The 225,365-nt window shown below is 64.2% G+C and carries 208 protein-coding genes, 1 tRNA gene, 2 pseudogenes and 1 riboswitch (2 of these 212 running past the window's edge); of the genes and pseudogenes, 94 read left to right on the top strand and 117 right to left on the bottom strand.

Annotated elements, in window-relative coordinates; translation table 11 throughout:
• From bioD to ACV17W_RS13485, 5 genes are all read right to left on the bottom strand, one after another.
• Nucleotides 1-112: the 5' portion of a dethiobiotin synthase gene (bioD, locus tag ACV17W_RS13505; RefSeq protein WP_462592848.1), read on the bottom strand. It extends 566 nt beyond the left edge of the window; the window shows 112 of its 678 coding nt (coding positions 1-112); the start codon lies at nt 110-112; its stop codon lies off the left edge, out of view.
• Between the two features lie 40 nt (nt 113-152).
• Nucleotides 153-1,346 (bottom strand): 8-amino-7-oxononanoate synthase, encoded by a 1,194-nt coding sequence (bioF, locus tag ACV17W_RS13500; RefSeq protein WP_462592846.1) that lies wholly within the window; start codon nt 1,344-1,346, stop codon nt 153-155.
• A 1-nt stretch (nt 1,347) separates the two neighbouring features.
• Nucleotides 1,348-2,688: an adenosylmethionine--8-amino-7-oxononanoate transaminase gene (gene bioA, locus ACV17W_RS13495; RefSeq protein WP_462592845.1), complete on the bottom strand. Its 1,341-nt coding sequence runs from the start codon at nt 2,686-2,688 to the stop codon at nt 1,348-1,350.
• Between the two features lie 287 nt (nt 2,689-2,975).
• Entirely contained in the window at nt 2,976-3,452 is a 477-nt protein-coding gene (locus ACV17W_RS13490) for a thioesterase family protein (protein WP_462592843.1), read from the bottom strand.
• A 31-nt stretch (nt 3,453-3,483) separates the two neighbouring features.
• Nucleotides 3,484-3,768, bottom strand: a complete 285-nt coding sequence (locus ACV17W_RS13485) for an acylphosphatase (protein ID WP_462592842.1) — start codon at nt 3,766-3,768, stop codon at nt 3,484-3,486.
• 81 nt (nt 3,769-3,849) lie between these two features.
• Between ACV17W_RS13485 and ACV17W_RS13480 the strand changes: the two genes are divergently transcribed.
• Both ACV17W_RS13480 and ACV17W_RS13475 read left to right on the top strand, forming a co-directional pair.
• A complete protein-coding gene (locus ACV17W_RS13480; RefSeq protein ID WP_462592841.1) occupies nt 3,850-5,013 on the top strand; it encodes an alpha-hydroxy acid oxidase in 1,164 nt (387 codons plus the stop codon).
• Between the two features lie 81 nt (nt 5,014-5,094).
• On the top strand, nt 5,095-5,925 hold the full coding sequence (locus ACV17W_RS13475) for an AraC family transcriptional regulator (protein ID WP_462592840.1): 831 nt from the start codon (nt 5,095-5,097) through the stop codon (nt 5,923-5,925).
• Between the two features lie 29 nt (nt 5,926-5,954).
• Here the strand turns inward: ACV17W_RS13475 and ACV17W_RS13470 are convergent, their stop codons facing one another.
• Nucleotides 5,955-6,980, bottom strand: coding sequence for a BMP family protein (locus ACV17W_RS13470; RefSeq protein WP_462592838.1), 1,026 nt, complete (start codon nt 6,978-6,980; stop codon nt 5,955-5,957).
• 173 nt (nt 6,981-7,153) lie between these two features.
• Here ACV17W_RS13470 and panE point away from each other — a divergent pair, with 173 nt between their 5' ends.
• From panE to ACV17W_RS13455, 3 genes are all read left to right on the top strand, one after another.
• Nucleotides 7,154-8,083, top strand: a complete 930-nt coding sequence (gene panE / locus ACV17W_RS13465; protein ID WP_462592837.1) for a 2-dehydropantoate 2-reductase — start codon at nt 7,154-7,156, stop codon at nt 8,081-8,083.
• An 85-nt stretch (nt 8,084-8,168) separates the two neighbouring features.
• A complete protein-coding gene (locus ACV17W_RS13460) occupies nt 8,169-8,780 on the top strand; it encodes an NAD(P)-dependent oxidoreductase (RefSeq protein ID WP_462592836.1) in 612 nt (203 codons plus the stop codon).
• A gap of 13 nt (nt 8,781-8,793) precedes the next feature.
• Nucleotides 8,794-9,297: a nucleoside 2-deoxyribosyltransferase gene (locus tag ACV17W_RS13455; protein ID WP_462592834.1), complete on the top strand. Its 504-nt coding sequence runs from the start codon at nt 8,794-8,796 to the stop codon at nt 9,295-9,297.
• A 27-nt stretch (nt 9,298-9,324) separates the two neighbouring features.
• On the opposite strand, the gene ribB is transcribed toward ACV17W_RS13455, so the two are convergent.
• The 3 genes from ribB to ACV17W_RS13440 form a co-directional block, all read right to left on the bottom strand.
• Complete coding sequence (gene ribB / locus ACV17W_RS13450; RefSeq protein ID WP_462592833.1) at nt 9,325-10,020, bottom strand: 3,4-dihydroxy-2-butanone-4-phosphate synthase; 696 nt, start codon at nt 10,018-10,020, stop codon at nt 9,325-9,327.
• Between the two features lie 136 nt (nt 10,021-10,156).
• Nucleotides 10,157-10,305: riboswitch (FMN riboswitch) on the bottom strand.
• A gap of 58 nt (nt 10,306-10,363) precedes the next feature.
• On the bottom strand, nt 10,364-10,855 hold the full coding sequence (locus tag ACV17W_RS13445; RefSeq protein WP_462592832.1) for an SET domain-containing protein: 492 nt from the start codon (nt 10,853-10,855) through the stop codon (nt 10,364-10,366).
• Nucleotides 10,856-10,924: 69 nt separating this feature from the next.
• Nucleotides 10,925-11,398: an Lrp/AsnC family transcriptional regulator gene (locus ACV17W_RS13440; protein WP_462592831.1), complete on the bottom strand. Its 474-nt coding sequence runs from the start codon at nt 11,396-11,398 to the stop codon at nt 10,925-10,927.
• A 93-nt stretch (nt 11,399-11,491) separates the two neighbouring features.
• Here ACV17W_RS13440 and ilvB point away from each other — a divergent pair, with 93 nt between their 5' ends.
• Nucleotides 11,492-13,312 carry a biosynthetic-type acetolactate synthase large subunit gene (gene ilvB / locus ACV17W_RS13435; RefSeq protein ID WP_462596551.1) on the top strand — a complete coding sequence of 607 codons (1,821 nt, stop codon included), beginning with the start codon at nt 11,492-11,494 and terminating at the stop codon, nt 13,310-13,312.
• Between the two features lie 157 nt (nt 13,313-13,469).
• Here ilvB and ACV17W_RS13430 read toward each other — a convergent pair whose 3' ends face one another.
• From ACV17W_RS13430 to ACV17W_RS13405, 6 genes are all read right to left on the bottom strand, one after another.
• Nucleotides 13,470-14,906: an aldehyde dehydrogenase family protein gene (locus tag ACV17W_RS13430; RefSeq protein ID WP_462592829.1), complete on the bottom strand. Its 1,437-nt coding sequence runs from the start codon at nt 14,904-14,906 to the stop codon at nt 13,470-13,472.
• A gap of 52 nt (nt 14,907-14,958) precedes the next feature.
• Nucleotides 14,959-15,741 carry an SDR family oxidoreductase gene (locus ACV17W_RS13425; protein ID WP_462592828.1) on the bottom strand — a complete coding sequence of 261 codons (783 nt, stop codon included), beginning with the start codon at nt 15,739-15,741 and terminating at the stop codon, nt 14,959-14,961.
• A 13-nt stretch (nt 15,742-15,754) separates the two neighbouring features.
• A complete protein-coding gene (locus tag ACV17W_RS13420; RefSeq protein WP_462592827.1) occupies nt 15,755-16,606 on the bottom strand; it encodes an ABC transporter permease in 852 nt (283 codons plus the stop codon).
• An 11-nt stretch (nt 16,607-16,617) separates the two neighbouring features.
• A complete protein-coding gene (locus ACV17W_RS13415; protein ID WP_462592825.1) occupies nt 16,618-17,388 on the bottom strand; it encodes an ABC transporter ATP-binding protein in 771 nt (256 codons plus the stop codon).
• Nucleotides 17,389-17,398: 10 nt separating this feature from the next.
• Entirely contained in the window at nt 17,399-18,463 is a 1,065-nt protein-coding gene (locus ACV17W_RS13410) for an ABC transporter substrate-binding protein (protein WP_462592824.1), read from the bottom strand.
• A gap of 129 nt (nt 18,464-18,592) precedes the next feature.
• Nucleotides 18,593-21,223 (bottom strand): DNA topoisomerase III, encoded by a 2,631-nt coding sequence (locus tag ACV17W_RS13405; RefSeq protein WP_462592823.1) that lies wholly within the window; start codon nt 21,221-21,223, stop codon nt 18,593-18,595.
• 62 nt (nt 21,224-21,285) lie between these two features.
• On the opposite strand from ACV17W_RS13405, the gene ACV17W_RS13400 reads away from it, so the two are divergent.
• Complete coding sequence (locus ACV17W_RS13400) at nt 21,286-23,889, top strand: GDYXXLXY domain-containing protein (protein WP_462592822.1); 2,604 nt, start codon at nt 21,286-21,288, stop codon at nt 23,887-23,889.
• Between the two features lie 36 nt (nt 23,890-23,925).
• Here the strand turns inward: ACV17W_RS13400 and gluQRS are convergent, their stop codons facing one another.
• Entirely contained in the window at nt 23,926-24,816 is an 891-nt protein-coding gene (gene gluQRS, locus ACV17W_RS13395) for a tRNA glutamyl-Q(34) synthetase GluQRS (protein ID WP_462592820.1), read from the bottom strand.
• Nucleotides 24,817-24,819: 3 nt separating this feature from the next.
• On the bottom strand, nt 24,820-25,278 hold the full coding sequence (locus ACV17W_RS13390; protein ID WP_462592819.1) for a Smg family protein: 459 nt from the start codon (nt 25,276-25,278) through the stop codon (nt 24,820-24,822).
• Nucleotides 25,279-25,522: 244 nt separating this feature from the next.
• Between ACV17W_RS13390 and ACV17W_RS13385 the strand changes: the two genes are divergently transcribed.
• Nucleotides 25,523-26,662 (top strand): DSD1 family PLP-dependent enzyme, encoded by a 1,140-nt coding sequence (locus ACV17W_RS13385; protein WP_462592818.1) that lies wholly within the window; start codon nt 25,523-25,525, stop codon nt 26,660-26,662.
• 99 nt (nt 26,663-26,761) lie between these two features.
• On the top strand, nt 26,762-27,955 hold the full coding sequence (locus tag ACV17W_RS13380) for an acetylornithine transaminase (protein WP_462592817.1): 1,194 nt from the start codon (nt 26,762-26,764) through the stop codon (nt 27,953-27,955).
• 38 nt (nt 27,956-27,993) lie between these two features.
• Here ACV17W_RS13380 and ACV17W_RS13375 read toward each other — a convergent pair whose 3' ends face one another.
• A complete protein-coding gene (locus ACV17W_RS13375) occupies nt 27,994-28,920 on the bottom strand; it encodes a LysR substrate-binding domain-containing protein (RefSeq protein WP_462592816.1) in 927 nt (308 codons plus the stop codon).
• A 125-nt stretch (nt 28,921-29,045) separates the two neighbouring features.
• Here ACV17W_RS13375 and metC point away from each other — a divergent pair, with 125 nt between their 5' ends.
• From metC to ACV17W_RS13355, 4 genes are all read left to right on the top strand, one after another.
• Nucleotides 29,046-30,194 carry a cystathionine beta-lyase gene (metC, locus tag ACV17W_RS13370; RefSeq protein ID WP_462592814.1) on the top strand — a complete coding sequence of 383 codons (1,149 nt, stop codon included), beginning with the start codon at nt 29,046-29,048 and terminating at the stop codon, nt 30,192-30,194.
• Between the two features lie 2 nt (nt 30,195-30,196).
• Complete coding sequence (locus ACV17W_RS13365) at nt 30,197-31,222, top strand: M14 family metallopeptidase (RefSeq protein WP_462592813.1); 1,026 nt, start codon at nt 30,197-30,199, stop codon at nt 31,220-31,222.
• Nucleotides 31,223-31,345: 123 nt separating this feature from the next.
• The gene (locus ACV17W_RS13360) at nt 31,346-32,317 is read left to right on the top strand and encodes a tripartite tricarboxylate transporter substrate binding protein (RefSeq protein ID WP_462592812.1); all 972 of its coding nucleotides are present in this window, start codon (nt 31,346-31,348) and stop codon (nt 32,315-32,317) included.
• Between the two features lie 45 nt (nt 32,318-32,362).
• A complete protein-coding gene (locus tag ACV17W_RS13355; RefSeq protein ID WP_462592811.1) occupies nt 32,363-34,447 on the top strand; it encodes a rhodanese-like domain-containing protein in 2,085 nt (694 codons plus the stop codon).
• 37 nt (nt 34,448-34,484) lie between these two features.
• On the opposite strand, the gene ACV17W_RS13350 is transcribed toward ACV17W_RS13355, so the two are convergent.
• The 11 genes from ACV17W_RS13350 to ACV17W_RS13300 form a co-directional block, all read right to left on the bottom strand.
• Nucleotides 34,485-35,366 (bottom strand): LysR family transcriptional regulator, encoded by an 882-nt coding sequence (locus ACV17W_RS13350; RefSeq protein ID WP_462592810.1) that lies wholly within the window; start codon nt 35,364-35,366, stop codon nt 34,485-34,487.
• Nucleotides 35,367-35,514: 148 nt separating this feature from the next.
• The gene (locus ACV17W_RS13345; RefSeq protein WP_462592809.1) at nt 35,515-36,495 is read right to left on the bottom strand and encodes a Bug family tripartite tricarboxylate transporter substrate binding protein; all 981 of its coding nucleotides are present in this window, start codon (nt 36,493-36,495) and stop codon (nt 35,515-35,517) included.
• Nucleotides 36,496-36,563: 68 nt separating this feature from the next.
• Nucleotides 36,564-37,166 (bottom strand): cysteine dioxygenase family protein, encoded by a 603-nt coding sequence (locus tag ACV17W_RS13340; RefSeq protein ID WP_462592808.1) that lies wholly within the window; start codon nt 37,164-37,166, stop codon nt 36,564-36,566.
• A 326-nt stretch (nt 37,167-37,492) separates the two neighbouring features.
• Entirely contained in the window at nt 37,493-39,517 is a 2,025-nt protein-coding gene (locus ACV17W_RS13335; RefSeq protein ID WP_462592806.1) for an acetyl/propionyl/methylcrotonyl-CoA carboxylase subunit alpha, read from the bottom strand.
• A gap of 53 nt (nt 39,518-39,570) precedes the next feature.
• Nucleotides 39,571-41,178 (bottom strand): carboxyl transferase domain-containing protein, encoded by a 1,608-nt coding sequence (locus tag ACV17W_RS13330; protein ID WP_462592805.1) that lies wholly within the window; start codon nt 41,176-41,178, stop codon nt 39,571-39,573.
• A gap of 180 nt (nt 41,179-41,358) precedes the next feature.
• Nucleotides 41,359-42,540, bottom strand: coding sequence for an acetyl-CoA C-acetyltransferase (locus tag ACV17W_RS13325; RefSeq protein WP_462592804.1), 1,182 nt, complete (start codon nt 42,538-42,540; stop codon nt 41,359-41,361).
• 36 nt (nt 42,541-42,576) lie between these two features.
• A complete protein-coding gene (aceK, locus tag ACV17W_RS13320; protein WP_462596550.1) occupies nt 42,577-44,415 on the bottom strand; it encodes a bifunctional isocitrate dehydrogenase kinase/phosphatase in 1,839 nt (612 codons plus the stop codon).
• A 162-nt stretch (nt 44,416-44,577) separates the two neighbouring features.
• Nucleotides 44,578-45,756, bottom strand: coding sequence for an isovaleryl-CoA dehydrogenase (locus tag ACV17W_RS13315; protein WP_462592803.1), 1,179 nt, complete (start codon nt 45,754-45,756; stop codon nt 44,578-44,580).
• A 207-nt stretch (nt 45,757-45,963) separates the two neighbouring features.
• Nucleotides 45,964-46,296 carry a YnfA family protein gene (locus ACV17W_RS13310; protein ID WP_462592802.1) on the bottom strand — a complete coding sequence of 111 codons (333 nt, stop codon included), beginning with the start codon at nt 46,294-46,296 and terminating at the stop codon, nt 45,964-45,966.
• Nucleotides 46,293-46,937 carry an FMN-binding negative transcriptional regulator gene (locus ACV17W_RS13305; protein WP_462592801.1) on the bottom strand — a complete coding sequence of 215 codons (645 nt, stop codon included), beginning with the start codon at nt 46,935-46,937 and terminating at the stop codon, nt 46,293-46,295. The genes ACV17W_RS13310 and ACV17W_RS13305 overlap by 4 nt, the downstream gene beginning before the upstream one ends.
• A 39-nt stretch (nt 46,938-46,976) precedes the next feature.
• Entirely contained in the window at nt 46,977-47,354 is a 378-nt protein-coding gene (locus ACV17W_RS13300; RefSeq protein WP_462592800.1) for a MerR family transcriptional regulator, read from the bottom strand.
• 74 nt (nt 47,355-47,428) lie between these two features.
• On the opposite strand from ACV17W_RS13300, the gene ACV17W_RS13295 reads away from it, so the two are divergent.
• Nucleotides 47,429-48,487 carry an MBL fold metallo-hydrolase gene (locus ACV17W_RS13295; RefSeq protein WP_462592799.1) on the top strand — a complete coding sequence of 353 codons (1,059 nt, stop codon included), beginning with the start codon at nt 47,429-47,431 and terminating at the stop codon, nt 48,485-48,487.
• A gap of 39 nt (nt 48,488-48,526) precedes the next feature.
• Here the strand turns inward: ACV17W_RS13295 and ACV17W_RS13290 are convergent, their stop codons facing one another.
• Entirely contained in the window at nt 48,527-49,153 is a 627-nt protein-coding gene (locus ACV17W_RS13290) for a LysE family translocator (protein ID WP_462592797.1), read from the bottom strand.
• A 150-nt stretch (nt 49,154-49,303) separates the two neighbouring features.
• Here ACV17W_RS13290 and ACV17W_RS13285 point away from each other — a divergent pair, with 150 nt between their 5' ends.
• Nucleotides 49,304-50,494: a trans-sulfuration enzyme family protein gene (locus ACV17W_RS13285; RefSeq protein ID WP_462592796.1), complete on the top strand. Its 1,191-nt coding sequence runs from the start codon at nt 49,304-49,306 to the stop codon at nt 50,492-50,494.
• 105 nt (nt 50,495-50,599) lie between these two features.
• Here the strand turns inward: ACV17W_RS13285 and ACV17W_RS13280 are convergent, their stop codons facing one another.
• The 3 genes from ACV17W_RS13280 to argS all read right to left on the bottom strand — a co-directional run bounded on the left by ACV17W_RS13280 (nt 50,600) and on the right by argS (nt 53,648).
• Nucleotides 50,600-51,232, bottom strand: coding sequence for a thiol:disulfide interchange protein DsbA/DsbL (locus ACV17W_RS13280; RefSeq protein WP_462592795.1), 633 nt, complete (start codon nt 51,230-51,232; stop codon nt 50,600-50,602).
• Nucleotides 51,233-51,308: 76 nt separating this feature from the next.
• A complete protein-coding gene (locus ACV17W_RS13275) occupies nt 51,309-51,953 on the bottom strand; it encodes an SPOR domain-containing protein (RefSeq protein WP_462592794.1) in 645 nt (214 codons plus the stop codon).
• A gap of 9 nt (nt 51,954-51,962) precedes the next feature.
• Nucleotides 51,963-53,648 (bottom strand): arginine--tRNA ligase, encoded by a 1,686-nt coding sequence (gene argS, locus ACV17W_RS13270; protein WP_462592793.1) that lies wholly within the window; start codon nt 53,646-53,648, stop codon nt 51,963-51,965.
• Between the two features lie 304 nt (nt 53,649-53,952).
• On the opposite strand from argS, the gene ACV17W_RS13265 reads away from it, so the two are divergent.
• Both ACV17W_RS13265 and ACV17W_RS13260 read left to right on the top strand, forming a co-directional pair.
• Nucleotides 53,953-54,309 (top strand): DUF1840 domain-containing protein, encoded by a 357-nt coding sequence (locus ACV17W_RS13265; RefSeq protein ID WP_462592791.1) that lies wholly within the window; start codon nt 53,953-53,955, stop codon nt 54,307-54,309.
• 81 nt (nt 54,310-54,390) lie between these two features.
• Nucleotides 54,391-54,708, top strand: a complete 318-nt coding sequence (locus ACV17W_RS13260) for a hypothetical protein (RefSeq protein ID WP_462592790.1) — start codon at nt 54,391-54,393, stop codon at nt 54,706-54,708.
• 72 nt (nt 54,709-54,780) lie between these two features.
• Here ACV17W_RS13260 and ACV17W_RS13255 read toward each other — a convergent pair whose 3' ends face one another.
• The 7 genes from ACV17W_RS13255 to ACV17W_RS13225 all read right to left on the bottom strand — a co-directional run bounded on the left by ACV17W_RS13255 (nt 54,781) and on the right by ACV17W_RS13225 (nt 62,010).
• Entirely contained in the window at nt 54,781-55,908 is a 1,128-nt protein-coding gene (locus ACV17W_RS13255; RefSeq protein WP_462592789.1) for a zinc-dependent alcohol dehydrogenase family protein, read from the bottom strand.
• Nucleotides 55,909-55,941: 33 nt separating this feature from the next.
• Nucleotides 55,942-56,742, bottom strand: a complete 801-nt coding sequence (locus ACV17W_RS13250; protein ID WP_462592788.1) for a carbohydrate ABC transporter permease — start codon at nt 56,740-56,742, stop codon at nt 55,942-55,944.
• Entirely contained in the window at nt 56,739-57,602 is an 864-nt protein-coding gene (locus tag ACV17W_RS13245; RefSeq protein WP_462596549.1) for a carbohydrate ABC transporter permease, read from the bottom strand. Before ACV17W_RS13245 ends, ACV17W_RS13250 begins: the two co-directional genes overlap by 4 nt.
• 34 nt (nt 57,603-57,636) lie before the next feature.
• On the bottom strand, nt 57,637-58,932 hold the full coding sequence (locus ACV17W_RS13240; RefSeq protein WP_462592787.1) for an ABC transporter substrate-binding protein: 1,296 nt from the start codon (nt 58,930-58,932) through the stop codon (nt 57,637-57,639).
• Nucleotides 58,933-58,942: 10 nt separating this feature from the next.
• On the bottom strand, nt 58,943-60,016 hold the full coding sequence (locus ACV17W_RS13235) for an ABC transporter ATP-binding protein (RefSeq protein ID WP_462592786.1): 1,074 nt from the start codon (nt 60,014-60,016) through the stop codon (nt 58,943-58,945).
• 122 nt (nt 60,017-60,138) lie between these two features.
• The gene (locus ACV17W_RS13230; RefSeq protein WP_462592784.1) at nt 60,139-60,960 is read right to left on the bottom strand and encodes a phosphodiesterase; all 822 of its coding nucleotides are present in this window, start codon (nt 60,958-60,960) and stop codon (nt 60,139-60,141) included.
• 9 nt (nt 60,961-60,969) lie between these two features.
• Entirely contained in the window at nt 60,970-62,010 is a 1,041-nt protein-coding gene (locus ACV17W_RS13225; protein WP_462592783.1) for a LacI family DNA-binding transcriptional regulator, read from the bottom strand.
• 178 nt (nt 62,011-62,188) lie between these two features.
• Between ACV17W_RS13225 and ACV17W_RS13220 the strand changes: the two genes are divergently transcribed.
• On the top strand, nt 62,189-63,484 hold the full coding sequence (locus tag ACV17W_RS13220; RefSeq protein WP_462596548.1) for an amidase: 1,296 nt from the start codon (nt 62,189-62,191) through the stop codon (nt 63,482-63,484).
• 7 nt (nt 63,485-63,491) lie between these two features.
• On the opposite strand, the gene ACV17W_RS13215 is transcribed toward ACV17W_RS13220, so the two are convergent.
• The 3 genes from ACV17W_RS13215 to ACV17W_RS13205 form a co-directional block, all read right to left on the bottom strand.
• Complete coding sequence (locus ACV17W_RS13215; protein WP_462592782.1) at nt 63,492-65,759, bottom strand: hybrid sensor histidine kinase/response regulator; 2,268 nt, start codon at nt 65,757-65,759, stop codon at nt 63,492-63,494.
• Nucleotides 65,760-65,884: 125 nt separating this feature from the next.
• Nucleotides 65,885-67,597 carry a 2-isopropylmalate synthase gene (leuA, locus tag ACV17W_RS13210; protein WP_462596547.1) on the bottom strand — a complete coding sequence of 571 codons (1,713 nt, stop codon included), beginning with the start codon at nt 67,595-67,597 and terminating at the stop codon, nt 65,885-65,887.
• Between the two features lie 375 nt (nt 67,598-67,972).
• Nucleotides 67,973-68,620 (bottom strand): hypothetical protein, encoded by a 648-nt coding sequence (locus tag ACV17W_RS13205; RefSeq protein ID WP_462592781.1) that lies wholly within the window; start codon nt 68,618-68,620, stop codon nt 67,973-67,975.
• 16 nt (nt 68,621-68,636) lie between these two features.
• Between ACV17W_RS13205 and rpoN the strand changes: the two genes are divergently transcribed.
• From rpoN to bfr, 3 genes are all read left to right on the top strand, one after another.
• Entirely contained in the window at nt 68,637-70,058 is a 1,422-nt protein-coding gene (rpoN, locus tag ACV17W_RS13200) for an RNA polymerase factor sigma-54 (RefSeq protein WP_462592780.1), read from the top strand.
• A gap of 334 nt (nt 70,059-70,392) precedes the next feature.
• Entirely contained in the window at nt 70,393-70,677 is a 285-nt protein-coding gene (locus ACV17W_RS13195; protein ID WP_462592779.1) for a (2Fe-2S)-binding protein, read from the top strand.
• A gap of 416 nt (nt 70,678-71,093) precedes the next feature.
• Entirely contained in the window at nt 71,094-71,570 is a 477-nt protein-coding gene (gene bfr, locus ACV17W_RS13190; RefSeq protein WP_462592778.1) for a bacterioferritin, read from the top strand.
• A 239-nt stretch (nt 71,571-71,809) separates the two neighbouring features.
• Here bfr and ACV17W_RS13185 read toward each other — a convergent pair whose 3' ends face one another.
• From ACV17W_RS13185 to ACV17W_RS13170, 4 genes are read right to left on the bottom strand one after another with little or no spacing between them, the layout of a single operon-like run.
• Nucleotides 71,810-72,475, bottom strand: coding sequence for a hypothetical protein (locus tag ACV17W_RS13185; RefSeq protein ID WP_462592777.1), 666 nt, complete (start codon nt 72,473-72,475; stop codon nt 71,810-71,812).
• 33 nt (nt 72,476-72,508) lie between these two features.
• Entirely contained in the window at nt 72,509-74,116 is a 1,608-nt protein-coding gene (locus tag ACV17W_RS13180) for a peptide chain release factor 3 (RefSeq protein ID WP_462592776.1), read from the bottom strand.
• Nucleotides 74,117-74,164: 48 nt separating this feature from the next.
• Entirely contained in the window at nt 74,165-74,794 is a 630-nt protein-coding gene (locus ACV17W_RS13175) for a LysE family transporter (protein WP_462592775.1), read from the bottom strand.
• Nucleotides 74,795-74,845: 51 nt separating this feature from the next.
• Nucleotides 74,846-76,306, bottom strand: coding sequence for a DEAD/DEAH box helicase (locus ACV17W_RS13170; protein ID WP_462592774.1), 1,461 nt, complete (start codon nt 76,304-76,306; stop codon nt 74,846-74,848).
• A gap of 337 nt (nt 76,307-76,643) precedes the next feature.
• Between ACV17W_RS13170 and ACV17W_RS13165 the strand changes: the two genes are divergently transcribed.
• Entirely contained in the window at nt 76,644-77,270 is a 627-nt protein-coding gene (locus ACV17W_RS13165) for a LemA family protein (RefSeq protein ID WP_462592773.1), read from the top strand.
• Nucleotides 77,242-78,192 carry a TPM domain-containing protein gene (locus ACV17W_RS13160; RefSeq protein WP_462596546.1) on the top strand — a complete coding sequence of 317 codons (951 nt, stop codon included), beginning with the start codon at nt 77,242-77,244 and terminating at the stop codon, nt 78,190-78,192. The genes ACV17W_RS13165 and ACV17W_RS13160 overlap by 29 nt, the downstream gene beginning before the upstream one ends.
• 42 nt (nt 78,193-78,234) lie before the next feature.
• Here the strand turns inward: ACV17W_RS13160 and ACV17W_RS13155 are convergent, their stop codons facing one another.
• The 9 genes from ACV17W_RS13155 to ACV17W_RS13115 all read right to left on the bottom strand — a co-directional run bounded on the left by ACV17W_RS13155 (nt 78,235) and on the right by ACV17W_RS13115 (nt 89,428).
• The gene (locus ACV17W_RS13155; RefSeq protein WP_462592772.1) at nt 78,235-79,455 is read right to left on the bottom strand and encodes a metal-dependent hydrolase family protein; all 1,221 of its coding nucleotides are present in this window, start codon (nt 79,453-79,455) and stop codon (nt 78,235-78,237) included.
• On the bottom strand, nt 79,452-81,179 hold the full coding sequence (locus ACV17W_RS13150) for an ABC transporter ATP-binding protein (RefSeq protein ID WP_462592771.1): 1,728 nt from the start codon (nt 81,177-81,179) through the stop codon (nt 79,452-79,454). Before ACV17W_RS13150 ends, ACV17W_RS13155 begins: the two co-directional genes overlap by 4 nt.
• A 9-nt stretch (nt 81,180-81,188) precedes the next feature.
• Nucleotides 81,189-82,115, bottom strand: coding sequence for an ABC transporter permease (locus ACV17W_RS13145; RefSeq protein ID WP_462592770.1), 927 nt, complete (start codon nt 82,113-82,115; stop codon nt 81,189-81,191).
• 10 nt (nt 82,116-82,125) lie between these two features.
• The gene (locus ACV17W_RS13140) at nt 82,126-83,097 is read right to left on the bottom strand and encodes an ABC transporter permease (RefSeq protein WP_462592769.1); all 972 of its coding nucleotides are present in this window, start codon (nt 83,095-83,097) and stop codon (nt 82,126-82,128) included.
• A 211-nt stretch (nt 83,098-83,308) separates the two neighbouring features.
• Nucleotides 83,309-84,913, bottom strand: a complete 1,605-nt coding sequence (locus ACV17W_RS13135; RefSeq protein WP_462592768.1) for an ABC transporter substrate-binding protein — start codon at nt 84,911-84,913, stop codon at nt 83,309-83,311.
• Nucleotides 84,914-85,244: 331 nt separating this feature from the next.
• Complete coding sequence (locus ACV17W_RS13130; RefSeq protein WP_462592767.1) at nt 85,245-86,657, bottom strand: GTPase/DUF3482 domain-containing protein; 1,413 nt, start codon at nt 86,655-86,657, stop codon at nt 85,245-85,247.
• Nucleotides 86,650-88,080 (bottom strand): DUF2868 domain-containing protein, encoded by a 1,431-nt coding sequence (locus ACV17W_RS13125; RefSeq protein WP_462592766.1) that lies wholly within the window; start codon nt 88,078-88,080, stop codon nt 86,650-86,652. Before ACV17W_RS13125 ends, ACV17W_RS13130 begins: the two co-directional genes overlap by 8 nt.
• Nucleotides 88,081-88,455 carry a YkvA family protein gene (locus ACV17W_RS13120; RefSeq protein WP_462592765.1) on the bottom strand — a complete coding sequence of 125 codons (375 nt, stop codon included), beginning with the start codon at nt 88,453-88,455 and terminating at the stop codon, nt 88,081-88,083. It lies immediately after the preceding gene.
• A 67-nt stretch (nt 88,456-88,522) separates the two neighbouring features.
• Nucleotides 88,523-89,428, bottom strand: a complete 906-nt coding sequence (locus ACV17W_RS13115; RefSeq protein ID WP_462592764.1) for a helix-turn-helix domain-containing protein — start codon at nt 89,426-89,428, stop codon at nt 88,523-88,525.
• A gap of 171 nt (nt 89,429-89,599) precedes the next feature.
• On the opposite strand from ACV17W_RS13115, the gene ACV17W_RS13110 reads away from it, so the two are divergent.
• Both ACV17W_RS13110 and ACV17W_RS13105 read left to right on the top strand, forming a co-directional pair.
• The gene (locus ACV17W_RS13110; protein ID WP_462592763.1) at nt 89,600-90,517 is read left to right on the top strand and encodes a DMT family transporter; all 918 of its coding nucleotides are present in this window, start codon (nt 89,600-89,602) and stop codon (nt 90,515-90,517) included.
• Nucleotides 90,518-90,592: 75 nt separating this feature from the next.
• Nucleotides 90,593-91,339, top strand: a complete 747-nt coding sequence (locus ACV17W_RS13105) for a sulfite exporter TauE/SafE family protein (RefSeq protein ID WP_462592762.1) — start codon at nt 90,593-90,595, stop codon at nt 91,337-91,339.
• Nucleotides 91,340-91,381: 42 nt separating this feature from the next.
• Here ACV17W_RS13105 and ACV17W_RS13100 read toward each other — a convergent pair whose 3' ends face one another.
• Nucleotides 91,382-92,284, bottom strand: coding sequence for a LysR family transcriptional regulator (locus tag ACV17W_RS13100; protein ID WP_462592761.1), 903 nt, complete (start codon nt 92,282-92,284; stop codon nt 91,382-91,384).
• A gap of 115 nt (nt 92,285-92,399) precedes the next feature.
• On the opposite strand from ACV17W_RS13100, the gene ACV17W_RS13095 reads away from it, so the two are divergent.
• The 8 genes from ACV17W_RS13095 to ACV17W_RS13060 all read left to right on the top strand — a co-directional run bounded on the left by ACV17W_RS13095 (nt 92,400) and on the right by ACV17W_RS13060 (nt 99,858).
• Complete coding sequence (locus ACV17W_RS13095; RefSeq protein ID WP_462592760.1) at nt 92,400-93,269, top strand: TauD/TfdA dioxygenase family protein; 870 nt, start codon at nt 92,400-92,402, stop codon at nt 93,267-93,269.
• Entirely contained in the window at nt 93,266-94,627 is a 1,362-nt protein-coding gene (locus ACV17W_RS13090) for an acyclic terpene utilization AtuA family protein (RefSeq protein WP_462592759.1), read from the top strand. The genes ACV17W_RS13095 and ACV17W_RS13090 overlap by 4 nt, the downstream gene beginning before the upstream one ends.
• The gene (locus ACV17W_RS13085; protein ID WP_462592758.1) at nt 94,624-94,938 is read left to right on the top strand and encodes an AtuA-related protein; all 315 of its coding nucleotides are present in this window, start codon (nt 94,624-94,626) and stop codon (nt 94,936-94,938) included. Before ACV17W_RS13090 ends, ACV17W_RS13085 begins: the two co-directional genes overlap by 4 nt.
• Nucleotides 94,935-95,936 carry a 2-hydroxyacid dehydrogenase gene (locus ACV17W_RS13080; RefSeq protein ID WP_462592757.1) on the top strand — a complete coding sequence of 334 codons (1,002 nt, stop codon included), beginning with the start codon at nt 94,935-94,937 and terminating at the stop codon, nt 95,934-95,936. Before ACV17W_RS13085 ends, ACV17W_RS13080 begins: the two co-directional genes overlap by 4 nt.
• The gene (locus tag ACV17W_RS13075) at nt 95,933-96,745 is read left to right on the top strand and encodes an HpcH/HpaI aldolase family protein (protein WP_462592756.1); all 813 of its coding nucleotides are present in this window, start codon (nt 95,933-95,935) and stop codon (nt 96,743-96,745) included. The genes ACV17W_RS13080 and ACV17W_RS13075 overlap by 4 nt, the downstream gene beginning before the upstream one ends.
• Nucleotides 96,746-96,803: 58 nt before the next feature.
• Complete coding sequence (locus tag ACV17W_RS13070) at nt 96,804-97,724, top strand: SMP-30/gluconolactonase/LRE family protein (protein ID WP_462592755.1); 921 nt, start codon at nt 96,804-96,806, stop codon at nt 97,722-97,724.
• Between the two features lie 24 nt (nt 97,725-97,748).
• Nucleotides 97,749-98,720 (top strand): Bug family tripartite tricarboxylate transporter substrate binding protein, encoded by a 972-nt coding sequence (locus ACV17W_RS13065; RefSeq protein ID WP_462592754.1) that lies wholly within the window; start codon nt 97,749-97,751, stop codon nt 98,718-98,720.
• Between the two features lie 139 nt (nt 98,721-98,859).
• Complete coding sequence (locus tag ACV17W_RS13060) at nt 98,860-99,858, top strand: alpha/beta hydrolase (protein WP_462592753.1); 999 nt, start codon at nt 98,860-98,862, stop codon at nt 99,856-99,858.
• Nucleotides 99,859-99,929: 71 nt separating this feature from the next.
• Here the strand turns inward: ACV17W_RS13060 and ACV17W_RS13055 are convergent, their stop codons facing one another.
• The 3 genes from ACV17W_RS13055 to ACV17W_RS13045 form a co-directional block, all read right to left on the bottom strand.
• On the bottom strand, nt 99,930-100,784 hold the full coding sequence (locus ACV17W_RS13055) for an IclR family transcriptional regulator (RefSeq protein WP_462592752.1): 855 nt from the start codon (nt 100,782-100,784) through the stop codon (nt 99,930-99,932).
• 200 nt (nt 100,785-100,984) lie between these two features.
• Nucleotides 100,985-101,743, bottom strand: a complete 759-nt coding sequence (locus ACV17W_RS13050; RefSeq protein ID WP_462592751.1) for an SDR family NAD(P)-dependent oxidoreductase — start codon at nt 101,741-101,743, stop codon at nt 100,985-100,987.
• Between the two features lie 10 nt (nt 101,744-101,753).
• Nucleotides 101,754-103,424: a flavin-containing monooxygenase gene (locus ACV17W_RS13045; RefSeq protein ID WP_462592750.1), complete on the bottom strand. Its 1,671-nt coding sequence runs from the start codon at nt 103,422-103,424 to the stop codon at nt 101,754-101,756.
• Between the two features lie 393 nt (nt 103,425-103,817).
• On the opposite strand from ACV17W_RS13045, the gene ACV17W_RS13040 reads away from it, so the two are divergent.
• Nucleotides 103,818-104,798 carry a Bug family tripartite tricarboxylate transporter substrate binding protein gene (locus tag ACV17W_RS13040; protein ID WP_462592749.1) on the top strand — a complete coding sequence of 327 codons (981 nt, stop codon included), beginning with the start codon at nt 103,818-103,820 and terminating at the stop codon, nt 104,796-104,798.
• Between the two features lie 80 nt (nt 104,799-104,878).
• Here ACV17W_RS13040 and ACV17W_RS13035 read toward each other — a convergent pair.
• The 6 genes from ACV17W_RS13035 to petA form a co-directional block, all read right to left on the bottom strand.
• A tRNA-Thr gene (locus ACV17W_RS13035) sits at nt 104,879-104,954 on the bottom strand.
• Nucleotides 104,955-105,026: 72 nt separating this feature from the next.
• Nucleotides 105,027-105,467: a ClpXP protease specificity-enhancing factor gene (locus tag ACV17W_RS13030; protein WP_462592748.1), complete on the bottom strand. Its 441-nt coding sequence runs from the start codon at nt 105,465-105,467 to the stop codon at nt 105,027-105,029.
• 18 nt (nt 105,468-105,485) lie between these two features.
• Nucleotides 105,486-106,097 carry a glutathione S-transferase N-terminal domain-containing protein gene (locus ACV17W_RS13025; RefSeq protein ID WP_012247147.1) on the bottom strand — a complete coding sequence of 204 codons (612 nt, stop codon included), beginning with the start codon at nt 106,095-106,097 and terminating at the stop codon, nt 105,486-105,488.
• Between the two features lie 148 nt (nt 106,098-106,245).
• A complete protein-coding gene (locus tag ACV17W_RS13020) occupies nt 106,246-107,097 on the bottom strand; it encodes a cytochrome c1 (protein WP_462592747.1) in 852 nt (283 codons plus the stop codon).
• Nucleotides 107,098-107,117: 20 nt separating this feature from the next.
• Nucleotides 107,118-108,506, bottom strand: coding sequence for a cytochrome b (locus ACV17W_RS13015; protein ID WP_462596545.1), 1,389 nt, complete (start codon nt 108,504-108,506; stop codon nt 107,118-107,120).
• A 64-nt stretch (nt 108,507-108,570) separates the two neighbouring features.
• Nucleotides 108,571-109,212, bottom strand: coding sequence for a ubiquinol-cytochrome c reductase iron-sulfur subunit (gene petA / locus ACV17W_RS13010; RefSeq protein WP_462592746.1), 642 nt, complete (start codon nt 109,210-109,212; stop codon nt 108,571-108,573).
• A gap of 137 nt (nt 109,213-109,349) precedes the next feature.
• On the opposite strand from petA, the gene mscL reads away from it, so the two are divergent.
• Nucleotides 109,350-109,796 carry a large conductance mechanosensitive channel protein MscL gene (mscL, locus tag ACV17W_RS13005; RefSeq protein ID WP_462592745.1) on the top strand — a complete coding sequence of 149 codons (447 nt, stop codon included), beginning with the start codon at nt 109,350-109,352 and terminating at the stop codon, nt 109,794-109,796.
• A 19-nt stretch (nt 109,797-109,815) separates the two neighbouring features.
• Here the strand turns inward: mscL and ACV17W_RS13000 are convergent, their stop codons facing one another.
• Nucleotides 109,816-110,592, bottom strand: coding sequence for a Nif3-like dinuclear metal center hexameric protein (locus ACV17W_RS13000; protein WP_462592744.1), 777 nt, complete (start codon nt 110,590-110,592; stop codon nt 109,816-109,818).
• A 19-nt stretch (nt 110,593-110,611) separates the two neighbouring features.
• Here ACV17W_RS13000 and ACV17W_RS12995 point away from each other — a divergent pair, with 19 nt between their 5' ends.
• Nucleotides 110,612-111,778: a S1C family serine protease gene (locus ACV17W_RS12995; RefSeq protein ID WP_462592743.1), complete on the top strand. Its 1,167-nt coding sequence runs from the start codon at nt 110,612-110,614 to the stop codon at nt 111,776-111,778.
• Here the strand turns inward: ACV17W_RS12995 and ACV17W_RS12990 are convergent.
• The 29 genes from ACV17W_RS12990 to ACV17W_RS12850 all read right to left on the bottom strand — a co-directional run bounded on the left by ACV17W_RS12990 (nt 111,775) and on the right by ACV17W_RS12850 (nt 139,043).
• Nucleotides 111,775-112,200: a helix-turn-helix domain-containing protein gene (locus ACV17W_RS12990; RefSeq protein ID WP_462592742.1), complete on the bottom strand. Its 426-nt coding sequence runs from the start codon at nt 112,198-112,200 to the stop codon at nt 111,775-111,777. The two genes, ACV17W_RS12995 and ACV17W_RS12990, sit on opposite strands and share 4 nt — an antisense overlap.
• 98 nt (nt 112,201-112,298) lie before the next feature.
• Nucleotides 112,299-113,105: a twin-arginine translocase subunit TatC gene (gene tatC / locus ACV17W_RS12985; RefSeq protein ID WP_462592741.1), complete on the bottom strand. Its 807-nt coding sequence runs from the start codon at nt 113,103-113,105 to the stop codon at nt 112,299-112,301.
• Nucleotides 113,102-113,554: a Sec-independent protein translocase protein TatB gene (tatB, locus tag ACV17W_RS12980; RefSeq protein WP_462592740.1), complete on the bottom strand. Its 453-nt coding sequence runs from the start codon at nt 113,552-113,554 to the stop codon at nt 113,102-113,104. The genes tatC and tatB overlap by 4 nt, the downstream gene beginning before the upstream one ends.
• Nucleotides 113,555-113,629: 75 nt before the next feature.
• Nucleotides 113,630-113,857 carry a Sec-independent protein translocase subunit TatA gene (gene tatA, locus ACV17W_RS12975; RefSeq protein ID WP_462592739.1) on the bottom strand — a complete coding sequence of 76 codons (228 nt, stop codon included), beginning with the start codon at nt 113,855-113,857 and terminating at the stop codon, nt 113,630-113,632.
• A gap of 18 nt (nt 113,858-113,875) precedes the next feature.
• Nucleotides 113,876-114,244, bottom strand: coding sequence for a histidine triad nucleotide-binding protein (locus tag ACV17W_RS12970; protein WP_462592738.1), 369 nt, complete (start codon nt 114,242-114,244; stop codon nt 113,876-113,878).
• A 13-nt stretch (nt 114,245-114,257) separates the two neighbouring features.
• Nucleotides 114,258-114,602, bottom strand: coding sequence for a phosphoribosyl-ATP diphosphatase (locus tag ACV17W_RS12965; RefSeq protein ID WP_462592737.1), 345 nt, complete (start codon nt 114,600-114,602; stop codon nt 114,258-114,260).
• Nucleotides 114,599-115,003, bottom strand: a complete 405-nt coding sequence (gene hisI, locus ACV17W_RS12960; protein ID WP_462592736.1) for a phosphoribosyl-AMP cyclohydrolase — start codon at nt 115,001-115,003, stop codon at nt 114,599-114,601. The genes ACV17W_RS12965 and hisI overlap by 4 nt, the downstream gene beginning before the upstream one ends.
• 9 nt (nt 115,004-115,012) lie before the next feature.
• Nucleotides 115,013-115,828, bottom strand: coding sequence for an imidazole glycerol phosphate synthase subunit HisF (gene hisF, locus ACV17W_RS12955; RefSeq protein WP_462592735.1), 816 nt, complete (start codon nt 115,826-115,828; stop codon nt 115,013-115,015).
• Nucleotides 115,825-116,565, bottom strand: coding sequence for a 1-(5-phosphoribosyl)-5-[(5-phosphoribosylamino)methylideneamino]imidazole-4-carboxamide isomerase (hisA, locus tag ACV17W_RS12950; RefSeq protein WP_462592734.1), 741 nt, complete (start codon nt 116,563-116,565; stop codon nt 115,825-115,827). The genes hisF and hisA overlap by 4 nt, the downstream gene beginning before the upstream one ends.
• 60 nt (nt 116,566-116,625) lie before the next feature.
• Complete coding sequence (gene hisH, locus ACV17W_RS12945; protein ID WP_462592733.1) at nt 116,626-117,279, bottom strand: imidazole glycerol phosphate synthase subunit HisH; 654 nt, start codon at nt 117,277-117,279, stop codon at nt 116,626-116,628.
• 42 nt (nt 117,280-117,321) lie between these two features.
• Complete coding sequence (gene hisB, locus ACV17W_RS12940) at nt 117,322-117,909, bottom strand: imidazoleglycerol-phosphate dehydratase HisB (RefSeq protein WP_462592732.1); 588 nt, start codon at nt 117,907-117,909, stop codon at nt 117,322-117,324.
• Between the two features lie 16 nt (nt 117,910-117,925).
• A complete protein-coding gene (hisC, locus tag ACV17W_RS12935) occupies nt 117,926-119,038 on the bottom strand; it encodes a histidinol-phosphate transaminase (protein WP_462596544.1) in 1,113 nt (370 codons plus the stop codon).
• Between the two features lie 50 nt (nt 119,039-119,088).
• Nucleotides 119,089-120,396: a histidinol dehydrogenase gene (gene hisD / locus ACV17W_RS12930; protein WP_462592731.1), complete on the bottom strand. Its 1,308-nt coding sequence runs from the start codon at nt 120,394-120,396 to the stop codon at nt 119,089-119,091.
• A gap of 108 nt (nt 120,397-120,504) precedes the next feature.
• On the bottom strand, nt 120,505-121,182 hold the full coding sequence (gene hisG, locus ACV17W_RS12925) for an ATP phosphoribosyltransferase (protein ID WP_462592730.1): 678 nt from the start codon (nt 121,180-121,182) through the stop codon (nt 120,505-120,507).
• Nucleotides 121,179-122,447, bottom strand: coding sequence for a UDP-N-acetylglucosamine 1-carboxyvinyltransferase (gene murA / locus ACV17W_RS12920; protein ID WP_462592729.1), 1,269 nt, complete (start codon nt 122,445-122,447; stop codon nt 121,179-121,181). Before murA ends, hisG begins: the two co-directional genes overlap by 4 nt.
• Nucleotides 122,447-122,692, bottom strand: coding sequence for a BolA family protein (locus ACV17W_RS12915; protein ID WP_462592728.1), 246 nt, complete (start codon nt 122,690-122,692; stop codon nt 122,447-122,449). The genes murA and ACV17W_RS12915 overlap by 1 nt, the downstream gene beginning before the upstream one ends.
• A 5-nt stretch (nt 122,693-122,697) precedes the next feature.
• Nucleotides 122,698-123,510: an ABC transporter permease gene (locus ACV17W_RS12910; protein ID WP_462592727.1), complete on the bottom strand. Its 813-nt coding sequence runs from the start codon at nt 123,508-123,510 to the stop codon at nt 122,698-122,700.
• Nucleotides 123,507-124,316, bottom strand: a complete 810-nt coding sequence (locus tag ACV17W_RS12905) for an ABC transporter ATP-binding protein (protein ID WP_462592726.1) — start codon at nt 124,314-124,316, stop codon at nt 123,507-123,509. The genes ACV17W_RS12910 and ACV17W_RS12905 overlap by 4 nt, the downstream gene beginning before the upstream one ends.
• Before the next feature lie 85 nt (nt 124,317-124,401).
• Nucleotides 124,402-125,046 (bottom strand): MlaC/ttg2D family ABC transporter substrate-binding protein, encoded by a 645-nt coding sequence (locus tag ACV17W_RS12900; protein ID WP_462592725.1) that lies wholly within the window; start codon nt 125,044-125,046, stop codon nt 124,402-124,404.
• Nucleotides 125,047-125,074: 28 nt separating this feature from the next.
• Nucleotides 125,075-125,890, bottom strand: coding sequence for an MlaA family lipoprotein (locus ACV17W_RS12895; protein ID WP_462592724.1), 816 nt, complete (start codon nt 125,888-125,890; stop codon nt 125,075-125,077).
• A 104-nt stretch (nt 125,891-125,994) separates the two neighbouring features.
• Nucleotides 125,995-126,471, bottom strand: a complete 477-nt coding sequence (gene mlaD / locus ACV17W_RS12890) for an outer membrane lipid asymmetry maintenance protein MlaD (RefSeq protein ID WP_462592723.1) — start codon at nt 126,469-126,471, stop codon at nt 125,995-125,997.
• Between the two features lie 12 nt (nt 126,472-126,483).
• Nucleotides 126,484-127,263 carry a lipid asymmetry maintenance ABC transporter permease subunit MlaE gene (mlaE, locus tag ACV17W_RS12885; RefSeq protein WP_462592722.1) on the bottom strand — a complete coding sequence of 260 codons (780 nt, stop codon included), beginning with the start codon at nt 127,261-127,263 and terminating at the stop codon, nt 126,484-126,486.
• Entirely contained in the window at nt 127,260-128,096 is an 837-nt protein-coding gene (locus tag ACV17W_RS12880) for an ABC transporter ATP-binding protein (RefSeq protein ID WP_462592721.1), read from the bottom strand. Before ACV17W_RS12880 ends, mlaE begins: the two co-directional genes overlap by 4 nt.
• 97 nt (nt 128,097-128,193) lie before the next feature.
• On the bottom strand, nt 128,194-129,180 hold the full coding sequence (locus ACV17W_RS12875; RefSeq protein ID WP_462592720.1) for a Bug family tripartite tricarboxylate transporter substrate binding protein: 987 nt from the start codon (nt 129,178-129,180) through the stop codon (nt 128,194-128,196).
• Nucleotides 129,181-129,223: 43 nt separating this feature from the next.
• A complete protein-coding gene (locus ACV17W_RS12870; RefSeq protein ID WP_462592719.1) occupies nt 129,224-130,399 on the bottom strand; it encodes a YbfB/YjiJ family MFS transporter in 1,176 nt (391 codons plus the stop codon).
• A gap of 273 nt (nt 130,400-130,672) precedes the next feature.
• The gene (locus ACV17W_RS12865; protein ID WP_462592718.1) at nt 130,673-131,299 is read right to left on the bottom strand and encodes an OmpW/AlkL family protein; all 627 of its coding nucleotides are present in this window, start codon (nt 131,297-131,299) and stop codon (nt 130,673-130,675) included.
• A 340-nt stretch (nt 131,300-131,639) separates the two neighbouring features.
• On the bottom strand, nt 131,640-133,106 hold the full coding sequence (locus ACV17W_RS12860; RefSeq protein WP_462592717.1) for a glutamate synthase subunit beta: 1,467 nt from the start codon (nt 133,104-133,106) through the stop codon (nt 131,640-131,642).
• Nucleotides 133,107-133,115: 9 nt separating this feature from the next.
• Entirely contained in the window at nt 133,116-137,852 is a 4,737-nt protein-coding gene (locus tag ACV17W_RS12855; RefSeq protein ID WP_462592716.1) for a glutamate synthase-related protein, read from the bottom strand.
• 447 nt (nt 137,853-138,299) lie between these two features.
• The gene (locus tag ACV17W_RS12850) at nt 138,300-139,043 is read right to left on the bottom strand and encodes a transposase (protein WP_462592715.1); all 744 of its coding nucleotides are present in this window, start codon (nt 139,041-139,043) and stop codon (nt 138,300-138,302) included.
• A 193-nt stretch (nt 139,044-139,236) separates the two neighbouring features.
• Here ACV17W_RS12850 and ACV17W_RS12845 point away from each other — a divergent pair, with 193 nt between their 5' ends.
• The 3 genes from ACV17W_RS12845 to ACV17W_RS12835 are packed head-to-tail and all read left to right on the top strand — an operon-like array spanning nt 139,237 to nt 141,963.
• Nucleotides 139,237-140,343 carry an S-(hydroxymethyl)glutathione dehydrogenase/class III alcohol dehydrogenase gene (locus ACV17W_RS12845; RefSeq protein ID WP_462592714.1) on the top strand — a complete coding sequence of 369 codons (1,107 nt, stop codon included), beginning with the start codon at nt 139,237-139,239 and terminating at the stop codon, nt 140,341-140,343.
• 27 nt (nt 140,344-140,370) lie between these two features.
• The gene (gene fghA, locus ACV17W_RS12840; protein WP_462592713.1) at nt 140,371-141,222 is read left to right on the top strand and encodes an S-formylglutathione hydrolase; all 852 of its coding nucleotides are present in this window, start codon (nt 140,371-140,373) and stop codon (nt 141,220-141,222) included.
• A 48-nt stretch (nt 141,223-141,270) separates the two neighbouring features.
• Nucleotides 141,271-141,963, top strand: a complete 693-nt coding sequence (locus ACV17W_RS12835; protein ID WP_462592712.1) for a hypothetical protein — start codon at nt 141,271-141,273, stop codon at nt 141,961-141,963.
• Between the two features lie 10 nt (nt 141,964-141,973).
• On the opposite strand, the gene ACV17W_RS12830 is transcribed toward ACV17W_RS12835, so the two are convergent.
• A complete protein-coding gene (locus tag ACV17W_RS12830; protein ID WP_462592711.1) occupies nt 141,974-142,240 on the bottom strand; it encodes a DUF1488 family protein in 267 nt (88 codons plus the stop codon).
• A gap of 356 nt (nt 142,241-142,596) precedes the next feature.
• On the opposite strand from ACV17W_RS12830, the gene rpoH reads away from it, so the two are divergent.
• Complete coding sequence (rpoH, locus tag ACV17W_RS12825; RefSeq protein WP_462592710.1) at nt 142,597-143,484, top strand: RNA polymerase sigma factor RpoH; 888 nt, start codon at nt 142,597-142,599, stop codon at nt 143,482-143,484.
• 267 nt (nt 143,485-143,751) lie between these two features.
• On the opposite strand, the gene ACV17W_RS12820 is transcribed toward rpoH, so the two are convergent.
• Complete coding sequence (locus ACV17W_RS12820) at nt 143,752-144,570, bottom strand: phosphodiesterase (protein WP_462592709.1); 819 nt, start codon at nt 144,568-144,570, stop codon at nt 143,752-143,754.
• Nucleotides 144,571-144,725: 155 nt separating this feature from the next.
• Between ACV17W_RS12820 and ACV17W_RS12815 the strand changes: the two genes are divergently transcribed.
• Nucleotides 144,726-147,284 (top strand): cation:proton antiporter, encoded by a 2,559-nt coding sequence (locus ACV17W_RS12815; RefSeq protein WP_462592708.1) that lies wholly within the window; start codon nt 144,726-144,728, stop codon nt 147,282-147,284.
• 27 nt (nt 147,285-147,311) lie between these two features.
• On the opposite strand, the gene ACV17W_RS12810 is transcribed toward ACV17W_RS12815, so the two are convergent.
• The 3 genes from ACV17W_RS12810 to gntR all read right to left on the bottom strand — a co-directional run bounded on the left by ACV17W_RS12810 (nt 147,312) and on the right by gntR (nt 150,293).
• The gene (locus ACV17W_RS12810; protein ID WP_462592707.1) at nt 147,312-148,568 is read right to left on the bottom strand and encodes an FKBP-type peptidyl-prolyl cis-trans isomerase N-terminal domain-containing protein; all 1,257 of its coding nucleotides are present in this window, start codon (nt 148,566-148,568) and stop codon (nt 147,312-147,314) included.
• Nucleotides 148,565-148,936, bottom strand: coding sequence for a hypothetical protein (locus ACV17W_RS12805; RefSeq protein ID WP_462592706.1), 372 nt, complete (start codon nt 148,934-148,936; stop codon nt 148,565-148,567). The genes ACV17W_RS12810 and ACV17W_RS12805 overlap by 4 nt, the downstream gene beginning before the upstream one ends.
• 328 nt (nt 148,937-149,264) lie before the next feature.
• Nucleotides 149,265-150,293 (bottom strand): HTH-type transcriptional regulator GntR, encoded by a 1,029-nt coding sequence (gene gntR / locus ACV17W_RS12800; RefSeq protein ID WP_462592705.1) that lies wholly within the window; start codon nt 150,291-150,293, stop codon nt 149,265-149,267.
• 114 nt (nt 150,294-150,407) lie between these two features.
• Here gntR and ACV17W_RS12795 point away from each other — a divergent pair, with 114 nt between their 5' ends.
• From ACV17W_RS12795 to ACV17W_RS12780, 4 genes are all read left to right on the top strand, one after another.
• Entirely contained in the window at nt 150,408-150,959 is a 552-nt protein-coding gene (locus tag ACV17W_RS12795; protein ID WP_462592704.1) for a TRAP transporter small permease, read from the top strand.
• Nucleotides 150,960-150,990: 31 nt separating this feature from the next.
• Nucleotides 150,991-152,271 (top strand): TRAP transporter large permease, encoded by a 1,281-nt coding sequence (locus ACV17W_RS12790; RefSeq protein ID WP_462592703.1) that lies wholly within the window; start codon nt 150,991-150,993, stop codon nt 152,269-152,271.
• A 47-nt stretch (nt 152,272-152,318) separates the two neighbouring features.
• On the top strand, nt 152,319-153,335 hold the full coding sequence (locus tag ACV17W_RS12785) for a TRAP transporter substrate-binding protein (protein ID WP_462592702.1): 1,017 nt from the start codon (nt 152,319-152,321) through the stop codon (nt 153,333-153,335).
• Nucleotides 153,336-153,402: 67 nt separating this feature from the next.
• Nucleotides 153,403-155,187: an IlvD/Edd family dehydratase gene (locus ACV17W_RS12780; RefSeq protein WP_462592701.1), complete on the top strand. Its 1,785-nt coding sequence runs from the start codon at nt 153,403-153,405 to the stop codon at nt 155,185-155,187.
• Between the two features lie 126 nt (nt 155,188-155,313).
• On the opposite strand, the gene ACV17W_RS12775 is transcribed toward ACV17W_RS12780, so the two are convergent.
• Entirely contained in the window at nt 155,314-156,144 is an 831-nt protein-coding gene (locus ACV17W_RS12775; RefSeq protein ID WP_462592700.1) for an NUDIX hydrolase, read from the bottom strand.
• 239 nt (nt 156,145-156,383) lie between these two features.
• Here ACV17W_RS12775 and coxB point away from each other — a divergent pair, with 239 nt between their 5' ends.
• The 5 genes from coxB (at nt 156,384) to ACV17W_RS12750 (ending at nt 160,530) form a co-directional block, all read left to right on the top strand.
• On the top strand, nt 156,384-157,541 hold the full coding sequence (gene coxB / locus ACV17W_RS12770) for a cytochrome c oxidase subunit II (protein WP_462592699.1): 1,158 nt from the start codon (nt 156,384-156,386) through the stop codon (nt 157,539-157,541).
• 94 nt (nt 157,542-157,635) lie between these two features.
• Nucleotides 157,636-159,246 carry a cytochrome c oxidase subunit I gene (gene ctaD / locus ACV17W_RS12765; protein ID WP_462592698.1) on the top strand — a complete coding sequence of 537 codons (1,611 nt, stop codon included), beginning with the start codon at nt 157,636-157,638 and terminating at the stop codon, nt 159,244-159,246.
• A gap of 21 nt (nt 159,247-159,267) precedes the next feature.
• Complete coding sequence (locus ACV17W_RS12760) at nt 159,268-159,381, top strand: cytochrome oxidase small assembly protein (protein WP_462592697.1); 114 nt, start codon at nt 159,268-159,270, stop codon at nt 159,379-159,381.
• Nucleotides 159,382-159,389: 8 nt separating this feature from the next.
• Nucleotides 159,390-159,614, top strand: coding sequence for a DUF2970 domain-containing protein (locus ACV17W_RS12755; RefSeq protein ID WP_462592696.1), 225 nt, complete (start codon nt 159,390-159,392; stop codon nt 159,612-159,614).
• Between the two features lie 40 nt (nt 159,615-159,654).
• The gene (locus ACV17W_RS12750) at nt 159,655-160,530 is read left to right on the top strand and encodes a cytochrome c oxidase subunit 3 (protein WP_462592695.1); all 876 of its coding nucleotides are present in this window, start codon (nt 159,655-159,657) and stop codon (nt 160,528-160,530) included.
• Between the two features lie 105 nt (nt 160,531-160,635).
• Here the strand turns inward: ACV17W_RS12750 and ACV17W_RS12745 are convergent, their stop codons facing one another.
• Complete coding sequence (locus ACV17W_RS12745) at nt 160,636-160,836, bottom strand: twin transmembrane helix small protein (protein WP_462596543.1); 201 nt, start codon at nt 160,834-160,836, stop codon at nt 160,636-160,638.
• Between the two features lie 34 nt (nt 160,837-160,870).
• On the opposite strand from ACV17W_RS12745, the gene ACV17W_RS12740 reads away from it, so the two are divergent.
• The 5 genes from ACV17W_RS12740 (at nt 160,871) to ACV17W_RS12720 (ending at nt 164,917) form a co-directional block, all read left to right on the top strand.
• Nucleotides 160,871-161,629 carry an SURF1 family protein gene (locus tag ACV17W_RS12740; protein ID WP_462592694.1) on the top strand — a complete coding sequence of 253 codons (759 nt, stop codon included), beginning with the start codon at nt 160,871-160,873 and terminating at the stop codon, nt 161,627-161,629.
• A gap of 105 nt (nt 161,630-161,734) precedes the next feature.
• Nucleotides 161,735-162,310: an SCO family protein gene (locus ACV17W_RS12735; protein WP_462596542.1), complete on the top strand. Its 576-nt coding sequence runs from the start codon at nt 161,735-161,737 to the stop codon at nt 162,308-162,310.
• A gap of 48 nt (nt 162,311-162,358) precedes the next feature.
• Nucleotides 162,359-163,387, top strand: coding sequence for a COX15/CtaA family protein (locus ACV17W_RS12730; protein WP_462592693.1), 1,029 nt, complete (start codon nt 162,359-162,361; stop codon nt 163,385-163,387).
• Between the two features lie 9 nt (nt 163,388-163,396).
• A complete protein-coding gene (gene cyoE / locus ACV17W_RS12725) occupies nt 163,397-164,290 on the top strand; it encodes a heme o synthase (RefSeq protein ID WP_462592692.1) in 894 nt (297 codons plus the stop codon).
• Between the two features lie 18 nt (nt 164,291-164,308).
• Nucleotides 164,309-164,917, top strand: coding sequence for an SCO family protein (locus ACV17W_RS12720; RefSeq protein ID WP_462592691.1), 609 nt, complete (start codon nt 164,309-164,311; stop codon nt 164,915-164,917).
• 186 nt (nt 164,918-165,103) lie between these two features.
• Here the strand turns inward: ACV17W_RS12720 and ACV17W_RS12715 are convergent, their stop codons facing one another.
• On the bottom strand, nt 165,104-165,331 hold the full coding sequence (locus ACV17W_RS12715) for a DUF3717 domain-containing protein (RefSeq protein ID WP_462592690.1): 228 nt from the start codon (nt 165,329-165,331) through the stop codon (nt 165,104-165,106).
• A gap of 125 nt (nt 165,332-165,456) precedes the next feature.
• Here ACV17W_RS12715 and ACV17W_RS12710 point away from each other — a divergent pair, with 125 nt between their 5' ends.
• The 6 genes from ACV17W_RS12710 (at nt 165,457) to ACV17W_RS12685 (ending at nt 172,086) form a co-directional block, all read left to right on the top strand.
• Nucleotides 165,457-166,086 (top strand): glycine zipper 2TM domain-containing protein, encoded by a 630-nt coding sequence (locus tag ACV17W_RS12710; RefSeq protein ID WP_462592689.1) that lies wholly within the window; start codon nt 165,457-165,459, stop codon nt 166,084-166,086.
• Nucleotides 166,087-166,111: 25 nt separating this feature from the next.
• Nucleotides 166,112-166,804: a PhaM family polyhydroxyalkanoate granule multifunctional regulatory protein gene (locus ACV17W_RS12705; RefSeq protein WP_462592688.1), complete on the top strand. Its 693-nt coding sequence runs from the start codon at nt 166,112-166,114 to the stop codon at nt 166,802-166,804.
• A 60-nt stretch (nt 166,805-166,864) separates the two neighbouring features.
• Nucleotides 166,865-168,235: a bifunctional UDP-N-acetylglucosamine diphosphorylase/glucosamine-1-phosphate N-acetyltransferase GlmU gene (gene glmU / locus ACV17W_RS12700; RefSeq protein WP_462592687.1), complete on the top strand. Its 1,371-nt coding sequence runs from the start codon at nt 166,865-166,867 to the stop codon at nt 168,233-168,235.
• Nucleotides 168,232-169,623 carry an MFS transporter gene (locus ACV17W_RS12695; RefSeq protein WP_462592686.1) on the top strand — a complete coding sequence of 464 codons (1,392 nt, stop codon included), beginning with the start codon at nt 168,232-168,234 and terminating at the stop codon, nt 169,621-169,623. The genes glmU and ACV17W_RS12695 overlap by 4 nt, the downstream gene beginning before the upstream one ends.
• Before the next feature lie 73 nt (nt 169,624-169,696).
• The gene (locus ACV17W_RS12690) at nt 169,697-171,019 is read left to right on the top strand and encodes a UDP-glucose dehydrogenase family protein (RefSeq protein WP_462592685.1); all 1,323 of its coding nucleotides are present in this window, start codon (nt 169,697-169,699) and stop codon (nt 171,017-171,019) included.
• Nucleotides 171,016-172,086 carry a glycosyltransferase family 4 protein gene (locus tag ACV17W_RS12685; RefSeq protein WP_462592684.1) on the top strand — a complete coding sequence of 357 codons (1,071 nt, stop codon included), beginning with the start codon at nt 171,016-171,018 and terminating at the stop codon, nt 172,084-172,086. Before ACV17W_RS12690 ends, ACV17W_RS12685 begins: the two co-directional genes overlap by 4 nt.
• A 277-nt stretch (nt 172,087-172,363) precedes the next feature.
• Here ACV17W_RS12685 and ACV17W_RS12680 read toward each other — a convergent pair whose 3' ends face one another.
• Complete coding sequence (locus ACV17W_RS12680; protein WP_462592683.1) at nt 172,364-172,852, bottom strand: Lrp/AsnC family transcriptional regulator; 489 nt, start codon at nt 172,850-172,852, stop codon at nt 172,364-172,366.
• A gap of 150 nt (nt 172,853-173,002) precedes the next feature.
• Here ACV17W_RS12680 and glmS point away from each other — a divergent pair, with 150 nt between their 5' ends.
• The gene (glmS, locus tag ACV17W_RS12675; RefSeq protein ID WP_462592682.1) at nt 173,003-174,835 is read left to right on the top strand and encodes a glutamine--fructose-6-phosphate transaminase (isomerizing); all 1,833 of its coding nucleotides are present in this window, start codon (nt 173,003-173,005) and stop codon (nt 174,833-174,835) included.
• A 710-nt stretch (nt 174,836-175,545) separates the two neighbouring features.
• On the opposite strand, the gene ACV17W_RS12670 is transcribed toward glmS, so the two are convergent.
• From ACV17W_RS12670 to ACV17W_RS12660, 3 genes are all read right to left on the bottom strand, one after another.
• A complete protein-coding gene (locus ACV17W_RS12670; RefSeq protein WP_462592681.1) occupies nt 175,546-176,529 on the bottom strand; it encodes a hypothetical protein in 984 nt (327 codons plus the stop codon).
• Nucleotides 176,530-177,833: 1,304 nt separating this feature from the next.
• Nucleotides 177,834-178,829 (bottom strand): Bug family tripartite tricarboxylate transporter substrate binding protein, encoded by a 996-nt coding sequence (locus ACV17W_RS12665; RefSeq protein ID WP_462592680.1) that lies wholly within the window; start codon nt 178,827-178,829, stop codon nt 177,834-177,836.
• Nucleotides 178,830-178,861: 32 nt separating this feature from the next.
• Nucleotides 178,862-179,950: a C45 family autoproteolytic acyltransferase/hydolase gene (locus tag ACV17W_RS12660; protein ID WP_462592679.1), complete on the bottom strand. Its 1,089-nt coding sequence runs from the start codon at nt 179,948-179,950 to the stop codon at nt 178,862-178,864.
• Nucleotides 179,951-180,040: 90 nt separating this feature from the next.
• Here ACV17W_RS12660 and ACV17W_RS12655 point away from each other — a divergent pair, with 90 nt between their 5' ends.
• From ACV17W_RS12655 to ACV17W_RS12645, 3 genes are all read left to right on the top strand, one after another.
• Entirely contained in the window at nt 180,041-180,967 is a 927-nt protein-coding gene (locus ACV17W_RS12655; RefSeq protein WP_462592678.1) for a LysR family transcriptional regulator, read from the top strand.
• Between the two features lie 329 nt (nt 180,968-181,296).
• Complete coding sequence (locus ACV17W_RS12650; RefSeq protein ID WP_462596541.1) at nt 181,297-181,692, top strand: enolase C-terminal domain-like protein; 396 nt, start codon at nt 181,297-181,299, stop codon at nt 181,690-181,692.
• A 91-nt stretch (nt 181,693-181,783) separates the two neighbouring features.
• Nucleotides 181,784-182,901 (top strand): IS3 family transposase gene (locus ACV17W_RS12645; RefSeq protein WP_462592677.1). Its coding sequence is split into 2 segments (ribosomal slippage): nt 181,784-182,045 and nt 182,045-182,901, totalling 1,119 coding nucleotides; the frame shifts between segments, so codons are not numbered across the junction.
• 811 nt (nt 182,902-183,712) lie between these two features.
• Here ACV17W_RS12645 and ACV17W_RS12640 read toward each other — a convergent pair.
• The gene (locus ACV17W_RS12640; RefSeq protein WP_462592676.1) at nt 183,713-184,633 is read right to left on the bottom strand and encodes a LysR family transcriptional regulator; all 921 of its coding nucleotides are present in this window, start codon (nt 184,631-184,633) and stop codon (nt 183,713-183,715) included.
• Nucleotides 184,634-184,714: 81 nt separating this feature from the next.
• Between ACV17W_RS12640 and ACV17W_RS12635 the strand changes: the two genes are divergently transcribed.
• From ACV17W_RS12635 to ACV17W_RS12610, 6 genes and pseudogenes are all read left to right on the top strand, one after another.
• Entirely contained in the window at nt 184,715-186,511 is a 1,797-nt protein-coding gene (locus ACV17W_RS12635; protein WP_462592675.1) for an acetolactate synthase catalytic subunit, read from the top strand.
• A 95-nt stretch (nt 186,512-186,606) separates the two neighbouring features.
• Nucleotides 186,607-187,581, top strand: a complete 975-nt coding sequence (locus ACV17W_RS12630) for a Bug family tripartite tricarboxylate transporter substrate binding protein (RefSeq protein ID WP_462592674.1) — start codon at nt 186,607-186,609, stop codon at nt 187,579-187,581.
• 42 nt (nt 187,582-187,623) lie between these two features.
• On the top strand, nt 187,624-188,595 hold the full coding sequence (locus tag ACV17W_RS12625; RefSeq protein ID WP_462592673.1) for a quinone oxidoreductase family protein: 972 nt from the start codon (nt 187,624-187,626) through the stop codon (nt 188,593-188,595).
• Nucleotides 188,596-188,611: 16 nt separating this feature from the next.
• Nucleotides 188,612-189,642: pseudogene (locus tag ACV17W_RS12620) on the top strand (AMP-binding protein); the annotation flags it as partial.
• A 45-nt stretch (nt 189,643-189,687) separates the two neighbouring features.
• Complete coding sequence (locus ACV17W_RS12615) at nt 189,688-190,116, top strand: class I adenylate-forming enzyme family protein (RefSeq protein WP_462596540.1); 429 nt, start codon at nt 189,688-189,690, stop codon at nt 190,114-190,116.
• 248 nt (nt 190,117-190,364) lie between these two features.
• On the top strand, nt 190,365-192,065 hold the full coding sequence (locus ACV17W_RS12610) for a mechanosensitive ion channel family protein (protein WP_462592672.1): 1,701 nt from the start codon (nt 190,365-190,367) through the stop codon (nt 192,063-192,065).
• Between the two features lie 214 nt (nt 192,066-192,279).
• On the opposite strand, the gene ACV17W_RS12605 is transcribed toward ACV17W_RS12610, so the two are convergent.
• The 3 genes from ACV17W_RS12605 to ACV17W_RS12595 are packed head-to-tail and all read right to left on the bottom strand — an operon-like array spanning nt 192,280 to nt 194,606.
• Complete coding sequence (locus ACV17W_RS12605) at nt 192,280-193,074, bottom strand: amino acid ABC transporter ATP-binding protein (protein WP_462592671.1); 795 nt, start codon at nt 193,072-193,074, stop codon at nt 192,280-192,282.
• Nucleotides 193,071-193,739, bottom strand: a complete 669-nt coding sequence (locus tag ACV17W_RS12600) for an amino acid ABC transporter permease (RefSeq protein ID WP_462592670.1) — start codon at nt 193,737-193,739, stop codon at nt 193,071-193,073. The genes ACV17W_RS12605 and ACV17W_RS12600 overlap by 4 nt, the downstream gene beginning before the upstream one ends.
• 12 nt (nt 193,740-193,751) lie before the next feature.
• Nucleotides 193,752-194,606 (bottom strand): transporter substrate-binding domain-containing protein, encoded by an 855-nt coding sequence (locus ACV17W_RS12595; protein ID WP_462592669.1) that lies wholly within the window; start codon nt 194,604-194,606, stop codon nt 193,752-193,754.
• Nucleotides 194,607-194,834: 228 nt separating this feature from the next.
• On the opposite strand from ACV17W_RS12595, the gene ACV17W_RS12590 reads away from it, so the two are divergent.
• Together ACV17W_RS12590 and ACV17W_RS12585 are read left to right on the top strand one after the other, a co-directional pair.
• Nucleotides 194,835-196,103: an NAD(P)/FAD-dependent oxidoreductase gene (locus ACV17W_RS12590; RefSeq protein ID WP_462592668.1), complete on the top strand. Its 1,269-nt coding sequence runs from the start codon at nt 194,835-194,837 to the stop codon at nt 196,101-196,103.
• Between the two features lie 29 nt (nt 196,104-196,132).
• Entirely contained in the window at nt 196,133-196,882 is a 750-nt protein-coding gene (locus ACV17W_RS12585) for an aspartate/glutamate racemase family protein (protein WP_462592667.1), read from the top strand.
• A 212-nt stretch (nt 196,883-197,094) separates the two neighbouring features.
• Here the strand turns inward: ACV17W_RS12585 and ACV17W_RS12580 are convergent, their stop codons facing one another.
• A complete protein-coding gene (locus ACV17W_RS12580; RefSeq protein ID WP_462592666.1) occupies nt 197,095-197,838 on the bottom strand; it encodes an SDR family oxidoreductase in 744 nt (247 codons plus the stop codon).
• Between the two features lie 133 nt (nt 197,839-197,971).
• On the opposite strand from ACV17W_RS12580, the gene ACV17W_RS12575 reads away from it, so the two are divergent.
• The 3 genes from ACV17W_RS12575 (at nt 197,972) to ACV17W_RS12565 (ending at nt 206,841) form a co-directional block, all read left to right on the top strand.
• A complete protein-coding gene (locus ACV17W_RS12575; protein WP_462592665.1) occupies nt 197,972-198,907 on the top strand; it encodes a LysR family transcriptional regulator in 936 nt (311 codons plus the stop codon).
• Nucleotides 198,908-199,116: 209 nt separating this feature from the next.
• On the top strand, nt 199,117-205,893 hold the full coding sequence (locus ACV17W_RS12570) for an autotransporter outer membrane beta-barrel domain-containing protein (RefSeq protein ID WP_462592664.1): 6,777 nt from the start codon (nt 199,117-199,119) through the stop codon (nt 205,891-205,893).
• A 183-nt stretch (nt 205,894-206,076) separates the two neighbouring features.
• Nucleotides 206,077-206,841 carry an SDR family NAD(P)-dependent oxidoreductase gene (locus ACV17W_RS12565; RefSeq protein ID WP_462592663.1) on the top strand — a complete coding sequence of 255 codons (765 nt, stop codon included), beginning with the start codon at nt 206,077-206,079 and terminating at the stop codon, nt 206,839-206,841.
• A gap of 74 nt (nt 206,842-206,915) precedes the next feature.
• On the opposite strand, the gene ACV17W_RS12560 is transcribed toward ACV17W_RS12565, so the two are convergent.
• Nucleotides 206,916-207,884, bottom strand: a complete 969-nt coding sequence (locus tag ACV17W_RS12560) for a tripartite tricarboxylate transporter substrate binding protein (protein WP_462592662.1) — start codon at nt 207,882-207,884, stop codon at nt 206,916-206,918.
• A gap of 54 nt (nt 207,885-207,938) precedes the next feature.
• Complete coding sequence (locus ACV17W_RS12555; protein WP_462592661.1) at nt 207,939-208,682, bottom strand: TauD/TfdA dioxygenase family protein; 744 nt, start codon at nt 208,680-208,682, stop codon at nt 207,939-207,941.
• 57 nt (nt 208,683-208,739) lie between these two features.
• Here ACV17W_RS12555 and ACV17W_RS12550 point away from each other — a divergent pair.
• The 17 genes and pseudogenes from ACV17W_RS12550 to phnP all read left to right on the top strand — a co-directional run.
• Nucleotides 208,740-208,931, top strand: a pseudogene (locus ACV17W_RS12550) (GntR family transcriptional regulator); the annotation flags it as partial.
• A gap of 263 nt (nt 208,932-209,194) precedes the next feature.
• Complete coding sequence (locus ACV17W_RS12545) at nt 209,195-209,473, top strand: hypothetical protein (protein ID WP_462592660.1); 279 nt, start codon at nt 209,195-209,197, stop codon at nt 209,471-209,473.
• Nucleotides 209,474-209,818: 345 nt separating this feature from the next.
• The gene (locus ACV17W_RS12540; protein ID WP_462592659.1) at nt 209,819-210,271 is read left to right on the top strand and encodes a (2Fe-2S)-binding protein; all 453 of its coding nucleotides are present in this window, start codon (nt 209,819-209,821) and stop codon (nt 210,269-210,271) included.
• A 1-nt stretch (nt 210,272) separates the two neighbouring features.
• On the top strand, nt 210,273-212,483 hold the full coding sequence (locus ACV17W_RS12535; protein WP_462592658.1) for a xanthine dehydrogenase family protein molybdopterin-binding subunit: 2,211 nt from the start codon (nt 210,273-210,275) through the stop codon (nt 212,481-212,483).
• Nucleotides 212,484-212,666: 183 nt separating this feature from the next.
• Nucleotides 212,667-213,500, top strand: a complete 834-nt coding sequence (gene phnC, locus ACV17W_RS12530; protein WP_462592657.1) for a phosphonate ABC transporter ATP-binding protein — start codon at nt 212,667-212,669, stop codon at nt 213,498-213,500.
• 75 nt (nt 213,501-213,575) lie between these two features.
• Nucleotides 213,576-214,583, top strand: a complete 1,008-nt coding sequence (phnD, locus tag ACV17W_RS12525; protein ID WP_462592656.1) for a phosphonate ABC transporter substrate-binding protein — start codon at nt 213,576-213,578, stop codon at nt 214,581-214,583.
• A gap of 96 nt (nt 214,584-214,679) precedes the next feature.
• On the top strand, nt 214,680-215,474 hold the full coding sequence (phnE, locus tag ACV17W_RS12520) for a phosphonate ABC transporter, permease protein PhnE (RefSeq protein ID WP_462592655.1): 795 nt from the start codon (nt 214,680-214,682) through the stop codon (nt 215,472-215,474).
• A 33-nt stretch (nt 215,475-215,507) separates the two neighbouring features.
• Nucleotides 215,508-216,224: a GntR family transcriptional regulator gene (locus ACV17W_RS12515; RefSeq protein ID WP_462592654.1), complete on the top strand. Its 717-nt coding sequence runs from the start codon at nt 215,508-215,510 to the stop codon at nt 216,222-216,224.
• A complete protein-coding gene (gene phnG, locus ACV17W_RS12510; RefSeq protein WP_462592653.1) occupies nt 216,214-216,681 on the top strand; it encodes a phosphonate C-P lyase system protein PhnG in 468 nt (155 codons plus the stop codon). Before ACV17W_RS12515 ends, phnG begins: the two co-directional genes overlap by 11 nt.
• On the top strand, nt 216,681-217,280 hold the full coding sequence (gene phnH / locus ACV17W_RS12505; protein WP_462592652.1) for a phosphonate C-P lyase system protein PhnH: 600 nt from the start codon (nt 216,681-216,683) through the stop codon (nt 217,278-217,280). Before phnG ends, phnH begins: the two co-directional genes overlap by 1 nt.
• A complete protein-coding gene (locus tag ACV17W_RS12500; RefSeq protein ID WP_462592651.1) occupies nt 217,281-218,387 on the top strand; it encodes a carbon-phosphorus lyase complex subunit in 1,107 nt (368 codons plus the stop codon).
• Nucleotides 218,384-219,256: an alpha-D-ribose 1-methylphosphonate 5-phosphate C-P-lyase PhnJ gene (locus tag ACV17W_RS12495; RefSeq protein ID WP_462592650.1), complete on the top strand. Its 873-nt coding sequence runs from the start codon at nt 218,384-218,386 to the stop codon at nt 219,254-219,256. The genes ACV17W_RS12500 and ACV17W_RS12495 overlap by 4 nt, the downstream gene beginning before the upstream one ends.
• A complete protein-coding gene (phnK, locus tag ACV17W_RS12490) occupies nt 219,253-220,023 on the top strand; it encodes a phosphonate C-P lyase system protein PhnK (RefSeq protein ID WP_462592649.1) in 771 nt (256 codons plus the stop codon). The genes ACV17W_RS12495 and phnK overlap by 4 nt, the downstream gene beginning before the upstream one ends.
• A 9-nt stretch (nt 220,024-220,032) precedes the next feature.
• Entirely contained in the window at nt 220,033-220,722 is a 690-nt protein-coding gene (gene phnL, locus ACV17W_RS12485) for a phosphonate C-P lyase system protein PhnL (protein ID WP_462592648.1), read from the top strand.
• A 3-nt stretch (nt 220,723-220,725) separates the two neighbouring features.
• Entirely contained in the window at nt 220,726-221,871 is a 1,146-nt protein-coding gene (locus tag ACV17W_RS12480) for an alpha-D-ribose 1-methylphosphonate 5-triphosphate diphosphatase (protein ID WP_462592647.1), read from the top strand.
• A complete protein-coding gene (gene phnN / locus ACV17W_RS12475) occupies nt 221,844-222,497 on the top strand; it encodes a phosphonate metabolism protein/1,5-bisphosphokinase (PRPP-forming) PhnN (protein WP_462592646.1) in 654 nt (217 codons plus the stop codon). Before ACV17W_RS12480 ends, phnN begins: the two co-directional genes overlap by 28 nt.
• The gene (gene phnP, locus ACV17W_RS12470) at nt 222,403-223,200 is read left to right on the top strand and encodes a phosphonate metabolism protein PhnP (RefSeq protein WP_462592645.1); all 798 of its coding nucleotides are present in this window, start codon (nt 222,403-222,405) and stop codon (nt 223,198-223,200) included. The genes phnN and phnP overlap by 95 nt, the downstream gene beginning before the upstream one ends.
• An 83-nt stretch (nt 223,201-223,283) precedes the next feature.
• Here phnP and ACV17W_RS12465 read toward each other — a convergent pair whose 3' ends face one another.
• Together ACV17W_RS12465 and ACV17W_RS12460 are read right to left on the bottom strand one after the other, a co-directional pair.
• A complete protein-coding gene (locus ACV17W_RS12465; protein WP_462592644.1) occupies nt 223,284-224,168 on the bottom strand; it encodes an MBL fold metallo-hydrolase in 885 nt (294 codons plus the stop codon).
• A 19-nt stretch (nt 224,169-224,187) separates the two neighbouring features.
• Entirely contained in the window at nt 224,188-225,186 is a 999-nt protein-coding gene (locus ACV17W_RS12460; protein ID WP_462592643.1) for a Bug family tripartite tricarboxylate transporter substrate binding protein, read from the bottom strand.
• A gap of 97 nt (nt 225,187-225,283) precedes the next feature.
• Here ACV17W_RS12460 and ACV17W_RS12455 point away from each other — a divergent pair, with 97 nt between their 5' ends.
• Nucleotides 225,284-225,365: the beginning of a LysR family transcriptional regulator gene (locus ACV17W_RS12455; RefSeq protein ID WP_462592642.1), read on the top strand. It continues 857 nt past the right edge of the window; 82 of the gene's 939 nt are visible here — the first part of the coding sequence; the start codon lies at nt 225,284-225,286; its stop codon lies beyond the right edge, outside the window.

Below are 225,365 nucleotides of genomic sequence, written 5' to 3'. Positions count from 1 at the left end.
CCGACTTGATTCCGGCGGTGGAGTATCCCTGTCGCGCGGCCAGATGCAGCAAGGCGCAGGCAATCAGGGTCTTGCCGATTTCGGTATCTGTGCCGGTTACGAAAACGTCCATGGGACGCTCGGCGCCGGATTCGTCGGCTTGGGCTCGGGCTTCATTGTGCAAGGTGCGCCTCGGCATCGAGTTCGTTCAGTGCGCCGGCCAGACGATCGATGTCGTCGGGGGTATGGGCCGCCGTCAGCGTGACGCGCAATCGCGCCGTTCCGGCCGGGACCGTGGGCGGACGAATGGCGGGCACCCAGATTCCGCGGCGCTCGAGCGCCGCGGCAGCGCGCAACGCGTCGGCATTCTCGCCCACCACGATGGGTTGAATGGCAGTGGGGCTGGCCGGGTGGCGCCAGTGCCGCATGCGCAGGCACGTCTGCAGGCGCGCCGACAGCGCGCGCAGGTGGGCGCGGCGGCGCTCGCCTTCGGCGCCTTCGATCAGGTCCATGCTGGTCAGCAGGGCGTGGGCCAGCGCCGGGGGAGCGGCGGTGCTGAAGATGAAAGGCCGCGCGCGGTTGACCAGATAGTCGATGACGGTGGCATGCGCGGCAACGAATGCGCCGGACAGGCCTGCGGCTTTGCCCAGGGTACCCATCACGATCAGGTTGGGGGATCGCAAGCCGCTGTGTTCAAGCACTCCGTGCCCCCGTTCGCCCAGCAGGCCGAACCCGTGTGCATCGTCTATGAGCAGCCAGGCTTCGTGACGTTCGGCCAGACGCAGGAGCTCATGAAGGGGGGCGATGTCGCCGTCCATGGAGAAAACGCCGTCGGACACGATCAGCCGGGTGCTTGCCTGGCTGGCCGAGAGCTGGGAGGCGAGTGTCGCGACGTCCGCGTGGGGGTAGATGTGGACGCGCGCCCGAGACAGCCGGGCGCCGTCGATCAGCGATGCATGGTTGAGCGCTTCGGAGTAGATATCGGTGTTCTTGTCCGCCAGGGCGCCCAGTACCGCCAGGTTGGCCATGTAGCCGGTGCAGAAGTACAGGGCGCGCGGCGTTTCAATATGGTCTGCCATCATGGTGGCCAGGCGGTCTTCGAGTTGAGCGTGCGCGCGTCCATGGCCGCTTATCAGGTGCGAGGCACCGCTGCCTGCGCCGTGGCGAGCCACGCCATCGGCCAGCGCCGCGGCGATGTCGGGGTGGTTCGCGAGGCCCAGGTAGTCGTTGCTGGCGAAGGCCAGCAAATCGCGGCCCTCGACGCGCACATGCGGCGCGCAGGGAGACTCCACGATGCGGCGCCGTCGCCGCAGATGCCGCGTGTCGAGGTCCTGCAGTGCGCAGGAAAGCGTGTCGAGCAGTTTCATCTCAGTGGCCTCTCAGGGCGTCGTCCAGCGTAGCCAGCGTCTCTTGTGCCAGCCAGCGCGCAGTCGCCTCGTCGAGCACGTAGGGCGGCATCAGGTACACCGTGTTGCCAATCGGGCGCAGCAGCAGGCCGCGCTCAAGGGCGGCTGCGGCGTATCGGCGGCCGAAGTCCGCGTCGGCCTCGACGTCGAATGCCCAGATCATTCCGATGTGACGAACGTGCCGTACTGCCGGATGGCTGTGCAGGGGCTGCAGCGCCCGGGTCAGTTGCGCGGCGCGTATCGGGTTGCGCAGGAGCACCTCGTCGTCGTCGAAGATGTCCAGCGTCGCCAGGGCGGCGCGGCAGGCCAGCGGATTTCCCGTGTACGAATGCGAGTGCAAGAAGCCGCGTGCGAGGTCGTCGTGATGGAACGCGGCATAGATAGCGGGGGTACACAGCACCACGGACAGCGGCAGATACCCACCGGTGATGCCCTTGGACAGTGTGATGAAGTCCGGCCACACCGACGCCTGCTCGCAGGCGAAGAAGGTGCCGCTGCGTCCGCAGCCCACCGCGATTTCATCGGCGATCATGTGTACCTGGTATTGGTTGCACAGTGCACGCACGCGTTGCAGATAAGACGGTGCATGCATGGCCATGCCTGCCGCGCATTGCACCAGCGGTTCGACGATGATTGCGGCGATGCTTGAGTGTCGCGCTTCCAGCAGCCGCTGCAACGATTCGGCCGCGCGCGCGGCCGCTGCGTCCGGGTCTTCATCGGGCGCGCCGGTACGCGCGTCGGGCGTCGCCACGACATGGGCCTGGCGCAACAAGGGGCCGTACGCGTCGCGAAAGATGGGCACGTCGGTCACGCCCAGGGCTCCCAGGGTTTCGCCGTGATAACCATGCTGCACACACACGAATTCCCGCTTGGCGTCCCGCCCTTGATTGCGCCAGGCATGGAAGCTCATCTTCAAGGCGATCTCGACGGCCGAGGCACCATCCGAGGCGTAGAAGCAGTGATCCAGCACGCCGCCCGTGCGCGCGCTCAGGCGTTCAGCCAGTTCTACGGCCGGCGCGTGCGTGCACCCGGCCAGCATGGCGTGCGGCAAGCGCGAGAGTTGGTCGTGCAGGGCGGCGTTGATGCGCGGATGGGCGTGGCCGAAGAGGTTCACCCACCATGAGCTGATGGCGTCGAAGTAACGTCGTCCATCCATGTCGATCAGCCACGGGCCCTCGCCATGGGACAGCGCCAGCAATGGCATGTCGGCCTGGCGTTTCATCTGAGTGCATGGATGCCAGACGTGTCGCAGGCTGCGTTGCCGCAGATCGGATGCATGGGACAAGCAAGCAGACGGGTGCATAGCGGGGCCTCGCCGAGCGCCAGCCCGGGGGGGCACCGCGGAAGCGGCCGCCGCTCGGGAGCGAGCGGCATAGCAGAGCGGCGGATGTTAAGAACGCGAGTTCGCCGAGTGCAAGCCCCCTGGCGAGGGGGATTTTGCCGGAACATTGCGCGACGTTTCGCGGGCTTGGCCGATTTTGAGTGCGCCAGCGCCACTACGCGGCGTCAACGGCCGCGATCTTGCGCACGCCGGAATAGGAAACGAATTGTGACTCCGAGCTGCGCCTGCGGCGCAGGGGCGCGGATGGATCAGGCCCGGCGGGCCAGCGACAGTCTCCACACGTGGCGGTCGGGCAGCGGCTCGGCGGCGTGCGCGTGGGCGGCGGCCTGCAGCGAATGCATGAGCGCCTGCGGAAAAGCCTGGCTGCGCCGTGTTTCCAGGTTCACATGGACCGACAGCTGCTCCATCGTGGCGGCCAGATAGTTGTCGCGTGTCTGGAAAAGTTCCATCAGGCACAGCAAGCGCTTGTCGTCGGCGCCCAGCACGCGCAGCCGCAGTTCGAGCGGGTCGCCGGCCAACAGCTCGCGGCGGTAGTTCACCGCGATATCCACGGTGTAGATGCCGCAGCGCGACTGGCGGGTGTAGGCCTCACCGACGCCGAGCGTGCCCAGCAGCTCGTAGCCGTAGTGGTCGAATGCGCCGACGTATCGGGCGGTGTTCATGTGGCCGTAGGAATCGATCCATTCGGGGTCGACGGCCAGTCGGGTCGTGGGCAGGATGGGCATGGGGTCTCCGTGCAAGACGCAGGCTGCAGGCCTACAGTTGTTCGAAGCGCGCGTAGCGCTTGTCGGTGTACTGGAGTTCGGTGATGAGCTCGCGCACGCTGGCGGCAGGAGGGCCGCGCCGTAGCCACTCAAGCATGTGGTCGACCTGGTCCGGCGTGCCTTGCACCATGGCCTGGACGGTGCCGTCTTCCATGTTCTGCACCCAGCCCGTCACACCGAGCAGATGGGCCCGTCGCACGGTGGCGTGGCGATATCCCACGCCCTGGACGGCCCCTTTGACGATGACGTGCACGGTTTCGTATTGCGGGGCTTGCATGCTGCGTTTTCCTGTCGAAACATGGGGCGCGCGTATACTTGCTACGCCCATTTTGGTCCTCTATTGCCTTAATAGTGTCCCATGAATCCGACTCTTGCCAAGATCACCTGCATTGAAGACCTGCGCGTCATCGCACAGAAGCGCGTGCCTCGCATGTTCTACGATTACGCCGACTCGGGCGCCTGGACGGAAGGCACTTATCGCGCCAACCAGGCCGATTTTCAGTCGATCAAGCTGCGGCAGCGCGTGGCGGTCGACATGGAGGGCCGCTCGTTGCGAACCACCATGGCGGGTTCGGATGCCATCATGCCGGTGGCGATTGCCCCCACTGGTCTGACGGGCATGCAGTATGCCGATGGCGAGATCCTGGGCGCGCAGGCCGCGGCCGATTTTGGTGTGCCTTTCACCTTGTCGACGATGAGCATCTGCTCCATCGAAGACGTCGCGCAGGCTACCGGCAAGCCGTTCTGGTTCCAGTTGTATGTCATGCGAGACCGCGACTTCGTGGCGAACCTGATCGACCGCGCCAAGGCGGCCGGCTGTTCGGCCCTGGTGCTTACGCTCGACCTGCAGATACTGGGCCAGCGGCACAAAGACATACGCAACGGCCTGTCGGCGCCGCCCAAGCCCACGCTGACCAATCTGCTGAACCTGGCCACCAAGCCGCGCTGGTGCCTGGGGATGTTGCGTACGCCGCGCCGCACGTTCGGCAATATCGTGGGACACGCCAAGGGCGTGACGGACCTGTCCTCGCTGTCATCCTGGACGGCAGAGCAATTCGACCCGCGCCTGAGCTGGGCCGATGTCGAATGGATCAAGCAACGCTGGGGCGGCAAGCTCATCATCAAGGGGATTCTCGACGTCGAAGACGCGCGGTTGGCCGCTGACAGCGGCGCGGATGCCCTGATTGTCAGTAATCATGGCGGGCGGCAGCTCGATGGCGCCATGTCCTCGATCGCCGCCCTGCCCGCTATCGCCGACGCCGTGGGTTCACGCATCGAAGTCTGGATGGACGGCGGCATCCGCTCAGGGCAAGACATGCTCAAGGCGGTTGCACTGGGCGCGCGCGGAACGATGATAGGACGAGCCTTTCTCTACGGACTGGGCGCCTTCGGCAAGCCGGGCGTCACCCGGGCCCTGGAAATCCTGTACAAGGAAATGGACGTCACCATGGCGCTGTGCGGGCGTAAATCGCTGGCACCGGGCGACCGCAGCATCTTGCTGCCAGGGACTTACCCGACCTGAGGGCGGGGCATGGCGGCGGCTTGTTGAAAACCGCAAAATCTGCAAAGCCGCCGGCCATAAAGTGGGAGCCCTGGAGGACGCATGAAATCCAAGACCCGCATCCACTACGCCACCCGGCTGGAACCGGTACTGCGATGGCTGGCCGCGCATCCCGATGCGGCGCCCGACCTGTACCACCTGGCCGACCTGGCCTGCCTGTCACCTTTTCACTTCCATCGCGTCTACCGCGCACTGATGGGCGAGACGGTGAACGCCACGATGCTGCGCCTGCGCATGCATCGTGCGACGGTCGACCTGGCGGGTGCAAGGCCCATGCAGCAAGTGGCCCAGCGTGCGGGCTACAGTTCGCAAGCCGCGTTCAACCGGGCATTCAGCTCGGTGTTCGGGGTGCCGCCGGGCCGGTATCGTCATGCGCGCTCCAGACCCTTCAATCCTCAGGAGCCAGGCATGTATCCCACCACTATCGAGCAGTTTCCCGGCGCTACGCTTGCCACGTTGCCGCACCAGGGCGATTACCAGGAAATCGGCACCACCTTCGATCGCCTGTTCATGCTGGCGTCAAGCCGCAATATGGTCGAACCCGCAACCCGGTCGTTCGGGGTGTACTACGACGACCCGTCGCAGGTGCCCGCGACGCAGCTGCGGTCGCGCGCGGGTCTCACCGTGGCTGCCGGCGCGCCGGCAGACCCCGTGTTCGAGCCCTTTGCGCTGCCTGCAACACGCTGCGCGGTGCTGGAGTACGTGGGGCCGTACAGCGAAATCGAGCAGGCCTACAACTGGTTGTTCTCGGAATGGCTGCCTGCCAGCGGCAACGAGACGCTGGATTTCCCCATGTGGGAAGAGTACGTCAACGATCCCAAGACTACGCCAGCCGCCGAACTCAGGACGCGCATCTACCTGCCCCTGGCCTGACCGACAGGCATTGCGCCCCGGCGCGCCGCCTAGGGTATGGTGGAGCGCGGCGGCGCGTCGTTCACCTTGATGCTGAAGGTACCGTCGAGCATGGCCTTGTGGCGGGCCTGCACGCTGGCCACCAGGCCGCCGGGCAACTTGTCGGTGAACGTGCCTATCGACAGTGTCGAGCCCTGGTAGCGCATCTGCGAATACTTGCCGTAGTCGTCGGCCTTGAACGTGCCCCGGCGCACCATGGTGAGCGCCCGTTCGATGGTGGGCTCGACGTTCCAGAGCACCGATGCGACGACGGTGTCGGGATACTGCGGCTGCGTATCGATGACGTTGCCAATGACCAGCTTGCCGCGTTCCTGCGCGGCTTCAGCGACGCCGTAGCGTTCGGCATAAAGCAGGTCGACCCCCTGATCTATCAGGGTATGGGCAGCCTGTTTCGCCGCGCGTGGGTCGAACCAGGACCCGATGAACACGACGTAGAAACGCGCATCGGGATTCACTTCGCGCACGCCGTCCATGAAGGCGTGCATGAGGCGGTTCACTTCGGGAATGGGATATCCGCCTACCAGGCCTATATTGCCGCTTTCGCTGAGACCGCCGGCGATCATGCCGGCCAGGTAGGCGGGTTCCTGGATGTAGTTGTCGAACACCGAAAAATTGGGCTGCTGCGGGCGGCCGGACGAACCCATCAGGAATGCTGTCTGGGGGTAGGCGCGCGCCACGGCCCGCGAAGCGGCTTCGGCGCGGAACGCTTCGCCCACCACCAGCTGGGCTCCGTCTTCGGCGTAGCGCCGCAAGGTGTCCGCGTAGGTATCGTGCGGCACGTTTTCTGAAAACGCGTAGTCGATATCGCCGCGTGCGCGCGCCTGGAGCAGCGCGCCGTGCACGCGCGACACCCATTGCTGGCCGACCGGCACGGTGTACACCGCCGCGACCTTGAGCCTTTCGATCGGCTGAGCCTGAAGGCGTCCGGTAGCCAGGCCGGCGAAGACAGCACCCAGCCGCATCAGCGTGTTGCGTCGAGTGCGTCCAGAAGCTGGCAGGGTAGAGCGGAAAATCATGGACGTGGGCTCCACGCGGGGCGATTACAGTCGGGGCGTCGCGCGCGGGCAGAGGCTCGCGCTACGCGAGTGGATTATAGGCAGCTAGTTCGATGCCGGGCCAGGTGGGCAGTGCATAATCGTGGACGGACCCGCCGCGCGGCGTGGAACAGTCGAACCTATCGGAGAGTTCAATGCGATTGCTGTTTCTTGGAGCCGGCGGCACCGGCGGTTACTTTGGCGGGCGGGCGGCGCAAGCCGGAGCCGACGTCACCTTCCTGGTACGTGAAGCACGCGCGCGGAAGCTGCGTACGGAAGGCCTGCGCATTGAAAGCCCCCGTGGCGACGTCGTGCTCGAGCCTCAGGTCGTGACGGCCGACGAGCTGGACGGCACCTACGATGTCGTGGTGCTCAGTTGCAAGGCGTATGACTTCGCCAGCGCCATCGATGCGATCCGGCCGGCGGTGGGGCCAGACACCGCCATTCTGCCCATCATGAACGGGGTGGTGCAGTACGACACCCTGGACGCCGAGTTCGGCGCTTCGCGCGTATTGGGAGGGCTGTGCCAGATCAACGCATCCTTGGGGCCGGACGGCCAGGTGCAGCATTTGGGGCAGCATGCTTTGTTCGTCTATGGCGAGCGCGCCGGCGAGCCGCGCAGCCAGCGCTGCGTGGCGCTCGAGGCCGCGTTGGCCGACGCCGCCTTCAACAGCCGGCTCAGCGAAGTGATCTTGCAAGACGTGTGGGAAAAGTTCGTGTTCCTCGCGACCCTGGCGTCGGCGACCTGCCTGATGCGCGGACCGGTGGGACAGATCGTGTCCACCCAGGATGGCGAGACCATCGTGCGCGACCTGCTTGGCGAATGCCAGCAAGTGGCGTCGGCGTCCGGCCATGCCGTGCGCGCGGAGGCGGATGCCGCGGCGCTGAAGGTCCTGACCGACCGCAGTTCGACCGTCACCGCCTCCATGTTCCGCGACCTGCGCCAGGGAGGCAAAGTCGAAGCCGACCATATCGTCGGCGACATGCTGCGGCGCGCCCGCACCCTGGGCCTGGATACGCCGATGCTGCGCGTGGCCTATGCCCATCTGCAGGTGTACCAGGCGCAGCGCGAGATTGGTGCATGAAGTGCAACTGACTATCGCGCGCGGCGGTGTATCTCGGCCGCCGCGCCGGGACTAGCATGGAGTTTTCCACCTGTCCGGAGCTTCCATGAACATCGCACTGATAGGCATCACGGGCCGCGCCGGCTCGCGCATTGCCGACGAACTGCTGCGCCGCGGCCATCTCGTCACGGGTATTGCCCGCAACCCGTCCGAGGTTGCGCCGCGTACGGGGCTGACCGTTCGGCAGGGCGACGCGACCGATCCCGCCGCATTGGCGCCGTTGCTCGCGGGCCACGAGGCCGTCATCAGCGCGGCCCGCTTCCTGTCCACCGACGCCAGGCCGCTGCTCGAGGCGGTGCGGGGCGCAGGCGTGCGGCGGCTGCTGGTCGTGGGCGGCGCGGGCAGCCTGCGAGTGGCGCCGGGCCTGATGTTGATCGACACACCCGAGTTTCCGGACGTCTACAAGCCCGAAGCCCGAGCGGGGGTGGTTTTCCTGGACACGCTGCGGCACGAAACCGCGATGGACTGGACCTTTCTTTCCCCGTCCGCCCTGTTCGAGCCCGGCGAGCGCACGGGTGTCTTCCGCCTCGGCGGCGACGAGCTGCTGGCCGATGACGAAGGCAAGAGCTGGATCTCGATGGAAGACTACGCGATCGCGCTGGCCGATGAACTGGAGTCGCCGCGCCACTCGCGCCGGCGCTTTACCGTGGGCTACTGAGCCCGATTTGCGTATGAAAACAATCTACCTGGCAGGTTTTGATGTGTTCCGCCCCGATGCGCTGGCACAGGGTGAATGGTTGAAGCAGTGCTGCGCGGCCCATGGCTTCGAGGGCCTGTATCCATTGGACAACGAGACGCCCGATGGCCTGGCGCCGCGAGCGCTGGCGCAATGGATCTACGAGGCCAATACTGCCCTGATCCGCCGGGCTGATGCCGTGCTGGCCAACCTGAATCCGTTTCGCGGTGCCGAACCGGATTCGGGCACGGCCTTCGAGGTGGGTTACGCAATTGCCCTGGGCAAGCCGGTGTGGGCCTACGCGGAGCATCCCGAGTCGCTGGTGCAGCGCCTGGCCGTCGCCACCGCGGACGATCCGCCGCGTCATGTCGATGCCCAGGGCTACACGGTGGAAGACTTCGGGCTGACCCTGAACCTGATGCTGGCGTGCAGCGCCACGGTGGTGGTCGGTGACGTGCAGCAGGGCCTGGCCGAGATGGCCCGGTCCTGGCTGCAGTAGGCGCGCCACCGCGGCGTTCGCCGGGGATCAGGCCACGGCCATCTCCGCCGGCGACTGCGCGCCGAGGCGTCGGCGATGGTCGGCCAGTTCGGCAATGGTCAGCGCCACCAGGCCGTGCTCGGCGGCATAACGGGCGATGGCCTGCCCGCGCGCCATGGTGCCATCGGCATTCATCAGTTCGCACAGCACGGCGGCCGGGCGCAGCCCGGCCAGCAAGGCCAGGTCCACCGACCCCTCGGTATGGCCGCGCCGGGCCAGCACCCCGCCCGGCTGGGCACGCAGCGGAAATACATGGCCGGGGCTGACCACATCGCCGGCCTGCGCACCCGGCGCGATCGCTGCGCGGATGGTGGTGACGCGATCCGCGGCAGATACGCCGGTAGACACGCCTTCGCGCGCCTCGATGGAAACCGTGAAGGCCGTGCTGTAGCGGCTTTCGTTGCGCGCCACCATGGGCGGCAATTGCAGGCGGTCCAGTGTTTCGTCGGTGAGGCACAGGCATACGATGCCGCTGCAATCGCGGATCAGCTGCGCCATGACAGGTACGGTGAGCTTGTCGGCGGCCACGATGAGATCGGCTTCGTTCTCGCGATCGAAGTCATCCATCAGGATCACCGGACGCCCCAGCTTCATGTGGTGCAGCGCGCGTGCAAGACGCGTCTCGAACGGCTGGGCGTACAGGTCGGGGGGCAGATAAGGTACGTTGGAAATAACGGTGGACATTGAAACGCTCTCGCAGAAAAAAGTGGGCGAAAAACGTTTCAGGGCATATGAAGCCGAATCCCATGGCGCATGCGGACAGAGCAGCGCCGGGCTCGCCGCCTCGGCACGTACCCCGCCTGCCGGCGGGCATGAACTGGCACATCTTCTTTCATCCGGACTATGACCGTCGGCCCTGGCATCGCACCAGATCTGCTGACCCCGGCCACTGCTTGGCCGGGCGCTCGCGGGCTTGCCGCATTGCGGCTTACCGCCGGTGGGGATTTTCGCCCCGCCCTGAAGACGTACTGCTGTGGGCGCACCAGCGTGCGGCCCGGGTTTATTGTACGCGCCAACGGCCGGGATTTCAGGCCGGCTTCTTCTTCTTCTTTGTCTTCAGCGCCAGCATGGTGCCGCGGCACGTGGGCGCGCCGCACAGGCAGGCGTAATTTTTCTTGAGCGTCTTGGTCAGGCGCCCTTCGATGACCAGGCCGTAGTCGTAGAACAGCTCTTCGCCACGCGAGATGTCGCGCAACGCCGTAATGTAGACGCGCTTGCCGTGCCGGCCCTCCTGGGCTTCGCAGTTGGGCTCACAGGAATGATTGATCCAGCGGGCGTCGTTGCCGTTGTCTCCACCATCGATCACCCGTCCCGAACTGAGCGCGAAGAAAAATGTGTGGAAGGGGTCGTCGGGGTTGGTCGGGTGGCGGCGGTCGGCTTCCTTGGCGCTGATGCGCTCGCCCGCATATTCGATGATGCGCGTGCCGGCCGGAATCTTGCGCGCGGCAAACACGCCATTGCCATGCAGCTTGGAGCGGCGCACGACGTGCCAGGGCTTGGAGGGATCAGCGGTGGTCATGATAGTGGCGTGTAGCGGGCAAGCGGGGATTATATCGGCGCGCGGGTTGCCCGGCGGGCCTGCGCAGGCTTATTCGGAAACAGAGCCGGTCAGCGGCAGCTGGGTTTCTTTCAGGCGCCGCAGCACGAAGCATGACTTGCTGTGGCGTATTCCGGGAATGCGGTAGAGCCGTTCGCGCAGCAGCCGCTCGTAATCGCGCGTGTCGCGCACCGCGATGCGTATGTAATAGTCGTAGTCGCCGGACACCAGGAAGGCTTCCAGCACCTCAGGGATCTGGGCCAGGGCTCGGCCGAATTCGTACAGCGTTTCTTCGCTGTGGCTTTCCAGCGTGATGTGCACGATGACGGTGTCCATGAATCCCAGGCTGGCCGGGTCGATGTCGACCGTATAGCCGCGTATGACGCCGGCCGCCTCCATCCGTTTGATGCGGTTCCAGCAAGGCGTGGAGGACAGGCCGACGGCGCTGCCGATGTCGTTGAGGCTGGCGCGCGCATTCTGTTGCAGCGCGCGCAGAATGGCCAGATCGAACTTGTCCAGTTTCATTTTCTTTGTCCCGGGGGAAATAAAGATGAATTTACTCGAAACCCCGGTATTGCGTAGAAAAAAGGAGAAATATTCTGCGCATAAAGGCCTAAGATATTCATCATGAACGATCGCCTCCACGCCTCTGCCCTGGCCGCCCTGGGCCACGCTGATTCTCCTGCCCCCAATGGGGCGCAGATCCTGCTCGACACACTGATTGAAAGGGGGGTGGATACGGTGTTCGGCTACCCGGGCGGCGCCGTGCTGCCCTTGTATGACGCCCTGTACGCCGAGCCCCGGCTGCGGCATGTGCTGGTGCGCCATGAACAGGCGGCCGTGCATGCGGCCGAGGGCTATGCGCGAACGACCGGCCGACCGGGCGTGGTGTTCGTCACCTCGGGCCCGGGCATGGCCAACACCACATCGGGGTTGCTGGACGCCATGTGCGATTCGATTCCCGTCCTGTGCATCAGCGGCCAGGTGGCGTCAACCGCCATTGGCACTGACGCGTTCCAGGAATGCGATGCAATGGGCATTTCGCGCTCGGTGACGAAGTGGAATACCCAGATCCGCGCCGTGGAAGGCGTGGCCGACGTCGTGGGCCGCGCCTTCGACCTGACGCTGCAGGGCCGTCCCGGTCCCGTGCTGGTGGATTTCCCGAAAGACCTGCAATTGGCGCGGCCGGCGCCGGACGCCGATGCGGCGGGCTTGCAAAGCCGGCAGCTGTCCGCCCTGCGCATGCGCCGGCAGGCCGGAAAAACACCCTTCAAGCTGCCGCAGTCCGCGTTGCGGCGCGCCGCGGCCCTGATCGCCCAGGCGCGCCGGCCGGTGTTCTACGGCGGCGGCGGCCTGGTCAATTCGGGCCCCGAGGCCTGCGAGGCCTTTACCGCCCTGGTGCGCGAAACCGGCGCCCCCTGCACTTTGACGCTGATGGGCCTGGGCGCCTTTCCTGCTTCCGATCCGCAGTTCGTGGGCATGCTGGGCATGCATGGCACACTCGAGGCCAACATGGCCATGCACGAGGCCGACCTCGTGGTGTGCATCGGTGCCCGCTTCGATGACCGCATCACCGGCAAACTGTCGGAGTTCTGCCCGCATGCGCGCAAGATCCACATCGACATCGACCCGGCCTCGATCAACAAGGTGGTGCGGGTGGATGTGGCGCTGGTGGGGGATTGCCTTCCGCTGATTTCGGCATTGCGCGAATCGCTGGGCGGGCACGCCTTTCCGGCTGGGCGCCTGCAAGACTGGTGGCGGCGCATCGACGCCTGGCGAGCCAAAGACTGCCTGGCCTGTCCGCCTGCCGAAGACGCCATCTTGCCGCAGCACTTGATGCAACGCCTGAATGCAGCCCTGGCCGGGCGCGACGCCATCGTGTCGACCGACGTGGGGCAGCACCAGATGTGGGCGGCGCAATACCTGCGCTTTGAACGGCCCAATCGCTGGCTGACGTCGGGCGGCGCCGGCACGATGGGCTACGGCGTGCCCGCAGCCATTGGCGCCCAGGTGGCGCACCCCGACCGACTGGTGGTGTGCGTCAGCGGGGATGCGTCGGTGCTCATGAACATCCAGGAACTGTCCACCGCCATGCAGCACGAGACACCGGTGAAGGTGGTGTTGTGCAACAACGGCTACATGGGCATGGTGCGCCAGTGGCAGGAACTGATCCACGGCGGGCGCTACAGTCACAGCTATAACGCGTCGTTGCCCGATTTCGTGGCGCTGGCCAAGGCTTTTGGCTGGGGGGCCGCCCGGGTGGACGATCCCGCCAGGCTGGACGAGGCCCTGCAGGAATGTCTGGCCTACCCTGGCCCGTATTTCCTGGACGCGGTTGTGGCTGGCCAGGAGAATTGCTTCCCCATGATGCCGGCGGGCGAAGGGCATCATCGCATGATGCTCGCCGAAGACGTCTGGTACGAAGACGACACGGCGTGATAGACGCGGCATAAGAGACGCGGCTTGCGCAGTGTGCCGGAAAGATGCTGCCTGGAAGAGGGTGCTTGAATAAGGCCGTGACCAGTCGGCCGGAACGAGGCACCCATGCGCGGCGTCGCGCCCCGGCGGATAAAACCGGGGGCGCGATACTTGCCGATCAGTCGTGCTTGATCGAGATGGTCTTCAGGACGGTGAAGCTGTACAGCGCCTCAAAGCCCTTTTCGCGGCCATGACCGCTGGCCTTGACGCCGCCGAACGGCAGCTCGATGCCGCCGCCCGCGCCATAGTTGTTGATGAACACCTGCCCGCTGCGCACTTTGCGCGCAATGCGCATCTGGCGCGCGCCATCGCGGGTCCAGACGCTGGCGGCCAGGCCGTACTCGGTGGCGTTGGCAATACGTACCGCGTCGGCTTCGTCGTCGAACGGCATCGCCGCCAGGACCGGTCCGAACACTTCTTCCTGGGCGAGGCGGTGATCCACCGGCACGTCGCGCAGCAGCGTGGGAGCCTGGTAGAAGCCTTCGGCAGGTGCGCCGTCGGCCACTTTGCCCTGGGCCGCGGTGGGGATGCCGTCTTGCGCGGCCGCCTGCAGGAATTCCTGCACCCGTTCCTGCTGCGTTTTGCGAATGAGCGGACCGCAGTCCAGGTCTTGCGTGGCCGGGCCCGCGCGCAGGGCCGCAAAGGCCTGCGACAGGCGCTCGAGCACACGCTCGTAGGCGCTACGCTCGATCAGCAGGCGGCTGCCGGCCGAGCAGGTCTGACCGGCGTTCTGCACTATGGCATTCACGGCCACGGGCAACAGCGCGTCGATGTCGGCATCGGCAAAGACGATCTGCGGCGATTTGCCGCCCAGTTCAAGGGTGACCGGCACATGGCGTTCCGCGGCCGTCTGGGTCACCAGCACGCCGATGCGCGGCGAGCCCGTGAACGAGATGTGATCGATACCGGGGTGGCGGACCAGCGCATCGCCGGCTTCATGGCCGTAACCGGTGACGATGTTGATGGCGCCCGGCGGGAAGCCGACTTCGGCGGCGAGTTCGGCAAGCCTGAGCAGCGACAGGCAGGCGTCTTCGGCCGGCTTGACGACACACGCGTTGCCGGCGGCCAGGGCGCCGCCCACGCTGCGGCCGAAGATCTGCAGCGGGTAGTTCCAGGGCACCACGTGGCCCGTCACGCCGTGCGGTTCGCGCAAGGTAAGAACGGTATAGCCATTCTGGTAGGGCAGGGTTTCGCCGTGCAGCTTGTCGGCCGCGCCGCCGTAGTACTCGAAATATCGTGCCACCGCCGTGACGTCGGCACGCGCCTGCTTCGTGGGCTTGCCGCAGTCGCGCGATTCGATCTCGGTGAGTTCGTCGACGTGGTCGAGGATCTTGAGCGACAGCTTCAGCATCAGGCGGCCGCGTTCGGCGGCGGTGAGCTTGCCCCACGGGCCGTCATCGTAGGCGCGGCGCGCCGCGCGCACAGCCTGGTCGATGTCGGCGGCGTTGCCGCGCGCGATGCTGTCGTAGACCTGGCCGGTGGACGGATCGATGACAGGAATGGACTCGCCCGTAGCGCCGGGCACGGGGCGGTTGTCGATGAAATGCTGCTTCATGCCGATGAACCTATAGTGGTCGTTGCAGGGGGGCGGCCGCGCCGCCGGACATCTAGAACAAAATGGACAGGCCCGCGTCGACGGCCAGCACTTGCCCGTTGACGTACGACGCGGCAGGCGACGCCAGGAAGACCGCCGCGCCGGCAATTTCGTCGGGCTGGCCCCATCGGCCCATGGGGTTGCGGGAGGCCAGGGCGTCGTGCAGGCCCGGATTGTCGACGTAGGCGGCGTTGGTCTCGGTGGCGAACGTACCTGGTGCGATGGCGTTGCTGGTAATGCCCAGCGGGGCCAGTTCGACTGCCAGAGCCCTCATCATACCCGTGAGGCCCTGCTTGGCCGCCGGATAGACGGCGTCGCCGGGCCGCGCCAGTTCTCCCGCCACCGAGGTGATGGTGATCAGGCGCCCGCTGCGCTGCCGAGCCATGCGCTCGGCGGCCAGCTTGGCCAGCAGGATTCCGGCGACCAGGTCGGTGTCGATCAGCTCGCGGATCTCGTGCGATGACATGTCCTGCAGCGACTTGCGATTGCGTGCGCCGACATTGCTGACCAGGATATCGAGCCGGCCATGTTCGGCGTCGATGCGCTCGAAGGCCTGGCGCATGGCACTTTCGCTGCTGACGTCGAACACCAGCGCCGAGGCGGACAGGCCGGCTTCTTGCAGCGACCGCACAGTGGCGCTGACGGCGGATTCGGTACGGCCGTTGATCAGTACGTGGGCGCCGCTGCCTGCCATCGCGCGTGCGATGCTCAGGCCCAGGCCGCGTGCCGAGCCGGTTACCAGGGCAACCTTGCCGGCGAGCGAGAAGTTCTGCAGATACGATTGCGAGGCAGACATGGGCAGGGGATGTTCAGTCGCGGAATTCGGGCGCCCAGTGCAGCAGGCGCCGTTCGAGCCAGGTGACACAATAAACCAAGGCGATTCCCACGATCGACAGCAGCGTGACGGCCGCGAACATGTCCGTGGCGTTGAGCGTGGCCAGTGCCGTGATCATCAGGTAACCCATGCCCGTGGTGGAACCCACGAACTCCGCCAGCACCACGCCGATCAGCGCGAAGCTGATGGCATTGGGCAGCGCGGCGAAGGTCCAGGCTGCCGCGGTCGGGATGCGCACCCGCCAGAGGATCTGGCGCGGCGAGCCGCCCAGGGTGCGGCAGAAATCCACCAGTTCGCGTTCGACACTGCGGCCGCCCTTATAGGTGTTGAAGAACACCAGGAAGAACACGACAAACCACGAAGTCACCACCTTGGATGCCAGGCCCAGCCCGAAAAACATGGTGATGAGCGGCACGAAAGCGATGCGTGGCATCGAATTGAAGGCCACGATGAACGGATTGAAAACGTCCGACAGCATGCGGCTGCGGCTGAGCGTCATGCCCACCAGGAAACCGCTGCCCACGCCCACGGCCAGCCCCACCAGCGTGGCTTCCAGGGTCAGCAGCAGATGCGGCCAGACCGAGCGCGGTCCGGGCTGCAACCATTCCCACAGCCTGACCGCCACGCGCGAAGGCTGGCTGATGAAGAACGGGTCGAACAGGGTGTTCTGTACAAACCAGGGAATGCGCGTGAGGCCTTCCCAGCTGCCCAGCAGCGCGACCAGGATCAGCACTTGCCATGCAATGACCCGCAGGCGGCGCAGCAGGCCGGCACGGCGATCCTGGCGGATCTGTTCTTGAAGCGACGGTATCGAAATTTCGGACATACGACGGCGGGTCAGGCGGCGGCGCGGAATTGTTGCCCCAGCACCGACCACAGGCTTTGTACGTGGGCGGTGAACTCGGGCGTCTCGCGCAGGGTGAAGACGTCGCGCGGATGCGCGATGGTGATGCGTTCGTCGAGCAGGACTCGGCTGGGCGGGCCCGACAGCACCACCACACGGTCGGACAGCGTGATGGCCTCGTCCAGGTCGTGTGTCACCATCACGATGGTCTGGCCGAGCTTGCGCCAGATCTCGATCAGCTCGCGATGCAGGTGCGTCTTGGTGTGGGTGTCCAGGGCTCCGAACGGCTCGTCCAGCAGCAGGATGCGCGGCTCGACGGCAAGGCTCATCAGCAGGGCCACCCGACGCCGCATGCCGCCCGACAGCTGGTGGGGGTAGGCGTCGCCAAATTGGCTCAGGTGGCCGAGCTCGAGCAATTCGGCTACCCGCCGTTCGATGCGTGCGGCGGGCACGCCCTGGAACTTCAGGCCCAGCGCCACGTTCTTGCGCACATTGAACCAGGGCAGCAGCGTGTCTTTCTGGAAGATGTAGCCGAGCGCCGGGGGTACCTGGCCGTTGACCGGTACCCCCGCCACGCTGATGCTGCCGGTGGTCGCGGGGAAGAACCCCGCGATCATGTTGAGCAAGGTGCTCTTGCCGCAGCCCGACGGGCCCACGATGGATACGAACTCGCCTTCTTCGATGGACAGCGACACTTCGCCCACGGCGTGCACGAGGCCGCCGCGGGACTGGTAGGCCTTGCCCACCCGATCCAGTTCAATCATGGCAGGGGCCCTACTTCTTTTCGTGCGCGCGCTTCACGAAAGACATGTCGACGCACCTTTCATAAGGCACCTTCTTCAATTCTTCGTTCGAGAACTGGCGGTCGTCGCCCATGATGCCCAGCATGCGCTGGTAGGCATCCGGCGTGATGATGTTGTCTTTCAGGAACACCGACCCCTGGTAGACGCCCAGGGTCTTCTCGATGGCGCCGCGCGGGAAGGCGCTGAGATAGTCGTCATAGATGGCATCGGTGAGCTCGGCCGCGCTGCTGCTGTTGATGAAGGCCTGCGCGCGCACCATGGCCGTGACGAATCCCTGTACGGTGTCGGGGCGCTTCTGGATGGTGTCCTGCAATGTCAGCGCCGCAATGCCCGGGACGTCACCGCCCATGAATTCCTGCCATGACGCGTCGGTCGTGGCGTCGAAAATCGGCACGCCCCACCCTTCTTCGCGGGCCTGTTCCATCATGGACATCGTGGCCATCGAGGCCGAGACCGAGCCTGTCTTGAGCGCGCCCAGCATGGTGGCCAGATCGCCCAGCGGGCGCACGTCCACCTGGCCGGCCACCCCGGCCTTCTGCATCAGGTATACGGCCATCAGCCAGGTGACCGACTGCGGCTGCGTGGCGCCCACGCGCTTGCCCGCCAGGTCTTTCAGCGTCTTGATCTTGCCGCTTTCGTAGTCTTCGCGCCGCACGATGACGTTGGCATACGTGAGCTTGCGGTCAAAGCCGAATATCAGGCTGGCGGGCTTGCCGGCCAGCGTCAGGGCCGGCGCGGCCGTGGCCGCCGTGGCGCCGAACAGGATCTGGCCGGCGGCCAGCATCTGCATGGTGCGGGGCCCGCTCTGCGAGTTCAGGTATTCGACGTCCAGGCCGGCTTCGCCGAAGTAGCCTTTCTTCAGCGCCACATAGGCGGCGGCGAAGAACGGGTCGATGCTGCCCAGGCCGAACACGGCCTTGCCGGCGCTGGCCTGTGCGAAGGCACGTGGCCCCATCAGGCTGACTGCGCCCAGGGCGCCTGCGGCGGCCAGGAATTGGCGGCGGTTGGAAACGGGTTTCAGTGTGCTGCGGAGCATGTCGTCCTCGTGGGTTATTGATTGTTGTTGGACGATAACAATACCGCAAAATGCAGCGCTGCATGCAGGGCGTGCGCCGCGCGTACCGCCGGGCGCCCTTCGTGCAGGGTCGCCCGGCGTCAGACGGGCTTATTCAGCCGTCTTTTTGGCCGTCTTCTTGACGGCTTTCTTCACGGCTTTCTTGGCCGCCGGCTTGGCCCCGGCTTTGGTCGCGGCCTTCTTTGCCGCAGTCTTGGCAGGCGCCTTCTTGGCGGCCGTTTTTGTGGCTGTCTTGGCCGCCGTCTTGGCCGGCGCCCGCCCGGGCTTGGCGGCGCGAGGCTCGAACTCGAATCCGACCTTGCCGTCGGGCTGGCGCACCAGGAAAGCCTTGAACTTGCGGTTGGTGCGGCTGGAGACGAATCCGTCAAGCAGGTCCGTGCGCCCGTCGGTCAGCAGCTTCTGCATCTGCAGGCCCGAGATTTCCTGCTGCAGGATGATCTTGCCCGAGCGGAAATCGCATTGCTTTTCCGGGCCGACCGATTTTTCGCACACATAGCTCAGGCCATGTTCGAACACGCGCGAACTGCATTTGGGGCAAGGCCCCACCGGGGTGTGGCCGGAGAAGTCCACGGGCTCGCTGTCGTCGTCGTCGTTCTGGCCGAAGTCGAATTCCAGCTTGAATTCATCGCTGATGCGCAGGATGGCTGCGAACGGACGGCCCATTTTGCTGATGAAGCCTTGCAAGGGGCCGATCTCGCGCTTGGCGAGCAGTTCCTCGACTTCGGGCAGTTCGAACGTGCGGCCGCCCGGATGCTTGCCGATGGAAAAATCGCACTGAGTGCACGCGTAGCGGCGATAGTTTTCCTTGACCACGCCGCTGCACTTCGGGCATGGCGTTTCCAGGGTGGCATAGTCGCCGGGCACGGTGTCACGCTCGTACTCTTTGGCCCGCTTGACAATAATCTGCGTCATCTGCGCGATTTCGCGCATGAAGGCCGCGCGGTCCAGGCCGCCCTGCTCGATCTGCTTGAGCTTGTGTTCCCATTCGCCCGTCAGTTCGGGCGAAGTGAGTTCGGTGACGTCGAGCCCGGACAACAGCGTCATCAGTTGCCGCGCCTTCGCGGTGGGCACCAGTTCCCGGCCTTCGCGCCGCAGGTAGCCTTCGCCCAGCAAGCCCTCGATGATGCCGGCCCGCGTGGCCGGCGTACCCAGGCCGCGCTCGGACATGGCTTCGCGCAGTTCCTCGTCATCGACCAGCTTGCCGGCGCCTTCCATGGCCGACAGCAGCGTGGCTTCGTTGTAGCGGGGGGGCGGCTTGGTCGACAGCCCGACCGCTTCGACGTCTTCGGTACGGACGGTTTCGTTGTCGGCCACGGCCACCAGGTTGGCGTCTTCGCCCTGGGCTTCTTTGCCGTACACCGCGAGCCAGCCCGGCGCCACCAGGACTTTGCCCTCGGTCTTGAAGCGGTGACCCTGGACTTCGGTGATGCGGGTGGTGACGCGGTATTCGGCGGCCGGGAAGAACACGGCCAGGAATCGCTTGAGCACCAGGTCGTACAACTTGCCTTCGGCTTCGCTGAGGTCGTGGGGGATCTGCAGCGTGGGAATGATGGCGAAGTGATCAGACACCTTCTTGTTGTCGAAGATGCGCCGGTTGGGCTTGATCCAGTTTTGCGCAACGACGGTGCCCGCATGGCGGGACAACTGGCCCACCGCGTTCGAGCCGCCTTTGGACAGTGCCTGCATGGTTTCGCGCACCGTGCCCAGGTAGTCTTCGGGCAGGTAGCGCGAGTCGGTACGCGGGTAGGTCAGCGCCTTGTGGCGTTCATAAAGGGTCTGCGCCAGCGCCAGCGTGGTCTTCGCCGAAAAGCCAAAGCGCCCGTTGGCGTCGCGCTGCAGGGACGTCAGGTCGTATAGCGCGGGCGACATCTGGGTGGACGGCTTGGATTCCTCCGTGACACTGCCCGGCTGTTCACGGCAGGCCGCCACCACGCTTTGGGCGGCGGCTCGCGACCACAGGCGGGACTCGCGCTTTTCGGGATCGCGCTCGTCGCGCTTGAAATCGGGGTCGATCCAGCGGCCCTGGTACAGACCGGCGGCCGCCACGAAGGTGGCGTGCACTTCCCAGTAGTCGCGCGGCACGAATGCGCGGATGCGGGCCTCGCGCTCGGCCACGATGGCCAGCGTGGGCGTCTGAACGCGGCCCACGGGCGTTTTGAAGAACCCCCCGTCTTTGCTGTTGAAGGCGGTCATGGCGCGGGTGCCATTGATGCCCACCAGCCAGTCGGCTTCGGCGCGCGACCGTGCCGCCGCTTCGAGCGGCTTGAGCTGAGCATCGTCGCGCAAGTTCTCGAACGCCTCGCGGATGGCCGCCTGCGTCATGGACTGCAACCAGAGGCGGCGTATGGGTTTCTTCACGCCCGCGTACTGAATGATGTAGCGGAAGATGAGTTCGCCCTCGCGCCCCGCGTCGCACGCGTTGATCAGGGCGTCGACGTCTTTGCGCTTGGCCAGCTTGACCAGCAGCTTCAGGCGTTCGGCAGAACGTTTGTCTGCCGGCCCCAGCTCGAACTCCGGCGGGATGACGGGCAGATGCGCGAAACTCCACTTGCCCTTGACCGGGTCGTTGGGCGCGACGAGGCCGAGCAGATGGCCGATACTCGAAGCGAGCACGTAACGTTCGCTTTCAAAATAATCACCCTCGCGCGCAAAGCCTCCGAGGGCGCGTGATATATCGAGGGCTACCGAGGGCTTCTCGGCAATAATCAACGTTTTGCTCATGGGTATCCATTGGCGGTAGACCCGCCGGTGTAGCGCGGATGATACGAGGGGAGATTCGCCGCATGCAAGTCGGGGCTGCAGGGCACGTAGGTTCGGAACTGCACGCATGGCGGCAATTTCTGGGCCGCAGCACGCTCTGGTTGGGCGTATGGCTGCTGGGCAGCGCGGTGATCTGCTGGGTGGCCGCCAACTGGCAGGACATGTCAAAAGTGCAGCGCTTTGCCGGGGCGCAGGGGTTGCTGGCCGTGTGCGTGCTGGCCGCGGCATGCTTGGGCTGGCGCTTGCGGGAGTCCGTCGGGCCGCGCCGTCATGCCGCCGGTGCGCTGCTGGCGTTGGCCGGCCTGTTCCTGGGGGCGCTCCTGGCCCTGCTCGGCCAGACATACCAGACCGGGGCCGATACCTGGGAACTGTACGCCTGGTGGGCGGCGCTGCTGCTGCCGTGGGCCCTGGTGGCGGCCAGCCAGGCCGTCTGGCTGCTATGGATGGCGGTGCTCAATCTGGCGGCCTTACTGTTTTTTGAGCAAGGCGCGCTGCCGTTCTGGTGGGGCCTCGCTTCGGCGCCTGCCCTCTTGCTGGTGGCGCTCAATCTGACGATGCTGGCGGCCTGGGAGTTCGCCGCCTGGCGCTGGCGTGCCGGCACTCGCGTGGGGCCGCGCGCGCTCGCAGCGCTGGCCATCGGCATCCTGGTATTCAGCCTGGCTTTCGGCGATTCGGTGCTGGATGGCCTGGGTTCGACCACGGGCCTGGCGTGGCTGGCGGTCACGCTCGGGCTGGGCTATTACTATCAGCGTGGCCGCCGCGACCTCCTGGTGCTGGCCATGCTGGCGGCCGGGGTCATTTGCGTTTCGATGCGCGTGGCCGGCGAATGGCTCTTGGGGCTGGACCTGGGCATAGCGGTCATCTTGCCGCTGGCGGGCCTGCTGATGGCCGAATCGGTATGGGCCGCGCGCTGGTTGCGGCGGCTGGCCGCCGCGCCGCACCCGGGCAGGACGCTGGCCGACGCCGAGCCGGCGGGCGCCTCGGCGGGCAATGCCGTCGCGCCGTCGGTGGCAGGCAGCCCGGTGGCCGGCCTGGCGGATGACGAGGCCGAGCCGCGCCTGGGGCCCGCCTGGTATGTGCAGGGCCTGCTCGGCTTGAGCGCATGGCTCAGCACCTTGTTGCTGCTGGTATTCCTGGGTGTCTCGGGCCTGGTGCAGACCACCCAGGGCGCCCTCGTCATGGGATTGGTGCTGTGCGCGGCCGCCGTGGCCGTACTGCGCACGGACGCCGGGCCGTTCTGGCGCCAGTGCGCCATTGCCCTGGGATTCGCCGGGCAGATCCTGGTGGCCTTCGGGCTGTCGGATTCCGCGTCATTGACTGGCGCCTGCGCGTTTGTGCTGCTGCTCGGCGTGGCGGTGTATGTACTGGCGCCGGATGTGTTGCTGCGCTTCCTCAGCGCCTGGATGATAGCCCTGGCCCTGGCCGGCCTGATCTGGCTCGGCATGGTGCCCGGCCTGATCGACAACAGCCTGATCGAGATGTGGCTCGACTTCGACACGGCGCGCGCCGCGTTCGTGTGGCTTCCGGTCGCCGTGACCGGCGCCTGGACGGCTGCGGCGGCTTTCTGCATGGGCCATCGCCTGGCACGCACCCGACCCAATGTGCTGCTGCCGCTGGCGTGGGCCTTCGTGCTTGCCGTGCAGAGCATGGTCTGGCTGGCAGGCGGCACATCGGTCACCCAATTGCCCGCCATCTGGGCCGTCAATCCGATCACGGCGATGTTGACCGTGGCCGGGGTCCTGCTGCCGGTGGCCTGCGCGCTGGCGGTACTGTGGCCGCGCCGCCACCTGCTGACGGCCGGAGTGATCTGGGGGGTGCCGCTTTCGTTGCTGGTGCTGGCGCTGTTCTGGCTGCCCAGTCCGGGTATTGCCTTTGCGCTGGCGTGGATGCTGCTGGGTTTCGGACTGAATCGTTCGCACCTGACGGTATTCGGCGCACTGAGCCTCCTGGCGTACCTGATCATTTATTACTACCAGCTGCAAGTGCCATTGCTCGACAAGGCACTGTGGCTGGGGGCCGCAGCCCTGCTGCTGTTTCTGATGCGGGGCCTGGTGTGGCTGGTGCCGCGCCTGATGCACACGGCCGGGCCGGCCGCTGCGGCCGTGGCCGAGCCCCCTACGGCCGCCCTGCGCTGGCGCACGGCCGTGGTACTGGGCGGCCTGGTGCTGGCCCTGGGGTTCGTCAATGGCGCCATCTGGCAGCGCGAGACGCTGCTGGCCACCGGGCGAGTCGCCATTCTGGAACTCGCCCCCGTGGATCCTCGCTCGTTGATGCAGGGCGACTACATGGCCTTGCGTTTCGCGGCGGGGGATGAGGTCATGCAGCGATTTGCCGCCGGCAGCCCCGAAGGGCCGCTGACGGACGGGTACGTCGTGCTGGTGCCGGATAGCGAGGGCGTGGCGCAGGTTGCCCGCATTCAGCCGGATGCCCAGCCGCATGACCCGCAGGAAATCGCGCTGCGATATCGCCTGCGGGCGGGCCAGGTGCGCATCGTTACCAACGCATTCTTTTTCCCGGAAGGGCAGGCCGAACGGTACGAAGCCGCTCGCTACGGAGAAGTACGGGTCGGCGCAGATGGCACCGGCTTGCTGGTACGCATGCTGGGGGCGGACCGTCAGCCTTTATAGGCCGTGTGCGCCGGCTGCGTGCGGCAGGTGCACCCGTCAGGCGGGCGCGTCCGGGCCGTAGCGAGCCGCCCAGAGGGCCGTGGCGCGGCCCAGGAATTCCCCGGCGGTTTCCGCCTGGAGCGCCGCGAATCCCAGCGCCTGCCATGCCTGGTTGAGCACGACCAGGGGCTCGGCGGTGTCGATCGCCGCGGCGCCATTCTGTTTGGACAATTTCAGTCCGCTGGCCGGGTCGGTGACCAGCGGCACGTGCATGACGCGCGGCGCGCGCACGCCCAGCAGCCGTGCCAGAACGTGCTGGCGCGCGGTCGAGCTGAGCAGGTCTGCGCCCCGGACGACATCGGTCACGCCTTGCTCGGCATCATCGACCACCACGGCCAGTTGATAGGCCCACAGGCCGTCGGCGCGCCGTACAACGAAATCGCCCACCGCGTGTTCCACATCCTGCTGCTGCGGGCCCAGCCAGCGGTCGGTAAAGGCAATGCTGCCGGGCGGTACCCGCAACCGCCAGGCGCGGGCCTGGCGGCCTGCCGGCAGCCCGTGTCGGCAGGTGCCCGGGTAGGGTCGTTCGCCGTCGGCGGCGACGCCCTGCGGGCCGCGCAGCGAAGAATCCGCGATTTCGCGGCGGGTGCACCCGCATCCGTACACGAGCCCTTGCGCCCGCAGGCTGTCGAACGCGCGCTGATAGGCGGCGCCGCGTTGCGATTGCCACCAGACATCGCCGTCCCAATGCAATCCCAGGCTGCGCAGCTGCTGCATGATCAACTCGGCGGCGCCCGCCACCGTACGCGGCGTGTCGACGTCTTCGATGCGCAGCAGCCAGCGCCCGCCATGGGCGCGCGCGTCAAGCCAGCTGGCCAGGGCGGCAACGAGGGAACCGAGGTGCAGGGGCCCGCTGGGACTGGGGGCGAAACGGCCTGTGTAACTCACGGCTCAGTGGAGCCGGCGCGCACCGTCGTCGTCGAGCAGTTCTTCAAGGACGAGATTGTCGATTTCGGCTTCCTGGCTCCAGAGGACCATCAGGGCGATGATCTTGATCTTGGCCAGTGACACCGGGGTTTCGGGGGCGGCCAGGGCGCGATCGATGACGATTTCGCGCAAGGGCGCGGGCAACACTCCGGCCGATTCCAGGAAGGCGATGAACCCGATGGATTCGGTGCCCAGCTGCTGGTATTCGGAATCGGTGTAGATGCGCACGCCCGAGCTGGGAGCCTGGGCCAGGTCGACGCAACGCTCGGTGGTTTCCGCCAGGCCATAGAGCCAGCCCAGCGCGTCGTCGATGTCTTCGTGCTCGAAGCCGGCCGCTGCAAGGCGTTTGGCGAGAACGTCGGCCGCGGGACAGGCTTGCGGCGTGTAGTAGTTTTCGAACAAATAAACGAGGATATCGAACATATGGCGCATTGTTGTGCCGGTTTGCACAGTCGGCCCGTATATCGGCAAACCAGCAAACATGAATTTAACTGTACGCCGAATCGTCATCCGGGGCAACTTCGCCCGCCCGGGTGGGAGATATACAACGAAGGCGGGCGGCGGCCTCCGGGGCGGGCCGGCGCCCTCGTGGGGATACACTACGATTTTCCCGGTGGGCGTCTTTCCTGGCGCCGCGCATGTTCGTACGAAAAGGAAACGCACATTCATGGCCGCCAACCCCGCTGCACCGATTCCGGCGCTGCCACCCGTCGCAGCCCCCGGCGATCCGCTGACTCGCGTCGACACCCCCGCGCTGGTGCTGGACCTGGATGCCTTCGACAGCAACCTCCGGGCGATGCAGTCCTGGGCCGATCGCCACGGCGTGAATCTGCGGCCGCATGCCAAGGCCCACAAGTGTCCCGAAATTGCCCGTCGCCAGCTGGCCCTGGGCGCGCACGGCATCTGCTGCCAGAAGGTCAGCGAGGCCCTGCCGTTCGTCGCCGCGGGCATCGACGATGTGCATATCAGCAACGAAGTGGTCGGACCGGCCAAGCTGGCGCTGCTGGCGCAACTGGCCCTGGCCGCCCGCATCAGCGTGTGCGTGGATGACGCCAACAACCTGGCCGACATTTCGGCGGAGATGGCGCGCGCCGGCGCCGAAGTGGAAGTGCTGGTGGAAATCGACGTTGGCCAGGGACGCTGCGGCGTACCCGACGTGGCGGCAGCCGTTGCCCTGGCGCAGCGTGCGCAGGCGCTGCCTGGCGTGAGGTTCGGCGGCCTGCAGGCCTACCATGGCTCGGCTCAACACGTGCGCAGCCGTGACGAGCGCGCCGCCGTCGCCGCGCGCGCGGCGAGCAGGGCGGCCGACTGCGCGCGTGAGCTGCAGGCTGCCGGCATACCGTGCCCGCGCATTACGGGCGCAGGAACCGGCAGCGCGGAGTTCGACGCGGGCTCGGGCGTGTATACCGAGTTGCAAGCCGGCTCATACGCCTTCATGGACGGCGACTATGGGGCCAACGATTGGTCCGGTCCGTTGGCTTTCCGCCACAGCCTGTATCTGCTCGCCACCGTGATGAGCATGACTACGCCTCACCGCGCCGTGGTCGACGCCGGCCTGAAATCGACCACGGTCGAAAGCGGACTGCCGCGCGTGGCGGGCCGCGAGGGGTTGCGCTATACCGCCGCCAATGACGAGCACGGCGTGCTGGAAGTGGCCGCGGGGGCAGCGCTGCAGCTGGGGGACACCTTGTTGCTGATTCCGGCGCACGTCGACCCGACCTTCAATCTGCACGACCATCTCGTGGCGTACCGCAACGGTGTGGTCGAAGGTGTCTGGGACATCGCCGCGCGCGGCCTGAGCCGATGACCCGGCGCCCGGGCGGCCGCCGCGCGCCGGGCGCCGCCATACGGTGCTAAATTGTTTGCCTTCAACCTTTCTTCGTTTTCCCATTCCGCAGGAACCGCCATGGAATTCAGCCAGTTCAACGTCAATGCCCTCATGGAGATCACCTCCCGCCCGGACCTGGTGTTCGTGCGAGGCCAGGGTTCGTGGCTGGAAGACCATGCGGGCAAGCGCTATCTGGACTTCGTGCAAGGCTGGGCGGTGAACACGCTTGGCCATTGCGCGCCCGAGATGAAGCAGGCGCTGCTGCAGCAAGCCGAAACGCTGATGAACCCGTCGCCGGCGTTCTATAACGCGCCCTCCATCGAACTGTCGCTGCGCCTGACGCGCGCTTCGTGTTTCGATCGGGTGTTTTTCGCCAACAGCGGCGCCGAGGCCAATGAAGGCGCCATCAAGCTGGCGCGCAAGTGGGGCCGCGTCAAGCGCAATGGCGCCTACAAGATCATCACCATGAATCATGGCTTCCATGGCCGCACCCTGGCGACCATGTCGGCATCGGGCAAGCCGGGCTGGGACACCATGTACGCGCCCCAGGTCGACGGCTTTCCCAAAGCCGAGCTCAACGACCTGGACTCGGTGCGCGCGCTGATCGACGGCCAGACCGTCGCCATCATGCTCGAGCCCGTACAGGGCGAGTCGGGTGTCATTCCCGCCACGCCGGAATTCATGAAGGGCCTGCGCCAGCTGGCCGACGAACACCAGCTGCTGCTCATCGTCGACGAAGTGCAGACCGGCATGGGCCGCACGGGCGAGCTGTTCGCATACCAGCATTTCGACGTGGTGCCCGACATCATGACGCTGGCCAAGGGCATCGGCGGGGGCGTGCCGCTGGCGGCGCTGCTGGCGCGCCAGGACGTCTGCGTATTCGCGCATGGCGACCAGGGCGGCACTTATAACGGCAACCCCCTGATGGCTGCAGTGGGCATTGCCGTATTCGATACGCTGATGTCGCCGGGTTTCATGGATGGCGTGCGCGCTCGCGCGCAACAACTGTCGGAAGGCCTGCTGGGGCTTTCCGCCAAATGGGGTATGGGCGGCGAGCGGGGCATGGGCTTGCTGCGCGCCCTGATCCTCGATCGCGACGACGGGGCCGCCATAGTCGAGGCCGCGCGCCAGCTGTCGCCGCAGGGCCTGCTGCTGAACGCGCCGCGGGGCAACCTGCTGCGCTTCATGCCGGCGCTGAACGTCACCGAAGACGAAATCGACCTGATGCTGTCACAGCTGGATGGCGTGATCGGCGCGCTGCGCAACGGTTGAGCCGCCGGGCCTGCCGGCTGCGACGCAGCCAGCCCGGCTCAACCCACCGGATGCAATGAGGCCGCCGATGCGGTCGTGGTGTGCTGGCCCGCCACGGGGGGCGGCACGATTTCGCAGAGCTGCCAGGCGTTGCGCAGCATGTCGTAAGCCTGGCGCGCGGGCGCTTCCTCGGGCAGCGCGCGTATCCACAAATGAAACGTGATATCGGGCAGGGCCGGCAGGTGGTCGGCTTCGGTCAGCGCGCGCATGTCTGGCGCCAGCAATTCCGCACTGCGCGGCGTAATGCCCATGCCCGCCCGGATGGCGGCCTTGATGCTGACCAGGTCGGGCACGACGCGGCTGATGGTCCAGCGTATATGCGCCTGCTCGAGCGCAGCGACCGCCATCTCGCGATATATGCTGGATCCGTCGGCCAGGATCAGCGGCACGGGCTCATCGGGCCGGTGCACATAATCGGCCGCACACAACCAGACTGTGGGCGAACGCTTCAGCACCAGACCCTCGAAGTCCTGGCAGAAACGCGCTGATATTGCCATGTCGATTTCGCCGGCCTTCAAGAGCGCCACGAGTTTGGGCGCGCGGTCGATACAGAGATCGATGCTCACTTGAGGCAGGGCCTGGCGCGCGTAGCGCAGGATGGACGGCAGCAGCGTTTCAACGGCATCGTGCGGTGAACCCAGGCGTATCACGCCCTGGACCTTGCGGTCGCGGAATACCCGGAAGACCTCGTCGTTCATCGCCAGCAGCTGGCTGATGTACGGCAATAGCTTCAGGCCCTCTTCGTTGAGCACGCGGTGGCGCCCCTGCTTCTCGAACAAGCACAGACCCAGCGTGGCCTCGAGCTGCTGCATCTGGTGCGTGATGGCCGATTGCGTCTTGCATAGCCGCTGGGCCGTCACGGAAAAGCTGCCGGTTTCTGCCAGCGACGCCAAGGTACGCAGTTGTTGCAAGTCTAGGTGACGCACCGTTGTACCCCTTACCACCCACGTATTAATAATTTTGATAAATGAAGAATATCTTTCATTAGTAAAGAAGTCACCCTCTACCTAGAATCTGCCTCACTTTCACCAGGCGACATTCCGAGGCGGCTATGAAGTTCAACACCCTGCTGGCCCATGGCGGCCGCGACCCGAAGGCACATCGCGGCACCGTCAACACGCCCGTGTATCGGACCTCGACGGTGGTATTCGAATCCATGGCCGAGTATCGCGCCACACGCGGTTCCAAGTTCGATCATGTTCGGTATGGGCGCTTGGGCACGTCCACGGTCAAGGATCTGGAGAACCTGGTGGCCGCGATCGAAGGCGGGCATCGGTCGGTGATCACGCCCTCGGGCGTGTCCGCCATCGCCACGACCCTCAACGCCCTGGCCAGGCCCCAGTCGCACATTCTGGTACCTGACAACGTCTACTACCCCTGCCGTGAGTTCTGCGAAAAAGTGCTGGCTCCGCGCGGGGTCCGGGTGCAGTACTACACCGGGTCGGATATAGAGGCGCTGGTCACTGCCGAGACCTCGGTGGTGTACTGCGAAAGCCCTGGCTCGCTGACGATGGAGATGCAGGACTTTGCCCGCATCGCCGCCAGCGCGCACGCGGTGGGCGCGAAGGTGGTGGCGGACAACACCTGGGCCACGCCGGTGTTCCTTCAGCCTTTCGATCATGGCATCGACGTATCGATCCACGCCGCCACGAAGTATCTGGTGGGACATTCCGATGTGATGATGGGAACCATCACTGCGCGCGACCCCGAGCTGTGGCTCACGCTGCGCAGTGAAGCGGCCTCGCAGGGCTTGTCGATCAGCCCGGATGACGCCTACTTGGCTGCGCGCGGCATACGCACCCTGGGCGTACGCATGGCTGCACATTACCGCCATGCACTGGATGTGGCGCAATGGCTGTCGAGCCAGCCGCGCGTGACCCAGGTGCTGTACCCGGCGCTTCCCGGACACCCGGGCCATGCGCTGTGGCGCAAGCAGATGAGCGGGGCTTCCGGCCTGCTGACAGTGGAATTGCGCCCCTGCACGATGCAAGCGCGCGATGCCTTTATCGATGCCCTGACGCTGTTCGGCATAGGCGCGAGCTGGGGCGGATACGAAAGTCTGGTGCTGCCCGCGGATATCGACGGCAAGCGCAGCATGACGCAGCCCTTCAATGGGCCGTTGGTACGCCTTCACATCGGCCTGGAAGATCCTGAAGACCTCAAGCAGGACCTGGCACAGGCGCTTTCATCGGGGGAATAAACATGTCCAAAATACAAAGCTTGTTGGCCGGCATGGCGCCCGGCACGGTTGCGCAAGACCATCTGCGCGTGGGCACCATGAGCTCCGGCATGGTGATCGCCATTCCGGTAACCGTGATCAAGGGGGCGGTTGACGGGCCCTGCCTCTGGGTGAACGGACAAGTGCATGGCAATGAACTCAACGGCGTCGTGGCGGCGGTCGAGTTCGGGCGCCGTGTCGACCCTTCCAGATTGCGCGGCACAGTGGTGATCACCCCCACGGCGAACCCCCTGGGGCTGGACAACCGCAGCAAGACCGCGCCGCAGGACCTGCAGGACCTGGACCAGACATTCCCCGGCAACCCCAAGGGCATGGTCACGAACCACCTTTCGTACGCGCTGTACGAGGAAATCAAAGTGGTGGCGTCGTGTGTCGTGAACATGCATACGATGGGATCGATACACGACAGCAAGCCCTATTGCGTCTACAAGAACTTCCCGGGCAGTGCGGTGACAGAACAGCAACTGCTGCGCATGACTTCATACTTCGAGCCCTCGGTGTCGTGCCGCATGGACGTGGGCGGCGCGGGCGAGCTGCCGGGCAACATTGCCGGCGGGCTCGACTACCAGTGCCTCGCCGCGGACATCCCGGCCTTCATGGTGGAACTCGGCCAGGGCAGCTGGTACACGCCTGAAAACGTTGAGCAGGCCTTGTCGGGTCTGAACCGCCTGGCGCGACACCTGGGCATGCTGGATACCACGGCCGGTATGGACCCGGCGCCGCGCACGGTACGCCGGGTGACGCGGCGGCAATGGGTGATGGCGCGCGAAGGCGGCCTGTACCTGACGGACTGGCGCGCCGCGCAGACCATACCTGCCGGCCAGCCGCTGGGCAGGGTCTACGACCTGCACGGCAACGAGGTCGAATCGGTGACGCTCGAGACGGATTGCATCGTGATCGGCATGCGGCGCGACCCGGTCGTGCACACCGGGGACCGGGTGGCGTTTGTGGCCACTGAATGGGACCAGGTCGAGCTGGCCGACCGCTGATACACAATTTTCTCCGAGACTTTCAGACATGCACCCGCCGTGCATGCGGGGCAGTCTGCGCGCTGCGGTAGGCAGAAAAGGATGTTCTTCAGTTCTTACAACGACATGACAGGGGAAACCATCATGAAGAAACTTGTATCGCGATTCGTGCTTGGCTTGACGTCCGTGCTTCCGTTCACAGCGGGCGCCACGGGCGCTGCGGCAGAGGCCTGGAAACCCGACGGGCCCGTGACGCTCATCCTGGGATATGGCGCCGGAGGCGGGCATTACGCGCTGTCGCAGATTCTGCAGGCCCGCATGGCCGAAGAGCTGGGGCAGCCGGTCATCGTGATGCCCAAGCCGGGCGCGGGAGGCCTGATCGCAACCGAGTTCGTGGCCAATGCGCGTCCCGATGGACGCACCATTACGTGGTCCGGCCCGGGCGTACTGACCATATGGCCCTTGCTGCGCAAGCTCAACTATGACCCATCTGCCATGACGCCGGTCAGCCTGATGGTTACCATGGGATATATGCTGGTCACCAAGCCCGACAACGCACGCTGGAACAATGTGCAGGACGTCATAGATGCCAGAAAGAACGGCCACGTCACTTATTCGTCGGTAGGAATCGGCACGTCGAATTCCATGACCGGCCATTTGCTGAATGCCATGACAGGTTCCAGCTTGCGCGAAATTGGCTACAAAGGCGGCGGCCCCGCGCTGATGTCGACCATGGCCGGCGAGACCGACCTGGGCTTCGGCGACACGGCCAGCCACGAACTGATCGCCAGCGGTCGCCTGAAGGCCCTTGCCACCACGACCAAAGAACGCGAGCCCCGCTTCCCCGATGTACCGGCCGTCGCCGAAACCGTACCGGGCTATGAGGTCACCAACTGGCTGGGTGTCGTCGCACCGCCCGCCACGCCGGATCACATTGTGGCCCGCTATCAGCAGATTTTCGCCAAGCTGCTGGCCGAGCCGGAAATTGTGGCGCGGGTCAAGCAATTGGGCATGACGCCCGACGTGCGCGATGCCAGTGCGTTCCGCGAGTTGATCAAGGACGAATCGGCGCTGTGGCAGCGGCTGATACGCGAGCAGAACATCAAAGTGGAATAGTCCAGTGATTCAGGGCGCGGCACACCGCGCCGCAGAGGAGACATCATGAACGTGATGCAACAGCGTTATGAAGCAGTCAAGAAGGTCATGGAAGACATCGGCGCGCTTGCGCAACGCCTGGAAGGCGAGGCGTTGCGCAAGGCGATTGCGCCCTTGCTGATCGAGCTGGGCCGGCGCGACGAACTTTTTCCGCCCCACGAGTTTCCCGTGCGCGCCGGCAAGCCCGGCGGGCTGTATCAGCTATGGCGCGGGCAGGATGGTGACCTGGCCTTGTACGCATCGGCCGGCAAGACGGGCAAGAAGCAGCCGCCGCATGACCACACGACGTGGGCCGTGATCGCCGGTGTGTTCGGAGAAGAGCACAATGTGTTCTTCGAGCGCGTCGATGACCGTTCGGTACCGGGCATGGGCAAGCTGAAGCAGGTCGATGAACTGACCGTGGTCCAGGGCAACGCGGTGGATCTCAGTGGCGAGATCTTCCACACCATTGAAGTGGTATCCGAAGAAGACTCGCTGCACCTGCACTTGTACGGACGCGCGCTCGATACGCTGAGCGGGCGCGTCAACTTCAAATCGGAAGAAGGCGGGCCCTACACGCGCTTCATGGCCGTACCCGAAACCTACGCGCCCTGGGTCACCGCAGAAGACCTGCACGCGATGCTGACCGACGGCAAAGAGCTGGCCCTGCTGGACGTGCGCGAGAATGGCGTCTATACGCAAGGCCATGTATTCCATGCGGCCTCCATGCCGCTGTCGGTGTTCGAACTGCGGTTCCTGCAAGGCCTGCCCTCGCTGCACACCCGCATTGTGCTGGTGGACGACGATGACGGGCTCGCCGAAAAAGCGGTCCGCATTCTGCACGGCCACGGGTATCACAACGTGGCGGTATTGCAGGGCGGGCAGGCAGCCTGGGCAAGCGGTGGATATCCCGTATATACAGGCGTGTTCGTGCCCAGCAAGGCTTTCGGCGAGGTGGTGGAGCACGAGTTCAATACGCCGCGCATCACGGCCACTGAACTCGATGCCCTGCGCAAAGAGCAGGACGTGTTGGTGCTGGACAGCCGTACTCTGGACGAATTCAAGCTCATGTCCATTCCGGGTGCGCAGTCGTGCCCGGGGGCCGAGCTGGTGGCGCGGGTGCACGGCCACACGGGGCCGGTCGTCGTCAACTGCGCCGGCCGTACACGATCGATCATCGGCGCGCAGTCGTTGATCAATGCAGGCCTCAAGAACGTGCGCGCCCTGGAAAACGGCACCATGGGCCAGCACCTGGCCAAGCTGCCCCTGGATCACGGTGTCTCGGCAAGCTATGTGCAGCGTCCGGTGGCACCCGGGGCCGCCTCGGCGGCGCAGGAATGGGCGCGCAGCCTGGGGGTGGTGCAGCTCGAAGACACCGAGCTGCGCGAGATGCTGGGCAATCGCACGCGCACAACCTACCTGTTCGATGTGCGCGACCCGGCCGTATCCGCGCAAGCCAGTCTTCCTGGGGCCATACCCGCACCCGGCGGGCAACTGGTACAACAGACCGACCACTACGCGCCCGTGCGCAACGCGCGCCTGGTCGTATTCGATACCGATGGCGTGCAGGCGCCCATGACCGCGGCGTGGCTGCACCTGATGGGCTGGGAGGTCTATATCTACCTGGTGGCGGAGCAGGCGCTCGTGCCGGTGGCGGTTCAGGCCTCGCAGGACGACGAGCGGGCGGTGGCGTCGAATGACCTGCCGGAGCAAGCGCTGTACATCGACGTAGGCGATTCGCGTGCCTATCGGCGCGCCCATCTTCCGGGGGCCTCGTGGGCACCGCGTTCGCGGTTGCCCGCGGTGCTGGCTCGCCTCAAGCCCGACGGAATCGTGCTGTTCACCTGCCAGGATGGCCGGGTGTCGCAGCTCGCGGCGGCCGATGCCGCGCGGGCCGGCTATCGCGCCCACTACCTGCAGGGCGGTACGGCGCGCATCGCAGCTCGCCTGACCGACGACGCTCCGGTATTCCTGACCGAGATCGACGACGTGTGGTATCGGCCCTACGACCGCGAGACCGGCATTGAAGAAGCCATGCACCAGTACCTGAGCTGGGAAACCGGGCTGCTGCAGAAGGTGCGGGACGATCCGACGGTACGTTTCCGGATCTAGTCCCGGGGCCGGGCCGAGGGAAAGCCTTCGGCCCGGCTCAGAATTCCTGCGGACCCGCGCCGCAAAGCTTGAGCAGTTCCTGCGACAGGAAACTCAGGGGTTCATCCGCCCGGTACACGGCGCCTACCGTCATCTCGAACGCGGGCGCCAGCGGCCGGGCGACCACGCGGGAGTCGTCCACGGCGGCCAGGCTGAAGGGGTCGACCACGCACACGCCGACTCCCTGAAGGGTGAGCTCGGCTGCGGCGAGAATGGTGCGTGCCTCGATGCGCACGGCGGGTTGCACATGATGGCGGCTGAAGAAGTATTCGAGGCGATCGGTATAACGGGCGCGCGGCACGCGGATGTAATCCACGCCATGTAATTCCGACACGTCCAGCGGGCCGGGTACGGCCAGCGGATGCCCGGCGGGTACCAGGCAAATGGCGTCGGTACGCGACATGATTCGCGACTTGAGCAGCGGATCCTCAGCCGGCAGCGTGGCAAATCCCAGTTCAGCCTTGCCTCCCAGCACCGCCTGCATGACCTCGAGGTAGTTGCACACGTCGACGAACACGGATGCCGAGGGATGGCGCCGGGCCAGCCGGGCAATGGCCTGCGGAATCACCCCCTGCTGCAGGCCCGGCATCACGCACAGGCGCAAGCTGCCGGTGCCGATAGCGCGGATGCGCGTGGCGGCCTGACCGATGTCGCGCATGCTGACGTACATGCGCGCCACTTCGCGGTAAAAGGCCTTGCCTTCTTCAGTCAGCACCAGCCGGCCGCGGCGATGCGTGAAGGTCTTGAACCCGATCTCGTCGTGCAGGCGTTGCAGCAGCCGGCTGACCGCCGACTGCGTGATGCCCAGCGCCGCCGCCGCTAGCGTGACACTGCCGTGCTCCACGACTTTGGCGAAAGCCTCGATCTGCCGGGGGTTCATGGGCGGGGCGCGCGCATCGAAGCACGCGGCGCGCGATTCGCTTTGAAACCGGGTCTCATCGCGTCGGGTCTCCTCTTGTTGCGCAGAGGATACCAGAGGCGTTGCGGGGGGCCCGCGTTGCCGCAAGCGGTACGGCGCGCCCCTCGGCTCAGCCGATCTTGGCGCCGGACTGGCTCACCAATTCACCCCAGAATTTCGCCTGTTCCGCCAGGAACGTTTCAAACTGGCCCAGCGGCTCCTGGCCGGCCGAGATATACCCGCCCTTGCTCAGGCTGGCCTGCACCTCGGGGTCAAGCAGGGTCTGCAGGGTGGCCTTGTGCAGCGTCTTGATGATGGGTTCGGGGGTCTGCTTGCGCACCACCATGCCAAACCACAGGTCCGTTTTTTCGAAGTCGGTCAGGCCCACGCTGGCCAGCGTGGGTACGTCCGGCAGGAAGCTGGTGCGCTGCGCCGGCGTGACCGCCAGAGCCCGCAGTTGCCCCGCCTTGATCTGCGCCAGCACCGAGGGCAGCGATGCAAAGCCATAGTGAACCTGATCGCCGCTGATCAGCGCGGCAATGGCCTCGGCCGGCCCCTTGTAGGGCACGTGCTCACAGATGCCCGACGTGCGGTTCTTCAGCATGACGCCGGTCAGGTGCTGGGTGGTGCCATTCCCCGGTGAACTGTACAGCAGCGGCTGCTTGGGCAGCAGGGCCACCAGTTCTTCAATCGTGCGTATCTGGCTCTTGGCCGGCACGACGACGACGTTCGGGCTCGTGGCAATCTTGGCCACGCCGTAGAAGTCTTCTATCGGGTTGTACGACAGATTGCCGAACATGGCCTGGTTGATCGCCATGGTGGCGTTCGAGCCCAAGCCAAGACTGTAGCCGTCGGCGGGGGCCTGGGCCAGGGCCGCCATGCCGATACTGCCGCCTGCCCCAGGCCGGTTGATGACGACGACCGTGCCGTTCAGGAATTTATCGAGCTTCGGTGCGATCAGGCGCACCAGAATATCGTTGGCCGACCCGGGGGTATAGGCGACGATGTAGTTGATGGGGCGCGCGGGATATTGCTGCGCGCGGGCCAGCGAGGGTAGCTGCAAGCCCAGCGCCAGGCCGGCGGCGGACCCCAGGAAAGTTCTGCGTTGCATGGTTGTCTCCTCCACTTGCCGGACTGTGTGCCGGCTCTGATCAATCTGGAACAGCCTGTTCTAATGGATTACGGTGCTTTCTTCACGTTCACGTTGGGCGGGAAGTTGGTCGTCTTGCCCGTCGCGGGATCGTATTGTGCCCGGTCTGTCTGTTCTTCCAGCGGACGCTCATAGAAGCGCAGCTGCCATACAGGCTCGTCGCCCTCGCCGCGCACATGAATGCTGTGGATGTCGTCCGGCATCAGCGCAACGCCATTGCCGGGCCCCACGACGATCGAGTCGATCTGCGAGAAGCTGCCGTCGGGTTCGCTCTTGTAGAGGCGGTTCTCTTCAACGCCCTGGATGCCGGCCAGCACCGCCCAGTTGTTATGGTTGTGCGGGGGGCTTTCCTTGCCGGGCAGGGCCAGCGACAGATACAGGGCGCGTCCGTCCGGATGGTCTTCATTCAGTCGGTACGCCACAAAGTCCTTGAACGTGCCGCGCTTGGCCGGCTCGAATTCCGCGGTCACGAAAATCTCGCGTTCTTTGGTGGCATCGATGAGCGCCTGTTTGATCGCTTCCAGGGCCTCGCGGGTATGGCCCTGTGTCTGTTCGATGCGGCGTACATCCTCAAGCAGGCTGCGCACGACGGCGTGGCGCTTGGCCCGCAAAGTTTCAATAGATGTGCTCATGGTGTCCTCGTTACCAGGCTGACGGTCGGCTCATCCTAGTAAGCGGGGCCGCACAGCACAACCCGATTGCCATTCAGGTGCGAACCCATTCCCAAATGTAATACCTCGGCCTGCGCCGGCCTACGACATAACATGGAAGAACCCGCCACTGGTCTTCACGCGGTTTGATTTGCCGGCTCAGCGCGGATTGCCCGTTACAGGCCTGGGCGCCGGCAGCGGTCAGGCGGCGCGCACGCGCGGCGGCGGCGTATGGGCCGCCGGCTTGCGTCCCCATGGAATGCTTCACGCCCCGCGCACGCAGGCGAGGGGGCATCCCCGACCATGCGCTAGGCGCCTATAGCGACCAGTTCCACGCCTTCGGCCACCTGGTCGCCGACCGCATAGAACACTTCCTGCACCTGGCCGTCGGCGGGGGCCGATATGGTGTGTTCCATTTTCATGGCTTCCATCACCAGCAAAGGCTGCCCCTTTGCAACCTTGTCGCCCGCCTGGACGGCAATGGATATGATTTTGCCGGGCATGGGGGCGGTGAGCCCCCCGCCGTGTTCGGCCGAGTCGTCCTGGGCATGCGCCAGGGCATCGTGCAGCGCCAGCACATGTACGCCGGTCGCGCCGAATACGTGCGCCTGGTCGTTGTGCAGCACGACCGTGCCCACGGCTTCGCGGCCGTCAAGTGTGATGCGCAGCCGATAGGCAAGGTTGGGATTCGCGCTGGGTTGTGCCCGCCAGGTGAATGCCTGGGCCGGCCCTGCGCTTTCGAGCGTCCATGCCTGGCCGCTGTGCGACACCCGCACATCGTGCGGGGTGTCGCCGTCCACCCATTGCAAGACCTGGTGATAGCGGCCGTCGATACGCCAGCCATCGCGTACGTCCCAGGGGTCGGCGGCGGGCCTGGCGCTCGCGCCCGCGGAATGGGTCATGCCCTGGCGTACCAGCACCGCCGCTGTGGCCAGCCCCAGCGTCGCGCCGTCGGCCGACGCGGCCGGAGGCAGCAAGCTCGCGCGCTGCCGTTCGATCAGGCCAGTGTCCAGGTCGGCCGAAGCGAACGCCGCGTCTTGCATCAGCCGCGCGAGGAACGCGACGTTGGTCTGCACGCCCACCACATGGGTGCGCGCCAGCGCCTGCACCATGCGTGCGCGGGCCTGGTCGCGATCGGCTCCGCGCACGATCAGCTTGGCAATCATCGGGTCGTAATACGGCGTAATGGCGTCGCCCATGCGCACCCCCCCATCCACCCGCACTTCGCCGTTGGCGAAGGCGGCATGGGGCGGCAATTCCAGATAGGCCAGTGTGCCGATGGACGGCAGAAAACCCTTGTCCGGATTTTCCGCGTAGATGCGCGCTTCGATGGAATGGCCGTCGATGCGCAGGTCTTGCTGCGTGGCCGGCAAGGGCTGACCGGCCGCGACGCGCAGCTGCCATTCGACCAGGTCGTGGCCAGTGATCATCTCGGTGACGGGATGCTCCACCTGCAGCCGCGTGTTCATTTCCATGAAGTAAAAGCGGCCGTCGGGTTCGGCAATGAATTCCACGGTACCAGCGCCCACATACCCGACGGCGCGCGCGGCGGCCACGGCCGCCTCGCCCATGGCCTGGCGGCGCTCGGGCGTCATGCCCGGGGCCGGCGCCTCTTCGATGACTTTCTGGTGCCGCCGCTGCACCGAGCAGTCGCGCTCGAACAGGTATACGCAGTTGCCGTGCGTGTCGGCGAACACCTGAATCTCGATGTGGCGCGGCTTCTGCAGATATCTTTCGATCAGGACGCGGTCGTCGCCGAAACTGGATGCCGCCTCGCGCCGGCACGACAACAGCGCATCCAGGAACGCGTCGGCCGATTCGACTACGCGCATGCCTTTGCCGCCGCCCCCGGCGCTGGCCTTGATCAGCACGGGATAGCCGATGGCGTCTGCCTGCGACTTCAGGAACCCGGGGTCCTGGTTGTCGCCATGGTAGCCCGGCACCAGCGGCACGCCCGCTTGCTCCATCAGCGCCTTGGCGGCCGATTTGCTGCCCATGGCGGCAATGGCTGCGGCCGGCGGCCCGACGAAGGCGATGCCGGCATCGGCCGCGGCCTGCGCGAAGCCTTCGTTTTCCGACAGGAAACCATAGCCTGGATGAATGGCCTGTGCGCCGGTATCGCGCGCCGCTTGCAGAATGGCGTCGGCGCGCAGGTAGCTGGCGCGAGGTTCCGGCCCGCCGATATGCACGGCCTGGTCGCAGGCCGCGACGTGGCGCGCGTTTGCATCGGCGTCGGAATAAACCGCAACGGTCCGGATGCCCATGCGGCGGGCGGTGGCGGCCACGCGGCAGGCGATTTCACCGCGGTTGGCAATCAGCAAAGTATCGAACATCGGTGTCATCCAGTCTGGAAGGCGTCAAAGAAAGGCGCGCCGGGCGCTTGCGGCTACATGCGGAACACGCCGAAGCGTGTGTCTTCGATGGGCGCGTTCAGCGAGGCGGACAACGCCAGCGCCAGGACACGGCGGGTATCGGCCGGCGCGATGATGCCGTCGTCCCACAGGCGCGCCGTCGCGTAGTACGGATGCCCTTCGCGTTCATACTGGGCCCGGATGGGGGCCTTGAAGCTTTCTTCTTCTTCGGGCGACCATTGGCCGCCCTTGGCTTCGATGCCGTCGCGCCGCACCGTGGCAAGCACGCTGGCGGCCTGCTCGCCACCCATGACCGATATCCGGGCGTTGGGCCACATGAACAGCAGGCGCGGCGAATAGGCACGGCCGCACATGCCGTAGTTGCCGGCGCCGAACGAGCCGCCGATGAGCACCGTGAACTTCGGTACGTTGGCGGTCGCCACGGCGGTGACCATCTTTGCCCCATGGCGCGCGATGCCTTCGTTTTCGTACTTGCGGCCCACCATGAAGCCCGTGATGTTCTGCAGGAACACCAGCGGGATCTTGCGTTGCGCGCACAGTTCGATGAAGTGCGCACCCTTCTGCGCGGATTCCGAAAAGAGGATGCCATTGTTGGCCACGATGCCCACCGGCATGCCATGGATGTGCGCGAAGCCCGTGACCAGCGTCGTTCCGAAACGCGCCTTGAATTCGTCGAAGTCCGAGCCGTCGACCACCCGGGCGATGATTTCGCGGACGTCGTAGGGTTTGCGGGTATCGGCAGGAATGATGCCGTTGAGTTCGGCGGGGTCGTAGCGCGGCTCGCGCACCGGAGCCAGGGCCAGTTGCGCCGGCTTGCTGCGGTTCAGCCGCGCCACCGCGTTGCGCGCCAGCTGCAGGGCATGCAGGTCGTTGGCGGCCAGGTGGTCGGCTACGCCCGACAGGCGCGTGTGCACATCGCCGCCGCCCAGGTCTTCGGCGCTGACCTCTTCGCCGGTGGCCGCTTTGACCAGGGGCGGCCCCCCAAGAAAGATGGTGCCCTGGTTGCGCACGATGATGGACTCATCGCTCATGGCCGGAACGTAGGCGCCGCCCGCCGTGCACGAGCCCATCACCACCGCGATCTGGGCGATGCCCTGCGCGGACATCACGGCCTGGTTGTAGAAGATCCGGCCGAAGTGGTCGCGGTCTGGAAACACCTGGTCTTGCTGGGGCAGGTTGGCGCCGCCCGAGTCCACCAGGTACACGCATGGCAGATGGTTCTGCGCGGCGATTTCCTGCGCACGCAGATGCTTCTTCACCGTCATCGGGTAGTAGGTGCCGCCCTTGACCGTCGCATCGTTGCACACGATGACGCATTCGGTGCCCGAGATGCGTCCGATTCCGGTGATGACGCCCGCCCCTGGCGCGGCGCCGTCGTACATGCCGTGCGCGGCCATCGGCGACAATTCGAGAAAAGCAGTGCCCGGATCGACCAGCCGCTCGACGCGTTCGCGCGGCAGCAATTTGCCGCGCGCCACGTGCTTGCTGCGCGCCACTTCGCCACCGCCCAGCGCCACCTGCTCGAGCTGGCGCGCAAGGTCGTCCAGCTGCGCCTGCATGGCGCGTGCGTTGTCGGCAAAGTCTTGCGAACGCGGATTGATGCGGGATTCGATCATGGGCATGAAGGTTCTTCCTGTGCGTGCGCGGTCCCGGAAAAGGCCAGGCACCTGCTGACTCGATGGGGCCCCTGCGGGAGCCCCCGCGCCAGGGCGGGGGCTCTCAGGTGTGTGCCGGTTGCCGGCACCGACCGGCCGTTGCGGGTGCCGGCCTGCAATGCCATGCCAGGCACCCTGCTGTTGCGATCACACCATTTCGATCGCCATGGCCACGGCTTCGCCGCCGCCAATGCACAGCGTGGCGACGCCGCGCTTGCCCCCGGTCTTGCGCAGGGCACCGACCAGCGTGGCGACCAGACGGGCGCCCGACGCGCCAATGGGATGGCCCAGCGCCGTGGCGCCGCCGTGCACATTCACTTTCTCGTGCGGCAGCTTGAAGTCGTTCATGGCTGCCATGGCCACCACGGCGAAGGCTTCGTTGATCTCGTACAGGTCGACGTCTTCGGCCGTCCATCCCGTCTTGGCGAACAGGTTCTTCAACGCGCCAACGGGGGCGGTGGTGAACCAGCCGGGTTCCTGCGAGTGCTGGCTGTGGCCGACGATGCGCGCCATCGGCTTGACGCCCAGTTCTTCGGCGGTGGAAGCGCGCATCAGCACCATGGCCGCCGCGCCGTCGGAAATCGACGAGGCGTTCGCTGCCGTGACGGTGCCGTCTTTCTTGAAGGCGGGCTTGAGCGTCGGGATCTTCTCAGGCATGGCCTTGGTGGGCGCTTCGTCGATATCGACTACGGTGTCGCCCTTGCGGCCGGCCACGGTGACGGGAGCGATCTCCCACTTGAAGCTGCCGTCTTCGGTGGCAGCGCGGGCGCGGCGCAGCGATTCCAGCGCATAGGCGTCCTGCTGTTCGCGGGTGAATTCATATTTGGCCGCGCAGTCTTCGGCGAACACGCCCATGGCCTTGCCACGATCGTAGGCGTCCTCGAGACCGTCGAGTGCCATGTGGTCGTACACCGTGGCATGACCGTAGCGGTATCCCTGGCGGCCTTTCAGCATCAGGTACGGGGCGTTGCTCATGCTTTCCTGGCCCCCGGCGACGACGACGCGCGCCGAGCCGGCGGCAAGCAGGTCGTGGCCGAACATGGCGGCCTTCAGACCCGAGCCGCACACTTTGTGAATCGTGGTGCAGGCCACGCCCAGGGGCAGGCCGGCGCCCAGCGCGGCCTGGCGCGCCGGGGCCTGGCCCTGGCCCGCCTGCAGCACGTTGCCCATGATGACTTCGTCGACCTGCTCGGGTTTGATACCCGCGCGCTCGACCGCGGCCTTGATGGCCACCGAACCCAGTTCGTGAGCGGCGAGGCCGGATAGGCTGCCCAGCATGCCGCCCATGGGGGTGCGGGCTACTGAAACAATAACGACGGGATCAGACATGATTGACTCCTGGAATGCAATAAAAAGGGACTGGCGTCACGAGCTGGCGACGCGTTGCGGCGCGCTGCCATTGCGCAGCCGCCTGTCTGTATCGTACGGGAAAAACTCTTCGATCCGCCCCTGGGCCACGTGCTTGCGGCAGGCCTGCCACCACTCGGGCTGCAACAGGTCGGCGTGGTGCCGCAGGAACGCGTTGCGTACGCGCGGATCGCCCAGCAGAAATCGGTGGAACTCTTCGGGAAAGACATCGTTTGGTCCGACGGCGTACCAAGGTTCGCTGGCCAGTTCGGCCTCTTCATTGGGCGCCGGCGGAATACGGCGGAACTGCATTTCGGTCATGCGCTGGATTTCGTCATAGTCGTAGAACACCACGCGGCCCAGGCGCGTGACGCCGAAATTCTTGTAGAGCATGTCGCCCGGGAAGATGTTGGCGGTGGCCAGTTGGCGGATGGCGTCGCCATACTCGCGCACCGCGTGGTCCAGTTGCGGCTCGGACGCATGCCGCAGGTAGATATTCAGCGGCGTCATGCGCCGTTCGATATAAACGTGGCGGATCACGATCGTGTCGCCGCTTTCTTCGAGCAAGCTCGGCACGCGCTGCCGCAGTTCCTCGAGCAGCGCCGGCGAAAACCGGGAAATCGGCAGCGCCACCTGGGAATACTCCCAGGTGTCGGCCATGCGGCCCACGCGGTCGTGCAGCTTCACCATCTGGTACTTGCGGCGCACCGTGGCGTGGTCGATGCCGTCTTTGTCGATGCGGTCCTTGATCAGCTTGAATACATACGGATACGACGGCAGCGTGAAGACGCACATCACCATGCCCTTGATCCCCGGGGCGATGTCGAAGGCATCGCGCGAATGCGCCAGGTGGTGCAGGAAATCGCGGTAGAACAGCGTCTTGCCCTGCTTTTGCAGGCCGATCATGGTGTAAAGCTCGGCCTTGGGCTTGCGCGGCACGAGGCTCGACAGGAAATTCACTACCGCGGCCGGTGTTTCCATGTCGACCAGAAAGTACGCACGCGTAAAGCTGAACAGCGTGCTCAGGTCGTCGGCGCCCAGGAGCAATGCGTCGAGTTCGATGTGGCCCGCGGCGTTGCGCATCAACGCCACTGCGAAGGGGTGCACGGTGCTCTGGTTGATGAGGCGCCCGACGATGTAGGCCCCCTTGTTGCGAAAGAACAGCGTACTCAACACCTGGATCTGGCAATCGGACGCCAGCCGGCGGCCCAGTTCGCGCGGCCACTGGACACGCAGCTTGCGCACCGCGGCCCGTGCCAGCAGGCGCGTGTCGCGCGGCAGGTCGGCATAAGCCGCCGCCAACCCGAAATCGGCCACCATGCGTATCAGGCTTTTGCGCAAGCCCTCGGTCAGCGGGTAGTAGACGCGATACGACGGGATGCGGCTGTCGAGATACTCGGTGGCGATCGCCGGCCGCACGAACAGGAAGTCGTTATGGAAGTAATCGCGGTGCAGGATTCGGCACGAGACCGAATTGAAAAAGGTTTCGGCGCATTCGGGCTGGCGGTGGCCGGCCAACAGCCCCACGAACTGCTGTTTGACTTCTTGCCAGAAGGCGGTTTGCCCGGGGGTCAGGCTGGCGGGCCCTTCGGGCGCGGTCGAATCGCGCAGGACCTGGCGCAGTTGCGTGACGCATTCGCGCACGCGCATGTCGTAATACTCGATGCGCTCGCGAGACAGCTGCTGTATGCCATGCCAGTCGCCGGACTCAAACAGCGACTTGGCGCGTTGCGCGCTATAGCGGAACAGCGCGTAATGGCGGTCAAAGCCCGCCAGTATCTGCCGGGCAACCGCCAGCGGCTCCGGCCGGGGAGCCGGCGCCGGTTCGATACGTTGGACGTCGCCGCTGTAGATCATTGCACGGGTATCGTTGTTCAAATGGCGTTGCGTCTCGCGCCCGCCCGCGCAAGCCCGGCGCCGTGACGCCCGACGCATCGACGCCCGACGCGATCGGGCGGATTACCGATGCGGCGATGCCGATCCCGGGCCACGCGCGCATGGTTTCGTGACGGGGGCATGTCAGGCGGTCTCGGCGTAGAGTTCGCGGCCGATCAGCATGCGGCGGATCTCGCTGGTGCCGGCGCCGATCTCATACAGTTTCGCATCGCGCCACAGACGGCCCGTGGGATAGTCGTTGATGTAGCCGTTGCCGCCCAGGATCTGCACGCCCTCCCCGGCCATCCAGGTGGCCTTCTCGGCCGTATACAGGATCAGGGCCGCGCAGTCTTTGCGTACCTGGCGTACATGCTCGGCGCCCAGCTGATCCAGGTTCTTGCCCACGGCATAGCAGAACGCGCGGCTGGCTTGCAACGTGGTGTACAGGTCGGCCACCTTGCCCTGGATCAGCTGGAATTCGCCAATGGCCTGGCCGAACTGCTTGCGCTCATGGATGTAGGGCACCACCACGTCCATCACGGCCTGCATGATGCCCAGCGGTCCGCCCGACAAGACGGCGCGCTCATAATCGAGCCCGCTCATCAGCACCCGGACGCCGCCGTTGACCTGGCCAAGTACGTTCTCTTCGGGAATTTCGCAATCCTGGAACACCAGTTCGCCGGTATGGCTGCCGCGCATGCCCAGCTTGTCGAGCTTTTGCGCCACCGAAAACCCCTTGAAGGACTTCTCCACCAGGAAGGCCGTGATGCCTCGCTGGTGCGCCGCGGGATCGGTCTTGGCGTACACCACCAGCGTGTCGGCGTCGGGGCCATTGGTAATCCACATCTTGCTGCCGTTGAGTACGTAGCGGTCGCCCTTTTTCTCGGCGCGCAGCTTCATGCTGACGACATCCGATCCGGCGCCCGGTTCGCTCATTGCCAGCGCGCCCACATGTTCGCCCGATACGAGTTTCGGCAGGTAGCGAGCCTTCTGTTCCGGCGTGCCGTTGCGGTGGATCTGGTTGACGCACAGATTCGAATGCGCCCCGTATGAAAGCCCTACCGAAGCGCTGGCGCGCGAGATTTCCTCCATGGCGACCATGTGCGCCAGGTAGCCCAGGTTGGCGCCACCGTATTCTTCACTGACCGTCATGCCCAGCACGCCCAGTTCGCCGAATTTGCGCCACAGGTCCATGGGGAACTGGTCGCTGCGGTCGACGTCGGCGGCGCGCGGGGCGATTTCCGCCTGCGCGAACTGACGTACTGCGTCGCGCAGCATGTCCAGGTCTTCGCCCAAGTTGAAATTCAGACCGGGAAGGTTCATCGACGTCTCCAGAGTGAGGGCTTGCATTGCGTACAGGCGGATGGCACACGACAGCGGGCATGATGCGCCGCAGCGGATGGCCAGGCAATGGCGGTTTTCAATATTACGTTTACGTAAACGTAAAGTGGACACGGGTTTTCCCTAGATCGGACTACGGGGTGCGACCGTGGAGCGACCCGTCCAGCCGCAGTATTGGCGCCTGGGTCTTCAGGCGCGGGCAGGGCCTGCCATGATCAACGCCATGCCGGCCAGGCACAGGCCCACGCCCGCGAAGTCGGTGGGCGTGGGACGAATGCCGTCGACCGCCCAGAGCCACAGCAGGGCCATGGAGACATAGACGCCGCCGTAAGCCGCGTAGACACGGCCGGCCGCGGTGGGATGCAGTGTGAGCAGCCAGGCAAACAGCGCCAGGCTCGCGGCGGCCGGCACGAGCAGCCAGGCGGAATGGCCCTGTTTCAACCATAGGTACGGCAGATAGCAGCCCACGATCTCGGCCAGGGCCGTCAGCGCGAACAGGCCCAGCGTCTGAATCCAGCTCATGACTGTTCGGGATAATCCGCCACCAGGCGGGCCATGCCGGGCTCCCGGCCCTGCGTCTGTTCGCGCAGCCCCTGGACGGCGCCCGCGCGGTTGGCCGCGGGCTGGTTCTGGCTGACTTTCCACTTGCCCGTGAGCTGCTCGATGGGCAGCTCGATGCCGACCACTGCGTTGACCATTTTCTCGATGAAATCAGCCGGCGCGTCGCTGATGGACCAGGGTTGCGGCATGCCGGCTTCGTGTTCGGCGGTCAGCGTGTCGAGCAGGCTGCGCAGCCAGGCGGGGTCGTCGATGGCCCGCAGCGTGCCGCGCGCGTGCGCGACGACGTAGTTCCAGGTGGGCACCGCCTTGCCGTGTTCGCGCTTGGACGGATACCAGGATGGCGAGATATACGCATCGTCGCCCTGGAAGATCGCCAAGGCGGGCGTGCCGCCGCCTGCCTGCCGCCACAGCGGATTCGCACGCGCCACGTGGCCCTGCAGCACGCCGTGGGGGCCGCGGGACGCATCCAGGTAAAGCGGGATGTGATTGGCGTCGAAACCGCCCGCGCCGTCGCCCATCACCAGCGTGGCGAGCGGCCGCGAGCGCATCAGGGCCTGCAGCACGGCCGGGCGGGATTCTTCAAAATGGCGGGGCAGGTACATGAACGTTCTCTGGCGTTGCCGTGGCCCACGGCGTATGAGTCAGGGTTTCTGCGACAGCAGTTGCCGGCATTGCCGCTCTTGCTCGGCGATCTCGGCCAGGGTGTCATCGATGTCGCGGCGCTGTTGTTCGAGCGCGGCCCGATGCTGGGCCAGCACGTCGAGATATTGCCGTAATTGCGGTGTGCTGTCGCCCGGGCCGTCGTACATGTCGATCAGCGCGCGAATTTCCGAAAGCTGCAGGCCCAGCCGCTTGCCGCGCAGGGCGAGCTTCAGGCGGGTGCGGTCACGCGCCCCGTATATCCGGTTGCGGCCATCCCGAGCCGGGCTGACGATGCCCTGGTCTTCGTAGAAGCGGATGGTGCGAGGGGTGATATCGAACTCGCGCGAGAGTTCGGAGATCGTCCAGGTGGGTGGCATGCGAGGTTTGGCAGTTTACGTAAACGTAAATTATGATGGACCGGATCAATCGTCAAGCCTACCCGAGAACCTACATGAATCCCAACGAGCATCAGTTGCAGTATCCCTGGGGCGACGTGCAACCCGCGCCGGGCCTTGCCCAGCAGGTCGCCGACGGCGTGAAGTGGATCCGGATGCCGCTGCCTTTCGCGCTGGATCACATCAACCTGTGGCTGCTTCGCGATGAACTCGACGGCCGCCAGGGCTGGACGATCGTCGACTGCGGCATCAGCCGCGACCAGGTCAAGGAACTATGGGAACAGGTATTCGCCAATGAGCTCGACGGCCTGCCTGTGTTGCGGGTCATTGTCACGCACATGCACCCCGACCACGTGGGTCTCGCGCACTGGCTGTGCGAGCGCTGGGGCGCACCGCTATGGATGAGCATGACCGACTACGTGGTCGCGTCGTTGTGGTCGTCGCGCAGCGGCGGCTCGGGCCCCAATGGGCAGGCCGCCGTTGATCATTTCAGTCGCCACGGCCTGACCGACCCCGAAGCGCAAGACCAGATCCGCCGCCGGGCCGGCTATTACCCCGACCTCGTGCCCGCGATGCCGGCGCGCTACACGCGCCTGCTGCACGAAGACGAGATCATGATAGGCGGACGCTCCTGGCAGGTCATCGTGGGCTACGGGCATGCCCCCGAGCATGTGTCGTTGTTCAGCCCGCAGCTGTGCACCCTGATCTCGGGCGACATGGTGCTGCCGCGCATTTCCACCAACGTCAGCGTGTTCGATTACGAGCCTGACGCCAACCCCCTGCCCCTGTACCTGAATTCTCTCAACCGCTACGACCACCTGCCCGCCGACACCCTGGTGCTGCCTTCGCATGGACGCCCTTTCAAGGGCCTGCACGAACGCATTGCGCAGCAACACCAGCACCACTCAGAGCGGCTGGCGGAAGTGCTGCAAGCATGCGCCCAGCCGCAATCCACGTCGGATGTCGTGCCGGTACTTTTCAAGCGCAAGCTGGACCTGCACCAGCTTACGTTCGCCATGGGCGAGGCGCTGGCGCACCTGCATGCGCTGTATTTCGAAGGCAAGCTCACGCGCCAGGCGGGCGCCGACGGTATCGTGCGGTTTCAGGCGCGCTAGGCAGAAGGCCCGGCCGCCGCACGGCCGCGTTGCCGGTGATCAGCGGCTGGCCGTGGCCAGCCGCAGCGCCAGCCCCAGGAACACCACGCCCGCCAGCCGGTTGAGCCAACGCGATGCCGCCGGAGATCGCTGCAGCAGTTGTCCGAAGGCTCCGGAAAAAAAGGCGATGGCGCCGAAAACCAGTAGCGTGGCCGCCATGAACACCAGCCCCAGCACGGCGATCTGCACACCTACGGGTCCGTGCGCCGGCGCCGTGAACTGCGGCAGGAAGGCGAAGAAAAACAGCAGCACCTTGGGATTGGTCAGATTCATGATGATGCCGCGCCGGTATAGCGCCCCGCGCGAGAGGGCCGGCGGCCGTTCGGCCCGCGCTGCGGTATCGCGCGCGGTCAGGGCCTGCCAAGCCAGGTAGGCCAGGTAGGCCGCGCCGGCCAGCTTCATGACCGTGAACGCGTGGGGCGACGCCGCGAACACCGCCGCCAGCCCCGCAGCCACGGCTGCCGTGTGGCCCAGCAGGCCCGTGCAAAGGCCAAGCACGACGAACATGCCGGCATTGCGGCCCCACAGTGCCGATTGCATCAGCACGAACAGGTTGTCGGGGCCGGGCGTCAGCGCCAGCAGTACGGCGATGCCGAAAAACGCAAGCAGGGTGTCGAAAGGCAGCATGTCGGTGGGGCCGCCACGCGCTGGGGCGGCCTGGCCTGGGAAGGGCCTCAAGCGTACTGCGCGGGGCCGAGGCATGGCAATCGGCCTGGTTTTCCCGCGGGCTGCGAATCTCCTAATATCTGGGTTCCACCACCTGCCGGTTCTCCGTTCATGGCCAAAGACCCCGCCCCGCATATCGACACGCTGCTGCAGCACACGGCCACCGCGCCGTTCAACCCGCAAACCGGTTCGGCGCCGGTCAACCTGCCCTCGATGCGCGCCAGTACCGTGCGCTTCCAGGATCTGGCGTCCCTGGAGGCCACGCAGCGCCGCAAGGCGGGTGGCGAGCGCGCCGCGACCTATGGGCGCATGGGCATGGACACGCACGCCGCGCTCGAACAGGTGTTCTGCGAACTCGAGCGCGGCACGCATGCCTACCTGGCTTCGTCGGGTCTGGCGGGCATCACGCTGGTGCTGACCTCGCTGCTGTCGGCCGGTGACCACGCGCTGGTGGCCGACTGTGTCTATGGCCCCGTGTACGAACTGGACGCGGTGCTGCTCAAGCGCATGAATATCGAGCTCACCTTTTTCTCGGCCGGCGACGACCTCGAATCCCTGGTGCGGCCCAACACCCGCCTGGTATATGTCGAATCGCCGGGGTCGCTTCTGTTCCAGATGCTCGACCTGCCGGCCTTGGCCGAGTTTTCGCGCCGTCACGGCCTGGTCCTGGCCTGCGACAACACCTGGGGCTCGGGCTACATCTACCAGCCGCTCGCCCTGGGTGCGCAGGTATCCGTGGTTGCCGGCACCAAGTACGTGGGAGGCCATTCCGACCTGATGCTGGGCGCCGTCGTGACCAACGACGCCGGCATCGCGCAGCGCCTGAACCGCACCCAGTACGCCATGGGGTTTTCGGTCAGCGCCGACGACGCCTGGCTGGCGCTTCGCGGGGTGCGCACCCTGCCCATACGCATGGCGCAGCACGCGCGGCATGCCATGCAGGTTTGCGAGTTTCTGGCCACCCGGCCCGAAGTGGCGCGCATTTATCACCCCGCATGGCCAGCCGACCCCGGGCATGCCCTGTGGCAACGCGACTGCACGGGGTCGAACGGGATGCTGGCCGTCGAGCTGCGCCTGTCGGCCGAAGCCTCGCGCCGCTTTGTCGACGCGCTGCAGCTGTTCGGCATCGGCTTTTCGTGGGGCGGCTTCGAGAGCCTGGTGCAGTGGGTCACCCGCGGAGAATTGGCGCGCCATCGCTACTGGACGGGCGGCGACCATGCCCTGGTGCGGCTGCACATAGGCCTGGAAGACCCCCGCGACCTGATCGCCGACCTGACGCAGGCCCTGCAGGCGGCTGCCTGATGGGCGGCCGTCCTGCAGCCGCTTTCGCCTGGCGGCGCCTGGTGTGAAAAAGCCCGGCCCCCTTTGCAGGGGAGCCGGGCTTCGCACAGTGTGCGGCTCGGACGCCTATTGCTGCCGCGCCATGGGGATGAGCTTGTCCACTTGCTGCAGCGCGCCCTGGTAGCTGTTGCCAGCCAGCGCGGGTGAAGTCAGGTAACGGCCACCCACCCCGAAGGCAGGCGTGCCATCGATGTTATACGCCTTGGCCAGCTGGTCGGCGCGCTGTACCTGCGTTTGCACGCTGAACGAATCGAAGATCGAATCGAACTTGGCGCGGTCCACGCCCTGTTCGGCCACCCAGTCGCCCATGGCTTTCTTGTCGAAGAGGCGCTTGCGCTCGACGTGCATGGCCGTGAACACCTTGGCGTGCAGGTCGGGGCGGTTGAGCGTCTGCAAGGTGTAGAACAGCTGCTGCAGCGGCTTCATGCCGGCGTTGAACGCCACCGGCACCTGCTTGAGCACCACGTCGGACGGCGCCGTCTTGGCCCATTCTTCGACCATGGGTTCGATGGTGGCGCAGTGCGGGCAGGTGTAGGCGAAGAACTCGAGCACCTCAATCTTGCCCGGGGTGTCGGACGGCAGCGGCGGGTTGACCGCCACATAGGGCTGATTACCCTGGGCCTGGCTGGCGGGCACGAACAAGGTAGACGCGGCCAGGGCTGCGGCGGCGGCCAGGCGGGTGAGCGCGGAAAACTGCATCGGGCGAGTTCCTGAAAGTAGGGTTACGAGTACAGACCGGCCTTGGGTGGCGTTAGTTCCATGGCGGGCAGCCCGGTTATTGGCGCACCACAGCCGATTCGATCTTGTTTTCGCCGAGGCGGCTGCGCGCGCGGTTCATGTCGTCGAGCCGCGCGAACGGGCCGACCCGCACGCGGTTGATCTGCATACCGTTGACTTCGGCGCGCTGCACCGCCACCGGCAGTCCCAACAACAGAATGCGGGCCTTCAGGGCTTCGGCATCTTCAAGCACCCGGTAGGCGCCGGCCTGCAGAAAGTAGGTGCCGCTTGCCGGCGTCGTGGGGCGGGCCGGCGCGGTGGGCGCCGGGGCCGCACCACCCGGGGGCAGCGTGGCGATCAATGCCCCCAGTTCGTCGGACGGCGCCCTGGAAGGCGTGGGGGGCGCGGGTTGCACGCCGGGCAACGGCGCCGGAGCGGTGGCGGTGGGCCCGCTGGGCGGCGTACCGGCAGCGCCGTCGCGGCCGTAAAGGCCCAGGTTGGGGTCGGGCGCCTGCCGCGGGTCGGCCGCGGGCGTGCGGGCGTTATCGCGGGTGGCCCGGTCGACGAACGGCATGGGTGCCTTGGTGACGTAGAACGCCACGACGGCCGCGATGACCAAGCCGATCAGCAGGCCGGCCAGCGCGCCGTACAGGGTGCTGCCGCCTTGCTTGGTCTGGCGCGACGATTTGCGTTTGGTGGCCATAAGTAAAGCTTACATCCGTTGCGGGGCCGACACGCCCAGCAGCGCCAGCCCGTTGGCCAGGACCTGCCGGGTGGTGGAAGCCAGGCGCAGGCGGGCCAGTTTCAGGGGTTCGTCGTCGACGAGCACCCGTTCGGCGTTGTACCAGGCATGAAAATCGGACGCGCAGTCACGCAGCCAGAAGGCAATATGATGCGGCGCAAGCTCTTGTGCCGCCTGGGACACCACCTGCGGAAAGCTGGCCAGCCGCTGCATCAGCGCGAATTCGGACGGGGCTGTCAGCAGGGCGGCGTCGGCCTGGGCGATGCGCGCCTCGTCGGCGCCGGACTGGGCGACCATGGAGCAGATGCGGGCATGGGCGTACTGGATGTAGTACACCGGGTTCTCATCGCTTTTCGACAGGGCCAGGTCGATGTCGAACACGAATTCGGTGTCGGCGCGGCGCTGGATGAGGAAATAGCGCACCGCGTCGCGGCCGACCCAGTCGATCAGGTCGCGCAGGGTGACATAGCTGCCGGCGCGCTTCGAGATCTTGACCTCTTCGCCGCCCCGCATCACCTTGACCATCTTGTGCAGCACGTATGCCGGATAGTCTTTGGGAATGCCGGCCTCGAGCGCCTGAAGCCCCGCGCGCACCCGCGCCACGGTGCCGTGGTGGTCGCTGCCCTGGATGTTGACGGCCCGGTGAAAGCCGCGTTCCCATTTGGCCTTGTGGTAGGCCACGTCAGGCACGAAGTAGGTGTAGCCCCCTTCGCTTTTGCGCATGACGCGGTCTTTGTCGTCGCCGGTACCCAGCTCGGTGGTGCGCAGCCACAGCGCGCCGTCCTGTTCGTAGGTGTGGCCGCTGGCCACCAGCGCCTGGACGGTCTGCTCGACCCGGCCGGACGTATACAGCGAGCTTTCGAGATAGTAGTTATCGAAAGCCAGGCCGAAGGCCTGCAGGTCCAGGTCTTGTTCGCGGCGCAGGTAGGCCACCGCGAACACGCGGATATCGTCCAGGTTGTCGATCTGGCCGCTGGCCGTGACGGCGGCCCCGTCGGCGGCCTGCAGCGTCTTGCCCGCGATGAAATCCTGGGCGATGTCGGCGATGTAGTCGCCCTTGTAGCCATCGGCCGGGTATTCGGGCGAATCGGGGCCAATGCCCCGCGCGCGCGCCTGGACGCTGATTGCCAGGTTATGGATCTGGTTGCCGGCGTCGTTGTAGTAGAACTCGCGCGTGACGTCCCAGCCCGCGGCTTCGTACAGCCTGCAGATGGCATCGCCCAACGCGGCCTGGCGCGCGTGACCGACGTGCAGCGGCCCCGTGGGATTGGCCGAAACGAATTCCACCAGCACTTTTTCGTCGCGGGCGGCCGCACGGCCATAGGCCTCGCCCTGCTGCCCGACCGCCATGATGACGGCCTGCCGGGCGGCCGCGGTGATGCGGAAATTGATGAAGCCGGGGCCGGCGATTTCCGCGCTTTCGATCAGGGCGCGGGCCGTCGTTTCGGCCATCAGGGCATCGACGATACCTTGGGCCAGTTCACGCGGGTTGCGCCGCGCCGGCTTGGCCAGCTGCATGGCGATGTTGGTGGCCACGTCTCCGTGGGCGGCGACCTTGGGGCGCTCGAGCAGCACCTGGGCCTGGGCTTCGGGCAGGACACGCGCGACGGCGGCCTGGAGCAGGGAAATCAGTTGTTGTTGTTGCTCGGGGAGCATGAGGAATCTGGTGAAGGTTCTGGAAGATCGGCTGCGCCGTGCGGAGCAGCCCGCCCACCGCGGCGGCGAGGCCGTGCCTGCGACGCGCCAGGGGCCAATAAGGGTGCGTACCGTGGCCCTGTGATTGACAGGAATATCCTAGATCATAGCGTGATTTGCGTGCTTTTCCCTGGTTGGGGCGGTGCCGCGGGCAAGGATGTGGCGCCGTCTGAGGGCGGACTTGCCCCCGGGCCCCGTGCGCCATTGGCGTCGGCACGCGCATTGCGGTAGTGTATGGACAGTGTCCACAGCAGGAGCCCGCAATATGCTTATCAAATTTCACTCCAAGGCCGCCGCCGAAGTGTTGATGCTGTCGCAGAACGCGGCACCGCTGTTACGCGCGGCCGGCAAATCCATCGGCGATACGGTGCCCGAGCGCGGCGTATTCACGCGCGAGCAACTTCCGGCCGCCATCGCCGGGATCGAAGCGGCCATCCATGCCGAAGAGCGCGCGCAGACCGGCGACGACCATGACGACGACGATCATCCCGACAAGCCGCCGGTGCATCCCATGGCCCAGCACGTCGAGCTGCACCAGCGGGCGTTCCCCCTGCTGGACATGATGCGGCGGTCGCTGGAGGAAGGTGCCGACCTCACCTGGGAAGCCACGCGGGGCTGGTAAGGCATGGGCACTGTCGCAGCCCTGACAGTCTGCGGCAGTGCGGTCCGGCATACTGGCGCACTCATTCTACGGAGCCAAGCCATGCGCAGTGATGTGACCGTCATTTTCGACGCCCGGCGATCGGTCGACCTGGCCGTCGACGTGACACCCTCCCCGCAGGCGGCCAGCGACGCCCGCGACTGGTTCGAGGCGGCATGGGACACCCTGGGCTGCGAGCCGCTGAGGCCCAGCGGCAAGGTGCTGCTGCTCGACAAGATCATGGGCGTAGCCGATGCCCTCGGGTACGACATCCTGTCGTCCGACGCCAAGGAAAGCCAGGAGTTCGCGCAGCACGCGGCGCTGGCGCTCGACAAGCCGCGCATCATCGTCGACCTGCCGGGGTTGTCGGTGGGCTACTGACGCCAGCCGGGCCGCGCCCGGGTCAGGAATGCGCGGGTGGGTTCAATGTGCCGGCATTGCCGCGCGCGGGGTTCAGTCAAACACGACGGCGTCGCGCAAGCCCTGCCCCGACGCCAGGAGATCGAAGCCTTCGTTGATCTGCTCCAGGGCGAAAGTCTTGCCCATGAGCTTGTCTACGGGCAGTTGCCCCTGCTTGTACATGTCGATATAGCGCCCGATATCGATGGCGGGCTGTCCTGATCCCTGGTAGCTGCCCAGCACTTCCCGTTCTTCGCCCACCATTTGCGATAAAGGCAGTGCAAAGCTGTGGCCCGGGTGCGGCAGCCCCGATGTGACGGTCGAGCCGCCACGATCAGTCAGCCGGTAGGCGGTCTCGAAGGCAGGAATGGCGCCGGCCATATCGAAGCCGAAGTCCACTCGCCCCCCGGCGGCCTCGATCAGGTCGGCATCGTGCTGCAGCGAGCGAGGGTTGATGGTGTGCGTGGCGCCCAGTTCGCGCGCCAGGGCCAGCTTTTCGTCGCTGAGGTCGACCGCCACCACCCGTCGGGCGCCGCTGGCCACGCACGCCATCAGGGCACTGAGGCCCACGCCGCCCAGCCCCACCACGGCCGCCGTGTCACCGGCGCGCACGCGTGCGCGATTGATGACGGCGCCCGCTCCCGTGAGCACCGCGCACCCGAACAGCGCCGCCTCGCGGTGTGTCAGGTCGGCTTGGACCCTGACGCACGAACGGCGCGACACGACCGCGTATTCGCCGAAACACGACACGCCGATATGGTGGTTGAGATAGTCGCCGCCGATGTGCGCGCGGCGTTGGCCGCTCAGCAGGGTGCCCTGGGTATTGGCTTGGGCGCCTGGCTCGCACAACGCCGGGCGGCCGCGCATGCAGGGGGCGCAGCAGCCGCAGCTGGGCACGAAAACCATCACGACGTGGTCGCCCTTCCGCAGGTCGGTCACCCCCGGGCCGGTTTCCACGACTTCGGCGGAAGCTTCGTGGCCCAGCACGATAGGCAGCGCACGCGGCCGGTCGCCGTTGATCACGGAAAGATCGGAATGGCAGAGGCCGGCGACCCTGATCTTCACCAGCACCTCGCCGGCCTGAGGAGGATCGAGCTCGACGTCGGCGATCTGCAAGGGCTGGCTGTGGGCGTAGGGGGCGCTGGCGCCCATGGCCCGAAGGACGGCGGCCTGGATTCTCATGTGCGTGCTCCTTCAGGGCGGTTGTCGTGCGCGCTAGCGGATGCCGGCCCGCATGAACGACTGCACGAACTGCCGCTGGAAAAGTAGGAAACCGATGAGCAGTGGGGCCGCCGACAGAAGCGTAGCCGCGGTGATGACGGACCAGTCGATGCCCTGGTCGGTGGCGGCGAACACCTGCAAGCCTACCGTCAGCGGCCTGGACTCTACTGAATTGGTGATGATAAGGGGCCACAGGAAGTTGTTCCAGTGATGGCTGACCGACACCAGGCCATAGGCAATGTAGATGGGCTTGGCCAGTGGCACGTATACCTTCATCAGCACCTGCAGCGGGCCCGCGCCTTCCACCCTTGCGGCCTCTTCGAGCTCGCGCGGCACGGTCTTGAACGTCTGCCGCAGCAGGAAGATGCCGAAAGCCGAGGCAAAGTAGGGCAAGCCCACGGCAAAAACGGTATCGCGCACGCCAAGCAGGCTCATTGAACGATAGTTCTCGACCAGCAGCACATCGGGCATGATCATCAGCTGCAAAAGCACGAGCATGAACACGAAGTCGCGGCCGCGGAACTCAAAGCGGGCGAACGCATACCCGGCCAGCGTCGACAACACGAGTTGCGCCGCAAGCACCATGGTGACCAGCATGAAGGTATTGAGGAAATACCGCGGGAATGGCGCCGCGTGCCAGGCGCGGCTGAAATTTTCGAGCGTCAGGGGCGCCAGCAGATCGAACCGGGTGGCATAGGCGGGCGGATGAAAGGCGGCCCAGACAGCATAGGCCAGCGGCAATATCCACAGCAGGCCCAGCAGCCAGGCGCCCAGGGTGTCTAGCGTGCGCGTCATTGATAATGTGTCCTGCGGTCGAGCCAACGGAATTTCACCAGCGCGGTAATGGCCAGTATCAGCAGCAGCACGACGGTCAGCGTGGCCGCATACGAGGTGTCCCAGAAGCTGAACCCCACCTGGTAGATGTAGAAGAGCAGCAGCGTGCTGGCGTTGTCGGGCCCGCCCCGCGTCATGACGACCACGTGGTCGACCAGGCGGAACGCGTTGATCAACGCGTTGATCAGCACAAACAGCGTGGTTGGCATCAGGAGTGGCCACAGTACCCTTCGGAAGTACTGCCATCGCGATGCGCCTTCCAGCAGGGCCGCCTCGCGCAGCGAGGGCGATATTGTCTGCAGGGCCGCCAGGTAGAAGATCATGAAGAAGCCGGCTTCTTTCCAGATGGTGACCACCATCAGGGCGGGCAGCGCGGTGTCGCGGCTGCCCAGCCAGTTCGGGCCTGCGGCCCCGAACCACTGCATGACCTGGGCGATCAGCCCATATTGCGGCGTATAGAAAAACAACCAGATGTTGGCCACGGCCACCATGGGCAGCACCGTGGGCGTGAAATACGCCATGCGCAGGAACCCGCGGCCGGCAAGGTTGCGGTTCACCCATAGCGCCATGGCCAGCGCAATGATGATGGATGCCGGAATGGTGATCAGCACGAACCACATGTTGTTCCAGAGCGCCTGCCAGAACACCGGGTCATCGCGCATCAGCGCGTAGTTTTCCAGCCCCACGAAGCGCGCCGGCCGGCTGCCCCGTGGAGTGGAAAAAAAGCTGTGCCATACGGTGGCCACCGCCGGATAGTGCGTGAACGCGGCCAGCAGCACCAGCGCTGGCAACAGCAGCAGCCAGCCATAAATTGCCTGCATGGATTTGGTCACGCGGGGCTCCTGGTTGGCGGGTTCAGCGGTACGAGCGCAGCACGCGGTCGGCCTCGCGCTGCGCGTCGGTCAAGGCCTGCTCGGGCGCCTTCGATCCGGTCAGCATGGCTTGCAGGCCGTCGTTCAGCGCTTTGGTCACGCGCTGGTTCTCGTGGGTGGAAAACTCCGCCACGCTGACTTCGAGCTGGTCGCGCGCCACCGTGGCGGCGGGCACTTCAGCCGCATACTTTTTCATACGTTCGGTTTCCCAGGCGGCCGGGGTGACGGCCACATAGCCCGTGGCGATGCTCCAGTCGGCAGCCCGCTCGGGCGTGGTGGCCCATTGGGCAAACTTCAGCGCGGCGGCTTGCTGTTCGGGCGTGCCGCTCTTGAAAATGTAGAAGTTGCCGCCGCCGGTGGGACTGCCGCCCCGCTTGGCCTTGGGCATCATCGCCACGCCGAACGGAAAGTCGGCATTCTTGCGGATGTTGGTCAGGTTGCCCGTGGTGGTCCAGACAATGGCAGCTTTCTTTTCCAGGAAATCTTTGGGCGTCGTGCCCCAGTCGATGGTGCCGCGCGGCATCACGCCATGCTTGGTGGCCAGGTCGTTCCAGAACTGCGCGGCTTCGATGACGGCGGGCTTGTCCAGGTAGACCTCGTTGCCTTCTTCATTCATGAGAATGGCGTCGTTGGGCGTGGTCAGCGCCTGGAACAGCCAGTACGCAAAGGCGCCGCCCGACGGGATCTTGATGCCCCATTGCGATACGTTGCCGGCGGCATCTTTCTTGGTGAGCTTCTTGCCGTACTCGACGAGTTCGTTCCAGGTGGCCGGCGCCCGTTCCGGATCGAGGCCAGCTTCCTTGAACAGGTCTTTGTTGTAGTACATCACGATGGTCGAGCGCTGGAACGGCACGCCCCACACGTGCCCGCCGGTGCGGCTGTTCTGCATGAAGGCATCGTAGAAGCCATCCAGCCACTTTTTGTCATCGTCCGTCTTGGCCAGGCCGTCGATCGGCACAATGGCGTCTTCGTCGATCAGGGTGAACATGTCGGTCGACAGCAGCACCGCCAGTTGCGGCGGGTTGCCGCCCTTCACCGCAGTCAGCGCCTTGGCAATGGAATCCTGATACGAGCCCGCGTATATGGGCTTGAGGTCGATGCCGGGATTCTCTTTCTCGAATTCGGCAACCATGTCGTCGACGATTTTAGTGATGGGGCCGCCGACGGCCACGGGATAGTAGAACTCGACTTCGACCGGCGCGTTCTGGGCGTAGGCAGGAAGCGAGAAGAAGGCGCTGGCCAGGGCGGCTGCCAGGGCTTTGAGAGCGGTGCGTCGCATGATGGCTATCCTAGAGGGAATCGGCGCCGGGGCGCCCGGGGTTGGGAATGACCGCCGCTTCGGCGGAAAAGAAATGCTGGTGTTCGGGCCGCCATGACAGGCGCAAGCGGTCGCCGGCGTTGGCGCGCAGGTGACCCGCGACCCGCACGGCGACGCCACGGCTGTCGCCCACCCGGCAGACCACGATGGAATCGGCCCCGAAGTACTCCACGCTTTCGATGATGGCGTCGTGGCCGTCGCTGCCGATGGCGATGTGTTCGGGGCGCACGCCCAGGCGCATGGCACCCGCCGGCGCGTCGGGCACAGGCGGACCTTGCGTGCCGGCGATCACGCGGGCGCCGTCGTGGCTGCCAAGGTCGAGCAGGTTCATCGGCGGCGTGCCGATGAAGCGCGCGGCGAACTCCGTGGCCGGCCTCGCGTACAGGCCGTCCGGCGTGTCCAGTTGCTCGATGCGACCGTTGCGCAACAGCACCACCTGGTCGGCCATGCTCATGGCTTCCGTCTGGTCATGCGTGACATACACCATGGTGATGCCCAGGGCCTGCTGCAAGCCGCGGATCTCGCGTCGCATGTCGTGCCGCAACTGGGCGTCGAGGTTGGACAGGGGCTCGTCCATCAGGCAGACCGGCGCTTCGGATATGACGGCGCGCCCGAGCGCCACACGCTGCTGCTGGCCGCCCGACAGTTGTGACGGCTTGCGATCGAGCAGCGCCGACAGCCCGAGCAGGTCAGCCACGCGCTGCAGGCGACGCGGGTATTCGGCTGCCGGTTCCTTGCGCACTTTCAGACCGAACAGGATGTTCTCGCGGACGGTCAGATGGGGGAACAAGGCATATGACTGGAACACCATCGAGATATGGCGCTGCGACGGCGGCAGGTGTGTGACGTCGCGGTCGCCGATGCGAATGCGGCCCGAGGTGGGGGTGTCCAGGCCCGCGATCATGCGCAGCGTTGTCGACTTGCCGCAGCCCGACGGCCCCAGCAGCACGGTGAAGCTGCCGGCCGGCGCGGTGAACCCGACTCCCTGGATGGCGGCGGCGTCTCCGTACTGTTTGGTCAGGTCTTCGAGAATGAGCATGGACATGGTCGGCGGGGCGAGTAATAGCGGGCGGGTTTCAAAGAGCAGGTCTCACATTCTGGCGGCAAATGAAAACCTTTTCATTCTGCGGTGCAACCATGACGCGGCCGTGTCACGGGGCTGCGTCATCAGGCCTGGACGGCTGCGCCGTCTTCGCGGAATGGGTATGGGCCGGCGTAGTCGCCGATGTAGGCATGGTGGGTCAACAGTGCGCCATCGCGCCATTCATGCAGGTGAAACCCGGGCGGCTCCATAATGAAATTGCCCTCGCCCGACGGCCGCAGGTCGAGCGCGATCTGGTGCGCAGGGCTGGGGCATGTGGATGCGATGGTGCCGCCGAAACGGCGGAAAATGGTGCGGTGCAAATGCCCGCACAGAATGCGTTCGACATTGGGATGCGCCGCCACGATGCGCTCGAGCTCGGGGATGCCGGCCTGCAGCCCGATGGCATCCATATAGGCGATGCCGGTGGTGAATGGCGGATGGTGCATAGAGATCAGCGTAGGCCGCCCTGGCTGTTCGGCCAGGCGGTCGCTGAGCCATTGCAGCCGCTGCGGGCAGAGGGTGCCGTGGCTCTGGCGAGGGACCACCGTGTCGAGCATCAAGAGGCGCAAGGGATAGTCGTCGATCGCGTACTGCACATAGCCTTCCATGGCGTGCAGATAGTGATGGTCCGGGAACGCCTGCGCCATGGCCTCGCGCGAATCGTGGTTGCCCGGCATCAGGTAGTACGGCAGGCGCAGGTGGTCGAGCATCGCTTTCAGGTGCGCGTACTCCTGGGGCTTGCCGAAGTCGGTGAGGTCGCCGCTGATGATGACCAGGGCCGGTGCGGGGTCCAGCCGGTTCAGCGCCTCGATGGCCGGAGGCAGATGGCGGTCGGTTTCGACCACGCGATAGGCCTTTTGGCCGGGCATGCGGATGTGCAGGTCGCTGATCTGGGCAATTAGCATGGTGGGGTATTAAGCAGTGGGGTTGTACGCGCCGCGCAAGGCCGCTTCGCCATTGGCGGTGCCGCCGCCGACAATACGGTGAGGCAGGCGCACCGACGCTGGAAGTTCGCCTTGCAGCCGGGCCAGCAACAGGGCGCAGGCCGTGGCGCCGATATCGCGGCTGGGCTGTTCGACCGTGCTCAGCGCGGGCACCATCATGGCGCCTATCCTGACGCCGTCAAAGCCGCACACGGCAATATCCTGCGGCACGCGCAGGCCCAGCAGCGACAGTTGCGCAATGACTGACGCAGCCAGCAAGTCGTTCGAGCAGAACAGTGCGGTGGGGGCGTTGCGGCGGGCCAGCAGCCCGCGCAAGGCGTCTGGGCTGGCCTCGGTGTGCGCGTCGACTTCGAGGTGCATGACGGCCGGCAGCCGCAGCGCGCGTGCGCAAGCACGTGCACCCAGCAGTCGGCGGTGTGCGCGGTCGGATGCCGCCAGCGGGCCGCTGACAAAAGCGATGCGGCGGTGCCCCAGGTCGACCAGGCGCGCCACCATTTCATGGGCTGCCGCGCGGTTGTCCACCGAAACAAAAGGGTGCGCCGCGGATTCGTTGTAGGCCAGCACATGCGGCATGCCGGCGGCGTCCAGCGCACGCAGGGTTGCGTTGCGAGAGGCGTTTCCCACGGTCAGTATCAGGCCGTCGATCTGGTGGTCGATCAGGGCTTGCACCGAGGCGGACTCTACCGAGGGGTCATAGCCTGTGATGCTCATCATCACGCTGTAGCCCGCGGCGCGCGCATGCTGTTCGGCGCCTTCGAAGCAGTCGGCGAAAACGGGGTTGGTAAGCGTGGGCAACAACAGCCCGATGGTGCGGGTACGTCCGGCCCTGAGACTGCGACCCACACGGTTGGGCCGGAAGCCGCTGCGTTGCGCCACCGCTGCGATACGCGCCCGGGTTTCGGGCCGCAGCAACTCGGGCTGGTTGAAGGCGCGCGATACCGTGGCCGGGGACACGCCCGCCTTGCGGGCGATTTCCAATATCGACGGACGACGGACGGTTTGGTCGGGCACGATGGGCAGCTACTTGAAAACGATTTCATTCTAGGGGTAAAGCATGACAGCCAGATGTCAGCGGATAAGGTATCGTGATTTGAGCGCCACGCCAATGACTGTAAGTGGTGCAGCGCCGCAATGATGGTCATGCGCGGCCGCTATGAACAATGACATCGATCAGGCAGGGGCCGAGGCAATGGCTGTTGAGTTGAATCGCTTGAGCGCGGTGCAGGCCGCGGGCCTGTTGGCGCGCCGCGAGTTGAGCGCCGAACAATTACTGCGCGCCTGTTATGCGCGTATCGAGCAGCGTGACCCGGCGGTACACGCCTGGGCCGCGGTAGACCAGGCGCAGGCACTTGCCTATGCGGCTGAACTCGATCGCTCTGCCATACGCGGCGTGCTGCATGGCCTGCCGATCGGCGTGAAAGACGTTTTCGCGACCTGCGATCTTCCCACTGCTTGCGGATCTTCCATTTACGAAGGGCATCGGCCGCCGTTCGACGCCGCCGCGGTGGCGCTGTGCCGCGAGGCGGGTGCCGTGGTGGCCGGCAAGACGGTGACCACCGAATTCGCCACTTACCATCCCGGGCCCACCCGCAACCCTCGAAACCTGGCCTATACGCCCGGCGGCTCGTCCAGTGGGTCGGCCGCGGCGGTGGCCGATGACATGGTGCCGCTGGCGCTGGGCACACAGACCGCCGGCTCGATCATCCGTCCCGCTGCGTACTGCGGGGTGGTGGGATACAAGCCGTCATTCGGACGCATCGCGCGCTCGGGGATGAAACATGTGGCGGAATCGCTCGACACGGTGGGCGGCTTTGCACGCAACATCGATGATGTGGCCCTGCTGGCGTCGGTGCTGATGCGTGACCCTGGGCTGCGCGACCTCGATTACGACGCGCGGCCGCGCATCGGCATGTTCCGGCCGGCGCAATGGCGCCATACCCTGCCCGAAACTCGCCTTGCCTACGAACGCGCGGCGGCCGTGTTGTCGCGCGCCGGAGCGCACATCGGCGAACTCGACATGCCACCCGAAACGTGTGCCCTGGTGCAGGTGCAGGCAGACATCATGAGCGTCGAGGCGGTGCAGGCGCTGGCCTTCGAGCGCACGCACCATTGGGACAGACTGAGCCCGTCGTTGCAGGCCCAGTTGCAGGCCGGCAGCCAGATCAGCGCGGAAGATCACCGGCACAACCTCGCACGGGCGGCGCAGGGGCGCGCGCAGGCTGCGCTCTGGTTCGAACAGTACGATCTTCTGCTGGCCCCGAGCGCCAGCGGCGAGGCGCCGCTGTTCGAACAGGGTACGGGCGATCCCTTGTTCTGCCGGGTGTGGACGCTGATCGGCGCTCCTTGCGTGCATCTGCCTTTCGAGAGCGGGCCGCAGGGCTTGCCGGTGGGTCTGCAGGCCGTAGGTGCCCCGGGCGATGACCGCCGCACCCTGGCCATTGCCCGTTGGGCATTGAAGAGACTTCGGCCCGGATCCGACGGCTGACGCCCGCTTAAACCGATCCCAGGAAGGCCAGCAGTTCGCCCAGGTCGGTAGGCTTGGTGAAATGCCGGTCGAACCCGGCCTGCGTGCTGCGCGCAATATCTGACGGCGCGCCATAACCGCTCATGGCGACGATCTTCATCGACTCGCCCCAGGGTTCGGCGCGCAGGCGGCTGCACACGGTATAGCCGTCGAGCTTGGGCATGCCTATATCGAGCACGGCCGCATCCGGCCGGTGCTGCCGAGCAGCGGCCAGCGCCTCTTCGCCATCGCCTGCCAGCACCACCTGGTGTCCGTCCATTTCCAGAATGGCGGCCAGCGTTTGCGCCGCGTCGTGGTTGTCGTCGGCCAACAGCACGGTCAGACCCTTGGCCTGCGACATATCGCCGTCGTTTTCGGCATCGCTGTCGGGCGAGGCGGGTGGCGGCGGCTGGATAGGCAGGCGCACCTGGAATTCCGCGCCGTGGCCCAATCCGGCGCTGTGCGCCTGCACCGTGCCGCCATGCAGTTCTACCAACCGCTGCACCAGGTAAAGCCCGATGCCCAGTCCGCCCTGGGAGCGTTCCAACGAACGCTCGGCCTGAAAAAACAGCTTGAACAGCTTTCCCAGGTGACAGGGGTCGATACCGATACCCTGGTCGCGTACGCGTACCAGCGCGCGTTGGGACGCATCGATCTCGGCATCGATATGAATCGTCCCGCCCGCTTCGGAGTACTTCGAAGCGTTGATGATCAAATTCGCGAATACCTGGGCCAGCCTTACGGCATCGGCCTCGAGCCGTACCGGCGCGGCCGGCAGATTCAGCGCCACCCGCTGTTGTTTGGCGTTGACCAGCGGGGCGCAGGTTTCAATGGCCTGTTGCAGCACGGTGCACAGCGTGGTCGGTTCAGGTTTGAGCGTGACCAGCCCGTTGCCGATGCGGCCGACGTCCAGCAGGTCGTCGATGAGCCGGGAGAGGTGGTCGACCTGGCGCAGGATCACCGCGCCCGCGTCGCTCAGTTTGGCGTCGTGTTCGGACCTGCGGCGCAGCAGCTCAGCGATATTGCGCACCGGCGCTAGCGGGTTGCGCAGCTCATGGGCCAGTTGCGCCAGGAACTGGTCCTTCTGGCGATCGGCCTCTTTCAGGTCGTGCTCGGCCAGACGCTGGTCAACCAGGTCGGCGGCCTGGCGCGCCAGCAGATCCAGGTGACGCAGGTCGCGTTCGCAGGGTTCGCGCGGCTCGCGCCAGTGCGTGGAGATCATTCCGATCACGTCCCCCCGCCGCGAAATGAGCGGGGTCGTCTGCACGGCAAGGATGCCGAGGCTCAGCGTGGTGGCCAGATCGTCTGAGCTGGCCATGTAATCGCATTCACGCACATCACTGACGAACACGCGCGACCGTGTACGCAACGCTTCACCACAGGCGCTATGCGACTCCACCGTGACCCATTCCCAGAACTGCCGGGCTTCGTCTGAAAACCCCTTGTCGGCCAGCAACTGCAGTTCGCCGCCATTGCCGCGGTCGGCGTGCAGAATCTGCATGCTGGCATAGTCGGCGCCCATGATGCCCGCCGCTGCTTCGGCAATTTCGTTGTACAGGGAATCGTCGTGGCCCGATGCCAGCAGTCGCATGCCCACTTGCTGCAACAGGCGCGTGTCAGCCAATTCTGCTTCCAGCTCTTCGCGGGCACGACGCGCCTCTTCCGACGCACGTGTCTTGACGACCGCGATGCCAGCCAGCCGTGCGCCGAAATCGGCCAGTGCAAGCAGGTGCGCCCAGTTTCGTTCGGGGCGGGTCAGGCCCAGGAAGAACGAGCCTACGGCGGTGCCCTGGGCGTCGAAAATAGGGGTGGAAAGACAGGCGCGCAGGCCGGAATCCAGGGAGGCCTCACGCCACGCCGACGACCACCGCAGATCGTGCGCGACATCGGCGCAGTAGATCCGCGTACTTTGCTGGATCGCCGCCAGACATGGGTTGCCCGTCGGTTCGGCGCCGTGGGCGCCGGTCACTGCCTCGATATAGCGCGCAGGAAGGTGCGCGGTGAAGACTTGCTCGACCGCCCGGCCGCCGGCCCGACCCAGCAACACGCCGGCTCGCACGTCGGGATCGAGGTCGGCCGCCGCTGCGGTGAGAGCGACGAGAGAATCGCGCAGCGAGGATCCGGTGGCCACCAATTCCAGAAGGCGGCTCTGCTGCACGGCCAGGGCCGCCGACGACGCCGCGCTTGCGGTATCAGCCGGCGGAAGCGCGGGCTGAATCGGTTCCCGCGCGCTGAGCGGAACTGAGGACTTAAACATCGATAGGCTTCCGGCACTTGGGCTGCAATAGCATATCAGCCCATCCGCAAGTCGCGTGCCTGGCCGGGTCCGCCCCAGAAAAAAGGCCTGCCGGGCGGGCAGGCCTTGCGCTACTAAGGTACGGATCAGGCGGCCTGGACGGCTTCGCTTTCGCTCGACACGGCCACGCCGTTAGACAGGTGCCGGTTGACCGCGCTCAGTACGGCCTGGAACGAGGCGGTGACGATGTCGCGGTCGATACCTACGCCAAAGCCCGTGGGCGAATCGCCCACTCGCACCTCGACATAGCTGGCCGCGCGCGTGTCGGTGCCGGTGCCGATGGCGTGCTCGTGGTAGTCCATGATGCGCACGGGTACGTCCAGCGCCGCGACGAACGCCGAGATGGCGCCGTCGCCAGTGCCACTGAACGTACGGCGTTCGCCGTTGTATTCGAGCTCGACCTGGATGCTGAACTGCTTGCCCTGGCCCGCGCTGGGGTCGCCGTCGATGCGATGGCGTACCAGCTTCCAGGGGGTTTGCTGCTCCAGGTATTCGCGGCTGAAGATCGTGTGCACGTCGTCGGCGGTGACTTCACGGCCGGTCTCGTCGGTGACGCGCTGGATGGCGCGGCTGAACTCGATCTGCAAGCGTCGCGGCAATACCAGGCCATGCTCCTGTTCGAGCAGGTACGAAACGCCCCCCTTGCCCGACTGACTGTTGACGCGGATGACGGCGTCGTAGCTGCGGCCGAGGTCGGCCGGGTCGATAGGCAGGTACGGCACTTCCCAGACGGCGTCGGGCTGCTGCTGAGCAAAGCCTTTCTTGATGGCGTCCTGGTGCGAGCCCGAGAACGCAGTGAATACCAAGTCGCCGGCATACGGATGGCGCGGGTGTACCGGCAGCTGGTTGCAGTACTCGGCGCAGCGACGCACTTCGTCGATATCGGAAAAATCCAGGCCGGGATGCACGCCCTGCGTGTACAGGTTCAGCGCAAGGGTCACCAGGTCGACGTTGCCGGTGCGTTCGCCACTGCCGAACAGGCAGCCTTCGATGCGGTCGGCGCCGGCCATCACGGCAAACTCGGCGGCGGCCACGGCCGTGCCCCGGTCATTGTGCGGGTGCACGCTCAGCACGATGCTGTCGCGGCGCGCCAGGTTCTTGTGCATCCATTCAATCTGGTCGGCGTACAGGTTGGGGCTGGTCGCCTCGACCGTGGCGGGCAGGTTCAGCACCATCTTGCGCTCGGGCGTGGGCTGCCATTCATCGGCCACGGCGTTGGATACTTCCAGCGCGAACTCGGGCTCGGTGGTGCTGAAGACTTCGGGCGAATACTCGTAGCGCCATTGCGTTTCGGGGTGCTGGGCCATGTAATGCTTGACCCAGCGCGTGCCGGTGACCGCGATCTGCTTGATTTCGTCCTTGGTCATGTTGAACACCACCTTGCGAAACGCCGGTGCGCAGGCGTTGTACAGGTGAACCATGGCTTGCTTGGCGCCGGCCGCGGCTTCGACGGTGCGGCTGATCAGGTCTTCGCGCGATTGCGTCAGCACGATGATGGTGACGTCGTCAGGTATGCGTTTTTCGTCCACCAGCTTGCGCACGAAGTCAAAGTCGGTCTGCGAAGCCGAAGGAAAACCCACTTCGATTTCTTTGAACCCGATCTTCACCAGTTGCTCGAAGAATCGCAGCTTGCGTTCGACGCTCATGGGCTCGATCAGCGCCTGGTTGCCGTCGCGCAGGTCGGTGCTCATCCAGACAGGCGGCTTCGTAATGCGGCGGCTGGGCCAGGTGCGTTCGGAAAAGTCACGCGCGAAGGGCGCAAATGGTACGTATTTGGTGGCGGGGTTGGCAAGCATCAGTACACCTTGATCAATATTCCCGATGTGGGCGGGATGAACTTCCGGGTTTGGTTCCGGGGAACCCTGTTCGGCCGGCCTGGATGAGGGTCCGGGGCCGTCAGTGGCCATGGAAGGGCCGACTGGGTCAGGCAATGAACAGGGAACAGGCTTGTGGCGAGCGTGGCTGCCGAGCTACCACAGGGCGCTAGGCCCGGCAACCGATCGGTAGGTATAGCGATAGCGCGATGAGGGGAAGGCGCGCGCGCAGGCCGGCACCCGGAGCGCTGATGCGTCCGGAGGCAATCGCGAGGGGGAATCGGATTTCGGCCATAAGACGTTAGTCAAACATATTTTCGGGCGCAATGCAATGCCCAGGGCCGCACGCGCGGCGCGCATTTACAAATTCGGCTCTTTGCGTTCGCTGGCCAGCCGGGTGTCGGCCGACGGCACCGACGCTGGGTGTGCGCCGCTGCGGGCCGGTGTGCCCGCCAGTGCAGAGGCGGGGGATCGGGCGCCACGGCCGTCGAGGATGTCGCCCTGCTGGCGGACCAGCTCGAGCTTGTCGATGCGGCTGTGGCGCAGTTCAGTATGGGCCTGGCGCAGGTCGCCCACGGTGAAGGGTTCGTCTCGGCTGCCCCACACCCAGCGCAGCACGGCAATCGTGTCGTCGGACAGTTGCGCGGCAAGCGCGCCCAGTTCGTCGGCCGGTACGGCGCGCGCGCGCGCGGCGGCAACGTCGGCGGCGACCCACCCGCGGGCAATGAAGAATATGATCAGCGTCCAGATGACCACCACGCCCCACCAGACGTACGGATTGATGCGCGCCAGAAAACCGGTGGTCTGCTGACCCAGTGCCTGCAGGCTGTCGAACGACAGCGCGCGCCCGAAGTCCAGCAGCCATGAAGCCAGCAGCAGCCATACGATGGCGGCGACCACCAGCACCAGGGCCCGGATCAGCAGCCGCGGCAATGCCAATTTGAGCAGGGTCTGGCCGATAAGGCGGCAATCTTGCCGGACGCGTTCGGGCGGGGTGCGATTCATCATGCAAAATATTGTACCTATGACTAGGCCCGCCCTCGAACTACGTACCGGTCAGCACCTGACCCTGACCCCCCAGCTGCAGCAATCCATACGATTGCTGCAGCTTTCGACGCTGGATTTGCAGGCGGAGATCGCTCAGGCCCTGGCGGACAACCCCATGCTCGAGCGCAACGAAGAACCGTCGGAAGCCGAACCCGAGGCGCCCCCCGAGCGAGAAACCAGCCTCGAAGACGAACGGTGGGACGACGCAGGCCCTCGCGTGGAAGAAATGCCTGGCGCGGGCGGGGTATATGCCGATGACCGGCTCGACGGCCCGGACACGGCGCGCAGCGACACCCTGCGCGAGCATCTGCTGGCGCAGTTGGGGCTGACGCGCGCCAGCCGGCGCGATGCGGCGCTGGTGGCGCTGCTGATCGACGAGCTCGACGAGAACGGATACCTGGCGTCGCCACTGGAAGAAATTCTGGGCTGGCTGCCGGCCGAGGCCGAAGCCGACCTGGACGAATTGCGCGCCGCGCTGTGCCTGTTGCAGTCATTCGATCCGCCCGGCATCGGCGCCCGCGACATGGCCGAATGCCTGGTATTGCAATTGCGCAACCCCGACCTGACGCGCATGCCCGAGGCGGCCTCGCCCACTGTGCTGGCCTGTGCGCGACGACTCTGCGCGGATCACTTGCCGCTGCTTGCCAGCGGCAACGTGGCGAGGCTGCGCGATGCGCTGTTGTGCGATGAAGCCACCACACGAGCTGCCCATGCGCTGATCCGGCGGCTGGACCCGCGCCCCGGCCGGGCCTGGACCGTGCCGGCGGCCGACTACGCGGTGCCCGACGTCATCGTGCGCAAGACGCGGCTGGGGTGGCAGGCCATCCTGAATGGGGCCGCGGTACCTCGCTTGCAGGTGAACAGCCTGTACGCCCAGTTGCTGGGCAACCAGCGAGAGGCGAGCCATGCAGGGCTGCACGCCCAGCTGCAGCAGGCGAGATGGATGATACGCAACGTCGAGCAGCGCTTCGACACCATTCTGCGGGTGTCGCAGGCGATCGTGGCCCATCAGTCGGCGTTCTTTACCGACGGGCCCGCCGCGATGCGGCCGCTCACCCTGAAGGATATCGCCGGCGAACTGGGTCTGCACGAGTCCACCATTTCGCGGGCCACCACCCAGAAATACATGCTGACGCCGTTCGGCACCCTGGAACTCAAGCACTTCTTCGGCAGCGGCGTAGCCACCGATGCCGGCGATGTGGCCTCGGCCACTGCCGTGCAGGCCTTCATACGGCAGCTGGTGGCCGACGAAGACCGCGCCAAACCCCTTTCCGACAATCAGATCACGCAGCGGCTGGCCGACCAGGGCATCGTAATTGCCCGCCGCACCGTGGCCAAGTACCGCGAAGCCTTGCGCATCGCCCCGGCCAGTCTGCGCAAGGCTCACGCCGCACGCTAGCCTTCTCGCGTAGAGTGCGCAGTCAGCCCGGCCCGCGGTCGCGATTGGAAGTCGCAGGTCATTGGCTGAAGTAGCGCTGCTCGGAGCGAAATGCGCCTGTACTTTCAATGCCGCTGTACGACCGCGGCTCATGGCGGCTCGAGTCTGCAATGGCACCGCGATAACCTGGCCGAATCACGTATAGCGGGGCTGCGGGTTGCCCCTGCCTGGTCGGGGGGCGGCGCCGGATGGGAAGCGCGCATGCGCTAATTGTCCCTATTTTTCAAGTGCTTGAGACAGGATGGTGGGCCGGGGCGGCTTGCATTTACGCAAATAAGTCACGATAATTATTCTCATGTACATTTGCGTATGCAACGCCGTCACCGAACGCCAGGTCCGCGCCTCCGTGGACGCAGGCGCCACGACGCTATCCGATCTGCAATTCGAGTTGGGCGTAGCCACCTGCTGCGGCTGCTGTGCTGCCATGGCCACCGAATATCTGCCGGGCGGGCGTTGCTCGAGTATTTGCAATGTGCAGTCGGATGCCATGGCGTCCGCGCCAGCGGCCGCAGGTTCGGCCGTGGAACCCGGCGCCCCGGCAGCCAACGCCTTCCCCATCGCCCTGGTCGCCGCGGCCTGAGCCCGGCCGCCTCGCGTTGCCTCTTCTTGTCACCCCCTTGAAGCCCATATTGGGACGGCCGATCAGGCCGCCCCCTGTCGCGTTGTGCCAGGCCAACGATTTTGGTGTTGCGTCGTGCGCCGCAAACTTGCGACTTCGTGCGGTTTATTGCGGCGAATATCATGCTATTTCGCCGCTGTTTCAGTTCCAGGCCGCGGCGCAACGCCATGCATGGCGTACGCGGGGGGGCGGGCCATCCAAGTCACATACTCATTCTCATTAGATTCCAGGTTCCCGCTTGCGCTTGCAAAGCCATTTACCAAATGCGGCGGAGAGCTAGCCCTGGCAGGTGTGCGGTGTTAGCCTGCCACCGTGGCGTGCGCGTTGTGAGCGCACGCAGGGGTGCGGGTGTCGCACCCCCGATCAAGGAGTTCATTATGAAAGGCGACAAGACTGTCATCCAGTTTCTTAACAAGCAACTGACCAACGAGTTGACGGCCATCAACCAGTATTTTCTGCATGCACGCATTCTGAACCACTGGGGTCTGAAGAAACTGGGCAAGCACGAGTACGAAGAATCGATCGGCGAAATGAAGCACGCCGACCGCCTGATCGAACGCATTCTGATGCTGGACGGCTTGCCCAACCTGCAAGACTTGCACAAGCTGCTCATCGGTGAAGACGTGCCCGAGATCCTGTCCTGTGACCTGACGCTCGAGCAAGGCGCGCAGGCTACCGTCAAAGACGCGATTGCGCACTGCGAATCGGTGCGTGACTACGTCTCGCGCGACCTGTTCCAGGACATTCTCGACGACACCGAGGAACACATCGACTATCTTGAAACCCAGATTGAATTGGTGGCCAAGGTAGGCCTGCAAAACTATCTGCAAAGCCAGATGGAAGTCGAGGACTGACCGCCAGGGCCTTGACCCGCGCTCAGATACAGGCCCGCTCATGCGGGCCTTTCTCATGGGCGAACGCCCACGCGGACCGGCAACCAAGGCGAGTTGGGGGCTGCTTTGCCGGCACCTCAAGCGGGCGCGCGTGGCGGCGGGCTCGCCGAAAGCGCAGGGTCTGCGTGCCGCGCGATGGCCATTAATGAAAAAGGCGCCCTGGGGCGCCTTCTGCGGTAGTTTGCCGCCGGTCGCCAGCGTCAATCGGGCCGCCGAGGGCATTCGGCGATGGTGCCCCAGGCCCGGTTCGGGCCGCAGTATTTGTACCGCGCGTTCCAGGAACAGGTGGGCCGCTCGAAGAAGCCCTGCGTGGCGCAATGCGCCAGTTCGCGCTGCAGTTCCTGGCGCCATGCGCCGCTGCCGCCTGCCTGGGCGGGCGTCCGCGCATTGGGTGCGGTGACTGGCGGATTCACCGCGTAGGCTTGTTGCTCGGGCGGCGGTGCAGTGGTGATGGGCGGCAGCGATTGCAAGTCGAGTGTCGTGACATCCGATGTGCCCGAGGGCAGCGGCACGCCCGACGTTGCAGCCAGTTCGCGTGCTTCGTCCATGCTGATGTTGTCGCGCGAGATGTGGACCGAGGGGTCGGTCGTGGTGTCGAACAGCGAGACGGTGGAGACGGTCCAGTTTGCAGCGGGCGGCTTGTCGGGAACGCCCAGCGTGCCGTTGACCAGGGGCTGGGGCGGCTGCGCCACATATGGCTTGCCATTGGCGTCGAGGATGGGTTCCTGGGACACCAGGCCTTCCTGGCCAGGCGCGGCCGTGGCCTTGGGCGCGTGCGCCACCAGCCAATCGCCCAATTGGATTCCGCCCCAGGCCGCAACGCCCAGTGCCAGCAGAAGCGTTGCGAATAAAACTCGCCAAGACATTGCTAACCTCAATTTTGCGGCGACCCGCCCGACCTAGGCATGGCTGCCGAAAACCTGGCCGCCATGCTCGCGCATGGCGTGGAATTTCACATCCGGATACAGGTCTTCGGCCACGCGCAGCTGCGCGGGCGAACTGACAAGAAATGCCGCCGCATCCACCACATCATAGGCGATGTGCGCCGCGTTGGCATCCATGAACTTGCGCAGGGCGCGGGGGTTCTCCGAGGTAATCCAGCGCGCCATGGTGTAGCGTGAAGGCAACATTCGGGCCTCGACGCCGTACTCGGTTTTCAGGCGATGCGCGACGACTTCGAACTGCAACTGCCCTACCGCGCCCAGCAGCAGCGTGCCGCCGGAGGCTTCGGGCCGGAACACCTGGATGGCGCCCTCTTCGCCCAGCTGCGTCAGGCCCACCCGCAACTGCTTGGTGCGCAAGGGATCTTTGACTTCGACGGCCTGGAAGAGTTCGGGCGCGAAGAAAGGCAGGCCGGTAAAGCGCAGGCTTTCGCCCTCGGTGAGCACATCGCCCAGCTGCAGCACGCCGTGGTTCGGAATGCCGATGACGTCACCGGCATAGGCTTCGTCGAGCAATTCGCGCCGCTGCGACAGAAATGACACCACGTTATTGGGGCGCATTTCTTTGTTGGTGCGGGCGACTTTCAGGCGCATGCCGCGTTCAAAGCGGCCGGAACTGACCCGCACGAAAGCAACCCGGTCGCGATGGGCGGGGTCCATGTTGGCCTGCACCTTGAACACCACGCCCGTGAACTTGGATTCTTGCGGCTCGACCACGCGCTCGAGCGCCTGGCGGGGGCCCGGCGGAGGCGCCTGGTCGACCAGGGCGTCCAGTACTTCCTGCACGCCGAAGTTGTTGATGGCCGAACCGAAGAACACCGGGGTCTGCCTGCCGGCCAGGAAGGCGTCGCGGTCGAATGCGGGCGCGGCTTCCTGGATGAGCTCGATTTCCCCGTGGGCCTGCTCGAAGGCCGAGCCGAAACGCTGGGCGATTTCCGGATTGGTCAGGCCCTGGATGATGTCGTCGTCGGCAGCGCGGCGTTCCTGGCCCGGACGGAACACGCGCATGCGGTCGCGGCGGATGTCAAAGACGCCGGCGAACGCCTTGCCCATGCCCACGGGCCACGAGAACGGCACGGCGTCCATGCCCAGGTGGCCTTCGATTTCGGACAACAATTCAAGCGGCTCTCGCACTTCGCGGTCGAGCTTGTTGATGAATGTGATGATGGGCGTGTTGCGAGCGCGGCAGACCTGCAGCAGCCGGATAGTCTGGGGCTCGACGCCGTTGGCGGCGTCGATGACCATCAACGCGGCATCGACCGCGGTGAGCACGCGATAGGTGTCTTCAGAGAAGTCCTGGTGGCCCGGCGTATCGAGCAGGTTGATGACGCAGTCGCGGTACTCCATCTGCATGACGGAAGACGCGACAGAGATGCCACGCTGCTTCTCGATTTCCATCCAGTCGGACGAGGCGTGCCGCGACGCCTTGCGCGCTTTCACGCTACCGGCGATCTGGATGGCGCCTGCGAACAGCAGCAGTTTTTCGGTCAGCGTGGTCTTGCCGGCGTCCGGGTGGGAAATGATGGCGAACGTGCGTCGCCTGGCGACTTCATTTGAAATGTTCATGGTTGATGCGATTTTACCGGTGCGCTCGCGCGCGCCGGCGCCGGACCGTCATGCCTGGCGACGGAAGGTGGCCAGGAAAGCGCCCGCGACAATGAAGAGCGAGCCGAAAATTCGGTTCATCCAGCGGATATGGCGCGCGTCGCGCAGCAGCCGCAGCACTTTGGCGGCAAGCAAGGTATACACCCCCATCGCCACCATGTCGGTGAACACGAGAGTGGCCGCGAGCGCCGCGTATTGCGGCGTCAGGGCCAGTGCCGGATTGACGAACTGGGGCACCACGGCAAGCAGGAACACCGTTCCTTTGGGGTTCATCAAGTTGACCAGGATGCCGCGGACGACCAATTCGCGCACGGAAAATTGCGCGGGGTCGCCGGTGTCGACGGCAACCGGCGCGGCGTCGGTGCGGATCTGGCGCCAGCCCAGGTAGACCAGGTAGGCCACTCCCAGGTACTTGACCACCGCAAAGGCGATCTCGGACGTGGCCAGCACGGCCCCCAGCCCGACGGCAACGATGACGAACTGCGCCAGGATGCCGATGATGAGCCCGGCCGTATTCCAGTAGCCGCGCGCGAAGCCGTACTTCAGGCCCGAAGTCATGGCCGAGATGGCGCCCGCGCCTGGTGAGAACGAGATGGCCCAGGAGGCCACGAAAAAGGTCAGCCAGGTCGAAAGCGTCATCGCGGATTTCCTGTGGCGGGCTATACGGCTACATGGGACAGGATACGAATATTACTTGCCCAGCAGCGCAGCGCGTGGAGCTCCGCCCGCGCGGCCGCTATCGGCCTTGCGCGGAGCCTGCGGCTGCTGCGCCTTGGCTTCGGTGCGGTGTGCGCTGGCCGGGCGGTCGGAGCGCGGCGCCGCCGCTTGCCGTTGTCCACCCGGACGGCTCGGGCCAGCGGGCCGTGCGCCGGCGTTCTGGCGGGGAGCCTGACCGGGGCGCCCGGCGCGTTCGCCGCCGTTGCCGCGAGGGGAGCCCTGCCGGCGAGGCTGGCGCGAGTCTTCCTCGCGTTCCTGGCGTTCGTAGGCGGCGCTGCCGCCGGCTGGAGGCGTCCACCCTTGCACGGCCTGGCGCTCGATGGTCTTGCCGATGAGGCGTTCGATGCCCTTGAGCAGCTTGATTTCGCTGGCGTCGACCAGGGACACGGCGGCCCCCGTGGCGCCTGCGCGGCCGGTGCGGCCGATCCGGTGCACGTAGTCTTCAGGAACGTTGGGCAACTCGAAGTTGACGACCTGCGGCAACTGATCGATGTCGAGCCCGCGCGCGGCAATGTCGGTGGCAACCAGTACTGCAACGTTGCCTGCCTTGAAGCCGGCAAGGGCACGCGTACGGGCAGCCTGGCTCTTGTTGCCGTGGATCGCGGCTGCGCTCAGCCCGTCTTTGACGAGCTTTTCGGCCAGGCGGTTGGCGCCGTGCTTGGTGCGGGTGAACACCAGCACCTGGTGCCAGCCGCTTTCACGGATGATGTGGCTGATCAGGTCGCGCTTGTGATGCTGTTCGACCAGGTGCACCGTCTGGGTAACCAGTTCGGTAGCGGTATTGCGCGGGGTCACCGACACTTCGCCGGGGTTGTTCAGCACGCCACGCGCGAGGCTGCGGATCTCGTCCGAGAACGTAGCCGAGAACAGCAGGTTCTGGCGTTGCTTGGGCAGCAGGGCCAGCACTTTGCGGATGTCGCGGATGAAGCCCATGTCGAGCATGCGGTCGGCTTCGTCCAGCACGAGAATCTCGACGCCTGAGAGGTCGACGGTTTTCTGTCCGCAGTGGTCGAGCAGGCGGCCGGGCGTGGCAACCAGGATATCGACGGGCTTGCGCAACGCGCTGATCTGCGGGTTGATGTTCACGCCGCCGAACATCACCATGGACGTGAGACCAGTGTGCTTGCCGTAGGTCTGCACCGATTCGGCGACCTGGGCAGTGAGTTCGCGCGTCGGCGTCAGGATCAGGCAGCGCGGCCGGCCCGGCTTCTTGAGTGCAGGCTTCTGCTGCATGAGCAGATGCAGGATGGGCAGCGTGAAACCGGCGGTCTTGCCGGTACCGGTCTGCGCGGCGGCGAGCAGGTCGCCGCCCTTGAGAACTTGCGGGATGGCCTGCGCCTGGATGGGGGTGGGCGCGGTGTAGCCGGTATCGGCGATGGCGCGCAAAAGGGAATCGGCCAGACCGAGGTCGGCGAAAGAAATAGTGGCAGTCAAAACAACTCCAGCGGCAGCCTGTCGCTCAAGTTGAGAGACTCCAATCCAGGCGGTCGGGTAAGGAGAAAAGGAAGGCCCGCGTAAACGGTGTAGGGCCGGGCGTGGCGGCGATGCGCCAGCGTATGTGTGCCGATTGGTTAGACACACCGCCGCCATTGTAGCGCATGACCGCACGGGCCCCCTGATATTCTTCTGGACCGGGCAGGGGCGTAACAATAGACAGAGGCAGTTACATCGTGCGCTGGGCAAATCGCAGCGCGACCTGCTGTAATTAGGCCACTTTGGGCGCCGATGCCGCCGCAGGCACCGGCCATGTATCCGGAACGGAAGCACGACAATGACACTATCCCGCTGGTTGGGTCTTTCCATCATCGCATTCGCGGCCACTGTGCTGTCGGGATGCGGCTACAACAGCATTCAGGCGGCAGACGAACAGGTCAAGGCGGCCTGGTCCGAAGTGCTGAACCAATACCAGCGGCGCGCCGACCTCGTGCCTCAGCTGGTGAAGTCCGTGGACGCCTACATGACGCACGAGCGCGATGTGCTCAAGCAAGTCACCGAGGCGCGCAGCAGAGTGGGCAGCGTGCAGATCACGGCCGAACAGCTTGAAGATCCGGCTGCCGTGCAACGCTTCCAGGAGGCGCAGGGCCAGCTCACTTCCGCCCTGTCGCGCCTGATCGCGGTCTCCGAGAACTATCCGCAGCTCAAGGCCGACGGCCTGTTCCGCGACCTGCAGGCGCAACTCGAAGGCACCGAAAACCGGATATCGGTGGCGCGCGGCCGATACGTGCAGTCGGTGCAGTCGTATAACGTGCTCGTGCGCCAGTTTCCCGCCGTGATCACCGCCAAGATCTTCGGCTATGCGCCGAAGGCCAATTTCGGGGTGCAGGACGAAGCGGCCATTTCGCGCCCGCCGGAAGTCCGCTTCAGCAATGATGCTTCCGCTCCTCAACCCGCGCAGTAGTCGCTGGGCCGCGACGCGTCGGACGCCCGCCGTGTGGCTGGGCGCCCTGCTGGTGCTGCTCGCCCTGTTCATTGCAGCGGCAGCGGCCGCCGCGCAGCAAGCCGGCGCTGCCGCCGTGCCGGCCCTGCAAACGCGGGTCACCGATACGACCGGCACGCTGGATGCCGCGAGCCGCCAGGCGCTGGAACAACGGCTGGCCGCGCTCGAGCAGCGCAAAGGCGCGCAAGTGGCCGTGCTGATTGTGCCCAGCACGGCGCCCGAGACCATCGAGCAATATGCCTTGCGTGTGTTCGACCAATGGAAACTGGGTCGCCAGAACACCGATGACGGCGTGCTGCTCGTGGTGGCAAAAGAAGATCGCGCCGTGCGCATCGAGGTCGGCTATGGGCTCGAGGGTGCCATTCCCGATGCCATCGCCAGCCGCCTCATTCGCGAGCAGATAGTGCCGGCATTTCAGGCGGGCGACTATGCGCGCGGCATCGACGCGGGTGTGAATGCCATTGAAAAACGCATCGACGGAGAACCCCTGCCCGCGCCTGCAGCCGGCGGCACCGGAGGCGATCCCGGCGAAGACTGGCCATTCTTCCTGTTGCTGGGCGCATTCATGCTGGGCCTGCCGGCCTTTATCGCCGGATTGGCTGCGGCGGCGGCGTCCTGGATGATATTCGGCAGCTGGTGGGCAGCGGCGCTGGGCGGACTGGGCGGTTTTGCCATCAGTGGCCTGCTGGGCCTGCTGGGCATCAAGCAGCGGTTGGCAAATTCGCGTCGCGGTCGTGGCGGCCGCGGCGGCGGCGGGGGCGGGGGCTTCGGGGGCGGTTTTGGCGGAGGCTTCGGCGGCGGTCGGGGCCGTGGAGGCGGCTTCGGCGGGTTTGGCGGAGGCGGCGGACGCAGCGGTGGAGGGGGCGCGTCGGGTCGCTGGTAACCGCCTGGCGGTCCTTGGGCCCAAGCGCGCCGTGCTGCCGGTTTACGCGCTGGTTGGCTCGGGTAGCGCGCCGGCGGCCAGTACGCCCTGCTTCCATACGGCGACGTGGTGCTTGGCATCCGCCGCCTGGCGGATGTCTTGTGTGGGGTCGCCTTGCACGAGCAGGAGGTCGGCCATTGCCCCGTCTGCCACGATGCCGTGATCGGGCAAACCCAGCAAGTGGTGCGCACGCGAGGTCCCCGCCACCAGCGCGTCCACCGGGCTCATCCCGAATTCCACCATGTAGGCCAGTTCTTCGGCATTGCGCCCGTGGCGGTTGAACGGCGTGCCGGCATCCGTGCCCAGGGCAATGCGACCTCCCGCGCGGTAGTACATCTGGAACGATTCCCGATGCCGCTGTTCCACGGCGCGTGCTTTGTCTACTACGTACGCGGGGATGCCGCGGTCGGCGTTTTCGAGAATGTTGCGCAGCGCGGCAATAGTGGGTACCAGATACGTCTGGCGCTCGAGCATTTCATCCAGGCATTGCTGGTCCATGAAGATGCCGTGCTCGATGGAATCGATGCCGGCGCGCACGGCGTTCAGAATGCCTTCGGTGCCCTGGGCATGACTGGCCGTGCTTTTGCTGAATCGCCTCGCTTCATGCACGCCGGCGCACATCTCTTCGAAGCTGTAATGCGCGTCCATCGGGTTCACGCCGGGCGTCATGACGCCGCCGGTCGCCATGATCTTGACCAGGTCGCAGCCGGCGTGCACCTGCTCGCGCACGGCTTTGATGACTTCATCGCAGCCGTCGGCCACGCGGCCCGTACGATTGCCATGGCCCCCGGTCATGCAGATCATGCGGCCGGCCGCCCGTATGGTGGGGCCCGAAAACGCGCCACGTGCGATGGCATCGCGCACGCCGAACTCGAGATAGTCCTTTCCGCCGCAATCCCGCACTGCCGTGATTCCGCCACGCAGGGCCGCCTGGGCGTTTTCCAGTGCGGTCAGGGTGATCTGCGCGGGCCCCTGCCGGCTCATTTGCGCATGCGGATCGGCGCTGCCCGTGTACACCAGGTGCACATGGCAGTCTGCCAGCCCCGGCATGAGCGTCATGCCGTGCGTATCCACGCGCCGGCCTGCGTAGCCTTCGAACTGGGCCGCCGGCGCGATCCGCGCAATACGCGCGCCTTCCACCAGCACGGCGTGGCCGGCCAAGCGTTCGCCGGTGCCGTCGAACACCCATCCGCCTTCAAAGAGCGTTGCGTCGGATTCGTTCATGACTCCACCTCCAGGCCTTCGCGTGACATGACCTGCAGGCGCGGCATGAGGCCCAGCAGATGCCGCGTGTACTCGTGGCGAGGCGAAGCGAACAGCGCTTCGGTAGGCGCCACTTCCAGCAGTTCGCCATGACGCATCACACCGACCCGGTCGCACATCTGCCGGATGACGGGAAGATCGTGGCTGATGAACAGCATGGTCAGGCCGAGCTGCTCTTGCAGGTCTTTGAGCAGGTTCAGGATCTGCGCCTGGATCGACACATCCAGTGCAGAAGTCGGTTCATCGCAGATCAGAAAGCGCGGTCGGGTCGCCAGCGCACGTGCTATGCAGATGCGCTGGCGTTGGCCGCCGGAGAACTCGTGCGGATAGCGTTGCGAGGCGGCCGCGCCCAGCCCCACGATGTCGAGCAGATCGGCCACCACCTTGCGGGTTTCGGTTTCGTCGGCCGCCAGTTTGTGAAAGCGGATGGGTTCGGCCACGATGTCCAGCACGCGCATGCGCGGATTCAGCGATGAGAACGGATCCTGGAACACCATCTGGATCTGCCGGCGAAAGGCGTTCAAGGCTTTCTCGTCTTTCAGCTCGGTGAGATTGGTGCCGTTGAACACCACGGAACCGCTGCTCGGCGTGTAAAGGCCCGCAATCAGGCGCGCCACCGTGGATTTGCCCGACCCCGATTCGCCAACCAGGCCGAAGACTTCCCCCTGCGCAATCGACAGGCTGACCTGCTTCACGGCGTCCAGCGTGCGGCGGTTGCGCGCCAGGAATGCGCTCTTCAACACGAAGCGCATGCCGAGCTCGTGGGTCTGCACCAGCGGTCCGCCTGAATCGCCGCCGAAATCGCGGCGCTGACCGAGCCAATGGGTCGCGACGTCGAGCGGTTTGGCAGGCGTCCTGACGTCTTCGATGTAGGTGACCAGCGGAAAGCGGCGCAACTTCACATCGGGCCGCGGTACGGCTGATATCAGGCTGCGGGTGTAGGGGTGGTCGGGGTCGCCGAGAATCTTGGAAGTGGGCCCCTGTTCGACCAGCTTGCCGCGATACAGCACTGCCACGCGGTCGGTGACGTCGGCGATCACGCCCATGTCGTGGGTGATGATGATCATTCCCACCTGCTTCTCTTTGCACAGCCTGCGCAACAGGTCGAGAATCTGCGCCTGGATGGACACATCCAGCGCAGTGGTGGGTTCATCGGCAATGATGATCTCGGGTTCGCAACACAGCGCCAGCGCGATCACCACGCGTTGGCGCATGCCGCCCGAGAACTGGTGCGGGTACTGCTTGACGCGCAGTTCAGGCTGGTCGATGCCCACCTGCTGCAGCAGTTCCACGGCGCGGTGCTGCGCCTGCGAGTGAGTCATGTCCAGGTGCACGAGCATGGTCTCGACCAGCTGGTCTTCGACGGTCTGCAGCGGGTCGAGCGATGTCAGCGGATCCTGGAAGATCATGCCGATGCGGCGTCCGCGCACCTTGCGTTTCTCGTATTCGGGCAACGCGTCGATGCGTTGGCCTTCCAGCTTGACTTCGCCCCCGGCCAGGCGGCCTGGATATTCCAGCAACCCCATTACAGCGTTGCCGATGGTGGATTTTCCTGCCCCGGACTCGCCCACCACGCCGAGGATCTCGCCGCGCTCCAGCGCGAGCGATACCCCGTCCACGGCCACCAGCGTTCCGCGCCGGCTGGCGAACTCGATGCGCATGTTGTCAATGTCTAGCAATGCCATGACCGTCCTTCAGCGCAACCTGGGATTGAGCGCATCGCGCAGCCAGTCGCCCAGCAGGTTTACAGAGAGCACCAGCGCGACCAGCGCGATACCCGGAAAGATCGAAATCCACCACATGCCCGAGAACAAGTAGCTGTTGCCGATGCGGATCAGCGTGCCGAGCGAGGGCGCGGTGGGCGGCACGCCCACGCCCAGGAACGACAGCGTGGCCTCGGTGATGATGGCAATGGCCAGGTGTATGGTGGCTATGACCAGCACCGGGCCCATGACGTTGGGCAGAATGTGGCGGCGCAGGATAGTGAGCGGGCCTATGCCGATGAGCTTGGCCGCCTGGACATACTCTTTATTGCGTTCCACCAGCGTCGAGCCGCGCACGGTGCGCGCATATTGCACCCATCCCGAAATGCCGATGGCGAAGATCAGTACATACAGGGCCAGGTCGTCATGCATGTCTCGCGGCAGCAGCCCCCGGGCCACGCCGTCTATCAGCAGCGCGACCAGAATGGCCGGAAACGACAACTGCACGTCGGCGATGCGCATGATGATGGCGTCGACGCGTCCGCCTACGTAGCCGCTGATCAGGCCCAGCGACACGCCCAGCACCATGGAAAACAGCACGGAAGCGAACCCGACAAACAGGGAAACCCGCGAGCCGTAGAGAATCGCCGACAGGATGTCGCGTCCCTGGTCGTCGGTGCCCAGCAGGAAGTCGGCATTGCCGTCTGGATTCCATACGGGCGGCGTGTTCGCATCCATGATGTTCAGCGACGCCAGGTCGAACGGATTGTGCGGGGCGACGATCGGCGCGCACAGGGCGCCTGCCAGGATGGCCAGCGTGACAATGGCCGAGATCACCGCGCTGGGCGTTCGCCTGAAGCTGTACCAGAGGTCGCTGTCGGCCGCGCGGGCGAACCAGGGAGCTATGCGGGCAGTCATGATAGGTCCTTCACTTGGTCTGCACGCGCAGGCGCGGGTCGACCACCACATACAGAATGTCGACGATGAGGTTGATCATCACGAAGAAAAACGCGGTCAGGACCAGGTAGGCCGCCATGACGGGAATATCGACGGTGCTGATGGCCTGGATGAAAAGCAAGCCCATGCCCGGCCACTGGAATACGGTCTCGGTGATGATGGCGAACGCGATGATCGAACCCAGCTGCAGGCCCGTGATGGTGATCACCGGCACCAGGGTGTTTTTCAGGGCGTGCCTGAAATTGATCAGTCTTTCCGGCAGGCCTCGAGCGCGGGCGAACTTGATGAAATCCGAACGCAGTATCTCGAGCATTTCGGCCCGCACCAGGCGCATGATCAGGGTCATCTGAAACAGCGCCAGGGTGATGGCAGGAAGTATCAGGGCTGCCAGCCCCGAGCGGGTCAGCAGGCCCGTGGTCCAGCCGCCGATGGCGATGACCTCGCCGCGTCCGAAACTGGGCAGCCATCGCAGCTGCACGCTGAATACCAGTATCAGCAGGATGCCGATCAGGAAGGTGGGCAGCGAAATGCCCGCCAGCGACAGTGCCATGAACGCACGCGACAACACGCCATAGCGACGCAGCGCCGTATAGATGCCCATTGGGATGCCGAACATCAGCGCCATCAGGGCGGATACGAACGACAGTTCCAGCGTGGCCGGCAGACGCTGCTTGATCAATTCGCTGACCGGCTGGCGCTGGCGGTATGAAACACCAAAGTTGCCCACGGCCGCGTTGCGTACGAAACGCGCGTACTGCACGATGAACGGATCGTTCAGGCCCAGACTTTCGCGCAGTTCGGCGCGTTGCGCTTCAGTCGTGTCCTGGCCGACCATGCTGACGATGGGATCGCCGACATAGCGGAACATGGCGAACGCAATCAGCGCGACCGTGAGCATGACCAGTACCGACTGCAGCAGGCGTTGCCCGATGAAAGCAAGCATGAATCAGTATCCCGAAAGACCGGCGCCGCCGGTCCGTAATAAGAGCGTCGATGGGGCAGGCTCGAGCCGGACGCGCACGAGGCGCGGCTGGCGGCCTGGCGTGGCGGGACGAGCCGCGAGCCCGGACGGCCGGCCGCCCCGCGGCGGCTCTTGAAGAGGTGAGCCCCCTGAGCGGAAAAGCCCCGGGGGGCTTTTCCATAGGCATCGCGCGTCAGGGCATGACAACGTGACGCAGGTCCAGCACGTCATCGGCGCGTTGCACCACCTGCAGATTGTCTTTGATGCCCCATGACATGGGTTGCTGGTGCAGCGGCAGGTAGCCGTAGTCATTGCGCACGATGTCGAAGGCTTCCTTGATCATCGCGCTGCGCTTGGCCTGGTCGGTTTCCACGCCGATCTTGTCGGTCAGTTCGTCGACCTTGGGGTTGCAATAGCCGCCCAGGTTGAATTGACCAGCCGCGGTCTTGCTGTCGCGGCAGGCCGCCAGGTTCAGCAGCACGTTGTGAGCGTCGGTAGAACTGGGCGTCCAGCCCAGCATGTACATGCTGGTGTCATTGCCGGCCTGCAGCAGGATCTTGCCGAAGTACTTCGACTTGGTCTGCGCCAGCAGGTTGATCTTGATGCCTACGCGAGCAAGCATGCCGGCCACCGCCTGGCAGATCTTTTCGTCGTTGACGTATCGATCGTTGGGGCAGTCGAGCGTGACCGTAAAACCATCCGCATAACCTGCGTCGGCGAGCAGCTGTTTGGCCTTGGCCGGGTCGGGTTTGTAGGGCGATCCGAACGAGTCGTCATAGCCGTTGACCGAAGTGGCCACCAGCGAGCCCAGCGGCTTCGCCGCATCGCGCATGATCTTTTTGTTGATGGCCTCGATGTCTACCGCCAGCACCACGGCTTCACGGACGCGGGCGTCCTTGAATGGATTCTTGCCCTTGATATTGGAGTACAGCAGTTCGTCGCGATGCTGGTCCATGCCAATGAAAATGGCGCGGGCTTCGGGTTCGGTCATCGGCTTCACGCCCGGAGCGCTTTCCAGGCGTTGCCAGTCCTGCACGGGCACGGGTTGCACGATGTCCATCTCGCCCGAGATCAGCGCGGCTACACGTGTGGCTTCCTGCGTAATGGGTTGGAAGACGACCTCGTCGATATTGGTCTTGATGTTCTTGTCCCAGTAGCCGTCGTAACGCTTGAGCACGGTCTTTACATCGGGCTGGCGCTCGACCAGCATGAATGGCCCCGTGCCGTTGGCATGCAGGTTGGCATAGTTGCCCTGGTTGTCGCCTTTCACGTTGGTGGCTTCGGTGGTCTTGTTCTTTTCAGACCAGGACTTGCTCATGATGTAGAGGAAGGTCCACTCGCGCGGCAGAATGGGGTTGGGCGTGGGCGTGGTGACTTCGATGGTGTGGTCGTCGATTTTCTTGATGTCGGAAGCCTTGGCGCCGTACCCCTTCATATCGGACCCGGGAGTCAGGCTGCGCTTCCACGAGAAAATCACGTCATCGGCCGTGAAGGGCGTACCGTCGTGGAACGTCACGTTCTTGCGCAGCTTGAACACCCATTTCGTGGGCTCGGTGTTTTCCCAGCTTTCGGCCAGCAGCGGGGTCAGCTTCATCTCGCCGTCGTATCCGGCCAGCGTCTCGTAGATATTGCCCTGGAAGCCCAGCGTGAACGTCTCGTTCAGCGCCATGGGGTCCATGGACGTGGCGTCGCCCTGGTAGGCCCAGCGCAGCGTCTTCGCATGCGCGGTGCCTGCCAGCATGACGCCGCAGACGGCCAGTGCCAGCGCCGATTTCTTGATGAGTGGTGTGATACGCATAGCCCTATTTGCTCCGTGTGATGCGCGGATCGCGCGACAGAAGTGACAGGGCCCCCGCCCCTCTTGTGATTAGGCCGGGGGCTCGGCTTACTGCATTACGACAATGCGAGGCGTTGCAGGCGACGCGCCAGGCGCGCGCCCACGGGCACAAGCATGGCGGTCATTGCAAAGGACTTCGAGTTCACGATTAGCCGACCTCGGTGATTCAGTTGGAGCGGCAGGCGCCGTCCACTGTATCGAATCTTATAGAGGCAATGATTTAAGCGTCAATCGGTTTGACTTGGGGTTAGTACTTGGTTGCGGGCGGTGAAAAACACTGCCGCAAACCGGGTCAGTCCCGCGTCTGCGGCGCTTCGGCCCGCTCGGCATCGACCTCGTCGGACAGCATGCCGGCCAGTTCGGCGACGACGCGTTTGCGCCGTTCGTCATCTTCGTGGCCTTTGGCCAGAGCCGACCATTCGGGCCGGCTGCGCGCCTCTTTCAGTGGCTCGGGCAGCCGGCCCGAACGCCACGCGTCATCGGCGGGCTGGTCAAGGCGCACGGGGTCGCGAGCGGCATGTCCGCGGCGTTCCAGTGCAAGTATCAGTTGGCGCTGGCGCAGCGCAAGCAAGCGCAGAACGGCGTCATCGACGGTGATTTCCCGGTATCCCCGCAACCTGCCCAGCATGCGGCCGCCGAAGCGTTCCATGCCTTGCCACAGCCCGCCGGCAGCCGCGCCGATCAGCATGCCGGTGCCCAGGCTCAGGCCGGCGCTCAGCAGGTCGACGGCCGCGCCGGCCATCGCGCCGGCCGCCATGCCGGTGCCCAGTTGTATTCCCATGTCTTTCAGCGCCTGCGGATGGAACAGGTCCATGCGCCAGCGCGTGCCCTGCAGCGGCAGTTCGTCGTCGGCGTAATCGCTGCGGCGAAAGTTGTAGAGCGCCAGCAGAGCGTCGACGCAGGCTTGTTCGCGTTGGCGCACCTGTTCGCGCAGCCTGGCGGCATGGGCTTGCAGCGCGGCGTCGTCTGCGGGGCTGGCCAGGCGCAGGGACGCCACGTCGACCAGCAGATCGGCGGCCAGAACCCATGCCGCGAGGCGTCTTTCGCGGCGCTGAGCCATCAGGTCATCGGCCAGCCGGTTCAGCGTGGCCGCGTGCCTGTCCAGCAGTACGGCCAGCTTTGCGTAGAGCAGCCGATCGCCATCGAGCGGCGGAGCCACCGTATCGAACTCCAGGGCGGCGTGCAGTCCCAGCCGCGCCATGGCGCTGCGCCATTCTTGCGCACGGTGCCCCGGCGTGTTCACGAAGTTGAGCACGGGCAGCAGCGGACGCCCGCAGGCCGCGAGCAGGGCAAGTTCGTCCCGATGTTTGCTCAACACCGGATCGCGTGCGTCAATGACGTACAGCGCCGCATCGCAGTCCAGCGTCTTGGCCAGCACGCGTGCTTCTTGTTCGTAGCGCCGATGCGCCTCGGGGGATTCAAGAAAACGCCGGATGCGCGAAGGTCCGTCGCTGCGCGACCCCGGCTCTTCGAGGCGTTCCAGATATTCGAGCAGGGCGATGCTGTCTTCCATCCCCGGCGTATCGAACCATTCCAGCACTGGCTTGCCGTCGAGCCGCAGGCGGGCGCCCTCGACGTGGCGGGTCGTGCCGGGGCTATCGGCCACATCGCCGAAGCCGCTGTCCCGCGTCAGCGTGCGCAGCAGCGATGTCTTGCCTGTATTGGTGTGGCCGACAACGGCGACTTTGAGCATGGCGTCAGTCATCGCCGTTCTCCAGCCAGCGCAGTGGCTGATCGGCGTTGCGCACGATCGCGTTTGGCGCCAGCCCGGTGGCCGCCAGGCGGTCGCGCCAGGCATCCAGGCGCGTGGCGCCCGCATCGGGCGAGGGCTCGGCGTAGAACCATACCCGTGTCTGGCCAGCCTTGCCCGACAAGGCGGCGATCAGGTTCAGCGTGCCGCGGTCAGGCGTCTGCCGCGCATCGCAGGCGATCAAGAGGCGCCGGGCGCCGGCCTGGGCCAGCGCGTCCAGCAGTCGATTGCGTTGCTCCCGCCCGTCGAGGTTGCCGGCGTCCTGCACCGCCATCGGCAGGCCGGCCGGCGGCCAGGCCAGATCGGCAGGCAGTTCCAGCCCTACCAGCACCGGCATGTCGGCCAGATTGGCGAGGTCCGCAGCGCCGACACGCGGCTGGTGCAGGGGATCGACGGGCCGGTCTATACCGGTGGACTGGACCGGCGGCACGAGACGGTCGCGCAGCGCGGCATAGCCCGGCAGTGTGGCATCGATGCGCAGCCGCTGGCGCGCCCTTTGCACGCGCATCAGGCACAGTCCGGCCGCCAGGAGGCGCGGCAACACACCGTACACCGTGACGACGCCGATCAGCCACATCGACCATTGGGCTTGCGCCGCCGCGGGCAACACCTGGTAGTTGTCGCTGGCCCGCACCACTGCATCGGCAGGGCTGGTAAAGCCCAGTTGCGCGGGCAGCCATCCCAGGGCCCGGACCAGGAACACGAAAGCGTCCGGCTGGAGCAGCGTGGTGGCCCACACGAAACGGTAGCTCGCTGTCGACAGCATCAACAGCAGTGTGGCCAGCGCCGCCAGCAGGCCGGCCAGCCACAGCACATGGCTCACCGCCCCGAACAGCCAGCGCAAGGCTGACGCGCGCCCGAGCAGGTTCAGCAGCGCCTGCGGCACCAGGGCGGCATCCGGCCCCCGCGCGAGCTTGCGGGTGGCCCATAGCCACAGCCGCCCGAGGCCGGTGGAACCCCCGGGACGCAGCAGGAACGAAGCCAGCCACAGCAGGAAGGTGAAGATGTGGATGCCGAGCAGCGCGCCGACGGCCCACAGTACGTTCACGGGCCGGCTGCCGTCGCCCAGCGCGCCGGCGGCCGAGGCCACGCCGGCCAGCACGGCCACCAGCAGCAATATCGCAAGGCTGAACACGGCTCCCTGCCGCCATCGCGCCACCAGGCCATCATGGCCTTCGCGCTGCGCCAGCAGGCGTGCGCGCAGCAAGATGCGGTCTTCGAGGGCATCCGGCCCGTTGCGCGCCTGCCGCACGGCATCGGCGTCCTCGAGCGGGCCCCAGTGTTCTTCGCGTAGCCGGATGATCTCGGCCAGCCAGTGCGCCTGCCAGACCCGGGTGGGTCCGGAAACCGGCGTGGCGCCGGGTGCGGGGCTTGCCATTCAGCCGGCGTGGCCAGGGTTGCCTGGGGCTGCGCCGAACCAGTCATGCAGCTTGCCGCGGGCGCGCTGTTTGACGTCGTCGTTGATATAGAAGGCCACGGTGGCCAGGGCAGCCGTCATGACGCTGAGGTCGTCGGTATAGCCTACCAGCGGCGCCAGGTCGGGAATCGCGTCGAGCGGCAGCACGAAATAGCCCAGCGCACCGTAGATGACCCTGCGCGCCCATTTGGGCGTGGCGGGATCCTGGACGGCGTAGTAAAGCCACAGGGCTTTTTCCACGACCTGCCGGCCGGCCGACGAGGCATGGCGCGTCGCCTTGCGCCAGAAGCGGTGGTCGGAATAGGCCTTCTCGTGGGTGGGAGTGGCAATTGGCATGGTGGGTCGGGCAGTCGCCCGGTCTTCATGAGCAATGGCCCATTGTAGACCCCCGCCGGCAGGCGGACTACGGGGAGCGCCGGGTGGCCGCCCGGTACTGGCCCGGCGTGGCTCCCATGGCCTGGGCGAACGCCCGGCTCAGGTGGCTGGCGTTGCCGAATCCGCATGCCTGGGCGACGCTGGCGAGCTCGTCCGCGGTGGTGGTCAGCAGGGTGCGGGCCCGGTCCAGGCGGCGACCCAACACCCACGAATGTGGCGGCTCGCCGAACGAAGCATGGAACATGCGTGCGAAATGGTAGGTGGAAAGGGCGGCCACGCCGGCCAGTACGTCGAGTGTGAGCGGTTCGGCCAGATGTGCGTCGATGTAATCGCGCACACGCCGCCGCACAGCCGGCGCCAGGCCGCCCCGGGCGGCCGGCCGGGCCACCGATCGCCCGGTGCCCTGCGTCAGCAAATGGTGCAACACCGCCTCGGCGGCGGTGCTGGCCGCCAGGCGTTGCGCCGGCACGCTCCAGTCGGTGGCGAGCAGGGCTCGGCAGACCGCAGCCAGCGACGGGTCTTGGATGTAAGTGCGATCGCGCAGTTCGAGTTCGCGGGGCTCCCGGTCCAGGCGCATGACGGCTTCGCGCGCCATGCGCTGCGGTGCGATGTAGAGATGCAGGAAGCGGACTTCTTCGTTCATGCTCCAGCGAGAATGGTGCTGGTCCGGCAACACGCAGAATTTGCCCGCGCCGCCGCAGACATCGCGGTGTCCAAGGCGGAAACAGGTGTCGCCGCCCTCGAGGTACAGCGACAGCGTGTGATGCCCGGGACTTTCATAGTCGATAAGCGCGCGCCCCGCGCGCTGGTCTCGATTCCATTGGGCGACGGCCAGGCCCGCGCCCAGCGAAGCGGCGCGTTCAAGCTGCACGCTGACGTCGCGCAGGGTATGGAACACAGTGAAGTCGGCGGGTGCCGAGGCGGTCTGGCTCATGGCGTCTTCATCGTACGACAACCCGCCGCGAGCGTGCGCGCGATGGGTGGCCAGGCCGCCAAAAAAAGCGCAAGAACCGGCAATCGCGCGGCGGCCGTCCACCCTAGACTGCGGTTTTGCGGTACCCATGCCTGGGTGTGTGACCGCGCCATTTCCGCTGCGACTGCAATCGTGAACCTGTTTCTCTACCTGCTCACCGTACTGATCTGGGGTAGCACCTGGATCGCCATCAAGCTGCAGCTGGGCGAGGTCGCCATCGCGGTGTCGATCTTCTATCGCTTTGGGCTGGCCTCGGTCGTCATGCTGGCGGGGTTGATCCTGCTGGGGCGGCTGCAGCGCCTGGACCGCCGCGGCCACCTGCTTTGCCTGGGTCAGGGGCTGTGCCTGTTCTGCCTGAACTTCCTGTGTTTCTACAGTGCCACACAGTGGATATCCAGCGGGCTGGTCTCGGTGGTGTTTTCCGCTTCCACCATCTGGAACGCGCTCAATGCGCGATTGTGGTTCGGCACCCGCATCGCGCCGCGCGTGGTGGTGGGCGGGGTGTTCGGCCTGGCCGGCCTGTTGCTGCTGTTCTGGCCCGAGGTGGCAAACCAGCAGGCCAGCCACGAAACGCTGCTGGGGCTGGGGCTGGCGTTACTGGGAACCCTGTGCTTTTCCACAGGCAATATGCTGTCCGCCGCCCAACAGCGCGCAGGCATCGGACCGCTGACGGGCAATGCCTACAGCATGCTGTATGGGTCGTTGCTGCTACTGGCCGGGTGCGTCATGACGGGGCAGCCGTTCGGCTTCGATCCGTCGCCTGCCTACGTGGGGGCGCTGCTGTACCTGGCCTTCTTCGGCTCGATTGTCGGATTCACCGCATACCTGACCCTGGTGGGCCGTCTGGGACCGGCGCGAGCGGGATATTGCACGGTGTTGTTTCCCGTCGTTGCGCTCAGTATTTCGAGCGTGGTGGAGGGTTATCAATGGACGCTGGCGGCGGTGGCCGGGTTGGGGCTGGTCATGCTGGGCAACCTTCTGGTGTTCGCTCGCCGCGCTGCTGCACCGGCCGTTGCCAGCCCCGTGCCCATGGGCAAAGCGCCGGGCTGATCCGCTTGCCGGAGGCCGATGCACGTGGGCGCGCGCGAAGCGCGCTACACTCGCCACCGGTCTTCCGAGCAAACCATGTCATTCGTTCCTAGCGAGATCACCGCTGTCTTTGCCGCCGTGCTGGTGGCAACGAGTTTTCTCACATCGGCCCTGACGGCCGCCATGGGACTGGGTGGGGGCGTGGCCATGCTGGCGGTGCTGAGCCTCGGCCTGCCGGTCACCAGCGTGCTGCCGGTGCATGGGGTCGTACAAGTCGGGTCGAACGCAAGCCGGGTCATCATCCAGTGGCGCCACCTTGTGCGGCCCGTGCTGCTGTGGTTTGCCCTGGGCAGCCTGGCCGGCATCGCGCTGGGCGCATCGGTAGTGATCAGCATTCCCGACGCTGTCGCCAAATGGGCGCTGGCGCTGTTCATTCTGTGGTCGGTGTATCGCAAGAAATCCAGCGCCACGGCGCAAAGCCGGGGCAAAACGTATTTCGTGGTGAGCGGGGTGGTGTCCAGCTTCTGCACCATGATCGTCGGCGCGACCGGGCCGCTGGTCGCCGCCCTGCTGGCCCGCACGGGCCTGGTCAAGCAGCCGCTGGTGGCTACGCACGCCGCCTGCATGGTGATCCAGCATGGCATGAAGATTCTCGCCTTCGGCACGCTGGGCTTCGCCTATGCTCAATGGGCCCCGCTCATCGCCGCCATGATCGCCAGTGGCGTGGCCGGCACCTGGGTCGGCACGCGCGTGCTCGATAACCTGCCCGAGTCCGTGTTCAGGCTCGGCTTCAAGATCGTGATGACAGTCGTCAGCCTGCATATGATCTGGCAGACTTTCTGACCGCCCTGCGGCGCGGCGCTGTCGCGCTCGCCGGCAGCGGGCTCAGCGCTGCGCGGCCGGCCCTCGTCCCGTTTCTATCAATTGCCTCAAAGCGCTTGAAAAACGCAAGGTGGCTCGCGATTTGGGGCGGCTCTTCGGAAAAATCAGGCACAGCTGCAGTTCGACCTGCGGGCGGAAAGGCCTGAAAACGATGTCCGGCAGCGCGTACTGATTCGCGGTGGCCATGTCCACCAGGCCCACGCCTACGTCTTCGGCTGCCATCAGGCAGGCCGCAAGCGATGAATTGACTTCAATGGTGACCTCGGGCGTGGGCAGGCCGTGCAGCTCGCATGCCTCTTTCACGGCAACGCCAATGCGGGTCGACCGCCCGGTGGATACGATGGGGGTATTGACCAGATGCTGCGGCCCGAGCACCTTGCGTCTGGCGAGCGGCGACCGGCGGTGCACGGCACAGACGAGGTCCGAGGCGCCCAGCGGTTCCATCGTCACGGCGGGATCGCTGACGGGGCCGTAGACGAAACCGAGATCGACTTCCCGGCGCGCGACCCGTTCGATTGCGATGGCGGTGGGCAGCGATTGAATCGTCACCTGCCCGCTTCTGACCCCAATCTTGGCGATGGCCTTCGCCATGTACGCATTTACCAGAGTGGGTGACGCCGCGATCGCCAGGCGCCCTGTCCGGCCGCCTCGCATTTCCTCCACGAGCCGGTTGAGCGTGCCGATGCGTCCGAAAATTTCCTGTACATCGGGGAACAGGTCATAGGCCTCGGGTGTAGGCTGCAGGCGTCCCGCGATGCGTTCGAAGAGCCGCAAGCCCAGTTGTTGTTCGGCATGCCGTAGAACGTTGCTGACGGCAGGCTGGGTCACGTTGAGCAGGTGGGCCGCTCCCGTGACCGATCCCGCTTGCATGATGGCGTAAAACACTTCGATGTGTCGCAGGTTCATAGTGGCGCCGACCGGCCAACCCATTTCGAAACGTGATAGGGTACAAAAAAATAATCATTGGTAGCAAATGCCCTGGTCGCTCAGAATCGCTCCGTTCTAACTGTGGAGAGACACGATGAGCACGCAGACCGACAGGGATTTGCAGACGCGACCTTTGACCGGAATCGGACTGGGGTTGGAGATAAGCGGGATTGACCTGGGCGCCGACCTGCCGGCCGAATTGGTCCAGACCTTGCGAACGCTGTGGAGCCAGCATGCGGTCTTGGTCGTGCGCCACCAGAAACTGGATCCCGAGGGGTTCATGCGGGCGGCGCAGATTTTCGGTGAAATCCTGCCGCAGCAGCTGAGCAAGTTCTCGCTTCCCGACTATCCCCTGGTAGGAACGATATCGAGTCGTGACTTGCCTGTACGCGACGGAAAAATCCATGTGCGAGGCGAGAACTACCACACCGACCATTCGAACTTTCGTGAGCCGCCCATCGGCACGATGCTCCACGCCATCGAGCTTCCGTCACGGGGCGGCGATACGCAATTCGTGGATGTGCGAGCGGCGTACGACGATCTGCCTGCAGACCTGAAGGAGCGCATTGGGCCTCTGAGGTCCATGCACGTATACGAAAGCAGCCGCAGCCCCAGGAAGATGGCGGCGCTGACGCCCGAGCAGTTGGCGCAGATCGAGTCGTCGAGCCAGCCGCTTGTCATCGTGCATCCCACCAGCGGCCGCCCCGCGCTTTACCTGAACACCGGCCGCATGGAAGGCATAGAGGGCATGCCGGCCGATGAAGGCTATGCGCTCATCAATCAGCTGTACGAGCATTCGACGCAGCCGCGTTACGAGTATCGGCATCGGTGGCAGCCGGGCGATTTTGTGCTTTGGGACAACCGCAGCGTCATGCATCAGGCGAACGCGGATTTCGACCCGAGCGAGTACCGGTACCTTTATCGCCTGATGCTCAAGGGCGATGCGTTGAAGGGGTTGCAATGAGCAAACCGTCAGGGCGGACGGTGCGCATAGGCGCCGGCGCGAGCTTTGCCGACGATCGAATTGCACCCGCCGTCGAACTGGCCGAGCGCGGTCAGCTGGACTACCTTGCGTTCGAGTGCCTGGCCGAACGCACGGTTGCCCGGGAGAACCAATCCAGGCTCAAGAATCCCAAGCTGGGGTATACGCCCAGGTTGCTGGACAGAATGCGGCTGGTGTTGCCGGTGGCGCTCAGGAACCGTGTGAAGATCATTACCAACATGGGCGCAGCCAATCCCCTGGCCGCCGTCGAGTTGGTGCACGATTTCGCGGCGCAAGCGGGCGCAGGGCCTCTGCATTCGGCGGCGGTACTGGGCGACGACGTCACAGAGTTGCTGCGCCAGCATCCGGAACTGCGCCTGATGGAGTCGGGCGAGCCGCTCGAACAGCTGCTTCCTCGCCTGGTGAGCGCGAACGCCTACTTGGGAGCAGACGTGATCGTCAGGGGTCTGGCGACCGGCGCGCAGCTGGTGGTCACGGGGCGGGTGGCCGATCCTTCCCTGTACCTGGCTGCAGCAATGCATCACCACGGCTGGCGCTATGACGACTGGAGCCGGATCGCCGCAGGGACTGCGGCCGGGCATCTGCTTGAATGTTGCGCTCAGGTCACGGGCGGCTGCTTCGCGGCTCCGGGGCGCAAGGCGGTGCCCGACCTGGCACGCCTGGGCTTCCCGTATGTCGATATGGACGCGGATGGCAATTTCTCGATCAGCAAGCTGAAAGAAGCCGGCGGACGCGTCGATCTGGCCACCTGCAAAGAACAGCTGCTCTATGAACTGCATGACCCGGCCTCCTATATCACTCCCGATTGCGTGCTCGATGTCACTGAACTCGAAATGCAACAGGTGCAGCCCGACCGGGTGGCCATTACAGGCGCGAGGGCCCGGCCACGCACCGATACCTACAAAGTGACCGTGGGGTACACCGATGGGTACATCGGCGAGGGGCAGATCTCCTATGCGGGGATCGATGCCGTGGCTCGCGCGGAAATGGCCGCCGAGATCGTGCAGCAGCGACTTTCCGATGCCGGACATCGATACAGCGAGGTACGGGTCGATCTGATCGGCATAAACAGCCTGCATGGCAAGCGCGCGCTGGATGCGGACCCTTACGAAGTGCGCTTGCGCATCGCCGCCCGCACCGATGAGCGTAAGGCGGCAGAGGCCGTGGGTTTCGAGACCCGCGCCTTGCATGTCAATGGACCTGCCGGCGGCGCCGGAGGGTCCGATCCGCTGGTCAAGGAAGTGCTGGCCGTGCAATCGGTACTGTGTCCGCGCAGCCGCGTTGATCCGCAAGTCTCCATTCGGGAGTTCCGCTCATGATTTGTGTAAACGATCTGGCGCACGGCCGGGCCGGCGACAAAGGCAACACCTCCAACATTTCAGTCATTGCATTCGACGGTCCCGCGTGGGATGTGCTTCGCGAACAGTTGACTACCGCGGTGGTCGAGCGCGCTTTTGCACACATTACGTCCGGCCCGGTGCTCCGTTATGAATTGCCGCGCTTGCGTGCATTGAACTTCGTGATTCATGGCGCGCTTGGCGGCGGAGTGACCCGTTCGTTGGCTCAGGACGCACATGGAAAGTCACTGTCGAGCTTGATGATGGCCATAGAACTTCCAGGTGCGGCATGACGGACTCGCGAACGTACCTCGTCACCTTCATGGATGTTCTTGCCCCGGCTGTGCAACGAGCGATCCTGGCGATTTTCAAGCCGCCATTTCAGGTCAGGTTCGCCGAGAACTACGATGCTGCGCATCAGGCCGAGCTCTGCCGCGACGCGGACTTCCTGGTGCCGGGCTGGGCGCAGCTCACCGGCGACATGCTCGAGTCCGCCAAGCGCGTGCGCGCCGTGCACAAATGGGGAATCGGCGTGGATCGTATCGATGTGCCAGCCGCCGCCCGCCTGGGAATACCTGTCTTCATCACGGCCGGGTCGAATGCCGGGCCGGTGGCCGAGCTGGCAATAGCGTTGATGCTGGGGGTGTACCGACGCCTTTATTACGTGAATCGCGAGATGCGTGCCGGCAAGTGGCCGAAATCCGAAATGCGGGAGACCTGCTTCCAGATCCATGGCAAACGCATTGGACTCGTGGGTTTCGGCAATATCGGGCGAAAACTGGCGCGCCGACTCGCGGGCTTCGACCCCAGCGCCATTGTCTATGCGGATGAGTACGCGGCGCCAGCCGAAGTCGAGCAGGCTTTGGGTGTACGCCGAGTCGACCTGCCGGAACTGTTATCCACCTGCGACATTGTGAGCCTGCACGCCCCGTTCAACGACAGTACGCGTCATCTCATCAACGACGCCGCGATCAGGCGCATGAAGAAAGGCGCTGTACTGATCAATACCGCGCGGGGCGAGCTGGTCGATGAGCTTGCGCTGGTCGAAGCCCTGAAGCGGGGACACCTGCTTGGCGCGGGACTGGATGCTTTCGACCCCGAGCCGCCGGATGCGGACAATCCCTTGTTGAAGCTGGACCAAGTCGTTGTGACCCCGCATGCGGGCGGCGGGGTGTTCGACAACGTCGCGCCGGTCGCGGCTCATGTGCAGAGGAATCTGCTGAGCTTCATCGCCGGTGAGCCCATCGCACGGCAAGATGTCATAGTGGCAGTTGAACAGAGGACACCATGAGCAAAGCGAATGACGAGCTTCCCGTCTTGACCAATCCATTGATGGATCGCCTGCGCTCGGGCGAGCTGGGCCTGTCGATGATCGTGAAGCAGGTACAGAGCGTGGACATCGCAATTGCCGCGCACACCGCCGGATACGACGCCATCAATGTGGATCTTGAACATTCGGTGATTCCCGAGTCCGCCGCTGCCCAGATCTGCCTGATGGCGCAGCAGATCGGCGTGACGCCGCTGGTGCGCGTGCCGACACTCGATGGCCATTACATCAATCGCATCCTGGACGCCGGGGCGATGGGCATCGTCGCCCCGCATGTGGAATCGGCGGATGACGCGCGTCGTGTGGTGCGCGCCGCCAGGTTCGCGCCGGAGGGCGAACGGTCGGTGTCCAGCGGCTGGCCCCAACTGGGGTATCGCAATTTTGCTGCACCCGTGGCTCGCAAGGCGCTGGACGCGGCCACGACCGTCATCGTGATGCTGGAGTCGCCGCAGGCCATTGAACGTGTCGATGAAATAGCCGCCGTACCGGGAATAGATGTTCTTCATGTTGGAACGTCCGACCTCTGCGACGCGATGAGTATTCCGGGGCAGTTCGGCCATGAGCGCGTCTCGGAATGCCTGCGGCACGTCGTCGACGCCTGCCGCCGCCATGGACGTTATGCAGGCTGCGGCGGCCTGGGCAACAACCCCGAGGTCATGGAGTCGATGCTGGCATTGGGCGTGCGTTTCCTGACCGGTGGCAATGAATGGAGTTTCATGTTGGCCGAGGCCTCCCGGCGCGCGCGTATGCTGCGCGGGCTTCGTATCGCCTAGGCGTCACCTTATCGACACCTGACACGTGAAGACATATTCACAAGAACGAGGAGAAATCATGCGAGTGGTCGCAGAAGACCTATGGTTCCCGGAAGGCCCCGTGTGGGTGGGAGACGGCAGCCTGCTGGTCGTGGAAATCCGGCGCAGGACGCTGACGCGAATCTTTCCGGATGGACGCAAGCACATCGTTGCAGAGCTGGGGGGCGGGCCGAATGGCGCGGCGATGGGGCCGGATGGCCACTGTTACGTGGCGAACAACGGCGGCTTTTCATTCCGTCAGCGCGCAGACGGGCGATGGGTCACCTCGGGCACTCCGGAAGACTACAAGACCGGCCGGATCGAACGGGTCAATATCGAGACGGGCAAGGTCGAGGTGCTGTACGACAAGATCGACGGGCGCAATATTCGCGGTCCGAATGACCTGGTGATCGACGCCGAGGGCGGCATCTGGTTTACCGATCCCGGCAAGACCCGGCATCGCGACTGGGATAGGGGAAGCATCTGCTACGCCCGGATGGACGGCTCCGGGGTGGAAGAAAAAATCTTCCCGATCCATAAGCCGAATGGCATAGGCCTGTCGCCTGACGGGCGAACGCTCTACGTAGCCGAAACGGAAACGGCCCGCTTGTGGGCATGGGATCTGGCAGGCCCCGGGAAGCCGGCGGCCGAGCCTGTGGCATCGCCCGCTTCGCCCCACGGCAGCCGTCTGGTCTATGCGAGTCCGGTGTATCAGCGCTTCGACTCGCTTGCCGTGCAGGCGGACGGCGCGGTCTGCATCGGCACGCTGGACCGTGGCGGCATCACGACCGTGAACGCCGACGGCACGGCGAGTTTCCAGGCCGTCGAGGGTGACACGCACATCACCAACCTGTGTTTTGGCGGTGAGGGCATGCGCAAGGTCTACGTCACGCAATCTTATGCGGGACGGCTGGTGGAGATTGACTGGCCCCACGCCGGCCTGCCGCTTTTTCAGATCTGACCATAACTATATTAGGAGAGACAGATGCATTCCATCGTGAAGAAGAGCCTGCTCGGGCTCTGGGGGATTTGTATGGCGTTTGCGGTATCGGCGCAGACCGACTACCCGAACCGGCCCGTGCGGCTGCTGGTGGGCTATTCGCCCGGTGGCGCCACCGATCTGCAAGCCCGGATGTTGGCCGAAGGACTGCAGAAGCAGCTGGGTCAGCCGTTCGTCGTAGAAAACCGGCAGGGCGCCTCGGGGGTGCTTGCCGCGCAGACGTTGAAGGGCCTGCCGGCCGATGGCTATACCCTGATGGTTGCCACATCGGGCGCAATGGCCATACCGCAGAACTTCCAGCAGTTGCCTTACGAACCTCTGACGGACTTCGTGCCCGTGGCCCAGATCGTCGCGAACGACCTGGTCATGATCGTCAACAACAAGTCCCCGGCGCAGGATCTCGACGGATTCATACGCCTGGTGAACAGTGAGAAAGGCCGCTACAGCTACGGCGTGTCGGGACATGGTTCCATCACGCACGTTGCCGGCGAGCGTCTCAAGGGCGCACTCAATATCGACATGCAGGTGGTGCCTTATCGTGGTGATTCGATGGCCTTCGCCGATACGATGGGCGGATCGGTTCCGGCGTCTTTCGTTGCGATGCCCTCTGTATCCGAGGCCGTGAAGTCGGGGCAAGTCAGAGCCCTGTTCGTCACCGGTTCCAAGCGGCTCGCGGCCTTCCCGCAACTGCCGACCCTGGCTGAACTGGGTCACCCGGACTTCGTCATGAGTTCATGGATTGCGGTGTTCGCGCCTGCCGGAACGCCGGAACCGGTGGTGCGCAAGCTTTCCGACGCGATCGGCAAGGTGATGGCGGATCCGGGTGTGGTGCAGAAGCTGGAAAGCACGGGCTCGCGTGTCGAGTTCCGTGACCAGACCGCTTTCGCCGAATTCTTCCGCGATGAAGTTGGCAACTTCGCGAAGATCATCCGCGACGCGAGGATCTCCGCCAAGTAACCCGGCGTCCGCCCATCGCCTGGAACCCGCCCGCGAGTCTTCGCGGGCTTTTGCGCACTGACGAGCGAGGCCGGAGGCCTTGGGCTGAACACGCCAGCGATGCAACATCGGTGGTCATTCGCGCCATGCCCTTGGTATAGTGAACGCTCTAATTGATTCGAGCGGCCGCACCACGATGGCTTACGACCCGGGTATTCAAGCGTACGTCGATCGTACGCGCAGTGCGTTGGGCAACATGGCGGATCTCGGCGCGCTCACGCTGGCGCAGCGCCGCGCTCGCGCCGATCGCGCTGCGGCGCTGATCGGCGAGCCTTATCCCGAATCGCTCGAAGTCAACGACACCTATATTGTCTTGCCGGGGCGCGAGCTGCTGGTACGCGTGTATCGCCCGCGTGCGCAGGCGCCGCTGCCCGCCATTGTGTACCTGCACGGCGGCAGTTTCATGGCCGGCAGTCCCCAGGGCCATGACTTCATTACGGCCAGCCTGGCTTGCAACACGGGTGCTCAGGTGCTGAGCGTGCATTACCGCCGCGCGCCCGAGAACCCTTATCCCGCTCCCACCGATGATGCGTACGCCGCGTTGTGCTGGGCGGCCCGCGACGCCGACATGCTGGGCGTCGACCCCGGACGCATTGCCGTGGCCGGCGACAGTGCCGGCGCCAACCTGGCGGCCGCATGCGCTCTGCTGGCACGCGACCGCAACGGCCCGGCGCTGCGCATGCAGGCGCTGGTATACCCGACGCTGGATGCCGACTTCGATACGCCGAGCTATTTGAATAATACGCAGGACGCCTTCCTGACCCGCGATGCCATGATGGCTGCGCTGGATGCGTTCCTGCCGGCGCCGTGCGACCGCGACGACGGCTACGCGCTACCCCTGCGTGCCGCCAGCCATGCGGGGCTTCCCCCCGCCTACCTGTTGCTGGCCGATCATGACCCCCTGCTCGACGATGGCCTCCGCTACGCCGACAAGCTGCGCGCTTGCGGGAACCCCGTGCAACTGCGTATTGGCAAAGGCATGATCCACGGGTTCTTGCGGGCGCGCCGCTTGAGCCCGGCGGTAGACGCCGAGTTCCATCAGATGTGCGCGGCGTTGCGGCAGGCGCTGGACCTTCCTGAACCCGCCGAGCGCTGGTAGCGCTTGGCCGACGGCCCGGCGGGGGCAAGGCACTGCATTGCTGCCCGCGCAGACCCGCGACCGCCGTGCCGCTAGGCCAGCCGCAGGCGGCCCAGTTCGGGGGACATGCGGTCGGCGAACGCCAGCATCGCTTCGGCGACTTCGGCGATTTTCTGCTCGTTCATGGTGTAGCTGAAATTCGCCGCGGTCAGCACCAAGGCCAATGGCCCCTGCTGCGAGAAAATGGGAACGGCAATCTGGGTCAGTCCACTGCGGCGGTTGCCTTGGTCCAGCGCGTAGCCGCGTTCACGCGTGGCATGCATGCGTTCGACATATTCTACGAAGGTGGGCCGGCGGAACCATTCGGTCTGGCCGAACTCGGCTTCCACGAACTCGGGCGACGCGCCCGAGAAGGCAGCCATGACCAGGCCCGAAGCGCCCGAGAACCTGGGCGACCGGCGCCCGACACTGAAGTAACTGTCAACGCGGAACCCGCCGCCGACGAAGTCGAGCAGTACCAGGTCGTAGCTTTTTTCCACTTTTGCCAGGGCCACTGTCACGCCCACCCGCTCGGCGAGCGAAAACATCTCGGGTCTCACCACATCCAGCAGGCCGCTGGTTCGCAGCACGCCGTGCGCCAGCTCCAGCACCATGATCCCGATGCTGTAGGTCTGGTCGCGTTCGTTGTACGCCACCATGCCCTCGCGCTGCAGCGTGCGCAGAATGTTGAAAGCCGTGCCGCGGTGCAGGCCGGTCTCGCGGGCGACTTCGCTGGCCCGCAGCGGGCGCTGCGCCTGGTGCAGGGAGCGCATGACGGCCAGCCCAGAGATAATGGCCCCGACGGGTTTGCCGACCACGCGGTCCGGCGGGCTTTCGTTGGCGGCTTTCGCGGCCGTGTCGGGCATGGTCGCTTGTGGCTTCGGCGTGGACGGTTGCGCGGTGGTCAAGATGATGTTTCCCAGTGACGGTCCGATGGAACAAGCGCTGGACAGCTGCGGAATATAGCTGTTTTCCCTAGAAAACTGCCCAGCGAATTCGGGGAACAATAATAACTCGTCGCGACGTACTGTCTTTCCTGGGGGTGCCATGCTTCCGAATGAGGGTATATAGGCAAGGCACGTGAGAGCCGGGCTGCCCCGGTGGGCCGTCAGGGGTGCAAAGGAACCCCCGCGGTTGCCCCGCCATCCACGGCGAGGGCGGTACCTGTGATGAACGCTGCCTCGTCCCCGCACAAGAAGGCGATGGCGTGCGCCACATCGGCCTCGGTGCAAAGCCGGCCCAACGGTGTGGTGGCCGACAGCGCGAACCCCCCCTGCGCGGGGCGTTGCAGCAAGTTGTCGGTCAATGGCGTCTTGAGCATGCTCGGGCACACGCAATTGACGCGTATGTTGCGAGGCGCTGTTTCCAGGGCCAGCGTGCGCGCCAGGAACTGCAAGGCCACTTTGGATGCGGCATAAGCGCCGTTGCCGGACTTGGGCCGTTGGCCCGACGATGAGGATACGGCCACGATGGAGCCACCCCTCGACGAGAAACGCGGCAGCGCGGCCTGCACACAGCGCCAGAAGCCTTTGGTGTTGACGTCGAAGGTCAGGTCGTAGTCGTCATCGGTCAGTTCGGCCAGCGTGGCGGGCAGCAGCACACCGGCCGTAAATACCAGCACATCGATGTCGCCATGGCGCGCCACGCCCGTGGCGAACGCCTGGTCGATGCTGGCGCGCTCCCGGACATCGGCGGCCAGGGCCAGCACCTGCGGGCCCGGACCCTCCAGTGCGCTGGCGGCGTGCTTCAAGCGGGACTCGTCGACATCGACGATCGTCACGGCGTCGCCGCGGCTGACGAAATACCGCGCTGTTTCCAGGCCTATGCCGGAGGCCCCGCCTGCAACGAACACGCTCTTGCGTTTCATGACCGTTCCTTCAAGAGTCGCCGCTGGCCATGCAAGGCGTGCGTCGCAGGTCGAAGCCGCGGTAGCCGGCGGCCACCACGTCTTCGCAGACCTTGATGTACGCAGGCATACCTGCCACGTAGGGCATGAATACGCGCGGCTTGCCCGGAACATTTGCCCCCACGTACCAGGAGTTGGTCGCCCTGGGGAACAAGGTGGCGTTGGCCACGTCGTTTACATGGCGCACCCACATATCTTCGGCCTCGGCGGTCGGTTCAATCGTGGCGATATCGTGCTGGTCCAGGTAGGCCAGGCAGTCGGATATCCATTCGATATGCTGTTCAATCGCGGTCACCATGTTGGCCTTGACCGAGGGGCTGCCCGGACCCGTCAGGATGAACAGGTTCGGAAAGCCATGCACCATCAAGCCCAGGTAGGTTGCAGGGCCGGATGCCCACTTGTCGCGCAGGCGCATGCCGCCACGCCCCGTGATCGAGACTTCATTGAGCGCGCCGGTCATGGCGTCGAAACCCGTGGCGAAGGCAATGGCGTCGACTTCATACTCGGCATCGGTCGTGCGCACGCCGTGCTCTGTGATGTCGACGATGGGCGTGCGCCGAGCATCAACCAGCTTGACGTTGTCGCGGTTGAAAGTCTCGTAGTAGTCCGTGTCGACACACAAGCGCCGCGAGCCGATCGGATGATCGCGGGGAATGAGGATGTCACGGGTGGCGGGGTCTTTCACTATCGAAGCGATTTTCTGGCGCACGAAGGAGGCAAGCGTTTCGTTCGCGGCTTCATTGCGCATCAAGTCGGTAAAGGCCCCCATCATGCGCGCGCTTCCGCCCTTCTGCCACAGCGCTTCGTAGACGCGCAGCCGGTCTTCATCAGGCAGTTCCAGCGCTGACCTGGTGGGAATCGGCACGCGCGACATGCCGGAATTCTGCCGGCGCGCGGCTTTGCGCAGGGCCGGATAATTTGCCTTCTGTGCGCGTTCTTCTTCTTCGGGCATGCGATGGTTGCGCGCCGGCACGCTGAAGTTGGCGGTGCGCTGGAACACGGTGACCATACTGGCCTGGGCGGCAATCTTGGGCAGCATCTGCACGCCCGTGGCGCCCGTGCCGATCAGGGCGACGCGTTTGCCGGTGAAGTCGACGCCCTCTTTCGGCCACCTCGCCGAATGGTGCCATTCGCCCTTGAAGCCCTCGATGCCGGCGAAATCCGGGATACGCGGCGCCGACAGGTTGCCGCTGGCCATGATGCAGAATCGGGCCTCGACCGAGGGCCCCTGGCTGGTGGACACCACCCAGACGTTGCGGTCCGAGTCGTATCGCATGCCCAGCACGCGCGTTTCGAAGCGAATATGCGGGCGCAATTCGAATCGGTCGGCCACATGGTTCAGGTACGCCAGAATTTCCGGCTGCTCGGCATAGCGGTGCGACCAGCTCCATTCCTGCTGCAGTTCGTTCGAGAACGAGTACGAATAATCCAGGCTTTCCACATCGCACCGTGCACCGGGGTAACGGTTCCAGAACCAGGTGCCGCCCACGCCTTCGGCGGCTTCGATGCACTGAACCCGCAGGCCCAGTGCCCGCATTCGGTATATCGCGTACAGCCCGCCGAAGCCGGCGCCTACCACCAGCACATCGACCTGCGCGCGTTCGGCTTGCTCTGCTGGCTTGCAGGGGGGTACTTCGGACATCTTTCCTCCGTGGGGTGGAACGCCGGCTCGACCGCCCTGCAGTGCGCGGGACGGATCTGGAGCAGGCCTTGGGAATGATGGTAGTGGACGCAGCCGTCGTTTGCAATAGATATCGAACGTCTTCCATAGAAGACGTTTGCAGCTCGGTTGTCTTTTCCCTTGGTGGCAAAGGGCGGACTGATCAGACGCAGCGCTTGGATCGGACTGTGTCGCCCTCGAAGCGCTCAGGAGGCGGCGCCATCGCCGTCGTAGCGGCAAAGCGGTTCTCAATAGAAGACCATTATTTTCTTTGCATTTAATTTGTTCTTTTGTATAGTCGCTTCACGACCCAGTCCGAGCCGCGACCATAATGCGGACGCCAGGCGGGGCCGCCACCCTGAGGAGGGAACCGAAATGAAATTCCTAGCCAGCCTGTCAGTAGGCATTTGGTCTGCGTGGTTGTGGTTCTCTCCGGCCGCCCACGCCAGTGACTTTCCCAACCGGCCCGTCACGTTCGTGGTGGGGTATGCCCCGGGTGGAGGCACCGATATCGTGGCGCGCAGCGTGGCCGATGTGCTCTCGCGCAAGTGGGGGCAGCAGGTCATCGTCAGAAACCGTCCAGGCGGCACCGGCGTAATCGGCATTCGCGAATTAAAGGGGGCGGCGCCCGACGGCTACACGTTGGGGGTGTGGACGGACTCAGATGTCGGCAACGCCGCCGTACGCGACGACCTGGGTTACGACCTCGTGCAGGACTTCGACCACATCAGCCAGCTTGCTGCCGGCGGAACGGTGCTGGTCGTGAACCCGTCGCTGCCGGTCAAGACCTTTGACGAGTTCGTGGCGTACGCGAAGAAGAACCCTGGCAAGGTGAATTTTGCCGTGGTGTCGGGCGGAGGCATGCACCTGGACAGCCTCAGAATCGAAGCCGCTGCCGGCATCAGGAACGCGATCATCGGCTACCCCGGAACCGGTCCAGCCCTTACCGACGTGGTGGCAGGCCATAGCGACGCGCTGGTGTTGCCGCTGGGCGCGGCCCTTCCATTCATCAAGAGCAACGGCGTACGCATTCTCGCGGTGGGTTCCGCCCAGCGGTGGCCTGGTTTGCCTGACGTGCAGACTTTGTCGGAAAGCATTCCGGGCCTGGAAAGCACGTTTTTCTATGGCCTGGTCGGCCCGAAAGGCATGCCCGAACCGCTGAAGGCAGAGATCAATGCCGCTGTGCAGGATGTGCTGAAAGATCCGGCCCTGGGCGCAAAGTTCGAATCCATGGGCTTCATCCCCACCGGAAACTCGCCCAGCGAATTCAAAGAGGTTCTCGCCACAAAGTTGAAAGCGTCGCGCATTGCCGCAGAACAGACCGGGCTGAAGCAAAGCCTGCAGCAAAAGAAATAAAACCGCGCATCTTGAAGCGGCCGGGCCGTCTGGCGAGATTTGCCAGGCGGTTTTTTATGGACGGTGATGCGGGTGGGATCTGGTGCCGGTGAAAGGAATCGAACCCTCGACCTTCTCATTACAAGTGAGCTGCTCTACCAACTGAGCTACACCGGCGGATGCGGCGCCGGACGGACCCGGCGCGCGAAAGGACTGTATTGTAAATAAAAGCGGGGGACGCCGCCGAGACTACTTCACGATGGTCAGGTGCGGGCGCTTGGGCTCGTCGTCGCCCGTGGACGGGGCGTCGGGCGCCGCGGCATCGAGGGTGTCGGTGGCGCTGGCATCGGCACCTTCTTCGCGGCTGGGAGGTTCGTAGGGTTGAACCTCAAAACCCATGCCCGCCCCGGTTTCGCGCGCGTAGATTGCGCTGACCGAGCCTACTGGCACCAAGACGTTTTCGGTCACGCCGCTGAACCGGGCCTGGAATTCGATGAATTCATTGCCCAGCACCAGCTTGTTGGTGGCCAGCGTGCCCACGTTGAGCGTGATCTGGCCGTCGCGCACATGGGCAAGCGGCACCAGCGTGTGCTCGTCGACTTGCACGGTGATATATGGCGTGTAGCCGTTATCGGTGCACCATTCGTGCAATGCTCGCAGAAGATACGGTTTGGTGGAGGTTTCACCCATGTGTACAACCCTTGCCGCTTAGCGACGCATGACTTTTTCGGACGGCGTGAGCGCTTCGATGTAAGCCGGGCGCGAGAAAATGCGTTCGGCGTACTTCTGCAGCGGTGCGGCGTTCTTGGGCAGCTCGATACCGTAGTGGTCCAGGCGCCACAGCAGCGGAGCGACCGCCACGTCGAGCATCGAGAATTCGTCGCCCAGCATGTACTTGTTCTTCAGCAGCAGCGGGGCCAGCTGGGCCAGGCGGTCGCGAATGTTCTGGCGCGCCGTGGCGAGCTTCTTCTCATCCGGCTTGGCGCTGCGGTCTTCGAGCGTGGAAACGTGCACGAACAGTTCCTTCTCGAAGTTGTAGAGGAACAGTCGGGTGCGCGCGCGCATGACGGGGTCGGCCGGCATCAGCTGCGGATGCGGGAAACGCTCGTCGATGTACTCGTTGATGATGTTCGATTCGTACAGCACCAGGTCGCGCTCGACCAGGATGGGCACCTGACCGTACGGGTTCATGACCGAGATGTCTTCGGGCTTGTTGTACAGGTCGATATCACGGATTTCGAAGTCCATGCCTTTTTCGAACAGCACAAAGCGGCAGCGTTGCGAAAAGGGGCAGGTGGTTCCGGAATAGAGCACCATCATGGCGGTAAGTCCTTGTATGAAAAGCGAAAGGCCAGCGCTGCTTAATCTAGCAAACGCTGGCCCCGATTGCCAGGGTGGAACGGGCGTGCCGCCCTATCGGGTGGGTGTTGCCGCCCGCGGAGGGCGGCAACCAGGCCGGGCGTAAAAATCAGCGCACGTGCTTCCAGAAAGAGGCGTTCAGGCGCCAGGCCACAACCAGGAACAGGCCCAGGAACAGCAGCACCCAGACGCCCAGTTGCTTGCGGAACTGCTGGTTCGGCTCGGCCATCCAGGCCAGGAACGCCGTCAGGTCGGCGACGTCGTTGTCGTAGGCAGCAGACTTGGCGGGGTCGAGGCTCTTGAACTTGGATTCGACCGAGGCGTGGCCGCGATAGCCGGCGACGGGTTCGGTCTTGACCGAGGCATAGCCCTGGGCATCATAGGTGGTGGTGACGCGTTCCCAAGCCTGTTCGCCGTCTTTGCCCACGCGGTGCATCGCCACGGTGGTGAGCTCGCGCGGGCCTTGGTCTTGCCACATCACGTGAGGCATGCCCACGCTCGGGAAGACCAGGTTGTTCCAGCCCGTGGTGCGGGCGGTGTCGCGGTAGAACGTGCGCAGGTAGGTGTAGACGTAGTCGGCGCCCGAGGGGCCGGCGTTGACCGATTTGGCGCGCGCAATGACGGAAAGGTCGGGCGGCACCGTGCCGAACCAGCGCTTGGCGTCTTGCGGCGTCATGGCGATGGTCATCAGGTCGCCGACCTTCTCGCCGGTGAACAGCAGGTTTTCCTTGATTTGCTGGTCGGTCAGGCCGATGTCCTGCAGCTTGTTATAGCGCATGGCCGATGCGCTATGACAGTTCAGGCAGTGGTTGACGAACAGCTTCGCGCCGTTTTGCAGGGCCGCGACGTCGTTCAGACGGTTGGGCGCCTTTTCGAGAGGGAAGCCGCTTTCCGCGGCGTACGTGGCCGTACACGCAAGCGTGAATGCAACGGCACCAATCAGCTTCTTGATCATGGTCATTCCGTAATGGGTACGTGGGCTCAGTGGGCTTGGAACGTTACGCGGTCGGGGACCGGCTTGAACGTACCCAGGCGGCTCCAGATGGGCATCAGGAAGAAGAAGCCCAGGTAGATCAGCGTGCCGATCTGCGACATGAGGTTGTACACGTCGGTAGGAGCCTGCGTGCCCAGGAAACCCAGCACCAGGAAGTTGACAATGAAGATGCCGTAGAGCCACTTGTGCCACGTGGGACGGTAGCGGATCGACTTGACCGGCGAATGATCGAGCCAGGGCAGGAAGAACAGGATCACGACTGCGCCACCCATGGCCACAACGCCCCAGAACTTGGCGTCGATGACGCGCAGCAGGACGGCGACGATGATCAGCACGGCAGGCACGGCAATGCGCGGGAAGCCCTTGAGGTTGCTCTTGAGCAGCAGCGCAATGGCGCCCAGCACGGCGGCTCCGGCCAGGACCCACGTGAATTCTGCCGTGGTGGCGCGCAGCATCGAGTAGAACGGCGTGAAGTACCACACCGGCGCGATGTGCGGCGGGGTCTTCAGCGGGTCGGCCGGCAGGAAGTTGTTGTATTCCAGGAAGTACCCGCCCATTTCGGGGGCGAAGAACACGATGGCCGCGAAGACGATCAGGAAGCCCGCCACGCCGACGATGTCGTGCACCGTGTAGAACGGGTGGAACGGAATGCCGTCTTTCGGGTTGCCGCGCTTGTCTTTCGGGCCTTGCTTGATTTCAACGCCGTCCGGGTTGTTCGAGCCGACTTCGTGCAGGGCGACGATGTGCGCCGCGACCAGACCGATCAGCACCAGGGGGATGGCGATGACGTGGAAGGCGAAGAAGCGGTTGAGCGTGGCGTCGGACACGACGTAGTCGCCTCGGATCCAGATGGAGAGCTCGGGTCCGATGAAGGGAATGGCCGAGAATAGGTTCACGATGACCTGGGCGCCCCAGTACGACATCTGGCCCCAGGGCAGCAGATAGCCGAAGAACGCTTCGCCCATCAGGCACAGGAAGATGGCCACGCCGAAGATCCAGACCAGTTCGCGCGGCTTGCGGTACGAGCCATAGAACAGCCCCCGCAGCATGTGCAGGTAGACCACCACGAAGAACATGGACGCGCCGGTGGAGTGCATATAGCGCACCAGCCAGCCCCACGGCACTTCACGCATGATGTACTCGACCGACAGGAACGCGCGTTCGGCGTCGGGCTTGTAGTGCATGACGAGGAAGATGCCGGTAACGATCTGGATCACCAGCACCAGCAGTGCCAGGGATCCGAAGAAATACCAGAAATTGAAATTCTTGGGCGCGTAGTACTCGGACAGGTGCGCTTTCCAGGTAGAGGTCACCGGGAAGCGCCGGTCCAGCCAGCCCAAGAGGCCTGTTGTCTCGACGGTTTTTTCGCCAGCCATCATGGCTCCTTCTATACGAAGCGTATTTTGCTAAGGTCGGGGGAAAGGTGATGCGCGATGCGCGTCAGGCCTTGTTGTCTTCGTCAACCCCGACGATGATGCGGGTGTCGCTCAGGTATTGGTACGGCGGGACTTCGAGGTTGTCGGGCGCGGGCTTGTTCTTGTACACGCGGCCGGCAAGGTCGAAGGTGGAGCCGTGGCAAGGGCAGAAGAAACCGCCTTCCCACGAGGCCGGCAGGCCGGGGCCGGGGCCGGTGGCGAAGTCGGCGGTCGGCGAGCAGCCCAGGTGGGTGCAGATGCCCACGCAGACGAACAGCTCGGGTTTGCGCGAACGGTATTCGTTCTTCGCGTATTCGGGGGTGTATCCGGGGCGATCGGAGTTCGGATCGGCCAGGTAAGGATCTTGTTCCTTGATGCCGGCGAGCTGGTCTTCGGACCGGCGCAGGATCCATACCGGCTTGCCGCGCCACTCGACGGTGCGCATCTGACCGGGAGCCAGATCGGCCACCTCGACTTCGACTGGAGCACCCGCCGCGCGCGCCTTTTCAGAAGGGGCGAAGGTGCTGACAAACGGAACAGCGGTTGCCACACCAGCGACACCGCCCACCGCACAGGCGGTGGTTACCCAGAAACGGCGCGAAGGATCCGGCGGGAGGTTGGGATCAACCGCACCGTCGTCGTCATGCACCAGCGTATCCTGACTCATCTTCCTATCCTTGTTGATGCGCCCGCACTCCCGTAGCATCAGGCTTGCAGCATCCGTTTTGCGGAGATATGTAACAACATAGCAACCGCGTATTATAGCGCCTGCCCAGTATGGGGCGAACGACGTTAGGAGCATTCATGAGCAAAGCATCTGGTTTCCTCAAGGAATTTCGCGATTTCGCCGTCAAGGGCAACGCTATGGACCTCGCCGTTGGCGTGATCATCGGCGCGGCTTTCAGCAAGATCGTCGACTCGGTTGTGAAAGACCTCATCATGCCCGTGGTGAACTTCGTGCTGGGGGGATCGGTCGATTTTTCCAATAAATTCCTTGTGCTGTCCATGCCCGATGGCTACACCGGCCCCATGACCTACGCCGACCTGACCGCCGCGGGCGCGACGGTATTGGCCTGGGGAAATTTCGTCACCATTCTTATCAATTTCATCTTGCTGGCCCTGGTGGTGTTCATCATCGTCAAGACCATCAATGGGGCGCGCCGCAAAGAAGAAGCCGCGCCGGCCGCCCCCGCCGCCCCGCCGGAAGACCTGGTGGTGTTGCGCGAGATCCGCGACCTGCTCCGGAAATAAGCGGCGGGCGGGGGCAGGCCTAGACGGGGTTGTCGATGTCGACGAACTCGACGCGGATATCGAATTGCCGCGCAATGGCTTCGCCCAGGGCCTGTACGCCGTACCGCTCGGTGGCGTGGTGGCCCGCGCCTATGAACGCCGTGCCGGTTTCGCGGGCCAGGTGCACCGTGGGTTCCGAGGCTTCTCCGGTAATGTAGGCGTCGGCACCCGCTTCCACCGCATCGGCCAGCATGCTCTGCGCCGCGCCGGTGCACCATGCGACGCGTTTCAGTTCGCGGCCCGGTTCCCCCACAACCAGCGGCGGACGGCCCAGGCGCTGCTGCACCCGCTGTGCAAGCGCCTGCACGTCGTCCAGGCCGGGCGCCGTGCCCAGCCAGATCAGGTTGTCGGGGCCGCAGGTCAGCGGTGCCCCCGCGGCGTCGCATTCAGGTTCCAGGCCCAGCATCCGTGCCAGTTGCGCGTTGTTGCCCCACTGGGGGTGGGCGTCCAGCGGCAGGTGGTAGGCGAACAGGTTCAGTTCGTGTTGCAGTACCAGCGCCAGCCGGGTGCGGCGCGTACCGCGCACACGCGGGTCTTCGTTTTTCCAGAACCAGCCATGATGCACCAGCACGGCGTCGGCGCCGCGTTCGACCGCGGCGCGCAATAAGGCCTCGGAGGCCGTCACGCCGGTGATAATGTGGCCTACGCGCGGTTTGCCTTCAACCTGCAGGCCGTTGGGACAGTAATCTTTGAATCGCGGCGCTTGCAGCGTGGCGTCGAGCCAGGCCGCCAGTTCGCGGGTGTCGATCGTTTTCATTGCCTACCTTGTCAGGATCATGCGTCGCTATTGGCTGATATTCGCTCAGGCCGTCACGGTGTGTCTGGCCATTTTATTCGTGGTGACCACCCTGCGCCCCGATTGGCTGCGCATGTCCGCCCCTGCCACGGGCCCCCTGGAGCTCCCCTCGCCTTCGGCGGCGGCGACGTCGCCCGCCACCGCATCGTACGCCGCCGCATCGTACGCCGCGGCCGTAGAGAAGGCGGCTCCGGCCGTGGTGAACGTCTTTACCTCGAAGCATGTCAACGTTCCTCTGGTTCCTTTGCCCGACGACCCCGTGCTGCGCCAATTGTTCGGGCAGGTGCCGAGCCTGAACCGGCGCGAGGCGTCTACCAGCCTGGGCTCCGGGGTGATCGTCAGTGACGAAGGCTATGTGTTGACGAACTATCACGTCGTCGAGGCCGCCGACGCCATTGAAGTGGCGCTGGCCGACGGGCGTCGCGGCGGCGCCAAGCTGGTCGGCGCCGACCCGGATACCGACCTCGCCGTGCTGAAACTCGATATGCGCCCCCTGCCCGTGGCGGCCCTGGCCGACGATCGCAGCCTGCGTGTGGGCGATGTGGTGCTGGCCATCGGCAACCCCTTCGGCGTAGGCCAGACCACCACGCAGGGAATTGTCTCCGCGCTGGGACGCAACGGCCTGGGCATCAACACTTACGAGAACTTCATCCAGACCGACGCGGCAATCAATCCCGGCAATTCGGGCGGCGCGCTGATCGATGCCCAGGGCAGGCTCGTGGGCATCAATACGGCAATTTATTCCGAATCCGGGGGCTCGTTGGGCATCGGCTTTGCCATTCCCATCGACGCGGCGCGCAAGGTGATGGATGACATCATCAAGACCGGCACGGTACGCCGCGGTTGGCTGGGCGTCGAGCCGCAGGACATCACCCCCGAACTGGCGCGCGCGTTCGGCTTGCCGGCCAGTACGCATGGCGTCGTGATCGCCGGCGTGATCCGCAACGGCCCGGCCGGCAAGGCCGGTTTGCGGGTGGGCGACATCGTGCAGGCGATCAACGGTACCCCCATGAGCGATACCGTGGCCATGCTGCGTTTTATCGCCGGTGTGCAGCCCGGTGAAAAGGCGAGCCTGCGCATCTTGCGGGACGGCAAGGCCCGCGACGTGACGGTGGTGGTCGGGACGCGGCCAGTGCGGCCGCGCTAAGGCTTGCGGGGCGCGCCAGGCGCCGCCTGTTGCGCTTGCTGCGCCGACTGCGTCGGCGCGGCCTGGGCAATCAGCCGCACGATGGCCACGATTTTCTTGCGAGCGTCGGGCGGCAGTCTATCCATCAAGACGTGTAGTTCGGCACTGTAGCCATCTATGCCGGACGGGGTGCCGTGGACGGGCGCCGGCTGAGTAAAGTCTGGTGCGGGTGGGGAAGTAATGCCGTCGGCGAGCCACGGCACGGTGGTATGCAGCGCCAACGCCAGGCGCTGCAGCGTGCTGCGTGCAGGGGCGTAGGCGTCATCGCGCGACAGGATTCGATGGATGGACGATTGCGGCACCCCGGAAATGCGCGCCAGCTGGTTCTGGCTTCTGATGCCACGCCACTGCATCTGGGTGCGCAGGCGCTGTGCGAGTGTCATGCCCGACAATGTACCGAGCCCGCCGAAGCTCGGACAAGTGGCCCATTGGGGGTTTGTTTGCGCGCGATCACAAGGCCCGGGAACGTCGGGCGCTGGGTTCAACGCGGTTCGGTGAGATCGGCCGCGGCGTCGTCGGCTTCGTCGGGTTTACTGTTGGGGGTGACCAGGCGGGCGCAGATGAGACCGACTTCATACAACAGGCACAACGGCACGGCCAGCATGAACTGGCTGACCACGTCGGGCGGTGTCACGATGGCCGCGATGACGAAGGCACCCACCACCACGTAGCCGCGGGCGGCGCGCAGTTTTTGCAGGTCGACGATGCCCGTCTTGACGAGCAGGACCACTGCCACCGGCACTTCGAAGGTAATGCCGAAAGCCATGAACATGGTCATGACGAAACTGAGGTAGGCCTCGATGTCGGGGGCCGGCGTGATGGACTGCGGCGCAAACGTGGCGATGAAGTGGAATACCGTGCGAAACACGAAGAAATAACAGAACGCCATGCCCAGCATGAACAGCAGGGTGCTGGACAGGATGAGCGGCAGCGCCAGGCGTTTTTCGTGGCGGTACAGGCCGGGCGCTACAAACGCCCAGGCCTGGTACAGCACCACCGGAAGGGCCACCACGAAGGCGGCCATCAGGGTGACCTTCACGGGCACCATGAAGGGCGTGATGACGCCGGTGGCGATCATGCGGGTGCCTTCGGGAAGCGAGGCCAGCATGGGCTGCGCCAGCACGTCGTAGATGACCGAAGCGCCGGGGTAGATGAACAGCACCACGAATACGCCGATGACCGCCGCCACAGCCTTCATGAGGCGTGTGCGCAGCTCGACCAGATGCGAAATAAAGGTCTCTTGCGGCTGTTCCTGGTCGAGCTCGTCGTGCTTGGCTTGCTGGGTCACGGCGTGGTACCGGTTTTCGGTTGAACGGCAGAGGCGGTGTTGTCGGCCGCGGGGTCAGGGGAAGGATCGGCGGCCGGGGCGTCGGCCGGACCGGATGCGGCCATGTCGGGCGCCGCGGGGTCGGGCGCAGCCGGGGGCGTCGCGGCGCCCGAGACGGCTTGCGTGGCTTCGCGGGCGGTTTCGTTCAAGCCGCTGCGCAGCGAATTCTCAGTGTCGCGCAGCGAGCTCTGCATGCCGTGGGCCGCGTCGTCCATTTCGGACTTGAACTTGCGCAGTTCGTCGAGTTCGATTTCGCGCTGGATGTCGCCCTTGACGTCGTTGACGTAACGCTGCGCACGGCCGAGCAGGTGCCCGACGGTGCGCGCGACCTTGGGCAGCCGTTCGGGCCCGATGACGATCAGCGCGATGACGCCGATAATCATCAGCTCAGTGAAACTGACATCAAACATGCGACATCTGCTCGCTCAAAAGGGATGTGAAGCAATGCCGGGAGGCATTGCTTCGGAAGAAGCACACAAAGGCGGTCAGGGGTTGGTTTTCTCTTTGGCCTGGACGTCGATGGTGTCGTCGGCAGTTTTCTGCTGAGTGACCTGTTCGGCGGGCTTGTCGCCGTTGGCATCTTTCATGCCCTCTTTGAAGCCCTTGACCGCGCCGCCGAGGTCGCTGCCGATGTTGCGCAGTTTCTTGGTGCCGAATACGAGGGCAACGATGACCAGTACGATCAACCAATGCCAGATGCTGAAGCTACCCATGATGACGGTTCTCCGTGATTATGCGTTGGGAGCCATGCGCCCTTTCCAGGGACGCTGACCGCCGATGATATGGAAATGCAGATGAGGGACTTCCTGGCCACCGTCGACGCCGGAATTGGCCATCAGGCGGAAGCCCCCTTCCGGGCCCGGACGGCATCCGTGTTCGGATGCCAGGCGGGATGCCAGTGTGACCATTCTACCCAACCAGCCGGCATCGTCGGGGCCGACGTCCTGCAGCGAGACGACATGGCGACGCGGGATGAGCAGCAGGTGCACCGGAGCCGCGGGATTGATGTCGTGGAACGCGACGAATTCGTCGTCTTCGTGGACCTTCTTTGAAGGGATCTCGCCGCGGGCGATTTTGCAGAAGATACAGTTGTCGCTCATAAGGGTTCCATGCTCAGGATGCGGGGCGCCGTGCTTTTTCTTCCAGGCCGGACAGGCCTTCGCGGCGTGCCAATTCTGCCAGCACGTCTTCGGGCCGCAGATTGTAGTGAGTCAGGGTGACGAGGCAGTGAAACCAGAGATCGGCGGTTTCGCTGACGATGCGATCGGGCACGCCATCTTTGGCGGCCATGACCAGTTCGGTGGCTTCTTCGCCGATTTTCTTCAGGAAGGCATCGGGGCCCTTGGCCAGCAGCTTGGCAGAATACGAGGTCTGCGGGTCGCCGCCGCGATCGGGACGGCGGGTGGCCAGGGTATCGGCGATGCGGGCCAGAACGTCGGTGGACGAGGGGCTGCTCATTTGTAGATGTGTTCCGGGTCTTTCAGGACAGGATCGACCGTGACCCACGACGCACTGCCCGCCGGGCCTTCCAGCCGGCGAAAGAAACAGCTGGCGCGCCCGGTGTGACAGGCGATGCCGCCTTCCTGGTGAACCTTCAGCAAGATGACGTCGCCGTCGCAATCGAGGCGCAGGTCGTGCACCGTCTGGGTGTGGCCGGACTCTTCGCCCTTGCGCCAGAGCCGCTGCCGCGAACGCGACCAATACACGGCGCGGGCCGTGGCGGCGGTTTCGACCAGGGCTTCGCGATTCATCCAGGCCACCATGAGGATCTGGCCGGTGTCGGCATCTTGGGCAATGGCGGGAATCAGGCCTTGTTCGTCGAAGACGACGTCGGCCAACCAGGCGGGGTCGGTATACATGGTTGCAGTCTAATCGAGTCTGACGGCGATGCCTTGATCGGCCATGAAGGCTTTGCACTCACGCACGGTGTGCTGGCCAAAGTGGAAGATGCTGGCAGCCAGCACGGCGCTGGCACGCCCCGTGGTGACACCGTCGGCGAGGTGTTGCAGGCTGCCTACCCCGCCCGAGGCGATTACCGGTACGGGAACGGCGTCGGACACCGCGCGGGTGAGTTCGAGGTCGAAGCCCGACTTGGTGCCGTCGCGATCCATGCTGGTGAGCAGGATCTCGCCGGCGCCGTAGGCGGCCATGCGCGTGGCCCACTGCACGGCGTCGAGGCCGGTGGCCTTGCGCCCGCCATGGGTGAAGACTTCCCAGCGCGCGGGTTCGTCGGGGCCCGACACGCGGCGCGCGTCGATGGCCACCACGATGCATTGCGACCCGTGGTAGTCGGCGGCATCGCGGACGAGATCGGGATTCGCGACGGCTGCACTGTTGATGCTGATCTTGTCGGCGCCGGCGTTGAGCAGGCGCTGCACGTCGGACACCTGGCGCACGCCGCCCCCGACCGTGAGGGGAATGAACACTTGCGACGCCACTTGCTCGATGATGGGCAGGATGAGATCGCGCCCGTCGCTGGTCGCGGTGATGTCGAGGAACGTGAGTTCGTCGGCCCCCTGCTCGTCGTACCGGCGAGCGATCTCGACCGGGTCGCCGGCATCGGCCAGGTTGACGAAATTGACGCCCTTGACCACCCGGCCGGCCGTGACGTCCAGACAAGGGATGATGCGGCGGGTGAGCGCGCTGCCGGCGCCCTGCTCCGGCGCAGTTGCGTTGGTGTTCATTGACTGAGTTCGTCGGCGCGCGCTTGCGCCTGCTGGAAGTCGAGCGTGCCTTCGTAGATGCTGCGCCCCAGAATGGCGCCTTCGACGCCTTCTTCTTCGACGGCGCACAAGGCTTCGATATCCTGCATGCCGGCGATGCCGCCCGAGGCGAACACCGGGATGCGAACGTGCTGGGCCAGGCGGACGGTGGCTTCGACGTTCACCCCGGACAGCATGCCGTCGCGGCTGATGTCGGTATAGATGATGGCTTCGCAGCCGTAATCTTCGAACTTCTTGGCCAGATCGAGCACGTCGTGACGCGTGAGCTTGCTCCAGCCATCGGTGGCGATCTTGCCGTCGCGCGCGTCCAGGCCCACGATGATGCTGCCGGGGAAGGCGCCGCAGGCATCGTGCAGGAAGCCGGGATTCTTGACGGCGGCCGTACCGATGATCACATACGAGATGCCGGCATCGAGATAGGCCTCGATGGTGTCGAGGTCGCGGATGCCGCCCCCGATCTGGACCGGGATGTCCTGGCCGACGGCGTCGAGAATGGCCTTGATGGGTGCGTCGTTCTTGGGCTTTCCGGCCACTGCGCCATTGAGGTCGACGAGGTGCAGGCGGCGGGCGCCGAGGTCGAGCCAGTGCGCAGCCATGGCGGCGGGGTCTTCAGAGAATACCGTTGCCTCGTCGAGGTCTCCCTGGCGCAGGCGTACGCAGCGCCCGTCTTTGAGATCGATGGCGGGGATCAGCAGCATGGTGGATAGCGAGCGTTGAAAAATCGGTTGATAGGGGTCGGCCGGAGCTCGTGCGGACGACTATGGCTGCCAGTCTACAAAATTGCGATACAGACGCAAACCGTGCGCGGCGCTTTTCTCGGGGTGAAACTGCACCGCGAAAATATTGTCGGCCGCCACGGCGCACGTAAATGTAACGCCATAGTCGGACTCGCCGGTGGTCAGTGCAGGGTCGGCGGGCACCGCATAGTAACTGTGCACGAAATAGAAATGCGTATGGTCGGGGATGCCCGCCCATATTGCATGGGAACGCGTTTGCCGGACTTGGTTCCAGCCCATGTGCGGGACCTTGAGCCGTTCAGCGTCGCCCGGAGCCGCCTGCGGCCTGGCGAACTGCGGCCCCGCGAAGCGCCGCACGGTGCCAGGGAACAGCCCCAGGCAGGGCGTCGCGCCTTCTTCGCTGGAGTCGAACAGCATTTGCTCGCCCACGCAGACGCCCAGCAGCGGTTTGGCGCGCGCGGCGCGCTCGACGGCTTCGCGCAGCCCCGATTCGTTCAGCGTGCGCATGCAGTCGGCCATGGCGCCCTGGCCAGGAAACACGACGCGGTCGGCCGCGTCGATGTCGGCGGCGCGGTTGCAGATGCGGATGTCGGCGTCGGGCGCGGCGTAGCGCAGCGCTCGCGCCACGGAATGGAAGTTGCCCATTCCGTAGTCGACGATGGCAATGGTAGTCACTGAATTTGCCTGGCGGATGAAAGAGCTGCCCGCGGGCAGGTGTTAGAGCACGCCCTTGGTGGACGGCACCGTGCCCCCAATGCGGGGGTCGAGTTCAACCGCCATGCGCAACGCGCGGCCGAAGGCCTTGAACACGGTTTCGCACTGGTGGTGGGCGTTGGTGCCGCGCAGGTTGTCGATGTGCAGGGTCACCAGCGCGTGGTTGACGAACCCCTGGAAGAACTCGCGGGTGAGATCGACGTCGAAGTCGCCGATGCGCGCGCGCGTGAAGGGAATGTGGTATTCGAGCCCCGGACGACCCGAGAAGTCAATGACGACGCGCGACAGGGCTTCGTCGAGCGGGACATAGGCGTGCCCATAGCGGCGCAGCCCGGCCTTGTTACCCACGGCTTTGGCGAACGCCATGCCCAGCGTGATGCCGACGTCTTCGACGGTGTGGTGGGCGTCGATGTGCAGGTCGCCATCGGCCTTGATGTCGAGATCGATGAGCCCATGCCGCGCGATCTGGTCGAGCATGTGGTCGAGGAACGGCACGCCGGTGTCGAGCGTCTGCTTGCCGGTGCCGTCGAGGTTGACGGCGGCCCGGATGCGCGTTTCGTTGGTATTGCGGGTGATTTCGGCGGTACGCATAAAAATAGTGGCAAGCCTAAGTGAAGCTGAGAATGTCTTGCAGGGCGTGCAGCACTGCGCGGTTTTCGTCTGGCGTGCCGACCGAGATGCGCAGGCAATCGGCCAGCAGCGGGTGGGCATCCGAGAAGTTCTTGACCGCTATTTTGCGCGTTTTCAGGGCAAGATGCACGGCGTTGCCGCCCGGCTTGCCGGAAAAGCGCGCAAGTATGAAGTTGCCCAAGCTGGGATACGCCGTGACGCCGGGCAAAGCAGAGAGACCGGCCGCCAGGATGGCTCGGTCGGCGCGCAGCCGCGCGGCCTGGTCGTCGAGCACCGATTTGTGGCGCAGCACGGCGCGCAGCGCGGCCTGGGTGAGCACGTTGAGATTGTAGGGCGGGCGCACTTTGTCGATCTGTGCGATCCATTCGGGGTGGCCGGCCAGGTAGCCAAACCGCAATCCGGCCAGGCCGATTTTCGAAACAGTGCGCAGCACCACGACCTGGGGCAGCCGCGGCAGGCACGACATCCAGCTGTGGGTCGCGAACGCCTGATAGGCCTCGTCCAGCACCACCAGGCCGGGAGCCGCGTCGATGATGGTCTGCACGGCTGCGTCGGGCCACATCCCCCCGGTGGGATTGTTGGGCAGCGCCAGGAAGATGACTTTGGGCCGATGCTGCTCGATGGCCTGCAACATCGCGGGCAAGTCGAGTTGCAGCTCGGCCGTTAGCGGCACGCCGACGAAGCGGGCGTGGTCGAACCGGGCCGCCATGTCGAAATACACGAACGAGGGCCAGGGCGACAGTACGATATCGCCCGGCTGGCAACAGGCCTGGACGATCAGGTGGATGAGCTCGTCGGAACCGTTGCCGAACAGCAGCCCAGCCTCGGCCGGCACGCCGAAAGCCTGGCGCACCTCGTGGGCCAGTGCGTGGTTGTCGCCTGCGGGGTACCGGTTCAGCGCGGTATCGCGCAATGCCTGGGCGATCTCGTCGCGCACGGCGTCGGGCAGCCCATAGGGGCATTCCATCGCGTCGAGCTTGATGCCATCGGGCACCGGCGGGACGGGATACGCGGCGAGTGCGCGGATGTCGGCGCGAACCGTGGCGGCGATGCGCTCGGCCAGCGCATGGCCCGGCGGACGCGGCGGCATGTCGTCAGCCAGAGCGCCGGAGCCCTGGGTCGCGGCCGTGCGGCACGCGTTCACGGGGGGTCGAGCCGGTACTGCGCACTGGCCGCGTGCGCGGGCAGGCCCTCGCCCAGCGCCAGTTCTGCGGCAATGCGGCCCAGCGTCTGCGCGCCCTGGCGCGACACTTGAATCAGGCTCGAACGCTTCTGGAAGTCGTAGACGCCCAGCGGGGACGAGAAGCGGGCTGTGCGCGAGGTGGGCAGCACATGATTGGGCCCGGCGCAGTAGTCGCCCAGCGATTCGGAGCTGAACCGGCCCATGAAGATGGCGCCTGCATGGCGGATGCGCGCGGTCCAGTGCTCGGGATTCTCGGTGGAGATCTCCAGGTGCTCGGGCGCGATGTCGTTAGCGATGGCGCAGGCTTCTTCGAGGTCGCGCACCAGCACCAGGGCGCCGCGGTTGGCCAGGCTCACCCGCAGTATGTCGGCGCGCGGCATGGTGGGCAGGAGGCGGGCGATGGCCTCTTCGACGGCATCGATGAAGGCGGCGTCCGGGCACAGCAGGATGGACTGCGCCAGTTCATCATGTTCAGCCTGCGAGAAGAGGTCCATGGCGATCCAGTCGGCCGGCGTCTTGCCGTCGCAGATGACCAGGATTTCACTGGGGCCCGCAATCATGTCGATGCCCACGGTACCAAAGACGCGCCGCTTGGCGGCGGCGACATAGGCATTGCCGGGCCCGACGATCTTGTCTACGGCGGGAACGGTGGCCGTGCCATACGCCAGTGCGCCCACGGCCTGCGCGCCGCCGATGGCGAAGGCGCGGTCGACGCCGGCGATGGCGGCCGCCGCCAGCACGATAGGGTTGCGCACGCCTTCGGGAGTGGGCGTGACCATGATGAGCTCACCGACGCCCGCCACTTTGGCCGGAATGGCGTTCATCAGTACCGACGACGGATAAGCGGCCTTGCCGCCCGGTACGTACAGGCCTACGCGGTCGAGCGGCGTGACCTGTTGGCCCAGCAGATTGCCTTCGGCGTCGGTGTAGGTCCAAGTTTCGCTACGTTGGTGCTCATGATAGGCGCGCACCCGGTCGGCGGCGGTTTCCAGCGCGTTGCGCTGGGCAGCCGGCAACGCGGCCAGCGCGGCATGCCATTCGGATTTCGGAATCTCGAGCTGGGCGGCATCGGTGACGGCGACGCGGTCGAATCGCTGTGTGTATTCCAGAAGGGCGACATCGCCTCGATGGCGGACGTCGGCCAGAATGCCCGCTGCAGCGCGGTCGATGGACTCGTCTTCGGTGGCCTCGAAGGCCAGCAGTTTGGACAGCGCAGCGGAAAAATCCGGCTGGCGGGAGTCGAGGCGGTTGATCAGGGCAGCCATGGCATCACGGGATACAGGAAAAACAGACCTGCCGCGGTACTATTGCAAGCAACGCCGCCGCAGGCAAAGACATAGTGTAGCGGGCGCCGTGCGCCCGCGTGGCGCCGGTCAGGCCGGCCTGGATTCGGTGGCGCGCCGGAAAGCGTCGAGCAAGGGCTGCAGGCGGGCTCCGCGCGTCTTGAGCGAAGCCTGGTTGACGATCAGCCGCGACGAAATGGGCATGATGTCTTCGACCGCGACCAAGTCGTTGGCGCGCAGGGTGCCGCCCGATGACACGAGGTCGACAATGCAGTCGGCCAGCCCGACCAGCGGCGCCAGTTCCATCGAGCCATACAGCTTGATGATGTCGACATATACGCCCTTGGCCGCGAAGTGCTCGCGCGCCGCGCGTACATATTTCGTGGCCACGCGCAGGCGGGCGCCTTGATGCACCGCGGCCTCGTAGTCGAAGCCGTTGCGCACCGCCACGCACAGGCGGCACTTGGCAATGTCGAGGTCGATGGGCTGGTACAGGCCACCGGGGAATTGGGCGGCGTGCTCGTGCAGCACGTCTTTGCCGGCGATGCCGAGATCGGCCGCGCCATACTGGACGTACGTGGGAACGTCGGACGCGCGCACGATGATCAGCCGCAGGCCCGGGTCGCTGGTGGGCAGGATGAGCTTGCGCGAATTTTCGGGCTTCTCGGCCACGTGGATGCCGGCCTCGGCCAGCAGTGGCAGGGTTTCTTCAAAAATGCGGCCCTTGGACAAAGCCAGGGTGACCGGCGCGGCGGGTATGGCGCTCATGCGGTTTCCTTGCCGGTCAGGCGCTGGATGTCGGCGCCGAGGGCGCGCAGTTTGACTTCCATTTTGTCGTAGCCCCGGTCTAGATGGTAAATACGGTCGATCTGGGTCTGGCCTTCGGCGGCCAGCCCGGCAATGACCAGGCTGGCGGATGCGCGCAGGTCGGTGGCCATGACGGCCGCGCCCGACAGGCGCGCCACGCCGTGCACGACCGCGGTATGACCGTCGATTTCGATGTCGGCCCCCATGCGCCGCAGTTCCTGCACGTGCATGTAGCGGTTTTCGAAGATGGTTTCAACGATGACGGCCGTTCCGTCGGCGACGGTGTCGAGCGCCATGAGCTGGGCCTGCATGTCGGTCGCGAATCCCGGATATTCGTGGGTGCGCGCGCCTACGGCCCGCGGGCGGCCCTGCATGGCGCCGCGGATCCAGTCGGGGCCGGTCTCGATCGTGAGGCCGGCTTCGATCAGCTTGTCGAGCGTCGCGCCCATAGTCTCGGGGGCGGCGTTGCGCAAGGTGATGTCGCCGCCGGCTGCGCCCACGGCGCACAGGAACGTGCCCGCCTCGATGCGGTCGGGGATGACGCTGTGTTCTGCGCCGTGCAGGCTGGCCACGCCGTCGATGACGATGCGATCGGTGCCATGCCCTTGGATGCGGGCGCCCATCTTGATGAGCAGTTCGGCCAGGTCGACCACTTCGGGTTCGCGCGCGGCGTTCTCGATGACGGTCTGACCGTCGGCCAGCACCGCGGCCATCAGCAGGTTTTCGGTGCCGGTGACCGTGACCATGTCGGTGCGGATCGGGGCGCCTTTCAGGCGCCGGGCTTTTGCGACGACGAAGCCGTGTTCGATGCTGATGTCGGCGCCCAGCGCCGCCATGCCCTTGATGTGCTGGTCGACCGGCCGCTGGCCGATGCTGCAGCCACCCGGCAGGCTGACGCGTGCGTGGCCGAAACGGGCCAGCAGCGGGCCGAGCACCAGGATGGAGGCGCGCATGGTCTTGACCAGTTCATACGGCGCTTCCAGGTTGTCGACATTGCTGGCCTGCAGGGTCACGATGCCGTCCGACCCGCGTTCGGCGCGCACGCCCATGCGGCCCAGCAGCCGCAGCATGGTGGACGTGTCGTTCAGGTCGGGCACATTGGCGAGCCTGACCGCGTCGGCGGTGAGCAGCCCCGCGCAAAGAATGGGCAAGGCCGAATTCTTCGCGCCCGAGATGGTGACTTCGCCGCGTAGCTGTGCGCCACCGGTAATCCGGAGTTTGTCCATCAAATGCCTGCCTTGGCGTATTCGTCGGGCGTCAGGGTGCGCATGGACAATGCATGGATTTCAGCCTTCATACGTTCGCCCAGGGCGGCGTAGACCATCTGGTGACGCGCGATGAGGCGTTTGCCTTCGAATGCGGCGCTGACGATGACCGCATCGAAATGCGAACCGTCGCCTTGCACGTCCAGGTGTTCACAGGGCAAGCCGTCGGCGATGTATTGGCGGACTTGCTCGGGGGTAGGTTGCATGGACGTCAGTTCCTGAGTTTGTATCCGCTGGCCAGCAGCCGCATCGTGGTGATCGCCAGCACGGCGAAGACGCCCGACACGACGGCCAGGCTGCGCCATGGTGATACGTCCGACACGGCGAAAAAGCCATATCGGAATCCGTCGATAGTGTAGAAGATGGGGTTCCAGTGCGACACCGCCTGCCAGAAGGGCGGCAAGGTGTGAATGGAATAGAAAACGCCGGAAAGAAAGGTGGCCGGCATGATGAGGAAATTCTGGAACACCGCGAGCTGGTCGAATTTTTCGGACCACAGGCCCGCGATGAGGCCGAGGGTACCCATGATGCCGCACGCGAGCACGGCGAAAACCACCACCCAGCCCAGATGCGCAAACGGCAGCGGCGTGAAGCACACGGCAACCAGCCAGACACAGATGCCCACGGCGAGGCCCCGCGCCATGGCCGCCAGCAGGTAGGCTGCAAAGATTTCGCGATGAGACAGCGGCGGCAGCAGCACGAACACCAGGTTGCCGGTGATGCGGCTCTGGATCAGCGACGACGACGGGTTGGCGAAGGCATTCTGAAGCATGCTCATCATCATCAGCCCGGGTATCAGGAACGACGTATAGGGCACCGTGCCATACACCAGGACGCGCCCCTCGAGCACCTGAGCGAACACCAGCAGGTACAGCAAGGCGGTGACCACCGGAGCCGCGATGGTCTGGAAGGCGACTTTCCAGAAGCGCAGCAGTTCTTTGCGCAGCAGGGTGGGAAAGCCGGATCCGGCATCCAGCCGCGGCTGCACCAAGGGCTGGGCAGAGGGGGTCAGCGGCGAGCTCACGAGACCACCTCTTCGGGTTCGAGATCGGCCACGGAAGATTCGTCGCGGTGCATGATGCGCACGAACGCGTCTTCGAGATCGACGCCGCCCACCCGCGCCAGCAAGGCCTGGGTGGTGTCCAGGGCCACGATGCGGCCGCCTTTCAGCATGGCGATGCGGCCGCACAGCGCTTCGGCTTCTTCGAGATAGTGCGTGGTCAGCATGATGGTATGGCCGGCCTTGTTCAGGCGCGAGATGAATTCCCACAAAGTGCGGCGCAGGTCGACGTCGACGCCGGCCGTGGGCTCGTCGAGCACGATCACGGGCGGCCGATGCACCAGCGCCTGGGCCACCAGCACGCGGCGCTTCATGCCGCCGGACAGCGCTCGCATATTGGCGTTGGCCTTGTCAGACAGCCCCAGGTTGAACAGGACTTCGTCGATCCAGTCGTCGTTCTTGCGCAGGCCAAAATAGCCGGACTGGATGCGCAGCGTCTCGCGCACGGTGAAGAACGGATCGTAGACCAGCTCTTGCGGCACGACGCCCAGGGCCCTGCGGGCGGCCTTGTAGTCGGTGGTGACGTCATAGCCACACACGCTGGCGCGCCCGCTGGTGGCGCGGGCCAGGCCGGCCAGGATGGAAATCAGGGTGGTCTTGCCGGCGCCGTTCGGGCCAAGCAAGCCGAAGAACTCGCCCGGCTCGATAGTGAGGCTGACGTCGTTCAGCGCCTGGAAGCCGGGCCCGGCCGCATGCCCGAGCAGCCTTTTCCAACCGGGCGAGCGTGGCGAGTAAATCTTGGATACGTGGTCTAGACTGACGGCAGACATGGCAGCGGCGCAGGCCCTGTAAAGAGCGAATCGCCCATTATAAATGGCGGCCGGGGCCCGGCGGGGACCCCGGCCGGTGCCGGAACTACTGGTTGCGCTGGTTCAGCGCCTTGATCAGGCCGTCGATGCCCGACTGATTGATCTGCTGGGCAAACTGGTTGCGATAGTTCTGGATCAGCCAGATGCCTTCGACGTTCATGTCGTAGATGCGCCAGCCTTCCTTGGGGTCTTTCTCAAGACGGTAATCGACGCCCACCGGTTGGCCGTTGGACTGGGTGATCAGGCTGCGCACGACCACGTCGTCGGCGTTGGGATCGCCACGGAAGGGCAGCAGCTTGATGGTGGTGGCCTGGGTGACGTTGGTGAGCGCGCCGCTGTAGGTGCGGATCAGCGTGCCGCGAAACGCGTCGGCCAGCTCGGTTTGCTGTTCGGGCGTTGCCTGGCGCCAGAAGCGGCCGGCCGCCAGCTGCGTCGTCTTGCGGAAGTCGACATACGGCAGGATGTATTGGTCGACGGCCTGGTTCACGCGGGCCAGATCGCCCGAACGCAGCTGGGAATCGGCTTTGAGGGCGTCGAGCGCTTCGTTGGCCGCGGCCAGCACGAACTGGTCGGGCGCGCCATGCGGGTCGGGCTTGGCGGCGTTGGCGGCGTTGGCGGCGCCGGCAGCCGTCAGGCCGAGCAGCGCAGTGAGGAACAGGCGTTGCAGCAGGGAAAAAGCAGAAAACCGCATGGATACTCCTTGGTGGCGGCGCGCCTGGTTACGGCTTGAGCGCGGGTGCGGCCGGTTGGGCCGGGGCCGCGGGGGCAGCCGCGGCGTCGTCGTCGTCACTGTAATCGGGGACACTATAGTCGGGCACGTTGGCTTCGCCCGTGGCGGTGCCGCGCACCATGGCCGCGCGGCGTTGCAGGTAGGCGTCGCGCACGAAGCTGTAGGGGTCTAGCGCAACGCGGTCGACCATATCGGTGGTGTCGAGCAGGTTCGCGCGGGTGTCGACCACTCTCAGGCCCCACAGCGAATTGCGTACCGGCACGTTTTCAATCGCGCCGACGCTGGTATAGGTGTACTGGCCACCCTGGAAGTCGCCCACCAGGCCCACGCCGTCGCGGACCGAGCTGGCGCCGAAGAACGGCAGCACCAGATAGGGGCCCTGGCCGAAGCCCCAGACGCCCAGTGTGGTGCCGAAGTCGTTGGGGATCTTGCGCGCGCCATTGGCCGAGGCCACGTCGAAGCAGCCGCCCACGCCCATGGTGGTATTGAACAGGAAGCGGCCCAGCGTATTGACGAAGTCGTGGCCGCGGCCCTGCAGAAAGCTGTTGGTGGCGCCCCACAGATCGCCCACGTTGCTGAACATGTTGTGGATGCAGCTGCGCACCGGTTGCGGCGTGACGTAGGTATAGGCCTGAGCCACGGGCTTGAACAACGCGCGGTCTACGGTGTCATTGAACTTGTACACGCCGCGGTTGAAGCCTTCCCAGGGGTCGCGGGGGTCGGGCGTGCCGGGTGCGGCACAGCCCGCCATCAGGGCGCAGACGGCCAGTGCGGAAGCGAAACGGGCGGATTTGGACATGTTCATGATCGCAAAGGGCCCCGTGCGAAATGCGGGGCGGTTCTCAGTGTGCCCCATGCATGCCATGCGGCGCGAACGGGCAATTATCTACGGCCTGGCGCGGAAAAACCTCAATTCCCCGGCGTCGAGCCCTGTTTTTCAGCGCTGCCATAGAGGAACTGGCTGATCAGTTGTTCAAGCACGACAGCGCTTTGGGTATAACGGATCTTGCCGCCGTCGGCAAAGTTTTCTTCTTCGCTGCCTGCCGACAAGCCCACGTACTGCTCGCCGAGCAGGCCGGAAGTCAGGATGGAGGCAGACGAATCTTTGGGAAATTGATAGCCTTCTTCCAGGTTCAGGGTAACCACCGCCTGGAAGACTTTGTCGTCGAAGCTGATTTTGCCTACCCGGCCCACGACCACACCGGCGCTTTTGACCGGCGCACGGGCCTTCAGGCCGCCGATGTTGTCAAAGTTGGCGGTAAGCGTGTAGGTAGGGGCAAACGAGAAGCTGCTCAGGTTGCCCGCCCGCAGGGCAAGAAAAACCAGCGCGGCCGCGCCCAGCAGCACGAAGAGCCCTACCCAGAAATCGGTTTTTTCGCGTGACATGATGAATCCGTATCAATTGCCAAACATCAGGGCGGTAAGAAGGAAGTCGAGCCCCAGGACGGCCAGCGAACCGACCACCACGGTGCGGGTGGTGGCGCGAGCCACGCCTTCGGGCGTGGGCCGGGCCTGCCAGCCCTCGTACAGCGCCACCAGAGTAACGGTAACCCCGAACACCAGGCTCTTCAGGACGCCGTTGGCCACGTCGTTCCAGACGTCGACGCCGCTCTGCATCTGCGACCAGAATGCGCCGGCGTCCACGCCGATGAGCAGCACGCCCACGACCCAGCCGCCCAGGATGCCCACCATGGAGAACACCGCCGCCAGCACCGGCATGGCGATGATGCCGCCCCAGAACCGCGGAACCAGGACCCGGCGCATGGGGTCGACCGCCATGACCTCCATCGCAGCCAGCTGCTCGCCGGCTTTCATCAGGCCGATCTCGGCGGTGAGCGAGGTGCCCGCTCGCCCGGCGAACAGCAGCGCCGTGACCACGGGACCCAGTTCACGCACCAGCGACAGCGCGACCAGCAGGCCCAGGGCCTCTTCGGAGCCATACCGGTTCAGGGTGTAATAGCCCTGCAGCCCCAGGACAAAGCCCACGAACATGCCGGACACGATAATGATCAGCAGCGAATAGTTGCCGATGAAATGGACCTGCTGCGACACCAGGCGCGGGCGCGAGACGGCAACGCCGCTGCGCGCCAGCAAGGCTCCCAGGAAGCGCGTGAAGAACCCCACGCCCTCAACCTGATTGCGCACCCAGCGGCCCAAGGCTTGTATCGGCGCGCTCATGGTTTGCGCCCCTCTTGTTTGGCCAGCCAGGCCTGGAAAGCCGGCGTGTCCGGATACTGGAAGGCCACGGGGCCGTCGGGTTCGCCGCGCAGGAACTGTCTGACGTAGGGATCCTGCGAGTCAGACAGTGTCTGGGGCGTGCCAGCGGCGACCAGGCGCCCGCGCCCGACCAGGTAGACCTGGTCGGCGATGGCGAAGGATTCCTGCACGTCGTGGGTAATAAGAACCGAAGCGCATTGCAGGCGGTCGGCCAAATCGCGGATCAGGCGGGCGGTAATGCCCAGTGAGATCGGGTCGAGGCCGGCAAAAGGCTCGTCGTACAGGATGAGTTCGGGTTCGAGCACGACTGCGCGGGCCAGCGCCACGCGGCGGGCCATGCCACCCGAGATTTCGGCCACTCGCAGGTGGGCCGCCGCACGCAGGCCGACGGCGTCAAGCTTGTCCAATACGCGCGCCGTGAGATCGGGTTCGGCCAGACGGGTGTGTTCACGCAGCGGAAAGGCGACGTTCTCGAACACATTCAAGTCCGTGAACAGGGCGCCCTGCTGAAACAGAACGCCCATGCGTTTGCGCAGCGCCTGCACGCCGTCGCGGCTGGCCTGGCCGATATCCGTGCCAAACACCCGCACCTGGCCACGCAACGCCCGCAGCTGGCCGGTGGCCGCGCGCAGCAGGGTGGTCTTGCCCGAACCCGATCCGCCCATGACGGCGACGACCTGGCCCGGCCTGACCGCCATGCTGATATCTTGCAATACCGTGAAATCGCCATAGCCGAGTGCCACCCCGTCGAGCGACAGGGCGAGATCCGGACTGTTGGGAGTAAGTTCGGGCATAGGCAATGGAAAGTGGGGGCCGCAAAGGCAAGGGGCCACAATGGTGAAACCATTGTAACGTGACCTTGCCGGCGTCCTGGTTGGCGGCAGGCGCGCCCTACTGCAGGCTGATGTTGCCCGCTTTGATGACCTGCGCCCATTTATCGGTTTCGCTGGCGATAAACGCCGCGAACTCTTCAGGCGTGCCGCCGCCGGCCTGGCTGCCCGTGTCGGCGATGGCCTTCTGCACTTCGGGGTCCTGCAGGATGCGGTTGAACTCGGTATTCAGCCTGGCGATGATGGGCGCCGGCGTGCCGGCCGGGGCGACGATGCCCTGCCAGTTGTACGACTCGAAGCCGGGCAGACCGGATTCCGCCAGCGTCGGAACGTCGGGCAGCACGTCGAGCCGCTTGGCGGAAGTCACGGCGATGGGGTGCACTTTCTTGGCCTGAATGGCCGGCAACGCCGAGTAACCCATCTCGAACATCATCGAAATGTGGCCGCCCATGAGGTCGGTGGCCGCCAGGCTGCCGCCCTTGTAAGGCACGTGCACGATGTCTATGCCGGCCTGTTCGCGGAACATTTCACCCGACAGGTGATGTGCGCCGCCCACGCCCGACGATCCGAAAGTGAGTTTGCCGGGATCTTGCTTGGCCAGCGCGATCAGCTCCTGCAAGTTCTTGACGGGTAGCGAATTGTTGACGCTGAGCACCAGGGGGCTGTTTTCGATGAGGATGACCGGCGCGAGATCGCGGGCCGCATCGTAGGGAATGGCGGGCATCAGGGTGGGATTGACTGCCATGGGAGCCAGATTGCCCGTGCCGATGGTATAGCCGTCCGGCGCGGCCTTGGCGATCAGGTTGGTGCCGATCACGCCACCGGCGCCGGCCTTGTTCTCGATGACCACCGTCTGCTTCAACGATTCGGACAGCTTGCGCGCCAGCAGGCGCACGCGCGTGTCGGCGAAGCCGCCGGGCGCATAGGGCACGATCAGCGTGATGGGCTTCGAAGGCCAGTCGGCGGCATTCTGGGCGTAGGTGGGCAGGCTGGTGGCCAGGGCGGTGGCGGCCAGCAGGCCAGCCAGCATCGGACGTAAGACTCGCATGCGCGAAACTCCTGTAGATCGACTCGGCGCGGTAAGAGGGACATTATGCCCGTTGTGGCAGCATCAGCGCTGATACCGCCAACATGGCTGCGCCGGCTGCCAGTACGGCGGCAAGACCGTAGCCCATCCGGGTGGCCCACGCGGCGGCCAGGGGTCCGATGATCTGTCCCAGTGCGAAGGCCGACGTCATGGCCGCCGCAGCGCGTGAAGCATTGCCGGCGCTGCGCCGCGCCGCCTGCATGCCCGCCTGCGTAATGACCACGAAAGTGCCGCCGACCAGCAGGGCCGCGAGCGCGAGGCTCCACACGCCGTCATGGAACGCCGGGGCCGCCATCCCGGCGGCCATGCACAGCTGGGCCGCCCGCCAGATGCGACGCTCGTCGCGGCCGCGGGCCAGGCGCGGCGCCAACAGACACGACAAGGCCGCCGCGCCCCCGAAACATGGCCATACCCAGCCGAAGACCGCCGGATCGGCAACCTGGGCTTTGGCCATGGCCGGCAAGAAAGTGGCTGGCACGATATATCCCGTTCCGAAAACGCCGTAGTGCAGCACCAGCTCGCGCGGCCAGGCCCGGGCGGCCTCGGCAGGCGCGGCGGCCGCGGCGGACGGTGGCGGATCGCGGGGCGGCGCCTGGGTCGGTGCGCGCCACACCGGCACGCCCATCGACGCCGTGAGGGCCAACGCCAGTATTCCAAGCGCCACCCAGTTTGCGTCGGCATCTGCCCCGAGCCGCATCAGCGCCAAGCATGCCAGCCCGCTGGCGGCGATGCCGAGGCCCACGCCGGCGTATGTCCAGTTCATGATGCGGCCTTCCAGGGCATGCCCCAGGGGCACCGGCCGCCACGCCGCCACGCAGATAAAGGTACAGGCGCTTGCATAGCCCGCCGCCAGACGTAGCGCCAGCCAGGCAGCCATGCCGTCGAACAGGCCCATGCCCAGGGTGAGCACGCCGGCCGCCACGAGGCTGGTCATCAGGCCGGCGCGCAGGCGCCGGATGGGGAAGGCCACGGCGGTCACGGCCCCGATCAGGTAGCCGGCATAGTTGGCCGAAGCCAGCCAGCCGCCTTGTGCGAGGCTCAGGTCGGCGTCGTGGGCCATCAGCGGCCACAGCGGCGTGAATGCGAACCGTCCTATTCCCATGGCCACTGCCAGCGCGGCCATCGCCGGCCATGCCAGCGCCAGTGGCGATAGCGGGCGGGAATGGGGGGTGGCAGGCATGCCGCCAGTCTAGGCGCGTTGCCCTGGTTCAAGAAAGAAATAATGGAATTTACCGGCGGGCGGGAGGCCGGCGGGCGCTAACGGTGACGCCATCCGGGTGGAGGCCGGCGCGAGACGCCGGATTTTCCCGGGAGTCGGATTCGGGGCAGCCGGATCGTGAGGGCCGCCCTGCCGTAAGGCATCGCGGGGGGGCGTCCCCTGGGACCCGATGCCTTCTGGGCGCTGCGGCGGGCTGCGATCGCACGGTGTCTGCTGCGGGCCCTGGCCGCAATCCTAGAACCGGTAGCCGATTCCCACGGTGGCAACCCATGGATCGATGCGCGCGGTCCCGATACGCTGGCCGTCCAGTTTCACCTTCGATGAAATGTCGATGTAGCGCAGGTCGGCATTGACGAACCAGCGCTCATTCAGTTTCACATCTACGCCTACTTGCCCTGCCAGGCCCCAGGAATCACCCAGTTTCAAGTCGGAGCCGGACAATGCGCCGTGGGTCTGGGTATCGAAGAAGTGCGTGTAGTTCACGCCTACTCCGACATACGGCTGCACGGTGCTGTCGGGAAGGAAATGCCACTGCACGCTCAGCGTGGGCGGCAGGTGCTTGGTAGACCCGATTTTGCCCAGGCCGCCGCTGCCGCGTATGTCGTGCTGGAAGGGCCAGGCGCCGAGCAGTTCCACGCCGATGTGGCGGGTTGCCATGTAGGTGATGGTGAAACTGGGGCGGACGTTGTTGCCCACATCAAGCCCAACGGTGCCGTCCAGCACCTTGCCATTTCCCGACTTGGGGTGGACTTGTGTGGCGCCCACTTTGAACAACCAGTCGCCCGCTTCATGGGCGTGGACGGGGGCGCTGGCCAGGCCGGCAGCGCACAGCACCGCGGCCAGAGGGGTACGTAATGACATGAAACTCTCCGTAATCAGCCGAAGGGTCGGCAGCGAGAGGTTCTCAGGCCGGCGCGGCGGCTGACTTGATCCACGTCATGCGTAGGCTGAATTGCTGCAACAAACTACAGAAACTGCCAGACGTTGCCAGGGTGTCGCCCGCGGCGGGGTGCCCTGCGCCCGGCCTCTACTCGGATCACCCCCCACCCCTGCGAGCCCGCTGGTTGCGACCATGGTCGGGGCAGCACGCGGGCTACGGAAGGCGCCGCAGTCTGTCGACGCGGCGATAGCGTGCCTGATGTCTGGCGGGGCATGCGGGGGAGGTTTCCCGCATGCCCGGCCCTGGCCGGCGCGCGGAGCCTCAGCGAGGCAGTTCGCTGGCGCCCATGAGGAACTCGTCGACGGCGCGTGCACATTGCCGCCCTTCACGGATCGCCCACACCACCAGCGACTGGCCGCGCCGCATATCGCCGGCGGCAAACACCTTCTCGATACTGGTACGGTAATCGTCGGTATTGGCGCGGACATTGCCGCGCGCATCGCGGTCAACGCCGAACGCGTCCAGCACATTCTGCACCGGCGATACAAAGCCCATGGCCAGCAGCACGAGGTCGGCCTTGATCTCGAATTCCGACCCTTCGACTTCGCGCATTTTCATCTGGCCGGTGGCTTCGTCCTTGAACCATTCAACCCGCGCGCCCACCAGCTTCTCGACCTTGCCGTTGCTGCCCTTCAGCAGCTTGGTGGTGACGGCCCAGTCGCGCTCGCACCCTTCTTCATGCGACGAGGAGGTGCGCATCTTCAAGGGCCAGTACGGCCACACGAGGGGTTTGTCTTCGGATTCAGGCGGCTGCGGCATCAGCTCGAACTGCGTCACCGACGCGGCCCCCTGACGGTTGCTGGTGCCCACGCAGTCGGACCCGGTGTCGCCGCCACCGATCACGACCACGTGCTTGCCCTTGGCCAGGGTCTGGCCGGTCAGTCGGTCGCCTGCCACGGCCTTGTTCTGCTGGCGCAGGAAGTCCATGGCGAAATACACGCCTTCGAGCTCGCGGCCGGGTACCGGCAGGTCGCGCGGGGTCTCCGCTCCGCCGCTCATGACCACCGCATCGAACTCGGCCATCAGCGCTTCGGGAGTGCGTACGGTCAGGCCGTCGGCGACCGGATCGGCGGGGTCGCCGATGTATGTAGACGGCGAGAACTCGACGCCTTCGGCTTCCATCTGGGCGATGCGGCGGTCGATCTGGAATTTTTCGAGCTTGAAGTCGGGAATGCCATAGCGCAGCAGGCCGCCGATGCGATCACTCTTGTCGAACACTGTGACGGAATGGCCGGCGCGTGCCAGTTGTTGCGCGCATGCCAGGCCGGCCGGGCCGGACCCGACCACGGCGACCTTCTTGCCGGACTTGCGGGCGGGCACCTGCGGCGCCACCCAGCCTTCCGCCCATCCCTTGTCGATGATGGCGTGCTCGATGGACTTGATGCCCACCGCGTCGCTGTTGATGTTCAGGGTACAGGCGGCTTCGCAGGGCGCCGGACAGATGCGGCCGGTGAATTCCGGGAAGTTGTTGGTGGAGTGCAGCACGTCGAGGGCACGCCGCCATTCCTGGCGGTACACCAGGTCGTTCCAGTCGGGGATGATGTTGTTGACCGGGCAGCCGTTGTTGCAGAACGGTATGCCGCAATCCATGCAGCGCGCGGCCTGTTGCTTGGACTGCTCGTCCGTCAGGTGCAGCACGAATTCGCGCCAGTTCTTCAAGCGTTTTTGCGGCGCTTCAGCGGCTTCCTGCAGCCGCTGGAATTCCATAAAGCCAGTGATTTTTCCCATGGTTGATCCTTAGGCAGCCAGTTGTTCCGGATTGGCTGCACGCCACATTTCGCCCAATGCCCGGCGGTAGTCCGTCGGCATGACCTTGATGAATTTGCCGCGCGACGCTTCCCAGTCGCCCAGGATTTCTCGGGCGCGGAAACTGCCGGTGTAGCGGAAGTGGTCTTCGATGAGCCGGCGCAAAATGGATTCATCGGTATCGCGTTCGCTGCCTCGCTGCACGCTGTGCCAGTGTTCGCGGTTGTTCTGCGACAGTTGTTCGGCGTGCGGGGCGATTGTCTCGAGTTCGACCATGGCCATGTTGCAACGTTGCTTGAAGCTGCGGTCGGGGTCCCATACGTAGGCCACGCCGCCCGACATGCCCGCCGCGAAATTGCGGCCGGTAGAGCCCAGCACGACGACCGTGCCGCCAGTCATGTATTCGCAACCGTGGTCACCGGTGCCTTCGACGACCGCAGCGGCGCCCGAATTACGCACGGCGAATCGTTCGCCGGCCACGCCGTTGAAGAACGCCTCGCCGGCCAGCGCACCGTACAGCACGGTGTTGCCGACAATGATGTGGTCGGGGCCGAAGCCGCGGAAGTCGTTGGGCGAACGCACGATGATGCGGCCACCCGACAGACCCTTGCCGACGTAGTCGTTGCCTTCCCCGACCAGGTCGAGCGTGATGCCGTGCGCCAGGAAGGCGCCGAAGCTTTGCCCGGCCGTACCGTTGCACTGAATGTGGATCGTGTCGTCGGGCAGGCCTTCATGGCCGTAGCGCGCGGCCAGCGCGCCCGACAGCATGGCGCCCACGGTACGGTTGCGGTTGCGGACCGGCGTGATGAACGACACTTTTTCGCCACGCTCAAGCGCGGGCTTGCTGCGCTCGATGAGCAGGTGATCCAGCGCCGCGGCCAGGCCGTGGTCCTGCGCTTCGGTCTGGCGCTTTTCGGTGTCGAGCTGCGGCTGGTAGAACACGCGGGAAAAGTCCAGGCCGTGCGCTTTCCAGTGATCGATGCCGCTGCGCATGTCGAGCAGATCGGCGCGGCCGATCAGGTCGTCGAATTTGCGTATGCCGAGCTGCGCCATGATTTCACGCACTTCTTCGGCAATGAAGAAGAAGAAGTTGACGACGTGCTCGGGTTTGCCCTGGAACTTGCGGCGCAATACCGGGTCTTGGGTGGCCACGCCCACCGGGCAGGTGTTGAGGTGGCACTTGCGCATCATGATGCAACCTTCTACGACCAGCGGCGCGGTGGCAAAGCCGAATTCGTCGGCACCCAGCAGTGCGCCGATGACCACGTCGCGGCCGGTCTTCATCTGGCCGTCGGCCTGTACGCGGATACGGCTGCGCAGGCGATTCAGCACCAGGGTCTGCTGGGTTTCGGCCAGGCCGAGTTCCCAGGGGGTGCCCACATGCTTGATCGAAGACACGGGCGAAGCGCCCGTGCCGCCGTCGTGGCCGGCAATCACGACGTGGTCGGCCTTGGCCTTGGCCACGCCGGCCGCGACGGTGCCCACGCCGACTTCCGACACCAGCTTCACCGAGATCGACGCCTTGCTGTTGACGTTCTTCAGGTCGTGGATGAGCTGCGCCAGGTCTTCAATGGAATAGATGTCGTGGTGCGGCGGGGGGGAAATCAGCCCTACGCCCGGCACGGAATAACGGAGTTTGGCAATGTATTCCGACACCTTGTGGCCCGGCAGCTGGCCGCCTTCGCCCGGCTTGGCGCCCTGCGCCATCTTGATCTGGATCTGATCGGCGCTGGCCAGGTATTCGGCCGTGACGCCAAAGCGCCCCGACGCGACTTGCTTGATGCGCGAGCGCAGCGAATCGCCGGCCTTCAAGGGCACGTCGGATTCAATCCGGTCGCTACCCAGCAACGATGCCAGCGTATCGCCATCTTTGATGGTGCTTTTGCCTTCGCGCATTTCGGCGCGGTAACGAAGCTCGTCTTCGCCGCCTTCGCCAGTGTTCGACTTGCCGCCGATGCGATTCATGGCGACCGCCAGCACCGTATGGGCCTCGGTGGAGATCGAGCCCAGCGACATCGCGCCCGTGGCGAAGCGCTTGACGATTTCTTTGGCCGGTTCGACTTCATCCAGCGGAATGGCGCGAGCCGGGTCGAAACGGAACTGGAACATGCCGCGCAAGGTCATGTGGCGGCGGCTCTGATCGTTGATGATCTGAGCGTATTCCTTGTACGTACGATAGTTGTTGGCGCGCGAGGCGTGCTGCAGCTTGGCAATGGAATCGGGAGTCCACATATGCTCTTCGCCGCGGACCCGGAACGCATACTCGCCGCCGGCGTCCAGGTCATTGGCCAGTATCGGATCGGTGCTGAACGCGGCGCGGTGCAGGCGCAGCGCTTCTTCGGCCACCTGGAAAATGCCGATCCCTTCGATGTTCGACGCGGTGCCCGTGAAGTATTTGTCGACCAGTGCGCGCTGCAGGCCCACGGCTTCGAAGATCTGCGCGCCGGTATACGACATGTAGGTCGAGATGCCCATCTTGGACATGACCTTGTTCAGGCCCTTGCCGATGGCCTTGATGAAGTTCTTGATGGCCTTGTCGGGGTCGGCCATGCGCGCCAGCGATTCCAGCGCCAGGTACGGGTGGATGGCTTCGGCGCCGTAGCCGCCCAGCAGCGCAAAATGATGCACCTCGCGCGCGGAGCCGGTTTCAACCACCAGGCCCGTGGCGGTGCGCAGGCCGGCGCGTATCAGGTGCTGGTGCACGGCCGACGTGGCCAGCAGCGCGGGAATGGCGACGCGCTCGGCATCGACCAGGCGGTCGGATACGATCAGGATGTTGTAGCCGCTTTGCACTGCGTCTACGGCGCGGGCGCACAGCGCGGCCACGCGCGCCTCGATGCCTTCCGAGCCCCATGCGGCCGGGTAGGTGATGTCGAGCTCATAGCTGCGGAATTTCTTGCCGGTCACCTGTTCGATATCGCGGATCTGCGCCATGGCGGCGAAATCGAGCACGGGCTGAGCCACTTCGAGCCGCAGCGGCGGATTGACGTTGTTGATGTCCAGCAGGTTCGGCTTGGGGCCGATGAAAGACACCAGCGACATCACCATCTGCTCGCGGATGGGATCGATGGGCGGATTGGTGACCTGGGCGAAAAGCTGTCGGAAGTAGTTGTAGAACGGCTTGGCGCGGTTCGACAGGACGGCCAGCGGCGCGTCGTTGCCCATCGATCCCACCACTTCTTCGCCGGTGGTGGCCATCGGTTCCAGAATGAACTTGTAGTCTTCCTGTGTCCAGCCGAATGCCTGCTGGCGATCGAGCAGCGAGACCGCCGATTGGGTGGGCGGCGTGGACTGGCGCGGCGCGGGCAGCGATTCGAGCTTGATCTGCAGGCGCTCGATCCATTGGCGATACGGGCGGCTGTTGGCCAGCTGCAGCTTGATCTCGGCGTCGTCGATGATGCGGCCCTGTTCCAGGTCGATGAGGAACATCTTGCCCGGCTGCAGGCGCCATTTCTTGACGATGCGGTTTTCAGGAATCGACAGCGTGCCGGCCTCGGACGCCATGATCACCATGTCGTCGTCGGTGATCAGGTAGCGTGCCGGGCGCAAGCCATTGCGGTCGAGGGTGGCGCCGATCTGGCGGCCGTCGGTGAACGCGACGGCAGCCGGGCCGTCCCAGGGCTCCATCATGGCCGCGTGATATTCATAGAACGCACGGCGGCTTTCGTCCATCTGCGTATGCTGTTCCCAGGCTTCGGGAATCATCATCATCATGGCGTGCGCCAGCGAATAGCCGGAATTGACGAGCAGTTCGAGGCAGTTGTCGAAGGTGGCGGTATCCGACTGGCCTTCGTACACGATGGGGTAGAGCTTCTTCAGGTCGTCGCCCAGCACGGCCGACTGCATCATGCCTTCGCGGGCGCGCAGCCAGTTGAAGTTGCCCTTCACCGTATTGATCTCGCCGTTGTGCGCGATCATGCGATACGGGTGGGCGAGAGGCCAGGCCGGGAAGGTGTTGGTCGAAAAACGCTGGTGAACCAGCGCCAGCGCCGACACGGTGCGCGGGTCGGCCAGGTCGCGGTAGTAGCGGCCCACCTGGTCGGCCAGCAGCAGGCCCTTGTACACCACGGTACGTACCGAGGCCGAGGGAACGAAATATTCTTTGCCGTGCGCCAGCCGCATGGCCTGGATGGCGTGGCTGGCGGTCTTGCGTATCACGTAAAGCTTGCGCTCGAGCGCGTCGGGCACCATCACATCCGCGCCGCGTCCGATGAACAGCTGGCGTATCACGGGTTCCACAGAGCGCACCGTGGGCGACATGGGCATTTCCACGTCTACGGGCACATCGCGCCAGCCCAGCACGATCTGGCCTTCGGCCCTAACCGCGCGTTCCAGCTCTTGTTCGCATGCCAGGCGCGAGGCAGTTTCCTTGGGCAGGAAGACCATCGCCACGCCATACTCGCCCGGAGCCGGCAGCGCCACGCCCTGCTGGTTCATCTCGTCACGGTACAGGGCGTCCGGGATCTGGATGAGGATGCCCGCGCCGTCGCCCATGAGCTTGTCGGCCCCCACGGCGCCCCGGTGATCCAGGTTTTCCAGGATCTTCAGGCCCTGTTGGATGATGGCGTGGCTCTTGCGCCCTTTGATATGGGCCACGAACCCCACGCCGCAGGCGTCGTGTTCGTGCTTGGGGTCATACAGCCCCTGAGACGCCGGCAAGCCGATGCGGCGGGCATCAATGGGCGTTTCCGCCGGGCGACAGGAATGATCGGGATGATGTGTGGACATGGCGCGCTCCGCAGGGGTCTGCGTCGAAATGTTGCAGTGCAAGACCAAGACGATACTGCGGGCGGCGCCCGTGCGCAACGGTATTAAATGGGGAGCGACCCTAAATATACAAATTCACCGTTCTGGTGCAAGCAATTAGGGACGCATTAAAATCACCACCAAATCAGCGGCTTGCTTTTTGGGACGTCGCTGCCCGCACCGAGATTGCGGTCATGATGTCGCCGAACATGGTGTTGCGTCCCCAAAAAACCAGGCGATGCAGCTTTGCTTGGCGTGGTCGGCCCCTGTAGAGACCGTAAATGTCTAGGCTGGGCGACGAGGCATGGCAGGGGTGGCCTGCAACACCGTAGTGACACCGTGGCTGCCTTGATTTCGAACGCCATGCCCTTGCGGCCCCAGTCCGCGCCGCGGTGGATACGCTGCCATTCAGGGCTCAGCGCATCAGCGTCAGCGCCCGGTGTAGTCTGCCGCTGTATCGGCGGCTGGCGCCTGCGCAGGCTTCTTTCGGGGGCGGCCGCGTTGGCCCGGCGCCACACGGCGGCTGGCGGTATGGGCAAGGCTGGCGATAAAACCGGGCCCGCCCAGTGCCCACTGGCCGGACACTGCCTGGTCGATGCGTTCGCTCTGCTCACGCGAGAGCCCTTCCTGCAGGCGGCGGCGGTAGTTCGCCTGGCGGTCGAAAGGCGTATTACCGCAGGCCCAGTAGTCGGCGTGATCGGATTGCCAGGGGGTGGGCGGCGTGGCGGCAGCCGTATGGCCGGTATGGCTGCCGGCCGAGGACCAGGGCCAGGAATCCGGATCGTGCGCAATGCCGCTGCGCACGGGGTAAGTCTCCAGCCAGACCAGCGCCGGCAGCACCCACACACCCGGTTCGAGCAGGGCCGACCGATAGCGTCCTGCAAACACCCGCCCACCGCGCAGACGCGCAGCCAGGTTGCGTCCCAGCGTCTGCATCAGGCGCGGCAGGCCTTCTTCGTCTGCCGGGGTGGCCATCAAGAGTATGCGGTCGTTGGCCAGCACCCAGCCGTGCACCGCCACGCGATGCCGCTGCGCGGAATCGCCCAGCCAGGACGCAAGCTGGTTCAGTACGTCTTGCGGCGTCGGCTGCGACGGGGCGGCCAACGGCTGAACGAAGTTGGCCTGCACCAGCTGGGGCAGCCCGGGGGCGTACAAACGGGGCAGACGGGCCATAGGATTAGGGGGCGTGCGCGGCCGAAAGAACGTTAAGGGCGATCAACTATATATAAATAGTGCCATAGCCGTCGAGGGTCAAGCGTCGCTGGGGACACCATGGGCGCGCCACCATGGGCCGACGCGCTCCAGCAGGTTAACATCGGGCGTTAAATTGCCATAGCTGCAGCAAATTCCGTACTGAGGAGCCCCCATGAAAACCAAAGCCGCCGTCGCCTGGAAGGCCGGAGCCCCGCTCACCATTGAAGAAGTCGATCTTGACGGCCCGCGCGCCGGCGAGGTGTTGATCGAAGTAAAAGCGACCGGCATCTGCCACACCGATTACTACACGCTCTCGGGGGCCGATCCCGAAGGTATCTTTCCGGCCATTCTGGGGCACGAGGGCGCAGGGGTTGTCGTGGACGTCGGAGCCGGCGTTACGTCCCTCAAAAAGGGCGACCACGTCATTCCGCTTTACACGCCCGAATGCCGCCAGTGCAAATTCTGCCTGTCGCGCAAGACAAATCTCTGCCAGGCCATACGCGCCACCCAGGGCAAGGGCCTGATGCCCGACGCGACCTCGCGCTTCTCCATCGGCGGCGAGCCCTTGTTCCACTATATGGGTACGTCCACCTTCGCCAATCACATCGTGGTGCCCGAGATCGCGGTCGCCAAGGTGCGGGAAGATGCTCCGTTCGACAAGATCTGCTACATCGGCTGCGGCGTGACCACCGGTGTGGGCGCCGTGCTGTACACCGCCAAAGTCGAGGCCGGCGCGAACGTGGTGGTCTTCGGCCTTGGCGGCATCGGCCTGAACGTGATCCAGGCGGCCCGGATGGTGGGTGCCGACAAGATCATCGGCGTCGACCTGAATCCGCAGCGCGAAGCCATGGCGCGCCAATTCGGCATGACGCACTTCGTCAATCCCAAGGAAGTCGATAATGTGGTGGACCATATCGTCCAGTTGACGGACGGCGGGGCCGATTATTCGTTCGAGTGCATCGGCAATACCGAAGTGATGCGCCAGGCCCTCGAGTGCTGCCACAAGGGGTGGGGCCAGTCCATTATCATCGGTGTGGCCGAGGCCGGCGCCGAGATCAGCACGCGGCCCTTCCAGCTGGTGACCGGCCGGCAATGGAAAGGCTCGGCTTTCGGTGGCGCCCGTGGTCGTACCGATGTGCCCAAGATCGTCGACTGGTATATGGAAGGCAAGATCAACATCGACGACCTCATCACGCACACCCTGCCGCTTGAACGCATCAATGAAGGTTTCGACCTGATGAAGCGCGGGGAATCCATCCGGTCCGTGGTGGTTTATTAAGCGCCAGCGAGCAAGGAAGCAAACAGCATGGCAGACCTGGAACTGATTTCTCAGCATCGTTGTTTTGGTGGCTGGCAGCGCTACTACCGGCACGCCTCTGCGCAAATCGGCCTGCCGATGCGGTTTTCGGTGTTCATACCGGCGCAGGCCGAACAGGGTCCGGTCCCGACCCTGTTCTTCCTGGCCGGCCTGACCTGCACCGAAGAAACGTTCATGATCAAGGGCGGCGCGCAGCGGCTCGCGGCCGAATACGGACTGATGCTGGTGGCGCCGGATACCAGTCCGCGTGGCGCCGGCGTCGCCGGTGAAGACCAGGACTGGGACTTCGGCACCGGCGCGGGGTTTTATCTGGACGCAACGGCCGAGCCCTGGCGTACCCATTACCGCATGGAAAGCTACGTGGCCGACGAGCTGTATGGCATCGTCACCCGGCAGCTTCCGGGCGATCCGGAGCGTACGGGCATTTTTGGGCATTCCATGGGTGGGCATGGGGCGCTGGTTCTCGCGCTTCGTCATCCGGAGAAGTTCCGCTCGGTATCGGCCTTTGCCCCGATTGCCGCGCCGATGCGTTGCCCCTGGGGTCAGAAGGCGTTCGGCGGATACCTGGGCCCTGACACCAGCGCCTGGAAGGCCTACGACGCCAGCGAACTGATGGCGCGTGTGCAGCGTCCGCCGTTCCCGCACGGCATCCTGGTCGACCAGGGCCTGGCCGATACATTCCTGGCCGAGCAGCTATACCCGGAAGCCTTCGAGCAAGCCTGCGCGAGCGTCGGCCAACCCCTGACGCTGCGCCGCCACGCCGACTACGACCACGGCTACTACTTTATTTCCACCTTCATGCAAGACCACCTGCGCTTTCACGCCGACCAATATCGATAGGGCGTCGCGGCCGCCCCAGGCCGCCGCCCGACGCCCGAGGACTATCTGGTGATCAACGGCTACGCCCCTTTTGTCTGGATGGCCCTGGCGGCCTTGATAGTGCTTGTGCCGGGCCTGGCACTGCTGTTCGGACGGGGCGGGCCGCGTGATGCCAGCGGCCGGCGCGTATTCCGGCTCAGGCCGGTGCGGCGTCTCTTCGGCGTCATGCTGGTGGCCCTGGCCGGCGTATCGGCACTGCTGGCCCTGACGCTGGTGCAGTTCCTGCGGCTGACTACCGACACGCCGGTCGCAGAAGTGCAGATTCACGAACAGGCACCGGGCCGCTTCCTGCTGACGGCTCAGGCGCCCCCCGGCGGGGCAGCGCGGGTCTATCCCCTGGCGGGCGACCAATGGCAAATAGACGCCAAGGTCGTGCGCTGGCGCTTGCCGGCTCTTCTGGCGGGTGCGCCTCCGCTGTACGCTTTCGAACGCCTGTCCGGCCGTTATAGCGATATTGAGCGCGAACGCAGCGAGCCCCGCAGCGTGCATGCGCTGAAAGACTGGCCCGTGCCCGATCTGGCCACGCTGAAGCGGGTCTTCCCCAACTGGCTTCCGTTTGTGGACGTTGAATACGGCAGTGCTGCGTATATGCCCATGCTCGATGGCGCGCGATACCGCGTGTATATGGACACGCGCGGCGGCGTGGTGGTCCGGCCCGACGGGCAGGCCACCGAAGACGCGCTGCGCCGCGCGGGCTGGTAGGCGGGGGGCGTCAACTGCCGTCGAAATCCCCCGCGCCCAGCTTGATGGTGCCATCTGCGGGCACCCACTGCGCTTTCTTGGCAAGCGCGCGGATATCTTCTTCGGCGGCGTCAAAAGCACGCAGCAACTCGCTGCCGCTGCCGTCGGCCGCGCCGAAGTAACGGCGCAAGGCATCGCCGGAAATTTCAAAAGGGCGCACCACGCCGCCCGTCTCCAATTCGAACACCACATCATCGCCCTGCGCCCGGGCGTTGGTGGCTTTGGCAAATGCACTCATGCGACCTCCTCGTAAGACGGGGCGTACGCCCCCGGAATGGCCCTCCCGGCAAGTGACGTGCCAATGGGGGAGCACGGGGGCGGCCTATGCCGGGTTGAGATCCGGGTGCAGGCGGGCAAGGCTGACGTTGATTTGGGAAGCCGATGCCCCGGGGCTCCCTCACCCTGGCCTGCGGCTTGCTGCCAAGTTCTCAATGGACCCACCCAGGGTATTTGGGGGGCAATCAATTTGGGGACGGGTCGGCTTTTAGTCCGTCGTGGGAACTCCTGCCGCCTGCAATAGTCGAATTAGCACTCAAGACGCCAGAGTGCTAACATCAATCTGATAACGTCGTTCCCTACCTGGAGACCGCCAACATGAAACAACCCAGCAGCTCGTTGGCCCTGTCCGGCAACGCCCTGGCGTTGGCCATTGCCAATCCAGGCTCGCTTGGCACCATCGAAGCTTATATATCGGCCGTGAATCGCCTGCCGGTGCTGACGGCCGAACGCGAAACCGAACTCGGCCGCCGCCTGCGCGACCACGACGACCTGGGCGCCGCCCGCGAACTGGTGCTGTCGCACTTGCGGCTCGTGGTTTCTGTCGCCCGCCAATATCTGGGCTACGGCCTGCCCCATGCCGACCTCATCCAAGAGGGCAATGTGGGCCTCATGAAGGCCGTCAAGCGATTCGACCCCGAGCGCGGTGTGCGCCTGGTGTCATTCGCCGTGCACTGGATCAAGGCTGAAATTCACGAGTTCATCATCCGCAACTGGCGCATGGTGAAAGTGGCCACCACCAAGGCCCAGCGCAAGCTGTTCTTCAATCTTCGCAGCATGCGTCCCGATGGGCAGACGCTCGATCCTGCTCAAGTCGACCGCATCGCCGAAGAGTTGAACGTACGGCGCGAAGACGTCAGCGAGATGGAGGTCCGCCTTTCCGGCCGTGACCTGTCGCTCGAAAAACAGGACGACGACGAAGAGGGTTACGCGCCCATTTCATATCTGTCCGACGAAGGGCGCCAGGAACCGAGCCATGTGCTCGACCGCCGCGACCAGGACGAATTGCAGGGCGCCGGGCTGGCCCACGCTTTGCAAGCGCTTGATGCACGCTCACGTCGCATCATCGAAGCCCGCTGGTTGCAGGACGACGGCGGGGTAACGCTGCAAGAGCTGGCCGAAGAATTCGGCGTTTCCGCCGAGCGCATCCGTCAGGTCGAATCGGCGGCGCTGAAGAAAATGCGTGGTGCGCTGACACCGGCGTGAACTGTGCGCGGGCGCTGAAACATATTGATTCAAATTCGCGCCCGCCGAGTTCGATTGTCCGGAAACTTAATGCGCGCAGGGGCGCCTAAACCTATGTAGACCGCGTAACCGGCCTCCGGTTTGGCAGTCTTGTATCCGTTTCGGCTTCTCCTCTTTCCCCTCCCCTATGAAACGGATACTTGCGGGGCACCTTGCATATCGGTGCCCTGTTTTTTTGCCCGCGCCAAACGGCACGGCTCCTGGCCATGCCAGGTAAGGCGCCGGCGTTCAGGCAGCGCGCAGCTGCTGCCACGTTACGGCGTCGACGCGCCGCACGCCAGTGGCCAGCGAGCCATCTCGATACAGCTTCAGCCAACGATAGCCGGGCGCCGCGTCATCCACCACGTGTCGTCCGTCACGTATGGCGAACTGGAAGCAGGTCGACGGCGCGGCCAGCATGCGCAGATGATGGCGGCGGCGATCAAACGCCTGATGGACGTGCCCCCACAGCAGCACGCGCGTACGCGGCAGGCCGGACAACTGCTGAAACAGCTCTGCGGCGTTGTCGACCATCATGGTGTCGTGCCACTTGCTGTCCATCTGAACGGGGTTGTGATGCAGGGCCACCAGAATGTGGCGGTCGCCCGCCAGGGCCGCGGCGCGCTCGAGCAGATCGAACTGCGCGTCGTCGATATGGCCCGCGTCGGAACCCGCTATTGTCGAGTCCAGCAGAATGATCCGCCATGCGCCTATGTCTGTGACAGGCTGGGTCCACAGGCCCAGCGCATGGCGCAGGGTCTGGGGATGATCGTGGTTGCCGGGCAGGCAGCGTACCGGCCAATCGGTTTGTTCCAGCATTTCACGCAGGCGGCGGTATGCGCCCGGCGAGCCGTCCTGAGACAGGTCGCCGGTGGCCAGCAGCAGATCGGGGCGATGACCATTGGCGCGCACCAGATCCAGCACCGCGCGCAGGCTGGCGTCGGTGTTGACCTCGCACATGACACTGTCTGGTTCGGCCAGCAGGTGCGTATCGGTGATCTGCACCAATAGCGTCGGCGCGTCGGCGCGGCCGGCGCTGGAAGTCGAGGCCGGCAAAAGACTCTCCATGCGTTTACGGAACGTCAGTACATTACCCAAAAAGCGCGGGCATCGGGTATGAGGGAAAGGGCGAGGCGTAACGAAACGTGGAACATCCGCCGGCGCTGAGTGTAAAAAACGCTATTCTTCTTGTTCCGTACACACCCGCTTCACCGCCCCATCTCATGGATATCGGCTTGATCGTATTCGGCTTGTCCGGCCTGCTGACCCTGGTGTGCTTCATGCCGCCGCTGGCCGGTCGGTTGAAGCTGCCCTACTCGGTTCTGCTGGCCATCGTGGGTTGCGCGCTGGGCATCTTGCTGCACCTGCACGGCTGGGCGCCGCCGCTGCTGGCCGACCTGCTCGATACCATCGAACACTTCGAGATTTCGTCCGAGACCTTCCTGATGGTCTTTTTGCCGGTGCTGTTATTCGAGACCGCGCTGGCCATGAACGTGCGTCGCCTGATGGACGACATCGGCCCGATTCTGATGATGGCGATTGTGGCCGTGGTGGTGTGTACCGTCGTGGTCGGTTTCGCGGTCAGCGCGGTGTCTTCATACGGGCTGATCGCGTGCCTGCTGCTGGGCGCGATTGTCGCCACCACCGACCCCGTGGCGGTGGTGGGCATTTTTCGAGAAGTCGGCGCGCCCAAGCGCTTGACCACCTTGGTCGAAGGCGAAAGTCTGTTCAACGATGCCGCCTCGATCGCCCTGTATTCCGTATTGCTGGGGGTACTGGGCGGCACGGGCACCCTGACCGTGGGCGGCGTGTTCAACGACTTTGCCTTCCATTTCCTGGGAGGCGGAATCGCCGGATACGTGATGGGTCGAGGCGCCTGCTTCCTGTTCGCCTGGCTGCGCGGCTTTCCCACTGCCGAAATCACCCTCACGCTGACGCTGGCGTACTTGTCCTTTTTCATCTCCGAACACTATCTGGGCGTATCGGGCGTGGTGGCAACCGTGATTGCCGGCCTCGTAGTCGGATCGACGGGACGTACCCGCATGTCCCCCGTGACGTTCGAGCACCTGTCGAGTTCATGGGGACAATTCGGATTCTGGGCCAACTCGCTGATTTTCCTGTTTGCCGCGATGCTCATTCCCAAGCTGATGGCCGCGGCCGACCCGGAAGACCTGATGATGGTGGCGGTGGTCTTCGTGGTGACACTGGTGGCTCGGGCCATCGTGGTGTTCGGCTTACTGCCCTTGCTGGGGCTCACCCCCCTGGGCACGAAGGTCAGCAATTCCTATAAAACGGTAATGCTGTGGGGCGGCTTGCGCGGTGCAGTGTCGCTCGCGCTGGCACTGGCGGTCACCGAGCAGGACGCGGTGCCTGAGGCCGAGCGACAGTTCATCGCTGTGGTCACCACGGGCTACGTGCTGTCAACGCTGTTCATCAACGGCATCACCCTGCGGCCCCTGATACGCATGCTGGGCCTGAACCAGCTGTCGCCCGTCGAGCGCACGATACGCAATCAGGCGCTGGTAGTGGCCCTGGAAGACCTGCAAGGCAAAACCACCGAGCTGGCCAAGACCGATCACATCAGCCCCGAGGCCAGCGAGCGGATACGCGCGGTGTTCGACGCCAGCCTGACCAGCGTGCACGACGGGCAGATCAGCCAGATGACCGACGAGCAGCGCGTGGCTGTGGGCCTGACCATCATGGCTCAACGCGAGCAGGAGCTTTTTTTCGACATCCTCAAGGCGCAGATCGTCGACTGGCGTATGGCCGAATCGCTGCTGGCGCGGTCTGAACGCCTGGAAGACGCGGTACGCACGGGCGGCCTGGCGGGCTTCAACCAGGGTGTTGAGGTGGATGTGCGCTACTCGAAGGCCTTTCGCCTGGCGCTGCGAGTGCACTACATGTTCGGTTTCCAGGGCTGGCTGGCTCGCGAACTGGGCTTGCGCTTCAGCAACCTGATGACCAAGCGCTCGGTGGCCCAGCGCCTGATCGTCTTCGCGCGCGACCAGATCGGACCCTTGCTGGGGCAGGCCGCTGCGCAGCAGATCATTACCGCGCATCAGCGACGCCTCGACCTGATCGAACATGCATTGCAGGCCTTGAACCTGCAGTACCCGTCGTACGCGCTGTGGCTGCAAGAGAGCTATCTGGGCCGCACCGCGCGCGAACTCGAGCGTATCCGCTATCACGATATGCTGGACCAGTCGCTGATCAGCGGCGAGGTCTACGCCGACCTGATGGGGCAGCTGAAAAGCCGCTGGCGCCATATCGACCAGCATCCGCCGCTGGATATGGAACTCGGGGCTGCCGAACTGATCACCCGCGTACCCTTGTTCGAGGGCTTGAGCCCGGATTCGCTGCGGGCGATCAGCCGGCTGTTGCGCCCGCGGCTGGCCCTGCCGGATCAGCCCGTATTGACGCGCGGCCGGCATGGGCAGGAAATGTGTTTTGTGGCATCGGGGGCCGTCTCGGTGCAGTTGCCCGACGGCACGTCCGTCGAACTGGGCAGCGGCGAGTTCATAGGTGAACTCGCCCTGTTGAGCGACCAGCAGATCAATCCTGACGTGCACTCGTTGGGTTACAGCAAGCTGCTGATGTTGTCGTTGCGCGATTTTGAGGCCTTGCTGGCCCGCGACCCCGACCTGCGGGAGCGTATCCAGACCGTGGCCAAGCAGCGTCTGCGCGCCATCGAGGTGTGGAGGCATTATTCCAAAACCGGCACTACGCCCCCGCCTTCGGCGCCGGCTGGCCCGCAGGTAGGCACAGCGCCGGCAGACGCGTGAAGGGGGCAAGCGGGCCGCCCCGCGTCTTTATTTGACGTCCAGGATGCGGATGGTCATGATGGCAAGCGCGCCCGGAGGCACCACGCCGGGTATGCCCGCTTCGCCGTAGGCCTGCTCTGCAGGAATGTGCATCCTGGCCGAGCCGCCCACGCCCAACTTCTTGACGATGGTCTGGAACAGCGGTGGCAGCTCGTGCACCGGGCCGCTGGCCTGCTCGCCGCTGCTCAGCACTTCGCCAGTGGCCAGCTTCTCGTCAAGTTCGAACACGATCTCGCTCTGGCTCGTGACCACCGGCGCCTTGCCTTTATCGAGAATGACATACACCGCGCCTTCCGACGTCTTGATGGCGCCTTTTTCTTTTGCTGCCTTTTCCAGCAAGGCGAGGCTTTGCTTCTGGTTTTCGGACAGCATGGCTGCGTTGAGCTGCTTGTCGATCTGGGCAAGTTCGGCGGCGATCGTGTCCTGGGGGAGTTGCATGCGCTGGTGGACCTTGTCCTGGAACCCCTGGGCAAAGGCGCGCACGTCGAACGCCAGGCCGATGGACTTGAACTTCCGGGTTTCCTGGGGCGCGCTGTCGCCATACCAGGCTCCCACCGCGTAGCTGGACCGCACGTCCCGGGACGGGGCCTTGCCCACAACAAAGCCTGCCGTGGCGCCGCCGGATGGCGCGGGCGCCGTGCCCTGCGCCTGCATGTCGGCGAGCCGCTTTTTAAGGGCGGCGTTTTCGGCCTGAGTTCGGTCGAGCTCCGTCGACAGCGCAGCGGCTTTCTGCCGGTGCGTGCTTTCGCTGGCGGTCAGCGCGGCAAGCCGGCCTTGCACCTGTTCGAGTTCCGGCGGCGCTACGGAGTGGGCTGTGTTGCCATTGGCCGCCTTCAGGGCCGCCAGTTCACCTTCCAGCACAGCGTTGCGTGCCAGCGTGTCGTCGAGACGGTGGGCAAGTGCGGCCACCTGCTTCGCGTGGCCCTCGGGGTCGTTGGCCGTGGCGGCATGGTCCCGCGCCTGCTGTAATTGCGATTCGAGTTGCGCGTTGTGGCGGCGCACCTCGTCGAGTTCGAGCGCGAGATCGGCGGCGTCGGGGCTGGGCGACTGCGGCGCCGGATTGGCCGCATCGGGGCCCGGCACGACCTGCAGCCTCACCCTGGTCACGCTATCGCCCACGATTTCCTCGGAAATGAGCCGGTTCAACAGGTCGAGCGCGGCGGACTGATCGTGATCGGCAGCGACGGACGGCCGGCCCATGATGCATATCGCGCCGCAGAGCGCGGCGCCAACGAGCTTTTTCATAGCGTGCTCAAGACATCCACGCGGTTCATCATGTTGGAATAGACCGCGTTCTTGATCCGTACACAGACGAGCGAAAGCGCCTTGTTGATTTCGGTGATCATGACTTCGGAGGAACTGCCGTCGACGAGCGGCTGGTTCTCTTTATAGACACCGTATCCATCATTGATGGTCTGGAATTGCTGCCGGTACGTTTCATACGCGGCTGGGTCCAGTTTTTTCAGGGCCGCGAACTCCTGGTAGCACCGCTCTTCGCGCGGGTTCTTGTCGGGCTTGTGGGCAGACAGCGCCGTGGGACTGGTGCTGCAGCCGGCAAGCAGCATTGCAAAGACGATAGAGAGAATGGCCGTACCCGCGGAAGTTGCACGCATAGGTTCCTCGTACTGACTTAGTGCTTGAGTGGCGGCATTGTCGGTGGTTTCACTGCGAACGGCGGCAGCGCCGCTACGGAAATCCCCAGACAGCTGATTACCATCAAACAAGGGTGCCAAGCGGACCGCTTGACGGTGCGTCAACCGGTAAACATGGGTTACCGGCGAGCCCTGGCGCCCGCTTTCCAGCAGGGATGTCGGGCACGACGCAAGCTGAAAGGCGGTGTACGGGCTTGCCAACGCAGGCGTTCAACGGCACACGGCGCGGTGCGGCCCGGGTGGTGTCTTTCGTGCAAGACCCGCTGGCCGCAGATGGGAATGCGACGGATCAGGTGGTGTCGCGCTGCACCAGCTCGAAGCCCAGGTCGACGTGACGGCGGGCCGGCGGACGCCCTTCGAGTTGTTCCAGCAACAGGGTCGCGGCGGTAACGCCGATCTGGTAGCGCGGCGTGGCTATCGTGGAAAGCGGCGGCGTGGTCCAGGCGGTGCCCGCGAAATCGTGAAAACCCACCAGACCCATGCGGCCCGGCACGGCAATTCCGCGCCGTGCGCACTGGAACACCGCGCCTTGCGCCAGGTCGTCATTGCAGAAGAACAGCCCGTCGCAGTCGGGATGGCTGTCCACGATTTGGTCGAGCAATTCGGCGCCCAGGCCAATGGACGATTTCTGCGGCGTCATGATTTCAAGCTGCGGATCGTACAAGCCGGCCGCGCGCAGGGCATGGCGGGCGCCGTCGCAGCGCCGCAGCGAACGCGGGTCGAGCTGCGCGCCCACGATGCCGATGCGCCGGTAGCCCCGTTGCACCAGGTGATTGCAGGCGGCCTGTCCGGAATCGAACTGTGAAAACCCCACGCTCAGGTCGTCCGACTCGTCGGGAAGTGTCTCGATGGTGTGCACCGCCGGCATGCCGGTGGCGCGCAACAGCTGCCACACCGCTGGGGTATGGTCCACGCCCGTCAGGATGACGCCATCGGGAGAATGCTGCAGATGGATGCGCAGTTGCGCCTCTTCGGCGTCCATCGAGTAGCCTGTGACCCCTACGAGCAGGTGGTAGCCCTGGGCATCGAGCTTTTCTTTGATTCCGGTGATGATGTCCAGGAAAACGACGTTGCTCAATGAAGGGATAAGTGCAACCACGATGCGCGAGCGTGACGAGGCCAGGGCGCTGGCCGCATGGTTCGGCACGTAGCCCAATTCCTGGCAGATACGCAGCACCCGTTCGCGCAGGGCGGGGGCCACCTTCTCGGGCACACGCAATGCGCGCGACACCGTGATGGCGCTGACCCCCGCTCGCCGGGCCACCTGCTGCATGGTGACGCGGCCATCGCGGGTGCTGCGGGGCTTGCGTGCCGACATGTCGGAATCCGTAAAAAAAGAAAGTGCGTAGTCTGCCGGAAGGGGTTTACAGCCGCCATATGTTAGCGCTAACATCGCACACTGTTTGAAAAAAATCAACCGGAGACAAGATATATGCAGCCTGCATCCCAGCAGCGCCACACCCACGGCGCGCCCGCCTGGCTGGCACGGGCCGCCGATGTCTGCAGCCGTGTCCAGACGTGGCTGATGGTGGCCTGCCTGGCGACCATGGTGGTGCTGCTGTTCGGCAATGTGGCGCTGCGCTACTTGTTCAATTCCGGCATCAACGTATCCGACGAACTGTCCCGGCTGGCATTCGTGTGGTTGATCTTCCTGGGGGCGGTGCTGGCGCTGCGGGAACACCAGCACATTGCAGTAACCATGCTCGTGCAACGCTTCGGGCCGAGGGCCCGCAAGGCTGCCCATGTCTTTTGCCAGCTACTCATCTTGTGGGTGCTGTGGCTCATGGCTGATGGCGGGTTGGCGCAGACGGTGATAGGCATGGGAGGCCGTCTGCCGGTGACAGGACTGCCTTCAGCGGTTTTCGACGTTGCCGTGCTGTACGCCGCAGTGTCCATGGGCTTGATGGTGGCCGTGGACCTGGTGCGTGTCTTGTTTGGCGGAAGTCCGCCTTGCGACGCCCATGCCGACGAAACGCCGGTCTGAGCACCGCCCGGAACTCTAACGCGCACACATCATGATCCTGACTTTGTTTCTGGCGGTGCTGCTGGGGTTGATCGCCCTGGGAATGCCCATTGCGTTTGCGTTGCTGCTCAGCGCAGTCGCATTGATGTTCCAGCTGAACTTCTTCGATCCGCAGATTCTGGCGCAGAACATGCTCTCGGGCGCCAACAGTTTTGCGCTGATGGCTGTGCCGCTGTTCATGCTGGCAGGTGAGATCATGAATGCCGGCGGCATATCGCGCCGCATTGTCAACTTGGCCAGCATGTTCGTCGGCCACATCCGGGGCGGTCTGGGCTACGTGGCTATTTTCGCGGCCGTGCTGCTCGCGGCCCTTTCGGGCTCGGCAGTCGCGGACGCGGCGGCGTTGGGCACCCTGCTGATACCCATGCTGCGCAACCAGGGCTATAGCGCCGAGCAGGCCTCGGGGCTGATCGCGGCGGGCGGCATCGTGGCGCCCATTATTCCGCCTTCGATATCTTTCATCATCTTCGGAGTGGCCACTAACGTTTCCATCACCAAATTGTTCTTCGCCGGCATTGCGCCCGGCCTGATGATGGGGCTGACGCTGGTATTGGTCTGGACCTGGGTGGCTCGCCGCCAGGGCACCCTCGCACCCACACCGCGGCAGCCGTGGAGCGTCCGGCTGACGGCGCTGCGACAGGCGATCTGGGCACTGATGCTGCCGGTGATCATTATCGGCGGCCTGCGGGGAGGCATCTTCACGCCCACCGAGGCTGCGGTAGTGGCTGCGGTATACGCCCTGGTCGTCAGCCTCTTCGTCTACCGCGAGATCGGGGTGCGCGATCTGCTGCCGCTGTTTGTCAACGCTGCCCGTACTACGGCGGTGGTCATGTTCCTGGTGGCGGCGGCCATGGTGTCGTCTTACATGATCACACTGGCCGACATGCCGCAGGATCTTATCGACCTGCTGACGCCGGTGCTCGACCAGCCCAAGCTGCTGATGTTCTGCCTGATGATCCTGCTGATTCTGGTAGGCACAGTAATGGACCTGACGCCTACGATTCTGATCCTGGCGCCGGTCTTGATGCCGGTGGTCACCAAGGCCGGCATCGATCCGGTCTACTTCGGCGTGATGTTCGTCATGGTCGGTTGCGTGGGCCTGTTGACGCCGCCGGTGGGCACAGTGCTGAACGTCGTCTGCGGCGTCGCGCGCATCAATATGGAAACCATCTGCCGGGGCGTGTGGCGCTATGTGGCTGCCTACGCGATTTTGATAATTCTTTTGGTGATCTTCCCGGAGCTGATCACCGTACCCGCGCGCTGGCTTTATTGAAACGGCAGCGACCGCCGCCGGCGCACTCAGCAACCTGGAGGAGCATCATGTTCAAGACTTGCAAACACACCCTTTTGGCCCTGGCAGTGGCCGTGTCCTGCACGGCGGCCGGCGTGGCCACGGCGCAGGACATCAAGCCGCGCCTGATCCGGTTCGGCTATGGCCTCAATGACGACAGCGTGCAGGGGCGTGCTGCCCGCTTCCTGGCCGAGGAAGTGGCGCGGCTCAGCGACGGCAAAATGAAGATGCGTACGTTTGGTTCGGCCAGCCTGGGTCCCGACGAGCAGATGCAGAACGCCCTGGTCGGCGGCGTGCAGGAAATGATGGTGGGGTCAACCGCCCCGCTGGCGACGATGGTGAAAGAATTCGGCGTTTTCGACCTGCCGTTCCTGTTCAACAGCGACCAGGAGGCCGATGCCGTGCTGGACGGTCCGCTGGGTGAGCGCCTGCTGAAAATGCTGGAATCCAAGGGGCTGGTAGGCCTGGTGTACTGGGAGAACGGCTTTCGCAACGTCACCAATTCGAAGCATCCGGTCGTCAAGGCCGAAGACATGTCCGGTATCAAATTGCGCGTGATGCAGAACCAGGTGGCGTTGGGCGTGTTCAACGCGCTGGGCGCCAATGCCGTGCCGATGCCGTTCTCGGAATTGTTCACGGCGCTGGAGACCCGCACGGTCGATGGCCAGGAAAACCCGGTCACGACAATCCAGAGCAGCAAGTTCTATGAAGTGCAGCCCTTCCTGACCATTACCCGTCACGTCTACACACCCTGGGTCGTGCTGGCTTCCAAGAAGTGGTGGGACACCCTGTCGCCCGACGAGCAGAAGGTGCTGCGCCAGGCTGCCGAGGCTTCGCGCGATTTCGAACGCAAAGACAGCCGGGCAGATTCCAAGAAGGCCATGGACCTGCTCAAAGAGCACGGTATGAAGATCAACGTTGTGTCCGAAGAAGAAGTGGCGCGCATGCGTGAAAAGGTGCAGCCGGTAGTCGACAAGTACACCCAGGAACTGGGGCCGGAGCTGATCAAGGAATTGCAGGACGAAATCAAGAAAGCGCGCGGTTAAAGCGCGCACCGCGCCGGGCCCGAGGGCCCGGCATCATCACTTCCCAGTTGCATCGTAGCGATCCGCCATGTCCCAAACGCCCCGCAGACTGCGCAGCCAGCAATGGTTTGACGACCCCTCTCACGCCGACATGACCGCCATCTATGTCGAGCGCTACCTGAATTCCGGCATTACGCGCGCCGAGCTGCAATCGGGCCGGCCCATCATCGGGATCGCGCAGACCGGCAACGATCTGGCGCCCTGCAACCGGCATCATTTGCAACTGGCAGAACGCGTGAAGGCCGGCATACGTGATGCGGGGGGCATTCCCATGGAATTCCCCGTGCATCCCCTGGCGGAACAAGGCCGGCGTCCCACTGCCGCGCTGGACCGGAACCTGGCCTATCTGGGCCTGGTCGAGATCCTGCATGGTTACCCGCTTGATGGTGTGGTGCTGACCACTGGCTGCGACAAGACCACGCCGGCCTGCCTGATGGCGGCCGCCACCGTCGACATTCCGGCCATTGTGCTGTCGGGCGGCCCCATGCTTGATGGCTGGCACGACGGCCAGCGCGTCGGCTCGGGTACCGTCATCTGGCATGCGCGCAACCTGATGGCCGCCGGCAAGATCGACTACGAAGGCTTCATGACGCTGGCGACGGCGTCTTCGCCGTCCGTCGGACACTGCAACACCATGGGCACGGCGCTGTCGATGAACTCGCTTGCGGAGGCGCTGGGCATGTCGTTGCCGGGCTGTGCCAGCATCCCCGCCCCCTACCGGGAGCGCGGCCAGATGGCCTATGCCACGGGCATGCGTATTTGCGATATAGTGCGCGACGACATGCGTCCATCACAGATCCTGACCCGCGAGGCTTTCGAGAACGCCATCGTGGTGGCCTCCGCGCTGGGCGCGTCCAGCAACTGTCCTCCGCACCTGATCGCCATCGCGCGCCACGCGGGCGTGGACCTGACGCTGGACGACTGGCAGCGGCTGGGCGAAGACGTGCCCTTGCTGGTGAACTGCGTGCCTGCCGGCGAACACCTGGGAGAAGGCTTTCATCGCGCGGGCGGCGTGCCAGCCGTGCTGCACGAGTTGCAGGTCGCGGGCAAACTGCATGAAGGCTGCCTCACCGTCTCGGGCCGCACCGTGGGCGATATCGCCTCCGCCTCGGTCACGCACAACCGCGACGTCATCCGTACTTACGAAGCCCCGTTGCGGCATCGGGCCGGGTTCATCGTGCTGTCCGGCAACTTCTTCGACAGCGCCGTCATGAAAATGTCGGTCGTGGGCGAGGCGTTCCAGCGCTCTTACCTGAATACTCCGGGAGACGAGAACGCGTTCGAGGCGCGCGCCATCGTTTTCGACGGCCCCGAGGATTACCATGCCCGCATCGAAGATCCGTCTTTGAACATCGACGAGCATTGCATTCTGGTCATACGGGGCTGCGGAACGGTGGGTTACCCCGGCAGCGCGGAAGTCGTGAACATGGCCCCGCCCTCGCACCTGCTCAAGCGCGGGGTGGATTCGCTGCCCTGCCTGGGAGACGGCCGGCAAAGCGGCACATCGGGCAGCCCGTCCATCCTGAACATGTCGCCCGAAGCGGCCGTGGGCGGGGGGCTGAGCCTGCTGCAGACCGATGACCGCCTGCGCGTCGACCTGAATCAGCGCTCGGTGACCTTGCTGGTCAGCGCGGAGGAGCTGGCGCGTCGCAAGGCGAACGCCCCGCCGCCGCAGATTCCTCCGGCACAGACGCCATGGCAGGAAATCTACCGGCAGATGGTGGGGCAGTTGTCCACGGGGGGGTGCCTGGAACCCGCCACTCTGTACCTGCGCGTGCTCGAAACCCGAGGCGAGCCGCGTCATTCGCATTGAAACGCCGCATTGAAGCGGTCGTATGGCCCCCGGCCCCCGGCCCCCGGCCGCCGGCCCGGCGGGGGCCCTGCCGGCCAGCGGGCGGACGGCGCCGGGACGCGTTGGCGGGTACGCCGGCCTCGGGGGCTAGTCCCGGCCCAGCGCGCGCCGCTGCGCGATGTCTTCAAGGATGACCAGTGACGCCTCGACGGTGAATTCGCCCGCCTCGATGCGCTGAACCGCTTCGTCCACGTCGACATGGACGATTTCCATGACTTCACCGTCCTGGTTGGCCGGACGGGCGCCTTCCGGCAATACGCAGGTGCTGGTCATCAATTCTTCGACCTGATAGCCCTCGGGCAAGCGGCGATGCATGCGCAGGATCGTGCGCAGCGGAGAACGCTGCGTCAGCACGCTGGCGGCCAGGCCCGCTTCTTCGGCGCATTCACGCAGTAATGCCTGTTCCAGGTCTTCGCCGCTGCTGGCCAGCCCGCCCACCAGGGTGTCCCACATGCCGGGGTCGGTGGATTTGCTGAGCGCGCGCCGCGCGATCCACAGGCGGCCGTCGGGCGTCCAGGCATTCAGGTGCACCGCCCTGGTGAGCAGGCCCAATGGCCTTACGGCGGCGCGCTCGATGGCGCCCAGCCGTTCTGTGCCGGCGGTTACGTCCAGCAGTTCATTGCGCCAGCCGCGCAGACAGTCGGCCTCGCGCAGGGCGCTTGCCACGTTCGCCAGCAGCGCATCCAGTTCGGGCCCGGGCGCCATGCCGGGGCCGATGCGCAAGGCGTCAGGCTGTACCTGCACCCTGCCGAGACGGCCGACGGCGTCGCAGGCGGCGTGGGTGGCCCAGCCGCAGCAGCGGTCAGCCACGTATAGCGGCGTGGCCAGTTCGGGCGGGTGCTCTTGCACGCGCTCGGCCAATTGGGTGTACAGCGCGGCCAGCAGCGCGGGGTCGTCGGAAAGGGGCGGGTTCGGCATGGCGGGATTTTAGTTCAGGGCCTTGGTGGGGCGGCGCCAAATGGGGGCATCGGGCCAGGGTTCAAGAGGGCCAAATTACATAACATTGCGCGTCCGCTATAATTCTGCGGTTTCTTTGTGATTCGAGTGGGGTAGCCGGCCGTCGGCCGGGGTTGCACCTGCCGTCTAATAAATTGCGTGTATTCCGCTTGCGCTGCCAAGTGCTCGCGGAAACGCCCGCGCCGTGTTTCGAGGTAAGCATGAAGAAGTGGAGAGGGATACTGGGCGCCTGTGCATTGCTCTTGGGCAGTGTCGCCAACGCGCAGGTAAAAGACATGCCCGGCGGCCCGAAGGTCAACCAGCTCAACTTGCATGAAGGCGTGACACAAATCGCGCACGAAATCATGTGGCTGCACTGGCTGCTGCTGATCATCTGTGGGGTGATCTTCCTGGGCGTGTTCGGTGTGATGTTCTATTCCATCTGGGCGCACCGGAAGTCGCGCGGGCACAAGGCCGCCACCTTCCACGAGCACCTCGGCGTCGAAGTCGCCTGGACGGTCATTCCCTTCATCATCGTCATCGCCATGGCGCTGCCGGCCACCAAGACCGTGGTCGCCATGAAGGACACCTCCAGCTCCGACCTCACCATCAAGGTCACCGGCTATCAATGGAAGTGGGGCTACGAATACGTCGATGGCCCTGCCGCAGGCGTGAAATTCCTGTCGACCCTGTCCACGCCCCGTGCCCAGATCGAAGGCGACGAGCCCAAGGGTGAGTTCTACCTGATGGAAGTCGACAACAACCTGGTCGTGCCTGTCGACAAGAAAGTCCGCATCGTGCTCACCGCTGCCGACGTCATTCACTCGTGGATGATCCCCGACTTCGGCGTGAAGCAGGACGCCATTCCCGGCTTCCTGCGCGATACATGGTTCCGTGCCGAGAAAGTCGGCGTGTACCGTGGCCAGTGTGCCGAGCTTTGCGGCAAAGACCACGCCTTCATGCCCATCGTGGTCGAAGTCAAATCGCAAGAAGACTACGACAAATGGGTCGAAGAGCAGAAGCAGAAACTCGCCGCCAATGCCGACGACCCCTCCAAAGAGTGGACCCAGGAAGAGCTGGTCGCGCGCGGCGAGAAGGTCTACGCTGCCAACTGTGTGGCCTGCCACCAGGCCAACGGCAAGGGCGTTCCTGGTTCGTTCCCCGCGCTCGAAGGTGACAAGACCGTGTTGGGCCCGAAAGGTCCGCAGATCGACGTCGTGCTGCACGGCCGGCCTGGTACGGCCATGGCTGCCTTCGGTACGCAGCTGAATGATGTCGAGATCGCCGCGGTCGTCACGTATACGCGCCATGCCTGGAGTAATGCCGGCAAGGGCGAAGATCCCGTGGTACAGCCCAAGGATGTCGTGGCTGCGCGTTGATCGCGCAACCCCCATCCCCTGTTAGCAGAACCCGTCAAGAGACATCTGCCGGCCTCCTGGACAGAGACCGGCAATTAGCAGGAAGGAGTCCATCATGAGCAGCGCCACTGTAGACCACGTGTCGCCTGGCCACAGCCACGGTCACGAGCACGATGACCACCACGCCGCCCCCACCGGCTGGCGTCGCTGGCTATTCGCCACCAACCACAAAGACATCGGGACGATGTATCTCATCTTCTCGTTCGTCATGCTGCTTGAAGGCGGCCTGCTGGCTCTGCTGCTGCGCACCGAGCTGTTCGAGCCGGGCCTGCAGTTCTTCCAGCCAGAGCTGTTCAACCAGTTCACCACCATGCATGGCCTCATCATGGTGTTCGGCGCGATCATGCCGTCGTTCGTGGGCTTCGCCAACTGGATGATCCCGATGCAGATCGGCGCATCCGACATGGCCTTCGCGCGCATGAACAACTTCAGCTTCTGGCTGCTGCCGGTTGCCGCGATCATGCTCACCACATCGTTCTTCGTGCCGGGAGGCGCCACGGCTGCCGGCTGGACGCTGTACGCCCCGCTGTCGACGCAGATGGGCCCCGGCATGGACCTGGCCATCTTCGCGGTGCACATCATGGGCGCGTCGTCCATCATGGGCGCGATCAACGTCATCGTCACCATCCTCAACATGCGCGCGCCTGGCATGACGTTGATGAAGATGCCGATGTTCTGCTGGACCTGGCTGATCACCGCCTTCCTGCTCATCGCCGTGATGCCGGTGCTCGCCGCTGCCATCACCATGCTGCTCACCGACCGCCACTTCGGTACCGGCTTCTTCAACGCGGCCGCTGGCGGCGACCCGGTCCTGTACCAGCACGTGTTCTGGTTCTTCGGGCACCCCGAGGTCTACATCATGATCCTGCCGGCCTTTGGCATCGTGTCCGCCATCGTGCCCGCCTTCGCGCGCAAGAAGTTGTTCGGCTACGCATCGATGGTGTACGCCACCTCGGCCATTGCCGTGCTGTCGTTCATCGTGTGGGCGCACCACATGTTCACGACCGGCATGCCTGTCACGGGCCAGCTGTACTTCATGTACGCCACCATGCTGATCTCCATCCCCACCGGGGTGAAGGTGTTCAACTGGGTGGCCACGATGTGGCGCGGCTCGATGACTTTCGAAACCCCCATGCTGTTCTCGGTGGGCTTCATCTTCGTGTTCACGATGGGTGGCTTCACCGGCCTGATCCTGTCGGTGGCCCCGATCGACATCCAGGTGCACGACACCTACTATGTGGTGGCTCACTTCCACTACGTGCTGGTGGCCGGTTCGCTGTTCGCCCTGTTCGCTGGCGCCTATTACTGGGTGCCCAAGTGGACGGGCCGCATGTACAACGAAAAGCTGGGCAAGCTGCATTTCTGGTCGACCCTGATTTCGTTCAACGTCACCTTCTTCCCCATGCACTTCCTGGGCCTGGCCGGCATGCCGCGTCGCTACGCCGACTACGCCGGGCAGTTCACCACCTTCCACCAGATGGCAACCATCGGGGCGTTCTGGTTCGGCATCTCGCAGCTGCTGTTCCTGTACGTCATGGTGCAGTGCTACCGTGGCAAGGGCGCCGTGGCTTCGGCCAAGCCCTGGGAAGGCGCCGAGGGCCTGGAATGGACCGTGCCGTCGCCGGCCCCGTTCCATACCTTCGTCACGCCGCCGGAAGTGAAGTAATCGGGGATACGGTAAGCTGTCATGACTCCTGAACAACGTCGCCGCAACAAGATCGCCGGGCTGATACTGTTGGCAATCATCATTGCCCTGTTCGCCTGGACGTTCTACCGCGGTTCGGCCATTCTGGGCCAGTAACTGAAACCATGACGCACGATATCCGCGACGCAGCGCGCCGCAAGGCGAACTTCCTGCAGACGCTCAAAGCGGTTCTGTGGGGCATGTTCGGCGTGCGGCGCGGCGCGGGCTACGAAGAAGACTCCGGCAAGCTCAACCCCATCCATCTCATCGTGGCTGGGCTGCTGGCCGGGGCATTATTTGTGACGCTGCTGGTAGTGATTGTCCGCTGGGCCGTGGCCAGCCTGTCGTAAGCAGCAAGCATTTCAACAAATCAGTACCAGGGAGAAGACCATGAGTGCAAGCCACTCGGTTCAAGGTAAAGAGGCACCGTACTACTACGTACCGGCGGATTCGGCTCATCCAGTGCGCACTGCGGTGGCCCTGTTGGCCATGGGCCTGGGGGCAGCCTCCTGGTTCAACGACGTCAGCTGGGGCAAGTGGTTGTTGCTGGCGGGTCTGCTGGGCCTGTTCGTATCCTTGTATTTCTGGTTTGGCGACGCCATCCAGGAATCCGAGGCCGGCCTGAACAGCAAGCGTATCGACTTGTCGTACCGCTGGGGCATGAGCTGGTTCATCTTTTCCGAAGTCATGTTCTTCGCCGGCTTCTTCGGCGCGCTGTGGTACATCCGCACCATCACCACGCCTTGGCTGGGCGATCTCGACCACCGCCTGCTGCTGTGGCCCGACTTCCAGGCGGTATGGCCCAACTTCGGGCCGGCCGGCATTGTCGAAGAGTTCCAGACGATGGGCCCCTTCTGGCTGCCCACCATCAACACCGCGCTGCTGCTGACGTCGGGCGTGACCCTGACTATCGCGCACCACGCGCTGCGCGCCAATCACCGTGGCCAGACCATCTTCTGGATGGCCGCCACCGTGTTGCTGGGCTTCATCTTCGTGGCCTGTCAGGCTTATGAATACCACCATGCCATCTACGACCTGAACCTCAAGTTCAACTCGGGTGTGTATGGCTCGCTGTTCTACATGCTGACCGGCTTCCACGGTTTCCACGTCATCGTCGGCGCCACCATGCTGATGGTCATCCTCATCCGCCTGATGCGTGGCCACTTCACCGCCGATAACCACTTCGGATTCGAAGGTGCGGCCTGGTACTGGCACTTTGTCGACGTGGTGTGGCTGGGCCTGTATCTGTTCGTCTACTGGTTCTGATACTGCCCGCCAGATGCCGAATGCCCCCGTCAGGGGGCATTCGCACGCATGAAAGTCGCCTTTTAATGGCGTGATGTAATAACCAGGAACCGTCCGGCGCGGTTCCTATCTAATGCCTGTGCTATCGATCCAGCCCAGATGATGGGCCAGCAGCACGAACAGGAACAGGGCTACCGATAGCCCGATGCGCACGGTCAGGGCATTGACCGTACGGCTGGTAGAGCCCTTGTCTTTCATCAGGTAGACCAGGGCGGATGCCAGACTGGCCAGGATCCCGATGAAAGCCAGGATGACGAATACGCGCATGTTGGTCTCCGGGTAAAACGGAATTATTGCAGACATGGCTCATTCAGTTCGCCGTACCCTGGCAGCATTGATGCTGCTGGGCGTGGCCGTCGCCATACTGGCCTCGCTGGGTGCGTGGCAATTGCGGCGCGCCGACGAACGGCGTGCCTTGCAGGCCGCCATCGAGGCCGGCCGGGCCCAGCCGCCGTTGCTGCTGAGCCCTTCCACTGCCGCCGCGGAACTGCACGCGTGGCGTCCTGCGCAAGCAGACGGGCAATGGCTCGACCAATACAGCGTACTCCTGCAGAACCGCAATCAGGAAGGCCGCCCGGGGTACTGGCTGGCAACGCCGCTGCTGCTTGAGCCCGCCGGGCGCGACGCGGTGCTGGTGCTGCGCGGATGGCTGCCGCGCAACCTTGGCCAGGCTAGCCCCGAGCTGCCGGGCACGCCCTCGGGGGTGCAGCGCGTCAGTGGCGAACTGACGCCTCATGTGCCGCGCCTGTTCGAGTTGTGGTCGCTCGACGATACGCACCAGGATCAACTGCCCGCTACACTCCCGACGGCCGGTGGGGTGCCGCAGGTGCAGAATCTCGACCTTGCGGCCTACGCGCAGGCAACGGGCCTGTCCCTGCTGCCGGCAGTACTGATGCAGACGGGCGGCGACGACACTCTGGTACGCCAGTGGCCCCAGCCTTCCATTGACTACGACCAGAACCAGGGCTACGCACTGCAGTGGTTCTCGTTCGCCGCCATTGCCGCGATTGCCTGGCTGGTGGTGGCCTGGCGCGGCGTGCGCGGCCGCGCCGCGCGCTGAACACCCGGCAACCCATACCCCCTACGACGAATCTCAGGAAAGCACCCCGTGGCACCCGAATCCAATCCTGCATCCCCCACTGCCAAGAAACGCTCGCTCTTGCCGATGGTGCTGGTGTTTCTGTGCGCGCTTGCGCCAATCGTGGGGGCCTTCGTGATGTATTACAACCCCCAGTGGTGGCCTGAAGAATCCAGCAACTACGGCACCTTGCTGAATCCGCAGCGGCCCATGCCGGCGGCGCAGGACCTGCAGCTCACGACGCTCGATGGCCAGCCCTTCGACCTCCGGTCTCTCAAAGGCAAGTGGCTGCTGGTCAGCGCGGGCGAGGGCACCTGCCTGGAAGCCTGCGCGCGCAAGCTGTTCATCACGCGCAACTCGCATGCCAGCCAGGGCAAGAACGTGGATCGCCTGATGCGCGTCTGGTTCATCACCGACGACGCCAAAGTGCCCGAGAAAGTCCTCGAAGCCTACCGTGGCACGGTCATGGTCCGGGCTCAGCCCGACCAGTTGGCGCGCTTCCTGCTCGCGCGCGACACGGCCGCCGGCGAGCCCAGCCTGCTCGATCCCATTTGGGTCATCGATCCGCTCGGAAATCTGATGTTGCAGTTTCCCGCCGACGCCGACGGGGTGCGGGTGCGCAAGGACATCAGCAAGCTGGTCTACAACTCCCGCGTCGGATAGGGCAGCCCCGTCAATGCCGGCTCGCCTGGCCTCTAGTCAGTATTCATCATGGACCGCATCAAGCAACGATATCGCAGACTGGTTTTCTTCACCTGGTTCCTGACCCTGGACCTGATCATGTTCGGCGCATTTGTGCGCCTGACTGATTCGGGCCTGGGCTGCCCCGACTGGCCCGGCTGCTACGGCAGTGTCACGCCGCTGGGCGCCAGGTCCGACATCCACGAGGCTGCGCAGGCCATGCCGTTCGGGCCGGTCACCATGTCCAAAGCCTGGATCGAGATGATCCACCGCTATGTCGGCGCATTCCTGGGCATGCTCATCATCGCCATCGTCTTCATGGCCTGGCGATATCGCCGAGAACTGGGTCGTAAGCCCACGCTGGCCATCGTGACCCTGGTTGCCGTATGCGTGCAGGGTGCATTCGGTGCATGGACGGTCACTCATCGCCTGATGCCCGCCGTCGTCACGGCGCACCTGGTGTTCGGCCTGTCGCTGCTCGCGCTGATAACCTGGCTATCGGCGCGCGAACGTCCGCACTTGCCTTTGTCGCCCGAGGCATCGCGATGGCGGCCCTGGCTGGCGATCGGCATGTTGTTGTTGCTGGTGCAGATCACCCTGGGCGGGTGGGTCAGCACCAATTACGCCGCGCTGGCCTGCCTGGACTTTCCCACTTGCCATGGCGAATGGATGCCTGAAATGGATTTTCGCGGCGGCTTTTCCGTGATCCGTGGTTTGGGCGAATTGCCTTCCGGAGAGATGATTTCGCAGCATGCTTTGACGGCCATCCATTGGGTGCATCGCAACTTTGCCTTTATCGTGTTGGCGTACCTGGGCGTGCTGGCCTGGCGACTGCGCGCCGAGGCTGCGCTGCGCGGGCCCGCCACCCTGGTGCTGGCCTTGCTGGCCGCGCAGCTGTTCACCGGTCTCACCACCATCTTCTTCCAGTGGCCGTTGCTGATCGCCGTTTTGCACAATGGCGGCGCGGCGGGTCTGACGCTGGCCTGCGTCGTCATGATGGTGCGCCTGTCGACAGCCGGGTCTGCGCCGGCGACGGCGCCCATACCGCAGCACGTTTAAAATACGCTTATGACCAGTCTTGCCGCCCCCCAACCCGGAATCCTGCGCCAGTACCTGGTGCTGACGAAACCGCGCGTCACGCAGTTAGCGGTGTTCTGCGCCATTATCGGCATGTTCCTGGCCGTGCCCGGGGTGCCCGACCTCGGCCGGGTGGTATTTGGCACCATCGGCATCTGGCTGCTGGCTGCCGCCGCCTTCGCGATCAACTGCCTCATCGAACAGGAAGTCGACGCCCGCATGCTGCGTACGGCGCGGCGCGCTACCGCGCGCGGCACGATTTCCGACATGCAGGTCATCACGCTGTCTGGCCTGCTGGGCGGCACCGGCATGCTGGTGCTCTACCACCTGGTCAACCCGCTGACCATGTGGCTGACCTTCGCCACCTTCGTAGGCTACGCGGTCATCTATACGGTCATTCTGAAACCGCGCACGCCGCAGAACATCGTCATCGGCGGCCTGTCCGGCGCCATGCCGCCCGCATTGGGGTGGGCGGCGGTTGCCGACGCCGTGCCGGCCGAGGCCTGGGTGCTGGTGCTCATCATCTTCATCTGGACACCGCCCCATTTCTGGGCGCTGGCGCTCTATCGCAACCACGATTACGCCAAGTCGGGCTTGCCCATGCTGCCCGTCACGCATGGCCAGCAGTTCACCCGGCTGCACATCCTGCTGTATAGCCTGGCGCTGGTCGCCACCACGACGCTGCCGTATATCATCCGCATGAGCGGCCTGCTTTACCTGGCCAGCGCGCTGGTGCTGGGCGGCATGTTCGTCGCCTATGCGTGGGGGCTCTATCGCGAGTACAGCGACGCTCTGGCGCGCCGCCTGTTCCGTTTTTCCATCCTGTACCTGGCGCTGCTGTTCGCCGCCTTGCTGATGGACCACTGGGCCGGCCTGCTGGCCTGACCTCGGAGACCCCGCTTCATGTCCGTGTTCCATTTTTCCCGCCGTGCGTTGCTGCGCGGTGCGGCGGCGCTCGCGCTGGCCGGCATCGTGTCCGCCTGCAGCGAACCGGCCCCCAGTTTCAAGGGCAACGACATCTCGGGCACCGCGCTGGGCAAGAGCCTTGCCCTGACCGACCACAATGGCCAGGCGCGCACCCTGCAGGATTTTGCCGGCAAAGTCACCGTGGTTTTCTTCGGCTTCACGCAATGCCCCGATGTATGCCCCACGTCGCTGGCCGAGCTTTCTCAGGTCATGCAGAAGCTGGGCGATGATGCCAAGCGCGTGCAGGTCGTCATGATCACGGTCGACCCCGAACGCGATACGGGCGACGTGCTCAAGCAATATGTAACGACGTTCGATTCCGACTTTCTCGGACTGACGGGTACCCCCGACCAGATCAAGCAGGCCGCGGCGTCGTTCAAGGCCTACTACGCCAAGGTGCCCACCGACGGCGGCAAGAACTACACCATGGACCACACTGCCGCGTTCTACCTGTTCGACGACAAGGGTGAATCACGCGTGCTGGCCAGCAATACCCTGGGCGCCGACGCGCTGGCCCACGATATCAAAGCCCTGCTCGGGTCGTAACCGGCCTGCGCGCGGCGTGCCCGCGAGCGGGCGGCGTGCCCGCGAGCGGGCGGCGTTCATGCGAGTGGGGCTTTCCGGCATTTCGCGGCCCGCCGGGGCCGCACCGCGCGACAGGCGCTGCCGTGCGTGCGGGCCTTCGGCGAGACCGGCCCGCCCCCGACCTGCCCGCGCTGTATCGAGCCGCAGTCAGGTGGCGCCATGAGCGGCCCGCCATCCGCGATAGGCCTCCAGCGCCAGCGGGCTCAGCTCGGTCAGGCTGATCTCCCGCCTTTGGCTGATGATCATCAGGGCATAGGGCGTCGCCAGTGCCGCGGCCTCGGCGCACAGGCGCGACTCGTCTCCTTGCGACGGCAGGCGGTTGCGCCAATAATTGATGGCCTGTTCAAGTTCGGGTAAAGGAATCGGCTTATCCATCGGGCCATTGTCCCAGAATGCAGACCGATCACACTCGCCGGTCTTGCAAAGGGTCACGAACGCAACACGCCGATACGGCGCGCAGATGCTATACAACGGGCCGTACCGTTCATCGGGAGACAATCATGAATCAATCCGTTTCTGCATCGGGCGCACAGTCCCGTCGCGGACTGCACCCATTGATGGCTGCCGCAGCAGTGTCGGTCATCGTCCTGTGCGCCGTAGGCGTGGCGGCCCTGTTGGGCTGGCTGCCAACGCCATGGGCAGATTCCGCCAGCCACGAAGCGGCGACGACCGCGCCGCTCGAGTCCCCTCAGGCCCCGCCAGCGGCACCGCCTGCCAAGGTGGCCGCCGCATCGCCGGCAAGCACGCCGAAGCCCGCCCCCGCAGCCAAACCGGCCGCGTGCCACGATTGCGGCGTGGTGGAATCGGTACGCCCCATCCAGGTGCCTGCCCAGAACAGCGGCCATAACGTGATCGGCACGGTGGCAGGGGGCGTGGTGGGTGGCGTGGTCGGCAACCAATTCGGCGGTGGGCGTGGCAAAGATGCCCTGACCGTCCTGGGCGCCTTGGGCGGGGCTTTGGCAGGTCATGAAATCGAGCGTAATATCAAGCAGCAACAGACGGTGACGCATTACGAGATGACCGTCCGCATGAACGACGGCAGCGTGCGCAATTTCCATAGTTCCCAACCGTTCGCCTATGCGTCGGGCGACCATGTACGCATCGAAAACGGCCAAGTGCTGCCGCGCTAGTCGACGAGCGCGTCCTGGAGACTGAATGTCTGAATCCCGATCGAACTCCAACCCTTTCGTACTGCCCGGCATGGGGCAGAATGGCGACATGGCCGGCAATCCATTGCTGGCCAGCATGGAAATGATGCGCCAGGCCTGGGCAGGTGTGGCGGGGCCAGCCGGCCTGGCCCAATCGTTGCCCATGGCACCGCCCATGAGCCTCGAAGACCTCGAACGCCGTATCACCGAACTGCGCTCGGTGGAAAGCTGGCTGCGCGTGAACCTTTCCATGCTCGGCAGCGCTATACAGGGGCTCGAAGTGCAGCGCGCCACCATCGCAACCTTGCGTTCGTTCGTGGGCGGTCCGACGGCGGGTGGCGATCCATCGCCGCTCGAAATCGCGCTCGGCCTGAAACCCGCCCCTGCGTCGACCGCCACAAAGCCCCCGCCAGCCGCCGAGGCCGAATCCGCCCCCGAAGCTGAATCGGACAGCGCGGCCGCCCCGGACGAGTCCGCTCCCACGGCTGAGCAGGTCAGCCAGGCGGCGCAAACCGCATCGCAAGCCTGGTGGAACCTGCTTCAGCAGCAGTTCAACCAGCTGGCGGCGGCAACCGCCGCCACCATGCCCGAGCCGGCCGCCGCTGCTGGCGCGACCTCGCCCGAACCGTCCCGTCCCGCTCCGCGCAAGCGTGCGCCGCGCAAGCCGGCCGCCAAGCGCGGGACGTCCCGCAAGTCATAACCATCCGCCTTCCAAGCGCGGCGGACTCGCACCCGCCGCAACACGCATCCTTCCATTCCTATGCTAAACGTCGTAATTCTCGCCGCCGGACTTGGCAAACGCATGCAGTCCGATCTTCCCAAGGTTTTGCACTCGTTGGCGGGCAAACCCATGCTGGAGCATGTGCTCGACAGCGCCAAACAGCTTGAGCCGGGCCGCATCGTGGTTGTCGTGGGCCACGGCGCCGAGCGCGTACGAAGCGCCTACGCAGGGCGCTCCGACCTTAATTTCGCATTGCAGCAGCCCCAGCAGGGCACCGGCCATGCGGTGCAGCAGGCTGTGCCGCTGCTGCAGGAAGACGGCCACGATGATGTCACGCTGGTACTGTACGGCGACGTGCCGCTGGTGCAGGCCGGCACCTTGCGCCGCCTGCTGCAGGCGCGCGGGCAAGGTGCCGCCGTGCTCACCGAAATTCTCGATGACGCCACGGGCTATGGGCGCATCGTGCGCAACGAGCAGGGCCAAGTGGTGCGCATCGTCGAGCACAAAGACGCCAGCGACGCCGAACGCGCCATTCGTGAAGTGAATACGGGCATTCTGGCCGCGCCCACGGCACGCCTCAAAGACTGGCTCAGCCGCATCGACAACAACAATGCGCAGGGCGAGTACTACCTGACCGATGTGGTCGGGCTGGCCGTGGCCGACGGTGTGCCGGTGGGCGCGGCACAACCCGAAGCGGGCTGGGAAACGCTGGGCGTGAACAGCCGCGTGCAGCAGGCCGAACTTGAACGCCGGTGGCAGCTCGAGCAGGCGCGCCGCCAGCTCGAGGCCGGTGTCACCCTGGCCGACCCGGCCCGCTTCGATGTGCGTGGTACGCTCACCTGCGGCCGCGACGTCTTCATCGATGTGGGCTGCGTGTTCGAAGGCAAGGTCGAACTGGCCGATGGCGTACGCGTCGGCCCGCATTGTGTGTTGCGCGATGTCACGGTGGGCGCCGGAACGCACATCGACGCCTACAGCCATATCCAGCAGGCCGTGGTGGGGGGCGAAGCCCGCATCGGGCCGTATGCCCGCCTGCGTCCGGGCGCCAGACTGGGCGACCGTACGCATGTAGGGAATTTCGTCGAAATCAAGAACAGTGTGCTGGACGTCGACAGCAAGGCCAACCACCTCGCGTATGTCGGTGACGCCGACATCGGCGCGCGCGTCAACGTGGGCGCGGGCACCATTACCTGCAACTACGACGGCGCCAACAAGCACCGCACGATCATAGAAGACGACGCTTTCATAGGCTCGGACACCCAACTGGTCGCGCCGGTGCGCGTGGGCCAGGGCGCCACTCTGGGGGCCGGCACGACGCTCACGCGCGATGCGCCAGCGGGCAAGCTGACGATATCCCGCGCCCGGCAAACCACCATAGAGGGCTGGCAGCGTCCCCAGAAGAAATCGTGAGCGCAGAACCCAGGCCGTCGCCGGCAAGCTGCCCCCGTCCGGCACTGCCGGACGGCCTGCCGACGCCCCGGCGCCACTGGGCCGCAGCCACCGTGCTGACCGGCATCAGCATGTCGGTGCTGGACACGACCATTGCGAACGTGGCCCTGCCCACCATCGCAACCGACCTCGACGCGCTGCCGTCGCAGGCGGTATGGATCGTCAACGCCTACAACCTGGCGGTCGTGGTGCTGTTGCTGCCGCTGTCGGCGCTGGCCGAACGTATCGGCTTCAAGCGCATGTTCACAATAGGCCTGACGCTGTTCGCGCTGGCGTCGCTGTCGGGAGCGCTTTCGCAGTCGTTATGGCAGCTGACGCTGGCGCGCGTCGTACAGGGCGTGGGCGCGGCAACCCTGATGTGCATGTTCGGAGGCCTGGTGCGCAATATTTATCCGTTGCGCCTGCTGGGCCGCGGCATCAGCCTGAATGCCACCACCGTGGCGCTCATGTCGGTGCTGGGGCCCACGCTGGGGTCCATCATTCTGGAAGTCGCGCACTGGCGCTGGATCTTCGCCATCAACCTGCCGGTCTGCGTGGCGGTGATGTTCGGCCTGCGTTTCCTGCCCGAAGTGCCGCGCAACAACGTGCGCCTCGACTGGATCAGCGCTTTGTTGTGCATGGTGACGCTCGGCGTATTCATCTCCGGCGTCGATACGCTGGGCCAGAACTGGATGCGTGGCCTGGCCATGATTCTGCTGGCCAGTGTCGCCGGCTGGCTGCTGGTGCGCCGCGCCGGCCGGCAACCGGCGCCGCTGGTTCCTGTCGACCTGCTGCGCATCCGCGCGGTGGGCTTCGCGGTTGCGGCATCGGCCAGCATGTTCGCGGCACAGATGGCTTCCTATGTATCGCTGCCGTTCTACTTCCAGCAGGTGCTGGGGCGGTCATACCTGGAAGTCGGCTTGTTGATGGGCGCCTGGCCCGTCGGAACCGCGCTGGTCGCACCCCTGGCGGGGCGACTATCCGACCGCTATTCGGCCGCCACGCTCAGCGGCGTCGGGGCGGCCACCATGGCCATCGGCCTGGTGATACTGGCTTTCCTGCCCCTGAACGTGACCAATACCTGGATCATGGTGCCCATGTTCATCACCGGCATGGGATTCGGGTTCTTCCAGACGCCGAACAACCGCGCCATGCTATCGTCCGCGCCGCGCCAGCGCAGCGGCGCCGCAGGCGGGCTGCAGGCCACCACGCGAGTATTCGGCCAGAGCTTCGGCACGGCACTGGTTGCGATCGCCTTTGGCGTCAGCAGCCGCTCGGGCCCCACCGCCGCTTTGGGGCTTGCCACCGTTTGCGCCACCATCGCCGTCGCCGTCAACGCCGTGCGGCTGAACAAATTGCGTGCCAGTTGACGCCTAAATCGCGCCTTGACCGCAAGGCGCGCCCACTATAATGCGGCCGAATAGACCCCTATAGGCATTGCGCATGAAAATCACGGTAATCGGCACGGGCTACGTGGGCTTGGTTTCGGGCGCCTGCCTGGCCGACATGGGCAACGAAGTCATGTGCCTGGACGTAGACGCGGCGAAGATCCAGGTGCTGCAACAGGGCGGCATTCCCATCTACGAGCCCGGACTGGAAGAGCTGGTCCAGCGCAATGCACAGGCGGGCCGCCTGCAATTCACCACCGATATCGCGGCCAGCGTCGCGTTCGGCGATGTCCAGTTCATCGCGGTGGGCACGCCGCCGGGCGAAGATGGTTCTGCCGACCTGCAGCACGTGCTGTCCGCTGCACGCAACATTGCGCGCCACATGAGCGAGCACAAGGTGGTCGTCGACAAGTCCACCGTGCCTGTCGGCACGGCCGACAAGGTCCGCGACGCCATGGCCGCCGTGCTGGCCGAACGCGGCGCCGATATCCCCTTCAGCGTCGCCTCGAACCCCGAATTCCTCAAAGAAGGCGCCGCCATCAAAGATTTCATGAGCCCCGACCGAATCATTGTCGGAGCTGACGACGACTACACCATAGGCGTCATGCGCCGCCTGTACGCGCCGTTCCAACGCACGCACGAGCGGCTCATGGTCATGGATGTCCGGTCGGCCGAACTGACCAAGTACGCTGCCAACGCCATGCTGGCCACACGCATCTCGTTCATGAATGAAATGGCTAACCTGGCTGAAGCCCTGGGTGCCGACATCGAACATGTGCGCCGTGGCATAGGCGCCGACCCGCGCATCGGCTATCACTTCCTGTATCCGGGAGTCGGATACGGCGGCTCGTGCTTTCCCAAAGATGTACAGGCGCTGGTGCAGACCGCCACCGAGTATGGCCTGCCCATGCGCGTGGTGGCTGCCGCTGAAACGGCCAACAACGCGCAGAAGCTGCGCCTTTCGCAGAAGATTGTCAGGCGTTTCGGCGAAGACCTTGCGGGCCGCACCTTCGCTCTGTGGGGCCTGGCATTCAAGCCCAATACCGACGACATGCGCGAGGCCCCCAGCCTTACCACTATCGAAGAGCTCACCCGGCGTGGCGCACGGGTACGCGCTTACGACCCCATCGCCATGCCCCATTCGCGCCAGTTGCTGGCTCACAATACGGCCGTGGATTTCGCCGAAGACATGTACCAGGCGCTCGACGGCGCCGATGCCTTGCTCATCGCAACCGAATGGCAGGTGTTCCGCGCGCCGAATCTTGAGCGCGTCCGCGCCTTGCTGAAAGCCCCCCTGATCATCGACGGCCGCAATCTGTATTCCCCCACCGACATGCGCGCCCTGGGTTTCGAATACCAAGGCATCGGTCGCTCATGAAAATTCTGCAGCTCAACTTCGAGAAGGGCTGGCGCGGCGGCGAGCGCCAGACGCTGTACTGCATGCGCGCCTTCCGGGCCGCCGGTCATCAGGTTGAGTTGGTGTGCCGAGCCGGCGCGCCCCTGCAGGCGCGCGCCGGAGACGAGGGTTTCGTGGCGCACGGTGTCCGCAACGTGCCGGCTCAGTTGGGCTTCCTGGCGCGGGCCGGGCGCGGCTACGACATCATCCATGCCCAGACCGCAAACACCATCACGTGGGCCGTGCTGACCAAGGCGCTGCATCGCCGCCCAGTGGTGTTTTCACGGCGCACTTCATTCGTAGTGCAGCCAGGCGAAGAATGGAAAACCGGCGCCAAGTGGCGCCGGGTCGATGGGTTTGTTGCCATCAGCGAAATGGCTGCCGCTGAGCCGCGACGCCTGGGCCTGGAGCCTTTCATCATACGGAGCGCCGTCGAACCTCACGAAATCGACCGATCCAATGTGGATCGCCTGGTCGACGAACTGGGCTTGCGAGGCAAGAAGGTGCTGGCTACGTCGGCCGCACTGATACGCGACAAAGATCCCCTGACACTGATCCGCGCCGTGGCCGAGTTGGCGCGTACAAGGAACGACTTCGTGTTCGTGCATTTCGGCGCCGGGGGTGACCGCGAAGCCGAATCCCGCGCCGAAGTCCAGGCGCTGGGCCTGCAGGACGTGTATCTGTTTGCGGGATTTCGCAAAGGCATCGAAGACTTCTACAGCATCTTTGACGTTTTCGTCATGAGCTCGATGGAAGAGGCCTTGGGCAGCAGCGTGCTCGATGCGTTCTTGCAGCGCGTGCCCGTGGTCTCGACTGATGCCGGCGGCTTGAAGGAAAGCCTGGCAGACGGGCGCGGCGTGCTTTGCGCGGTAGGCGACGTGCATGCCATGGCGCAAGGCATGGCGCGGTGTCTCGACGACGCGGCCTTTAGAGATGAATGCACCCGCCGCGCCTACGAGTATGTGCGTACCGAACACGACGTCACCGAAATGGGGCGTCGCTACCTGGCAATATTCGATCGTTTGCTCGCGGCCGGTCGCAAACCCTGACGCGCGCCGGCGAAATCGTTGGTGGCCATCTTTGTCGGGCGAGCGTCAAAGCCGGCTTTCCACAGGTCACGTAGGAAGATCGCCGTTGCCCGACGTCGTGGTCGCGGGCCAATTGACAGCAGCGTCGCGGCACCGTTTGCCGCCCAGGGCTTGCCCGTGATCTTGGTCGGCCCTGCCTCGCCCCGCGCCGCCAGCGTGCTCGAGACCGCATTTGGCAAGAGCCAGGCCGTCGCAGGCATGTCGCAGGCGCCGGGAAAGCACCGACTTCAATGTGGGCCTATGCCGCCACATCGATGCGCGTCTCGAACTTGGCCCGATGCGTCGAGAAAAAGGTGCGTACGTTGCGCACGTTTGCCTTGGCGGTAAACACGCGATGCGCCAGTGCATGATAGGCCGGCATGTCGCGCACCTGCGCCACCACCACGAAATCCGGTCCCGGCGATACCCGGTAACACTGCAGCACCGCGGGTTCGTCCAGCAAGCTGTGTTCGAATTCATCCAGGCGCTCAGCGGCCTGCACGTCCAGCGTGATCTCGACAATGGCGGTCAAGGTGCTGCCCAGTTTCTCCGGCGCCAGGATCGCCACCTGGCGCGCGATCACACCCGTATCCACCAAACGGCGCACACGCCTCAGGCAAGTGGGGGGCGACGCGTGTACCCGCGCGGCGAGTTCCTGATTGGTCAACGAACTGTCGTCCTGAAGCTGGTCCAGAATGCGCCGGTCGAGATCATCCAGCTCAATCGCAATTTGCGGGTTTTCGTGCACGTAAATTTCACTAATCTGAATTTCAGGAAATAATATTTAATCACGTTCCTGTAAGAAAAACATCTTTCACAACTAGGGCAAATCAGAAATCAAATTTCACGCCATCCAGCGCACAATGCGGCCATACGCAAAATCATCGGAGATTGCCTTATGTGCGGCATTGTTGGCGCCGTCGCCCAGCGCGACATCACCCCCATCCTGGTCGAAGGCCTGAAGCGACTGGAGTATCGCGGCTATGACTCCTGCGGCGTCGCGCTGTATGTAGATGGACACCTGCGCCGTACGCGCAGCACGCAGCGGGTAGCCGAACTGGCCGACCAGGTCGCGCAAGACAAGCTCGAAGGCTACACCGGCATCGCGCATACCCGTTGGGCCACGCACGGCGTGCCCGCCACGCACAACGCCCACCCGCACTTCTCGCAGCAGGGCAAAGACGAACCCCGCGTTGCGCTGGTGCACAACGGCATCATCGAGAACCACGATGAGCTGCGGGCCGAACTGCAAGAAGTGGGCTACGTCTTCGAAAGCCAGACCGACACCGAAGTCATCGCCCACCTGGTCAATCACCTGTACAGCGGCGACCTTCTTGAAGCTGTGCAGCAGGCGGTGCGCCGGCTGCAGGGCGCATACGCCATTGCCGTGTTCTGCCGCGACGAACCGCATCGCGTGGTGGGCGCCCGGCAGGGTTCACCACTGGTCGTGGGCGTGGGACAGAACGAAAACTTCCTGGCGTCTGATGCACTGGCGCTGGCCGGCACCACCGACCAGATCATCTATCTGGAAGATGGCGACGTGGTCGATCTGCAGCTGGCCCGCGTATGGATTACCGACACGGAAGGCAAGCCCGTCGAACGCAAAGTGCACACTGTCCATGTACACACCGGCGCGGCCGAGCTCGGGCCCTATCGCCACTATATGCAGAAGGAAATCTTCGAACAGCCGCGCGCGGTGGGCGATACGCTGCAAGACATCGAATCGATCACGCCCGAGTTGTTCGGCGATGGCGCGCACAAGATATTCACGGACATCGATTCGGTGCTGATCCTGGCGTGCGGCACAAGTTCCTACGCGGGTCTTACTGCCAAATACTGGATCGAATCCATAGCGAAAATTCCCGTGGCCGTTGAAATCGCCAGCGAGTACCGCTATCGCGAGAGCGTGCCCAATCCGCGCACCCTGGTGGTCACGATCTCCCAGTCGGGCGAAACCGCCGACACGCTGGCCGCATTAAAGCATGCACGCTCATTGGGCATGGAGAACACGCTCACGATCTGCAACGTGGCCACCAGCGCCATGGTCCGCGAATGCAAGCTCGCGTACATCACGCGCGCGGGCGTCGAGATCGGCGTGGCATCCACCAAGGCCTTCACCACGCAGCTCACAGCGCTGTTCCTGCTGACGCTGGCGCTGGCGCAAGTGCGCGGCCGGCTTACCGAAGAACAGGAAGCCGAACACCTGAAGGCGCTGCGTCACCTGCCCGTCGCCATCGGTTCGGTGCTGGCGCTGGAACCGCAGATCATGGCCTGGGCCGATCGCTTCGCCAGCAAAGAGAATGCGCTGTTCCTGGGCCGCGGCATGCACTACCCCATCGCGCTTGAAGGCGCGCTGAAGCTCAAGGAAATCAGCTACATCCACGCCGAGGCGTATCCGGCGGGCGAGCTCAAGCACGGCCCGCTCGCGCTGGTGACCGAACAAATGCCGGTGGTCACCATCGCCCCCAAAGACTCGCTGCTGGAAAAGCTCAAGTCGAATATGCAGGAAGTGCGCGCGCGGGGCGGCGAACTCTATGTGTTCGCCGATGCCGACAGCCGCATCACCAACGCCGAAGGCATGCACGTCATACGCATGCCCGAGCATTACGGCGTGCTGTCACCGATTCTGCATACGATCCCGCTGCAGCTGCTGTCGTATCACACTGCCTGCGCACGAGGCACCGACGTCGACAAGCCGCGCAACCTGGCCAAGAGTGTGACGGTGGAATAGCAGAAGCGCGCGGGCGCCGGCCCTGAAGAGAGAGAATAAAGTCTGTCGGAGAATAATAAAGTCAGTCGACGCTAATTGCGGCTAACTTCTCCTATTTTCTGCAAAATTACGAAAATGTCGGTTTTGCGCATTTTTGGGTCACTAGTTACGGGATGGCCGTCTCGCTCGCGTGTCGCGTTCTATAGATTTTTGGCTCAGTCCCGCAGCGACCAGTGGAAATAGGAGATCGCATTCCGGCCTCATCACGTCATGTCCCGACGCTTCAGAAAAGTCGCTCGGGTTGAGTTCAGAAATCGAACTATGGGCCCGAGCTCTCTTTCGTATCAGACGGACGTAACGCTCAATTCGGTTGCGGCGAGCACTGGCATGGCTTGGAGAGGTAGCCGAACTCGCTTCGGATCGTGCGAAAGTAGCCGTTGCCGCTTCTCTAGAAGACAGGGGGTGCAATGCACCGCCGCAGCTGTGGCCATACGGGCGAATTGCAGTCACTGCGTGGGTGGGGCATTGCAAGTCGTTGCGATAGGCACCTTAAGCTTAGGCGACGGATCTTCGCGTGTATCCGGACGTGGCCTTCGACTACGGCCGCTTTCGACCCAAGGCGGCCATTGGGTGACCGGCTTACATGCAGCACCCCGAGCGCATGGCGCGTATCGTTTAGTCAGCCCACCGCGCGTCTTTCAGCCAGTTTGTTGGCAAAAGATGGGGGAGCGTCAGACGGCCGGTGTCACGAAGTCGTCCCGCATCCTGAACGCAGCGGAAGAACCGCTTTCGACAAGAACATCGAGCACATACAGGATCGCCTCGCGCAGGGCTGGATCGCGCTTGAGTTCCAGCGGCCGTGCGTATACATGTCGCTGGAGAAGAGCTTCGAGCATGAAGACGGTGTTGGACTCGAGCAGCATGTCGGGGGGGGCTCGCCTGAGCGCGTTCGTGATGCGCACGAACGCTGCGGGCATGGAACGCTCGCCGATGTGGTAGAGGAAGCGGACGTAGCTGTCCAGCACGATCCAGACAGGCGGCAGCGCATCGAAGAGCGCATCGACCTTGTTGGCGTAGCCTTCAAGGCTTCGCCAGTGACGGACGTCGTCCTTCCACCACGAGGTCAGGAAGATCGTCGAGAGCACCTCACTGCCGTGCGGATGTTCCCCGTCCAGATGCGCGAGCCACTTGGCACGCTTTACCCGTTCTGCAAACATGCTCCATAGGAACCAATAATGCGGCGTATTAGGGTTGCTGTCCTCGCTGCTTGTGAACCCCTGGATGACGTTGTGGACCTCGCGCGGATGCTGGTCAACTGCTTCAAGGATAGGCTCAAGGACATGCTCGGAATCGGCATCGGACGCACGCATTACAAATTGCTGAATGCGGTTGGATATGACCTGTTCCCTTTCAAAATTCCTGTCGCGCCGGTCGGAAGAACGATCGTACTCACGGTTCCAGCACTCCACGAGGTCTTTGCTAGCGCGCCTGTGTGCGGCCACGGCTAGAGGCTCGTTGGGAATCTGGCCTAGGATCGCGAGGACCTTCGCGTGCGCCTCGGCGCCGAATGCCTCGGTGATGTCGAACCTAACGTGCGCAGCTTCGGCGATTTCCCCTTCGGTCCAGAACCGCCCGCGAACGTCTGCAGCCGCGGCAGCGGAGATCCTGTTCGGCGCGCGCCGCTTGTTGTAACGCTTCTTCTCCTCGGCGTTCAAGCAGCGGTCGGCAAGCGCAGCTTCGGTTGCGATGGCATTGACGGTGCGCAGGGAAAGAGCGGGATTCGCGGCCCATGATCAAGAGAATGGGCTATGACGACTCAGAGATCGCCCTGACAGCCCTTTACCGTGCGTTCCAGGAAGGGCCCATCTGTGGCGGAACCAAGGAATAGAACTCCTAGCTCGTAGAGAGGAAGATACTGAAGAACTGCGCCGCTGCTATGGTCGCTTTAGTCGCCCTCATGGAATCTGCGGGTGCCGACGAACGGATCTCTTTGGAGACGGTGAACGACTAACGTCAGGATGTGCGACCACCCGTTGGGTACGGGGATGAGCGACGCGTGTGCCGTTTATCTCGACAAGGCCCTACAGGAGGCGAAGACGGCGCGGTAGGCTTTCTCTCTCTAGCGGCCTATCTCTCTCTCGCGAGGTGGTCATCCTCTCTCCCGGTATTCCTTCAGATGATGCGGTTCTGCCGCTTTCTCTCCGTCTCGGGGATGAGGTGCTCCGAGATTGACCAGCGACGGCCGGGCAGGCAAAAGAATCCTTGGTCCGGGGGAACCAGCGGGAGTCCGAATTTCTCGACCGCTCCCTCACGCGTCCAGCTCTTGTGGTGCATGCGAGTGAGCTCGGCGTAGAACCACGCAGACCGTCGGCCGCCCTCCTTGGAAGACATAGATTAGGCAATAGTGATGCCAAGTTTCGTTTCGGCAACTCCAAGATCGAGGCTTTTTTAAAATCTGCCAAGGACGTATAGCGACTCTCCAGCTAACGATTCCCGAAAACTATCCTGACGAACGGCGTCGGGCGCGACTAATTAGTGACCAAGAAGGCGCCATGCTCAAGAGTGACAGGCCCTATCAATTCGACGAAGATGTCCTTCCGGATGAGCCCTGGCGAGGCCCGGTCGCATGGCTCCAAAACCACAGGCATTTTGGGACGAACTCACGCTTCCTTACCTTACCCTGAGCGACCGGGACAAAAACGCGGCTGCACGTAAAAAATACCCCTCAGCCGATTCTGGCCGAGGGGCTAAGGGACTCCCATGCCTGGTGTTCTTTCAACTATTGGCTAGTGGTGCGAGCCACCTCTCATTGGGCGTAGACAGCCTCGAACGCTATCTGCTTGACCGCGCTTTCCAAAGAAGAGAAGCGCGTGCCTTTGGGACAGATCCCCGCGTTGCACTACTTCGTCCAACGCCGGTGCTGCATGTAGTCGAAAATCTCCTTTACTGCACACCTCCCCGTTCTTTGACTAACTGCACCAATCGGTAGAAGCTCGCCTCGCTTGCTCAAAGGCGCGCCTTAATTCGAATTGGTCGACGTGGCGGCTTTCTCGATCATACTCTTGTAGTACGCAATATCCTTGGGCAATTCGCCAGCGAGATAAGCGGCATCGCGTTGGGATTCGCGGGGCATGAACACACCAGCAGCGTCGTACCTGGCCAGCAATTCTTTGTCTTGAAGTGAGTTTTTCAAAGCGAGTTCGAGCGTCTCGAGCTCTTGCGCTGGAACTCCCTTGGGCGCGAAGAGCGCGATCCAGGAATTCATACTGAAATCTGGCAGATTGGCTTCATTTGCAGAGGGGGCTTCCGGCAGTGAGGGAGCCCGCTCTTCACCTGCGACGATTAGCGCTTTGACGCGGCCGCTTTGTACGTGTGGTGCAGCTGAGGTTGAGGAATCGCAGACGCCGTCGATCTGACCGCCAAGCATGTCGTTCATTGCGGGGGCAGCTCCCCTGTAGGCGACCAGGGTGACGTCGATGTCGGCAGCCTCAAGGAATGCCAGACAGATCAAGTAGTTTGACGAGCCGATGCCCGCGTGCCCCAGCGTGATTTTTCCTGGTTCGGCTTTCGCGGCCTCGATCAGATTATCGATATTTTGGTACGGGCTGTCTGATTTGACAGCAATAGTAGAAAAGCTCTTTGACAACACGCCAAGCGGTGTGAAGTCCGCTGCAGAGAACTTAACGTCTGGATACAGCGAGTACACGGCGGCGTTGGTTCCATTGTTGCCCACGCCGATGGTATATCCATCGGACTTTGACCTAGCGAGCTTGGAAAGGCCGATGGTTCCGCCCGCGCCAGGCACGTTCTCGACCACGATGCTTTGCTTTAGGTGAGCGCCAAGGCGTTCGGCAACGATCCGCGCCGTGATGTCGGCAGCTCCACCTGCCGCGAAGGGTACGATCATCGTGACCGGCTTAGACGGAAATGTGTCCGATGCTGCGACCGGCGCCGTCTGCATCAGGCCGAGGGCTGCGACGGTTATCGAAAGCGCGTAACTGCGTATGCTCGACATACTGGTGTTGTCTCCATGAAGAGTGCTTAGGGTTAGATGGTGTACGGAACGTAGTCGGCTGCCTTGTACGGCGTGCGTGCCACTTCCATCACGCCGTCTTGCGGACGCATGATGATTGAAGCGGTCGTTGCTACTAGATCGCCGAACGAATTATGTCGTTCCGGTCTGCAAAGCGAGTAAGGCGAGTCGAACGTGTCGGCGAAACACGCTTTGAGCTGTTCGGTTCCAATCTTTGCGCCGGCGTTGTAGACCAATTGCTTCATCCGCCATTGCCGCATGACGCTGTCGGTCATGGTGGAAAGCCCAGTGTCTTTAAGCTTTGCGAGCGCTGCCCCGTTAATCCAATGATTCGCATGGACGGTGGCACCATTCTCCGGATACGCGACGAACGATTCATCCGGGGCGCATTCAATATTGACTGCGAACCCTTCTTGAGTGCCTAGCAAGATGTTGCACGAGCAGGTCTTCGGCGTGCCAACAATGATCTGCAAGGCTGGGGTGAAGTGTCGCTGCTCTAACGCTTTTCGTCTAATGAGGCTTAGCGGCACACCTGTTTGAAGGTAATCCCGATCTGACTCCAATCCGTTGGCATTCAAGCAGATGCCATTGGCATTCATGCCGTAACGCGCCAGGCCTCCAGCCTCGACAAAGGTGAGGAGCCGAAAACCGTCTGGCAGCCGTACCTTTAGGATAACCACGGTGTCGGCGCAGGCAACGCGGTTGTCCCAATTCTGCCCCTGTATATATTTGCCATCTGCTGAGCGTTCTGGCAGCACGGCCACGCTTGTACATTCATCGGCCGGCGCCGCAGTTGGCCTGCGTGTGAGACCAACGATCTCTGTTCGGGCGTTGATCAGCAGAATCTCTTCGTAAGTGACGCCGGCTCCTTGGGCGATGCCCTTCATTTCATCGACATAGTCCGGATCAAACTTAATGATCAAGTCGTGGACTTCACCCAGCGTTTGTTCGAGCCGACCGCTTTTACCCATCGGCCTCGTCGCCGCGGCATAGATCTGAACGCTACGTACTATTCGTTCTGCTGCCGCTTCGCCATACATAAGGCCCCGCTCAAAAGGTCGGCCAGATATTTCAATTAACGGAAAACGGTCAATGTCGGGCATACGTTGCTCCTCTAATGGCCTGCATTGTGTAGCTCGACGAACACATAGTAAAGTTAAATTGTTTTTAGATATTCTTAAGTAAAATTTAAAATGAGCTCAATTCGGGTGCTGAGAACGTTGCTGGCCCTCACACGCCATGGCACTATTACTGCCACGGCCGAGGCCGTAGCATTGACGCCTGCGGCGGTGAGCCAGCAGATGGCTCAGCTCGAGGCCGACCTGGGGCAGTCCATCTTCGACCGCCGAGGCAAAGCCGTGCGCTTGAACGCCAATGGTCATCGCGTGGTGGAGGGGGCTAGTCAGATCGTTCGGATCTATGAAACCCTGCAGACCCAGGCTTGTGGGGCCGGAGAGCTTTCAGGGAGGATCAGGCTGGGGTCGATTGCTACCGCGATGGCGCCGCTGACTCAGGCAATTCTCACTTTACAAGCCAATTACCCGCGGATAGACGTCAAGCCGGTTGTCAGCTTCTCAGACGATCTGCTTAGCAAGGTTGCATCTGGGGAATTGGACGCTGCACTTTCGCCGCAGTTGCTTTCCGGCACGCCTTCTGGCGTGACCTGGACCCCACTGTATAAAGAGCCATTGGTCTTTATAGCCAATCGCGCATCAAGCAAGAGCCGCTCGATGGGTGCCCTGTGCAGCGAACGGTGTTTCTTCAAAATGCCGTCGAACAACCAGACGGGTGCCGCAATCGACCGAATAATTAAGACGCGGCGATTGAAGTTGAAACAGATTTTCGAGATGAATTCCATCAGGACCATGATAGAACTCGTCGAGCAGGACGTTGGAATCGCCATCGTGCCTTTGCCGTTGGGTTCCCGCTACCATTTGTCGAAACTTCTGCGCATCGATACTTTCGAAGGCGTCGCGGCTTCCAGGTCCATAGGCTTGTTCGAGAACGACGAGGCATTGCGCTTGACCAGTCTGCTGCGGGATCTGCTGTTGGCCAGATTAAGCGACCCAGACGGCGTACTAGCCTCACCGATGATAATGCCTCCTCAGTGGTCAGCCTGAAGTTCGAAACCGCGGATCCGAAAGCGGCGAAATTACGAATTTTCCGCCGTCTATCATCCACTAGTGGCTCGAAGGCTCAGATCTGCGCACGCCCGTTTCCGATCGGGTCTCGCAGCGAACGGACCACTCGTTCTATCGGCTTACTGCGCGTTGCGCGCGTTGTTGCTCATTCAAAGCAGAAAGGCTATGGCTCCTAAGCCCGTACGCTAAGCACCTGTTGGTTGATATTCAGTTCGTTACTGATCAGCGTCTCTGACGCCGTGGACAATGGCAGCACTGTCACTCAGCAAGCGCCCCGTGGCCTGCAATGCGTGCGTAGCGTGGTCTTGGTGGAAAGCTTCTCGAGCAGCGTGCGGCCCGCAAATGGCACCTGCATGGCGCCGCCACTAACATCTAGCGTGATGGTTCTTCGTCTTGTGGGCGGATCCGGTGCCACAGATCGCGACGTTGAAGAAGTGCTCGACCTGTGTCAACTCGGTTATCGCGCGTTCAAGCTGAAAGTCGGTGTGGGATCTGTAGAAGTGGATATTCAAACCATCAAGACGATGAGGCGTCCTCTTGGTGATGACGTACTTATCGGAGCCGATGCAAATATGGGCCGGGACTACGATACGGCCGATAGGCTCCTGACGGCCGTCCGCCAGTACGATCTCGCCTTCCTAGAGCAACCGTTTGCGGTAGACGATGTCGAGCTATGCGCGCGGCTACTGGCTGAACCGCTGTAATCTAGCGATCGACGAGTCCATGCGTAGGATCCCCCTCAGAGTAGACGTCAGCCAGTAGAATTTCGGAGCCTCCTTTCCATCGGAGACTCCCTTGAAGAAAAGCAGATTTACCGAAAGCCAGATCGTTGCGGTGCTCAAAGAAGGCGAAGCCGGCATCCCGGTCGTCGAGTTGTGCCGCAAGCACGGCATCAGCAGCGCCACGTACTACCAGTGGAAGAGCAAATACTCGGGCGTGCAGGTGTCCGAGTTGCAGCGCCTGCGTGAGCTTGAAGCGGAGAACGCCAAGCTCAAACGCATGTACGCGGATCTGGCCCTGGAGAACTCAGCGATCAAGGATGTGCTGAACCGAAAATCCTGACGCCGTCAGCCAGGCGCGGGGTCGTCGAGCAGTTGGTGGAATCGAAGCTCTCGATCACACGTGCCTGTCAGATTGCTGGCCTGTCGCGGGCGGCGTACTACAAGAGGCCAACTCCGGCAGAGCAGCGCGATGCCGAGGTCATTGATGCGCTCAATGCCATCGTGACCCGGCATGGGCGTTGGGGATTCTGGAAGTGCTTCACACGGCTGCGGCTCGATGGCCATTGCTGGAACAAAAAGCGGGTTCACCGGGTGTACTGCGAGATGGGATTGAATTTGCCTCGACGCTGCAAGAAACGGCTGACTGACCGGCCCCGTCAGCCGCTGGACCATTTCCTGGAGCCAAATCGCTGCTGGGCATTAGATTTCATGCATGATGCCTTGTACTGTGGCCGACGCTTCCGGACGTTGAACGTGATCGACGAGGCCAACCGGGAGTGCCTGGCCATCGAGGTAGGCACATCCATCCCGTCGGCACGCCTGATCCGTGTGCTCAACCGCCTGATCAATTGCTATGGGGCTCCTGAGGCCATACGGCTGGACAACGGGCCGGAGATGGTCTCGCTGGCGTTCACCGAATGGGCTGCTGCCAGAGGCATCGCCGTGCGTTATATCCAGCCCGGAAAACCGAATCAGAATGCGTTCATCGAGCGCTTCAACAAGACGTATCGCACTGAGGTGCTCGACGCTCATCTGTTCGCTAATCTGCAGCAGGTGCAGGCCATCACCGAACAATGGCTAATCGATTACAACGAATACCGCCCACATGAATCACTGGGCGACGTCCCGCCGGTGCAGTTTATGCCTCGGCTAACCCTTGCTCCGAATCTCTATCAGCCGTCGTCTACTTGACGGGGGACCCTACGCATGCATCACCTGGGCGATATGCTCGTTCATCAGCGGGCAGGTGCCATCAGAGGCGTTGGATTGAAAAGTATCAAGCTCGGCGGTCCGGTGACTTTGTTGGAGGCGGGGTGCCAAGCCTAAGCATGGCCTTTCGGTGAACCTGGCGATGATGATGGAGTCGCCAGTGGCCACTGCCGCAATGATACATACAGCATGTCCGAGCGCTCAGGGTGGCGTTGCCGCGCTCCCATCCGGACTAGGTTGGGGCGCAGTGCCAAAATTTCAGGTCGATTTTCTCGGACGAAGCTGGAACGGGCTATGCGTATCATGCGTCGACAGAGTTTTGTTTAAAACAAAAACGGGAACACATCTGAAATGGATAGTTCGACAGAGTTCGAAGCACGTTTTAAAAACCCACCCCCGAACGCCGAGTTCGACGAACTTTATTCTTGATTTTCAGCCCTGACTTTCTATCTGTACAAAAAAGACCGCCCCTTTGGGTGGTCTTTTTTTTGCGTGCTCGGGACTACGAAGGTTGAGCGGGATGTCTTGCATTGCAGGCGAGCTGTGCTTCGCTCCGCAGCGGAACGCGACAGCCCGGCGGCTGCACCGGCCTGATTGGCATATGGAATCTCTGCTCCTGGCCTCGAACGCTTTGACTGGGCTAGTTTCGAGCCGCGCGGAGGCGCCAAGCAGGGCGAGCCGTTCGTTTGGATACTCGCCGCTGAGCTCGCGGCCATCCCATCGGGCGATCTTCCTCAAGGCCACCACGTTCATCGGGCGACGCCGTAAATCGCTCGATGAACAAATATCGCCATCAGAACCGGGATCCATTGAAGCGGGTGTCGACCTTCGAGTTCAGGCAGTAGCTGATGAACTCGCGAGCCAGTGGCTGCAGTGTCACATTGGACCGAAACAGGAATCCAAGAGGGCGCTTGACCGTTGGTTCTACGAGCGGAATCACTCTGACTCTTCGGGAATTCACGCTTGCCAAAGCCGTGCTGGGAAGCACGGAAATGCCCAGTCCGGCTTCCACCATGCCAATCGCCGTGGGAAGCAGGCTCACTTCGGAGCTCGGTCGCACCGATATACCATGTGATGCAAAAGCGCTGTCCATCATGAGTCGAGCATGACTGTTGTAGCTCGTGGCGATGATGGGTTCGCAAGAGATATCAACCCACTTCAGCAGCTTGAACTTCGCCAGGGGATGCGAAACCGGGAGGACGACACATACGGTGTCCTCAAACCACGGCACAAGCTCCAGATCGCCATCCTGAGGTCCGGGCGTGCCAACAGCGATCTCGAATTCGCCAGCCCGCAGCATCTGGAACATCCGTCCGCTCTCGGTCATGGCATCGTGCAAGACGATCTGCACCTGGGCTCGCTCTTTTTCGAAGCCCGCGATGATGTCCGGAAGCACGGATGCGCTCACCGATGGAATCGTCGCAACAGCTACCGTACCCCCTAATGGCAGGGTCGATTCCTTTAAAGCACTGAAGCTGCCCTCAAGTTCGCCAAGTAAACGCTGAACGCCCGGCAGCAGCTCACGCCCAGCGGTGGTTAACACGACATGACGCGAAGTCCGTTCGAACAACGTCGTGCCAAGCTGCTCTTCCATCTTCTTGATCATCAAGGACAGAGCGGGCTGGGAAACGTGGAGCATGTCTGCAGCCCTCGAGAAACTGCCCAACCGCCCCACGGCAACGAAAGCCTTTATCTGACGCAGACTGATATTCATAAATTAGTTTTATCAGTGCATAACGTAAATAAAATGGAATTATAGATGACGTTCGCTGAGAATCTGTGGAAAGGAGTGAGCATGAACAAACCCAAACCCAAACCCAAACCCACAGCCACGAGCACGCTTTCCAGGCAGCATCTCAGCGATTCAAACGCCGCAGCCGCAATCGTCCGGACACTCAAATCCGCTGGCGTTTCTTTCATCTTCGGGCAAAGTTGTCCGATCGCCCTATTCTTGACCGCTGAGAAGGAGGGACTGGAGCAGATTGGCTACCGGACAGAGAACGCCGGTGCTGCCATGGCGGACGGGTTCGCGCGCGCCAGCGGCCGCTTTGGAGTTATAGCAGCGCAAAATGGTCCGGCGGCTGCCCTGCTTGTCGCCGGTCTGAGCGAGGCATTACGGGCATCCATACCCGTCGTCGCGATTGTCCAGGATGTGGCTCGACGCAATACTGACCGCAACGCCTTCCAGGAGCTGGACCACGAGCAGATGTTCAAGCCGTGCGCAAAATGGGTGCGAAGGATCACTCTTGCCGAGCGTGCCGGAGAGTACACACAGCGAGCCATTCGTGCGGCAACAACCGGCCGGCCTGGCCCTGCAGTGCTGATCGTGCCCTTCGACGTCATTATGGATGACGTGGCCGATCCGTCGCCACCCGATTACATCACGCCAGAGTTTGGACAGTATCCGGCAGATCGTTTTGTTCCTGAAAGATCCAGGCTCGTTCAGGCAGCGCGCGCAATTGCAAATGCCAGGCAGCCCATTGTTGTCGCTGGGGGCGGCGTTCACCTGTCCGGTGCCTGCGGCGCATTAGAGCAACTGCAGCAGCGCTGGCAGGTGCCCGTCGCCACGACGAACATGGGCAAAGGGGCCATAGATGAACGGGACCCGTTGGCTCTCGGCGTGGTGGGCTATGTCATGGGGACTCGCAGCCCGACGAAGTTTTTGCGGGAGTATGTGAAGAGCGCAGATGTGGTCGTGCTCGTCGGTAATCGCACAAATGAAAACGGGACGGCCTCCTGGACTCTCTTTAACGATGATGCAACGTTCATCCAGATTGATGTAGATCCGGAAGAAGTCGGCAGGAATTACCCATGCATTCGGCTGCTGGGAGACGCACGCAGTACGATCGAGGCGTTGATGGAGGTCGCAGCGACAGAGAATCTTCCACTTCCACACCGTGCGGCTGCAGACACCAAAGCACTAATCGCCGATGCCAGGACGCTGCACGCGCAGGAGCTCGAGCCGGTACTGACTGAATCGTCACTTCCGTTGCGTCCGGAACGGGTTGTGCGCGACGTTGACGAGTATCTGGAAGAACCAGTCTGGTGCGCAGATGCCAGCTACTCGTCACTGTGGGTTTCTCAGTTTGCCACCTCGAAACGCGCCGGCCAGCGGTTCCTCACCCCACGGGGCATCGGGGGACTGGGCTGGGGCTTGCCACTCGCAATAGGCGCTAAGTTGGCCCACCCAAAGCGGCCGGTAGTAACGCTTGTCGGAGACGGAGGGTTCGCCCATTGCTGGTCTGAGTTGGAAACGGCCAAGCGGCACAAGCTCCCGGTAGTGGTGGTGGTGATGAACAATGGGGTACTTGGATTCCAACGCGACGCTGAGACGTCCCGATTTGGCGCCCATACGAAGATCTGCTCCATCAGTACCATCGATCACGCAGCGATCGCCAAAGCTTGCGGATGTGGGGGCAAGGTGGTGCGGACGCGAGAGGAACTATTGCAAGCGCTTTCAGAAGCGGTCGTCAGCGAAGTCCCCTATGTCATCGATGTGCACGTAGCCCCCGAGGCATTTCCTCCCATCAGTGCTTTCGAGGCCCTGGTGAGTGGGGAAGCCGACCCTACTGCTGAACAGATTACACACTGAGGTAGAAGCAGAGCCGTTATTCCAGTTGTCTGAAGCCAGTAATCATTTATTGAATGCCACAGAAGTACTACTAAAGGCATCGCAGAGGAGACAGCATGTTTATCACCCGTTCCACACTCGCCATCGGCGTGCTGGTATGCGCCATCGGTCCAGGTACTGTATCAGCACAGGCCTGGCCTTCCCGACCGATTGAGTTGGTAGTGCCCTACCCACCCGGAGGGGTCACGGATATCGCCGCTCGGGTCATTGCGAAGAAGGCCACTGAAATCGCTGGACAACCGATGGTCGTGGTAAATAAGCCTGGTGCTGGAGGCAGGATCGGCACAGCGTTCGTGGCGCGGGCGCCCGCAGATGGCTACACCGTCTTGATGGGGACCAATGCCACGCACGGCACCAATCCCAATACGACCAAAGACCTTCCCTATGACGCCATAGCGGACTTTGCGCCCGTAATCGAGGTCGCCCAGACACCCCTGCTCGTGGTGGCGACTCCCTCGGCGCCGGTATCCAATATTCCTGAACTGATTGATTGGCTCAAGAAGGATGGCACCAAGGTTTCCTATGCCTCCACCGGTCAGGGGGGCGGCAACCACCTGACTGTCGAGTACTTCAAAATGCTGACAGGCACTGAAATGCTGCATGTCCCATACAAAGGAAGTTCGCCGGCTTTGGCTGACCTGATGGGAGGCCAGGTTCAGGTCATGTTTGACAATATCGCCTCTTCGCTTCCCCACGTAAAGTCGGGCAAGCTGCGGGCGCTGGCGGTGACCAGCCTGAGCCGCTACCCCGGCACGCCTGAACTGAAAACGGTTGCCGAACAGGGGGTGCCAAACTTCGAAGCCTCTAATTGGCTTGCGATCTATGCGCCGGCTGGCGTCCCGTCTTCCGTCGTGACCAAGCTCAATGAAATCTTTGCCACTGCGTTGAAGTCTCCGGAAGTAGTGCAGGCGCTGCAAAGCTCAGGTCTAGAGGCCATTCCAGGCTCTCCGTCAGAGCTCGCCCAGCGCACGAAAAACGATATCGCGAAGTGGGCCGAGGTCGTACGAACTATCGGGTTCCAGCCCCAATAGCGTGACAAGGCGCAAGGATTGCGATCGTATTCAAGGATGACGATGAAAGAGATCTTGATAGGTGAATTCGGCAGTAGCGACAAGCTCGTACTTAACGAGCGAGACATCTCTGCACCTGAAGAACATGAGGTGCAGGTTTCTCAGGTTGCAATAGGGGTCAACTTTATCGATGTTCTTATGCGCCGCGGCGAGCTGGGTGGCGCTTTGCCCATGCCGATAGGGTTGGAGGCTGCTGGTGTAGTCACGGCCGTGGGCGACGGAGTAACAGGAGTCGCGAAGGGGGATCGCGTTCTGTATGCCGGAGGCGCTCCCGGTGCCTACTGCAACATCCGCAACGTGAGAGCAGATCGCATTATTGCCTTACCGGAATTTATGACCTTTGAAGAGGGTGCGGCGATATTTTTCAAAGCGCTCACGGCTGACTACCTGATTCACCGGCTCAGAAAACTGGAGGCCGGCGACACCGTACTATTTCATGGCGCCGCAGGCGGTGTCGGCTCGATAGCAATACCTTGGCTCACCAGTCTCGGGGTAAAGGTGGTAGGAACGACCAGCAAGCAACACAAAACCGACTATGCGCATTCCATCGGGTGCAAGCGAGTGGCGGTACTGGGGCAGGATGATGTTGCCGAGATCGTGTCCGATGTCTCGGACGGAAAAGGCGCGACGGTCGTGTACGACTCGATCGGCAAAGCTACGTTCGAGGCTTCGTTCGCGAGCCTGGCCAGGTTCGGTCTTTTCGTGAGTTTCGGCTGGGCTTCGGGAGATATAGAACCTCTGGCACCGGCCAAGTTGAGAGAACGTGGCTCAGTGTTCTTCACCCGACCGACGGTTTCTCATTACATTGAGCAATCCACGGACTACGTCAGTGCATCGACCAGGATATTCAAAGCACTGGAGGCCGGAATTTTCAAGTCTCGAATTCATAGGGAATTCGATCTCCATGACGCCCCGCAGGCGCACGCCCATATTGAAAACGGAGAGCACTGCGCGAGCATCATCCTGAAGGGATGAAAGGTGCTTTTCATCTATGAACCTGTTTACCTTGCTCGAGTACTCCGCCCGCAAGTTCCCGGATCAGGGGGCGATCTATTGCGGCGAGGAGCTCCGGTACACCTATGCGGCGCTACATCGACGGGCGGTGAAGCTGGCTACCGGTCTCAGACAGCACTTTTCCCCTGGCTCGCGTATTGTGGTCGCGACGGAGAACTGTCCTGAGTATGTGGAGATCATGTTCGGGGTATGGGCTGCCGGGATGGTTCTCGTGCCGGTCAATTACAAGCTTCATCCCAGTGAAGTTGTTCAGATACTGACGGACTCTGAGGCTGCTGCCGCCTTCGTCTCACCACTGTTGAAGCAACATCTGCGGGAGCCCGTCGTCCCGCATGCCTGTGGCATCGTTGGCATCGGCGGCACCGAGTATGAAAGCTTGTTTTCGCAAATTGGACGAGATCCGGAAGCGTTGAGCGCCGAAACGCTCGCCTGGATTTTTTATACAAGCGGTACGACGGGCAAACCAAAGGGAGCCATGTTGACTCATCGCAATCTCATCGCGATGACAACCAGCCATTTGGCCGAAATCGAGAACATTCACGAGAATTCGAGCCAGATCCACGCGGCGCCCATGTCGCACGGTTCCGGCTTGTACATTCCTGCCTATATCGCTCGCGCCGCGCGCCTCGTCATACCTGCAAGCCGAAGCTATGATCCGGCCGAATTCCTTGCGCTATGCAGTGCACATCCCTCATGCGGTGCATTCCTGGCACCCACGATGGTTCGACGACTTCGCGTCGAGGCGGAGCGAACCGGCGAAACGCCATCGAATCTGCGATGTATTGTGTATGGCGGGGGGCCTATGTACGTCGAAGAGTTGAAAAAGTCGATGGCTCTCTTGGCCCGGTTTTCGCACAGATATACGGTCAGGGCGAATCTCCCATGACCATCACGGGCCTGCGACAAATCGATCTGAGCGGAGCCACGGAGGATGGGCTACTGGGGTCGGTAGGATATCCACGTATCGGAGTGGAACTCAGAGTGGTCGGAGAGGGCGGTCGATCGTTGCCGGTCGGCGAAGTTGGAGAAATTATCTGTCGTAGCGATGTGGTTATGTCCGGCTACTGGCGTAACCCTAAAGCTACGGCCGAAACACTAAAGGATGGCTGGCTATATACCGGAGACCTTGGCTACCGTGATGCACGTGGTTTCATCACGCTATGTGATCGTTCGAAAGACGTGATCATCAGCGGTGGTTCGAATATCTATCCTCGAGAAGTGGAGGAAGCTCTCCTCTCGTTTCCGGGAGTCGAAGAGATCTGCGTCGTGGGACGTCAGGATGAAGAATGGGGGGAAGTTGTAGTTGCCTTCTTGGTGGCGAAAGACGGCGTCAACATTGAATCCTCCGCGTTAGACGCGCATTGCACGTCACGGATCGGGCGGTTCAAGCGACCCAAAGAGTACTATTTTGTGGACTCGCTACCAAAGAACAGCTACGGCAAGGTTCTCAAACGCGAGCTGCGAGACCGCCTGAACGGCTAACACCTTATACGAGGTGGAGGTCGGCCGAAGTATCGCTACCAGCACGTTTGCAGATAGCCGCGGTCGTCGCTGGATGCCTGCTGCTGATGGGCGCCTGCACCCTTGTTCTCAAAGCAGGCATTCCCCGGACGTCGCAGGGTCTCATCCGCACATGCCCGAGCAATTCGCGACATCAGCCGTAGCTCGAGCCAACATTCGGCTCTCATGGCCGATAATGCCGCATGTTCCACGGCAACAAGGAAGCGGGAGTGACGGATTTAATCAAATGGGGCAGGACGCTGACGGGCGCGTGCCTTGCGGCGTTGCTGCTGTTCGTGCTGGCCCCTGCGCCAGGCTACGCCATGGCAGAGCGGGCGTTATCTCCCGTCAGCACCTCCAGCCCTGGCGATACCTATCGGTCGCTTGTCTCCGGCGTGCAGCGCCTGGAAGAACTGTACACGGGATACAAGTCCGACAAGACCTTCGACCGTCTGCACGAGATCCGGTATCAGTTCAACAGGCTGCGCGGCTTGCTGGACCTGAGCGAGGTGCCTGCGGCCAATCGCGTCAAGGCCGGGAATGCTGCCCTGACCTACCTTTCCGATATTCTGGCGCGTCTGCCTCAAATCGATCCGGGCTCGATTCCCGGCAGCGGCACGGGCGAGAACGCACCGCCCGCGCGCTGGACCGTGCCAGGCACGGATATCCAGATTGCGAGGGTGGACGGCGGACACGACGCGGGCGAGTACCTGTTTACCGCCCAGAGCGTGGCGCACCTGGCCGAATACTACCAGCGCGTGAAAGATCTGCCGGTGCTCCAGTCGCGGCCGTACGCCTCGTTGCATAAAGAACATATCAATGCCACCGGGCCGCTGATTCCCGACTGGCTGACGGCGCGGGTCCCCGAGCCCCTCAAGATTGCCCATCTGAACACACCTGTCTGGAAGATCATCACCATTGCATGCGTCGTGGCCCTCATGCTGCTGCTGGCGGCCGCCTGGGCAAAAGTGGTGCGTGCCCAGTCGCGTCGGGGCAGCGAGGTGCGCCGGCTGGCGTGGCGTTTTACCTTGCCCGCGTTGCTGCTGGCCGTCTATTCGGTATGCGAATGGTTTGTCATTTCGCACATCAATCCTGCCGGCCTTTTTGCGACAGGAGAACGGCTGTTGTTTACGGCCGCCTTCTATGCGGTGGCCGCATGGGCGGTATGGATCGGATGTTTCCTGGCGGTCGAAGCGGTCATCAATACGCCTCGAATCGCCGGCAACAGCCTGGACGCACACTTGCTGCGCCTGGCCGCGCGGGTCACCGCAATAGGTGCGGTCGGCGGCATACTCGTTTATGGAGCCAACGAGATTGGCATCCCGGCCCTAGGCCTGATTGCCGGTATCGGTGTGGGCGGGTTCGCGCTGGCTTTGGCGGCGCAGTCCACAATAGAGAACCTTTTCGGAGGCGTCGCGCTTTTCGCCGACCGGCCCTTTCGCATTGGCGACTTCATCAGCTTCGGCGACAAGCGCGGAACGGTAGAGGCCGTTGGCACGCGGTCGAGCCGGATTCGCGCAATGGATGGCACGCTGGTCACGGTACCCAACCGCGATCTGGCCAAGATGAACATCGTCAACTACACCCGGCGAAACAAATGCCTTTTTGTGCATACGCTGGCGATCAGCGTCGATACGCCGCCCGCCAAGCTGCGGCAGTTGCTCGAGCAGCTGCGCAGCCTGTTGTCGGCCGACGAGATGGTGGAAAAGCGAGACGGCTGGCCACGCGTGCGTTGCATAGGCGTTGCGGTGGGGCGTATCGAGATCGAGATGCGCGCTCACGTTCAGACCAGCGACTACACGAAGTTCCTTGGCGTGCAGGAAGCGCTGCTGCTGCGAGTCTTCGAGGTGGTCGAAGAAACAGGTGTCAGGCTCGTGCCGACGCGGTTCATGACGACGGCGAATGAGAGCGAAGTCGTGGTATTGCCGTGATCCCACCCGTTCTGTGGCTATGACGGTGTCGGGCGAGTAGCTCGCGCTATACGCGTCCGATGATGTCCGGCGGGTGACTCCGCTGCGTTGACGGCGCCGCCCGGCGCTTAAGCGGCTGCGGCCGACATGGGCCTGATGCGTTCGTGAGCGGGATTTGCTTCGTTCGGGATTTCTTACGAAGGCAAATTCTGCTCGCTTGCGCATCAAGCCCGGGTCAGGCGGCTACCGACCCCGTCAGACCATGGCCGTGGTTGAACCTTTGCAGGAACGATTTCAGGCGTTCGTTTCGGGGATGCCGGAAAATCTCGGTGGGCGTATCGATCTCGGCCATGACGCCGTCCAACATGAATCCCACCCGGTCCGATACGTCTGCTGCGAAGGCCATCTCGTGGGTGACGAGAATCATGGTCATGCCATCTGCGGCCAGTGCTTTGATGACGTTGAGCACTTCGGAAACGAGCTCGGGATCCAGTGCAGAAGTGACTTCATCGAACAGCATGACGTCGGGGCGCATGGCCAGCGCACGCGCAATGGCAACTCGCTGCTTCTGCCCACCGGAAAGCCGGCTGGGAAACGCATCCACTTTATCGGCCAAGCCCACTTTGGCCAGCAGTTCCTTGGCCAGATCGCTGGCCTCTGCACGTGCCATGCCTTTTACCTGCATCGGTCCCTCGATGACGTTCTGCAGAACCGTCATATGGGGGAACAGGTTGAAGTGCTGGAAGACCATGCCGATATCCCGTCGCAATGCGGCCAGGCTCGAGTCTTTGGGCTGCTTCTGGCTGGCGTCGAAATCGAAGCGATGCTTGCCGACCACCAGCTTGCCCGACTGGGGCAGTTCCAACAGGTTCATGCACCGCAGGAATGTGGACTTGCCCGAGCCGCTTGCCCCGATGAGCGTGACCACTTCGCCCTTGGCGACATCCAGCGACACGCCCTTCAGCACATGATTGGTGCCGAAGGTCTTGTGGACGCCCGTTGCTTGCAGAATTGGATTTCCCTGGTTCATCGATGCGCTCCCATGCGTGCTTCAAGCCGCTGCGCCAATAGCGTGATCGGGAACAGGACAACGAAGTAGATGATCGCTACCACGGTGTAGGTTTCCAGTGGCCGGTAAATGGCGGCGGTAATCACAGAGCCTTGGTAAAGCAGGTCGCCTACCGCAACCGTGGAAACCAGTGACGTGTTCTTCAGTTGCAATACGGTCTGGTTGATGAACGAAGGAATCATGACGCGCACGGCTTGCGGCAGGATCAGCCGCCTGAAGATCCGGCCGCGCCGCATGCCGAGGGCTCTGCCGGCTTCCCATTGTCCACGGTCGACCGCCTCGATCCCACCGCGAAATATTTCCGCGTAGAACGCGCCGCCATAGAGCGACAAGGTCAGGAAGCACGCCATTCCTGGCGACATTTCCACTTGAATGAGCACCGGCAATGCGTAATACATCCAGACCAACTGCACGAGCAAAGGCGTACAGCGGAAGATTTCGATGTAGGCGACGACCGGGAAGCTCACCCAGCGCGGGGCATTGATGCGCAGCACCCCGGCCACCAGCCCGATGGCCAGGCCCGCAAGCGCGGTGGTCACGGTGAAGACCACCGTGATCCACAGCCCTTGCCACAGCAAGCCGGTATACGGCGCTAGCGCGCCGAAGTCCCATGCGTAGTTGTTCATGGGCTGATCCGATCAGAACTGCACTTCGGACGGAATATCCTCGGGCTGCACGTCGAGTTCGGCCAGGCCTTGCAGGAACCACTCACGGGTTTGCGCCATGGATCGGTTGTAGTCAGCCCAGACACTCAGAAAATCGCGCCAGCGCTTGTCGGATTCCTGGCGCACGGCGATGTTGGTCGGCAGGGTCAGAATCGGCCGCGGAATGGCGATTTCGGCCAGGGCCGGATTCTTCTTCAGCATGGGCAGCGCCAGAATCGCGAGCACCACGTTGCAGTCGGCGCGGCCAGTGGCCACTGCAAGCACGGCTTCGTCACGGGTCTTGAAGGCCAGGATATTGGCTTGCGGCGCATACCGCCGGGCGATCAGTTCGTGCGACGAGCCCATATCCACGGATATGCGCACTTCGGGCTTGTTGAGATCGCTCCAGGTTTCAGGCTTGGGAAAGCCCTTGCGCGTCACGGCTGTGAACGAGTGCACCAGGATGGGCGTAGCGAAATCGACCATCAAGGACCGTTCAGGCGTCGGGTTGACTGCAAAGGCCAGGTCGATCTTGTTCGATTGAAGATCGAGGATCTGGTTGCCCCAGGTGGTTTCGACGGTTTCGACTTTGGCGTTGAGAATCTTCGCGATATCCGCTGCCATGCTCAGGCAGGCGCCGGACCATTGCCCCGTGGCAAGGTTCTTATTGAAGTAGGGCGCCTGTCCGACAATGACCCCCATGCGGAGCACGCCCGTCTTGCGCACCCGGTCCAGAGTCGATCCATTATTCGACGTGGATTGGGCGCTGGCACTGGCCGGGACTGCTACCGCGGCGGCTGCAATCGCGCCCAACCGGGCGGTATGGCTCAGCAATTCTCTGCGTTTCATTCTTAACCCCTTGATAGATTAAATGCTGGACAACCGGAGACAAATTTGTCTACTGGAGTGTAGACGTATCATGCATATTGTCGTGTATACAGTCAAGTGTTATGCTGGCCACGTCGCCGGTCGCACCAGACACGGCGAGGAAATATCGAGTCGCCGTGCCTTACATTGGCGTATTTCTTGCCGCGCCCCATCACTGGCGGGTCGGGGCTTAAACACTAAACGAAGCTCATGAGCAACCCGTTGCATGTCGTCGTAATCGGTGCTGGCGCAGTAGGCGCCGCGACAGCCGTCCAGGCGCTGAACGCCGGACTTCAAGTCACGATCGTGGAACCGGACGACCCCGGCGGAAGACAGGCGGCCAGCTACGGGAACGCAGGCTGGTTATCGTCGCATTCGATCCTGCCGCCGGCATCTCCAGGTGCCTGGAAACAGGTGCCCAAATGGTTGAAGGATCCATTGGGACCGCTGGCGGTGCGGTGGGGCTACTTGCCGCGTGCGGCGCCGTGGCTGATCAAGTACCTCGGTTCGGCGTGGACGTGGCCGCGCGTGGAGCGGACGGCAAATGCCCTGAGAAGTCTGCTCGCGGGCGCGCCATCGCTGCACAAGTCGCTCGCTGCCCAGGCCGGCGTGTCGGGCCTGATCGAGCAACGCGGCTTGCTGCACGCCTTCTTGTCCCGCGATCAGTTCCTGGCCGAACGCCATGCATGGGAGATTCGCCGCCGCGAAGGAATTGAGTGGCAGGAACTCGACGAGCGCGCGTTGCATGCGCTCGAGCCGGACCTTCACCCGCGCTACAAGTTCGGGGTGCTGGTGTCCGAGCCGGGGCACTGCCGCAATCCCGGAGCTTACGTTGCAGCGATGGTGCGCCTGGCACAGTCAATGGGCGCTGAAGTGCGTCGAACGCGAGCGACCGGATTTCAGATAGAGGAGGGGCGCCTGCGCGGCGTGCAGACCGAGTCCGGAACTATTCCCTGCGACAAGGCGGTCATTGCCACCGGCATCCGGTCGCGAGAATTGGCCCGGAGCGCCGGCGACAACGTACCGCTTGCGGCTGAACGCGGCTATCACGCCGTGATCCGGCAGCCCGAAGCGGGGGCGCGAACCTCAACATCGTTTGCCGATTGCAAAATGGTGGTGAACGCTATGGATGAAGGCCTGAGGGTTGCCGGTCAGGTCGAAATAGCCGACGTCGACGCGCCCCCCAACTGGCAGCGCGCCCGCATTCTGCGGGATCTGTTGTTGTCTGTGTATCCATCCCTGCCCAAGGACCTGCCGGTTGAGCGGGTCGATTACTGGCAGGGGTCGCGCCCCAGCATGCCGGATGGCCTGCCATGTATCGGCCCCGCCTCGGGCAGCCGCGACATTGTGCACGCGTTTGGCCATGGGCACGTGGGGTTGGTCGGGTCGGCGCGCACCGGCGAACTTGTCGTCCAGCTGATCCAAGGTCAGGCCACCCGCATCGCGCTGGCGCCCTTCGATCCACACCGTTTTCATTGAACCCTGATTGTCGAAGCAAAGGACCACCTATGCACCTATCACCTTACGCTGGTCAGATCGCTCGTGGGGGCAAGTCACTGTACGGTGCCCCGCTGGGCGTATTGATGCTGGATGCACGGTTCCCCCGCATACCTGGGGATATGGGCAACGGCCGGACCTGGCCGTTTCCCGTGCTGTATCGCGTAGTCCGCGGCGCTACGCCAGAGAAAGTCGTTCTGCAGGGCGCGCGCGGTACGCTGGATGCTTTTATCGACGCCGGGCGCGAGCTGGTCGATCAGGGTGCGGAAGCGATCACCACCAATTGCGGCTTTCTTGCGCTATTCCAGAACGAGATGTCCGGGGCGCTTGGTGTACCCGTCGCCACTTCGTCAATGATGCAGGTGCCATGGGTGCAGGCCACACTTGCGCCAGGCAAGCGCGTCGGCCTGGTGACGGTCAGTGCGTCCACGATGACGCCCGCGCATCTTGCGGCGGTCAACGTCCCGGCAGACATACCGATTGCCGGCACGGAAAATGGCAAAGAATTCTTTCGCGTGCTGATCAAGGCCGAGAAAGACGATATGGACGTCGGTCTGGCCGAGCAGGACATCCTCGACGCCGGTCGCGATCTGGTCCGGCGACATCCGGAGGTGGGCGCTATTGTGCTCGAATGCACCAACATGCCGCCATACGCGGCTGCGCTCCAGGCCGAAACCGGGTTACCCGTCTACGACATCTACTCGATGATCACCTGGTTCCACGCGGGCTTGCGGCCGCGCGTGTTCGATGCGCGATTCTAAGCAAACAATTTCCGCCGGCTTGCCCCGGGGGCGTGATGGTGGCTGTTGCGCATGCGGGAAACAATGCCACGTAGAGATGTATAAGGGGTTGTCGGCGGGTACGCAGTTTGCGCGCCCGCCGCAATCCGACTGTGCATGCCGGCGCTGCCGGCTCGGCATTCACCAATGTTGGCCTCCGCCTTGCAGGTGAGCTTTTCCAACGCCACGCCTGATCAGAAATCCTGCACCGTCGGGCGCAATACGATCTCGTTGATGTCCACGTCGGCCGGCTGTTCGATGGCGTATGCAATTGCACGGGCCACGGCGGTGGCGGGGATCGCGGTTTCGTAGAATTCCTTCACGAAGGCGTTGCTGGCGTCGTGACTCGTGCCGTACTTCAATTCGGTGTCCACGGCCCCCGGCTCGATCGTGGTGGTGCGGATGCTGCCGCCGACTTCATGGCGCAGGCCTTCAGAAATGGCGCGCACCGCAAACTTGGTCCCGCTATAGACGGTTCCGCCCGGGCTGAACACTTTCAGTCCGGCAACAGACGCCAGATTGATGAAGTGCCCCTGGCCTTGCGCACGGAACACGGGAAGCGCAGCGGCAATGCCATAGAGCACCCCCTTGACGTTGATGTCTATCATGCGGTCCCACTCGTCCACCTTCAGCTCGTCGATTGGCGCGATGGCCATCAGCCCGGCATTGTTTACCAGCACGTCGACGCGGCCGTACCGTTGCTGTGCCAGCTGCACCAATGCCTGAACCTGGCTCGCATCGGTGACATCGGTAGCCAGGCAGGCCGCCTCGCCGCCTTGCGCCTGTATTTCGCTGACGATGGCATCCAGCCTGTCGACTCGCCGCGCGCCGAGTACAAGCCTCGCGCCGCGCGCAGCCAGGTGGCGAGCGGTGGCTTCTCCCAGCCCGCTTGATGCTCCGGTGATGACGACCACAATGTTGCTTTGGAATTTGTTCATGATGTTCTCCAGTTAAAGGGTTCTGAAAGGAGCCTTGCCCCGATCAGGCTCACAGTATCCATTCGCCATTTATTGCCGTAAATTGAATAGTTAGGCGTTTAGAATTCCTGAAACTGGAATACTGCGAGGCGGTATGCTTAACAGACTCGAACTACTGCGCATCGTTTGCGCGGCTGCCCAAGCGGGCAACTTCAAACAGGCGGCGGCGCACCTGGGTGTGGCTCCGCAGTCCGTTACCCGCGCGGTGAAAGAAGCCGAGCGGCAACTCAAAGAAACGCTGTTCTATCGCAGCACGCGACGAGTACAACTGACCCCTTTTGGCGAGGAGTTCAGTCGGCAGGCGCGCGTGCACCTGGAAGCCATTGATGGCTTGTTCGCCGGTCCGGGGGCTGAAGCCTCCAGCCGCGTCGAGGGAAATGTGCGCGTCACTGCGCCCGTGGGACCGGGTCGCCGCCTCGTGCTGCCCGTTCTACTGGCCCTGCAGCGTCAGTATCCGGGGCTGAACCTGGATATACGATTGAGCGACCAGCACGACGACGTCGTAGCGCGTGGAATCGACATCGGTATACGCGTCGGCAAGCTACGCGACAGCCGCTTCGTGGCGAGGCCGCTAAGGCCGGTACAGTTTCACATCGTCGCGCGTCCCGCGGTGCTGCGACTTTGGGGCACCCCATTGCGCGCCGAAGAGCTGGCGCGATACCCGGTGACGGCGTTGCTGGATCGGGAGACCGGACGTCCCTGGCCCTGGCATCTCGCCGATGGGCGCAGCTTCACGCCGAACAGTCCTGTGCTGCTTACCGACGATAGCGACGCAGAATACGAAGCGCTCATGGCAGGCGTGGGATTTGGCCAGGTGCCCGACTATATGCTGGGCCATGCACTGGAACGGGGCATCTTTCGAGAGGTGCTGCCGGAGTTGCGCCCCAAGCCATGGAGCTTGTTTGTATATCGACCCCAAAGGGGGCCCGTACCTGTACGCATCCGGCTGGTTTTCGACGCGCTGGTAAACGCCCTGGGTAGTGCTTCCGGGGGTGTTGCTTCTGCGCTGTCAGTCACGGGCCGCCTGTAGCGCTTGGGTCGAACGCCGGCCGCGCATCGCTCATGCAGGGCCGACGAGCAAGGCGCTTCATCGGCCATCAGACGGATTTCGTCGAAAAAATAACGCGTTTCGTCGAAAAAATATTGTTATTTGCATTTCGAAATAACAGAATCGGTTCGAAGTTTTCCCGCGGCCGCACACGTCCGCCCCGTCTCCCACCTTTACCGAAGCGGAAGACCATGAACCCGAATTCAGTCCATCGAGGCGGCATACCACTCCGGCTGACCCCCCAGGCCACCCTGCGGCTGGCGGTGGTATCCGCCCTGGGAGCGTGCACTCTAGGGGTATTCGGCGCAGCGCAAGCCGACTATCACTGCGATGGCGGCCCCACGCAGAACATTCCCACGGGCGCGTATGGCTACGCTTATGTCCTGTGCCAGGGCAACGCGGGCGAGGACCATAGCGGCGAGAAAGATGGTGACGCCGGGCCATCGGTATCTATCACGACCAACGGCGGCAGTTTCAGCGTTGATTCCAGTGTGTGGCTGCCCATCGACGGGCAGCTTCAGCAGGGAGTGCTGACGGCGCTTTCCGCCGGGGGGGCCGGCGTGGATGAAGGGACGGCGGGCGACGCAGGATCCGTGACGGTCAACAATAGCGCCGACATTACGCTCAGCGGCACCCAGACTGGATCGTTCAACAGCCTGCTTACCGCGGCATCGATCGGCGGCTATGGCGATTCGGACAACGACAACAACGATTCGAATGGCGGGCCGGGCGGTCTGGGTCAGTGGGTCTCGGTCACCAATACCGGAGTGCTCACGATGGAGGGCACCGTGCCGGTGGCGCGTGTTTCGGGCCTGTTCGGTATCAACGCGGTTGCCTTGGGCGGCAGCGGAGGCAACCAGAACGACCCCGCGCTCAATTATGGCGACCAGGTAGGCGGGGCCGGCGCAAACGCCAGCACGGTCACCATCACCGACAGCGGCATCGTGAATATGGGCAGCAGCGATAGCCGACTGCGCACTTATGAGAGCGGCGCGGCACTTTCCGCGCGCTCGGTAGGCGGCAGCGGTGGCCAGTACAACAGCGACGCCGGCACGGGTGGCACGGTGCAGATCACTCATCGCGGCGCCACCAGCAGCTACTGGCAGGTATATGAAGACAGCAAGATTTTCGGCATTCGAGCCGAAAGTATCGGGGCGGACGGCATAGGCGCAAACCCCAATGACCCGGACAACAGCGACAACGGCGGCAATGGCGGCGGTGACGGCACGGGCGGCTGGACGCAGCAGGCCACGGTAGATGCCTATGGCAGCGTGCTGCTTGACCTGGCGAATTCCGGCTCGGGCGGGTATGTAGAAGGAGCCGGCATTGCCGCGCGGGCCGTCGGGGGCAAAGGTGGCGAAGGGCCACCCAAAGACCATTCGGGCGGTAGCGGCGGCAAGGGCGGCGCGGTAACAGTGAACCTGTACGCCGGCGCCAGCGTGGTCACGCGCGGCGACAATCTGCCCGGCATCGCGGCTCAGAGCCTCGGCGGCCAGGGCGGCGACGGCGGCGACGGTTCCGCGCTGGCCGGTCAAGGCGGCGGCGGAGGTTTCGGGGGCGACGCTAGCGCGGTGAACCTCACGACACAGAGCGGCAGCGTCATCTCGACTTCAGGGATGTATGCGTCGGGCATCATCGCGCAGTCCATAGGCGGGGGCGGCGGCACCGGCAGCGACTTCGTTTCGGTATTGGGCGGGCAGGGCGGAAACGGTGGCAACGGCGGTGACGCGGGGTCGGTCACGACCACGACCGACGGTTCAATCGCTACCAGCGGCGACCATGCGTTCGGCGTCGTGGCGCAGTCCATTGCCGGAAGCGGCGGCGCAGGGGGCGCCGATACCTCGGCAGCCGTAGCGCTCGGCGGTGACGGCGCTGGCGGCGGAACGGCCGGCCAGGTCACCATGAATAATTCAGGGGTCATCACCACGGCTGGCTATAACGCGCATGGCATGGTTGGCCAGTCTATCGGCGGCGGCGGCGGGGCATCCGGCAGTGCCACGGGCCTGCTCAGTGTGGGCGGCAATTCGGCGGGCTCGACCGGGTCGTCTGGCGGCAGCCTTGTCCTAGGCAATAGCGGATCCATCAGCACCGCGGGCAATGCGGCCATCGGTATCGTGGCGCAGTCCATCGGCGGGGGCGGCGGCACCGGCGGCGACAGCAAGGGTGTAGTCGGCGTGGGCGGCAGTGGCGCCGGTGGAGGCAATGGCGGCAGCGTGATCTTCAATGACCTTGGCAGCGTCACTACATCGGGCCAGTTCAGCCCGGGGGTCCTGGCGCAATCCATAGGCGGAGGGGGCGGCAATGGCGGCGACACCTTCATTCTGTCGGCGGGCGTATCGGTTGCCATAGGCGGCAGCGCCAGCGGGGGCGGCGATGGCGGCTCGGTCTGCATGAGCAATCATGGCGGCTGTTCCAACAATTGGGCTTCGTACGCTACGTCGCAGATCAACACCCATGGCGACTATGCGCCAGGCATCCTCGCCCAGAGCATCGGTGGCGGCGGGGGCAATGGCGGCAGCGTCACGAATGTCAGTGTGGCATCGTTCGCGGCGCTGCAGCTCGGGGGGGCTGGCGGCGGCGGGGGAAAATCCGGCGAGGTCAAGGTCGGCTACAGCAACCTGAACATCAATACCGGCGGGTCGCATTCCACCGGCATCCTGGCGCAGTCCATCGGCGGCGGGGGCGGCAACGGAGGCTCCGCCAGCTATTACGACGTGTCGATAGGGTTCAATGCGGCCGTGGTGCTGGGGGGCAGCGGAGGCGACGGCAATACGGGAGCCTCGGCCATCGTCAACCTCAGCAATTCGCATATTGCGACCGGCATGGATTTCGCGGCCGCAGACGTCGACCCCTCAACCTACGCGCCCAACGATTCGTTCGGCATACTGGCTCAAAGTATCGGCGGGGGCGGTGGAAATGGCGGCAGTTCGAGCGCCAGTGACATGGTCATCGCGGTGCCCACGGGCGAAGGCGAATCGCTGGCGTTCAATTTCCAGGCCACCATGGGGGGCAATGGCGGCACGGGCGGCGACGCCTGCCCGGCGGGCGACAGCGCCTGCGTCACCGAGGTCGTACTGCAGAACGGTTCGACCATCGCCACATTGGGCGATGGTTCGCACGCGCTGGTCGCCCAATCCATAGGGGGAGGGGGCGGCAATGGCGGAGATTCGTCGGCACTGTCCACGATACTTGGCGACGAAACCACCATCTCAGCGGAAATGGGAATGTCGCTGGGCGGTTCCGGGGGCGCGGCCGGCAACGGCGGCGCGGTCACCGTAACGCTGGGCGATAGCGGCAGCGCCTATGCACCGTTGCCGGGATCGTTGCGCTTGCCTCCTGCGACCAGCATGCCGCCGGCATCCAGCATCATCACATACGGCGATTTCGCCAACGGCGTGCTGGCGCAATCGATAGGCGGCGGAGGCGGAAATGGCGGCGTGGGCAGCAGTGACGCCTACACCCATGGCGGTCCGGCCAACGTGAAGCTGACCCTTGGGCTCGGCGGCACCGGCGGCTCCGGCGGCACGGGGGGCGATGTCAACATCACGCTGAATCCCAACTTCGTCATCCAGACGCTGGGATCCGGCTCGCGCGGCATCGTGGCGCAGTCCATCGGCGGAGGCGGTGGTGCGTCGCAGGGCGGCACCTTGAACGTGTCGGCGGGCATGGACGACTCGCCGTCAGGACGCCTGCAGCTGGGCCTGGGGGCGCACGGCGGCTCGGGCAGCCAAGGAGGCAGAATCACTGCCACCTTGAGCGGCGCCATACGTACTGAAGGGGGAGACGCCGATGGTGTGTTGCTGCAATCGATCGGCGGCGGCGGCGGACTGGGCGGGTCGCTTGGCGCCGATGCATCGTCGCACTCCATCCTGGATCGCATCGGCATCTACAACGACAACAAGCAGCGGCTCGATGACTCGGGCTCCACGTACCAGTTTGGCGTGGACCTGGGCGGTCATGGTGGAACCGGTGGCAATGGCGGCGACGTCCAGGTGACGTTCGACGGTCAGATCGGCACCAGCGGCGATTGGGCCGATGGCCTGGTCGCGCAGTCCGTTGGCGGCGGTGGCGGTGCCGGCGGCTCTTCCACGGCTTCCGGCAGCAAGGTCAAGGCGAATGTGCTCATCGGCCTGGGCGGGCATGGCGGGGCGGCCGGGAACGGCGGCGACGTCGACTTCTACTTCGACGGATCGCATGACAACCATATATCCACGCAGGGATACCACGCCTACGCCGTCCTGCTGCAAAGCGTGGGTGGCGGCGGTGGCCTGGGTGGCGATGGCTCCGACCAGGCCACTGGCACCCTGACCGTAGGGGGCTCATATGGCGGGGCAGCAGGCGCGGGCGGCGCCGGCGGCGCCATCCGGACTATCAATGGCAATACGGCCGGATGGCTGACCGCATCCACCCAGGGTGACGAGTCCGTGGGTCTGGCCCTGCAATCCATCGGTGGTGGCGGCGGTATCGGTGGTGCCGGCAACAGCGCGTCGAAGCTGCTCGAAGAGAATAGCCATGCCATCTCGGTATCGGTGGGTGGAAGAGGGGGCGCGGCGGGCGACGGCGGCACAATTGACGTGACCTTGGGCGCCAGCATCACGACAATGGGCGACCGCGCGCATGGGCTGCTGGCACAAACCATCGGCGGCGGCGGGGGCGTGGGTGGCGCAGGATCAGCCGGCAACCTGAGCAGTGTTGCACTGGGTGGACGGGGCGGCGCTGCGGGAGACGGCGGCGCGCTGACGCTGGGCCTGAATCCCGGCAGCAATCTGACGACGCATGGCGCGGGGTCGCACGCCATCGTCGCGCAATCCATCGGGGGTGGCGGCGGTATCGCGGGCGACACGTCCGTCGGAATACAGCTCGGCTCAGAAACATGGAACGCGGCCGCACATGATGGCAGCGAAACTGGCGGCGCCGGCGACGGCGGTGTCGTCGTCGTGAACGCGGACGGGGGAATTGCCACCTACGGGATCAACGCGTTTGGCATCATCGCGCAATCCATCGGCGGTGGCGGTGGCCTGGGCGGCAGTGCCGACAGCGGTTTCGCGGGCAGCACGGCGCCCACCGGAGGCACCGGCTATGGCAGTGATGTGACGGTGAACCAGACTGGAAGCATCAACGTACAGGGCGCGGGCTCGACGGGCATCTTCGCCCAGAGCGCAGGCCCGCAGGGGTCGGGCAACGTCACCGTGAACGTCAATGGCACAGTGGTCGGCGGTACGGGGGCCGAAGCCTATGGCGTATGGATAGTCGGCAACCAGCAGAACACCCTCAACGTGGACGGACAGGGCGTTGTGATCGCCGGCGCGGGGGGGGCGGCCGTGCGCCACGATGGCGCAGCACTGGGAGGCAACGACGCTGCGCTGGCCCGAGCGGCTGGCGATATGGCCGCGCTCACTGTCAACAACGCCGGCATGATCCTGGGCAATATCGAGTGCGCCGAAGGCACGAACGGCCTTGCATGCGCTGTGAACAACGCCGCCAGCGGCCTGCTGAGCGACGCCACGCTGTACCAGGCGCATGTGAATAACGCGGGCGTGGTGGCCATCGGCAAGCCGGGCTCATTCGATACGCTGGACGTTGCGGGCGACTTCAATTTGCAGGCCGGCGGGTATCTCCAGGCCGTGGTGGACTTCGATGGTCTCAAGTCGCCGCGCATGGTCGTGCACGGCGACACGCGCCTGGACGGACAGGTAGACCTGCGGCCCCTTGCCTTGCTTCCGGATCGAGAACTGGTCGTGGCCACGCTTGAAGGCGACATACAGGGTACGCCCGTCGCACTGGACAGCCCGGTGATCGATTACGCTGCCCGGCTGGACGGCCGCGATGTGCGCGTGAAGGCGGCCGGCGCCGATTTTGCGTCGCCGTCAATGGCGCTGGCCGACAACCCCCGGTCCGTGGCTCACCACGTGCAGAACACCTGGGACCTGGGGGGAAATTCGGCGCTGGCACCCCTTTACGCGGCGCTGGACATGGCGTCGCGCCAGGGCAGGGACACGTACTCCAGCCGCCTGTCGGACCTGTCACCTGGCGTGGCGGTTGCGCCGGCTGCGCAGATGCAGGCCGGCATGGCGCGCTTTACGGGGGCAATGATGTCGTGCCCGGCATTCCAGGGCAACGATGCGTTGACCGGCGAACAGAACTGCCTGTGGGGCCAGGTGTCTGGCCTGAACACGAACCAGGACGGTGAGGGTGGCGTGTCGGGCTTCTCGTTCGATGGCGTCACGTATCAGTTCGGCGGACAGTATCAGGTGCGTCCGGGCTGGTTCCTGGGCGGGTCGGCGGCCTACCAGAACACCCACATGCGAGGCGACGACGGCCGCGTCAGCGGTAAGGGCGACAGCGGATACGCGGGTCTGGTCGTCAAGCGCGAGACGGGCAACTGGACCTTCTCGGCGGGCCTGAGCGCCGGGTATGGCCAATACGACATCGACCGCAGCATCCGCATCCCCGGCCTGCAAAGTCACGCCAGCTCCGACCTGGATGTCTATAGCGCCGCGCTGCGGCTGCGCGCGGCGCGTACCTATGCGGCCGAGCAGTTCTACCTCAAGCCCTATGTGGACCTGGACATGTTCTACACGCACATGCCCAGCTATAGCGAATCGCGCAACGACTTGCACCTGGACGTGGACAGCAGCAACCAGTTCGTGGCGGGCCTTTCCCCCACGTTGGAAGTCGGCGGCCGGGTGCCGCTTGGCAACGGCGCGATCATGCGGCCATATATGTACGGTGGCGTGACGCTACTGTCCGAAAACGAATACACCGTGAAGGCGCGTCTGCAAGGCGCGCCCGCGGGCGCGGGATCCTTCGAAACGTCGGTACCCATGGATGACGTCATCGGCCGGGTAGGCGTGGGCCTGCAGGTGTCCGACTCGGGTGGCATCGATTTCCGTCTGCAGTATGACGGTGAGTTCTCTTCGCACATCCAAAGCCATCGCGGCACTTTGAAGGTCATGATGCCGTTCTGAGTGTCCGAGGCGGGCGTCGCCGGTGCGCGCCTCGGTCTGCAAGCATGGCCTGCCGTGCTGTATGGACGCCTCGCCCGCGAGCGGCGGGCATCAGATTTGCGGCAATTCCGTCAGCGTGCGCCACCAGGCGTGGGCACGCCGGGGGCGCGAAACCTCCGCTCCCCATCCAGAACGGAGATTCACATGGCGGACAAAATTCCATCCACCCCTAGCGAAGTCGAAGGAAAGGTCGTACTGGTAACCGGTGCCGCCAGCGGCATAGGCAAGGCCATTGCCACGCTGATGCATTCGCGGGGCGCAAAGGTTGTCGCAGAGGATAAGAACCCGGCGGTGCAAGAGCTGGAACGCCCCGGGCTGCTGCCCCTGGTAGCCGACATTACAGAAGATGGCGCGGCGGAGCGCGCTGTCGGCCTGGCTGTCAAGGAATTCGGCCGCCTGGACATACTGGTGAACAACGCCGGCATCATTATCAACAAACCCGTCGTCGACATGAACCGGGAAGACTGGGAACGCATTCAGGCAGTGAACGTGACCGCGGCCTTCCTGCACTCGCGAGAGGCCATGAAGGTAATGCAGCGCCAGAAGTCGGGGTCAGTTGTGAATATTGCTTCATACGCCTCGTATTTCGCGTTTCCCACCATTGCCGCGTACGCCGCCTCCAAAGGGGCGGTAGCGCAGTTGACGCGGACGCTGGCCCTGGAAGCCATCGATCACGGTATACGAGTGAACGCCGTTGGTGTGGGTGACGTCATCACCAACATTCTTAACGATGTTGTTGAAGACGGCCCAGGCTTTCTCGCACAGCATGGTGAAGCCGCGCCTATCGGCCGCGCCGCCAGGCCCGAGGAGATCGCCGAAGTGGTCGCCTTCGTTGCCTCTGACCGCGCCAGCTTCATGGTGGGGTCTGTCGTGATGGCCGATGGGGGCATGACGGTGACTGCAGGCTGACAAGGCGTGGCGCCGACCAACGAGCTGGCATGCGGTGCCAGCTCGATGATCGATCTGCAAAGGCCCGCGGGCGCTCAGTTCGGTTTGATCCCGACTTCCCGCACCACTGCACCCCAACGTTCGAGTTCTTCGTTGATGAAACGGTCGGCGCTTTCCGGCGTGCCGGTCGTGACCTCCGCCCCGAGTTCGGCCAGCTTGCCGGCGAGCCGTTCGCCTCGCAGGATCTTGTTCAGCCCCTGGTTGAGCTGTTCGACCACTGCGTCCGGAGTCTTTGCCGGCGCAAGTACCACGAACCACCCCATGACCTCGAAATCGGGATAGCCGCTTTCGGCAACGGTCGGCCTATCCGGCAGCAGGGCCGAACGCTTTGCCGTGGTCACGGCCAGAGCGTTGACTTTGCCGCTCTTGATATGCGGAAGCATCACCGCGATGTTGTCGAACATCATGCCGGTGCGGCCCGCGATCAGGTCTGGCAATGCCGCAGAGCTTCCCTTGTAGGGCACGTGCAGAATGTCCACGCCGGCTGATTTCTTGAACAGTTCTCCCGCCAGGTGCTGGCCCGTGCCGGGGCTGGCAGAAGCGAACGCGACTTCGCCCGGATGCTGCTTCAAGTACTGAGTCAGTTCCCCCACTGACCCATGGGGCAGCTTGGGATTGACCACCAATACATAAGGCGTGGTGGCGACCATGCCCACCGCACGGAACGCCTTGGCGGTGTCGAACGGCAAGCTTGGGTACAGCGACGCGTTCACGGCGTGGCTGCTGGGCGCGAACAACAGCGTGTTGCCGTCCGGCGTGGCTTGCGCCACCGAGGATGCAGCAATGCTTCCGCTGGCCCCGCCGCGGTTCTCGACGATGATGTCCCGGCCGATCTCGGCGCTCAGTTCGTTGGCAACAAGGCGCGCCATGACATCGGTGGTGCCGCCGGGTGGGAAGCCGACTTCCAGCCTTATCGGGGGTGCCGCCAACGCCGGAGCGTTCATGGCAGAAACATAGGCCAGGGTTGCAAGAATGCATACGGTGGAAAGCAGAGTGCTGCGCATAGGTTGTCTCCTCCAGGTAATGCCAGATCTGTTTTTTATAAGTTGCCGTTATCGTCAGGACACCGCGGCCAGCGCACTTTTCAATGAGGCGCCGTCTTCTGCGTTCGCGTCGATGAAATAGCCCGACTTCTCGCCGCGCATCGAGCATCGCATCATGTGACGTGGCTGGCTCTGGTCAAAGTCTTTCAGCGCAATGTGCAGGGTGCACCGGTTGTCCCACATGACCACGTCGTTCAAGGTCCACTGGTGCCGGTAGACGAATTCCGGAGAAGTGGCGTGGGCATTCAGGAACTGCAGCAAAGGCCGGCTTTCTTCTTCCGTCATGCCCACGAAGTTGCGAATGCGCTCGCTGACAAAGAGCAATTTGCGGCCAGTGTCGGGATGGGTGCGCACCACGGGGTGGGCAATCGGCGGGTTGGCCCGCTTCATTTCCGCAAACTGCGCCGGATCGCGCCGCTCGAAGCCTTTGATGAGCGTGATGTCGTGCACGGCCTCCAGCGTGTCTACAAAATTGCGCAGCACCAGGCTGAGCGTTTCATAGGCCATGTACATATTGGCAAACATCGTGTCGCCGCCGATCGGCGGCTTCTCTTTGCACATGAGCACCGACCCTTTGGCAGGGCGGTCCGTGTAGGTCAGATCAGCATGCCAGTTGCGGCCGGTATTGCGTGTTTCCGATGGCTTGCCGTTGCGCGACTTGTTCGACACCAGCAATACCTCGGGATAGTCCGGGTCGCGGTAATACGGCACGTTGTCGTTGCGCTCGACTTCAGCCATCTGCGCGGTGAATGCGATCAAAAGCTGCTGCGGGCCCGACGGTATACTCGTTCTCAACCCATTCGTTTCAACAAGTCCATGTCCGGCGCGTACGACTATTTCCAGAAAGAATCGACCCGGATCGGCCGCCTTGCCAAGTCTCTACCCGAGCAGGTGGCCGAGACGCTGCTCAGCGCCATACACGACGGGGCCATCGAGCCCGGCGAACGGCTCAAGGAAGAGGTGTATTCCCAGCGCTTCGCGGTCAGCCGAAGCACCGTCCGTGAAGCCATGGCGCTGCTCGAGCGTCGCGGCATCGTCGAGCGCATCCCCCGCTACGGAGTGCGGGTGGTGGCGGTCGACGCTGATGAGATTGAAGAAATCTTCCTTATTCGCGCTCATCTGCTGGGGCTTGCCGCCCGCCTGGCCACCGAAAGGGCGCCAGAGGGCTTCGCGGATCAATTCCTCGCGCGAGCAGCCGAGCTCCGGCAGCTGGCCGATGCCGCCGACACGCCCCCGCCGATTACGCCAGTCTCTCTATTGATACCCAACGCATGCTGGTGGGAGCCTGCTCGGGCAAGCGGCTGCGCACCCTTTACGAGGGGCTCAGCGACCAGCCCTTGTGGCGGTACGCCATCCGCGAGAAGGCCATCAGTTTCAGCACGCAGCAACGTCGGCGTGAGTCGGCCGCTGACTGGTCCAGACTGGCCCTGCACATAGCCGCAGGTGATGGCGCGGCCGCCGAGCAGGCGGCCAGGGATTTGCTGCTCGCCTCGTATCGCGCGGTGCAGGCCGCGTTGAAAGGCGACGAAAAAGCCATCCGCGGCGCCTAGGCGAATCGCCAGCGCGTCCCGCACGTCGCCATGCCCGCCCATGAACCAACCCGTGGCCCGCACCGGCTGGGCAGTTCAAGGGGCCAGGTACGAGAACGGACCAACCAGCCCCGGCGTGTAAGTGGGCCCACCATCGCGCTCACCAGTCCGCCGTTACGGCAGCGCTCAAAAGGTGGATCGATCCGTTGTCGGTCACGATGGGCATTCGACAGCGGCTACCTGCTCGCCACCATGAATTGTTGAAGTTCTCTGAATTGTCCTGCCAATTCAGCCCTCATTTTCAGTACGCCGTGAATTGATAGCCTTGCGACTGGACGCGTTGTCCATTCACTCCAAGGCATGCACATGGCGAAACTGACCATCAACGGGCGAGAAGTCGAAGTCGCGGCGGCTCCCGATACCCCTTTGTTGTGGGTCCTGCGGGAACACCTGGGCCTCACGGGGACCCGATTCGGCTGCGGCGCGGCGGTCTGCGGGGCTTGCACGGTGCATCTCGACGACGAGGCCGTGTTTTCCTGCCAGACGCCCTTGCAGGCAGCGGCGGGGCGCTCGGTCACCACCATCGAGGGGCTGTCGGAACATGGCGATCATCCGTTGCAGACCGCGTGGATCATCGAGCAAGTGCCTCAGTGCGGATACTGCCAGTCGGGCCAGATCATGCGCGCTGCCGCCTTGCTGAGGGCCAACCCGAAGCCCGCGCGCGATGAGATCATCCAGGCCATGGCCCCCAATCTGTGCCGTTGCGGTACCTATCAGCGCATCGTGAAGGCCATCGAACGCGCGGCCGGGGAGGCGTGAAATGCAACACGTCCATAACGCCTCGCGCCGCAATTTTCTGCGGTCGATCGGAAGCCTGAGCTTTGCCATCATGGCGGGCGGCGCGGTCCAGGTGCTGGCCGGCACGGCGCTGGGCCGGCAGGTCGCTTCCTCCATCGCCGATGCCTGGGTGACCATCAGCACGGATGACCTGCTCACCGTTCGCGTGGCTTCCACCGAAATGGGACAGGGCGTGATGACTTCCCTGCCGATGATTCTTGCCGAAGAGCTCGACGCCGATTGGTCCAAAGTACGCGTCCAGCAGGTCGACCAGGGTGCCGAGTCGATCTACGGCAATCCACAGACCGGCGGCTTGCTTCTGACAGCCGGCAGCACTGCGATCGCCGGATACTTCGATGCAATGCGGCGTGCCGGCGCGAGTGTGCGCCGCATACTGATCCATTCCGCAGCCGCGGCCTGGCAAGTGCCCGCAGGCGAGGTCGCCACGGAGGCGGGAGTGGTACTGCACCCTCCTAGCGGGCGCCGCATGCGTTATGGCGAGATCGCCGCCCTGTCCGAAATCGTCGCGCAGGTGCCCGACATCACTGACGCAGATCTCAAGCCTCGGGCCGCGTATCGTTTGGTGGGCAGTGATGTCGAGCGCCTGGATATTCCGGGAAAGGTCCGGGGCGAGACCGTGTACTCCATCGATGTACGGCTTCCCGGTATGATGTACGCAGCTCAGCTTACCGCGCCGGTAGAAGGTGAAAGACCCGTGGCGGTGTCCGATGAACCGGCAAGGGCCCTGCACGGGGTGATCGATGTGATCCGGCTGCCTCATGCCGTGATGGTGGTGGCCGATCGCTGGGAAACCGCGCTGCAGGCTCGGTCGCTGCTGCAGGTCGAATGGAGCACGGATTCTGTCTTTCGAGCGGCGGACAGCGAAGACGATCTCGCGGCCGCGGTCGCCGCTGCGCAGGATGCCACGAGCTCGGCCGCGGAATGGGCGACGCGGGGAAATGCAGCCGACGCCTTGACGGCCGGAGGGGACGCTTGCATCGAAGCGACTTTCACCACCGAATGTGTCTACCATGGCCAGATGGAGCCGCTCAATGCAGTGGTGTCGGTGGACGAAGACGGCCGGGGCGCAGAAATCTGGTTCGGCACGCAAAGCCAGTCTGTCTCGGTGGCCGCGGCCGCAAGAACACTGCAGACCACACCCGATCGTATCCGCTTGCACGCCATGCAAATGGGAGGCGCGTTTGGCCGGCGCACCTTCTATGCGCGCGACAATCTGCACGACGCCCTGGTCGTGTCACGGCAGCTGAAACGTCCGCTCAAGCTGATGTGGACCCGCGAAGACGATGTGAAGAACGGCTGGATGCGGCCTGCCACCGCCCATCGGCTGCGCGCCTTGCTGGATGACCGCGGGCGGCTCGTGGCGCTTCACCATCGCGTCGCGAGCCCCTCTATCCTGGCATACGTCGCGCCGCCCCGCTGGCAGCATGTCAGAAACCGCGACGTGCTGGTCATGGAGGGTACGGAAAGCAACGACTACGACATACCCGAAATCCTGGCTGATCACGTCATTCTCGAGCGGCGCTTTCGGGTGTCGGCCTGGCGCGGCATCGGTTGGGGAACGAACTGCTACGCGCGGGAAGGCTTCATGGACGAGCTCGCCGTGGCGGCCCAAAGCGACCCCGTTACCTTCCGCCGCGGCCTGCTCCGCAACAATCCTCGCGGCCGGGATGTGCTGGATGCGGTGGTATCGATGTCCCGCTTTGGCAACGCGCCGCCCGGGCGCGCTCACGGACTCGCGTTCGCCGGGTATCGCAGTACTGTGGGCGCCGGCGTGGCGGAAATCTCCCTGGACCGCGAGACGGGGCAGATCAAGGTGCATCGATTCTGGGCGGTGGTGGATCCGGGCATCGCCGTGCACCCGAAGAATCTCGAAGCGCAAGTCGAAGGCGGCATTGTCTTTGGCCTGTCCGCCGCATTGAAGGAACGGGTCGCGATCGAACAAGGCCAGGTACGACAGAACAATTTTTACGACTATCCAGTGTTGCGCATGCATGAGATTCCGGAAATTTCAGTGCGCATCATCGAATCCGGCGCTCCGCCTTCGGGTGCAGGAGAGGTCGGCGTGCCCATGACCGGCGGCGCCGTCGCCAACGCGTTCTACGCCCTGACCGGGAAAAGGCTGCGGCATATGCCATTCGCGCCGCAACGGGTTCTGACTTTGCTGGCTACGTGATGCCGGGCGCATGCAGGGGGTCCGAACACGGCCTTCCCTTGCTCTGAGGCGGTGCCGTGCGGCCCCGCGCGGCGTAGTCGCAAAGTAAAGAAATCATCATATTGAAGTCACGCGCAAGTAACGTTGGCTTTCTACGATGCTGCACATCGGGCGATGTATCGCCTCGTCATGTAAGGCGCGTCTATGAAACCGGCGATTCGAATCGAAGGCTTGACCAAAAGCTTTGGCGGCAAGCAAGTGCTGTCCGATCTGGGCTTGGAGATAAATGCGGGCGAGATGGTCGCCCTCATCGGCGCATCCGGATCCGGAAAATCAACACTGTTGCGTCATCTGTCTGGCCTGGCCTGTGGTGACCGTCATGCCGCCAGCCACATACAAGTGCTTGGCCGCAGCTTGCAGTCGGCCGGCAGCCTCAGTGCGGACGTGCGCCGGCTGCGAGTCGATATCGGCTACATCTTCCAGCAGTTCAACCTGGTGGGCCGGCTCAGTGTGCTGACCAATGTGCTGTTGGGTCGCCTGGGGCGCATGCCGCGTTGGCGCGGCTCTTTGGGCATGTTCAGCGCGCAGGAGAAAGAGTACGCCCACGCGGCGCTGGAAAGGGTAGGTCTGGCGGATTTCGCGCATCGACGTGCGTCAACGCTGTCAGGAGGCCAGCAGCAGCGTGTGGCCATCGCACGGGCCCTGACGCAAGAGGCCGAGATCATCCTGGCCGATGAGCCCATTGCATCGCTGGACCCGGAGTCCGCGCGCAAAGTGATGGACATTCTGGCCGACATCAACCGGTCCGATGGAAAAACGGTGGTCGTCACCCTTCATCAGGTGGACTACGCCGTGCGCTATTGCAGACGGGTGGTGGCGCTCAAGAGCGGACGCATTCATTTCGATGGATCGGTCAGCGCGCTGGACTGCGCGTTCCTGAATGAGCTGTACGACGGCGATCTCGATGCGTCATTGCTGATTCCCGAGACTGTCCGGCGTCCCCCACGGTTCGAGCCAGTTTCACTGGCGGCCGCCTGATCCGCGCCGGCGGATCTGGCTTTCCCTTCTTCAACTTGTCTAGACAGCGGTTTCTGACCGCCAGGAGTGTTGATCATGTTCAAGTGCATGCGCAGGATCCTACTGAGCACGGCAGCAGCCGGAATCGCGTTCAGCGGTTTCGCTCAAGCGAATGAGCCCCAGCAACTCAACTTCGGAATCATCTCGACAGAGTCGTCGCAGAATTTGAAGGCGCAATGGGAGCCCTTCCTGGCGGCGATGAGCAAGCAGACAGGCATGGAGATCAAGGCATTCTTTGCGCCCGACTATGCCGGCATCATCCAGGGCATGCGCTTCAACAAGGTGGATGTGGCCTGGTACGGTAACAAATCGGCCATGGAGGCCGTAGATCGTGCGGGAGGAGAGATCTTCATGCAGACGGTGGCTGCCGACAGCAGCCCGGGCTACTGGAGCCTGCTGATCGCTCACAAAGACAGCCCTGTCAACTCCGTCGAAGACATGCTCAAGCGTTCCAGGACCCTTACGTTCAGCAACGGCGATCCGAATTCGACGTCAGGCTATCTGGTGCCTGGTTACTACGTGTTCGCCCAGAACAATGTCGAGCCCAAAGAGATCTTCAAGCGCACCCTGAATGCGAGTCACGAGGTCAATGCGCTCAGCGTCGCCAACAAGCAGGTGGATATTGCGACGTTCAACACGGAAGGCCTGGAACGGTTGGAACTCACCAATCCCGAGAAGGCGCAGTCCCTCAAGGTGATCTGGAAGTCGCCGCTGATTCCCGCAGATCCCATCGTATGGCGCAAGAGCCTGCCGGACGCCACCAAGCAGAAGCTGCTCGCCTTCTTCACGAACTACGGCGCCAACGCCGAGGAATTGGCGGTGCTGGCTGGCCTGCAGTGGGGGAAGTTCCGCGCCTCGAACGACGATCAGCTGCTGCCCATACGCCAACTGGAACTGTTCAAGGCTCGTAGCCAGGTCGCGGCCGATGCCACGCTGAGCGACGCCGAGAAAAAGGCCAGGCTGGCAGGCATTGACGCCGATCTGAAGAAGTTGGCAGAACGCATGGCGGCCACCGACAAGACGGTCGCGAGCGCCGTCAATTGAAGGTGCTGCGCTGCTGATACCCCTGTGCTGCCCGGTGGCGTTGCCGCAAGCTGGCCACCGGGAGCGTGCTGACTCCATCGACCACGGTTCTACGCAATGACGACGATAGTTTCGGGCCGCCCGGCCTGTCCGCCTCCCAGGCAGAACACCCTGACATGGCTGGGCTGGCTAGCGCTGGCTCTCATACTGCTCTGGTCATGGGATGGCGCGGAAATGAATCCCGCCATGTTGTGGCGCGATGCCGGAAACATGCGCGTTTTCCTGGCCGATTTCTTTCCACCGGATTTTCAGTACTGGCGGCTGTATCTCGGTGAGATGCTGGTGACGGTACAGATCGCGGTATGGGGAACAGTCCTGGCCATCATCTGCTCGATCCCCTTGGGCATACTCTGTTCAGAGAACCTCGCGCCCTGGTGGGTATCCCAGCCGGTCCGCCGCGTCATGGACGCCTTTCGTTCCATCAACGAGATGGTGTTCGCCATGCTCTTCGTGGTGGCTGTGGGGCTGGGTCCGTTTGCGGGGGTCATGGCCTTGTTCGTGGGTACGACCGGCGTGCTCGCCAAACTGTTCGCAGAAGCCGTCGAAGCCATCGACGCCGGGCCGGTGGAAGGGGTGAGGGCAACCGGTTCCAGCAACCTGCAGGAAATCATCTATGGGGTGATACCGCAGGTGCTGCCCTTGTGGATTTCGTACGCGCTGTATCGCTTCGAATCGAACGTGCGGTCGGCAACGGTGGTGGGCATGGTGGGCGCGGGCGGTATAGGCGTCACGCTGTGGGAAGCCATAAGGGGCTTTCAGTTGGCCCAGACCTGCGCCATTCTCATCATCATTATTGTCGCCGTGAGCTGCATCGACATCGTGTCGCAGCGTCTGCGCAAGCATTTCATCTAGACCGGCCGCACGGGCCGACAACCTGGAATGAACATGTCTAGACAACAGCAGCCACGTTATCTGGCGCTTGCACAACTGCTGCGGGCGAAGCTGGGCGGCTACAGCGCCGGTGAATATCTGCCACCCGAGTGGGCACTGGCGCAGCGCTACGAGGTGAACCGACACACGCTGCGCCGGGCGGTGGACGAACTGATTGCAGAAGGCAGGGTGCTGCGCCACAAGGGGCGAGGAACCTGCGTGCTGCCACAACCGATTGTCTACCCGCTGCATGCCGCAAGCGCCTACAGCAAGACTCTCGAAGGAATGGGTTTCCGTTCAGGCGCCGTGCTGGTTCGCAAGCGCGAACGCAGCGCGCGGCGCGACGAGATAGCAGACCTGCAGTTGCGCGACGACGAGCAGGTGATCGAGTTCGAGACTCTCCGACTTCTGGATCAGCAACCCATCAGCCTGATCACGCACTGCTTCGCCGCCCGCCACCGCGAGTTGGTGCTTTCCTATCGGGGCGGCTCGGTGCGTTCACATCTCGCGCAACAAGGCGTGCCGCTGAGACGGCTTTCCACGCTGATCGGCGCTCGCATCCCGACGCCCCGGCACGCATTGCGTCTCATGATGCCGCGGCATACGCCGCTGCTCACCATCAGGACACTTTCCGGCGGCCCGGATGGAGCGCCGTTCGAGCTGTCGCGCTCGCTTACTCGGGCCGATCGATTCAAGTATCACGTCATTTCTGGAGAAAACCGTGACGACTAGCATGCCCACGCCACCCGTCGACGCTGCGCGAGAAGGCCGCCAGCAGTGGATGAAAGTACTGACCGGCGCCGGCGCGCGCCTGTTGGCCTACAGCGATGAACTGCGGCGGGTCGAGCACCGCTTCATACGGCCCGCGGAGATCGGCATGGTCATGGTGCGCGCGCGCATGGGCGCGCGTGGAGCGCCCTTCAATCTGGGCGAGATGACGGTCACACGCTGCGTGGTGCAGCTGGCCGACGGTCGCCATGGCCATGGATATGTGTCGGGGCGCAGCCGCCCGCAGGCCGAGCTTGCAGCCCTTGCCGACGCGCAACTGCAGGGAGACAGGCAGGCGCACTGGCTGGATCGCCTCATCGAGCCGCTGCGGCGCGAGCAGGCCGCAGATCGCGCGGCGAAGAACGCCGCCAGTGCAGCCACGACGGTCGAGTTCGTGACCCTGGTACGAGGAGAAGACTGATGAGCGAGGCGTCATTGCTGCGGCCGGCATTTGCCGATCCGATTCATGCCACACAACAAGTTTTCCGCCGGGCGCTGGCCGCGTTGTCCGAGCCGGGGCTGGAGCAGACTGTTGAAGGCGCGCCCGCCCTTGACGGGCTGGCGCCCGCCACTTATGCGCTGTGTCTTTCCCTGCTGGATGCCGATACGCCTGTCTGGTTGAGCCCGGCCCTGGAAACCCCCGCGTTGCGCGCCAACCTGGCGTTTCATTGCGGCTGCCCCATCGTCACTACGCCAGCGCAGGCCGCCTTCGCGGTGCTGACGGGCCAAGACGCGGCGGACCTGGGTTCATTCGATCCAGGTACTGACCGCGATCCGCACCTGTCCTGCACGGTTCTTGTCCAGCTGGACGCGCTGCTGGGCGGGACGCCGACCGCATGGCAGGGCCCGGGCATTCTCGGCAAGCGATCCATGCGCATCCCACTGCCGGAAGCGTTCTGGTCGCAGCGCGCCGCCCACGGATTCCCGAAGGGGCTGGATTGTTTTCTTACCGCCGGGTACGCGTTTGTGGGCCTGCCCCGCAGCACGCGCGTAATTCGCCTGACGCAAGAGGTGAACTGAATGTATGTTGCCGTAAAAGGAGGCGAACAGGCGATCGACAACGCGCATGCCCTGCTGGCCAGCAGAAGGCGGGGTGATCCGTCCGTGCCCGAGTTGTCGGTTGAGCAGATTCGCCAGCAGATGCCCCTGGCGGTGTCCAGAGTCATGGGCGAAGGATCGCTGTACGACGAAGAGCTGGCCGCACTGGCCATCAAGCAGGCCGCCGGCGACCTTGTCGAGGCCATATTCCTGTTGCGCGCGTACCGCACAACCCTGCCGCGTTTCATGGCAAGCGTGCCCTTGCGCACGGAGACCATGCGCGTCGACCGCCGAGTATCGGCCATCTTCAAGGATCTGCCGGGCGGACAACGTCTGGGTCCCACGTTCGATTACACCCATCGGCTGCTCGACTTCAGTCTGCTGGCAGAGGGCGGGTCCACGAATGCCTCGGCAGCGGCGCCGACCGCGGCACCGGCCGAGGCGTGCCCGCATGTGTCCGAGATGCTGGCACGCGAAGGCCTGCTGGAAGCCGAGCGAGACGGCGAAGGTCCGGTACCGGACATCACGCGCGAACCGCTGGATTTTCCTTCGACGCGCGCCCAGCGCCTGCAGGCCCTGGCCCGGGGCGACGAGGGCTTTCTGCTCGCGATGGGCTATTCCACGCAGCGCGGCTACGGGCGGAATCACCCTTTTGCCGGCGAGATCCGTATCGGCGATGTCGAGGTCTGGATCGAGCCGGAAGAACTGGATTTTCCGGTGTTCATCGGCGATATCGAGCTTAGCGAGTGCGAGATGGTCAATCAGTTCGTAGGCAGCAAAACGCAGCCGCCCCAGTTTACGCGGGGCTACGGCCTTGCATTCGGCTACGCCGAACGCAAGGCGATGGGAATGGCGCTGGTCGACCGTGCCTTGCGCGCGGCCGAATACCAGGAAGAGGTCGAATCTCCCGCCCAGCAGGAGGAATTCGTGCTGATGCATTGCGACAACGTCGAGGCGGCGGGCTTCGTTTCGCATCTGAAGCTGCCGCATTATGTGGACTTCCAGTCTGAGCTGGACCTCATCCGCAAAATGCGCCGGGGCGTGGGCGATGCTGCCGCCGAACCGCAGGAACAGGAGGACGCGGCATGAGGACGCAAGACCAAAACCCCGTGGCCGAAGCGGCATACAACTTCGCCTACCTGGACGAACAGACCAAGCGCGGGCTGCGCCGGGGCCTGTTGAAGGCAGTGGCGATTCCCGGTTTCCAGGTGCCCTTCGGGGGGCGCGAGATGCCGCTGCCGTACGGGTGGGGTACAGGCGGCATGCAGGTCACGGCCGCCGTGCTGGGACGCGACGACGTGCTCAAAGTGATCGACCAGGGCGCCGACGACACGACCAATGCGGTATCCATACGCCGCTTCTTCACGCGCACGGCCGGCGTTCGCACCACGCAGCGTACCGATCTGGCGTCGATCATCCAGACGCGCCACCGCATTCCGGAAACGCCTTTGCGCAGCGGTCAGATCATGGTGTTCCAGGTGCCCATACCGGAACCCCTGCGATTCATCGAGCCGTCGGATTCGGAGACGCGGGCCATGCATGCCCTGAACGACTATGGCGTGATGCACGTGAAACTGTACGAAGACATCGCCACCTACGGGCATATTGCAACGACATATGCGTACCCGGTCATGGTGGATCAACGCTACGTCATGGACCCGTCGCCCATTCCCAAGTTCGACAACCCCAAGCTCGACGCGAGCCCGGCATTGATGCTGTTCGGCGCCGGCCGGGAGAAGCGGCTCTACGCGGTGCCCCCGTACACCCGCGTGGAAAGCCTGGACTTTGAGGACTACCCATTCGAGTTGCCGCGCTGGGAACATAGCTGCGCCTTCTGCGGCAGCACTGATTCATACCTGGACGAGCTGATTGTGGACGACCAGGGCACGCGTCAGTTCGTATGCTCCGACACCGATTACTGCAGCCAGCGCAGCGATACCCAGGAGGCCACGGCATGAGCCCGCTACTTTCCGTACGTGACCTGACATTGCTGTACGGGCCGGACAAAGGCTGCCAGCAGGTTTCATTCGACTTGTACCCCGGGGAAGTGCTGGGCATCGTGGGCGAGTCGGGTTCGGGAAAATCTACGCTGCTGAGCGTGCTTTCGGGACGCAACACCCCGGATACCGGCCGGGTGACCTATTTCTGCCCGAAGCAGGGTGCGATTGATCTGTACCGTGCTTCCGAAGCGCAACGTCGCAACCTGCTGCGCACCGAGTGGGGTTTCGTCGAGCAGAACCCGCGGGACGGCCTGCGCATGAATGTATCCGCGGGCGCCAATATCGGGGAACGCCTGATGGCCCAGGGTGTCCGCCACTACGGTCAACTGCGCCAGGCGGGACTGCAATGGCTCCAGCAGGTGGAGATCGACGCCGCCCGCATCGATGATCTGCCCCGCACCTTTTCGGGCGGAATGCAGCAACGCCTGCAGATCGCGCGAAACCTGGTATCAAGCCCCCGCTTGATGTTCATGGACGAACCCACCGGTGGTCTGGACGTCTCGGTGCAGGCCCACCTGCTGGATCTGGTGCGCGGCCTGGTGCGGGACCTGCAGCTGGCCGTCGTCATTGTCACCCACGACCTCGCGGTGGCCCGCCTGCTGGCCGACCGGCTGATGGTGATGCGCCGGTCGCGCGTCGTCGAAACGGGGCTTACCGACCAGATCCTCGACGACCCCCAGCATCCCTACAGCCAGTTGCTGGTGTCTTCTGTTCTGCAGCCCTGAGGAATACCGATGAAACCCGTTATGGAAGTAAAGGGCCTGAGCAAGACGTTCACCCTGCACCAGCAGCACGGCGTGGTGCTCAGCGTGCTGAAACACCTGGATTTTTCGGTCGTGGCAGGTGAATGCCTGTTGCTGCACGGGCAATCGGGCGCCGGAAAGTCGACGCTGTTGCGCACCCTCTATGGCAACTACCTGCCTACCGGCGGCAGCATACGCGTACTCCACGAAGGCCGCATGATGGAAGTGGTGGGTGCCGAGCCGCGCCATACCCTGGCATTGCGGCGCACGACGCTGGGCTATGTCAGCCAGTTTCTGAGGGTCATTCCCCGAGTGAGCTGCATCAGTGTCGTCATGGAGCCGGCGCTGGCGCGCGGTGTCGACGAGGCCAGGGCGCGCGCGCGGGCCGAAGACCTGCTGCGGCGCCTCGGCATACCGGAACGTCTGTGGCCTCTGGCGCCCGGAACTTTCTCGGGCGGTGAACAGCAACGCGTCAATATCGCTCGCAGTTTCATGGTGCATTGGCCTCTGCTGCTGCTAGACGAACCCACCGCGTCGCTGGACCAGGCCAACCGGAACGTGGTGATGGAACTGATTGCGGAAGCACGCGCGGCCGGCTCGGCCTTGATTGCAATTTCACACGATGCGGTCACGCGCGAGAAGATCGCCGATCGCTGTCTGGATATGACACCCAAGGAGTAAGCCATGCATGCCGACCAGATCTTCACGAATGCCCGCGTGGTGACCGACACCGAGATGTTCCTGGGCACGGTCGCCGTGCGCGACGGACTGATTCACGATGTCAGCCAGGGACGCAGCGCACTGCCGCACGCGCAGGATATGCAGGGCGATTACCTGCTGCCCGGGCTGGTGGAGCTGCACACCGACAATCTGGAGAAGTACATGAATCCCCGGCCCGGCGTAGACTGGCCGCCCGAGTCTGCCGTGCTGGCCCATGATGCTCAGGTGGTGGCGGCGGGAATCACCACGGTGTTCGATGCGCTTGCCATCGGCGATGTCAATCCGAAGGGCGACCGCATGCGGCAGCTTCCCGTCATGCAGAAAGCGGTGACGCAGGCCGAGCAGCGCGGTCATACGCGCGCGGAACACCGTCTGCATCTGCGCTGCGAACTGAGCCACGCAAAAACCGTGGATGTCTTCACCGAAATGGTGGATAACCCGCTGGTGCAGATGGTTTCAGTGATGGACCATTCGCCCGGTCAGCGCCAGTTCGTCAAGATTGAAAAGTACCGCGAGTACTACCAGGGCAAGTATCACCTGAGCGACGCAGAGATGGACGAGTTCATCGAAAGGCAGATGGCCAATTCCCGTCGCTACAGCGATCAATACCGTCGGTCTATCGCAACCGAGTGCCGGCAGCGCTCGCTCTCGCTGGCGAGCCACGACGACGCCACGCCTGAGCACGTGCAGGAGTCCGCCGGCTACGGCATGAGCATTGCCGAGTTTCCCACCACCGTCGAAGCGGCCGCGGTCAGTCATCGGCTGGGCCTCAAAGTGCTGATGGGCGCCCCGAACATCGTGCGCGGCGGGTCGCATTCCGGCAATGTCGCCGCCGCGGACCTGGCAACGCAGGGTGTGCTGGACATTCTGTCCAGCGATTACTACCCGTCGAGCCTGTTGCAGGCCGCCCGGCGCCTGGCGTGCGAGACCGAGGGCTACGATCTGCCCCGGGCCGTTCGTGCAATCAGCCTCACTCCCGCGCGTGCGGCCGGACTGCATGATCGCGGCGAGATTCGTGCGGGCCTGCGCGCCGACCTGGTGCGCGTACAGTCGCACGACGACCAGTTCGTGGTGCATCATGTATGGCGTGGCGGACGACGGGTATTCTGATGGCGGGTCGGCTGATCTACCTGATCGGACCCTCGGGGTCGGGCAAGGACACGGTTCTGCAAGGGCTTTGCCGCTTGATGGGTGCGCGCGCGTACCTTGCGCCGCGGCTCATTACGCGCCCAGCCACCGACACCGAGCAGGGCGCGATGTTCGTTTCCCACGCCGAATTCCTGCGCATCGAGCGTCAGGGCGGTTTTGCCATGTCATGGCGGGCCAATGGCCTTGCTTATGGCGTACGCAGCGACATCAACGAGCGGCTGCATGCAGGCTTTGACGTGCTCGTCAACGGCTCGCGCGAGTTCCTGCCCGAGGCCCGAAGGCGCTATCGGCAACTGGTGCCCGTATTGCTCGAGGTCGATGATGCGACACTGCGGCGGCGGCTGATGGCGCGAGGGCGGGAGAATCTCGAGGAGATCCTCCAGCGGCTGGCCCGCAACGACGCTTACACCGAGCTCGCGCGATCAGGGCATGCCGGTCCCATCGCGACGCTGGACAACTCCGGCCCCGTCGAGCAAACGATTCAAGCCTTATATGACTACCTGCACTCTGCCGACCGCTGCGTCCGCCACGAGCTTGCGATTGACGCTGTTGGGAACGGGCAGCGCGGCGCAGCTTCCCGTCTATAACTGCGATTGCATCGCGTGCGGTCGGGCGAGGCTAGACGTGCGCTTTCGGCGCGGGCCGTGCTCGGCCCTGCTTGAATGCGGCGACGCGCGCTGGCTGATCGACGCAGGGCTCACCGACCTTGCAGAGCGGTTTCCCCCTGGCAGCCTCAGCGGCATATTGCAGACGCACTACCATGCCGATCACGCACAAGGACTGCTGCACCTGCGCTGGGGCAAGAACCTCAGCATTCCGGTGCTGGGCCCCGCCGATCCGGAAGGGCTGGCGGATCTATACCGGCACCCAGGCATACTGGACTTCACGCGCACGCTGTCGGCGTTCGTTCCCGTGTCATTGCAGGGCTGCCAGGTGGTACCCGTACCGCTGGCGCATTCGCGGCCCACATTCGGGTATCTGTTCGAATGCCGGGGCAGCCGCTGCGCCTACCTCACGGACACCGTCGGGCTGCCCCCGAATACCGAGGAATATTTGCAGAGCCGGCCCTTGGACCTTCTGGTGCTGGATTGCTCGTTTCCCCCCGCGCCGTCCGCGCCGCGCAATCACAACGACCTGACTCGCGCCATGGATATCGTCCGCACGCTGCAGGTCAGGAAAACGGTGCTGACCCATATCGGGCATGGGTTCGACACATGGCTCATGCGGTACGGCCATGAGCTTCCGGAAGGCGTGGCGATCGCGCGTGACGGAATGGTGCTTGCCGTCTAGTCTGCGCCGGGCACGCGCGGGCTGGATAGCCGGGCCTCAAACGCGGGCTTGGCCGGCCCGCGTGTGAGGCCCGCTGGTGGCGCTCAATCCAGCTTGACGGGCGACGGGCCCTCAAAGGGGATTTCCATTCCGTCTTCGCCGAAGAAGATGTTTCCGCGATATACGGTGGCGATTTCGCGCACGATACGCTCGCGCAGTCCAGGCCGATCGAATTGTTCGGTGACGTGGGAAATGACCAGGTTGCGCACGTTTGCGGCCGCCGCCATTTCGGCGAGTTCCATGTGCCCCATGGTGAAGGCGGCAAATACTTTGCTGGGTTCGGTACCCGACATGTAGTGGCACATGTGCACCAGCACATCGCAATCCTTCGCAAGCTCTGCAAGCGCGCGGCTGGGACCGGTGTCGCCCGAATAGACGAACGATCGTCCGCCGGCGTCCAGGCGGTAACCGTACGAGACGAGGTGCGGCGCAAAGTGATTGACGGGCGCCACCCGTACCGTCCATGCGGGGTTGCTCACAGTGGCGTGCGCGTCGAGTTCATGCAGCACAGGGTTGGGCCGGGCACGTTTGCCGATTCCCCCACGCGCCTGGTACACATCGATGCTTGCCTGGTTTTCAGTGCGCGAGATCAGATCGGGTCCGAAGACCCCATCGTCTCCGATCATCCGTTCGGTGATCAGCTTCAGCGGCGGGGGACCATAGACGTTCAGCTCGGGGATCTTGCCTGCCCCCTGGTCCCAGCGGGTCAGCAGCAGGCGAGGATAGTCCCCCATGTGGTCGTAATGGTGATGGCTGAAGAACACATGGGAAACCTGCGTGCATCGTATGCCGAGTTCCAGCAGCCGATGGTGCGCGCCGAATCCATGGTCAAACACGAGGTATTCATCGTTTACACGAACAACATAGCCGGAGCACATCCTGCGTAGCGAAGGCGTGGGGGTTCCGGTGCCCAGTAACCAAAGTTGCATGTCTTGTCTCGGTATCGACTTATTGAGCAGAAATTTTCAGTTCATCAATCAGCTGGGCGTACTTGACCTGCTCTTGCTCCACGAACGTCGCAAAGCCGGCTGCGGAGAGTTTGGAGGTTTCCACGCCTTGCATTGCAAGGGCTTCGCGTACGTCCGGCGATTGCAGGATGGCGGCGATCCGCGAATGCAGGAACTGCTGTTTTTCGGCAGGCACGGCTTTCGCGACGAAGAATCCAAACCATCCGGACAGATCGAGGCGGGCATATTTGCCCGATGCCAGCCCGGGCGCGTCCGGCAAGGATGGACTCGGTGCCTTCGCCGTGACACCCAGCGCATTCAGGCGACCGCTCTTCACGAAGGGAATGGCCGGCGGCATGCCCGAGAAGTACACATCGACGACGCCACCGACCGTGTCGGCCACGGCCTGGCTGCCGCCCTTGTAAGGGACGGCGAAAATATCGATGTCGGCATCTTTGGCGAGTAGGGCGCCGGCGATATCTGCCGGGCTTCCGTTACCCGCCGTGGCGTATGACAGCCGTCCCGGCTGTTCCCTGGCCAGGGCGACGAGTTCCTCGATGTTCCTTGCCGGCACCTTCGGGTTTGCAACCAGCAGCAGCGGCGTCGAGCCCGCCAACGCAATCGGCGAGAAGTCCCGGACGACGTCATACCCGACGTCTTTGCGCAGGATGGGGTTGATCACCATTTCAGACGTATAGCCCAGCAGCAGCGTATAGCCGTCTGCCTGCGCGCGTGCGACCTGGCTGGCACCGATAGAGCCGGCCGCTCCCGGCTTGTTCTCGACCACGACGGGCTGCTTCAAATCTTCCGCCAGTTTCTTGCCGACCAATCTTGCAATCACATCGCCAGTGCCGCCGGGCCCGTAGGGGACGACGATGCGCATTGCCTGGCTGGGATACGTCTGCTGCGCTTGGGCTATCCCTGCGGCCGCACTCAGACAAATAGCCAGGGTGCCGGTGTGTTTCAGCACTCGACGCCGGACTCGATTGATCGCTTGCATTGAATTCCCCTGAAATTATTGGATTGCATGATTTTGATATTATCCCGGTGCGTTATGTCATAACACTTTTGTTATGACGGGCGGGCCGGGAGAGCGGTTGGACAATTTGTTTTCAAAGTTGCGCGTCAAAGACCTGGAGCTGCTGCGTGAGATCGCGGCGACGGGATCCCTTACGGCGG

It is taken from the genome of Bordetella sp. MIP270_01_BMS (assembly GCF_054958705.1).
The sequence above is the reverse complement of the archived record's forward strand: the minus strand, read 5'-3'. Positions and strand labels throughout refer to the sequence as shown.

What these genes read in the sequence shown, in the direction of transcription:
- bioF (WP_462592846.1), bottom strand. Translation starts at nt 1,346, where the DNA reads ATGAAACTGCTCGACACGCTTTCCTGCGCACTGCAGGACCTCGACACG.
- bioA (WP_462592845.1), bottom strand. Translation starts at nt 2,688, where the DNA reads ATGCACCCGTCTGCTTGCTTGTCCCATGCATCCGATCTGCGGCAACGC.
- ACV17W_RS13490 (WP_462592843.1), bottom strand. Translation starts at nt 3,452, where the DNA reads ATGCCCATCCTGCCCACGACCCGACTGGCCGTCGACCCCGAATGGATC.
- ACV17W_RS13485 (WP_462592842.1), bottom strand. Translation starts at nt 3,768, where the DNA reads ATGCAAGCCCCGCAATACGAAACCGTGCACGTCATCGTCAAAGGGGCC.
- ACV17W_RS13480 (WP_462592841.1), top strand. Translation starts at nt 3,850, where the DNA reads ATGAATCCGACTCTTGCCAAGATCACCTGCATTGAAGACCTGCGCGTC.
- ACV17W_RS13475 (WP_462592840.1), top strand. Translation starts at nt 5,095, where the DNA reads ATGAAATCCAAGACCCGCATCCACTACGCCACCCGGCTGGAACCGGTA.
- ACV17W_RS13470 (WP_462592838.1), bottom strand. Translation starts at nt 6,980, where the DNA reads ATGATTTTCCGCTCTACCCTGCCAGCTTCTGGACGCACTCGACGCAAC.
- panE (WP_462592837.1), top strand. Translation starts at nt 7,154, where the DNA reads ATGCGATTGCTGTTTCTTGGAGCCGGCGGCACCGGCGGTTACTTTGGC.
- ACV17W_RS13460 (WP_462592836.1), top strand. Translation starts at nt 8,169, where the DNA reads ATGAACATCGCACTGATAGGCATCACGGGCCGCGCCGGCTCGCGCATT.
- ACV17W_RS13455 (WP_462592834.1), top strand. Translation starts at nt 8,794, where the DNA reads ATGAAAACAATCTACCTGGCAGGTTTTGATGTGTTCCGCCCCGATGCG.
- ribB (WP_462592833.1), bottom strand. Translation starts at nt 10,020, where the DNA reads ATGTCCACCGTTATTTCCAACGTACCTTATCTGCCCCCCGACCTGTAC.
- ACV17W_RS13445 (WP_462592832.1), bottom strand. Translation starts at nt 10,855, where the DNA reads ATGACCACCGCTGATCCCTCCAAGCCCTGGCACGTCGTGCGCCGCTCC.
- ACV17W_RS13440 (WP_462592831.1), bottom strand. Translation starts at nt 11,398, where the DNA reads ATGAAACTGGACAAGTTCGATCTGGCCATTCTGCGCGCGCTGCAACAG.
- ACV17W_RS13430 (WP_462592829.1), bottom strand. Translation starts at nt 14,906, where the DNA reads ATGAAGCAGCATTTCATCGACAACCGCCCCGTGCCCGGCGCTACGGGC.
- ACV17W_RS13425 (WP_462592828.1), bottom strand. Translation starts at nt 15,741, where the DNA reads ATGTCTGCCTCGCAATCGTATCTGCAGAACTTCTCGCTCGCCGGCAAG.
- ACV17W_RS13420 (WP_462592827.1), bottom strand. Translation starts at nt 16,606, where the DNA reads ATGTCCGAAATTTCGATACCGTCGCTTCAAGAACAGATCCGCCAGGAT.
- ACV17W_RS13415 (WP_462592825.1), bottom strand. Translation starts at nt 17,388, where the DNA reads ATGATTGAACTGGATCGGGTGGGCAAGGCCTACCAGTCCCGCGGCGGC.
- ACV17W_RS13410 (WP_462592824.1), bottom strand. Translation starts at nt 18,463, where the DNA reads ATGCTCCGCAGCACACTGAAACCCGTTTCCAACCGCCGCCAATTCCTG.
- ACV17W_RS13405 (WP_462592823.1), bottom strand. Translation starts at nt 21,223, where the DNA reads ATGAGCAAAACGTTGATTATTGCCGAGAAGCCCTCGGTAGCCCTCGAT.
- ACV17W_RS13400 (WP_462592822.1), top strand. Translation starts at nt 21,286, where the DNA reads ATGCAAGTCGGGGCTGCAGGGCACGTAGGTTCGGAACTGCACGCATGG.
- ACV17W_RS13390 (WP_462592819.1), bottom strand. Translation starts at nt 25,278, where the DNA reads ATGTTCGATATCCTCGTTTATTTGTTCGAAAACTACTACACGCCGCAA.
- ACV17W_RS13385 (WP_462592818.1), top strand. Translation starts at nt 25,523, where the DNA reads ATGGCCGCCAACCCCGCTGCACCGATTCCGGCGCTGCCACCCGTCGCA.
- ACV17W_RS13380 (WP_462592817.1), top strand. Translation starts at nt 26,762, where the DNA reads ATGGAATTCAGCCAGTTCAACGTCAATGCCCTCATGGAGATCACCTCC.
- metC (WP_462592814.1), top strand. Translation starts at nt 29,046, where the DNA reads ATGAAGTTCAACACCCTGCTGGCCCATGGCGGCCGCGACCCGAAGGCA.
- ACV17W_RS13365 (WP_462592813.1), top strand. Translation starts at nt 30,197, where the DNA reads ATGTCCAAAATACAAAGCTTGTTGGCCGGCATGGCGCCCGGCACGGTT.
- ACV17W_RS13360 (WP_462592812.1), top strand. Translation starts at nt 31,346, where the DNA reads ATGAAGAAACTTGTATCGCGATTCGTGCTTGGCTTGACGTCCGTGCTT.
- ACV17W_RS13355 (WP_462592811.1), top strand. Translation starts at nt 32,363, where the DNA reads ATGAACGTGATGCAACAGCGTTATGAAGCAGTCAAGAAGGTCATGGAA.
- ACV17W_RS13350 (WP_462592810.1), bottom strand. Translation starts at nt 35,366, where the DNA reads ATGAACCCCCGGCAGATCGAGGCTTTCGCCAAAGTCGTGGAGCACGGC.
- ACV17W_RS13345 (WP_462592809.1), bottom strand. Translation starts at nt 36,495, where the DNA reads ATGCAACGCAGAACTTTCCTGGGGTCCGCCGCCGGCCTGGCGCTGGGC.
- ACV17W_RS13340 (WP_462592808.1), bottom strand. Translation starts at nt 37,166, where the DNA reads ATGAGCACATCTATTGAAACTTTGCGGGCCAAGCGCCACGCCGTCGTG.
- ACV17W_RS13335 (WP_462592806.1), bottom strand. Translation starts at nt 39,517, where the DNA reads ATGTTCGATACTTTGCTGATTGCCAACCGCGGTGAAATCGCCTGCCGC.
- ACV17W_RS13330 (WP_462592805.1), bottom strand. Translation starts at nt 41,178, where the DNA reads ATGCCCATGATCGAATCCCGCATCAATCCGCGTTCGCAAGACTTTGCC.
- ACV17W_RS13325 (WP_462592804.1), bottom strand. Translation starts at nt 42,540, where the DNA reads ATGTCTGATCCCGTCGTTATTGTTTCAGTAGCCCGCACCCCCATGGGC.
- aceK (WP_462596550.1), bottom strand. Translation starts at nt 44,415, where the DNA reads ATGATCTACAGCGGCGACGTCCAACGTATCGAACCGGCGCCGGCTCCC.
- ACV17W_RS13315 (WP_462592803.1), bottom strand. Translation starts at nt 45,756, where the DNA reads ATGAACCTTCCCGGTCTGAATTTCAACTTGGGCGAAGACCTGGACATG.
- ACV17W_RS13310 (WP_462592802.1), bottom strand. Translation starts at nt 46,296, where the DNA reads ATGAGCTGGATTCAGACGCTGGGCCTGTTCGCGCTGACGGCCCTGGCC.
- ACV17W_RS13305 (WP_462592801.1), bottom strand. Translation starts at nt 46,937, where the DNA reads ATGTACCTGCCCCGCCATTTTGAAGAATCCCGCCCGGCCGTGCTGCAG.
- ACV17W_RS13300 (WP_462592800.1), bottom strand. Translation starts at nt 47,354, where the DNA reads ATGCCACCCACCTGGACGATCTCCGAACTCTCGCGCGAGTTCGATATC.
- ACV17W_RS13295 (WP_462592799.1), top strand. Translation starts at nt 47,429, where the DNA reads ATGAATCCCAACGAGCATCAGTTGCAGTATCCCTGGGGCGACGTGCAA.
- ACV17W_RS13290 (WP_462592797.1), bottom strand. Translation starts at nt 49,153, where the DNA reads ATGCTGCCTTTCGACACCCTGCTTGCGTTTTTCGGCATCGCCGTACTG.
- ACV17W_RS13285 (WP_462592796.1), top strand. Translation starts at nt 49,304, where the DNA reads ATGGCCAAAGACCCCGCCCCGCATATCGACACGCTGCTGCAGCACACG.
- ACV17W_RS13280 (WP_462592795.1), bottom strand. Translation starts at nt 51,232, where the DNA reads ATGCAGTTTTCCGCGCTCACCCGCCTGGCCGCCGCCGCAGCCCTGGCC.
- ACV17W_RS13275 (WP_462592794.1), bottom strand. Translation starts at nt 51,953, where the DNA reads ATGGCCACCAAACGCAAATCGTCGCGCCAGACCAAGCAAGGCGGCAGC.
- argS (WP_462592793.1), bottom strand. Translation starts at nt 53,648, where the DNA reads ATGCTCCCCGAGCAACAACAACAACTGATTTCCCTGCTCCAGGCCGCC.
- ACV17W_RS13265 (WP_462592791.1), top strand. Translation starts at nt 53,953, where the DNA reads ATGCTTATCAAATTTCACTCCAAGGCCGCCGCCGAAGTGTTGATGCTG.
- ACV17W_RS13260 (WP_462592790.1), top strand. Translation starts at nt 54,391, where the DNA reads ATGCGCAGTGATGTGACCGTCATTTTCGACGCCCGGCGATCGGTCGAC.
- ACV17W_RS13255 (WP_462592789.1), bottom strand. Translation starts at nt 55,908, where the DNA reads ATGAGAATCCAGGCCGCCGTCCTTCGGGCCATGGGCGCCAGCGCCCCC.
- ACV17W_RS13250 (WP_462592788.1), bottom strand. Translation starts at nt 56,742, where the DNA reads ATGACGCGCACGCTAGACACCCTGGGCGCCTGGCTGCTGGGCCTGCTG.
- ACV17W_RS13245 (WP_462596549.1), bottom strand. Translation starts at nt 57,602, where the DNA reads ATGCAGGCAATTTATGGCTGGCTGCTGCTGTTGCCAGCGCTGGTGCTG.
- ACV17W_RS13240 (WP_462592787.1), bottom strand. Translation starts at nt 58,932, where the DNA reads ATGCGACGCACCGCTCTCAAAGCCCTGGCAGCCGCCCTGGCCAGCGCC.
- ACV17W_RS13235 (WP_462592786.1), bottom strand. Translation starts at nt 60,016, where the DNA reads ATGTCCATGCTCATTCTCGAAGACCTGACCAAACAGTACGGAGACGCC.
- ACV17W_RS13230 (WP_462592784.1), bottom strand. Translation starts at nt 60,960, where the DNA reads ATGCTAATTGCCCAGATCAGCGACCTGCACATCCGCATGCCCGGCCAA.
- ACV17W_RS13220 (WP_462596548.1), top strand. Translation starts at nt 62,189, where the DNA reads ATGGCTGTTGAGTTGAATCGCTTGAGCGCGGTGCAGGCCGCGGGCCTG.
- ACV17W_RS13215 (WP_462592782.1), bottom strand. Translation starts at nt 65,759, where the DNA reads ATGTTTAAGTCCTCAGTTCCGCTCAGCGCGCGGGAACCGATTCAGCCC.
- ACV17W_RS13205 (WP_462592781.1), bottom strand. Translation starts at nt 68,620, where the DNA reads ATGATGAATCGCACCCCGCCCGAACGCGTCCGGCAAGATTGCCGCCTT.
- rpoN (WP_462592780.1), top strand. Translation starts at nt 68,637, where the DNA reads ATGACTAGGCCCGCCCTCGAACTACGTACCGGTCAGCACCTGACCCTG.
- ACV17W_RS13195 (WP_462592779.1), top strand. Translation starts at nt 70,393, where the DNA reads ATGTACATTTGCGTATGCAACGCCGTCACCGAACGCCAGGTCCGCGCC.
- bfr (WP_462592778.1), top strand. Translation starts at nt 71,094, where the DNA reads ATGAAAGGCGACAAGACTGTCATCCAGTTTCTTAACAAGCAACTGACC.
- ACV17W_RS13185 (WP_462592777.1), bottom strand. Translation starts at nt 72,475, where the DNA reads ATGTCTTGGCGAGTTTTATTCGCAACGCTTCTGCTGGCACTGGGCGTT.
- ACV17W_RS13180 (WP_462592776.1), bottom strand. Translation starts at nt 74,116, where the DNA reads ATGAACATTTCAAATGAAGTCGCCAGGCGACGCACGTTCGCCATCATT.
- ACV17W_RS13175 (WP_462592775.1), bottom strand. Translation starts at nt 74,794, where the DNA reads ATGACGCTTTCGACCTGGCTGACCTTTTTCGTGGCCTCCTGGGCCATC.
- ACV17W_RS13165 (WP_462592773.1), top strand. Translation starts at nt 76,644, where the DNA reads ATGACACTATCCCGCTGGTTGGGTCTTTCCATCATCGCATTCGCGGCC.
- ACV17W_RS13160 (WP_462596546.1), top strand. Translation starts at nt 77,242, where the DNA reads ATGCTTCCGCTCCTCAACCCGCGCAGTAGTCGCTGGGCCGCGACGCGT.
- ACV17W_RS13155 (WP_462592772.1), bottom strand. Translation starts at nt 79,455, where the DNA reads ATGAACGAATCCGACGCAACGCTCTTTGAAGGCGGATGGGTGTTCGAC.
- ACV17W_RS13150 (WP_462592771.1), bottom strand. Translation starts at nt 81,179, where the DNA reads ATGGCATTGCTAGACATTGACAACATGCGCATCGAGTTCGCCAGCCGG.
- ACV17W_RS13145 (WP_462592770.1), bottom strand. Translation starts at nt 82,115, where the DNA reads ATGACTGCCCGCATAGCTCCCTGGTTCGCCCGCGCGGCCGACAGCGAC.
- ACV17W_RS13140 (WP_462592769.1), bottom strand. Translation starts at nt 83,097, where the DNA reads ATGCTTGCTTTCATCGGGCAACGCCTGCTGCAGTCGGTACTGGTCATG.
- ACV17W_RS13135 (WP_462592768.1), bottom strand. Translation starts at nt 84,913, where the DNA reads ATGCGTATCACACCACTCATCAAGAAATCGGCGCTGGCACTGGCCGTC.
- ACV17W_RS13130 (WP_462592767.1), bottom strand. Translation starts at nt 86,657, where the DNA reads ATGACTGACGCCATGCTCAAAGTCGCCGTTGTCGGCCACACCAATACA.
- ACV17W_RS13125 (WP_462592766.1), bottom strand. Translation starts at nt 88,080, where the DNA reads ATGGCAAGCCCCGCACCCGGCGCCACGCCGGTTTCCGGACCCACCCGG.
- ACV17W_RS13120 (WP_462592765.1), bottom strand. Translation starts at nt 88,455, where the DNA reads ATGCCAATTGCCACTCCCACCCACGAGAAGGCCTATTCCGACCACCGC.
- ACV17W_RS13115 (WP_462592764.1), bottom strand. Translation starts at nt 89,428, where the DNA reads ATGAGCCAGACCGCCTCGGCACCCGCCGACTTCACTGTGTTCCATACC.
- ACV17W_RS13105 (WP_462592762.1), top strand. Translation starts at nt 90,593, where the DNA reads ATGTCATTCGTTCCTAGCGAGATCACCGCTGTCTTTGCCGCCGTGCTG.
- ACV17W_RS13100 (WP_462592761.1), bottom strand. Translation starts at nt 92,284, where the DNA reads ATGAACCTGCGACACATCGAAGTGTTTTACGCCATCATGCAAGCGGGA.
- ACV17W_RS13095 (WP_462592760.1), top strand. Translation starts at nt 92,400, where the DNA reads ATGAGCACGCAGACCGACAGGGATTTGCAGACGCGACCTTTGACCGGA.
- ACV17W_RS13090 (WP_462592759.1), top strand. Translation starts at nt 93,266, where the DNA reads ATGAGCAAACCGTCAGGGCGGACGGTGCGCATAGGCGCCGGCGCGAGC.
- ACV17W_RS13085 (WP_462592758.1), top strand. Translation starts at nt 94,624, where the DNA reads ATGATTTGTGTAAACGATCTGGCGCACGGCCGGGCCGGCGACAAAGGC.
- ACV17W_RS13080 (WP_462592757.1), top strand. Translation starts at nt 94,935, where the DNA reads ATGACGGACTCGCGAACGTACCTCGTCACCTTCATGGATGTTCTTGCC.
- ACV17W_RS13075 (WP_462592756.1), top strand. Translation starts at nt 95,933, where the DNA reads ATGAGCAAAGCGAATGACGAGCTTCCCGTCTTGACCAATCCATTGATG.
- ACV17W_RS13070 (WP_462592755.1), top strand. Translation starts at nt 96,804, where the DNA reads ATGCGAGTGGTCGCAGAAGACCTATGGTTCCCGGAAGGCCCCGTGTGG.
- ACV17W_RS13065 (WP_462592754.1), top strand. Translation starts at nt 97,749, where the DNA reads ATGCATTCCATCGTGAAGAAGAGCCTGCTCGGGCTCTGGGGGATTTGT.
- ACV17W_RS13050 (WP_462592751.1), bottom strand. Translation starts at nt 101,743, where the DNA reads ATGAAACGCAAGAGCGTGTTCGTTGCAGGCGGGGCCTCCGGCATAGGC.
- ACV17W_RS13045 (WP_462592750.1), bottom strand. Translation starts at nt 103,424, where the DNA reads ATGTCCGAAGTACCCCCCTGCAAGCCAGCAGAGCAAGCCGAACGCGCG.
- ACV17W_RS13040 (WP_462592749.1), top strand. Translation starts at nt 103,818, where the DNA reads ATGAAATTCCTAGCCAGCCTGTCAGTAGGCATTTGGTCTGCGTGGTTG.
- ACV17W_RS13030 (WP_462592748.1), bottom strand. Translation starts at nt 105,467, where the DNA reads ATGGGTGAAACCTCCACCAAACCGTATCTTCTGCGAGCATTGCACGAA.
- ACV17W_RS13025 (WP_012247147.1), bottom strand. Translation starts at nt 106,097, where the DNA reads ATGATGGTGCTCTATTCCGGAACCACCTGCCCCTTTTCGCAACGCTGC.
- ACV17W_RS13020 (WP_462592747.1), bottom strand. Translation starts at nt 107,097, where the DNA reads ATGACCATGATCAAGAAGCTGATTGGTGCCGTTGCATTCACGCTTGCG.
- ACV17W_RS13015 (WP_462596545.1), bottom strand. Translation starts at nt 108,506, where the DNA reads ATGGCTGGCGAAAAAACCGTCGAGACAACAGGCCTCTTGGGCTGGCTG.
- petA (WP_462592746.1), bottom strand. Translation starts at nt 109,212, where the DNA reads ATGAGTCAGGATACGCTGGTGCATGACGACGACGGTGCGGTTGATCCC.
- mscL (WP_462592745.1), top strand. Translation starts at nt 109,350, where the DNA reads ATGAGCAAAGCATCTGGTTTCCTCAAGGAATTTCGCGATTTCGCCGTC.
- ACV17W_RS13000 (WP_462592744.1), bottom strand. Translation starts at nt 110,592, where the DNA reads ATGAAAACGATCGACACCCGCGAACTGGCGGCCTGGCTCGACGCCACG.
- ACV17W_RS12995 (WP_462592743.1), top strand. Translation starts at nt 110,612, where the DNA reads ATGCGTCGCTATTGGCTGATATTCGCTCAGGCCGTCACGGTGTGTCTG.
- ACV17W_RS12990 (WP_462592742.1), bottom strand. Translation starts at nt 112,200, where the DNA reads ATGACACTCGCACAGCGCCTGCGCACCCAGATGCAGTGGCGTGGCATC.
- tatB (WP_462592740.1), bottom strand. Translation starts at nt 113,554, where the DNA reads ATGTTTGATGTCAGTTTCACTGAGCTGATGATTATCGGCGTCATCGCG.
- tatA (WP_462592739.1), bottom strand. Translation starts at nt 113,857, where the DNA reads ATGGGTAGCTTCAGCATCTGGCATTGGTTGATCGTACTGGTCATCGTT.
- ACV17W_RS12970 (WP_462592738.1), bottom strand. Translation starts at nt 114,244, where the DNA reads ATGAGCGACAACTGTATCTTCTGCAAAATCGCCCGCGGCGAGATCCCT.
- ACV17W_RS12965 (WP_462592737.1), bottom strand. Translation starts at nt 114,602, where the DNA reads ATGAGCAGCCCCTCGTCCACCGACGTTCTGGCCCGCATCGCCGATACC.
- hisI (WP_462592736.1), bottom strand. Translation starts at nt 115,003, where the DNA reads ATGTATACCGACCCCGCCTGGTTGGCCGACGTCGTCTTCGACGAACAA.
- hisF (WP_462592735.1), bottom strand. Translation starts at nt 115,828, where the DNA reads ATGAACACCAACGCAACTGCGCCGGAGCAGGGCGCCGGCAGCGCGCTC.
- hisA (WP_462592734.1), bottom strand. Translation starts at nt 116,565, where the DNA reads ATGCTGCTGATCCCCGCCATCGATCTCAAAGACGGGCGCTGCGTACGC.
- hisB (WP_462592732.1), bottom strand. Translation starts at nt 117,909, where the DNA reads ATGCGTACCGCCGAAATCACCCGCAATACCAACGAAACGCGCATCCGG.
- hisC (WP_462596544.1), bottom strand. Translation starts at nt 119,038, where the DNA reads ATGCCGCCGCGTCCGCCGGGCCATGCGCTGGCCGAGCGCATCGCCGCC.
- hisD (WP_462592731.1), bottom strand. Translation starts at nt 120,396, where the DNA reads ATGGCTGCCCTGATCAACCGCCTCGACTCCCGCCAGCCGGATTTTTCC.
- hisG (WP_462592730.1), bottom strand. Translation starts at nt 121,182, where the DNA reads ATGAGCGCCATACCCGCCGCGCCGGTCACCCTGGCTTTGTCCAAGGGC.
- murA (WP_462592729.1), bottom strand. Translation starts at nt 122,447, where the DNA reads ATGGACAAACTCCGGATTACCGGTGGCGCACAGCTACGCGGCGAAGTC.
- ACV17W_RS12915 (WP_462592728.1), bottom strand. Translation starts at nt 122,692, where the DNA reads ATGCAACCTACCCCCGAGCAAGTCCGCCAATACATCGCCGACGGCTTG.
- ACV17W_RS12905 (WP_462592726.1), bottom strand. Translation starts at nt 124,316, where the DNA reads ATGTCTGCCGTCAGTCTAGACCACGTATCCAAGATTTACTCGCCACGC.
- ACV17W_RS12900 (WP_462592725.1), bottom strand. Translation starts at nt 125,046, where the DNA reads ATGCGGTTTTCTGCTTTTTCCCTGCTGCAACGCCTGTTCCTCACTGCG.
- ACV17W_RS12895 (WP_462592724.1), bottom strand. Translation starts at nt 125,890, where the DNA reads ATGAACATGTCCAAATCCGCCCGTTTCGCTTCCGCACTGGCCGTCTGC.
- mlaD (WP_462592723.1), bottom strand. Translation starts at nt 126,471, where the DNA reads ATGTCACGCGAAAAAACCGATTTCTGGGTAGGGCTCTTCGTGCTGCTG.
- mlaE (WP_462592722.1), bottom strand. Translation starts at nt 127,263, where the DNA reads ATGAGCGCGCCGATACAAGCCTTGGGCCGCTGGGTGCGCAATCAGGTT.
- ACV17W_RS12880 (WP_462592721.1), bottom strand. Translation starts at nt 128,096, where the DNA reads ATGCCCGAACTTACTCCCAACAGTCCGGATCTCGCCCTGTCGCTCGAC.
- ACV17W_RS12875 (WP_462592720.1), bottom strand. Translation starts at nt 129,180, where the DNA reads ATGCGAGTCTTACGTCCGATGCTGGCTGGCCTGCTGGCCGCCACCGCC.
- ACV17W_RS12870 (WP_462592719.1), bottom strand. Translation starts at nt 130,399, where the DNA reads ATGCCTGCCACCCCCCATTCCCGCCCGCTATCGCCACTGGCGCTGGCA.
- ACV17W_RS12865 (WP_462592718.1), bottom strand. Translation starts at nt 131,299, where the DNA reads ATGTCATTACGTACCCCTCTGGCCGCGGTGCTGTGCGCTGCCGGCCTG.
- ACV17W_RS12860 (WP_462592717.1), bottom strand. Translation starts at nt 133,106, where the DNA reads ATGGGAAAAATCACTGGCTTTATGGAATTCCAGCGGCTGCAGGAAGCC.
- ACV17W_RS12855 (WP_462592716.1), bottom strand. Translation starts at nt 137,852, where the DNA reads ATGTCCACACATCATCCCGATCATTCCTGTCGCCCGGCGGAAACGCCC.
- ACV17W_RS12850 (WP_462592715.1), bottom strand. Translation starts at nt 139,043, where the DNA reads ATGGCCCGTCTGCCCCGTTTGTACGCCCCCGGGCTGCCCCAGCTGGTG.
- ACV17W_RS12845 (WP_462592714.1), top strand. Translation starts at nt 139,237, where the DNA reads ATGAAAACCAAAGCCGCCGTCGCCTGGAAGGCCGGAGCCCCGCTCACC.
- fghA (WP_462592713.1), top strand. Translation starts at nt 140,371, where the DNA reads ATGGCAGACCTGGAACTGATTTCTCAGCATCGTTGTTTTGGTGGCTGG.
- ACV17W_RS12830 (WP_462592711.1), bottom strand. Translation starts at nt 142,240, where the DNA reads ATGAGTGCATTTGCCAAAGCCACCAACGCCCGGGCGCAGGGCGATGAT.
- rpoH (WP_462592710.1), top strand. Translation starts at nt 142,597, where the DNA reads ATGAAACAACCCAGCAGCTCGTTGGCCCTGTCCGGCAACGCCCTGGCG.
- ACV17W_RS12820 (WP_462592709.1), bottom strand. Translation starts at nt 144,570, where the DNA reads ATGGAGAGTCTTTTGCCGGCCTCGACTTCCAGCGCCGGCCGCGCCGAC.
- ACV17W_RS12815 (WP_462592708.1), top strand. Translation starts at nt 144,726, where the DNA reads ATGGATATCGGCTTGATCGTATTCGGCTTGTCCGGCCTGCTGACCCTG.
- ACV17W_RS12810 (WP_462592707.1), bottom strand. Translation starts at nt 148,568, where the DNA reads ATGAAAAAGCTCGTTGGCGCCGCGCTCTGCGGCGCGATATGCATCATG.
- ACV17W_RS12805 (WP_462592706.1), bottom strand. Translation starts at nt 148,936, where the DNA reads ATGCGTGCAACTTCCGCGGGTACGGCCATTCTCTCTATCGTCTTTGCA.
- gntR (WP_462592705.1), bottom strand. Translation starts at nt 150,293, where the DNA reads ATGTCGGCACGCAAGCCCCGCAGCACCCGCGATGGCCGCGTCACCATG.
- ACV17W_RS12795 (WP_462592704.1), top strand. Translation starts at nt 150,408, where the DNA reads ATGCAGCCTGCATCCCAGCAGCGCCACACCCACGGCGCGCCCGCCTGG.
- ACV17W_RS12790 (WP_462592703.1), top strand. Translation starts at nt 150,991, where the DNA reads ATGATCCTGACTTTGTTTCTGGCGGTGCTGCTGGGGTTGATCGCCCTG.
- ACV17W_RS12785 (WP_462592702.1), top strand. Translation starts at nt 152,319, where the DNA reads ATGTTCAAGACTTGCAAACACACCCTTTTGGCCCTGGCAGTGGCCGTG.
- ACV17W_RS12780 (WP_462592701.1), top strand. Translation starts at nt 153,403, where the DNA reads ATGTCCCAAACGCCCCGCAGACTGCGCAGCCAGCAATGGTTTGACGAC.
- ACV17W_RS12775 (WP_462592700.1), bottom strand. Translation starts at nt 156,144, where the DNA reads ATGCCGAACCCGCCCCTTTCCGACGACCCCGCGCTGCTGGCCGCGCTG.
- coxB (WP_462592699.1), top strand. Translation starts at nt 156,384, where the DNA reads ATGAAGAAGTGGAGAGGGATACTGGGCGCCTGTGCATTGCTCTTGGGC.
- ctaD (WP_462592698.1), top strand. Translation starts at nt 157,636, where the DNA reads ATGAGCAGCGCCACTGTAGACCACGTGTCGCCTGGCCACAGCCACGGT.
- ACV17W_RS12760 (WP_462592697.1), top strand. Translation starts at nt 159,268, where the DNA reads ATGACTCCTGAACAACGTCGCCGCAACAAGATCGCCGGGCTGATACTG.
- ACV17W_RS12755 (WP_462592696.1), top strand. Translation starts at nt 159,390, where the DNA reads ATGACGCACGATATCCGCGACGCAGCGCGCCGCAAGGCGAACTTCCTG.
- ACV17W_RS12750 (WP_462592695.1), top strand. Translation starts at nt 159,655, where the DNA reads ATGAGTGCAAGCCACTCGGTTCAAGGTAAAGAGGCACCGTACTACTAC.
- ACV17W_RS12745 (WP_462596543.1), bottom strand. Translation starts at nt 160,836, where the DNA reads ATGCGCGTATTCGTCATCCTGGCTTTCATCGGGATCCTGGCCAGTCTG.
- ACV17W_RS12740 (WP_462592694.1), top strand. Translation starts at nt 160,871, where the DNA reads ATGGCTCATTCAGTTCGCCGTACCCTGGCAGCATTGATGCTGCTGGGC.
- ACV17W_RS12735 (WP_462596542.1), top strand. Translation starts at nt 161,735, where the DNA reads ATGGTGCTGGTGTTTCTGTGCGCGCTTGCGCCAATCGTGGGGGCCTTC.
- ACV17W_RS12730 (WP_462592693.1), top strand. Translation starts at nt 162,359, where the DNA reads ATGGACCGCATCAAGCAACGATATCGCAGACTGGTTTTCTTCACCTGG.
- cyoE (WP_462592692.1), top strand. Translation starts at nt 163,397, where the DNA reads ATGACCAGTCTTGCCGCCCCCCAACCCGGAATCCTGCGCCAGTACCTG.
- ACV17W_RS12720 (WP_462592691.1), top strand. Translation starts at nt 164,309, where the DNA reads ATGTCCGTGTTCCATTTTTCCCGCCGTGCGTTGCTGCGCGGTGCGGCG.
- ACV17W_RS12715 (WP_462592690.1), bottom strand. Translation starts at nt 165,331, where the DNA reads ATGGATAAGCCGATTCCTTTACCCGAACTTGAACAGGCCATCAATTAT.
- ACV17W_RS12710 (WP_462592689.1), top strand. Translation starts at nt 165,457, where the DNA reads ATGAATCAATCCGTTTCTGCATCGGGCGCACAGTCCCGTCGCGGACTG.
- ACV17W_RS12705 (WP_462592688.1), top strand. Translation starts at nt 166,112, where the DNA reads ATGTCTGAATCCCGATCGAACTCCAACCCTTTCGTACTGCCCGGCATG.
- glmU (WP_462592687.1), top strand. Translation starts at nt 166,865, where the DNA reads ATGCTAAACGTCGTAATTCTCGCCGCCGGACTTGGCAAACGCATGCAG.
- ACV17W_RS12690 (WP_462592685.1), top strand. Translation starts at nt 169,697, where the DNA reads ATGAAAATCACGGTAATCGGCACGGGCTACGTGGGCTTGGTTTCGGGC.
- ACV17W_RS12685 (WP_462592684.1), top strand. Translation starts at nt 171,016, where the DNA reads ATGAAAATTCTGCAGCTCAACTTCGAGAAGGGCTGGCGCGGCGGCGAG.
- glmS (WP_462592682.1), top strand. Translation starts at nt 173,003, where the DNA reads ATGTGCGGCATTGTTGGCGCCGTCGCCCAGCGCGACATCACCCCCATC.
- ACV17W_RS12665 (WP_462592680.1), bottom strand. Translation starts at nt 178,829, where the DNA reads ATGTCGAGCATACGCAGTTACGCGCTTTCGATAACCGTCGCAGCCCTC.
- ACV17W_RS12660 (WP_462592679.1), bottom strand. Translation starts at nt 179,950, where the DNA reads ATGCCCGACATTGACCGTTTTCCGTTAATTGAAATATCTGGCCGACCT.
- ACV17W_RS12655 (WP_462592678.1), top strand. Translation starts at nt 180,041, where the DNA reads ATGAGCTCAATTCGGGTGCTGAGAACGTTGCTGGCCCTCACACGCCAT.
- ACV17W_RS12640 (WP_462592676.1), bottom strand. Translation starts at nt 184,633, where the DNA reads ATGAATATCAGTCTGCGTCAGATAAAGGCTTTCGTTGCCGTGGGGCGG.
- ACV17W_RS12635 (WP_462592675.1), top strand. Translation starts at nt 184,715, where the DNA reads ATGAACAAACCCAAACCCAAACCCAAACCCACAGCCACGAGCACGCTT.
- ACV17W_RS12630 (WP_462592674.1), top strand. Translation starts at nt 186,607, where the DNA reads ATGTTTATCACCCGTTCCACACTCGCCATCGGCGTGCTGGTATGCGCC.
- ACV17W_RS12625 (WP_462592673.1), top strand. Translation starts at nt 187,624, where the DNA reads ATGAAAGAGATCTTGATAGGTGAATTCGGCAGTAGCGACAAGCTCGTA.
- ACV17W_RS12615 (WP_462596540.1), top strand. Translation starts at nt 189,688, where the DNA reads ATGTCCGGCTACTGGCGTAACCCTAAAGCTACGGCCGAAACACTAAAG.
- ACV17W_RS12605 (WP_462592671.1), bottom strand. Translation starts at nt 193,074, where the DNA reads ATGAACCAGGGAAATCCAATTCTGCAAGCAACGGGCGTCCACAAGACC.
- ACV17W_RS12600 (WP_462592670.1), bottom strand. Translation starts at nt 193,739, where the DNA reads ATGAACAACTACGCATGGGACTTCGGCGCGCTAGCGCCGTATACCGGC.
- ACV17W_RS12595 (WP_462592669.1), bottom strand. Translation starts at nt 194,606, where the DNA reads ATGAAACGCAGAGAATTGCTGAGCCATACCGCCCGGTTGGGCGCGATT.
- ACV17W_RS12590 (WP_462592668.1), top strand. Translation starts at nt 194,835, where the DNA reads ATGAGCAACCCGTTGCATGTCGTCGTAATCGGTGCTGGCGCAGTAGGC.
- ACV17W_RS12585 (WP_462592667.1), top strand. Translation starts at nt 196,133, where the DNA reads ATGCACCTATCACCTTACGCTGGTCAGATCGCTCGTGGGGGCAAGTCA.
- ACV17W_RS12580 (WP_462592666.1), bottom strand. Translation starts at nt 197,838, where the DNA reads ATGAACAAATTCCAAAGCAACATTGTGGTCGTCATCACCGGAGCATCA.
- ACV17W_RS12575 (WP_462592665.1), top strand. Translation starts at nt 197,972, where the DNA reads ATGCTTAACAGACTCGAACTACTGCGCATCGTTTGCGCGGCTGCCCAA.
- ACV17W_RS12570 (WP_462592664.1), top strand. Translation starts at nt 199,117, where the DNA reads ATGAACCCGAATTCAGTCCATCGAGGCGGCATACCACTCCGGCTGACC.
- ACV17W_RS12565 (WP_462592663.1), top strand. Translation starts at nt 206,077, where the DNA reads ATGGCGGACAAAATTCCATCCACCCCTAGCGAAGTCGAAGGAAAGGTC.
- ACV17W_RS12560 (WP_462592662.1), bottom strand. Translation starts at nt 207,884, where the DNA reads ATGCGCAGCACTCTGCTTTCCACCGTATGCATTCTTGCAACCCTGGCC.
- ACV17W_RS12545 (WP_462592660.1), top strand. Translation starts at nt 209,195, where the DNA reads ATGCTGGTGGGAGCCTGCTCGGGCAAGCGGCTGCGCACCCTTTACGAG.
- ACV17W_RS12540 (WP_462592659.1), top strand. Translation starts at nt 209,819, where the DNA reads ATGGCGAAACTGACCATCAACGGGCGAGAAGTCGAAGTCGCGGCGGCT.
- ACV17W_RS12535 (WP_462592658.1), top strand. Translation starts at nt 210,273, where the DNA reads ATGCAACACGTCCATAACGCCTCGCGCCGCAATTTTCTGCGGTCGATC.
- phnC (WP_462592657.1), top strand. Translation starts at nt 212,667, where the DNA reads ATGAAACCGGCGATTCGAATCGAAGGCTTGACCAAAAGCTTTGGCGGC.
- phnD (WP_462592656.1), top strand. Translation starts at nt 213,576, where the DNA reads ATGTTCAAGTGCATGCGCAGGATCCTACTGAGCACGGCAGCAGCCGGA.
- phnE (WP_462592655.1), top strand. Translation starts at nt 214,680, where the DNA reads ATGACGACGATAGTTTCGGGCCGCCCGGCCTGTCCGCCTCCCAGGCAG.
- ACV17W_RS12515 (WP_462592654.1), top strand. Translation starts at nt 215,508, where the DNA reads ATGTCTAGACAACAGCAGCCACGTTATCTGGCGCTTGCACAACTGCTG.
- phnH (WP_462592652.1), top strand. Translation starts at nt 216,681, where the DNA reads ATGAGCGAGGCGTCATTGCTGCGGCCGGCATTTGCCGATCCGATTCAT.
- ACV17W_RS12500 (WP_462592651.1), top strand. Translation starts at nt 217,281, where the DNA reads ATGTATGTTGCCGTAAAAGGAGGCGAACAGGCGATCGACAACGCGCAT.
- ACV17W_RS12495 (WP_462592650.1), top strand. Translation starts at nt 218,384, where the DNA reads ATGAGGACGCAAGACCAAAACCCCGTGGCCGAAGCGGCATACAACTTC.
- phnK (WP_462592649.1), top strand. Translation starts at nt 219,253, where the DNA reads ATGAGCCCGCTACTTTCCGTACGTGACCTGACATTGCTGTACGGGCCG.
- phnL (WP_462592648.1), top strand. Translation starts at nt 220,033, where the DNA reads ATGAAACCCGTTATGGAAGTAAAGGGCCTGAGCAAGACGTTCACCCTG.
- ACV17W_RS12480 (WP_462592647.1), top strand. Translation starts at nt 220,726, where the DNA reads ATGCATGCCGACCAGATCTTCACGAATGCCCGCGTGGTGACCGACACC.
- phnN (WP_462592646.1), top strand. Translation starts at nt 221,844, where the DNA reads ATGGCGTGGCGGACGACGGGTATTCTGATGGCGGGTCGGCTGATCTAC.
- phnP (WP_462592645.1), top strand. Translation starts at nt 222,403, where the DNA reads ATGACTACCTGCACTCTGCCGACCGCTGCGTCCGCCACGAGCTTGCGA.
- ACV17W_RS12465 (WP_462592644.1), bottom strand. Translation starts at nt 224,168, where the DNA reads ATGCAACTTTGGTTACTGGGCACCGGAACCCCCACGCCTTCGCTACGC.
- ACV17W_RS12460 (WP_462592643.1), bottom strand. Translation starts at nt 225,186, where the DNA reads ATGCAAGCGATCAATCGAGTCCGGCGTCGAGTGCTGAAACACACCGGC.